185 protein-coding genes, 1 tRNA gene, 1 other RNA gene and 6 pseudogenes (2 of these 193 cut by a window edge) are annotated in these 230,686 nt (G+C 58.7%); 96 read left to right on the top strand and 97 right to left on the bottom strand.

The genetic code is table 11. The features are described from left to right. Positions 1–568, top strand: the end of a protein-coding gene (locus ALFI_RS07595) for an anaerobic sulfatase-maturation protein (RefSeq protein ID WP_014775392.1). The gene continues 695 nt to the left of window position 1, outside the view; the window shows 568 of its 1,263 coding nt (coding positions 696–1,263); the start codon falls outside the window, past its left edge; it ends in the stop codon at positions 566–568. A 75-nt stretch (positions 569–643) separates the two neighbouring features. Here the strand turns inward: ALFI_RS07595 and ALFI_RS07600 are convergent, their stop codons facing one another. Beyond that, positions 644–2,167 carry a DHA2 family efflux MFS transporter permease subunit gene (locus ALFI_RS07600; RefSeq protein ID WP_014775393.1) on the bottom strand — a complete coding sequence of 508 codons (1,524 nt, stop codon included), beginning with the start codon at positions 2,165–2,167 and terminating at the stop codon, positions 644–646. A gap of 208 nt (positions 2,168–2,375) precedes the next feature. Beyond that, an RNA gene (gene rnpB, locus ALFI_RS16315) (RNase P RNA component class A) lies at positions 2,376–2,744 on the bottom strand. Between the two features lie 196 nt (positions 2,745–2,940). Between rnpB and ALFI_RS07610 the strand changes: the two genes are divergently transcribed. The 9 genes and pseudogenes from ALFI_RS07610 to ALFI_RS07640 all read left to right on the top strand — a co-directional run bounded on the left by ALFI_RS07610 (position 2,941) and on the right by ALFI_RS07640 (position 15,170). Then, on the top strand, positions 2,941–3,537 hold the full coding sequence (locus ALFI_RS07610; protein WP_009596192.1) for an RNA polymerase sigma-70 factor: 597 nt from the start codon (positions 2,941–2,943) through the stop codon (positions 3,535–3,537). An 87-nt stretch (positions 3,538–3,624) separates the two neighbouring features. Continuing rightward, positions 3,625–4,035 (top strand): hypothetical protein, encoded by a 411-nt coding sequence (locus ALFI_RS17410; RefSeq protein WP_244265024.1) that lies wholly within the window; start codon positions 3,625–3,627, stop codon positions 4,033–4,035. 12 nt (positions 4,036–4,047) lie between these two features. After that, positions 4,048–4,248: pseudogene (locus ALFI_RS17600) on the top strand (FecR domain-containing protein); the annotation flags it as partial. A gap of 93 nt (positions 4,249–4,341) precedes the next feature. After that, complete coding sequence (locus ALFI_RS17605) at positions 4,342–4,626, top strand: DUF4974 domain-containing protein (protein ID WP_276324467.1); 285 nt, start codon at positions 4,342–4,344, stop codon at positions 4,624–4,626. Between the two features lie 126 nt (positions 4,627–4,752). After that, positions 4,753–8,118: a SusC/RagA family TonB-linked outer membrane protein gene (locus ALFI_RS07620; RefSeq protein ID WP_014775394.1), complete on the top strand. Its 3,366-nt coding sequence runs from the start codon at positions 4,753–4,755 to the stop codon at positions 8,116–8,118. Positions 8,119–8,131: 13 nt separating this feature from the next. Further along, positions 8,132–9,742: a SusD/RagB family nutrient-binding outer membrane lipoprotein gene (locus ALFI_RS07625; protein ID WP_014775395.1), complete on the top strand. Its 1,611-nt coding sequence runs from the start codon at positions 8,132–8,134 to the stop codon at positions 9,740–9,742. 27 nt (positions 9,743–9,769) lie between these two features. After that, a complete protein-coding gene (locus ALFI_RS07630) occupies positions 9,770–11,680 on the top strand; it encodes a glycoside hydrolase family 18 (RefSeq protein ID WP_014775396.1) in 1,911 nt (636 codons plus the stop codon). A gap of 30 nt (positions 11,681–11,710) precedes the next feature. Beyond that, complete coding sequence (locus ALFI_RS07635; protein WP_014775397.1) at positions 11,711–12,868, top strand: DUF1735 and LamG domain-containing protein; 1,158 nt, start codon at positions 11,711–11,713, stop codon at positions 12,866–12,868. A gap of 241 nt (positions 12,869–13,109) precedes the next feature. Next, positions 13,110–15,170 carry a glycoside hydrolase family 20 protein gene (locus ALFI_RS07640; protein ID WP_014775398.1) on the top strand — a complete coding sequence of 687 codons (2,061 nt, stop codon included), beginning with the start codon at positions 13,110–13,112 and terminating at the stop codon, positions 15,168–15,170. Positions 15,171–15,261: 91 nt separating this feature from the next. On the opposite strand, the gene ALFI_RS07645 is transcribed toward ALFI_RS07640, so the two are convergent. From ALFI_RS07645 to ALFI_RS07675, 7 genes are all read right to left on the bottom strand, one after another. Next, a complete protein-coding gene (locus ALFI_RS07645; protein WP_014775399.1) occupies positions 15,262–18,888 on the bottom strand; it encodes a PL29 family lyase N-terminal domain-containing protein in 3,627 nt (1,208 codons plus the stop codon). Between the two features lie 331 nt (positions 18,889–19,219). After that, a complete protein-coding gene (locus tag ALFI_RS07650) occupies positions 19,220–20,242 on the bottom strand; it encodes a vWA domain-containing protein (protein WP_014775400.1) in 1,023 nt (340 codons plus the stop codon). Between the two features lie 13 nt (positions 20,243–20,255). Then, positions 20,256–21,248 (bottom strand): vWA domain-containing protein, encoded by a 993-nt coding sequence (locus ALFI_RS07655; protein ID WP_009596225.1) that lies wholly within the window; start codon positions 21,246–21,248, stop codon positions 20,256–20,258. Between the two features lie 12 nt (positions 21,249–21,260). Continuing rightward, the gene (locus tag ALFI_RS07660) at positions 21,261–22,049 is read right to left on the bottom strand and encodes a tetratricopeptide repeat protein (protein ID WP_014775401.1); all 789 of its coding nucleotides are present in this window, start codon (positions 22,047–22,049) and stop codon (positions 21,261–21,263) included. A 4-nt stretch (positions 22,050–22,053) separates the two neighbouring features. Beyond that, the gene (locus ALFI_RS07665) at positions 22,054–23,034 is read right to left on the bottom strand and encodes a hypothetical protein (protein ID WP_009596133.1); all 981 of its coding nucleotides are present in this window, start codon (positions 23,032–23,034) and stop codon (positions 22,054–22,056) included. Further along, positions 23,031–23,915 (bottom strand): DUF58 domain-containing protein, encoded by an 885-nt coding sequence (locus tag ALFI_RS07670; protein ID WP_009596218.1) that lies wholly within the window; start codon positions 23,913–23,915, stop codon positions 23,031–23,033. The genes ALFI_RS07665 and ALFI_RS07670 overlap by 4 nt, the downstream gene beginning before the upstream one ends. A gap of 2 nt (positions 23,916–23,917) precedes the next feature. Further along, positions 23,918–24,916 (bottom strand): AAA family ATPase, encoded by a 999-nt coding sequence (locus ALFI_RS07675; protein WP_014775402.1) that lies wholly within the window; start codon positions 24,914–24,916, stop codon positions 23,918–23,920. A 287-nt stretch (positions 24,917–25,203) separates the two neighbouring features. On the opposite strand from ALFI_RS07675, the gene ALFI_RS07680 reads away from it, so the two are divergent. Genes ALFI_RS07680 through ALFI_RS07695 form a run of 4 tightly spaced genes read left to right on the top strand, consistent with a single transcriptional unit; the run spans position 25,204 to position 30,176 of the window. Continuing rightward, positions 25,204–27,768: an ATP-dependent helicase gene (locus ALFI_RS07680; RefSeq protein WP_042493421.1), complete on the top strand. Its 2,565-nt coding sequence runs from the start codon at positions 25,204–25,206 to the stop codon at positions 27,766–27,768. 5 nt (positions 27,769–27,773) lie between these two features. Further along, positions 27,774–28,715, top strand: coding sequence for a glycosyltransferase (locus tag ALFI_RS07685; protein ID WP_014775404.1), 942 nt, complete (start codon positions 27,774–27,776; stop codon positions 28,713–28,715). Then, positions 28,712–29,365: an endonuclease III gene (gene nth / locus ALFI_RS07690; RefSeq protein WP_009596199.1), complete on the top strand. Its 654-nt coding sequence runs from the start codon at positions 28,712–28,714 to the stop codon at positions 29,363–29,365. The genes ALFI_RS07685 and nth overlap by 4 nt, the downstream gene beginning before the upstream one ends. A gap of 34 nt (positions 29,366–29,399) precedes the next feature. Further along, complete coding sequence (locus ALFI_RS07695) at positions 29,400–30,176, top strand: DUF4886 domain-containing protein (RefSeq protein ID WP_009596204.1); 777 nt, start codon at positions 29,400–29,402, stop codon at positions 30,174–30,176. Positions 30,177–30,767: 591 nt separating this feature from the next. On the opposite strand, the gene ALFI_RS07705 is transcribed toward ALFI_RS07695, so the two are convergent. After that, entirely contained in the window at positions 30,768–32,639 is a 1,872-nt protein-coding gene (locus ALFI_RS07705; RefSeq protein ID WP_014775405.1) for an ABC-F family ATP-binding cassette domain-containing protein, read from the bottom strand. 193 nt (positions 32,640–32,832) lie between these two features. Here ALFI_RS07705 and ALFI_RS07710 point away from each other — a divergent pair, with 193 nt between their 5' ends. The 3 genes from ALFI_RS07710 (at position 32,833) to ALFI_RS07720 (ending at position 36,629) form a co-directional block, all read left to right on the top strand. Continuing rightward, positions 32,833–33,864, top strand: a complete 1,032-nt coding sequence (locus ALFI_RS07710; protein ID WP_014775406.1) for a DHH family phosphoesterase — start codon at positions 32,833–32,835, stop codon at positions 33,862–33,864. Positions 33,865–34,343: 479 nt separating this feature from the next. After that, on the top strand, positions 34,344–35,231 hold the full coding sequence (locus ALFI_RS07715; RefSeq protein WP_014775407.1) for a LysR family transcriptional regulator: 888 nt from the start codon (positions 34,344–34,346) through the stop codon (positions 35,229–35,231). 330 nt (positions 35,232–35,561) lie between these two features. Further along, complete coding sequence (locus ALFI_RS07720) at positions 35,562–36,629, top strand: YeiH family protein (RefSeq protein WP_014775408.1); 1,068 nt, start codon at positions 35,562–35,564, stop codon at positions 36,627–36,629. 24 nt (positions 36,630–36,653) lie between these two features. Here the strand turns inward: ALFI_RS07720 and ALFI_RS07725 are convergent, their stop codons facing one another. The 10 genes from ALFI_RS07725 to ALFI_RS07770 form a co-directional block, all read right to left on the bottom strand. Next, entirely contained in the window at positions 36,654–37,223 is a 570-nt protein-coding gene (locus tag ALFI_RS07725) for a GNAT family N-acetyltransferase (RefSeq protein WP_014775409.1), read from the bottom strand. A gap of 209 nt (positions 37,224–37,432) precedes the next feature. Further along, the gene (locus ALFI_RS07730; RefSeq protein WP_014775410.1) at positions 37,433–37,894 is read right to left on the bottom strand and encodes a lipocalin family protein; all 462 of its coding nucleotides are present in this window, start codon (positions 37,892–37,894) and stop codon (positions 37,433–37,435) included. A 23-nt stretch (positions 37,895–37,917) separates the two neighbouring features. After that, positions 37,918–38,733 (bottom strand): DUF1573 domain-containing protein, encoded by an 816-nt coding sequence (locus ALFI_RS07735; protein ID WP_014775411.1) that lies wholly within the window; start codon positions 38,731–38,733, stop codon positions 37,918–37,920. A gap of 10 nt (positions 38,734–38,743) precedes the next feature. Continuing rightward, a complete protein-coding gene (locus ALFI_RS07740; protein ID WP_014775412.1) occupies positions 38,744–40,792 on the bottom strand; it encodes a S8 family peptidase in 2,049 nt (682 codons plus the stop codon). A gap of 8 nt (positions 40,793–40,800) precedes the next feature. Next, a complete protein-coding gene (locus tag ALFI_RS07745; protein ID WP_014775413.1) occupies positions 40,801–42,450 on the bottom strand; it encodes a BACON domain-containing protein in 1,650 nt (549 codons plus the stop codon). Between the two features lie 13 nt (positions 42,451–42,463). After that, complete coding sequence (locus tag ALFI_RS07750) at positions 42,464–45,112, bottom strand: DUF4458 domain-containing protein (RefSeq protein ID WP_014775414.1); 2,649 nt, start codon at positions 45,110–45,112, stop codon at positions 42,464–42,466. 94 nt (positions 45,113–45,206) lie between these two features. Further along, complete coding sequence (locus ALFI_RS07755; protein WP_014775415.1) at positions 45,207–47,240, bottom strand: BACON domain-containing protein; 2,034 nt, start codon at positions 47,238–47,240, stop codon at positions 45,207–45,209. A 29-nt stretch (positions 47,241–47,269) separates the two neighbouring features. Beyond that, positions 47,270–48,214, bottom strand: a complete 945-nt coding sequence (locus tag ALFI_RS07760) for a DUF4984 domain-containing protein (RefSeq protein WP_014775416.1) — start codon at positions 48,212–48,214, stop codon at positions 47,270–47,272. Positions 48,215–48,237: 23 nt separating this feature from the next. Then, a complete protein-coding gene (locus ALFI_RS07765; protein WP_014775417.1) occupies positions 48,238–49,788 on the bottom strand; it encodes a RagB/SusD family nutrient uptake outer membrane protein in 1,551 nt (516 codons plus the stop codon). Between the two features lie 9 nt (positions 49,789–49,797). Then, complete coding sequence (locus ALFI_RS07770; protein WP_014775418.1) at positions 49,798–52,749, bottom strand: SusC/RagA family TonB-linked outer membrane protein; 2,952 nt, start codon at positions 52,747–52,749, stop codon at positions 49,798–49,800. Between the two features lie 826 nt (positions 52,750–53,575). Here ALFI_RS07770 and ALFI_RS07775 point away from each other — a divergent pair. Next, positions 53,576–55,348, top strand: a complete 1,773-nt coding sequence (locus tag ALFI_RS07775) for a DUF4091 domain-containing protein (protein ID WP_014775420.1) — start codon at positions 53,576–53,578, stop codon at positions 55,346–55,348. A 274-nt stretch (positions 55,349–55,622) separates the two neighbouring features. Here the strand turns inward: ALFI_RS07775 and ALFI_RS07780 are convergent. The 7 genes and pseudogenes from ALFI_RS07780 to ALFI_RS07810 form a co-directional block, all read right to left on the bottom strand. Next, a pseudogene (locus tag ALFI_RS07780) lies at positions 55,623–57,908 on the bottom strand (GH92 family glycosyl hydrolase). Positions 57,909–57,942: 34 nt separating this feature from the next. Beyond that, the gene (locus ALFI_RS07785; protein WP_014775421.1) at positions 57,943–58,944 is read right to left on the bottom strand and encodes a glycoside hydrolase family 5 protein; all 1,002 of its coding nucleotides are present in this window, start codon (positions 58,942–58,944) and stop codon (positions 57,943–57,945) included. 5 nt (positions 58,945–58,949) lie between these two features. Beyond that, positions 58,950–61,250: a glycoside hydrolase family 3 N-terminal domain-containing protein gene (locus ALFI_RS07790; RefSeq protein ID WP_014775422.1), complete on the bottom strand. Its 2,301-nt coding sequence runs from the start codon at positions 61,248–61,250 to the stop codon at positions 58,950–58,952. Beyond that, positions 61,247–64,153, bottom strand: coding sequence for a GH92 family glycosyl hydrolase (locus ALFI_RS07795; RefSeq protein WP_014775423.1), 2,907 nt, complete (start codon positions 64,151–64,153; stop codon positions 61,247–61,249). The genes ALFI_RS07790 and ALFI_RS07795 overlap by 4 nt, the downstream gene beginning before the upstream one ends. A gap of 9 nt (positions 64,154–64,162) precedes the next feature. Then, positions 64,163–64,528, bottom strand: coding sequence for a PKD-like domain-containing protein (locus ALFI_RS07800; protein ID WP_014775424.1), 366 nt, complete (start codon positions 64,526–64,528; stop codon positions 64,163–64,165). Between the two features lie 18 nt (positions 64,529–64,546). After that, positions 64,547–66,031 carry a SusD/RagB family nutrient-binding outer membrane lipoprotein gene (locus ALFI_RS07805; protein ID WP_014775425.1) on the bottom strand — a complete coding sequence of 495 codons (1,485 nt, stop codon included), beginning with the start codon at positions 66,029–66,031 and terminating at the stop codon, positions 64,547–64,549. Between the two features lie 321 nt (positions 66,032–66,352). Continuing rightward, positions 66,353–67,252, bottom strand: a complete 900-nt coding sequence (locus tag ALFI_RS07810; protein WP_014775426.1) for a helix-turn-helix domain-containing protein — start codon at positions 67,250–67,252, stop codon at positions 66,353–66,355. 130 nt (positions 67,253–67,382) lie between these two features. Here ALFI_RS07810 and ALFI_RS07815 point away from each other — a divergent pair, with 130 nt between their 5' ends. Beyond that, positions 67,383–68,159, top strand: coding sequence for an MBL fold metallo-hydrolase (locus tag ALFI_RS07815; protein WP_014775427.1), 777 nt, complete (start codon positions 67,383–67,385; stop codon positions 68,157–68,159). Between the two features lie 232 nt (positions 68,160–68,391). Next, positions 68,392–69,267 (top strand): radical SAM mobile pair protein B, encoded by an 876-nt coding sequence (locus tag ALFI_RS07820; RefSeq protein ID WP_014775428.1) that lies wholly within the window; start codon positions 68,392–68,394, stop codon positions 69,265–69,267. Positions 69,268–69,269: 2 nt separating this feature from the next. Here ALFI_RS07820 and ALFI_RS07825 read toward each other — a convergent pair whose 3' ends face one another. From ALFI_RS07825 to ALFI_RS07870, 10 genes and pseudogenes are all read right to left on the bottom strand, one after another. Beyond that, positions 69,270–69,470 (bottom strand): helix-turn-helix domain-containing protein, encoded by a 201-nt coding sequence (locus tag ALFI_RS07825; RefSeq protein WP_004291639.1) that lies wholly within the window; start codon positions 69,468–69,470, stop codon positions 69,270–69,272. Between the two features lie 121 nt (positions 69,471–69,591). Further along, the gene (locus tag ALFI_RS07830; protein ID WP_014775429.1) at positions 69,592–71,121 is read right to left on the bottom strand and encodes a mobilization protein; all 1,530 of its coding nucleotides are present in this window, start codon (positions 71,119–71,121) and stop codon (positions 69,592–69,594) included. Positions 71,122–71,452: 331 nt separating this feature from the next. Beyond that, positions 71,453–72,316 (bottom strand): toprim domain-containing protein, encoded by an 864-nt coding sequence (locus tag ALFI_RS07835; protein WP_004291642.1) that lies wholly within the window; start codon positions 72,314–72,316, stop codon positions 71,453–71,455. A gap of 173 nt (positions 72,317–72,489) precedes the next feature. Then, positions 72,490–73,684, bottom strand: a pseudogene (locus ALFI_RS07840) (primase-helicase family protein). 13 nt (positions 73,685–73,697) lie between these two features. Then, the gene (locus tag ALFI_RS07845) at positions 73,698–74,003 is read right to left on the bottom strand and encodes a helix-turn-helix transcriptional regulator (RefSeq protein WP_004291644.1); all 306 of its coding nucleotides are present in this window, start codon (positions 74,001–74,003) and stop codon (positions 73,698–73,700) included. Positions 74,004–74,144: 141 nt separating this feature from the next. Continuing rightward, complete coding sequence (locus tag ALFI_RS07850; protein ID WP_014775430.1) at positions 74,145–75,509, bottom strand: DUF6043 family protein; 1,365 nt, start codon at positions 75,507–75,509, stop codon at positions 74,145–74,147. A gap of 23 nt (positions 75,510–75,532) precedes the next feature. Then, the gene (locus ALFI_RS07855) at positions 75,533–76,825 is read right to left on the bottom strand and encodes an ATP-binding protein (protein ID WP_014775431.1); all 1,293 of its coding nucleotides are present in this window, start codon (positions 76,823–76,825) and stop codon (positions 75,533–75,535) included. 176 nt (positions 76,826–77,001) lie between these two features. After that, positions 77,002–78,501, bottom strand: a complete 1,500-nt coding sequence (locus ALFI_RS07860) for a tyrosine-type recombinase/integrase (RefSeq protein WP_014775432.1) — start codon at positions 78,499–78,501, stop codon at positions 77,002–77,004. A gap of 133 nt (positions 78,502–78,634) precedes the next feature. Then, on the bottom strand, positions 78,635–78,940 hold the full coding sequence (locus tag ALFI_RS07865; RefSeq protein WP_042493431.1) for a hypothetical protein: 306 nt from the start codon (positions 78,938–78,940) through the stop codon (positions 78,635–78,637). A gap of 5 nt (positions 78,941–78,945) precedes the next feature. Continuing rightward, a complete protein-coding gene (locus ALFI_RS07870; RefSeq protein WP_014775433.1) occupies positions 78,946–82,152 on the bottom strand; it encodes a SusC/RagA family TonB-linked outer membrane protein in 3,207 nt (1,068 codons plus the stop codon). 256 nt (positions 82,153–82,408) lie between these two features. On the opposite strand from ALFI_RS07870, the gene ALFI_RS07875 reads away from it, so the two are divergent. Then, the gene (locus ALFI_RS07875) at positions 82,409–86,296 is read left to right on the top strand and encodes a hybrid sensor histidine kinase/response regulator transcription factor (RefSeq protein ID WP_014775434.1); all 3,888 of its coding nucleotides are present in this window, start codon (positions 82,409–82,411) and stop codon (positions 86,294–86,296) included. 152 nt (positions 86,297–86,448) lie between these two features. Continuing rightward, a complete protein-coding gene (locus ALFI_RS07880; RefSeq protein ID WP_014775435.1) occupies positions 86,449–88,788 on the top strand; it encodes a glycoside hydrolase family 3 N-terminal domain-containing protein in 2,340 nt (779 codons plus the stop codon). A gap of 116 nt (positions 88,789–88,904) precedes the next feature. Here ALFI_RS07880 and ALFI_RS07885 read toward each other — a convergent pair. From ALFI_RS07885 to ALFI_RS07930, 10 genes are all read right to left on the bottom strand, one after another. Beyond that, positions 88,905–88,989 (bottom strand) — tRNA-Leu (locus ALFI_RS07885). Between the two features lie 209 nt (positions 88,990–89,198). Beyond that, positions 89,199–90,722 (bottom strand): S41 family peptidase, encoded by a 1,524-nt coding sequence (locus ALFI_RS07890; RefSeq protein WP_014775436.1) that lies wholly within the window; start codon positions 90,720–90,722, stop codon positions 89,199–89,201. Positions 90,723–90,761: 39 nt separating this feature from the next. Next, positions 90,762–92,750 (bottom strand): S46 family peptidase, encoded by a 1,989-nt coding sequence (locus ALFI_RS07895; RefSeq protein WP_014775437.1) that lies wholly within the window; start codon positions 92,748–92,750, stop codon positions 90,762–90,764. Further along, complete coding sequence (locus ALFI_RS07900; RefSeq protein WP_014775438.1) at positions 92,750–93,343, bottom strand: Maf family nucleotide pyrophosphatase; 594 nt, start codon at positions 93,341–93,343, stop codon at positions 92,750–92,752. Before ALFI_RS07900 ends, ALFI_RS07895 begins: the two co-directional genes overlap by 1 nt. Before the next feature lie 206 nt (positions 93,344–93,549). Further along, positions 93,550–94,263: a fumarylacetoacetate hydrolase family protein gene (locus ALFI_RS07905; protein WP_014775439.1), complete on the bottom strand. Its 714-nt coding sequence runs from the start codon at positions 94,261–94,263 to the stop codon at positions 93,550–93,552. A 9-nt stretch (positions 94,264–94,272) separates the two neighbouring features. Then, entirely contained in the window at positions 94,273–94,590 is a 318-nt protein-coding gene (locus tag ALFI_RS07910; protein ID WP_009597592.1) for a DUF3784 domain-containing protein, read from the bottom strand. A gap of 9 nt (positions 94,591–94,599) precedes the next feature. Beyond that, positions 94,600–95,739 carry a lipid-A-disaccharide synthase gene (gene lpxB / locus ALFI_RS07915; RefSeq protein WP_014775440.1) on the bottom strand — a complete coding sequence of 380 codons (1,140 nt, stop codon included), beginning with the start codon at positions 95,737–95,739 and terminating at the stop codon, positions 94,600–94,602. 20 nt (positions 95,740–95,759) lie between these two features. Further along, the gene (gene trmD / locus ALFI_RS07920; RefSeq protein WP_009597642.1) at positions 95,760–96,440 is read right to left on the bottom strand and encodes a tRNA (guanosine(37)-N1)-methyltransferase TrmD; all 681 of its coding nucleotides are present in this window, start codon (positions 96,438–96,440) and stop codon (positions 95,760–95,762) included. Positions 96,441–96,463: 23 nt separating this feature from the next. Further along, positions 96,464–97,192: an FkbM family methyltransferase gene (locus tag ALFI_RS07925; protein WP_014775441.1), complete on the bottom strand. Its 729-nt coding sequence runs from the start codon at positions 97,190–97,192 to the stop codon at positions 96,464–96,466. A 64-nt stretch (positions 97,193–97,256) separates the two neighbouring features. Then, positions 97,257–97,925, bottom strand: coding sequence for an MBL fold metallo-hydrolase (locus ALFI_RS07930; protein ID WP_014775442.1), 669 nt, complete (start codon positions 97,923–97,925; stop codon positions 97,257–97,259). Positions 97,926–98,084: 159 nt separating this feature from the next. Here ALFI_RS07930 and ALFI_RS07935 point away from each other — a divergent pair, with 159 nt between their 5' ends. The 22 genes from ALFI_RS07935 to ALFI_RS08040 all read left to right on the top strand — a co-directional run bounded on the left by ALFI_RS07935 (position 98,085) and on the right by ALFI_RS08040 (position 123,924). Continuing rightward, on the top strand, positions 98,085–98,909 hold the full coding sequence (locus ALFI_RS07935) for an alpha/beta hydrolase (RefSeq protein ID WP_014775443.1): 825 nt from the start codon (positions 98,085–98,087) through the stop codon (positions 98,907–98,909). 18 nt (positions 98,910–98,927) lie between these two features. After that, positions 98,928–100,067 (top strand): BAR domain-containing protein, encoded by a 1,140-nt coding sequence (locus tag ALFI_RS07940; protein ID WP_244265026.1) that lies wholly within the window; start codon positions 98,928–98,930, stop codon positions 100,065–100,067. Between the two features lie 231 nt (positions 100,068–100,298). Further along, entirely contained in the window at positions 100,299–101,708 is a 1,410-nt protein-coding gene (rlmD, locus tag ALFI_RS07945; RefSeq protein ID WP_042493438.1) for a 23S rRNA (uracil(1939)-C(5))-methyltransferase RlmD, read from the top strand. Beyond that, complete coding sequence (locus ALFI_RS07950) at positions 101,705–102,094, top strand: VOC family protein (RefSeq protein WP_014775446.1); 390 nt, start codon at positions 101,705–101,707, stop codon at positions 102,092–102,094. The genes rlmD and ALFI_RS07950 overlap by 4 nt, the downstream gene beginning before the upstream one ends. 74 nt (positions 102,095–102,168) lie before the next feature. Further along, on the top strand, positions 102,169–102,855 hold the full coding sequence (locus ALFI_RS07955; protein ID WP_014775447.1) for an SIMPL domain-containing protein: 687 nt from the start codon (positions 102,169–102,171) through the stop codon (positions 102,853–102,855). A 237-nt stretch (positions 102,856–103,092) separates the two neighbouring features. Continuing rightward, positions 103,093–103,548, top strand: coding sequence for a cytidine deaminase (locus tag ALFI_RS07960; RefSeq protein ID WP_009597693.1), 456 nt, complete (start codon positions 103,093–103,095; stop codon positions 103,546–103,548). Between the two features lie 103 nt (positions 103,549–103,651). After that, complete coding sequence (locus tag ALFI_RS07965) at positions 103,652–104,338, top strand: RluA family pseudouridine synthase (RefSeq protein WP_009597604.1); 687 nt, start codon at positions 103,652–103,654, stop codon at positions 104,336–104,338. A gap of 13 nt (positions 104,339–104,351) precedes the next feature. Beyond that, the gene (gene dtd, locus ALFI_RS07970) at positions 104,352–104,807 is read left to right on the top strand and encodes a D-aminoacyl-tRNA deacylase (protein ID WP_009597681.1); all 456 of its coding nucleotides are present in this window, start codon (positions 104,352–104,354) and stop codon (positions 104,805–104,807) included. 14 nt (positions 104,808–104,821) lie between these two features. Then, positions 104,822–106,345 carry a DNA/RNA non-specific endonuclease gene (locus ALFI_RS07975; protein ID WP_014775448.1) on the top strand — a complete coding sequence of 508 codons (1,524 nt, stop codon included), beginning with the start codon at positions 104,822–104,824 and terminating at the stop codon, positions 106,343–106,345. A gap of 2 nt (positions 106,346–106,347) precedes the next feature. After that, positions 106,348–107,304, top strand: a complete 957-nt coding sequence (mnmL, locus tag ALFI_RS07980; RefSeq protein WP_014775449.1) for a tRNA modification radical SAM protein MnmL/YtqA — start codon at positions 106,348–106,350, stop codon at positions 107,302–107,304. Between the two features lie 70 nt (positions 107,305–107,374). Then, positions 107,375–108,271 carry a YitT family protein gene (locus tag ALFI_RS07985; RefSeq protein WP_009597574.1) on the top strand — a complete coding sequence of 299 codons (897 nt, stop codon included), beginning with the start codon at positions 107,375–107,377 and terminating at the stop codon, positions 108,269–108,271. Next, positions 108,271–110,526: a replication restart helicase PriA gene (priA, locus tag ALFI_RS07990; protein WP_014775450.1), complete on the top strand. Its 2,256-nt coding sequence runs from the start codon at positions 108,271–108,273 to the stop codon at positions 110,524–110,526. Before ALFI_RS07985 ends, priA begins: the two co-directional genes overlap by 1 nt. After that, positions 110,510–111,232 carry a ComF family protein gene (locus ALFI_RS07995; RefSeq protein WP_014775451.1) on the top strand — a complete coding sequence of 241 codons (723 nt, stop codon included), beginning with the start codon at positions 110,510–110,512 and terminating at the stop codon, positions 111,230–111,232. Before priA ends, ALFI_RS07995 begins: the two co-directional genes overlap by 17 nt. Before the next feature lie 164 nt (positions 111,233–111,396). Then, on the top strand, positions 111,397–112,962 hold the full coding sequence (gene dnaB, locus ALFI_RS08000) for a replicative DNA helicase (protein WP_009597603.1): 1,566 nt from the start codon (positions 111,397–111,399) through the stop codon (positions 112,960–112,962). Between the two features lie 176 nt (positions 112,963–113,138). Beyond that, a complete protein-coding gene (locus tag ALFI_RS08005) occupies positions 113,139–114,677 on the top strand; it encodes a YifB family Mg chelatase-like AAA ATPase (protein ID WP_009597585.1) in 1,539 nt (512 codons plus the stop codon). Positions 114,678–115,027: 350 nt separating this feature from the next. Beyond that, positions 115,028–116,134, top strand: a complete 1,107-nt coding sequence (murG, locus tag ALFI_RS08010) for an undecaprenyldiphospho-muramoylpentapeptide beta-N-acetylglucosaminyltransferase (protein WP_009597591.1) — start codon at positions 115,028–115,030, stop codon at positions 116,132–116,134. A 118-nt stretch (positions 116,135–116,252) separates the two neighbouring features. Further along, positions 116,253–117,635: a UDP-N-acetylmuramate--L-alanine ligase gene (gene murC / locus ALFI_RS08015; protein ID WP_009597635.1), complete on the top strand. Its 1,383-nt coding sequence runs from the start codon at positions 116,253–116,255 to the stop codon at positions 117,633–117,635. 93 nt (positions 117,636–117,728) lie between these two features. After that, positions 117,729–118,829: a cell division protein FtsQ/DivIB gene (locus ALFI_RS08020; protein ID WP_009597700.1), complete on the top strand. Its 1,101-nt coding sequence runs from the start codon at positions 117,729–117,731 to the stop codon at positions 118,827–118,829. A gap of 12 nt (positions 118,830–118,841) precedes the next feature. Then, positions 118,842–120,281 (top strand): cell division protein FtsA, encoded by a 1,440-nt coding sequence (gene ftsA, locus ALFI_RS08025; protein ID WP_014775452.1) that lies wholly within the window; start codon positions 118,842–118,844, stop codon positions 120,279–120,281. 448 nt (positions 120,282–120,729) lie between these two features. Continuing rightward, entirely contained in the window at positions 120,730–122,058 is a 1,329-nt protein-coding gene (gene ftsZ, locus ALFI_RS08030; protein WP_014775453.1) for a cell division protein FtsZ, read from the top strand. A gap of 16 nt (positions 122,059–122,074) precedes the next feature. Next, on the top strand, positions 122,075–123,361 hold the full coding sequence (gldE, locus tag ALFI_RS08035) for a gliding motility-associated protein GldE (RefSeq protein WP_014775454.1): 1,287 nt from the start codon (positions 122,075–122,077) through the stop codon (positions 123,359–123,361). Then, the gene (locus tag ALFI_RS08040) at positions 123,358–123,924 is read left to right on the top strand and encodes a 4'-phosphopantetheinyl transferase family protein (protein ID WP_014775455.1); all 567 of its coding nucleotides are present in this window, start codon (positions 123,358–123,360) and stop codon (positions 123,922–123,924) included. Before gldE ends, ALFI_RS08040 begins: the two co-directional genes overlap by 4 nt. A gap of 222 nt (positions 123,925–124,146) precedes the next feature. Here the strand turns inward: ALFI_RS08040 and ALFI_RS08045 are convergent, their stop codons facing one another. Then, positions 124,147–125,556, bottom strand: a complete 1,410-nt coding sequence (locus ALFI_RS08045) for a BamA/TamA family outer membrane protein (protein ID WP_014775456.1) — start codon at positions 125,554–125,556, stop codon at positions 124,147–124,149. 272 nt (positions 125,557–125,828) lie between these two features. On the opposite strand from ALFI_RS08045, the gene ALFI_RS08050 reads away from it, so the two are divergent. Next, the gene (locus ALFI_RS08050; RefSeq protein WP_014775457.1) at positions 125,829–126,470 is read left to right on the top strand and encodes a pentapeptide repeat-containing protein; all 642 of its coding nucleotides are present in this window, start codon (positions 125,829–125,831) and stop codon (positions 126,468–126,470) included. A gap of 498 nt (positions 126,471–126,968) precedes the next feature. Here ALFI_RS08050 and ALFI_RS08055 read toward each other — a convergent pair whose 3' ends face one another. From ALFI_RS08055 to ALFI_RS08100, 10 genes are all read right to left on the bottom strand, one after another. Further along, on the bottom strand, positions 126,969–128,177 hold the full coding sequence (locus ALFI_RS08055) for a C1 family peptidase (RefSeq protein WP_009597659.1): 1,209 nt from the start codon (positions 128,175–128,177) through the stop codon (positions 126,969–126,971). A gap of 30 nt (positions 128,178–128,207) precedes the next feature. Then, a complete protein-coding gene (gene topA / locus ALFI_RS08060; protein WP_014775458.1) occupies positions 128,208–130,505 on the bottom strand; it encodes a type I DNA topoisomerase in 2,298 nt (765 codons plus the stop codon). Between the two features lie 77 nt (positions 130,506–130,582). Beyond that, complete coding sequence (locus tag ALFI_RS08065) at positions 130,583–132,265, bottom strand: DUF4270 family protein (RefSeq protein WP_042493443.1); 1,683 nt, start codon at positions 132,263–132,265, stop codon at positions 130,583–130,585. Further along, positions 132,249–133,055, bottom strand: coding sequence for a glycogen/starch synthase (locus tag ALFI_RS08070; RefSeq protein WP_014775460.1), 807 nt, complete (start codon positions 133,053–133,055; stop codon positions 132,249–132,251). Before ALFI_RS08070 ends, ALFI_RS08065 begins: the two co-directional genes overlap by 17 nt. Before the next feature lie 122 nt (positions 133,056–133,177). Next, positions 133,178–134,227 (bottom strand): tRNA preQ1(34) S-adenosylmethionine ribosyltransferase-isomerase QueA, encoded by a 1,050-nt coding sequence (gene queA / locus ALFI_RS08075; protein WP_009597673.1) that lies wholly within the window; start codon positions 134,225–134,227, stop codon positions 133,178–133,180. A gap of 64 nt (positions 134,228–134,291) precedes the next feature. Further along, on the bottom strand, positions 134,292–135,008 hold the full coding sequence (gene truB, locus ALFI_RS08080; RefSeq protein WP_014775461.1) for a tRNA pseudouridine(55) synthase TruB: 717 nt from the start codon (positions 135,006–135,008) through the stop codon (positions 134,292–134,294). Beyond that, positions 135,008–135,799, bottom strand: a complete 792-nt coding sequence (locus tag ALFI_RS08085; RefSeq protein WP_014775462.1) for an undecaprenyl-diphosphate phosphatase — start codon at positions 135,797–135,799, stop codon at positions 135,008–135,010. Before ALFI_RS08085 ends, truB begins: the two co-directional genes overlap by 1 nt. Positions 135,800–135,858: 59 nt before the next feature. Then, a complete protein-coding gene (locus tag ALFI_RS08090) occupies positions 135,859–136,116 on the bottom strand; it encodes a DUF3098 domain-containing protein (RefSeq protein ID WP_009597622.1) in 258 nt (85 codons plus the stop codon). After that, positions 136,117–136,998, bottom strand: coding sequence for a cell division protein FtsX (locus ALFI_RS08095; protein WP_014775463.1), 882 nt, complete (start codon positions 136,996–136,998; stop codon positions 136,117–136,119). 4 nt (positions 136,999–137,002) lie between these two features. Continuing rightward, the gene (locus tag ALFI_RS08100) at positions 137,003–139,492 is read right to left on the bottom strand and encodes a glycosyltransferase family protein (protein ID WP_014775464.1); all 2,490 of its coding nucleotides are present in this window, start codon (positions 139,490–139,492) and stop codon (positions 137,003–137,005) included. 267 nt (positions 139,493–139,759) lie between these two features. On the opposite strand from ALFI_RS08100, the gene ALFI_RS08105 reads away from it, so the two are divergent. Together ALFI_RS08105 and ALFI_RS08110 are read left to right on the top strand one after the other, a co-directional pair. Next, a complete protein-coding gene (locus tag ALFI_RS08105) occupies positions 139,760–140,749 on the top strand; it encodes a polyprenyl synthetase family protein (protein ID WP_042494005.1) in 990 nt (329 codons plus the stop codon). A 37-nt stretch (positions 140,750–140,786) separates the two neighbouring features. Next, complete coding sequence (locus ALFI_RS08110) at positions 140,787–142,085, top strand: MFS transporter (protein WP_014775466.1); 1,299 nt, start codon at positions 140,787–140,789, stop codon at positions 142,083–142,085. A 668-nt stretch (positions 142,086–142,753) separates the two neighbouring features. On the opposite strand, the gene rplS is transcribed toward ALFI_RS08110, so the two are convergent. After that, positions 142,754–143,134, bottom strand: a complete 381-nt coding sequence (gene rplS, locus ALFI_RS08120) for a 50S ribosomal protein L19 (RefSeq protein ID WP_009597593.1) — start codon at positions 143,132–143,134, stop codon at positions 142,754–142,756. Positions 143,135–143,808: 674 nt separating this feature from the next. On the opposite strand from rplS, the gene surE reads away from it, so the two are divergent. The 3 genes from surE to ALFI_RS08135 are packed head-to-tail and all read left to right on the top strand — an operon-like array spanning position 143,809 to position 146,228. Then, the gene (gene surE / locus ALFI_RS08125) at positions 143,809–144,582 is read left to right on the top strand and encodes a 5'/3'-nucleotidase SurE (RefSeq protein ID WP_009597616.1); all 774 of its coding nucleotides are present in this window, start codon (positions 143,809–143,811) and stop codon (positions 144,580–144,582) included. A gap of 34 nt (positions 144,583–144,616) precedes the next feature. Next, a complete protein-coding gene (locus ALFI_RS08130; protein WP_014775467.1) occupies positions 144,617–145,588 on the top strand; it encodes a sensor histidine kinase in 972 nt (323 codons plus the stop codon). Positions 145,589–145,592: 4 nt separating this feature from the next. Then, positions 145,593–146,228, top strand: coding sequence for a response regulator (locus ALFI_RS08135; protein WP_009597668.1), 636 nt, complete (start codon positions 145,593–145,595; stop codon positions 146,226–146,228). Between the two features lie 92 nt (positions 146,229–146,320). On the opposite strand, the gene cls is transcribed toward ALFI_RS08135, so the two are convergent. Then, positions 146,321–147,736 (bottom strand): cardiolipin synthase, encoded by a 1,416-nt coding sequence (cls, locus tag ALFI_RS08140; protein WP_014775468.1) that lies wholly within the window; start codon positions 147,734–147,736, stop codon positions 146,321–146,323. A gap of 39 nt (positions 147,737–147,775) precedes the next feature. Continuing rightward, positions 147,776–148,783 (bottom strand): DUF4837 family protein, encoded by a 1,008-nt coding sequence (locus tag ALFI_RS08145; protein ID WP_009597647.1) that lies wholly within the window; start codon positions 148,781–148,783, stop codon positions 147,776–147,778. A 199-nt stretch (positions 148,784–148,982) separates the two neighbouring features. On the opposite strand from ALFI_RS08145, the gene ALFI_RS08150 reads away from it, so the two are divergent. From ALFI_RS08150 to efp, 3 genes are all read left to right on the top strand, one after another. Further along, the gene (locus ALFI_RS08150; protein WP_022043790.1) at positions 148,983–149,555 is read left to right on the top strand and encodes a polysaccharide deacetylase family protein; all 573 of its coding nucleotides are present in this window, start codon (positions 148,983–148,985) and stop codon (positions 149,553–149,555) included. A gap of 1 nt (position 149,556) precedes the next feature. Then, positions 149,557–150,105 (top strand): UbiX family flavin prenyltransferase, encoded by a 549-nt coding sequence (locus ALFI_RS08155; RefSeq protein WP_014775469.1) that lies wholly within the window; start codon positions 149,557–149,559, stop codon positions 150,103–150,105. 61 nt (positions 150,106–150,166) lie between these two features. After that, the gene (gene efp / locus ALFI_RS08160; protein WP_009597599.1) at positions 150,167–150,733 is read left to right on the top strand and encodes an elongation factor P; all 567 of its coding nucleotides are present in this window, start codon (positions 150,167–150,169) and stop codon (positions 150,731–150,733) included. A gap of 98 nt (positions 150,734–150,831) precedes the next feature. On the opposite strand, the gene ALFI_RS08165 is transcribed toward efp, so the two are convergent. The 6 genes and pseudogenes from ALFI_RS08165 to ALFI_RS08190 all read right to left on the bottom strand — a co-directional run bounded on the left by ALFI_RS08165 (position 150,832) and on the right by ALFI_RS08190 (position 161,521). After that, the gene (locus ALFI_RS08165; protein WP_009597680.1) at positions 150,832–151,731 is read right to left on the bottom strand and encodes a hypothetical protein; all 900 of its coding nucleotides are present in this window, start codon (positions 151,729–151,731) and stop codon (positions 150,832–150,834) included. Positions 151,732–151,742: 11 nt separating this feature from the next. Beyond that, positions 151,743–153,227 carry a RagB/SusD family nutrient uptake outer membrane protein gene (locus ALFI_RS08170; RefSeq protein ID WP_014775470.1) on the bottom strand — a complete coding sequence of 495 codons (1,485 nt, stop codon included), beginning with the start codon at positions 153,225–153,227 and terminating at the stop codon, positions 151,743–151,745. A gap of 12 nt (positions 153,228–153,239) precedes the next feature. Further along, positions 153,240–156,366: pseudogene (locus ALFI_RS08175) on the bottom strand (SusC/RagA family TonB-linked outer membrane protein). A gap of 22 nt (positions 156,367–156,388) precedes the next feature. Continuing rightward, a pseudogene (locus ALFI_RS08180) lies at positions 156,389–157,724 on the bottom strand (trehalase family glycosidase). A 19-nt stretch (positions 157,725–157,743) separates the two neighbouring features. Continuing rightward, positions 157,744–160,313: pseudogene (locus ALFI_RS08185) on the bottom strand (beta-mannosidase). 2 nt (positions 160,314–160,315) lie between these two features. Continuing rightward, entirely contained in the window at positions 160,316–161,521 is a 1,206-nt protein-coding gene (locus tag ALFI_RS08190; RefSeq protein ID WP_014775472.1) for a SusE domain-containing protein, read from the bottom strand. A gap of 372 nt (positions 161,522–161,893) precedes the next feature. Between ALFI_RS08190 and ALFI_RS08200 the strand changes: the two genes are divergently transcribed. From ALFI_RS08200 to ALFI_RS08215, 4 genes are read left to right on the top strand one after another with little or no spacing between them, the layout of a single operon-like run. After that, positions 161,894–163,900, top strand: a complete 2,007-nt coding sequence (locus tag ALFI_RS08200) for a glycoside hydrolase family 97 protein (RefSeq protein WP_014775474.1) — start codon at positions 161,894–161,896, stop codon at positions 163,898–163,900. Positions 163,901–163,903: 3 nt separating this feature from the next. Next, positions 163,904–165,241 (top strand): MFS transporter, encoded by a 1,338-nt coding sequence (locus ALFI_RS08205; RefSeq protein ID WP_009597662.1) that lies wholly within the window; start codon positions 163,904–163,906, stop codon positions 165,239–165,241. A gap of 9 nt (positions 165,242–165,250) precedes the next feature. Beyond that, positions 165,251–166,144 (top strand): helix-turn-helix domain-containing protein, encoded by an 894-nt coding sequence (locus tag ALFI_RS08210; protein WP_009597665.1) that lies wholly within the window; start codon positions 165,251–165,253, stop codon positions 166,142–166,144. Positions 166,145–166,168: 24 nt separating this feature from the next. Then, positions 166,169–167,374: a glycoside hydrolase family 26 protein gene (locus tag ALFI_RS08215; RefSeq protein WP_014775475.1), complete on the top strand. Its 1,206-nt coding sequence runs from the start codon at positions 166,169–166,171 to the stop codon at positions 167,372–167,374. A gap of 65 nt (positions 167,375–167,439) precedes the next feature. On the opposite strand, the gene argH is transcribed toward ALFI_RS08215, so the two are convergent. The 9 genes from argH to ALFI_RS08260 all read right to left on the bottom strand — a co-directional run bounded on the left by argH (position 167,440) and on the right by ALFI_RS08260 (position 178,188). Beyond that, on the bottom strand, positions 167,440–168,738 hold the full coding sequence (gene argH / locus ALFI_RS08220) for an argininosuccinate lyase (protein WP_014775476.1): 1,299 nt from the start codon (positions 168,736–168,738) through the stop codon (positions 167,440–167,442). A gap of 152 nt (positions 168,739–168,890) precedes the next feature. Further along, positions 168,891–169,952, bottom strand: a complete 1,062-nt coding sequence (locus tag ALFI_RS08225) for a M20 family metallo-hydrolase (protein ID WP_014775477.1) — start codon at positions 169,950–169,952, stop codon at positions 168,891–168,893. A gap of 55 nt (positions 169,953–170,007) precedes the next feature. Beyond that, positions 170,008–170,775: an acetylglutamate kinase gene (gene argB, locus ALFI_RS08230; protein WP_009597684.1), complete on the bottom strand. Its 768-nt coding sequence runs from the start codon at positions 170,773–170,775 to the stop codon at positions 170,008–170,010. Then, on the bottom strand, positions 170,775–171,731 hold the full coding sequence (locus ALFI_RS08235; protein WP_014775478.1) for a Rossmann-fold NAD(P)-binding domain-containing protein: 957 nt from the start codon (positions 171,729–171,731) through the stop codon (positions 170,775–170,777). Before ALFI_RS08235 ends, argB begins: the two co-directional genes overlap by 1 nt. A 137-nt stretch (positions 171,732–171,868) precedes the next feature. Further along, a complete protein-coding gene (locus ALFI_RS08240) occupies positions 171,869–172,999 on the bottom strand; it encodes an aspartate aminotransferase family protein (protein ID WP_009597639.1) in 1,131 nt (376 codons plus the stop codon). 158 nt (positions 173,000–173,157) lie between these two features. Further along, positions 173,158–174,120: an N-acetyl-gamma-glutamyl-phosphate reductase gene (gene argC, locus ALFI_RS08245; RefSeq protein ID WP_009597672.1), complete on the bottom strand. Its 963-nt coding sequence runs from the start codon at positions 174,118–174,120 to the stop codon at positions 173,158–173,160. Beyond that, positions 174,117–175,319 (bottom strand): argininosuccinate synthase, encoded by a 1,203-nt coding sequence (gene argG / locus ALFI_RS08250; protein WP_014775479.1) that lies wholly within the window; start codon positions 175,317–175,319, stop codon positions 174,117–174,119. The genes argC and argG overlap by 4 nt, the downstream gene beginning before the upstream one ends. Before the next feature lie 16 nt (positions 175,320–175,335). Then, positions 175,336–175,956 (bottom strand): GNAT family N-acetyltransferase, encoded by a 621-nt coding sequence (locus tag ALFI_RS08255; RefSeq protein WP_009597629.1) that lies wholly within the window; start codon positions 175,954–175,956, stop codon positions 175,336–175,338. Between the two features lie 33 nt (positions 175,957–175,989). Further along, positions 175,990–178,188, bottom strand: a complete 2,199-nt coding sequence (locus ALFI_RS08260; RefSeq protein WP_014775480.1) for a RelA/SpoT family protein — start codon at positions 178,186–178,188, stop codon at positions 175,990–175,992. A gap of 81 nt (positions 178,189–178,269) precedes the next feature. On the opposite strand from ALFI_RS08260, the gene trhA reads away from it, so the two are divergent. Next, positions 178,270–178,926 carry a PAQR family membrane homeostasis protein TrhA gene (trhA, locus tag ALFI_RS08265; RefSeq protein ID WP_014775481.1) on the top strand — a complete coding sequence of 219 codons (657 nt, stop codon included), beginning with the start codon at positions 178,270–178,272 and terminating at the stop codon, positions 178,924–178,926. Positions 178,927–179,016: 90 nt separating this feature from the next. Here the strand turns inward: trhA and ALFI_RS08270 are convergent, their stop codons facing one another. The 12 genes from ALFI_RS08270 to ALFI_RS08330 all read right to left on the bottom strand — a co-directional run bounded on the left by ALFI_RS08270 (position 179,017) and on the right by ALFI_RS08330 (position 191,389). Continuing rightward, positions 179,017–179,790, bottom strand: a complete 774-nt coding sequence (locus ALFI_RS08270) for a class I SAM-dependent methyltransferase (RefSeq protein WP_009597596.1) — start codon at positions 179,788–179,790, stop codon at positions 179,017–179,019. Positions 179,791–179,803: 13 nt separating this feature from the next. Continuing rightward, positions 179,804–180,358, bottom strand: a complete 555-nt coding sequence (locus ALFI_RS08275) for a GNAT family N-acetyltransferase (RefSeq protein WP_014775482.1) — start codon at positions 180,356–180,358, stop codon at positions 179,804–179,806. Continuing rightward, complete coding sequence (gene xseB / locus ALFI_RS08280; RefSeq protein WP_042493449.1) at positions 180,358–180,549, bottom strand: exodeoxyribonuclease VII small subunit; 192 nt, start codon at positions 180,547–180,549, stop codon at positions 180,358–180,360. The genes ALFI_RS08275 and xseB overlap by 1 nt, the downstream gene beginning before the upstream one ends. Before the next feature lie 8 nt (positions 180,550–180,557). Next, positions 180,558–181,481 carry an N-acetylglucosaminyltransferase gene (locus ALFI_RS16540; RefSeq protein WP_014775484.1) on the bottom strand — a complete coding sequence of 308 codons (924 nt, stop codon included), beginning with the start codon at positions 181,479–181,481 and terminating at the stop codon, positions 180,558–180,560. A 14-nt stretch (positions 181,482–181,495) separates the two neighbouring features. Next, entirely contained in the window at positions 181,496–182,953 is a 1,458-nt protein-coding gene (locus ALFI_RS08295) for an MAC/perforin domain-containing protein (protein ID WP_081488092.1), read from the bottom strand. A 45-nt stretch (positions 182,954–182,998) separates the two neighbouring features. Further along, positions 182,999–184,249 carry an exodeoxyribonuclease VII large subunit gene (gene xseA, locus ALFI_RS08300; RefSeq protein WP_014775486.1) on the bottom strand — a complete coding sequence of 417 codons (1,251 nt, stop codon included), beginning with the start codon at positions 184,247–184,249 and terminating at the stop codon, positions 182,999–183,001. Between the two features lie 3 nt (positions 184,250–184,252). Further along, positions 184,253–184,792, bottom strand: a complete 540-nt coding sequence (locus tag ALFI_RS08305; protein ID WP_014775487.1) for an energy transducer TonB — start codon at positions 184,790–184,792, stop codon at positions 184,253–184,255. Positions 184,793–185,341: 549 nt separating this feature from the next. Continuing rightward, positions 185,342–185,644, bottom strand: a complete 303-nt coding sequence (locus ALFI_RS08310; protein WP_014775488.1) for an MGMT family protein — start codon at positions 185,642–185,644, stop codon at positions 185,342–185,344. A gap of 19 nt (positions 185,645–185,663) precedes the next feature. Further along, a complete protein-coding gene (gene prfA, locus ALFI_RS08315) occupies positions 185,664–186,749 on the bottom strand; it encodes a peptide chain release factor 1 (protein WP_009597679.1) in 1,086 nt (361 codons plus the stop codon). 118 nt (positions 186,750–186,867) lie between these two features. Then, positions 186,868–187,743: an alpha/beta hydrolase gene (locus tag ALFI_RS08320; RefSeq protein WP_014775489.1), complete on the bottom strand. Its 876-nt coding sequence runs from the start codon at positions 187,741–187,743 to the stop codon at positions 186,868–186,870. 22 nt (positions 187,744–187,765) lie between these two features. Then, positions 187,766–190,522 (bottom strand): leucine--tRNA ligase, encoded by a 2,757-nt coding sequence (gene leuS, locus ALFI_RS08325; RefSeq protein ID WP_014775490.1) that lies wholly within the window; start codon positions 190,520–190,522, stop codon positions 187,766–187,768. A gap of 324 nt (positions 190,523–190,846) precedes the next feature. Next, entirely contained in the window at positions 190,847–191,389 is a 543-nt protein-coding gene (locus tag ALFI_RS08330) for a hypothetical protein (RefSeq protein ID WP_014775491.1), read from the bottom strand. 308 nt (positions 191,390–191,697) lie between these two features. Between ALFI_RS08330 and rpsL the strand changes: the two genes are divergently transcribed. From rpsL to rplQ, 33 genes are all read left to right on the top strand, one after another. Then, complete coding sequence (gene rpsL, locus ALFI_RS08335; RefSeq protein ID WP_009597595.1) at positions 191,698–192,078, top strand: 30S ribosomal protein S12; 381 nt, start codon at positions 191,698–191,700, stop codon at positions 192,076–192,078. Between the two features lie 40 nt (positions 192,079–192,118). After that, entirely contained in the window at positions 192,119–192,595 is a 477-nt protein-coding gene (rpsG, locus tag ALFI_RS08340) for a 30S ribosomal protein S7 (RefSeq protein ID WP_009597682.1), read from the top strand. 16 nt (positions 192,596–192,611) lie between these two features. After that, on the top strand, positions 192,612–194,726 hold the full coding sequence (gene fusA, locus ALFI_RS08345) for an elongation factor G (RefSeq protein ID WP_009597621.1): 2,115 nt from the start codon (positions 192,612–192,614) through the stop codon (positions 194,724–194,726). Between the two features lie 8 nt (positions 194,727–194,734). Next, positions 194,735–195,040, top strand: a complete 306-nt coding sequence (gene rpsJ / locus ALFI_RS08350; protein WP_004329464.1) for a 30S ribosomal protein S10 — start codon at positions 194,735–194,737, stop codon at positions 195,038–195,040. Between the two features lie 72 nt (positions 195,041–195,112). Beyond that, positions 195,113–195,727, top strand: a complete 615-nt coding sequence (gene rplC, locus ALFI_RS08355) for a 50S ribosomal protein L3 (protein WP_009597589.1) — start codon at positions 195,113–195,115, stop codon at positions 195,725–195,727. Between the two features lies 1 nt (position 195,728). Continuing rightward, on the top strand, positions 195,729–196,355 hold the full coding sequence (gene rplD / locus ALFI_RS08360) for a 50S ribosomal protein L4 (protein ID WP_009597617.1): 627 nt from the start codon (positions 195,729–195,731) through the stop codon (positions 196,353–196,355). A gap of 16 nt (positions 196,356–196,371) precedes the next feature. After that, on the top strand, positions 196,372–196,662 hold the full coding sequence (rplW, locus tag ALFI_RS08365; protein ID WP_009597698.1) for a 50S ribosomal protein L23: 291 nt from the start codon (positions 196,372–196,374) through the stop codon (positions 196,660–196,662). A 5-nt stretch (positions 196,663–196,667) separates the two neighbouring features. Then, the gene (rplB, locus tag ALFI_RS08370; RefSeq protein WP_009597703.1) at positions 196,668–197,492 is read left to right on the top strand and encodes a 50S ribosomal protein L2; all 825 of its coding nucleotides are present in this window, start codon (positions 196,668–196,670) and stop codon (positions 197,490–197,492) included. 17 nt (positions 197,493–197,509) lie between these two features. Then, a complete protein-coding gene (rpsS, locus tag ALFI_RS08375; protein WP_009597568.1) occupies positions 197,510–197,779 on the top strand; it encodes a 30S ribosomal protein S19 in 270 nt (89 codons plus the stop codon). 7 nt (positions 197,780–197,786) lie between these two features. Continuing rightward, the gene (gene rplV, locus ALFI_RS08380) at positions 197,787–198,197 is read left to right on the top strand and encodes a 50S ribosomal protein L22 (protein WP_009597606.1); all 411 of its coding nucleotides are present in this window, start codon (positions 197,787–197,789) and stop codon (positions 198,195–198,197) included. Between the two features lie 4 nt (positions 198,198–198,201). Further along, the gene (rpsC, locus tag ALFI_RS08385) at positions 198,202–198,993 is read left to right on the top strand and encodes a 30S ribosomal protein S3 (protein WP_009597687.1); all 792 of its coding nucleotides are present in this window, start codon (positions 198,202–198,204) and stop codon (positions 198,991–198,993) included. Between the two features lie 27 nt (positions 198,994–199,020). Further along, on the top strand, positions 199,021–199,449 hold the full coding sequence (gene rplP / locus ALFI_RS08390; RefSeq protein WP_009597694.1) for a 50S ribosomal protein L16: 429 nt from the start codon (positions 199,021–199,023) through the stop codon (positions 199,447–199,449). Positions 199,450–199,461: 12 nt separating this feature from the next. Then, positions 199,462–199,650 (top strand): 50S ribosomal protein L29, encoded by a 189-nt coding sequence (gene rpmC / locus ALFI_RS08395; RefSeq protein WP_009597619.1) that lies wholly within the window; start codon positions 199,462–199,464, stop codon positions 199,648–199,650. Between the two features lie 12 nt (positions 199,651–199,662). Continuing rightward, complete coding sequence (rpsQ, locus tag ALFI_RS08400) at positions 199,663–199,917, top strand: 30S ribosomal protein S17 (protein WP_009597655.1); 255 nt, start codon at positions 199,663–199,665, stop codon at positions 199,915–199,917. 2 nt (positions 199,918–199,919) lie between these two features. After that, on the top strand, positions 199,920–200,285 hold the full coding sequence (rplN, locus tag ALFI_RS08405) for a 50S ribosomal protein L14 (protein WP_009597702.1): 366 nt from the start codon (positions 199,920–199,922) through the stop codon (positions 200,283–200,285). Positions 200,286–200,305: 20 nt separating this feature from the next. Further along, a complete protein-coding gene (rplX, locus tag ALFI_RS08410) occupies positions 200,306–200,629 on the top strand; it encodes a 50S ribosomal protein L24 (protein WP_009597581.1) in 324 nt (107 codons plus the stop codon). Continuing rightward, a complete protein-coding gene (gene rplE / locus ALFI_RS08415; RefSeq protein ID WP_009597608.1) occupies positions 200,629–201,189 on the top strand; it encodes a 50S ribosomal protein L5 in 561 nt (186 codons plus the stop codon). The genes rplX and rplE overlap by 1 nt, the downstream gene beginning before the upstream one ends. A 3-nt stretch (positions 201,190–201,192) precedes the next feature. Next, entirely contained in the window at positions 201,193–201,489 is a 297-nt protein-coding gene (gene rpsN, locus ALFI_RS08420) for a 30S ribosomal protein S14 (RefSeq protein ID WP_009597626.1), read from the top strand. A 920-nt stretch (positions 201,490–202,409) separates the two neighbouring features. Beyond that, positions 202,410–202,808, top strand: coding sequence for a 30S ribosomal protein S8 (gene rpsH, locus ALFI_RS08425; RefSeq protein ID WP_009597633.1), 399 nt, complete (start codon positions 202,410–202,412; stop codon positions 202,806–202,808). A gap of 25 nt (positions 202,809–202,833) precedes the next feature. Next, positions 202,834–203,421: a 50S ribosomal protein L6 gene (rplF, locus tag ALFI_RS08430; protein WP_014775493.1), complete on the top strand. Its 588-nt coding sequence runs from the start codon at positions 202,834–202,836 to the stop codon at positions 203,419–203,421. A gap of 16 nt (positions 203,422–203,437) precedes the next feature. Beyond that, the gene (rplR, locus tag ALFI_RS08435; RefSeq protein WP_009597644.1) at positions 203,438–203,800 is read left to right on the top strand and encodes a 50S ribosomal protein L18; all 363 of its coding nucleotides are present in this window, start codon (positions 203,438–203,440) and stop codon (positions 203,798–203,800) included. Between the two features lie 6 nt (positions 203,801–203,806). Beyond that, complete coding sequence (gene rpsE / locus ALFI_RS08440) at positions 203,807–204,325, top strand: 30S ribosomal protein S5 (protein ID WP_009597688.1); 519 nt, start codon at positions 203,807–203,809, stop codon at positions 204,323–204,325. Between the two features lie 14 nt (positions 204,326–204,339). Continuing rightward, positions 204,340–204,582: a 50S ribosomal protein L30 gene (rpmD, locus tag ALFI_RS08445; protein ID WP_009597624.1), complete on the top strand. Its 243-nt coding sequence runs from the start codon at positions 204,340–204,342 to the stop codon at positions 204,580–204,582. Positions 204,583–204,609: 27 nt separating this feature from the next. After that, complete coding sequence (gene rplO / locus ALFI_RS08450) at positions 204,610–205,056, top strand: 50S ribosomal protein L15 (protein ID WP_014775494.1); 447 nt, start codon at positions 204,610–204,612, stop codon at positions 205,054–205,056. Between the two features lie 22 nt (positions 205,057–205,078). Further along, positions 205,079–206,455, top strand: a complete 1,377-nt coding sequence (gene secY, locus ALFI_RS08455; protein WP_009597575.1) for a preprotein translocase subunit SecY — start codon at positions 205,079–205,081, stop codon at positions 206,453–206,455. 28 nt (positions 206,456–206,483) lie between these two features. After that, positions 206,484–207,260, top strand: coding sequence for a type I methionyl aminopeptidase (gene map / locus ALFI_RS08460; protein ID WP_009597701.1), 777 nt, complete (start codon positions 206,484–206,486; stop codon positions 207,258–207,260). A gap of 6 nt (positions 207,261–207,266) precedes the next feature. Next, a complete protein-coding gene (infA, locus tag ALFI_RS08465) occupies positions 207,267–207,485 on the top strand; it encodes a translation initiation factor IF-1 (RefSeq protein WP_009597667.1) in 219 nt (72 codons plus the stop codon). 20 nt (positions 207,486–207,505) lie between these two features. Beyond that, a complete protein-coding gene (gene ykgO / locus ALFI_RS08470) occupies positions 207,506–207,622 on the top strand; it encodes a type B 50S ribosomal protein L36 (protein ID WP_010262443.1) in 117 nt (38 codons plus the stop codon). Between the two features lie 37 nt (positions 207,623–207,659). After that, the gene (rpsM, locus tag ALFI_RS08475; RefSeq protein ID WP_014775495.1) at positions 207,660–208,040 is read left to right on the top strand and encodes a 30S ribosomal protein S13; all 381 of its coding nucleotides are present in this window, start codon (positions 207,660–207,662) and stop codon (positions 208,038–208,040) included. 13 nt (positions 208,041–208,053) lie between these two features. Beyond that, the gene (gene rpsK, locus ALFI_RS08480) at positions 208,054–208,443 is read left to right on the top strand and encodes a 30S ribosomal protein S11 (RefSeq protein WP_009597689.1); all 390 of its coding nucleotides are present in this window, start codon (positions 208,054–208,056) and stop codon (positions 208,441–208,443) included. 49 nt (positions 208,444–208,492) lie between these two features. After that, positions 208,493–209,101 (top strand): 30S ribosomal protein S4, encoded by a 609-nt coding sequence (gene rpsD / locus ALFI_RS08485; protein WP_009597605.1) that lies wholly within the window; start codon positions 208,493–208,495, stop codon positions 209,099–209,101. Between the two features lie 24 nt (positions 209,102–209,125). Further along, on the top strand, positions 209,126–210,118 hold the full coding sequence (locus ALFI_RS08490) for a DNA-directed RNA polymerase subunit alpha (RefSeq protein WP_009597697.1): 993 nt from the start codon (positions 209,126–209,128) through the stop codon (positions 210,116–210,118). 2 nt (positions 210,119–210,120) lie between these two features. Beyond that, positions 210,121–210,726, top strand: coding sequence for a 50S ribosomal protein L17 (gene rplQ / locus ALFI_RS08495; protein WP_009597587.1), 606 nt, complete (start codon positions 210,121–210,123; stop codon positions 210,724–210,726). An 85-nt stretch (positions 210,727–210,811) separates the two neighbouring features. On the opposite strand, the gene ALFI_RS08500 is transcribed toward rplQ, so the two are convergent. The 7 genes from ALFI_RS08500 to ALFI_RS08530 form a co-directional block, all read right to left on the bottom strand. Beyond that, positions 210,812–211,699 (bottom strand): IS3 family transposase, encoded by an 888-nt coding sequence (locus ALFI_RS08500; RefSeq protein WP_117615371.1) that lies wholly within the window; start codon positions 211,697–211,699, stop codon positions 210,812–210,814. Continuing rightward, positions 211,630–212,154: a helix-turn-helix domain-containing protein gene (locus ALFI_RS08505; protein WP_032558195.1), complete on the bottom strand. Its 525-nt coding sequence runs from the start codon at positions 212,152–212,154 to the stop codon at positions 211,630–211,632. Before ALFI_RS08505 ends, ALFI_RS08500 begins: the two co-directional genes overlap by 70 nt. A gap of 271 nt (positions 212,155–212,425) precedes the next feature. Further along, positions 212,426–213,514 carry a sugar phosphate isomerase/epimerase family protein gene (locus ALFI_RS08510; RefSeq protein ID WP_014775496.1) on the bottom strand — a complete coding sequence of 363 codons (1,089 nt, stop codon included), beginning with the start codon at positions 213,512–213,514 and terminating at the stop codon, positions 212,426–212,428. Positions 213,515–213,592: 78 nt separating this feature from the next. Continuing rightward, on the bottom strand, positions 213,593–215,296 hold the full coding sequence (locus ALFI_RS08515; protein ID WP_009597174.1) for a hypothetical protein: 1,704 nt from the start codon (positions 215,294–215,296) through the stop codon (positions 213,593–213,595). 24 nt (positions 215,297–215,320) lie between these two features. Next, positions 215,321–216,865 (bottom strand): calcineurin-like phosphoesterase C-terminal domain-containing protein, encoded by a 1,545-nt coding sequence (locus tag ALFI_RS08520; protein ID WP_014775497.1) that lies wholly within the window; start codon positions 216,863–216,865, stop codon positions 215,321–215,323. A 19-nt stretch (positions 216,866–216,884) separates the two neighbouring features. Next, on the bottom strand, positions 216,885–218,696 hold the full coding sequence (locus ALFI_RS08525; RefSeq protein ID WP_009597203.1) for a RagB/SusD family nutrient uptake outer membrane protein: 1,812 nt from the start codon (positions 218,694–218,696) through the stop codon (positions 216,885–216,887). Positions 218,697–218,708: 12 nt separating this feature from the next. Further along, on the bottom strand, positions 218,709–221,822 hold the full coding sequence (locus tag ALFI_RS08530) for a SusC/RagA family TonB-linked outer membrane protein (protein WP_014775498.1): 3,114 nt from the start codon (positions 221,820–221,822) through the stop codon (positions 218,709–218,711). Between the two features lie 693 nt (positions 221,823–222,515). Between ALFI_RS08530 and ALFI_RS08535 the strand changes: the two genes are divergently transcribed. From ALFI_RS08535 to ALFI_RS08555, 5 genes are all read left to right on the top strand, one after another. Further along, positions 222,516–224,195, top strand: coding sequence for a ribulokinase (locus ALFI_RS08535; protein WP_014775500.1), 1,680 nt, complete (start codon positions 222,516–222,518; stop codon positions 224,193–224,195). Positions 224,196–224,211: 16 nt separating this feature from the next. After that, complete coding sequence (locus tag ALFI_RS08540; RefSeq protein WP_009597242.1) at positions 224,212–225,519, top strand: MFS transporter; 1,308 nt, start codon at positions 224,212–224,214, stop codon at positions 225,517–225,519. Positions 225,520–225,537: 18 nt separating this feature from the next. Further along, positions 225,538–226,911 carry an FAD-dependent oxidoreductase gene (locus tag ALFI_RS08545; protein WP_014775501.1) on the top strand — a complete coding sequence of 458 codons (1,374 nt, stop codon included), beginning with the start codon at positions 225,538–225,540 and terminating at the stop codon, positions 226,909–226,911. A gap of 93 nt (positions 226,912–227,004) precedes the next feature. Next, on the top strand, positions 227,005–227,910 hold the full coding sequence (locus ALFI_RS08550; protein WP_244264953.1) for an endonuclease/exonuclease/phosphatase family protein: 906 nt from the start codon (positions 227,005–227,007) through the stop codon (positions 227,908–227,910). Positions 227,911–227,925: 15 nt separating this feature from the next. After that, a complete protein-coding gene (locus ALFI_RS08555; RefSeq protein WP_014775503.1) occupies positions 227,926–229,236 on the top strand; it encodes a histidine phosphatase family protein in 1,311 nt (436 codons plus the stop codon). A gap of 90 nt (positions 229,237–229,326) precedes the next feature. Here ALFI_RS08555 and tpiA read toward each other — a convergent pair whose 3' ends face one another. Together tpiA and lysS are read right to left on the bottom strand one after the other, a co-directional pair. Further along, the gene (tpiA, locus tag ALFI_RS08560; RefSeq protein WP_014775504.1) at positions 229,327–230,085 is read right to left on the bottom strand and encodes a triose-phosphate isomerase; all 759 of its coding nucleotides are present in this window, start codon (positions 230,083–230,085) and stop codon (positions 229,327–229,329) included. A gap of 43 nt (positions 230,086–230,128) precedes the next feature. Continuing rightward, positions 230,129–230,686, bottom strand: partial view of a lysine--tRNA ligase gene (gene lysS / locus ALFI_RS08565; RefSeq protein WP_014775505.1) — the end only. The gene runs 1,164 nt beyond the window's last position; only the last 558 of its 1,722 coding nucleotides appear in the window; the start codon falls outside the window, past its right edge — the gene reads right to left on this strand; its stop codon occupies positions 230,129–230,131.

Below are 230,686 nucleotides of genomic sequence, written 5' to 3' on the forward strand. Positions count from 1 at the left end.
AGGCGCGCGGGTGGCCGAGTGGTCCGTCACGGCCGAAGGCTACGGGCGTTTTCTGTGCGACGTTTTCGACCAGTGGGTCGTGGGCGACGTGGGCCGCTATTACGTCCAGATGTTCGACGCCTCGCTGGCCCAGTGGTGCGGCGTGCAGCCGGGCGTCTGCTCGATGGGCGAGACGTGCGGCGACGCGCTGGTCGTCGAGCACAACGGCGACGTCTACTCCTGCGACCACTTCGTCTACCCCGAATACAAACTGGGCAACATCGCCCAGACGCCGCTCGACGAAATCTACCGCACGGCCAAACGCCGCGAATTCGGCCTGAACAAGCGCAACACGCTGCCCACGGAATGTCTGCGCTGCAAATTCTACTTCGCCTGCCGTGGCGAGTGCCCCAAGCACCGCTTCGACCGCGGTGCCGACGGAAGCCCGAAAAACTCGCTCTGCGAAGGTTTGAAAATCTACTTCCGCCACGTGGAGCCGTACATGGAATACATGCGCGACCTGCTGTCTAAACAGCAGGCTCCGGCGTGGGTCATGCCCTTCGCCCGCAAACGCATGGGGCTGGAATAACCCTGCCCGGCATACGAATACGCCTGCATCCTTCTCCGGGTGCAGGCGTTTTATTTGTGTCCGGCGGACGCCGCCCTATTCGGGTTTTGTCCGGTAAATGGTTGTCTTGTCGGTTTTGCCGGAGACGGCCTCTCCCGGCGAAGGGGTTGCCGCACCTTTCACTCCGCTCTTTCCCGGCCGTTTTTTCCGGAAGACCCCCAGCAGCGGAAGCAACGCCGCCAGCGTGATGACCGCCACCACGCGCAGGGCGTCCGTGACCCCTTCGACGTAGGTCTGCGCCGCGGAGACGGTCTCGTGTGCGGCGTGGTAGGAGGTTCGCGCCGAGAAGATCACCGTCAGGAGGGCGATTCCGATGCTTCCGGCCAGCTGTTTGATGCTGTTCGAAATGCCGGCCGCCGCGGCCATGTCCTGCTGGGTGAGGTTCTTGAGCGAGAAGAGGTTGAGCGGCGCGAACGTAAGTCCCATGCCGAAGCCGCGCAGATAGAGTATGAAGAGAATATGTCCGTGCGTGGTGTGGAGCGTGAAACGGCTGGCGAGCCAGAAACTCAGCGCCATGATCAGAATGCCCGCCGCGCTCAGCAGCAGCGGCCTGACGTAGCGGGTCAGATAACCCGAAACGGCCGAGAGCACGCCCTGAATCACACCTACGGGCAGGAACATGCTTCCCGCCGCCAGCGCCGTGTATCCCAGTCCCCGCTGCATGTAGAGCGGCAGCAGATAGGTGCCGCCGAGCATGCCTATGGCGAAGAGCGTCAGCACGGCCATCGAAATTCCGAAGTTGCGTTCCGCGAGCAGCCGGATCTGCAGCAGCGGCGCGGGATTGCGCAGCTCCGCGACGATGAACCACGCCAGCGCCGCCCCCGCGACGATGAAACAGCCGATCACTTCGGGCGCGCTCCACCCGCCGGGATTCGACGGCGAATTGCCCCGCGCCAGCGCATAGATCGCCAGCGGCATGAAGAGCACGATGGCCGCGAACCCCTGCCAGTCGAACGGGCTGCGCGTCTGGTTCTTCCACTCCTTCTGGACGAATGCCGCGAGCAGGACGGCCAGCACTCCGACCGGCACGTTCACGTCGAATATCTTGTGCCAGCTGTACGCATCGACCAGATAGCCGCCCAGCAGCGGCCCGAACGAGATCGAAGCCGCCGCGGCCATCGACCACAGACCCAGCGCCAGACCGCGCTCCGCGGGCTTGAACTCGCGCGTCACGATCGCCAGTCCCAGCGCTTGTATGATGCCGCTTCCTACGCCCTGCAAGGCCCGCGCCCCGATCAGGAACGGGTCGCTCGAAGCCTTGCCGCAGAGCCACGAGCCGAGCGTGAACAGCACCAGTCCGAGGATATAGACGCGTTTGTTGCCGAACCGGTCCGCAAACCACCCTGCCGAAGGAAGCATGATCGTCATCGTAATCATGTAGGCCGTGATGACCCATTCGGCCGACGAGATGCCGATGCCGAAGGCCGACATGATCGCCGGCAGTCCGACGTTCACCACCGTTACGTCCAGCACGGCCATGAACGTTCCGAGCATGATCATGCCCAGAATCCACCATTTGTAGCCGCTGCTTTGCCGTATGTGTTCGCGCAGATTCGCCATTGCGCGGCAGTGCGTCAAAAAAAATGCCACCACAGCGGCGGCGGACCGAAGGGCGGGGAAAACCGGCGGCCTGAACAGCCGCCGCAGAGCAATCGGTACGCCCCGCGTTCGGGGAATCGAAACGCGAGGCGGCAGGGCGGCAAAACCCGCGGATGCGGATAAGGCTGCGCCTGAAAAAGAAGGAACGTTCTCGAAAAGAGAACGTTCCGTACGTGCAGGTCCTGTAAGCCGGGTTCTGTTTCCGGGGCGAACCCCGGACCTCTGTCATTTATCTAGGGCGGCAGTCTCCTGCCGTCTCAAGCAACCTACCCCCCGGCATCGGGCGAGCAACCCTTAATTGCCGGTATACACGGTCTTGCAACCCGCGAGACGTACTGCCGGGCGACATCGCTGCCCCCGCGGTGGGCTCTTACCCCGCCTTTTCACCCTTACCCGCCGGGAAATCCCTTGTGGGCGGTTCTTTTCTGTTACGCTCCTATACCCTCACGGATATCAAGTCATTAGCTTGCGCGGCGCTCTGCGTTGCCCGGACTTTCCTCTCCCGGCCACGGCCGGCAGCGACAGAGCGGACCTGCACCGCAAAGGTAATAAAATTCGGCGGTATTCCCGCTTCGGGGGGGGCGCGATATTCGGAAAATGCGTTTCCCTCCTCCGTACGGGCCGTAACGATGCGGTGCATGCGAAGTTTTTTGGAAATATCGGATTAAATAGTACTTTTGCTAAAGGCTGATTCCGTCTCCGGCGGCAGCCGAATCGTGCGAATAACCCGGCCTATGACAGATAACGCGCAAACAATCAACATGCAAGACAACCGTACGGTTGTGGGTTTGCTCCGCGCCGGAGACGAAAAATGTTTCGACGCGCTCTTCCGCCGTTATTATAAACCCCTCTGTACCTACGCCACCCGTTTCGTCACCCCGGCCCGCGCCGAGGAGCTGGTGCAGGATACGCTGATGTGGGTCTGGGAAAACCGCACGTCGCTGCTGCCCGAAATGCCCCTCAAGTCGCTGTTGTTCACCATCGTCAAGAACAAGGCGATCAACCATATGTCGCGCGATACGATCAAAAACCGCGTGATCCGCCAGCTCGCCGAATACTACGAAGAGGAGTTCGACGATCCCGATTTTTACCTCGAAGGCGAACTGGTGGAGCGTCTCACGGCCGCGCTGCGCAAGATGCCGCCCGAATTCCAGCAGACTTTCCGCATGCACCGGCTCGAAGGCAGGACCCACAAGGAGATCGCCGCCGCGCTCGGCGTGTCGCCGCAGACGGTCAATTACCGGATCGGGCAGACCGTGCGCCTGCTGCGCGAAGAGCTGAAAGAGTACTGGCCGCTCGTCGTTTTGCTGTTGTGGCCGGACCTGCACTGAAAAAATACCGAAAATTCCCTATTTTTTTTGAATTCCGTTTAGCATCCTCTGCCGACGGATTGTATTACTATATAGATTAGCGAACAGATGACGAATTTACAGATCAGCGAAGAAGTATTGGCAGCCTACCTGAGAGGCGAACTGAATGCTGCGGAGGCCGCGGCCGTCGAAGCGTGGTACGACGCGTCGGCCGCCAACCGCAAACTGCTTGGGGAGGTTTATTACATATTATATGTCAACGACCGTATCAACGATACGGCCGGTATCGACGTCGAGCGTTCGCTCCGTCAGTTCAAGCGCCGCATGCACGCCGGACGCCGTATCTCCTTGCGGCGCATCGCGGTCCGCGCCGCCGCCGCTGCCGCCGTGGCGGTGATTCTGCTGGCCGGGGGCGTTACCACCGTGTCGCTTTCCAAACGCCTTGCGCAGCCCCTGACCGTCATCACCCATCTGGGCGAACGTTCGCAGGTGGTGCTGCCCGACGGCACCAAGGTCTGACTCAACTCCGCCAGCAGCGTCGAGTACGTCGCTCCGTTCTTTTCGCGCGAACGCCGCGTGAAGATGGACGGCGAAGCCTATTTCGAGGTGCAGCACGACGCTCAGGCGCCCTTTGTCGTCTCGACCAACGGACTCGACATCAAGGTGCTCGGCACCCGCTTCAACATCCGCAACGACGACAGCGACCACCGCATCACCACCGTCCTGCTCGAAGGAGCGGTCAAGGCCTACGCTTCGGGCGACGAGAAGGCCGCCGTGCGCCTGCGCCCCTCGCAGCAGTTGGTGTTCGATACCCGGACCGGCGCCATGCGCCTGACCGACGAACCTTCGGCCGACCGGTCGATCAACTGGATCGACGGCCGCTTCTGCTTCGAGCACGACACCTTCGGGGAGATCGTCGCCGAACTCAAACGCTACTACAACGTCGATATCCGCTTTATGGACGAAGCCCTGCGCAGCGAACGCTTCTCCGGCGACTTCCGCGTCGAGGACGGCATCTACCACATCATGTCGGTGCTGCAGCTCACCTATAAGTTCACCTACAAGGTCGTCGGCAACGACATCGAAATCTACCCGAATCCTAAACGATAACCTAATACCAACCTGAAAACCACCGAACCGCCTATGGGAGAATAATACGTCAGTTTTCGCAGGCCGCTGTACGCAGCGGCGGTTTTTGACAATCTACTTTTCAAAATCTAACCTAAATTCAGATCCATGAAAAAAACTTACCTTGCAGCAGGCAGGGGAGTGCATGCCGTCTCCGCATGTTTCCGTTGTCTGTTTCTTATCCCGATTTTCGTATTGGGATGCTTCGGCGCTCATGCCGCAGCACAGACGCAGCAGTCCGTTTCCCGCGTCAGCCTCGACGTCCGGGACGCCGCTATCGTCAACGTTTTCCAAACCGTTCAGCAGCAGACCGGCTGCTCGTTCGTCTACAACACGTCGGACATCGACACCGACCGCAAAGTGACCGTTTCCGCGCAGGACGAGCCGCTGACGGCTCTGCTCGACAAACTTTTCGCAGGTTCCGACATCGCCTACACGCTTCGCGACAAGCACATCGTCCTTTCGAAGAAAACTAAAAATTCCCCCCCCCACAACGCTCAGGGCGGAGTCAGCGGAACCGTTAAGGACGCTCAGGGCATGCCGCTGATCGGCGCCACGGTGCTGATTCAGGGCACGACGACCGGCGTGGCCGTCGATCTCGACGGCAATTTCATGCTGCCGCAGGCCAAGGTCGGCGACACGCTCGAAATTTCGCTGATCGGCTATGCCAAGCAAACCCTTCCCGTAACGGGCTCCGCGCCCCTTCAGGTGGTAATGCTCGAAGACAACGAGGTGCTCGACGCCGTCGTGGTGACCGCCCTCGGTATCAAGCGCGCCGAGAAATCGCTGACCTACAACGTGCAGGAGGTAGCCGGCGACATCGTCACCTCGGTCAAGGACGCCAACTTCATGAACTCCCTTTCGGGTAAGGTCGCCGGCCTTCAGATCAATGCCAGTGCATCGGGCGCCGGCGGTTCGACCCGCGTGGTGATGCGAGGCGTCAAGTCGATCAACGGCGAGAACAACGCCCTCTACGTGATCGACGGTATTCCGCTTCCGAGCCTGCGTTCGAGCCAGACCTCAGGCACGTATGAAACGCCCGACGGCGGCGACTTCGAAGGTATCGCCAACTTCAACCCCGACGACATCGAGTCCATGTCGATCCTTTCGGGTGCCACGGCTTCGGCCCTCTACGGTGCTCAGGGCGCCAACGGTGTGATCCTCATCACCACCAAGAAGGGCAAGGAGGGCCGCGTGCGGGTCAACTATTCGAACTCGACGACCTTCTCCCATCCCTTCGTGATGCCCAAATTCCAGAACACCTACGGCACGAGCGAAATCGAGCCGATGATGAGCTGGGGCAGCAAACTCGCCACGCCGACTTCGTACGATCCCGCGGATTTCTTCCAGACCGGATTCAACGAGACCAACTCGGTGGGCCTTTCCGCCGGTACCGAACGCAACCAGACCTATGCGTCGGCTTCCGCCGTCAATTCGCGCGGTATCGTACCCAACAATGTCTACAACCGCTACAATTTCTCGATCCGCAATACGACGATGCTTATCAAGGACCGCCTGACGCTCGACGTGGGCGCGACCTACATGAAGCAGTACACCCGCAACCAGACTATTCAGGGCCAGTACCGCAACCCGCTGGTGGGCATCTACCTCTTCCCGCGCGGCAACGACATCCGCAAATACGAGATTTACGAGCGTCCGGGTTCCGACTCGCGCTATATGGAGCAGTTCTGGGACCTCGAATTCCTCAAGGGCGTCGAGAACCCGTGGTGGATCACCAACCGCGAGCTGAACGAAAACCGTCAGCACCGCTACAGCTTCAACGCTACGATGAAGCTCGACATCACCGACTGGATGAGCCTGACGGGCCGTATCCGTACCGATAATGCGACGATCAACTACACCCGCAAACTCAGCGCTTCGACCAACACGCTCTTCGCTTCGAAGTACGGCAGCTACCTGAACCGCACGATGACGCACAACAACCTCTACGGCGACGTGCTGCTGAGCATCGACAAGAGCTTCTTCGACAATGCCTTCTCCCTGCAGTTCAACCTCGGCGCCAGCATCATGGACGACAAGAACCAGCTGACGGGTTACGAAGGTTATCTGGCGGGCATTCCCAACAAGTTCACCTACAACAACATCATCTCCGACAACTCGCAGAGTTTCCCGACGCAGGAGAACTACCACGACCAGATTCAGGCCGTGTATGCGACCATGCAGCTGGGCTGGCGGGGTATGCTCTACGTTGACGTTTCGGTCCGCAACGACTGGGCCTCGATGCTGGCCTTCACGCCCAAACAGAACATCTTCTATCCTTCGGTGGGCCTTTCGGCCGTGATTTCGTCGATGGCCGACCTCTCGAAGGCGGGCATCTCGTTCCTCAAGGTGCGCGGATCCTATGCCGAGGTGGGCAACGCTCCCGAACGTTACATCACCGGTCCCAACTACACGCTGACCAACGGCGTGGTGAGCACGGCGACGATCGCTCCGGCCAAGCACCTCGAAGCCGAGCGTACCAAGTCGTTCGAGGCCGGTCTCGACGTCAAGTTCTTGGGCAACAAGATCTCGGCTACGGCTACCTACTACAATACCAACACCTACAACCAGCTCTTCCTTTACGACGCACCTCCCAGCTCCGGCTACAAACAGAAATACATCAACGCCGGCAAGGTCAATAACTGGGGTATCGAGGCTTCGGCCGGATACAAGAACACATGGCGCGATTTCTCGTGGGCCACGACCCTCAACTTCTCGATGAACCGCAACAAGATCAAGGAGCTGGTTCCCGAAGGCACCCGCGATCCGGATACGGGCTCGCTGGTCGATATCAAGGAGGTCAATAAGGACTACGGCGGTTACCGTGTCAAGCTCGTCGAGGGCGGTTCGATCGGCGACTTCTATGTCAAAGGCCTGCTGACCGACGACAAGGGTCATATCTATGTCGATCCCAACTCCAACACCGTGCTGCTCGATCCCGATCCCGAAGCCTACATCTTCGCCGGCAACACCGAAGCCCGCTTCCGCTGGGGCTGGAACAACCAGTTCTCCTACAAGGGCGTTTCGCTCGGCGTGCTGATCGACGCACGTATCGGTGGCCGCGGCGTATCGGCTACGCAGGCCCTCATGGACCGCTTCGGCGTTTCGCAGGATTCGGCCGACGCCCGCGAGAACGGCGGCGTATGGATTTCCGACGACCAGCAGGTTCCCGACGCCAAGACCTTCTATGCCAACAGCGGCGACGGCATGGCGATGCTTTCGCACTACGTCTACAGCATGACCAACGTCCGCCTGCGCGAGCTTACACTGGGTTACGACCTGCCCTCCAAATGGTTCCGCAACAAGGTCAATATGAGCGTATCGTTCGTCGGCCGCAACCTGTTCATGTTCTACAACAAGGCTCCGTTCGACCCCGAAGTGACCGCTTCGACGAGTACCTACTATCAGGGTGTCGACTTCTTCATGCAGCCGAGCGTCCGCACCCTCGGATTCAGTGTAAAACTCCAATTCTAAAGCTCAACCGACTATGAAACGAAACAATATCAAACAAGGATTCCTTTCGCTGGCGGCCGCCTGTCTGGCGTTCACCGCCTGCACCGGGGACTTCGAGCGCTTCAATACCGACCCCAATGCTGCGCAGGATGTGGATCTGAAGATGTTCATCACCACCATGCAGATGGACGCCGTCTACTCGTGCAGCGGCTCGGATACCGATCCCAACAACCGTTATCAAAAAGCTTATAACCTGATCGGCGACGTATACGCCGGCTATATGTCCGGTACGAACAACTGGGACGGCGGCACCAACCCCCAGATTTATGCGCTGAACGGCAGCGATTGGTGCAACGTACCTTTCAGCGAGTCGTTCACCAATGTCATGCCCGCTTGGCTGCAGCTGAAGTACGCCCACGCCAACGGTTTGCTCAGCGACGACATCTTCGCTGTGGCTAATATCCTGAAAGTCATGTCGCTTCATCGCGTGAGCGATATCTACGGCCCGCTGCCCGTGCTGCATTTCGGCGAGACGGAGAACCCTTACAATTCGCAGGAAGAGTGCTATATGCACTTCTTCGAGACGCTCGACAGCGCGATCGCGGTGCTGAAGGACGTCGTGGAGAACAATCCCGACGCCAAACCGCTCGAAGAGGTCGATGCCCTCTACCACGGCGATTATTCGAAATGGCTCAAGCTCGCCAACTCGGTGAAGCTGCGTCTGGCCATGCGCATCTGTTACGTGAAGCCCGACCTTGCGAAGCAGTACGCCATGGAAGCCGTCCGCGACGGCGTGATGGAGACGGCCGACGACAGCGCGCTTTTCCAGAGCTGGGGATCCATTACGATCATCAACCCGCTCGAAAAGATCTGGAACGGCTATAGCGACACCCGCATGGGCGCTTCGATGGACTCCTACCTCAACGGTTACAACGACCCGCGTCTTCCGGTTTATTTCCAGCCTGTCACCGAAGGCGACAACAAGGGCGAATACCGCGGTGTAGCCAACGGAATGCCCAATCCCCAGCAGGATGATTACAAGGCCATGTCCGCGCCCAACGTACAGGAGAAATCCACCGATTCGCCCCTGCGCTGGATGATGGCCTCGGAAGTCGCGTTCCTGCGCGCCGAAGGTGCCATGCGCGGCTGGACGGCCGAGATGGGCGGTACCGCCGAGGAGTTCTATAACAAGGGTATCGAGCTGTCGTTCCTCGAAAACGGCCTGAGCGCCGATGCCGCCGCAAGGTATGCCGCCGACGAAACGAGCAAACCGACCGACTTCACCGACGTTTCGGCCGCCAATACCAAGTATAATATTTCGGCCTTGGGCAAGATTACGATCAAATGGAACGCCGGCGCTTCCGAAGAGGAGCAGCTTGAGCGCATCATCACCCAGAAATGGATCGCCATGTTCCCCAACGGCACCGAGGCTTGGTCCGAATTCCGTCGTACGGGTTATCCCCTGATTTTCCCCGTACGCTCCAACTATCCGACCAGCGGCGTCGATACCAACAAGCAGATCCGCCGCATGGTCTTCCCGCAGTCGGAATACTCCAACAACGGCGCGGCCGTGCAGGAGGCCGTCAAACTGCTCGGCGGTCCTGACAACGGCGGCACGAAGCTGTGGTGGGACAAAAAGAATTAGTAACCTGAAACTATACCTGAGTAAACTATGAAAAATATATTGAAACATGCAGTAGTTTGTCTCGTGCTGGCGGCCGCGGTGGCCTCCTGTACGAAGGAGACGACGCCTGAGCGGATCAATATCCAGCATCCGGACCAGCAGTCGCCGATCCTGCGCGACAATGCCTATTACCAGAATCTCCGCGCCTACAAGCAGACCAAACACAAACTGGCTTTCGGCTGGTACGGTTCGTGGACGGCCGTCGGCGCGTCCTATCAGTCGCGTCTGATCAGCGCCCCAGACTCGATGGACATCATCTCGATCTGGAGCCAGTGGCACACGCTCACGCCCCAGCAAATGGCCGATAAGGAGTTCGTTCAGAAAACGTTGGGTACGAAAGTGACCTATACGATTTTTTCGGATAAACTGCCCGAACCGTTCCTTGAAATCGGCAACGGTGAATATACCGACGAGGCCATTGAAGCTTATGCAAAAGCCTATTGCAAAGACTCGATGGACAAGTATCAGTACGACGGCATCGATATCGACTATGAGCCGGGCTATGGTGCATCAGGGCCTTTTGTCGGACATGACAATGCTCTGTTTACCAAGTTGATCAATGCCATGAGCAAGTATGTCGGTCCGAAATCTGGTACCGGACGCCTGCTGATAATCGATGGCGTGCCTTATGCGGTGGATCGTTCGGTTGTGGATTGTTTCGACTATGGTATCGTGCAGGCGTATGCTTCTTCTGGTTATACCGATCTGCAAAATCGCTTCAATAATGCCGATGCAAAAGGCTGGAAGCCTGAACAGTATATCTTTGCCGAGAATTTTGAGTCTTATTGGAAAACTGGCGGTGTGGATTTTACGGACCGCGAAGGTAATAGGATGCCGTCTCTTTACGGTATGGCGACCTTTAATCCCACGCAGGGTGCCGGCGCCGGATTCGGTGCATACCATATGGAGTACGAATACGGTAATTCGGCCATGCCGTACCAATTTATGCGCAATGCGATTCAGATGGCCAATCCTGCCGGAGGCTGGAAAACGCCTATCGATGTGGCTTTTTCGAGTAACCAATCTTCCAACTTTTCGTTCGTTGTCGAGGACGATGGTTCGGTGACCGGAACGATGCAGGATAAAGTTTCGTTGTCGTTCTCGCGTCCCGTTGTAAGCGGTATGCAGTTGACGCTGGGTGTGGATAATTCGCTCGTAGCCGTTTATAACGATGAGAACGGTACGGAATATGAGACCGTCGATCCGTCGTTGGTTAAGATGGAGCCGATCCAGTGCGCCGAAAATCAGGTGTTCTCTCCCGATGCGACGATTACGCTTGATCCTAAGTCAATCGAAAAGGGGTATTATTTGATTCCGGTGGTGATCAGTCCTATTTCGGATGCCGGATATGCCGTCAAGGAGGGCTCCGTACATTATATCTTCGTTACGAAGGTCGCGATGGATGTCGAAATCGGCGCGACGACGCTCGACGGCTCGAAGATCGCTCCGACCTCGGCATGGACGATCACCTGCTGTCAGGGTACTGCGACGAGCGGCGCCACCGGTGTTTGGAACTGCGACTCCGCCGCGCAGAAAGCGGCCATGTTCGACGGCAAGCTCGACGCCAACTGCTGGTATGCAAACAGCGCTTCCTATTCGTGGGGCAACGGCGGCAACTTCACCATCGACATGGGCGAAGTCAACGACGTGACCGGCCTGCGCTGGCATATCCACTATCAGGATTCCGAACCGCAGTGCACCGACCTCACCTACAGCGAAGACGGCAATGTCTGGTACAGCCTTTCGGCCGGCGTTCCCTTCACTCCGGTGCTGTCCGACAACTGGAAGTGGGTCAAATTCAAGAGAACGGTCAAAGCCCGCTATATCCGGGTTTACGTGGGTCTTGTAACGGGCTGGACGAGCATGAACGAAGCCGAAATCTACGGCCCGGCCAACTAGCGATTTATTAACCAGAAAAAAATGTATGTTATGAAACTGAAATATTTAATCGCCCCTTTCCTCCTCGCTGCGGCTGCTCTCTGCGGCTGTCAGGAGACGGCGGAAATCCATCCGGTGGCCTACATGACCGATGCGCAGAAGACGGTTTCCAAGTCGGTTACCATCGATACGCCCCCGGCCGGAACGGAGATTTCGGTCTCCTCCTCGGTGCCTGTGAATAAGGATACCAAAATCAAGATTTCGTTGCGCCCCGACCTGCTGGAGGAGTATAATGCCAAATACCAGAAAAATTATGTTATGCCCCCCGCAGACAGTTATACGCTCAGCGGTGACGAAGTGGTGATCTCGGCCGGTTACAGTCGCTCCTCGGAGGTCGATTTTACCGTCACGTCACTCGATGACTTTCAGGAGGGTACGACCTACTGCATGCCCGTGAGCATCGAGCGGATCGAAAACAGCGGTCTTGCCGTTTTGGAACCTTCTCGGACACTTTTCATAGTATTAAAAACACCGGTTATCAGTAAGGCTATCTACCTCGGATCAAGTAACATTTATAAAGTGCCGTCGTTTCAGGAAGACGCCAATCTTGCTGCACTCAAAGCCATAACGCTTGAAGCCCGTGTCTATATGGACGGATTCCAGAATTATGATCCTTATATTAGTTCGATTATGGGTATTGAGGGCGAGTGCGGTGTCCGCTTCGGAGACGTGAAGGTCCCCAAGAACGTTCTTCAGATCTGCCATGGCGATTATCAGCCTGCTGCGACCTCTAAACCTTTTGATACGGGCAAGTGGTATCATGTAGCTGCCGTATGGTCGGGGAAGAGTTGGGATATTTTTATCGACGGCGTGTATGTTACTGGTGTTGCGACACAGGGGGAGACCATCAACTTGTCGAGCGATAATTCGGGCGGTTTTTATCTCGGCGCTTCTTATGGCGGTGGACGTCCGCTCAATGGTTATGTCGCTGAGTGCCGGGTCTGGACGCGTGCGCTGACTGAGGCCGAGATATCGAACAACATGAATTATGTCAATCCGGAATCGGACGGCCTGCTGGCTTACTGGCGTATGAACGCTTGGGAGGCCAAGGACGGCGGCGGCAACATCGTCAAGGACCTTACGGGCCACGGCTACGACGCCGTGGGCGGCAGCTCCAATCCGAGGATGATGGACACCAAGTGGATGTAATCCGCCTTTCGGATATCGTTCCGATCCGCTGAACGGAAGCCGTGCGGCCGGTGCAGGAGACTGCCGCCGGGGCACGGCTTCTTTTTATTCCGCTTTTTATTCCCGGCGGACCGTTTGCTTCCGGCGGAGATGAATCCCGGCTTGGCGATACTCTCTCCGGCGGCGGCAAATTTATTTGACGCGGCGCCGGATTGTGTTATCTTTGTACGAAGAACCGAACTTATCACCATAAAACTTACCGATGAAACCACGACTTTTGCTTTTCACCGCCGCATGCATGCTTTTCGCGGCATGCGGGAACTCTCGCGGCGACCTTTCGACGGGTATTATCCCCGCTCCGCAGCAGGTGGCGTGGGGCGACGGCGCCTTCCGGATGCCCTCGACGCTGCTCTTTGCGACCAACCTCGAAGGGCAGGCCAAGGCCGACCTTGAGGCGTGGATGCGGCGCTCCGGCGACGGCTTTTTCCCCGTCTCTTTCGCCGAAGCCGCCGGGGACGACATCCCCGTTCTCTACCTGCTGCTTGCCGAGGGCGGCGCGCCCGAAAGCTACCGCCTCGACGTCGCCCGCGGAAAAATCACCGTCACGGCGCCCGATGCCGCCGGACTCTTCTACGGACTTCAGTCGCTGGGCCAGCTGGCCGAACGCTGCGGCCGCCGGATTCCGGCCGTTGTGATCGAGGACGCTCCGCGTTTCGGCTACCGGGGCTTCATGCTCGACGTCTCGCGCCACTTCCGCGACAAGGAGTTCGTCAAGCGGCAGCTGGACCTCTTGGCCCGCTACAAATTCAACCGCTTCCACTGGCACCTGACCGACGGCGCCGGCTGGCGCATCGAGATCAAGAAATACCCCGTCCTTACCGACATCGCCGCATGGCGGCCCTATCCCGACTGGGAGGGGTGGAACTTCGGCGGCAAACGCTACTGCCGCCGCGACGATCCGGCGGCCGATGGCGGCTACTATACGCAGGACGAAATCCGCGAGGTGGTCGAATACGCCCGCGCCCTGCATATCGAGGTGATCCCCGAAATCGAGATGCCGGGCCACAGCGAGGAGGTGCTGGCCGTCTTCCCCGAACTTTCGTGCAGCGGGAAACCCTATGTCAATTCCGACTTCTGCATCGGCAACGAACAGACGTTCGAATTCCTCGAAAACGTCCTTTCCGAGGTGATCGGACTCTTCCCCTCGGAGTATATCCACATCGGCGGCGACGAAGCTTCGAAGCAGGGCTGGCGCACCTGCCCCAAATGCGCCGCGCGGATGCGCAAAGAGGGGCTGAAAGACGTCGATGAGCTGCAAAGCTACATGATCCGCCGCATCGAGACCTTCCTCAACGCCAAGGGCCGCCGCCTGCTGGGCTGGGACGAGATTCTCGAAGGGGGGCTTGCGCCCGACGCCACGGTCATGTCGTGGCGCGGCACCGAGGGCGGCATCGCCGCTGCCGCCGCCGGACATCATGCCGTCATGACCCCTTCGAATTACTGCTACCTCGACTTCTGTCAGGACGATCCCACGACCGAACCGGTCGCCGCCGCGGCGTTCCTGACCCTCGAACAGGCCTATTCCTACGATCCGGCTCCCGATTCGCTCGGCGCTCAGGTCGTGCCGATGATCCTCGGCGTGCAGGGCAACCTCTGGTGCGAGCACGTCCCGACCGCCGAGCATGCCGAGCATATGATGTGGCCGCGCCTGCTGGCCGTCGCCGAAGTGGGGTGGAGTGCGCCTGAAAGGAAGGATTACGACGACTTTTATGCCCGTGCGCTCGACGCCGTGGCATGGCTTCAGGAGCGCGGATACCACCCCTTCGATCAGAAGAACGCCGTGGGGCCGCGTCCCGAATCGCTCGAACCCCTCCGCTGCCTTTCGACCGGCAAGACCGTGATTTACCATACGCCCTACAGTCCCAAATACGCCGCTGCGGGCGACGGCTCGCTGACCGACGGACTGCGCGGCGGCTGGAACTACGGCGACCGACGCTGGCTGGGCTGGCTCGACACCGATGTCGATCTGGTCGTCGATCTGGGTGAGCGGCAGCCCGTGCGGCGCATCGCCGCCGATTTCATGCAGGGCTTCTACGCCGATATCTGGATGCCCCGTGCGGTCGAATTTTCGGTCTCGGACGACAACGAGCGCTTCACGCCCCTCGCCACGGTCGGGAACGACATTCCGGTCGAATTCAAGCAGGACTGCTACAGGGAGTTCGGCTGGACGGGCCAGACCGAGGCGCGTTACGTTCGCCTGAAAGCCCGTCACAACGGCCGTCCCGGCGGCTGGATCTTCACCGACGAAATCATCGTCGAGTAACCGTCGCGTTGCGTCCGTTTTGCGAAAAGGGATGCGGCCGTCAGGCCGCATCCCTCTTTTTGACGGGTCCCTGAGGACCTTAGGTGTGTCGTTACTTGCGGATCAGCCGCTGTACGCCCGTCGGGGTTGCGGTTTTCGGCATCTCCGCTCCGGCGAGCGGCGCGATGCCGGTTTCGGCCTTGACTTCGGACTTCGTTACGGACGCCGAATTTTTGGTCATCGTGTAAGGCCCGATCGCATAATCCTGCAGCGTATATCCGGCCTTGAAGAGATCCGGCCAAATGACATACTGACCGCCCGAATAGATGGCGTAGTCGATGCCGCATACGGTGTATTCGGTCCCGTTATAGGTGAACTTCCGGCCTTCGAACAGCACTGAGTTACTGCCTATGTCATAACTGCCCGCGATCAGCTCCTGATCTGTGGTGTAGATCGGGTAGGGCGGCGTTTGCGTGGGATCGTTGAAATGATACCTAAGGTATACGTATGCCGTCAGGCCGTACATGCCCTGCGGGTCGAACGTCGGAATCGTGACGTTGCCGTCCTCGTTGTATTTGAGCAGGAAGGGGTAGTCGTCGCCCAGCGTGGTGATGCCCCAGCCCTTGACCCTGAAGCTTTCGTTGGTGCGGTAGGGCGTGATCTCCACGGTGTATGTCTGGGGCTGTTTGTTGATTTCCGACGAGGTCGAGGTCACGGTCCAAGTGCCTATATAACGCTCGTAGTCGGCCTCGCCCGTCGGTACGGCCGGGATCTTCACCTCGGTCTGTTCGATGGTCGTGCCGTGGGCGTTGGTGCCCGATGCGAGGAAGATGTATTCTGTATCAGCATCGACGTTGAAATAGAACGTGGCTCCGGTTTCCGAATTCGCCTGCGTCACAGCCGCCGAACTGATGGGGTTGCCGTAGCGGTTCATCACTTTTTCAAGCTCGCCCATTTGTTCGATCAGTTCCGGGAGCAGCGCTTTCGTCGTGCAGAGAACCTTTCCCGATTTCATCTCCGTACTCTTGACGGTGCCCGACAGCTGGAAGTACTCCTTGCCTTCGGCGGGCGCAGCCGTCAGCGTGAGCGTCGGCTTGGCCTTCGTGCCGTCGCTGATGCCGCCCCACGGGATCGGAATATCGGCGTAATCGGCCATCTGCGTACAGCCCTTGAAGGTATCCTTGTAACTGCTGGCCGAGGTGAAGATCTTGGCGCCGAAGATGTCGGGGTAATTCGTGCGTTCGTAGAGGTGCACCTTGACCTGCTGCTCGCCGTCCTGCACCATCGTGTAGGGCGATTCGCCGGTGAAGGCGGTGCAGCCGCTGAAGGTTTTGCTCGCCGTCGAGATTTTTTTCATGCTGTCGAAAATGGTTACGGGCAGCGATTCGAGCGACGTGCAGTTGAGGAACATTTCGCTGATGATGGTCGTACCTTCGAAATGGCGGAACATGTCTTCGGGAACGGTCTTGAGCGACGTACAGCCGCTGAACAGGTAAGCGGCGGACGTGCCGTTTTTCACGCTTTCCGGGAAGTAGTCCGCAGGCGCCGTTTCCAGCTGCGTGCAGTCTTTCCAGAGCGCGGGAATCGTTTTCAGCGCGACGCAGTGCTTCAGCGAGGGGAATTCGGTCAGTTTGATACACCCTTCATAGAGATAGCTGGCCGTGGTGATTTTGGTCATGTTCTTGAAAATATCGACGGGAATGGTCTCCAGCGTCTTGCAGCCGCTGAACAGACTGTTCATGTTCGTCGCTTCCGTGAGGGTGTCGAACAGCCCTTCGGGGAGTGATTTGAGGTTTGCACACCCTTTGAACAGCGACGCGACGTTGGTGAGCTTGGTCATGTTCTGGAACAGCTCTGCGGGCAGGGTTTCGAGCGCCGCGCAGCCGAAGAATCCCGACGTGAGGCTGTTCGCTTCCGTCTGGTTGGCGAAGAATGTTTCGGGAACGCTCTTGAGCGATGCGCAGTTGTTGAAGATGCTTCCGAGGTTGGTCAGGGCGGGCATGTCGGCCAGCAGTCCTGCCGGAACGCTTTCCAGCGCCTTGCAGCCGCTGAACAGGCCGGATGCCGAGGTGGCTTTTGTCGTCTTTTCGAAGAGTTTTTCCGGGACGCTCTTTAGCGCCGTGCAGTTGTAGAACATCGAGGCGACCGAGGTGATTTCGGGCGCGCCGGCCAGCAGTCCTTCGGGCACGGTTTCGAGCTTCGTACACCCTGAGAACATGTTTTCGACCGAAGTGACGGCGGCGAAGGCGTCCTCTTCGGGCTGGGGCACGGTTACGAGCGAGGTGTTCGCGAAGGCGTAATCCAGCGTCGTCATGCCGAGTTTGCCCCATTGTCTGACTTCGAGAATGGCGGGAGCCACGGTTTTGTTGGTGAGTCTTCCGGAGAGTTTCTCCGTGGTTCCGCTTATGGTTACGTAATAGATGCCGGATTCGGCGTAGGTGTGGTTCACCATCGCGGCCGCGGTCGAGATCGTGGCTGCGACCGGCTCGCTCTGGCCGTCGCCCCAGTTGACCGTGACGTCCACGGCGCCGTAGAGGGGCAGGTAGACCTTGTTGTTGTAGGCGCTGCTGCTGTATTCCTTCGCTTCGACCTTGAGCACCATCTGGGCCGGGTCGTAATAGGCTTCCTGATAGATCAGGATGGTTTCGATCACCGTCTCTCCCGCCACCAGCTCGATGTTGGCGCTGCGGGACTGGGTTTCCGTGTTGGCCGCGACGTTAAAGGTCAGGGTTTCGGTCCGAATCTCCCCCCCCCTCGTCTCTGCCAGCGTAATCCATGCTTTCGCGGCTTCGGGAATCGCTACCGTGTAATCCAGATCGGTCTCCACCTCGACCGTTACGGGGCCTCCTGCGGCCGTCGCCTCCTTCGAGGAGGTCGAGACGTTCAGCACGCCCGACACGAATGTCAGCGTGCGCATCAGCGTCTTGGCGTCGCCGTCGCTGACCAGCACGATGACCTTGCCGGTCGAGCTGTTGCCGGGAGCCGTCACGGCGATCGTTCCGCCTTCGTTGCCCGTGCGTTTCACTTCGGCCTTCCATGCGCCGTCAGCGAGGGCCTGAATGTCGGTTTTGGCGTCGGCTCCGGTCAGCGTGAAGGGAATTTCCGCCGTTTCGCCCACGCGGATCGTCGCCGAGGCGGTGTCGAACGCGATGCCGAACTGCACGTACAACTCGAACGTCAGCACCGTTCCGTCGGCCAGCGTCAGGTAAACCAGCTTGCCGTCCTCGCTCGTGGCGACAGACTTGAACAGATTCTGGTCCGTCTGGGCCTGTCCGCAGTCGGTCCACGTCGCGCCGTTGTCGTAGGATACCCACCAATGGCTGTTTTCGATCTTGAATTCGGGGGTGACGCCCGATACGGGAAGTTTTTTGCCGTTGTCGAGGATAAAGTCGCCGTTGAGCGTCCAGTAGTAGACACCGTCGGAATCCTGTTTCACCCCGATGACCGACGAAGTCCCGTCTTTTCCGTCGCTGATGGTGATCGTCGAGGTCTCGCCGGCCGCGGTGACCAGCGTGATGACGTAGCCGCCGTCTTCACCGGGCTGTACGTCCGAGATGAACCGTTTCCCGGCGACAAGCTCCTTGAGTGTTGTGACGTCGGAGTTGAGCGCCTTGACGAGCGCCTGCAGTTCGGTGAGCTGACCGTCGAGGTCGTCCAACCGTTTTTGGATGTCCGTATCGTCGTACGAACATCCGATCAGTGCCATTAGCGGCACAATCATCAGAAGAATTTTTTTCATGGCAAGGCTTTTAAAGAAATTGGTTTAAAAGAACTGAGTGATCGCTTCAAATATAGTAAAATTGATGATTTCTGCTGCATTTTCTCCGGATTTTTTGTTTAAAGTTGCCTTGCAAGCTCTTCTGAAGGGGGTGATCCGGGGGTGCAGCGGGTGATGTAAAGTCTCTTGCCTGTTTGTTTTATTGTTAAATATTGACACGGCGAGCCTTCGCACCATACGGGATTTCGTTTGTCTTTTATTGCTCCGAATGCGGCAAACGGCAAAGGGGGAGACGCATCATCGTCTCCCCCTTTACCGTATTTTTTACGGATAAAATTCTTTCCGAAGTAAGTTATTCCCTGAAGATGTTGAGGTGCGCCAGCAGCGGATTGCGGCGGTCGAGCAGCAGGAACTCCGCCAGCAGCAACACGATTGCCGCGAGCAGCAGGTATTGGTACTGTTCGTTGAACTCTTCGAAGCGCATCACCGACAACTCGCTCTGCTCCATTTCGTTGATGCTCTTCACGATCTCGTCGAGACCGATCGACTGCTTGCTCGAACGGACATAGGCGCCGCCCGTGATGTCGGCGATCTGGGCCAGCATCTCCTCGTTGAGCTTCGAAACGACCATGTCGCCCTTCTCGTCCTTGATGAATTCGCCGCCGATCTGAATCGGGGCGCCTTCGGGCGTGCCGATGCCGATGGTGTAAATCCGTATGCCCATCTCCGCGGCGTGCCGTGCGGCCGCCAGTGCGTCGTCCTCGTGGTTCTCGCCGTCGGTGATGAGGATGATGACGCGGCTGTGGTTCTCCTCGGTTTCGCCCGAAAACGACATCAGGGCCTGCGACAGCGCCTTGCCGATGGCCGTGCCCTGCACCGGCACCAGCGACGGGTCGATGCGCTTGGCGAAGGCCTTGGCCATGCGGTAGTCCGAGGTGATCGGCAGCTGCACCTTCGGCTCCCCGGCGAAGACGATCAGCCCGACGCGGTCCTGATGCAGACCGTCGAAGAGCTTGTTGATGGCGTATTTGGTCCTCTCCAGCCGGTTGGGTTCGAAATCTTCGGCCAGCATCGAGTTCGAGACGTCTACGGCCAGCATCATCTCGACGCCCTGCGTCTTCTCCTCGCGGAGTTTCGACCCGAACTGCGGGCGTGCCGCCGCCAGTATGAGCAGCGTGACCGCCGTGCAGAAGAGGATGAATTTGAGCGTCACGCGCCCGGTCGATACTTCGGGCATCAGCTCTTCCAATACCTGCATGCGCCCGAAGCGTTCCAGCCGCCTGCGGCGGTTGCGCGCCGCCAGCCAGAAGAGGAGGATCAGCGCGGGTATGACCGGCAGCAGCCAGAAATATTGCGGATTTGCGAATCTAAACATTGCAAATTACGTTTTACGGTATTCTTTTCAGCACCAGATTCGAGAACAGGAACTCCAGCACGAGCAGCCCCAGACCCGCCAGTGCCCAGAGCAGGAACTGCTCGTGGTAGGTGACGTGTTCCGTAACTTCCACCTTGCTCTTTTCCAGTTGGTTGATCTGGTCGTAAATGGCCTTGAGCTTGGCCTTGTCCGTGGCGCGGAAATATTGTCCGCCGGTCTGCTCGGCGATCGACCTGAGGGTTTTCTCGTCGATCTCGACCTTCGCCATGACGGTTCCTCCGGTCGGCGTGCCGTAGATGTCCACGGCGGGGTAGGGGGCCATGCCCTCGGTGCCGACGCCGATGGTGTAGACGCGGATGCCCTGCGCCTTGGCGATTTCGGCCGCCGTCTGGGGCGCGATCTCGCCGCGGTTGTTCACGCCGTCGGTCAGCAGGATGATGACCTTCGACTTGGCTTCGCTCTCGCGCAGGCGGTTTATCGCCGTGGCCAGTCCGTTGCCGATGGCCGTGCCGTCCTCGATCAGTCCGCTGCGGATGCGTGCCAGCAGCGTCTGGAGCGTTCCCTGATCCGTCGTCAGCGGGCTTTGCGTGAAGGCTTCGCCCGCGAAGGCCACCAGTCCGATGCGGTCGCCGTAACGGTCCGCGATGAACGATCCGGCCACCTCCTTGGCCGCCGTGATGCGGTCGGGGCGGAAGTCCCGTGCCAGCATCGAACCCGAAACGTCGATGGCCAGCATGATGTCGATACCTTCGGTGTTCGTGCGCGAAAGACGCTCGACGTCCTGCGGGCGCGCCAGCGCCACGATCAGCAGGGCCAGCGCCGCCAGCCGCTGTGCGAACGGCAGATGCCGCAGCCAGTAGCGTACGGTCTTCGGCGCGCGCACGACCCCTTCGACGCTCGAAATCTGGATCGACGCGCCGCCCTGCAGCGTACGCCACACGTAGTAGGCGATCATCGGCACGAGCGCCGACAACAGCCACAGATAATATGGTGATGCGAAATGCATAGTTCCTCTTTTTTACCAGTTTTTCGATCCGCGCACCACGACGCCCTGCTTCTCCTTGAGTTTGTCCTGCGTGCGGTCCTCCTGCGCCTGAATGGCGTCGAGCATCTGCTCCTGCTCCTGCGGCGAAATGCCGGCCGGAACGGGCTGCGGCTCTCCCTGCTGATCGCCTTCCTGCTCCTTGTCGGGCTGCGCGGGGTTCTGCTGCGGGTCGCCCTGCTGCTCCTTGTCGTCGCCCTGCCCCTTGTCGTCCTTCTGTTGGTCGTCTTTCTGCTGATCGCCGTTCTGCTGGTCCTGACCGCCCTGTTGCTGCTCCTTGTTCTGGTCTTTGTCCTGATTCTTGTCGTCACCGCCGCCACCGCCGCCGTTCTCGTCGTCGATCAGACGCTTGGTGTAGGCATAGTTGTATTTGGCCTCCTGATCCGAGGGATTCAGCCGCAGCGACTGCTTGTAGCTTTCGAGCGCTTCCTTGTATTTCTGCTGCTTGAACTGCGCGTTTCCGAGGTTGTAGAAGGCTTGGGCGCGCTCGTCGTCCGTGCGCAGCGTATCGGCCGCCGCCTGCCGCATGGTCTGCTCGGCCTTGTCGAACCGTTCGGCCTTGTAGAGCGCGTTTCCGAGGTTGTAACGGGCCTCGAACGATTCGGGTGCGGCCTCCAAAGCCCGCTCGTAACGCTCGATGCTCTTTTCGTAATTGCCCTTGTTGTACTGCCGGTTGCCGCGGCGCACCTCGCTGCGTTCGGGCATGTCCTGCGCCGAAGCGCCGAGGGCGGCAAAGAGAAATACGATATATAGGAGTCTGTACATCTTGTTACGCATTTTGGTTTTGCATCGGGTCCGGCTGCTCCGGCTCCTCCTCTTCGACGACGAGCTTGGTCTCCTCGACGAAATAGAACGCCTTCAGGTAGTCGGCTTCGTTCTGCTCGCCGTCGGGCGTCGCCTTGGCGAACTTCACCAGATCGGCGTCGCGCAGGATCGCCGTAAGGTCCATCCGGGCCTTGTCGGGCAGCTCTTCGCTGCGCATCGCCTCGATGATCTCGTCGGAGGTCATCTCCATGGCGCCCACGCCCCAGCGCGCCGCGATGTAGGTGCGCAGGATGTCCGTCAGTCCCGAATAATACTGCTTGTGCCTGTTGTTCTGCCATAGTTTCTGGTTGTGCAGCGCTTCGAGGGCCTTGATCGCCACCACGTGGGGCGGCTGCGGCGGCGCGGGCTTGAACAGGTCGCCCAGCCCCTTGCCGTAACGGGCCAGAATGCGCTTGAGCGCATAGAGCGCCACCAGTGCCAGCAGCAGGGCCAGCACGCCCCATTTGGCGTATCCGCTGACCTCCGCGAAGCGGAACGGCAGGTTGCGCTGGGGTTTCAGGTCGTAGATCGACTGCGAGGTCGAGTCGATCTGGAACGTGGCCACCTCCAGATAGAGCGAGTCGCGCGCCCGGAGCGTATCGACGATGTTCTTGTCGGCATACAGCACGGCCGGCAGTCCGAGGTTCCACTTACCCTCCTCGAACGCCGCCAGCGTGTAGCGCTTGCGCAGCCTGAGGTGGCGTCCGTCGCGTTCGAGCGTGTCGATCGGGTGGTCCTTGACCAGTTCGAGGGGGCTTCCCTCCTTGTTTTCGAATTCCGGGAACTGCACCACCTGCACCAGATCCTTGTCCACCTCGACCGTCAGGTCGAACCGGTCGCCGATCATGATGCTGTCCGGCTCGATGCGCGCCGTGACCGTCGGTGCGTTCTGCGCCCGGACGGCCGCGCCCGCAAGGAGCAGTGCTATTGCAAAAAGTCGTTTCATCGCTGTTTGAACAGTTTTAACAGTTCGGCCACGTAATCGCCGTCGGTCGAGATCATCGTCGAATCGATGCGGTTGTGCTTGAGCGTCGAGTCGATCTCGGCGCTGCGTCGCTCCCACGTCCGGGCGTAGTGCTCCCGCACGGCCCGCGACGAGGTGTCCACCCATACCTTGCGGCCGCTCTCGGCGTCCTTCAGCTCGACGATGCCCACGTCGGGCAGCTCCGTCTCGCGGGGATCGTATACGCGGATGCCCACCAGATCGTGCTTGCCCCCGGCGATCTTCAGCGCGTCGTCCAGCGCGGCCTTGTCCTTCGACGAATCCATGAAGTCCGAGAGGATGAAGGTCGTGCAGCGTTTCTTGTTGACGTTGGTCAGAAACCGCACCGGCTCCGAAAGCTTCGTGCCGGTCGATTCGGGCCGGAAGCCCACCAGCTCGCGGATGATCATCAGGATGTGGCTGCGCCCCTTCTTCGGGGGGATGAACTTCTCGACCTTGTCCGAGAAGAAGATGCAGCCTACCTTGTCGTTGTTCTGCGCGGCCGAGAAGGCCAGCACGGCGGCGATTTCGGTGATGATGTTCTTCTTCAGGCGGTCCGTCGATCCGAACATGCGCGATGCGGAGACGTCCACCAGAAGCATCATCGTCAGTTCGCGCTCCTCCTCGTAGATTTTGATGTGGGGTTTGCGCGACCGGGCCGTCACGTTCCAGTCGATGTCCCTTACGTCGTCGCCCGCGCGGTACTCCCTGACTTCGGAAAACGACATGCCCCGTCCGCGGAAAGCCGTATGGTACTTTCCGGCGAAGATCTCGTTCGAAAGACCGCGGGTCTTGATCTCGATCTTACGGACGCGTTTCAGAATATCGTTCTCGGTCTGCTGCATCGTTAGGGTACGATTACGTTGTTGAGAATGTCGGTGATGATCTCCTCCGAGGTGATGTTCTCGGCCTCGGCTTCGTACGTCAGGCCGATGCGGTGGCGCAGCACGTCGTGGCATACGGCGCGCACGTCTTCGGGAATGACGTACCCGCGGCGGCGGATGAAGGCGTAGGCGCGTGCGGCCTTGGCCAGCGAGATCGACGCACGGGGCGAACCGCCGTATGCGATCAGGTTCTGGAGCTTCTGGAGGTTGTACTCCGCCGGCTCGCGCGTGGCGAAGATGATGTCGATGATGTATTTCTCGATCTTCTCGTCCATGTAGACGTCCTCCACGACCTTGCGGGCCTTGACGATGTCTTCGGGCGAGATGACCTTGTTGACGGCGGGGAGTCCTCCCCCGGCGAGGTTCATGCGCACGATGTCGCGCTCCTCCTGCTTCTTGGGGTAGGATATTTTGGCTTTGAGCATGAAACGGTCCACCTGCGCTTCGGGCAGCGGGTAGGTTCCCTCCTGCTCCAGCGGGTTCTGCGTGGCCAGCACCAGAAAGGGCTGCGGCAGCGGATAGGTGTTGTCGCCGATGGTCACCTGACGCTCCTGCATGGCCTCCAGCAGTGCCGACTGCACCTTGGCCGGGGAGCGGTTGATTTCGTCCGCCAGCACGAAGTTGGCGAATACGGGGCCTTTCTTGACGACGAACTCCTCGTTCTTCTGCGAGTAGATCAGCGTACCGATCAGGTCGGCCGGCAGTAGGTCGGGGGTGAACTGTATGCGCGAGAAGGCGGCGTCCACGGCCTTCGCCAGCGTAGTGATGGCCAGCGTCTTGGCCAGTCCCGGCACGCCTTCCAGCAGAATATGGCCGTTCGACAGCAGGCCGATCAGCAGCGTGTCTACCAGATGGCTCTGGCCGATGATGACCTTGCCCATTTCCGTACGGAGCGTATCCACGAAGACGCTTTCGCGTTCGATGCGCTCGTTGAGTTCCTTGATGTTGATGACTTCGCTCATTGTTTTATATTGTTGAATTTCATTACCTCTTTTCCGCGCCCTGCATGTCCGGCCCGGCAAATCCGGCCCCGCATACTCTGCCGGCAACCCCGGTTCCGCACATGCTGCCCGACAAACCCGGTCCGCACATTCGGCCTGCATGCTCAGCCCGAAAATCCCGGCCCCGGACTGCGGGCGCAGAGAGCATGTCGCCGTATTGCCGTCGGATTTAGTTTTTTAACGTTTACAATGCAAAGATATTATTTTCTTTGAAAAAAACTTATTCAATTCTTATTAACTTTGCCGTCATGGAATCCAAAGAATCACCTATTTTACAAGGCCTGAACCCCGCTCAGCGCGCCGCCGTCGTGAATTACGACGCCCCGTCGCTCATTATCGCGGGCGCGGGTTCGGGCAAAACGCGGGTGCTGACCTCGCGCATCGCCTATATGATCGAGCAGGGCGTGGCTCCCTTCAACATCCTCGCGCTCACCTTTACCAACAAGGCCGCCGAGCAGATGCGCGAACGCATCGCGCAGATGATCCCCGACAACCGCAGCCGCTATATCCGCATGGGAACCTTCCACTCGGTTTTTTCGCGTATCCTGCGCGAGAACGCCGACCGCATCGGTTTCCCCGATTCGTTCACCATCTACGAACCTTCGGACTGCAAGAACCTGCTGAAGACCATCGTCCGCGAGCTGAACCTTCCGGACGAGAAATACAAGCCCAACCTCTTGGCTTCGCGCATATCCTATGCCAAAAACTGTCTGGTGACCCCCGGCGCCTACCTCGCCAATTCGGTCTACGCCGCCGAGGACCGTCAGGCGCAGATTCCCGAATTCGGCAACATCTACAACATCTACTGCCAGCGCTGCAAGCGCAACGGCGCGATGGATTTCGACGACCTGCTGCTGCAGACCAACATCCTGCTGCGCGACGCCCCCGACGTGCTGGCGCGCTATCAGGAGCAGTTCAAATATATTCTGGTGGACGAGTATCAGGACACCAACTACGCCCAGTACGTCATCATCCGCCGTCTCTCGCAGCTGCATTCGAAGGTCTGCGTCGTGGGCGACGACGCGCAGTCGATCTACTCCTTCCGCGGGGCCAAGATCGAGAATATCCTCTCGTTCCAGAAGGATTTTCCCGACGCCATGGTCTTCAAGCTGGAGCAGAACTACCGCTCGACCCGCACCATCGTCGATGCGGCCAACTCGGTGATCGTCCGCAACTCCAAACGCATGGAGAAACACTGCTTCTCGGAGGGCGACAAGGGCGAGCCGATCCGCATCCTCAAAGCCTATACCGACCGCGAGGAGGCTGAAATGGTCGTCTCCGACCTGCGCGACAAGATCCGCCAGACGGGCGACGAGTGGTCCGAGGCGGTGATTCTCTACCGCACCAACAGCCAGTCGGCCGTGCTGGAGGACAACCTCCGCCGCCGGGGCGTTCCCTACCGCATCTACAAGGGCAGTTCGTTCTACGACCACAAGGAGGTCAAGGACATGCTGGCCTATATCCGGCTGGTTATCAATCCGCGCGACGACGAGGCGTTCAAACGCATCGTCAACTATCCCGCGCGCGGCATCGGCGACACGACCGTCCAGCGCATCGCCGAGCTGGCCGCCGGGCGCGGCGTCTCGATGTGGGAGGCGGTCGATACGCTGGTCGCCGAACCCGCCGCCGATCCCGTGCAGAAGACCATCGCCCGCAAGGTGTCGGATTTCGTCGCCATGATCCGCGGCCTGTCTCTGGCCCGCAACGAAAAGAGCCTTTACGACTTCGGTCTGGAGATCGCCACCCGTTCGGGCATCATCGCCGCCTACCGCACCGAAAATACCCCTGAGGCGACCTCGGCGCTGGACAATATCGAGGAGCTGCTCAACTCGATGCAGCTCTTCAAGGAGCAGCGCGACGCCGAGATCCGCAGCGGCGAACGGCAGGAGGACGAGGAGGCGACCATCGACGAGTGGCTGCAGAACGTCATGCTGATGACCGACATGGACAAGGACGATCCTGAGGATCGCAACAAGGTGACGCTCATGACCGTCCATTCGGCCAAGGGGCTCGAATACAAATACGTCTATATCGTCGGTCTGGAAGAGAACCTTTTCCCCTCGCAGCGGGCCGCCGAGTCGCCCGACGGCATCGAGGAGGAGCGCCGCCTGTTCTATGTGGCCCTGACGCGCGCCAAGGTCGAGGCGACGATCTCCTATGCCGAGATGCGCTTCAAGTGGGGCAATATGGAGTTCTCGCGTCCGAGCTGTTTCCTGCGCGAGATCGACCCCAAATATATCCGCGCCGACTTCGACGCCGGCGAGGAGCGTCCGCGCCGCCCGCAGGACGGCGAAGGCCCCTCGGCCATCGACGAACTGCGCCGCCGCTTCGACTACCGCTTCCAGCAGAAACGGCAGGCCGACCGTGCAGGCGGCAATAACGGCGGTCAGCAGGGCGGCTTCGGCGGCCAGCAGGGCGGCTTCGGCGGCCGGGGCAGCGGCGGCAGTTTCGGCGGGCGTTCCGCCGACGGCCAGTCCGGTCCTGCCCGGCGCTTCGCCCGCGCCGCGGCTCCGCAGGGCGCGCGCCCTGCGGGCAGACCCGATCCGGCCCTCGTCCAGACGCCGCGCCCCTCGACCGACGGCATGCGCCGCGTGGGCGTGCGGCAGGCGGTCGACGGCGGCGTGCCCGTAGGGCCGTCGATGCCCGTCAGCGGCGACTACACCGTGGGCCAGCGCGTCGAACATCCCAAATTCGGCGTCGGCATCGTCCAGCGCATCGAGACCCTCGCCACCGACCACAAACTGGTCGTGGCCTTCGACAGCGTGGGCGAGAAAACCCTGCTGGCCAAATTCGCCAAGCTGACCAAACTGTAGAGATGATGGAAACTTCCCCCCCCCTCATTTCAGTCTGCATGACCACCTATAACCACGCGCCCTACCTGCGTCAGGCCGTCGAGAGCGTGCTCAGCCAGCAGACCTCGTTCGACTTCGAACTGGTGCTGGGCGAGGATTGCAGCACGGACCTGACGGCGGAGATCTGCCGCGAATACGCCGCGAAATACCCCGGCCGCGTGCGGCTGGTGACGGGCGCCCGCAATGTCGGCTGGCGGGCCAACTACCGCCGCACGTTCGATGCCTGCCGCGGGAAATACGTGGCCTACTGCGACGGAGACGACTGGTGGACCGACCCCTGCAAGCTGCAGATGCAGGCCGATCTGATGGAGTCCGATCCCGGTTGCGGCATGTGTTATACGGGCGCCGACGAATACTGGCAGGCGGAAGGGACCTTGAAATCCGATCCCGACCGGCACTATACCGATTTCGAGCAGATGCTGCTCGGCATTTCGGTCCCCAACTGCACGGCGCTGGCCCGCCGTGAGCTGATCGCGGCCTACTATGCCGAGATCTGCCCTGAGGAGCATCCCGAATGGCTGACCGACGACTGGCCCATGTGGCTGTGGTTCGCCTGCCGTTCCCGAATACGCTTCATAGACCGCGTGACGGCCGTGCACCGGCGCATGGTCGGGAGCGTGAGCCACGGAGATTCCTACAGGGGACGCCTTGCGAGCCGCGATTCGGCGATGGAGACCAGCCTCTGGTTCGACGAACGCTTCACGGCTTCGCGCAACCGCTTCCGCATTCTGCGCCGCCGTCATGTGGTGGGACTCTGGCTGCTCTCGTGGAAAGGGGCGGGAGTCGGCGAATACCTCGCGCGCTGGTGGGCCGATCTGCGGCGGACGCCGCGGCTCGTCTTCTGCCCGGAGGGGGCTATTTTTCTGGTGAAGAAAATTCTTTTTCGACGTAAAAAACAGCATTTATGACGACCAAACAACGTTACGACGGCGTAATCGCATGGTTCTCGGAGCATATGCCCGTGGCCGAGAGCGAACTGCACTACACCGACCCCTACCAGCTGCTGGTGGCGGTGATCCTTTCGGCGCAGTGCACCGACAAACGGGTCAACATGACCACTCCCGCGCTGTTCGAGGCGTTTCCTACGCCCTTCGATATGGCCGCGGCCACGGCCGAGGATATTTACCCCTATATCAAGAGCATCTCCTATCCCAACAACAAGGCCCGCAACCTCGCGGGCATGGCCCGCATGCTCTGTTCGGAGTTCGGCGGCGAGGTGCCGAGCGATCTGCAGCAGATGCAGCGCCTGCCGGGCGTGGGCCGCAAGACGGCCAACGTGCTGGGCGCGGTGTTGTGGCAGAAGGAGGTGATGCCGGTCGATACGCACGTCTTCCGCGTCTCGAACCGCATCGGCCTGACAACCAACTCCAAAACGCCCCTTCAGACCGAGCTGACACTCGAAAAGAACATTCCGCCGCACCTGCTGCCGGTGGCCCATCACTGGCTCATTCTCCACGGCCGCTATGTCTGCACGGCCCGCGCCCCGAAGTGCGGCGAGTGCGGCATCGCCGTGTGGTGCCGCAAATACGCCGCCGACCATAAGGCCCCGAAGGGCTGAACCACCGACCGAAAACCCTAAAAACTTCAACGATATGACAAAAAACCTCTTCCGTATTCTGTTGTTCCTGCTGCTGCCCCTCGCCGGGCAGGCCAAAGACGCCGATTCGCTGCGCGTACTCTGGGTCGGCAACAGCTATACCTATTACAACGACATGCCGGCCATCGTGCAGCAGATCGCCGCGACGCAGAAGGTGAAGGTCTCCTGCACGCGCTTCCTCAAAGGCGGCGAACGCTTCTCCGGTCACCTGACGAATCAGAAACTGCTGAAGGCGCTGGCCGCCGGCGGCTGGGACTACGTCGTCCTGCAGGAGCAAAGCTCCGCGCCCGCCATGCCGACGCGGCAGGTCGCCCGCGAGGTCTATCCGCAGGCCCGCACGCTCGACAGTCTCGTGCATGCGGGTTCACCCGACGCCCGTGTGATCTTCTACATGACGTGGGGCCACAAGAACGGCAACCGCTTTCCGATTCCGGAATATCCGCCCATCAACCGCTACGAGACCATGCAGGAGCGGCTGATTACGAGCTACCTCGAAATGGCCTATGACAACGACGCGTGGTGCGCCCCTGTGGGCATGGCGTGGCGCCGCGTGCGGGCCGAACGTCCCGACTGCGTGCTCTATGCGCAGGATTGTTTCCACCCCGCGCTGCCGGGCAGCTACCTCGCGGCCAACGTGATCTTCACGACCATCTACGGCAAACCCTACCAGACCGACTGCACGATGGGTCTTCCGCCCGAACAGGCCGAATACCTCCAGCGCGTAGCCCAGCAAACGGTCCTCGAAAACCGGACGCTGCTCAATCTCGAATAATCCGGCGGCCGGATTCGACGGCCGAACCCGGATAAGACGACAACGGCGGAGCATTCGGCTCCGCCGTTGTCGTTTATAAGTCGTCCGGTCTCTTTCGCTTCGGTTTTCCGTCCTTCCGGCGGCATCCGTCCTTTTGCGCTTTTCTGTTTCCCTCCGGTCCCCGCTTTCCCGGCCGCGGTCGGTTTCCCGCTTTTCTCCCGTCCGGTTTCCGTTCTTCGTTTATCCGGTTCTTCGTTCTGCCGCCTGCGCCCGGTTACCCGTTCTTCCATTCGTGTCCGGTTCTTTGCGCTTTTCTGTTTCCCTCCGGTTCCCCGCTTTCCCGGCTGCGGCTGGTTTCCCGCTTTTCTTCCGTCCGGTTTCCGGTTTCCGTTTATCGGGGTCTTCGTTCTGCCGCCTGCGCCCGGTTACCCGTTCTTCCATTCGTGTCCGGTTCTTTGCGCTTTTCTGTTCCCAGCCGGCTTCCCGCTTTCCCGGCTGCGGCCGGTTTTCCGCTTTTCTCCCGTCTCGGTTCTCCGCTCTTCCGCCTGCCCGTTTTTTCCGCTCTGTTAGCCTGTTCTCTGTTTTCCCGGCTTTTCGTTCTGCGTCCGGCGACTACCGCTCGCTCAGAAGGAGCCAACGCATCGTCTTTTCGTCGATCAGCCCGATCAGCTCCGCGATGCGCTGCGACTGGGCCGTCAGCTCGTCCACTCCGAGCGAACCCGACGAAAGCGACTCCTCCAGTGCCGCTTTTTCGGCTTCCAGCGCCGGAATCTCCCGCTCCAGCGTCTCCAGCTCGCGCTTTTCGTTGTACGAGAGTTTGCGCGGCGCGCCGTCCGCCGCCTGCGTCCGCACCGCCTGCGGTTTGGGCCGCGCCTGCGCCTCCTGCGCGTGGCGTGCGGCTTCGTATTCGCGTTTCCACGCCACGTATTCCGAGTAGGTGCCCGTGAAATCCTTGATCTCGCCCCCGCCGCAGAAGACCAGCAGGTGGTCGGCCACCTTGTCTACGAAATAGCGGTCGTGCGACACTACGATCACACACCCCTTGAATGCGCGCAGATACTCCTCCAGAATGCCGAGCGTCACGATGTCCAGATCGTTCGTCGGCTCGTCCAGAATCAGGAAATTGGGGTTGCGCATCAGCACCGTGCAGAGATACAGCCGCCGCCGTTCGCCGCCGCTGAGCCGCGCCACGAAGCTGTACTGTGTTTCGGGCGTGAAGAGGAAGTGCTGCAGGAACTGCGACGCGCTCATGCGCCGTCCGTCGCCCAAGTCGATCTGTTCGGCGATTTCGGTCACCACGTCGATCACCCGCTTCCCCTCGTCGAACTCCAGCCCCTGCTGGCTGTAATAGCCGAAGCGGACCGTCTCGCCGACCTCGATCGTCCCGCTGTCAGGGCGTTCGATCCCCGTCAGCAGTTTGAGGAACGTCGATTTCCCGCAGCCGTTGTCGCCCACGATCCCCAGTTTCTCGTAGCGGGTGAAGTTGTAGTTGAATTTGTCGAGGAGCACCAGCTCGCCGAACCGTTTGCCGACCTCCTTGGCTTCGAATATCTTGGTCCCGATCCGCGACGCCTTGACGTCGAGCCGCACTTCGCCGCGGCTGCGCGTCGATTGCAGGCGCGCTTCCAGCTCGTGAAAGGCGTCGATGCGCGACCGGGCCTTCGTCGCCCGCGCCTGCGGCTGGCGGCGCATCCACTCCAGCTCGCGGCGGTAGAGATTCGTCTCGCTCTCCCGCCGGGCCGCCTGCGCCGTCTCGCGCTCCTGCTTCTTCTCCAGATAATAGGAGTAGTTGCCCGCGTAGTGGTATAGCTGCCGGTCCTCGATTTCGAGGATGTCGCTGCACACCTTGTCCAGAAAGTAGCGGTCGTGCGTCACCATCAGCAGCCCCGCGCCGCTTGCCGTGAGATACTCTTCGAGCCACTCGGTCATATCGGTGTCGAGGTGGTTGGTCGGCTCGTCGAGGATCAGCAGGTCCGACTCGCTTATCAGCACGTTGGCCAGCGCCACGCGCTTGAGCTGTCCGCCCGAAAGGGTCCCGACCCGCTGTCCGAAGTCGCGGATCTTCAGCCGCGACAGAATCCGCTTGGCCCGCTGTTCATAGTCCCACGCTTCGAGCGCGTCCATGCGGGCCATCGCCTCCTGCAATCCTTCGCCCGACGGCTCTTCGATCGCCCGTTCGTATTCGGCGATGGCCTTCAGCGCCGGATTTTCCGAGTGGAAGCAGGCCTCCAGCACCGTCATCTCCGCCGGATAGACCGGACTCTGTTCGAGGTAGGCGATCCTCAGATCGCGGCGGGGTACGACCTCCCCGCCGTCGTGATCCTCACGCCCCGCTATGATGTTCAGGAGCGTGGTTTTTCCGGTGCCGTTCTTGGCGACGAGGGCCACGCGCCGCCCGTCCTCGATCGCAAACGATATATTTTCGAAGAGTACCAGATCGCCGAACGATTTGGTCAGGTTCTCCACCTGAAGACAACAAGCCATAATGCGTTTTTTTTGTGTATGCAAAGCTACGCAAAAATACCGAACTGACAACCGCCGCCCCGAAACCGGATCGCCGGCCGCCGGCTTTCCGGAGTATGGAAACGTGCTATTTCGGTACGTTCCCGCGGTCGCGGTTGCATATCTCTTCTTTTTTTGTATCTTTGCAAAGATCATTTAGCGAAACAGAGCCGAAATGGAGTTATCGAAAGAGCGTCTCGAACGCCTGCGGGAACTGCTTGCCCCCGCCCATCAGCAGATCGTGATCGTGTCGCACACCAATCCCGACGGCGACGCCGTGGGATCGTCGCTGGCATGGGCCGAGGCGCTGCGGTCGATGGGACATGAGGTGACGTGCGTCGTTCCGAACAAATACCCCTATTTTCTCGACTGGATGCAGGGCATCGAGGAGGTCGTGGTCTTCAAGAACGACACCGAAGGTCGCGCCGCCCGCGCCATCGCCGATGCGGACATCCTCTTCTGTCTCGATTTCAACGCCGTTTCTCGGCTCGAAATCCTCAGCGAGACCATCGGTGCCAATACGACGGCCCGCCGCGTGCTGATCGACCACCACCTTTCGCCCGACGAGGGTTTCGACCTTTCGTTCTCGCATCCCGATTCGTCGAGCACCTGCTTTCTGGTCTACTCCATCGTCGAAGCGCTGTTCGGCGCGCAGGCCGTTACGCGCCGCATGGCCGAAGCGCTCTATGTGGGCATCATGACCGACACGGGCAATTTCGCCTATTCGTTCCTCACGCCTGAGCTGTTCCGCGCCGTGGCCGTGCTGGTCGGGACGGGCATCAGCATTCCCGACATTCACAACAACGTCTACAACGCCTATACCGAGGGCCGCGCCCGGCTGTTCGGCTATGCCATCAACCGCAAGATGGAGATTATTCAGGACGGCACGGTGGCCTACATGTCGCTGCTGGAGAACGAGATGCGCCGCTTCCAGTTCCAGCAGGGGGACAGCGAGGGCTTCGTGAACTACGCCCTGACGGTCAAGAAGATGAAGATGTCGGCCATGTTTCTGGCCCACCGCAAGTTCATCCGCGTCAGCTTGCGTTCGCGCGGAGATGTCGACGTCAATCTCTTCGCCCGCAAGTACTTCAATGGCGGCGGCCATAAGAACGCCGCCGGAGGTAAATCGTTCGTTTCGATGCAGGAGACTATCGCACACTATATCAAGTCGGTAAAGGAATTCGCCGACGAGGGCCATCTCGGCTGATCCGCCGGAGCGGCCGCGCTGCGGCGGTTTCCGGCAGTTCTCTGCGGCCGGATTTCCGGTTGTCAATGGTTTCGGCAGACCGGTTGCCGGCTGTCAATCGTCTTGCGGCGACTTTGCCCGCCCGGTTTCCGGTGGTCTGCCGCCTTGTGGCGGTTTCCGGCGGTCAATCGTTTTGCTGCGGTTTCCGCCTGCTCGATTCTGCCGCCCGGTTTCCGGCTGTCAACTGTCTTGCGGCGGTTTCTGCACCGGATTTTTGGCTGCCGATCGCCTTTGTAGCGACTTTTGCCCGCCCGATTTTGGCTGCATGGCTTCCGGGGCCTGCCGTATCGCTTCTGCCGGACCCCTGTGGCCGCTGCGGTTCCGGTGCGCTCGCGGCAGCCGCCTGCGGTTCCCGGTTTTCGGGCCGTCGTGCACCCGAATTCCGGCCGTGAATTCCGCCGGTTGCCGCAAAAGATGCTGTCTCATTAATTTGGAACGTTATGGACGATTTCCGACTCAAAGTCTTCATTACGGCGGCCCGGACGCTCAGCTTCACCCGGACGGCCGAACGGCTTTTCATCTCGCAGCCCGCCGTCAGCAAACACATCGGCGAGTTGGAATCCCAATATAAGGTACAGCTTTTCATGCGCCGCGGCAGCCGTCTCGAACTGACCGGGGCCGGGGAGACCCTGCTCGCCTGCGCCGAACGGCTGGCCGACGACTACCGCCGCATGCAGTACGAAATGAGTCTCTGCGCCGACGCTCCCGTGGGCGAATTGCGGCTGGGGGCCAGCACGACCATCGCCCAATACCTCCTGCCGCCGATTCTGGCCAGATTTACGACGCGCTTTCCGGGCGTTCGGGTCGCGATGATGTCGGGCAACAGCGATCAGGTCGAGCAGGCGCTCGGCGGGCACGGCATCGACTTGGGAATGGTCGAGAGCCTGAGCCGCCGTCAGGGGCTGCACTATACGGTTTTCGCTCCCGACGAGCTGGTGCTGGTGGCCCGCACGGGCGGTCCCTATTCGCGGACCGAGTCGATAACGGCCGATGAGCTGCGCGAAATTCCGCTCGTGTTGCGCGAGGGCGGATCGGGAACGCTCGAAGTCATCAAGGCGGCGCTGGGACGCGCGGGCATCCGCATTCCGCAGCTCAACGTGGTCATGCGGCTGGGCTCGACCGAGGGGATCAAGGCTTTCGTCCGCAACAGCGACGCCATGGCCATCGTTTCGGTGATCTCGGTCGTGGACGAGCTGCGCAGCGGCGTGCTGCGGATCATCGACCTCGAAGACCTTCCCCTGCGGCGCGATTTCGCGTTCGTGCACGTCGAAGCCGAGCCGTCGGCTCTCGTCCGGCAGTTCATCGAGTTCGCAAGGGCCGACCGTTGACCGGGCGGGCTTTCTGGCGCAGCCTCGACGAGCGTATTTGCCATGATTCCTTCGCCGTTTCTGCTGTCATTTCTGCCGCGTTTCCGCAGCCGCTGTTTCTGCCGCTGTTTCTGCCGCCGTTCCCGCCGTGCTCGCGTTGCGGTTCCGGGCTTCGCTTCCTCCCTTCTTTGTGCCGCCGCTTTCGGGGGACGATCTGTCCGCTTGTTTTTTTCAGTATAACTTTTTGTTATGGCATATAATGATTTCTTGTTTCATATTCCGCTAAAAGATGCGACCTTTGCCGGCGGAATAAAGAAAAAGTTATAGTGACCATTTTAAAAATACAAGCATATGCTGGAAAAAGGTAACAGGGCGAACACCCTGCACGGAATTCTGCTGATCGCGCTGTTTTCGTTCGCGGCCTTCTACATCGCCGGCTTTCCCATCGTAAAAAGATTGTCGTTCAGTCCGCTGATCGTGGGCATCGTGCTGGGTATGCTCTACGCCAACAGCCTTCGCAACAAACTGCCCGAAACGTGGGTCCCCGGCATCAAGTTCTGCACCAAGCAGCTGCTGCGCTGGGGCATCGTCCTGTACGGATTCCGCCTGACGCTGACCGAAGTGGCGGCTGTCGGCATTCCGGCCGTCGCCGTCGATCTGGTCATCGTGACGGTCACCATTTTCGGGGGAGTCCTGCTGGGCCGTCTCTTGAAGATCGACCGCGATACGGCGCTGATGACCTCGACGGGCAGCGCCATCTGCGGCGCGGCCGCCGTGCTGGGCGCCGAACCGGTCGTGAAGTGCGAGGGTTACAAGACCGCCATCGCCGTCTCCACGGTCGTGATTTTCGGAACCCTCTCGATGTTCCTCTATCCGCTGATGTTCCGGATGGGGCTGCTCGATGGACTTACGGACACGGGCGTGGCCGTCTACACGGGCAGTACGCTGCATGAAGTGGCTCATGTGGCCGGAGCCGGCAATGCGATGGACCCGACCGATGCGCTGGGAATCGCGGGGACGGCCACGATTACCAAGATGATCCGCGTGATGATGCTCGCGCCGGTGCTGGTCGTCATGGGCTTCGTGCTGGGCCGCCGGAAGAGTTCCGGAGCCTGCAGGGAGAAGAGCAAGATCGCCGTGCCGTGGTTCGCCTTCGGATTTATCGGGATCATCTGCCTCAATTCGCTGCTGCAATACCTGTTCGGCGTGGAGAGCGTCCGCGAGATTCCGCTCAACGGCGCGATCGAATACGCCGATACCTTCCTGCTGACGATGGCCATGACGGCGCTGGGCACCGAGACGAGTATCGACAAGTTCCGGCAGGCCGGGGCGAAGCCCTTCGTCTTGGCGGGCCTGCTGTATGTCTGGCTGGTGGCGGGCGGTTATTTCGTCACCAAATATCTGGTCGGAATCTTGTAAACAGGGCTGCCCGGAGTCTCCGCTTTACGGTAATTTCGGCAGCGTGGGGGCTTCGTGCTCCGAATAGCCGAGCACCGTCTCCCGTACGAAGTCCGCGAAGCCGCGGGCTTCGTCGTATGTAAGGGGGCCGGGATAGCTCATCAGGATCAGCTGATGGGGCGTGAAGGGTTTGCGGAACGAAGGGTGGATGTACTCGTAGGGGTTGGCGACGAAGCCCAGCCGTTCGTAGAAGTGCCGGCGGCGGATCGAGATGTCGTCCACCGGCGGGTCGATCTCCAGAATGACGCGGCCGACCTTCCGGCAGAATGCCGTGAGCGCCTTCGAACCCATGTTTTGACCGCGCAGGGCGGGCGAAACGGCGAGATGCTCGACGTAGCGGTACGCTCCGGCGTTCCAGTGGAACAGAATGCCGATGAACTCTTCGCCGCGCCAGATGCCGTCGGCTTCGAAGCGCGGATCGCCGAACGCCCGGTCGTACCCTTGCGCGTTCCAGCGTTCGCAGCGGGGGAACGACTCTTCGTAAAGGTCCCACGCTTCGGCCCAGCCTTTGTCCGAACGGGATTCGAAAGGTATGAATTGCAGCTCCTGTGTCATTGTCGTCGTAATTTTGCGCAAGATAGTGCAAATTCCGCGCATTGCCAACTCCTGCGGCTCTCCTGCGGCTCTCCTGCGGCTCTCCTGCGGCTCTCCTGCGGCTCTCCTGCGGCTCTTCGCGGGCGTTCCGGACGGCCGAGACGACGAAAAAGGGATGCCCGGTCCGGACATCCCTTCCGGCGCCTTCCGGCGCGAACTTTTTATTTCCTTTATTCTTCGGTTTTTCCTCCGGTGACTTCGTCCGGAATGCCGTCGCAGCGCACGAAGACCTGCACGTCCGAGCGGTCGTCCTTGGCCGTCCAGACCATCGAGGTCTCGGTGAAGTCGGTCACGATGTAGCGGTGCGCCCAGTCGCCTGCGCCGTAGTCGTAGCTGCCGCGGATGACCGCACCCAGCTCCGCGTCGTTGTCGATGACGAAGCGGCCCGTCAGCTTGCGGGTGCCGAAGCTGTCGAGGTTCTGGTACATGACGTACTTGGCGTCCTTGCGGATGAATTCGATGTAGACGAAGCTGCCTTCGGCGAGCGGCGCGCCGTTCCATTCGGCCAGCTGCCACGTACCCGCGATGTTGTTGTTGGTCACCTCCAGCGGAGTTACGTACATGTCGTCGTCGCAGGCGCCCAGCAGCGCGAGGGCCGACAAAAGGGCCGCAAATCTCAAAAATCTTTTCATATGACTTGTTTTTATCCTGTTTCTTATTCTGTTTCCCCGAACTCGATCCACAGCATGCGCTGACTCGGCGGCACGTCCGGTCCCCCGATCGGCAGGGGAGTCCGCCGGAGCGGCTGCGGGGCTTTGGCCGGGTCGAAGCGGACGACCAGATCGCCTTTTGCGCCGGGTGCGAGCGTCGCCGGTTCGCAGGCGAAGCTCAGGCCGGTGGCCGCGAATCCTTCGTCGCAGACCGGGGTGAGCGGTTTGTCGCCCGCATTCAGGCACTCGATACGCTCGCTCTGCACCTTGTCCGTGCGGCCGAAGCGGACGGTCCGCTGCTTGAGCCGCAGCGCGCCCATCGCATGGGGATAGTCGTCGTCCGTGCGCACCGAGGCCGTGACTGCGCCCCGGAGGCTGAGGATCGCCGTAGGCTCCTTGTCCGAGAGCTGGGTGTAGACGAAAATCCGCCTGTCGAAAACCCCCGGATGTCCCTTGGGGCGGTAGGTCACCGTCACGGCGCCTTCGCCGCCCGGTGCGACGGGCTTTTTGTCCCAGCTCGCCGCGGCGCAGCCGCAGGTGGTCTGCACGCGGGTGACGACCAGCGGCTTGCCGCCCGTATTCCGCCACCGGAAGGTGTAGACCGGGGGGACGTCGTCCTCGCCGATATGCCCGGCGTCGATCAGCGTGCGTTCGAAACGCATCGCTTCGGCTCCTCCCGCGGCCGTGGCCGGATGGGCCAGACTGTCGAGTTTGGCGCGCGGGACGATGCGGATCTGGGCGCGGAGCGGCGCGGCGGCGAGAGCCGCCCATAACGCTCCGCAGCAGAGAAGCATGCGTGTTATCGTCGCTGTGTTGCGCATCGTTGCGGGTTTAGAGCCAGCCGTTGCCGTTCGCGACCTTGCGCACCGTGATGTTGAAGGTGTGCGTCTCGTTGCCGCTCGACGTGATGCTGGCCTTGGTCATGCCGCTCCTGAGTCCCTTGACCGTCAGTTTCCGGCCCTCGACGGAGGCCGTTGCGACCGTCGTGTCGGAGATCGAGACCGTATAGGTCATCGTCTCGCCGCCGAGGAAATAGTTGGCCGGGATGGCCGTCACTTCGCCGCCGAGGTTGATGTAGAGGTTGGGGAACGACACCTGCGTGCCGTTGCCGGCAACGGCGTTGAGCAGTTTGGCGGCGTTCGCCTGACCGACGCCCATCTGTCCGCGGTAGTTGGATTTGTTGAGCTGCATGGGCTGGTTCAGACCCACGTCGGCGACGTAGCGGTAGTAGAATTTCATGCCGCTCATGTAGTCGTCGATCGGCGTGGTGGTCTCATAAAGCAGGGCCTTGAATTCGTCGGCCGTGAAGTGGCGGCGCAGTTTTGCCGCGTACGACAGTCCCAGCGCCGCGACGCCCGAAACGTGGGGGCAGGCCATCGAGGTGCCCTCCATGTATCCGTAGCCGCTTTCGCTGACGTTGTAGGGCAGCGTCGAGAGGACGCAACCGATCTCGCCGCGCTTGTGGTCGTCGTCGAAGTATTCGTAATAGTAGTCCTGATCGCCGCCCGGAGCCGCTATCGTGGTGCCCGGACCGTAATTGGTGTAGACGGCGGGGGTGTAGTCGGCGGCCGTTGCGGAGACGGAGATGCAGAAGTCGGCGGCGCCGGGGAATCCGGCCATGGGGGCGGTTTCGTTGCCGCCGGCGAAGATCGCCAGACCGCCCTCGATCGGACCGTTGGGCGAGCCTGCGTTATGTATGAAGTACTCCAGCGCCTCCTTTTCGAGCGGCATGCTTTTCTCCCACTCTTCCTGTGTCTTGAAGCCCGGCTCGCCCCATTCGTAGCTGTTGGCCAGTCCCGAAACGTAGCCCCAGCTGCACTGCAGGATCACGGCGCCGTTGTCGGCGGCGTATTTGATCGCCTTGACCGTGGCCAGCGCGTTGCTGGCCGTGCTGCCCGAAAAAATCTGGCACGACATGATCTTCGCGCCGGGGATGCTGCCCCGGCCGCCGGCGATCGAGCTGATGCCGATGCCGTTGTCGTTCTGCGCGGCGATTACGCCCGCCACATGCGTGCCGTGGCCGGTGTCGTTGACGTCGTCCCATGAGATGACGCCCGTGTTCTTGACGAAGTTGTAGCCGTAGACGTCGCCCTGATAGCCGTTGCCGTCGTTGTCCTTGTGCGAGCGGTAGATTTCGTTCTCGTTGACCCACATGTTGTTCTTCAGGTCGGGGTGCTCGATCATCACGCCCTCGTCGAGGACGGCCACGACGATCGACTCGTCGCCCGTCGAGAGTTCCCACGCCTGCTCGCACTGCACGTCGGCGTCCACGATGGATTTCCCGCCGAACATGTTGCCGCGGTTCACGAGGTGCCACTGCTGCGGAAGCAGCAGGTCGTCGAAGGGATAGGCCGAGGCTTCGCCCGTCCGGGTCGCGCGCTGGTGCTGGATGGCTTCGAGCGTCTTGCGGGAGAGGGGCATCGCCTTTTTCCCGGCGTTGTAGGCGCGGTGGATGGTGCGGTTGAAGCTGACGTGCTGCACTTCGCCCAGCGCCGAGAGTTTCTCGGCGACCTCGGCGGCGGTGAACTCCTCGCCGAAGCGGACCACGTACCACAGGTGCAGTTCCGATTCGCGGGTGCGCTCCTCGTTGCGCGGGTCCACGGGGAAGACGCGCTCGATCTCATAACCGCCGACGATGTCCAGAATCTCATCGACGGAGAGAATGCCCGAACGGGTCGCGGGGCCGCCGCTGCGGGTGATGCCCGCCCGGTCGAGTATGTCGCTTACGTAAGGTGCGAATTTCACCAGCACCTCCCCCGATTGGTATTCGGCCGGGACGTCCGGGCCCGGAGCCGGCTCCGGGGCGGACAGCTCCTCTTTGGTACATGCGGTAAATGCCAGTAAAGCGGTGGCAAGAATGCCGTATAGATAGTTTTTCATCGTCATAATTATTTGGTCGTCTCCTCCTCTTCTTCTTCCGTGCCGGGATCTTTCTTGTATCCCTCGTAGAATTCGTAGTAGTAGTTCATGTTGGCGGGTTCGTTGGTGAATCCTGCCAGCGTGCCGGTCGCATCCTTGCCCTCCTGCGTGAACACCAGCACGCTGGGCACCCACCAGTCGAGCGCCGGGTGGTAGAGCAGCCAGTCGGGCAGTTCGCCGGTCAGGCGGTTGAGGTTGATGGCGAACCGCTTGGTGTGCGGCATCACCTTCGGGGTGCCGATCAGCGCGCGGGGCAGCGTGTCGGCGTCAATGATGTCCTGTTCGGTGTATTTTTCCCAGTCGTCCATCTTGGGCAGCGGTCCCTGCAGGTAGTTGACCGAAAGCAACAGCGTGTCGAGGTCCCATTCGATCAGGCGGCGCGGGAATCCCTGTTCTTCGACAAGGCCGCCGTAGTTGGTTTCGATGGTGTTGCTCAGGTCATAGATGTTCTTGCGCGTGTTGGCGCCCATGTTCAGCGTCCGGAGCTTTGGGAAGTTCGTCGGATTGATCTCTTCGGGAATCTTCTGGAAGTTGTTGCTGCTCAGGTCGAGGTATTCGAGATTCTTGAGCGCCGTGAAGTTCTTGTCCAGCGATACCAGACCGTAGGCCGAGATGGTGAGCCGGCGCAGCTGCGTGAGCTTGGTGATGTACTCGCCGGTGGTGAGGTCCTTGAGGAAGGCGTTGACGTTGCTGTAGAAGCTCAGCTCGTCGGCGGCCGTCAGGTACTGCACCTCGAAAGGCAGCTCCTCTTTGGTGTTGAACATGAAGAACCGGGCGTATTTCACGCGGCCCTTCTTTTCGGGCGTGTACCCCTCCATGCCCTCTTCCCAGAGGATCACGTTGTCCCAGTTGTCCATGCGTTCGCCGTTTTCCCAGCTTGCGATGGTTTCGAGCGTACGGGCGATGGCCAGCAGGGCGATCGAGTCGCCGCCGCGGGTGTTCTCCTCGATCGGTTCGGCGGCCTGTTGCGTGACCACGAGGTTGTCGTGCCGTGCGAGTTCGACCTCCTTTTTGGAGGTGAAGGTGACGTCGGCGATGCGGGGGTTGGGCTGCGAATTGATGTTCCAGTTGAAGCGCACGGTCACTTCGCGCGGGCGGATGCCGCGGTCGAATTCGACCGCCGGCTTCTCGAACTTGAGCCAGTTTTCGGCCGATTCGGGAACCTTGACGTAGAAATCCACGTTGGTCTTTATCTTGACGTCGAAGTGGCGCGTGCCGTACGCCGCGTAGTTGGCGACGGTGACCTCCTTGTCGTCGATGCCGATGAGGTAGTCGAAGCCTTTCTGCGAGACGGCGATCTCCTTTTTGACCCAAGTGTTCTGCTCCATGATGCGGATTACGCCGCGGCGGGGCTGGTCGGTCAGGGCCGAGTCGATGAGTACGCGGCATTCGGTCGTGCCGCGGCCGTTGGCGGGCGAGACGGTGATCCACGGTTCGTCGGTGGTGGCGACCCACTCTTTCTCCGCCGACACCCTGACGGTGTGGGTTCCTCCCGTGGCGGGGGCTTCGATGGCGTCGCTGTCGGTGCCGAATCCGACGGTCTTGGCGGCGTCGGAGCAGCCGCACAATGCGATCGAGCAGAGGATAACCGGTATGTAATTCGTTATTTTCATTGTCATTTCTCCTTAGTGGTTATTCGAGCATTTTATCGCAGTTCAGGATATTCTGGGTCTTGTCGTAAATCAGGTTGTAGGCGCCCTGCTGCCAGTAGTAGCAGATCGCCGAGGCATCGAACGTGATGTTGGGGTTATCGCTGATGTCGAGGTGGTAGATCAGGTGGGAGATCGTGTCGTCGATCTTGCGCAGGTCGTTCGAGCCGATGTAGAATCCGCGCAGGCCGGTGTGCTGGTAGAGTCCCGTGGGCCATTCGCGCAGGCAGCGGTTGCCCTGAGCGTCGCGCTGGCCGCGGATGGCGTAGACCGTCAGGCCCGCGCAGTTGAGCGGCGACCACGGGAACTTGTCGAAGGCGTTGTACGAGACGTCCAGCCCGTAGAGGTAAGGCAGCTGCTCGGCCGTGAAATCCTTCGGCAGCTTGCTGAGCTTGTTGTAGGTCAGGTCGAGCGAGGTCATCGAAGTCGAGTATTTGCCGGAGAACGACCCTTCGGGGATTTCGTCGATCATGTTGCCGCGCAGGATGATGTATGCGACGAGCGATCCCGTCGTGCCGAGACATTTGGGGAACTTCGTGAACTTGTTCGCCGCGAGCGAGAGCTGTTCGATGTTCAGGCCCTTGAACGTGCCGTCCTCTTCGCCTTCGAAGCCGTCAATCTCGTTGTAGGAGAAATCGACCGATTTGATGGTGAACTTGCTCTTGGCCGAGAAGATGTTGGGGAACTTCGTGAATTTGTTGTAGGTCGCCGAGAAGGTCTCGACGTCGTCCATGGTGCAGAAAAGGCCGTTCCCGTCGGCGGGCAGCGACGTGAGTTTGTTGTTGTCGAGGTAGAGCTGCGCGGGAGCCACTTCTTTTCCGAACGGATGGATGGTCCCGATCTGGTTTTGGGCCAAGTCCAGCAGGCCGATCTTCTTGAGGTTCCGGAACGATTCCGGCACTTCCCGGAGATTGTTGTCGCGGACGTAGAGAATCTGTAGCTTCTCCTTCGCAGGGCCGTTGGCGATGGCGTTCAGACCCTTGTAGACCTCCTCGGCCGACCACTGCGAGTTGTTGGAAATGTTGAGCGAGATCATCTCCGGGAGCTTGGCGAGCACCATCGGGAACTGCGTCATCTTGGGGCAGTTGTACACCTCGACGTCGGTCAGCGACTTGAGGTTTGCCAGCTCGTCGGGCAGCGTCTCCAGCTCGCCGTTGGCGACGAACAGGTATTCGAGGTTTTCGAGCTTGCCGATGGCCGGGTCGATCGACTTGAGGCCGTTGGTCAGCTTGCCGTGCACCACGTCATAGGGGCGGATACGCTTCTGAAGTCCGGTTTTGCGGTCGATGATCTCGTCCTCGGTATAGTTCTCCTCGTAGAGCGAGATGCCCGGAATGGTCAGGTTGTGCTCCTTGAGCGCACGGGCGATCGGCTCGGAGGTCTGCGTCGGCGTGTGGATCAGGCGGAGGAACTCCTTGTTGCGCTCCATGCGGGTGCGCTTCCGCTCGCTCAGGCTCTTGTCGGGCGCGATCGAGGGATCGTATTCGAGCAGGTTGGCGTCTTTGTGCGAACCCAGATAAAGCTCGATCAGCTGCGTGAGCTGGCCGATGGCCGCGGGCAGGTGGCCCCGGAATCCGAAGTCGCTGAGCGTGATCTTCGCCACGCGGCCATTGGAGTGTACCTCCACGCCGGGCTGGATGCCCCACAGGTCGGGGTCCTTGTTGAAGTCCCAGTTGGTGCCTTCGGGGTAGTTTTCGCCGGAGAAATACCAGTTGGGGCCGTCGAGCGCCTTCCAGATTTCATACAGCGCGTAGTAGTCGCGGATATACTCGTCGGCCTCGTAAAGCGTGACGCCGACCTTCGTTTCGGTGGTCTTGTTGTCCTCGATGACGAAGTCGAGGTTCTTGGGCCGCTTGTTGTTCTCCAGCAGCAGCTTGTTCTTGTCGTAGGTCTCGTACCGCATCATTTTGTAGCTGCCGGCCTTGAGCGAAAGCAGCGTGTCGCATTCGAGCGACGAGGTCTGGTAGCCGAACGTGTCGTCGTCCTCGTCGAAATGGATCGAGAACTTCGTGGGCAGCATCTTGAAGGTCGTCTGTTCGTTGGTCTCGCCCTGTTTTACGGTGAGGCTGATGAAAGCGATCTCGTCGAACGTATACTGTCTGTTTGCCGCACGGGTGACGGGCGTCTCGGTGAAGTCCGAAAGGTCCTTGCGGATGGTGAAGCGCACTTTTCCGCGCGGTTCGACATCGACCGTCAGGTCGTGGACCTGCAGGCCGCCGGCTTCGACGACGAGCCGGTCGTCGAGGGGCATGCCGTTGTATATCAGCTCGTCGTTCGCGTTGTAGAGCGAGAAGGTGATGATCTGGTACTGTCCCGTCAGCAGCCGCAGCTTCTCGCTGCGCAAGCCGAACTCGGCGCTCTCCTTGTCGGAGGCCGAGAGCGTCAGCGTCTGGGTGACGGTCGTGCCGTTGCAGCCGAGCGACACCTGCACCTTGGCGGCTTCGTAAAGGTAGTCGAGCTGGGGTTTCTGCGCCCGGCTGACGGCGTCGTAGGACGCCTCCTTGTAGAGTTTGAACTGGACGTATCCGTAGTCGAGATCGCGGTTGTCGATGCCGTCGTCGTCGGAACATCCGCCGGTGAGGGCCGCTGCCAGTGCGAGAATCGCCGCTACGAAAATTTTTAAAAGTTTCATATCTAAAAACCTGTTCTGTATATTCTCCATAAATTGTAGTCGTATAGAACGGGTCCCCGCCCCTTCGAACGGGGACCTGTCGTGTGGGTGGTGTTTAGAACGCGGGCATACAGTAAACGATGCATTTCATGTTCCAGCTGCCGTCCAAGAACTGCAGCATGCCGTAGGGAGCCTGCTCCGCTTCGGGTTTGGCCATGGAGACCTGAATCTGCGTGTCGGAGAGGGGTTCGTAGTCGAGCCACTCGGCGCCCGACATCGGCATGAGCATGATCTGCTGGTAGGGCGAGACTTCCAGTACGGCGTTCGAAGGTTCGGCCGAGGTGTAGGTCAGCATGTACTGCGGAACTCCCATGCCGAGGTTCTCGGCGAACGAGGCGAGCAGGTCCGTGTTGCCGCCTGCGACCGCTTCGTAGTTCTCCTTCGTGATCTCGACCAGCGTCGCGCCGCTCACCAGATCGGGCATGGCGAACTTCACTTCGAAACCCTCGCCGCCACCGCCGATCGGATAATTCTCGTCGTAGATGCACTGGATGAGCGCAAACCGGCCGTCGGCGTCGGTGAAGACGGCGAATCCGATGTGGGCGATACCCTCGTTCGCCATCGAGCTGCCGCCGCACTTGTCCTTGGCGGGGTCCATGTCTACGATGACGCCCTCCGCGGTCTTGCGTACCGAGAGCCAGCTCTCCTCGCCGCTCATGGGCTGCAGGTCGTAGTCGAAGAAGGCGACGCCGGTATATTCGCGGTCCACGGTCAGCGTCGATTCGGGATCGTTCGACCACTCCTTCGTATAGATGAGCTTGTAGCCGTCCCTGACGCCGAATTCGCCGATGTACCAGTCGTCGGCCGGCAGCTTCTCGAAGGCGGCGCCGATTTCGGTCATGCCTGCGGGGTTGTTCGCCGAGATGGAGCCGGGATTGGCCTCCTGATTGATGGTGGTGACGAGATATTGTTTGTATTCGTCGCGGATCTCCGCGTCGATGAGCTGATAGGGGTCGGAGATCGTTTCGGCGACCGCTGCGGGCAGCGCCAGCAGGTATGCCTTGCGAGCTTTGCCGCCGTTCTCGGTCACGCCCACGGTGAACTGGCGCGACTGTACGACGTCGCTGCCGGGCGTGCTGTCCCACGGCTCCTCGGTCAGCAGGATCCATGCGAGGTCTTCGGCTTCGGCGCTCAGGTAGGGGGCGCCCCACTGCTGCGTGACCTCCGCGAAGAGGAAGAACTTCGCGCCGTCGATGCTCTGGACGCTGCCCATCGCGCTGCCCGGAACCCAGTCGCCGTTCATGCTGTTGAAATATTCGGCCTTGGTGTTGAATTTGGTCTCGGCGCTCATGCCGCTGACGGAGAAGATGTCGCGGCAGGCCGGAATCGAGATCGGAATCTCGTAGCTCACTCCGGAGTTGTTCTTGTCGGTGAATACCAGCGTCTCCTCGGCTCCGTCGAGCGGGTAGCGCGAAGCGTCGCCTTGCAGGCGCAGTTCGAGCTGCGCGCCCGGTTCGCCGATGGTCTTGGCCGGGACCTCAAGCCACTCCGGCAGTTTGCCGAGCACCCATTCGAAGTTGGCCTCCACGAGTACCGGCATCGAAAATCCGGTGCGGCCTTCGGGCCACGTCAGGGCGACGTTTTCGGCCGGTTCGGTGCCGTAGAGGTAGGTAAGCCCGGTTTCGGTGCTGTTGGGGTTGTAGATGAAGTCGCCGTAGTCGTCCAGCTGACAGGTGCGGAGCGTGAAGCCGCGGTCGAGCGTGCCGCGCGTGATCGTGGCGATGACCTTGCTCTGGCCGCCCATGGTCAGGGTCACCTCGCAGACGCGGTTGTCGTCGAACTCTTCCAGTTCGGCGGCGGCGATGACGATCCGGGCCGGGCCCGCGCCGCCGCGCAGGGTCCAGACCTTCTGCGTTCCGTCCTCGATCCAGAACCATGCGGCCGTTGCGGTCGGGACGCTTGCCTCCCAATCCTGATTGGGGTCGATTTCGATCGTGAAGGTCTCTCCGGCTCCGATGGTCGGGGAGACCGCTTCGGGGAAGTTGGGGCTGGGAGCCTTGATCTCCTTGTCCGAATCGGAACACGAAGCGGCCGCCAGACATGCTCCCGCGAGCAGTGACATCACCAAGTGTAAATAGTGCCTTTTCATATCTCTTGTCTTTTTCTGCTTTAATGGATTTAGCGCGCGTGCGGCGTGATGACTCCGCCCGGTTTCATGCCCTCTTCACGCTGGAGCCGGTCGGCCTCTTCGTCGCTGACCCACTCGATGATGTTGTAGAAGTGGCCCACCAGACCGACGTTCTCGCCCATGTTCTCGACGTGGACCTTGATCCAGAGCGTGACGTATTTCTGACACGAATTGAAGTAGGAGTCGTAGAGCGGGCTGTTGGTGACCAGAATCTTGTTGTCGCCGAGGATCTGTCCGAAGACCGAGCCTTCGTCTGCGAGTATCTGGTTCTTGTCCATGGTCACCAGCGGTTCGGCCGGATCGGCCGGGTCGAGGCGGATCGTCACGTCGTAGCTCGAAAAGAGCCAGTCGTGAAGGATGATCATGTTCTCCTCGGTGGGGTGCTTCTCGGTGCGGATAAGCCGCTGGAGCGAAGTGTTCTCGATGCCGGGATACTGGTTGAGGAAGAGCGAGGTCACGACGCACCAGCCCGTGAAGTCGTTGACGTCGTAGGGGCAGCTCTTCATCATCACGACCTTGGTCTGGTCGTGGTACAGATTCCAGTTGACCTGTTCGGGCATGACCAGCTTGAGGATGAAGCCCAGCGAGTCGGTCGGCTCGATGTTGTCGTACAGGCCGCGCACCTCTACGTTGGCGGCGCGCTGGCCGGCCTTTATGGTGATGGTGTTCGAACGCAGGGCGTAGTGCAGCCCTTCGATGGCGTTGCTGCCCTTGTCGATGATCTCCACGCCGAACGTACGGTCGTAATCGCACGCGACGGTCGAGGTGACGGGAACCGAGAAGTATTCCTTGTCCTGAAGCACCATGTAGGTCGCCGCAGTGTCGGCGAACATGACGAACTCCCGGTCCGAATAGGTCTTGTACTCCTCCTTGCAGCCGGTGAAGAGGGCGGCGAGGAGTCCCGTTGCAAATAAAACCGTGATAATTTGTTTCATTGTTTATGGTCTGTTCGTTGTTGCTATCGGTTGCTTTCGTTGGGCAGAATCTCCGAGCCGGGAGACTCCAGCTCGTGCTGGGGAATCGGCCATACGAAGAGCGGATTGTCCGGAGTGATCTTGAGCGAGCTGCCTTCGGGCTGCGAGCACGACTGCGGCGTGCGGCGGATGCTGTAGCCGCCGTTCAGGTCGGCGTACTCCCTGCCCCAGCGCTTGAGGTCGTGCAGGCGGAAACCCTCCATGTAGAGTTCGCGCACGCGCTCGTCGGAGATGGTCTGCAGCCAGTTGTTTTTCGAGACGTTCAGCGTGCCGCCCGAAGCGTAGCGCATCTTGCGCAGCGCCGTGAGGTCGTTGCCGGCCTTCGTGAAGTCGTTCTTGCGGCAGTAGGCTTCGGCGCGGATCAGGTACTGCTCGGCCAGCCGGAACGGCTTGGGCATCGAGACGTGGAAGATCAGCTTGCTGGTGAAGTTGCGGTTGCCGTAGTATTTCACCAGCATCGGCCAGTCCAGTCCGTTGGTGTAGCCGATCGTCAGCCCCTGCTCCTTGCCGGCGAAGTAACCCGAATAACGCAGGTCGGCGTCGTCGTACAGGTTCAGCGCCGCGGTGGCCGGCACGTAGTCGGGATAGTAGTAGGTGAGGTCCTTGGTGAAGTTCAGGAACACCGTTCCGAGGGGACTGCCGTAGGAGGTTTCCGTGAAGCCGATGCGCCAGATGATCTCGTAGCTCAGGTCGTAGGCCCACATGTAGTCGAAGAAGGTGTAGTCGGCGTTGTACTTGGTTTTGGCGTCGGCCAGCTTGAAGGTGTTCTTCTTGTCGTCGATCAGGATGCTCGCGTATTCGATGGCGGTATCCCAGTCCTGCATGTAGAGGGCCACGCGGGCGTGCAGCGCCTGAGCGGCCGCCGAGGTGATGTACTCGTTGCTGTAGGCGTCCTCCTCCTTGTCGAGACGCTTCTCGGCCTCCGCCAGATCGTCGAGCACGAACTTATAGGAGTCGTACAGCGACGCGCGGCGGATCGGCTCCGGCGTGGAGTATTTGGTGCGGATGACCACGCCCAGCTCCGATTGCGCGGTGGCGGGGTCGTAGGCCTTGCAGTAATTCTTGAGCAGCTCCGAATAGCAGAGCGCGCGGATGGCGTAGACCTCGCCGGTGTATTCTTCGAGGTCTTCGAGGTTGTCGTCGCTGATTTCGTTCCGCATCACTTCGTCGATGCGTTCGAGGAAGAAGTTGCAGCGGCTGATGACGGTGTAGAGGTCGGCGTAAACGCCTTCGAGGTCGAGGTCGGTCGGGCGGACGTCCCAGCGCCAGAAGTTGCCGAACTGGTTGCTGTTGCCCTCGACGGCATAGACGAGGTCGGCCTGAATGTCGGGCAGCAGCGTGAGCCGTCCGCTGAAAAGCGAGCTGCTCTTGAAGGTGGCGTAGATGCCCGTGAGGGTCTGCTCGGCATCCGCGAAGGTCTTCATGGCATCCTTTTCGGGGATGGCGGATTCGGGGTATTTGTCCAGACACGAAGTGGCGAGGAGAAGCACCGCAAGGGCGGAAAGTCGGAATTTTATATTGCGTAACATGTTCATAGTCCCGTTTTAGAATGTTAAGTCGAGTCCGAAGGTGAATTGCCGGGCCATAGGATACTGCGCTTGGTACATGTTGGAGTTACCTTCAGGATCGAGTCCCGTGAATTTGGTGAACGTAAACAGGTTCTGGGCCTGTGCGTAAATCCGGGCGCCTCCGATGAACCGGGTCTTGCGCAGCCACTCCTGCGGGAAGGTGTAGCTGAGCATGAGGTTCTTCAGACGCAGGAACGAAGCGTCCTCCAGCAGGCGGTCGTCGAACTCGGTGTAGACGCCGTGGCGCGGAATGTCGGTGATGTCGCCCGGTTTCTTCCAGCGGTTGAGCAGGCGTTTCGACTGGTTGAAGGAGACGAAGCGGCCGTTCGACTCGTCGAAATAGCGGTCGTTGTTGATCATCCAGCGGTCGGCCACCCAAGCGAACTGTGCCGAGAGCGAAAGCCCCTTCCATGTCAGCGTCGTGCCGAAGCCGCCCTGCCACGGGGCGAAGAAGCTCTTGCCGGTCAGCACCTTGTCCTCGTCGCGGAGTTCGGTGGTCAGTTCGCCCTGCTTGGTGTACCACAGGGCGTCGCCGTTGGCGGGATTGACGCCGGCGAAGCGGTTGATGTAGAATTCGCCCACGGGGTGTCCCACGACCAGCTTGGTGTTGGTGCTGGACATTTCGTACTCCGTGACGCCGTTATAGAGTTCGGTGATCTTGTTCTTGTTGTAGGATACGTTGGCGTTCACGCTCCACAGGAAGTCCTTGCTTGCGACGACGGCGCCCGACAGGCTCAGCTCGACGCCGCGGTTGACCATGCCGCCCACGTTGCTCCAGTGGTAGCCGTAGCCTTTGTCTGCATAGGATTCGGGAACCTCCATCAGCATGTCGGTCGTCTTCTTGTTGTAGAGTTCGACGTCCAGATTGAGCCGGTTCCAGAAGCCCAGATGCAGGGCCACGTTGGTCGTCCAGAGCTTCTCCCAGCTCAGCTCCTCGTTGCCCGGCTGGGTGGGGGCGATGCCGGCGTTGCCGAAATAGTTCTGGCCGCCGGTCACCAGCGCGAGGTGTTCGTAGTTGGGAATTTCCGAGTTGCCCGACGTACCGGTGCTGACGGCGATCTGCGCCAGTGTCAGCCAGCGGCGGGAGTTCTCCATGAATTTCTCGTTGCGCAGGTTCCACATGAAGCCCACCGACCAGAAGCCGGCCCAGCGGTTCGAGGCGCCGAAGCGCGAGGAGCCGTCGGTACGCAGCGAGAAGTCGGCGTAGTAACGGTCCGAATAGCTGTACTCGGCGCGTCCGAAGAACGACAGATAGGCGTAGTTGTCGTCGGTGGTGTCGCTCCAGCGGGTGGCGCGCGGACTCGACGAGATGTTCACCAGTTTGTCGTTGTTCTGGTCCTTGGTCTGCAGGGCGAAGGCCTCGTACCGGTAGTCGAGTCCCTCCTGCCCCGCGAGGAAGGTGAACATGTGCTTGTTGTCGATGTCGAACCGGTAGGTGATCGTATTGGTGACCGAAAGGCTCATTCCGTCGGAGGAGTTGCGCTGTACGGTACCCGAACCGAGGTTGGGGGCGTAGCTCGGATAGGAGATGCCGCGGCCCGTCGAGTGCGAATAATCGACGCCGAACTGCGAACGGAGCGTAAGCCCTTCGATCGGGGTCGCCTCGGCGAAGACCGTGGATATGATCTTGTACTTCTTGTAGTCTACGGGGTTGTTCTTGAGCCATTCGAGCGGGTTCTGCCCCTCGCCCTTCCACGAACCGTCGTTCACCGACGCCAGCGAACCGCCGGCGCGGTGCGGGTTCCAGTAGGGAAGCATGAAGCGTGCGGCCGAAATCGGTGTGGTCAGGGTGTATTCCCCGTCGTCGGCCTTCTCGATGGTCTGGTAGTTCATCATCGTGTTGGTGCCGAGTTTGAGCCACTTGGCGGCCCGCTGCTCGACGTTGGCGCGGATCGAGTAGCGTTCGAACGACGAACCCACGGCCGTACCGTCCTGACTGTAGTAGCCGCCCGAAACGTAGTAGTTGGTCTTTTCGCTGGCTCCTGAGACGGAAAGCTCGTAGTTCTGGAGCAGCGCGGCGTTGCTGAACACCTCGTCGAGCCAGTTGACGTCGGTCTTGGCCAGCACGTTGTAGTTCTTGCCGTCGGTCAGCCCCAGCTCTTTCTCATACTGGATGCGCTCCGAAGTGTTCATCAGGTCCCAGTTGCCGTAGGCGATCTGCGAAAAACCGAGTTGCATGCGGTAGTTGATCTTCGCGCGGTCGGCCATGCGGCCGCGCTTGGTGGTGATGACGATCACGCCGTTGGCCGCGCGCGCACCGTATATAGAGGTGGACGAAGCGTCTTTGAGGACCGAAAGGCTCTCGATGTCGGAGGGATTGATGGTGTTGAAGTCCCTGCTCGAAATGGCGACGCCGTCCAGAATGTAGAGCGGCGCGGTGCCGGAGTTGATCGAGTTGGTGCCTCGGATGGCCATGGCTGCGGCCTCGCTCGGCTCACCGGAGTCGGAAAGTACCGTCAGACCCGGAACCTGACCCTGAAGGGCCTGATCGAAGGCCGCCGCCGGGGTGTCCTCGATCTTCTCGGCCTTGACGGTCGATACCGAGCCTGCGATGGTGCCCTTTTTGCGGACGCCGTAGGCGATCACCACCACGTCGTCGAGCGTCTGCGAATCGCCTTGCAGCGCGACGTCGCAGGTAACGGAGCTTCGGCCTGCGGGAACCGTGAATTCGAACGGTTTGTAACCGATGTACTGGAAGGTGAGGGTGGTCCCCGCCGAAACGGTTATCCGGTAGGTGCCGTCGGCGAGTGTGCTCACTCCGCTCGTGGCTCCGGAAATCACGTTGACCCCGATCAGGGGTTGCTTGTCATCCGCCGAAGTGACGATGCCACTGACGGTCACGTTTCCCCCCCCCTGAGCCATAGATACGGCCGGTAGGATGCATAGGAAAAGTGCAAGAATGTTGAGTAGAAGTTTCGTTTTTTGCATAAGTGGATGATACTTTCTTACGCGGCAAAGAAAAATAATTAAAATGAATTTGCCAAATATTCAAAATGGATGAAATGTAAGCCGGAGTGCCTGAAAAGGGCTGTTTCGGTGCTCTGTCCGGTGTGTTTATGCGGTCTATTCGATTCTTAATTAATAACTTAAGGTTTTGTTTCGATTTGTTCCGATCGGGTTGGATAATATTCAAAATATTTTTACAAAAATGTAGAAATGAGTTTGCTTATTTTGAAATTTTATCATTATCTGAGCGGTGCGCGGTCGGATTCCGGGGCGGGGATTTAGCGGGCCGGAAGCTTCGGAAGCGGAAAACGGGCGTTTGTTTTTGATATATTTTAAGAAATGGCCTCCTTTTGTTGTCCGGTTTTAGGAAGCCGTAAAAAAATGTCGAAATATTTGCCGAAGGAGGGCTTTTCACCCCCGAAATTGAGAAAAGATAACAATTTCTTTAATTTTGTTAATCCCGCTTTGCAGGGAACGAGACGTCTTGAAAGCGGTCTGAAAGGCCTTTTCGGAGGTTTAATTAGGCTGAAACGGGAAATTTTGTGCCGATGCAGTCGTTTTTACCGGGGCTAAACTTACGGATTGTAAGCATTATTGTCATATTTCATATTAATACATAACTTTTCAAGCAGAAATCTACCCACCTTGCGAGGAAACGTTGCTTTATGCTCCCGATTATCCTGAAAATTGATTAAATTTGATTCGTTATGCGAAAATGGCGCTACCTCGCCGCCGAACACCCCGCCGTGGTCGAACGCCTGCGCGGAGAGCTGCGAAAATTAGGTTTCCGATTTAAAAAATAACTGCCATGACCCTTTCTTACGACAAAATCCTGCGGCGCGCGGCGCTTTGCATGCTGATGCTGCTTATGACGGGCGCCTGCTCCCGGCGCGGCCCCGTGCTCACGTTCCGCGAGGCGGACGATCCTACGGCCGATACGCTCGCCGACTGGTCGGGCGTCGCTTCGGGCCTGCATGCCGCTTGGGGCACGACCGACAAACGTTACGCCCGCTCCGTCGTGCCCTGCGCCGCGGAGTCCGAATGCCGCCTGACGGCATGGCGCGGCGAACGGGTTTCGGCCCAGTTGGTACTGTGGAGCGTCGACAGCGTCGGAGGCGTGGAGTGCCGCATCGGGAAATTCCGCTCGGACGGCGCTTGTCTTCCCGCCGGAATCGCGCAGGCCCGCTTCGTGCGTTACGTGCTCACCGACACGTTCGGTCCGGGCTGCGGCCACCGCAAGGACGGCGATTTCCCTGTTTCGCTCGCGGCCGACATGCTCGACACGCTCGGCCGCTTCGACATGGATGCGCGCACTGCGCGTCCGGTGTGGCTGACCGTCTCCGTGCCGGACGACGCGCCGGCAGGCGTCTACCGCTCCTGCGTCGAAGTGACGGGCTGCGGCGTGAAAAGCCTCGAACTGCCCCTCGAACTCCGCGTGCAGGAGCGGCGTTTGCCCCGCCCTGCGGAGTGGAGTTACCACCTCGACCTCTGGCAGCATCCTGCGGCCGCGGCGCGGGTAATGGGTCTCGCCCTGTGGAGCGACGCGCACTTCGACGCCCTGCGTCCGCTGGTGCGGATGCTCGCCGACGCCGGACAGAAGGTCGTCACGGCGACGCTCAACAAGGACCCGTGGAACCACCAGTGTTTCGACGCCTATGAAGACATGATCCACTGGACCAAGCGCGCTGACGGCACTTGGGTGTACGACTATTCGCTCTTCGACCGCTGGGTCGGACTTTGCGCCGGGGAGGGGATCGACCGGCAGATAAACTGCTATTCGATGCTGCCGTGGAACAACGAACTGCACTATTACGATGCGGCGGCGGACCGCATCGTCGAGGTCCGGGCCAACCCCGGAACGCCCGAATTCGAAGCGATGTGGGGACCGTTCCTCCGGGATTTCGAAGCGCACCTCGACGCGAAAGGATGGCTCGGCAAGTGCTGTGTCGCCATGGACGAGCGCTCGCCCGAAACCATGGATGCGGCGATCGGCCTGCTGCGCAGCGCAGCTCCCGGACTGGGAATCGCCATGGCCGACAACCACGCCAGCTATAAACGCTATGCCGATCTGGACGACGTCTGCGTGCAGATCGACTGCCGCGTGGCTGACGAGGACCTCGCCCGGCGCCGCCGCGACGGACTGCTGACGACCTATTACGTCTGCTGTTCGTCGGCATTCCCCAATACGTTCACCTTCTCCGAGCCGTGGGAAGCGGTCTATATGGCATGGTTTGCCGCGGCGTGCGGCTACGACGGCATGCTGCGCTGGTCGTATAACTCGTGGCCCGCCGACCCCGTGCGCGACTCGCGTTTCACGGCATGGCCTGCGGGCGACACCTACCTCGTCTATCCCGACGCCCGCTCGTCGATCCGCTTCGAGCGGCTGCGGGAGGGGATTCAGGATTACGAGAAGATCCGCATCCTGCGCGGCGAACTGGCCTCGGACAACACTCCCGAAGGCGCCGCAAAACGCGCCGAACTCGAAGCCGCGGTGCGTCCCTTCGAAGCGCACGACCCCGCACGGCCGTGGCCCGACCTGCTCCGCAGGGCCAAGGAGACGCTCGCCCGCCTGAGCGAATAGCTGCGGTGCGTAGACGAATCGGGAGAGGAGCTTGGGGGCCTCTCCCGATTTTTTACCGCTTTGCGGTCTGCGCTGTGCGGCGGAAGAGCCCCTCCCCGTTGTTACTGCCGATATCCGGCCGGATGAGGGCCGTCGTTTCAAATTCAGAAAACGCCTTACGGTTATCCGTAAGGCGTTTTCTGAATTTACATTGTCATGCGGGCGTGCTGGAGTCGTGAATTCGACTTCTCCTCTCCCTCGCGGCGGGGGCATGAAAGAATCCGAATCCGGCATGCTAATTTTTCGGTGCGTCATGATCCGTGAACGGCATCTTTTCGGGATTTGCTCCCCAGTTGCGGTTGGGGCGCGGACCCATTTGCAGGAAGAGCGTTCCGCCCTGCTGCAGCTCTTCGTGTGTGAACCACGGGCGGTCGAGCGGCCTGCCGTTGAGCGTGGCGGACTGGATGTATTTGTTTTGTGCGGATACATCCGGCGCTTTCACCGTAAAGGTTTTACCGCCGCCGAGGTCGATTGTCGATTTTTCGAAGAGCGGGCATCCGATGTCGTAGACCGGGCGTCCGGGCGCTACCGTGTAGAAGCCCATGGCGCTGAGTACGTACCAAGAGGCCATCTCTCCGTAGTCTTCGTCGCCGCAATACCCCAGCGGACCGTCTCCGTACCATACGTCCATAATCTGACGGACCCGGCGCTGGGTCATCCATGGCTGTCCCGCGTAGTTGTAGAGGTAGGGAATGTGTCATGTAATCTCGTTGCCGTGGGAGTACATGCCGATCCACCCCGTCATGTCGGGGTATTGTTTCAGAAAATCGTATTTCTGATAGAGGGGGACGTTGGTTTCGAACATTGTCTGGAGCTTGTCCGTGAATTTCTCCCGGCCGCCCATCAGGCCGATCAGCCCTTCCACGTCATGGGGGACGTACCACGTGTAGTTCCAGCCGTTGTTTTCGGTGTAGAACTCCCGTCTGCCCTGTCCTCCCGACCAGATCGGATCGAAAGGTTCGATCCAGCGGCCGTCAGCCGTCTTGGGGCGCATGAATCCCGTCGCGGTATCGAAGACGTTCTGATAATTGAGCGCCCGTTTCAGGTAGTATTGGTAATCCTCTTCCTTGTTCAGCTCTTTGGCCAAGATGCTCATGCACCAGTCGTCGTAACAGTTTTCGAGGGTGATGGCCACCGATTGCCGCCCGAATCCTACCTCTTTGACCCATTCCGGCTGGTCGGAGGGCTTGGCCGGGAAGAATCCCTTCTCCCAGTACACCTTGTCGAGTTCGGTTCCCCGCCAGTCGTTCGTGCTGGGGCGCGAGAGCATGGTCGCTTCTTTGGAGTTGCGTTTCATCGCTTCGTAGGCGGTTTCGATGTCGAAATCGCGGTATCCCTTCATGTAGGCGTCGGTGATCGTCGCCGTTTCGTGGCGGCCGATCATATTGCGGAACCCTCCGCTGTTGACCAACCAGTCGCCCTCCTGCTGCATCCGGACGTAGGAGCGCATCAGGTCGTTCTGGATTTCAGGCTCAATCAACAGGCATAACGGGAAGAGCGAGTGGTGCGATCCCCAGTTGGAGCCGACCTTGTAGAAGTTATGGCCGCCGGTTTCATGCACCTGTTTGTCGAACCGGCTGTAATAGCGTCCTCCCTGTTCGGTCAGGTCGATGGATTGGCTGCCCAGCATCACGCGGTAGAGCGCCGTATAGAAAATGGTTTTCTGCCGCTGCGTGCCTCCTTCGACTCTGATTCTGCCCAAAGCGTCGTTCCAGATTTTCCGGGCGTCGTTTTTCGTTTTTTCGAAGTCCCAATCCGGAATTTCCGCCGTCAGGTTTTTCTTTGCCTGCTCCATGCTGATGAATGACACTCCGATTTTGACCATGATCTCCTCATCGCGGGATGTCCTGAATGAAACGCAGGCGCCGATGCGCTCGCCCTCCTGAAAGTCCTTTTCGCTTTTCGACGAATCGTTCCAAGTAATGGCCGAGCTGAACGGTTTGCTGAACTCTGCGTAGTAATAGGCCGTCTGGGTGCTGTCCACCGTCTCGGTGGATTCGATGCAGTTCTGCCCGGCGATTCGAATCGTCCGGTTGTTGTTGATCAGGATATTGGCCTGCTCCGACTGCGGGAAGCGGAACTTGTAGAATGAAGCGTGTTGCGAGACGGTCATCGCCGCGTCGATGTCGTAATCTTCGAGCAGCAACCGGGTGTAATAGGGGGTTACGGTCTCGAAGTCGTGATCGAAACCGGATGCGTATTCTTCCGCTTCGACTGCGGGCGTGCCCGTCGTGGCCATGATCTCTGCGAGCGGCTTGGTGGCGTAACGGGGCAGCGCGCGGATCGAGAAGCCGGAGATCCGGTCGGCCAGATATCTGTCAGCCAGCGGCGGATAGGGATTCTGCCCGACCTGCACCATGCCGTGGGGCAGCTGGGTCATCGAGTTGGTGGCAACGAGCAGGTGGCCGATCGTTCCCGTGTTGGGATTGACGTAATCGACAGGCTCTTTTCGGGCCGATTCCACGCACGAGACCAGACCGGCGAGAAGAATTGCAAGACAATATGAAAAGAGTGGTTTCATAAATGGTGGTTTTAGTTGAGTTCAGGTCTTGGGCTTAGGGCCTTTTTTCCCGGATCCGGTCCCGGATAAACTGGCCGTAGGGCTGTTTGACGTTGGTGAACCGGCATGCCGCGCAGCTGCCCGGAACGAGATTGTCCGCCGTGCCTTCGCCGTCCGAGAAGTTCCATGTCGCCCAGCTGACTCTCTGCTTGCCCGGATTGTCGCCGTCCATGATTTGTATCCATCGCTGCGAGGAGTCCAGATCGTATTTTCCCGAACCGTTGTACTCGCAGGTGCCCCATTCGGTCACGAATACGGGCAGACGGTCGAGGTAGTTTTGCAGGTTGTCGTAGTTGTAGTGCGAAGCGGCGTAAAAGTGGTAGGTGTAGAGGATGTTTTTGTACGTGAGCGGGTCTTTTACCACGTCGGTGAAGTCTGCGCTCCACTTGGGCGTGCCGCAGATCACCACGGCATTCGGAGAGTTGGCCCGGATGATCGGAATGACCCGTTCTGCGTAGCGTTTGACCACGGCCCACGTCACCTCGTCGCCGTTGGGTTCGTTGCAGATTTCATACAGCACATGGGGTTTGCCGGCGAATTTTTTGGACGCCCATGCGAAGAAATCGTCCGCAGTGTCGTATTTGGGATCGTTCGGATCGCCCGGATGGAGTACGTGCCAGTCGATGATGCAGTACATGCCGTATTTTTCGCAGTAACCGACCAGCGTCTCGATTTTGTTGCGGAACTTGAGCGGATCGGTGTTGTAGCCGTTCTCCTCGGCGTAGAGCGCGAGCCGGACGACGTCGCACTGCCACTCTTCGGCCAGCGACCGGTAAGCCTCCTCGGTCTGGCATTTGCCGAACCATTGAAGTCCGTGCGTACTCATGCCCCGGAGTTGTAACGCTTTGCCGTTTTGGGCGCATAATTGGATGCCGGAGACTTTCAGGGCGCCGTATTTTTCGACGGGGGTGTTGCCCGACTGCCCGTCTTCATTGTTCGGGGAGCAGGAGAATGCGGCTGTCAACGCTATCAGTGACAGCAGTTTGTAGTTTTTCATGGGAATTATTCGATGTTTAGGTTAATATTGAGTAAATCCTTTTCCAAGGACGATCCGCCGACCATGATTTTGTAGTCTCCCGCTTCGACGACCCAATCCATGTCGTTGTTATAGAAGGCCAGTTTCGAGGCCTGTAATGTAAAATCGACCGTTTTCGTCTCGCCCTTGGCCAGTTTGACCCGGCGGAAATCCTTCAGCTCCATGACCGGCCGCGTCACGCTGCTGTACAGGTCGCGGATGTAGAGTTGTACGATCTCCTCCCCGTCCCGGTCTCCGCAGTTTTTCACGTCTACGCTCACCGTGACCTTGCCGTCGCCGGGAATCTTGTCCTGAGACAGCCTGAGGTTGGAGTAGGCGTAGCGGGTGTAGCTCAACCCGTAGCCGAACGGGAAAAGCGGCGTGCTTTCGCCGATGGCATAGGGGTGGAAGTACATCGACGGTTTGTGGTTGTATACCATTTGTAGTTGTCCTACGTGGCGGGGAATGGTTACGGGGAGCTTGCCGCTGGGATTCGCTTTGCCGTAAATGATCTCCGCTACCGCCCGGCCGCCGAAGCTGCCCGGCTCCCAAGCCTCGATCAGCGCCGCGGCGTGTCGGACGATCCATTCCACGCCCAGTTGGCGGCCGTTGATCAACACCACGATGATGGGAGTTCCCGTTTCGATAATACGCTGGGCGAGTTGCTGGCTGAGTCCCGCCAGCGCGATGTCCGACCGGTCGCAATCCTCGCCGCAGGTCTTGTCGTCCCAGTTGTTGCGCAGCGAATGTTCGCCGATTACGACGATGGCCAGATCCGATTTCCGCGCGGCCGAGACGGCTTCGTCCACTTTGGACCGGCTCATTCTGCGGATGTTCCACCCTTGGTCGATAAAGGTGAATTTCGAGGCCGGCGACTGCTCTTCGAGTCCTTCCAGAATGGTCGTCACGTTCTCTTCGGGCTGGGGCAGGGCCCAGTCGCCCAAGATGGTCTGGTTGTCGGCGTTGGTTCCGGTTACCAAAACCCGCATGGCTTTGGACGCGTCGAGCGGGAGAATCCCGTCGTTGGTCAGCAGTACGACGGATTTGACGGCCGCCTCGTAGGCGGTGGCCCGGTGTTTCTCGGTAAAGACGCTTTTTGAGGTCTGCTCCGTGTCGGTGTAGGGATTCTCGAACAGCCCCAGTTTGAACTTCGCGGTCAGGATTTTCAGGCAGGCGCGGTTGACGGCGCTCTCGGACACTGCGCCCTCTTTGACCAGTTCGATCACCTTTTCGTAGAACTGGGGACCGTGCATGTGCATATCCATGCTCGCATTTACCGACTGCCGGAAGGCGTCCTTGTTGTCGGTCGCCGTGCGGTGCAGGTCGTGAATATGTTCGACGTCCATCCAGTCGCTGACGATGAAACCTTCGAATCCCCACTCTCCGCGCACCACGTCCTCCATCAGCCAGCGGTTCGAGTGGCACGGAATGCCGTTCAGCTCATTGTGTGCCGTCATCATCGAGTAGGCTCCGGCGTCGATGCCCGCTTTGAACGGGGGGAAGAATATTTCCCGTATCGTGCGCTCCGAGAGGTCCGTGGGCGAACCGTTGGTTCCGTTGACGGGCTGGCTGCCTCCCACGAAGTGTTTCACGCAGGAGAGCACGCGCCCCGGTTCGGAAAAGTCCCGGCCCTGATAGCCCCGGACCGATGCTGCGCCCATTACGGATACCAGATAGGGGTCTTCGCCGAAAGTTTCGCCCACGCGGCCCCAGCGCGGGTCTCTGGCGACCTCTACGTTGGGGTTGAAGGTCCATTGCGACCCGGTGGCGCGCATCTCGGCGGCCGTCTCCTCGCAAATCCGCTCTACGAGTTCGGGGTCGAACGTCGATGCTTGTCCGATACTGGTCGGGTAGACGGTGCATCCGGCGACCTGCGCGTTGCCGTGAATGGCGTCGATTCCGATGAGCAGCGGGATTTGCAGCGGGCTTTGGCTTGCGAGTCGCTGGAGATAATTGGCCTCCTCGGCCGTCAGCACATGCAGGAAGGAGCCGATCTTGCCGTCGCGGGTCATCTGCTCGACGTCGGCCGTGGTGATGCCCGGATAGAATCCTCGCGCCGTGTTGTTGTGCAGCTCCTCTTCCGTCAGCTCTTTTTCCGCCGATTTCATATGCTCCAGACCTACCCACTGGCACATCTGGGCCACCTTCTGTTCGAGGGTCATACGGCTCGTCAGGTCTTCGGCCCGCTTCTCCGCCGGCTGGGCGGGGTCCTTGTAAAGCGGGGCGTCTCCGCCCGAACAGCCTGCCAGCGCAAGCAGCGGGATGATAAAAATGATCGGGTTTTTCATAGATCGGTTGTTTTTTCAGGTATTCGATTGATGGGATAGTATTTGCTCCGGACTTCGGTCCCGGAGATGGTGATCACTCTTATGCCGGACGGGGTGTGGCAGAGCGGTTTGCCCGTCGCGGCCGTCGTCGTCATTTCTATGCCGTTGTAATTGCCCTGCGCTTCTCCGTGCAGGTGTCCCGCGTAGACGGCTTTCAGGCCGCCCCGTTCGAACAGCTCGAAATAGCTGTGTCTTTGACTCCTGCCGATTACGGGATAGCCGTCCGTTTCGTCTATTTCGTGCAGGAAAAAGGGGTGGTGGGTGAAAAGGATCTTGACCTTTGCGTCCGATTTTCCGAGCTGCTCTTCGAGCCATGCTTTCTGGGCGGGTTCCTGCTCCGGATCGCAGTGCTTGATGTACGAGGAGTTGATGCCCAGCAGCAGATTCCCTTTCAGCGCGAGCGCAAAGCGGTCGGCGCCGTAATGCTCTTTGAAAACGGTGCAGTCGACCTTGTCGCCGGAGATCTTCTGGTCGTGGTTGCCGGGAAGACAGACGACCTTGATCTGTTTGTCCACCCCGGAGATGACCGAGTCGAACGCCCTCCACTGCTCCGCATCGTCATACCGGTTGACCAGATCGCCGGTCACTACGACCAGATCGGGTTTCAGCCGGTTGATTCGCCGTACGGCTTCGCCGCATGCTTCGATTTCGCGGGTCATCTCCCTGTTGTCGCTCCAGTAACCGAACTGGGGGTCGGATAACTGTACGATCACCGTCTTCCCGCCTTCGGGCTTCACCCCCGATTCGAACGGGTTGGGGACGCTGCTCATGGTGAGAACTATGTGCGCTCCGTCTGCGATTTCGCCGTGACGGAGCCACGCTCTGCCGAGGGAGCGGCCGTTGAGCGTGACGGAGCCGATATAACGGTTCTCCCTGCTCAACCCTTTGGCCTCGATGACGATGCGGGCGCCGCGTTCCGTCGTCAGTACGGAGCGTTCGAATTGCGGACTGACGAGGTAATAGAGATCCTGCCCCGCATTGGGAAAGAGACCCACCGAGGTGAAGACGTACCACGCCCCCATCGCGCCGCTGTCCTCGTTGCCGGGATAGCCGCGCTCCAGCGAGAACTGGGTGTCCCTGATCTGCGCAACGTACTTTGAGGTCAGATCGGCCCGCGAGCAGTGGGTGAAGATATACGGAGCGAGGAATCCGGGCTCGTTGTTCAGGTCGATCAGTTTGCGGCTGAACCCGTGTTCCAGTCTTTCGACCGTCCGGCGCGGTCCTCCGCAAAGCTCGGCGAGCCGGTCGAACTGATGGGGCGCGAAAAGCGAGTAAACCCATGAATTTCCCTCGTAGAAATATTCCACCCACGAGCCGTATGTTTTTTTCGGGTCTATGGAAATCCATTGGCCGTTTTCCTTCCGGGGGGCGACAAACCCTTTGAAGCCGTCGCTTTCCAGCGAGGTGTCGAACAGCTTTTCCCAGCTGCAGGACCTTTGCGAAAGCATCCGGGCCGTTTCATGGTCGCCCATGCCTTCCGCCATGAGCGAAGCGCAATAGTCGTTGTAGGCGTATTCGAGCGCGGCGCTGCAACTCATCGGCGATCCGGTTTCGGGTTGCCATCCCAGTCTGAGGTATTCGTGTGACCGGGTGTTGAGCGCATGGAATCGGACGATGCGGTATGCCCGCGTCCAGTCCACTCCCTCGACGCCTTTGAGCCATGCGTCCACGATGACGTTGTCCACGTCGTCGCCGCCCTGTTTGGCTTCCCATTCCAGCGAACTCGTGTAGGTCGGCTGACATGCCCCGGTGCGTTCGAAGCGTTCGATGAAGGAGTTGATGCTCCGCGCCACGTAACTCTCGTTGAGGAGTGTCATCAGCGGATATTTTGTCCGCCACGTGTCCCATATGCAGTAGTGGTCGTCCATGTGCGGCGTGTCGGAATCGGTATGGGGGTTGTCGCCGGTGCGGTCGCGGGCCATCAGAAAACTGTGGTACAGCGCCGTGTAGAAGATTTTCTTCGCGGTTTCCGATTCCGTGTCGATCTGAATCGAGTTCAGGCGTCTGTTCCACGTTTCGCGCGCCGCGGCTTTTACTTTTTCGAAATCGTGGCCCGGAATCTGCTCGGCGAGGAATTTGCGGGCGTTGGACTCGCTGCGCAGCGATACTGCGATCTTCAGCAGTACTGTGCCCGGCGCATCGAACGGAGGAAGTGCGATTCTGGCGTACAGTTTCCCGTCGCCGTCGTCTGTGACGGCCACCGAGCGCGGCGCCCGGTCCAGCGCCGCGGCGAAATAGACTTTGTAGGGCGCTCCGCTTCCGAATCCTCCGCGGTAGCTTCCCCACCCGCCGATGATTCCGGTTTCGGGGTCGTATGAGATCGCTCCGCCGAGAAATCTGCCGCCGATTTCGGGTTTGATATGCTGGGGAATGTTGTGGGCGATGTCGAGCAGGATGTTGGCGTCTTCCGCAGCGGGAAAGCTGAACCGGTAGATCGCGGCGTTGTGGGTCGGTGCCAGCTCCGTGCGGATGCCGTATCTGTCCAGAGTGACCGCGTAATAGTACGGCAAGGCGGACTCTCCCGATTTGGGAGAGTCGTGGCCTTGTTCGTCCGCTGAAAATCCGACCTGCGGCGAGAGCAGTATCTGTCCGTAACGCCCCCATCCCGTTCCGCTTACATGGAGCTGCCCGAAACCGCGGATCGGTTGCAACGGATCATATCCGTCGTTCCCGCCTCCGGGCGTTTGCGGGGAGGGATTGACCGACCCGTGGGGCAGCTGGGGACCTATCACGCAATTGCTCTCGCCGCGGTTCCCCATAAACATGTCCACGTAATCGACTGGCTGTACCTGCGCCGAAGCCGTATGCACGGCAAGAGCCATGCATACGGGGATCAGCGATCGGATGCGGATTTTCATTTTCATGGGGTCTTATCAGTCTGTCTCGGCGGTTACCTCGATGTTGGCGCTGCGGCTCGTCTTGTGATACGCGGTGCTGACTTCGAGACGGAGTTTGTAGCTGCCCGGTTCGTTGAACGTGCGGGAGAACTGCGTTCCCTCCCCGACTTTGACGTCGTCCAGATACCATACGCCCGTCGTGTATTGCGAGGGTGCGAACTGGAGGGTTATGGTCAGGTCTTCCCCTGCCGTGACATTGTATACGGCGGGATTGCCCGAAGGCCACTGTCCAAGGATCGTGGGGAACGTTTCCTCGGAGATGGTCGGGTCGGAGTGCTCTTTTTCGCAGGAAATTATTATCAGCGGCAGAGCCAGCAGCATCAATAACGCTATTTTTTTCATCGTTCTCTTTTTATTATTTTAATAAGTACTGTTTTTGTCCCACCATACCGGCTTGGTCCAGTCGTCCCTGCCTCCGAGCCGTTCGATGGCTTCCTGATAATTGACCGCATTGTAAAGGCTTTCGGAGATCGGATAACTCAGCCGGCGCGGCATCTTCCCGTCCTTCGCGTCGCGGGTGTAGGCGTTGGACGGCGGGGTGAGTTTGGGGAATCCGGAGCGTCGCCAGTTGGCGAAAGCTTCGAACGGATTGGTCAGGTGAAGGATCCACAGCTGCATGTTGATCTGCTCCACTTCCGTTCCGGCCGTCAGCGGATTGGCGGCCAGATAGCTGTCGATCTCCGACTGGGGAATGGCCAGCGCCTTTTCGTCGTATATTTTCAGGAATCTGATGGCTTCGTTTACGCCTGTATTGTAAAGATCCTCCGGAGTTTCGGCGATTGCGGCGATGTTCCAGCGCACCTTGGCTTCGGCCAGCAGGAAGCAGGTCTCGGCGTAGGTCATGGCGATGCCGGGGGTGTTGGTTTTCAGGAATGCGTTGTTGAGCTGGGGATGGCAGCTTCCTCCCTGCACGGCTACCGATTCATTGTAGGCCTCCTTGATCGTGCTGCTGGACGCCATCAGCCAAGGCCAGCTGTCGTACCATGCGCGCCCTTTGGGAACGGGTACGAAGTAGCGAGTCGTTCCCGAACCCGAAACCTGCTTGTTGTACAATTCGTCGGTCAGGTCGATGCGTTTGAACGGCTGTTTCTGGGCGTGGGGGTCGTCATGGTAGTAGAGCCGGCTGATTACGAAGGTGCGCGGGTCCTTTTTGCTCGATTTGGCGTATTCCGGCTTCCAGTTGCTGCCGAGTTTCTTGCCGTCCTCGAAGTTGATGTTGTCGTTGGATTCGGCGCGGCCGTACCACATGTAGTTGAAAAGGGTCTCGCACAGGAACGGCGAGGGCGAGTTGTCTACCGACTGCCATATCTGGGCCAATGCGTTGCGGCGGTACTCTCCGTGTCCGGTGTCGTAAATGTCCGAAAAAGAGTTGAACATGGCGATGTCGCCGCTGGTCATCACGCCGCCGACGTTGTTTATGGCCGCTTCCGCCTGCGTGCGGGCCGTATTGGCGTCGGCCTGAACCAAGCGCAAGGCCAAACGGAGTCGCAGGGAGTTGCCGAACCGGCGCCATTTCTGATAGTCGCCCTTGAAGATCAGGTCGCCGTCCGCACTGCCGCCGTCGGCGCTGAGGGCTTTGACGGCCTCGTCGAGTTCGTTGAAGAAGTCGTTGTAGATATCCTGCTGCTTGTCGTATTTCGGGTAGTAGTCTTTGCTGAAATAGGCGGTGCCGGCAGCGAAGTAGGGTATGTCGCCGTATACGTCGGTGAGAATCGAGAAAAGGTATACCTTGAAGATACGGGCGATGGCGTTGAGGTTGGCGTAGCCGGCATCACCGTCCGTCCGGCTCACCAGATCGACGATGTTCTTGATCTGGTTCTGGTACATGAAGTTCCACAGACTCATAATCTGGAGGTCCCTGGTTTAAGCCCAGGCTGGTCTACATTGAAAATCAAGCACTTACAGAGTTTCTGTAGGTGCTTTTTCTTTTACAGGTGACCTTCAGGTGACCTTTTTGAAGCGAAACTCTGCAAGAGTGACCTTTTGAAATTGCATGGGATTGCAGAGAATTTTTATAGATTTTTATTCTATGGTGAACTTGACACTGCGGAATGTGATGCACATTTTAGGCTGAAATAGGATTTCCCACTAAGCATATTTGTAAGTCGTTGAAAACATCTTTGGTATGGGAATGGCCAATCTGCAAGCTTTCCAGTCTGTCCGTTTTCATTCGTATATTCCATTTTGGTAGTCGCGCAAATATTGCGTAAAAGTCTTTCCTGTTTCACGTTTAAAGAAACGCATCAGATGACTCGGGTCGGAGAAATGAAACTCTTCGGCCAGCTGGTTCACGTTTCGGTTAGCAAACAGTAACTCATTCTTCAATTCTTCCAACAGACGCTGCTTGAGCAGATGATTGGCAGATACACCGAATTGACTCATCACGGAACTGTTTAACGTAATACGGCTCACACGGAGCATATCCGCATATTCCTGCACCCGCTGTTTCGTACGGATATTCTTTTCCAGCAAGTCCTTAAACTGGAATGCGTAATTGTTTTTAGGTACATCAATCGGTAAATGATAAGTGGCGGCATACGCCCGGTTGATAATAACCAATAAGTAGTAAAGCACAGATACAATGAGATTATAAGTATCGGCAACAGGATGCAGAAGCTCCTGCTTTATGATTCCTAAAAGACGAATATACTCCGCCATGCTTTCTGGCGAAGCAAACAGATAGGGAGGCGTGTCGGTCTGATAATAATATAGCAAGCGATACACAAAAAACTTGTCCGCTATGAATGTACGCATAAAATCCTCGCGGAATATAAGAAAAGAGTAATCTAGTTCTGCTTCATCCACGTGCCATTCCTGCTGCTGATGCGGCGAGAGGAGCAATACCATATTGGCATGCAATTCAAATTTGCGGAAATTCAGCAGCAGATACCCATTGGCCTTACGAAAAAAATAGAAGCTAAAAAAATCTGTTTTAAACACCTGATTTTCCGTCAGTACACCACATACATCGCTACTGTAGCCTGAGTTGATATAAAAGTCCACACCACAGCGTGTCTTGCTAAAAGGAACGCTGACCAGACGTTCGGGGTTGACGATTTTATCCATAGATTTCGTTTTTTGGGGCAAATATACTATTTTTTATTTATCAAAATGGCATATATTCCTGTTTTTAAGGCATAATGCATCCGATTTTTTTTACCGAACTTTGCGGCTATAATCAATACAATAAATTATGATGGAAGAAATAGTAACAATTCGATTGATCCGTAATGCAACATTGCGAATCCATTATGCTGGAAAAGAGATACTTGTTGACCCCATGCTTGCCGGAAAAGGCACTTTACAGTCGGCTCTAGGTGTGTATAAGACCCCAAGAGTACACCTCACGATGCCGATGAATGAAATTGCGGACGGTCTGGATATGGTATTGTTGACACACAACCATATTGACCATTACGACCCGACAGTGAAACAGCATTTAGCGAAGAACATCCTGTTCCTGACACAACCGCAAGATAAAGAGAGTATTACACAGGATGGTTTTACAAATGTAGAAAGCATTGAAAAAGATAAAGCTATTGGAAATTTAACCATTCATCGCATCCAAGGACACCATGGCTTCGGAAAGATTGGAGAAATGATGGGGCCAGTATCAGGCTATGTACTTACTGCACACGGTTTCCCTACTATTTATATAATGAGTGACTGTAAATGGGAAGACTGTATCCGTCAGGCCATTGAACAATTTTCTCCAGATTACATCATAGTGAACAGTGGAGGTGCAATTTTTCCTGAATTTTCTCAAACAGAAGGTTCTATCATTCCAGATGAGCAAGAAGTTATGACAATGCTCGATGAACTTCCCGCCCACATCAAACTAATAGCAGTCCACATGGAAGCTACCGATCATGGGCAGACTACACGCGCAATTCTGCGTAACGAAGCCATGCATCACAAAATAGAAATGAGTCGCCTGATTATTCCAGAAGATGGAGAAACAATAATATTATGAGCGACTTCTCTGATTGGGAAACAGCCTGAAAAGAGGGTTACGAATGGATTGTTATAGGAACGGAAACAGGCAAAAGGAAAGGGAAAGTAGATGCCAATCCTGAATGAGTACGTCATATTGTAGAACAGGCGAAAAGAAATTATATTTTGGTATTTATGAAAGAATACCTTTTGCCTATAATGGGAGAATACCGAATGATTCAAGAACTACCGAAACAATTTATAGAAAAAATATGGAAAAGGAAATAATCAGAGAAATAGATGTACAGAATGTCATGACTAAATCCTCATTACCAGTAGGGGGCTTCTCTGTCAATCCTTATGTAGGTTGTCCTCATGCTTGTAAGTACTGCTATGCTTCATTCATGAAACGTTTTACAGGGCATACAGAGCCTTGGGGTACGTTTCTGGATGTAAAGCATTGGAAACCTATTGATAATCCGCATAAATATGATGGACAACGGATTGTTATCGGTTCTGTAACAGACGGATACCATCCGTATGAAGAAGATTTTTGCAGAACCCGTAAACTGCTGGAAGAGTTAAAAGGCACTAATGCTGAAATCATGATTTGTACTAAGTCAGATTTGGTTTTGCGTGATCTTGATTTACTTAAAGGCTTTCAGAAAGTGACAGTATCTTGGTCAGTTAACACACTCGATGAACAGTTCAGATGTGATATGGATCGTGCCGTAAGCATTGAGCGAAGACTTAAAGCCATGAAACAGATCTATAATGCAGGCATACGCACCGTGTGTTTTATTTCACCGATTTTTCCAGGAATTACAGATGTGAAAGCTATCGTTAATCGGGTAAAAGATTATGCAGATTTGATATGGCTGGAAAATCTAAATCTTCGTGGACAATTTAAGAGAGACATCATGGGGTATATACGGGAAAAGCATCCGGAGCTTGTAGCCTTGTATGATGATACCTACAACAAGAAACGAAAAGATTACTGGCAGGTCTTGGAACAGGAAGTAGCTGCGTTTGCTCAAGCGGAAGGTTATCCTTATCGTATAAACGATTTACCATACGGGCGTTCTCAAAAAGGAAAACCTGTTATAGTAAACTATTTCTATCATGAAAAAATTAGGCTAAAAAAATAGGATCATTTGATTGATTTGATAAATTTACTGATAGCCTGTCTTGTCATTTGTTTGAAAAAACGCATCAGGTGGTTAGGCTCAAAGAAATGCAAACGATAAGCCGTCTCTTTAACTGACAATCTAGAAAACAAGAGATCGCTTTTTCCCTCTTGCAATAGACGCTGTTTCAGCAAAAGAGCGGAAGATAAGTCAAATTCACGCATAACGGTAGTGTAAACTGAACTGTATCACGGCTCTGTTTACACTACCGAATTTCTCCATGATTGAAAGTATTCCTCCAAAAGGAGTGAGTTTCTCTGATTTAATTGCCATGTCATATAGTTCTTATCTACGTATTCCTACCTGATTTTGTTCTATTTTCCAATCATAAGCCCCATTAGCGACATCAGCAACCTCCTTGTAGGTCTGCCGATGTTTTATTTTATCAAAAGACTGTCGGCTGTCCGCATAGTCGCAAAGCCATCTTCCGATTGTTTGCTGCTGCTCTTTGGTCTTGCCATAGCTCTGCATCACGCTCTTGATGTCAGCAGCTTCATCACTGCCAAAGATAGACTTGTATTTGTCCGTGCTGTAGTGAATAATTGCATCAATGGCACGTTTGAATACCTCACTGGCAGCATAGAGCATATCGGCAATAATAGCAAAAACCAGCTTGCGTGAATTCAACTCACCTTGCAATCGGCTGATGGTCTTGTCTTTCTCCGCATTGGCAAGTCTGACCGCATTATTGATGCGCAGTTGCACATTTTCGTTTAGACTGTTAAGTTCTTTAATAGCCTTGTCACGTTCTGAAGCAATAGAACAACTTTGCGCAATGACATTATCACGTTGCGCTTCGGCTTTCTGCTTTTCCAAAGCCAGTTCCTTTGTCTGCTTCTCCACCTCTTTGATGACAGTCGGCCTAAACGCCTTTTTAAGGCGATCATATTCCTGTGCGAGCAGCTTGTACTCCATTTCAAGAGTGGCAGTCTTACCAATACCGACCAGACTGCCGACACTATCCAAGATACCGTCCACCATGTTTCTGCGGATTGCATCACGCTTTTTCTGCTTGTCGGCTATCTCGCTGTCAAGTGCCGCACTCCGTTCAGATTTAGCCTTATTCTCAACCTCTATGGAGTTGCGCTCGGCTTCGGCTTTCGCTTTGGCGGTGACAGCTTTTTCCTTTTCTGCTTTAGCTTGCTCCGCTTCCTGCTTCTGCTTGGCTATGATGAAGTCCGTCCTTTCCAAATGCTTCTTACCTGTAAGATCTTTTGATATACCCCTTTCCATCTCTAAGCACTCAGCCAAAAGCGTCTGCATCTCGCCCATGCATTTCTCGTCCAGTTTGCAGGATTTTCCAGTATCGTGGTTCATCCAATCCCATACGATATGGGCGTGAAGATTGGGCATCCATGTGGCGGTATCTCCGAGATTGCCGTAATGCCCCTCGTCACGGTGGATGAAGATTTGCAAAGCTGTGATACCCCAATGCTCCTTACACTCCTCACAAAAATGCTGCAACTGCTCCAACGTGGTATCATCTTTGATTACCACGACACCCTCTTTGAGTGGGGTGCTGCCACGCACGATAGTCACCTTGCCCGTCTTCTTGTTCATTCGTTCACGGTCTTTGGTCTGCATTTTCCGACCAGTCTTTTCCTTGACCATTTGGGCAATCTGATTGTAGCGGTCAGTTAATGAGCTGTTGCCCAATTCAGGTGCTACCCATACTTCGTTTGAAGCCATAAGGTCAGTACGGACATAAAGCCTCTCTTTGTTGATATGAGCGAGGTATTCTGCTGTTCTTTTGTTATGTGCCTCACTACTACCAATGTTACAGGGTTTGATATTAATGGATGTTTTCTGTGCCATTTTACTTATGCTTTTAGAGATTTATATTAAAAAGGGTTATTAGGGCAAAGCCTTAATCGGAGGGTGCAGGGAGAGGGTCACTTCCTGCTCGGGGTTTTCAGGGGTGAAGCCTCTGAACGGAGTTTCCAAAGAGAGGGTCACTCTTTGGTCGGATTGCATAGGACTGACAGTCCTTGCCGGGTTCTTAGGGCAGCGTCCTAAGTGGGACGGGGCAACGCCCAGCCACTCGGGAGAGCCCACAACTTCGGGAGCAAAGTGGAGAAGTTATAATGGGCTATATCAGGGCAAGCCCTGTCATGTACGCCACACCTCTTTGCCTCCAGCCGCCAAGTCAGAATTTGTTTCTTCCCTTTTGTTGGAATGCCATGCTTTTGTTCATCAGATACTCGTTGAGATCTTTGTATTCTTCATACTCATTTGAGGCATCAGTACACTTGTCTCCCAATGCTTTCATTATCTGCCAGGTAGCCATTCTGCCAGTTTTGTCATTATCCAAGTGGCAGCATATTTGAGAATACTTATTGAGCATGGAGAGAGCACTCGGGATGTTTACAATGGAGTTGAGTACCACCGCATCACATTCGCCATGTAGTATGAGATAGGAGAGATAGTCCACGAATCCCTCGAATATGTGACAAGCTGTTTCGTGGTTCCTTATCGTAGTGATTGCTTTCGGAGCAATACATCCCTTGAAGTATGGATTCCGAAGTTCATAGCCACCAGCATCATTCTTGAAGCCAATAGCAAAATATCGCTTGCCAGCACTTTTGTAGTGTATTTCCACGCACTGCCTTTTGGCTGTAATAGAACCAATTCCCCTTCCCAAGAGGTATTGTAGCAAAGCAGGATGAGCCAGTTCTTTTACCTCAATATCTTCAAACGAAGTGTGCTTTTGTGGGCAAGTAGATTGAATTGGTATTGTGGGTAGAATGATTGAACGCCCCATCATGTGCAATACTTCTGAAATGTTTTGCGTGTGGTATAGTTGCATCGCCAAATCAATGATGTTACCTCCTTTGCCCAGTGCAAAGTCATACCACACGTTTTTGGTTAAATCCACCTTAAATGATGCGGTTTTCTCCGTATGTAGTGGCGATAAGTACCACCACTTATTTCCTTTTCTGTTTATTGGTTCATATCCCTTGCTTGCAAGGAAGTTGGATATTTGGATTGCCTTTATTTCTTGTATAGTCATAATGTGAGTGATTTGTTGAAATGTTGAGTTGTTGAGAGAATGGGCTGGTGAAAAGAAAAATAGCTTTCTCTTTTGCCCAGTTACACCTCTTGTTGAGTGCTTGTTGAATTGTATTTGTTTGAGTACCAAAGATTAGTCTGTTGTTCTCAACAATTCAACAACTCAACAAAGAATTATAAACCTAAAGAGTCTATAAATTCCTTGGTCACCGTGTAGAAACGTCCCACTCTGCTAATTGAGGAAACACGCCCCGGCTTAGTGTAGTCACATTGATAGGCAAGATAGGTCAGTGCATTGTGAGCAGGGGTAAGTCGCCAGACATCTTTCACGACCTTTCGTATCTGCCATTGCTCCACCTTTACACCGTTCATGGTCAGTAACGGTATTAAGTCTTGAGGGATGAACGACAGCTTGTCAACGTGTTGCGTTTCCATAATGTCACGTATCAGCTCTACCATATCCAACTCCGTATGGTTGCGGTTGCACTGGATAATGCGGTCAAGAGCCTCTGTCCTGATAAGGGTAGGATGAAACCACATACGCCCCTCTTTGTTGGTGGAGAGTGTGCGGTGCTGGAGATAATAGAGGAATGCAGGTATCTGTTCCTTTAGCTTTTGCAGGAAATTGGTATCATCGCTTTCAAGTGGTCGGATTTTACGCACCCAATAGCGGTTTTCTCCCGGGTCAATGATAACAGGGTAAAGTTCGTTGTTGGAACATAGTACGAACTTGGCAAAGAAGTTTACCTCCTGTCTGTCTTTACCCTTGGCCTCTACCTTGTAGGTTTGGGCTGTGCTTAGGTTCTTCAATCGCTCTGAATCTTCTCTACGACTCAACAGCACCTCGTCCACAACGATGAGTAGCTTGCCAGCCCAGTCAGCATTGAACTGGCTCCTGAAATCCTCGTTTGTATTAAAGGTGGCATTGTCCTGAAAGATACTTTTCAGAAAGTTCAGGAAAGTGGTCTTTCCTGTGTTTCGTTCCTCTGACACCAATAACAGGATGGGGAGTTTCTGAGTCGGCTGCATATAAAGCAACTGCATATAGTCCAACCCCAGTTCGTATTGCTCCTCAAAGATGTGGTGTAGCAATTTTTCAATATCTGAGAAATTCCCTTCTGCCGGAACATGGTCAATTGGTTCATACAGATTATAGAAACCTGCAACATCCTTTTGATAGTCTGTGTGACTTGGCACTGTGCAAAAACCATTATATTTATCAATAGTAGGGATATTGTGCTTACCATAATCTTGTCGGATAGTGCCAAAGCTCCATTGCAATCTGCGGGTAGTCATCGTTCCATCTGCCAAAGGCTGCTGCACTACCTTATATAGTAGTGCCTACTCGAATGTATTGTTCTTCCATAATGCTTGCTTTTAGATTAAACATTTGGATTAACGCTATTAGCAGTTTGTACTTTAGCTTTCAGAAGTGAGGAGATTTCCTTCTTCGAGTAAAGATTACGTCCTCCCAATTTGTGAACTATAATTCTTCCCTCCTTCTGCATACGCCACAAGGTGGTATAGGTTATGTGGAGTCGTTCACATACCTGATCGCGAGTAAAATACTCGTCACTCTCTTCTGGTGTCAAATCGGCCTGTGGCTTTTTCCCAACTAATTCTTCCACCAATTCAGAAACAACCTGTTTCAGGTCATCCTTCTGTAACATTATAAAATTGCCTTGCATATCATGTTGTTTTAATAATTACGCTGCGAAATTACGATGGAATAAAATGAAAGCACCTCGGTAAAAATCATGACGATTTCTGCCGAGGTGCTTTTAACGGAACAGCGTTTCTTTTTAACAAATCAAGCCTTTATGATGCAATCAATATACATCAGGGGAAAGTAAGGTGCGCAGTCTTATGCTTATCAACTTTGCCTGTTCTTTTCCTGTTTGAACAGTCTTTTCTGATAAACTCAAATTATAGTCGTTGCCACGTTCACTGACAATGGCATTATAAAGGGCTTCTCCCCAATCAAAGCCAGACTTAAATCCAAGGGATGGGAATTTTTCCAAGATGGCTGTATGGAAAGTACGATAGTTATAGGTATCATTAAGCAAGCTTCCATTGGTCAGCGCAGCAAAAATATAAGCAAGAATAGAATCCGTATCATTCGTTTCCATCCATTCGGTGAGTATTTTTTCTATCTCGTTGGTAAGAAATTCTGCATGAGGTTGTATAAGCATTTCTTCAAGCAGGACACAGACTTGCTTACGTCCACGTCTGCCTTTACTCTCTTGTAATGCAGAATTAGCTACATCTTTGACTACACGATTGTTTGCTGCTTTCCATGTTCCTTTAGTGTAAGTCGCTTTATCCATACTGGTAAGCATCAAAGAGCGCATAATTTGTTCGCCAAAGTTTTTCTGCCAAAAAGAAGTCTTCTCTCCCATCATTGTTTTAGTTACTAAATCAGCGGACTTCACGAAACCATTATCAAATATCATCCAATAGAACACACTGAACAAGAAAGGATTATTGTGCTGCAATTTATCTTTTGTTTCCTCTTTGTTAAATGTAGAGGCAAACAATTCAGTCAGTTTTTCGTGTGCCTGCTGACTAACATTAGAAAATTGAGCTTTGTTGTAGCTCTCAGTTCCTGGGCATAGGCTTAACAATAATTCGGAGATACCTTTTATACCATCAAGTGACAGCAGTTCTATCAAGTAGGAAAAACCTTTGAAGGCGAAGCTCATGTCACCCTCGTATGCTTTTGTGAAGAGATTTGTGAACTCTTGATATTCTTTCGGGTGTTCGTAATGCCAACGGCGCAAACGCAATAGATTCAGTTCTCGGTCTGATGCCTCTTGAGTTTCCTGCTCTTTATCCTGCAAGTGGAATTTAACCACATCTTTGATATATTGCGCATCCGTAGATTGCTCAAATTTAGTCATGGCACTCTCTATTTCCTTAAACCCATTATCCAATTCCAAATAGCAATGCATACAACAAGCAGCCATATCACCTTCTTCTGCGGCTTTAGAGAAGGTGTTTATTATGTTCTCAACAGGCATATTCTTTGCTGCCATTGCCTCTAAAAGCATATTTTGAAGCGAGTAAGTTTCATCGCATTCTGCCACATTGGTTCCATCTTGTGATAGAATGTCCAATGTGGAATGAATCTTGCTTTTGAACTCTGCATAGATTTCTTGGTTCGCCTCAAACCATTCCTTCATCTTATTGCCCATAAGTGTTATTTTAGCTAATAGGGTTAATCTTTAAGACAAGCCAACGGAATGACTTTCACGCCATCCTGACGAGTGTATGCCATGCTTCCACCAGTCATCACTATCAGCAAATCTGGTTCCCGAATGGGCATCTGTTTCTCTGTTGTGTTATGTTCCTGTATAAGCCTTTTGAGTTCAAGCAGATGCTTGGCTCCATCGTCAATCTCACGACTGCCAAGTTTGCACTCTATCAAGGCATACCGTCCATCTTCCAGATGCAGCACTATATCCGCTTCCAAATCATATCGGTCATGATAATAAGACACGTGACTGTTTAAGTCTATAGTATATGCCTTTAAGTCACGAATACACATCTGTTCAAAGATAAAACCAAACGTCTTGAGCTGCATGCTCAACGCTTCAGGAGACAACCCCAAAAGAGCAATCGGAATGGAAGGGTCGCAGAAACATCGTTTCACGCCACTTCTAATAGCGGTTTTACTTCTAATTGCAGGACACCATGCACTTATGTTCTGGATAACAAATAGCTTTTCCAAAGCTGCAACATAATCATCAAATGTGTCCACGTGGCAACTTACTTCGCCAGATGAGGTCACATCATCCAAAAGCGACTTCTTCTTGACCAGAGTAGAAACATTTCTGGCATACGCCCGAAGTATCATACTGGTCAGTCTGGCATCTCTTTTCTTGCCATCAATGCTGGAAATGTCGTTAGAGCAAATTGTTTGAACATAGTTCTTTGCTACGAGTAGTTGAGCCTTTGGGGTACGAGCCAACAAAGAAGCTGGCCATCCGCCTCGGGAGGCTGCAAAGATTAATTCCTCAACGGTCATCTTAGACATCTTGCCGTCAATATCATAATCTGGATTGTTGAAAAGTTCTTTCAACGAAACTTCACCTGTAGATTCTTGTGATTCCCACAAACTCATAGGCAGCATACGCAGTCTGGCAATACGACCAACTCCAGAATGGTGTATTTGGGATTTGTCAACGGCATTGGAACCTGTAAGTATAAATTGTCCGGGGATTTGACGATCATCAACAACAGTTCGTACTGCATCCCACAACATTGGAGCATCTTGCCACTCATCAATAAGGCGAGGCGTAGCTCCATTTAACAGAATGGACGGCTTAGTTTTAGCGGTGACCAAATACTCCTCACGCAAACTAGGATCTTGCATTCTCAAAATGCTGTTTGCAAGTTGAGACGCAGTTGTAGTTTTGCCACACCATTTTGGTCCTTCTATCAATACAGCCCCAAATGCATCCAGCAAGTCTTGCAACAGGGCATCGGCAGTTCTTTTATAATAACTCATATAATATGCTTTTTCAATTGCAAAGATACACATTTTCTGCGAAATGCATGGCCAATTCGTGTTTTTTGTGGCATTTCAATCCACTTTTTTGCGGTGTTTTATTCGGTATTTTTGTGGCATTTCAATCCACTTTTTTGCGGTATTTCACTTGGCATTCTTGCGGTGAGCAACTATAATTAGTCTGATAAGTTAGCCATCAACTCCGTCCGTTCCTCCTCGCTCAAGCCTTTCAGCATCTCAAGCAGGGCTTTCTTATCTACCACAGGAGTACTTTCTTTCGACTTCTCATTGAGTAGATAATGGTTATACTCCAGCATCTTTGCAAGCGGATAAGCACCGATATAATTGGAAGTAATGTCACCGCCGCCACTATGCCCCATGCTGTCGCTTATATATTTATAAGGTACGACACCAGAGTTATTGAGGTTGGTAGCGAAGCTGTGCCTTGCCCAAGTGGGTGATGGCACCTGTTCCATATCCAATAGTTTGGCAACTTTTGCCATGTGCTCACGTATATATCTGTTGTAGCGTTGGATAACCCATATCTCTTGTTCTGGTGTGATTAACTCACTCATGATGGGGAATACCCTTCGCCCAAGTTTTGGGACATTGCCATACCGGTTGAGTATCTCTTGAATCTCTGGAGTAACAGGAAATATCACTTCGCTGGCACTCTCGTTCCGTTCACGGGTTTTGTGGCGAAGAAAACGAAGCTGTTTGCCATGAGTGGCATAGTATAGTTCATCATAAGTCAGTCGGAGTGTATCTGCAAGGTTCTGCCCATTGCCCAGATACATAAAAAGGAATAGTCCAAGGTCGCGAAATATGGCATACTTCTCTCTGCCGAGGAACAGTTCGTTTCCATCTTTGTCTTTTGCCTCGTCAGCTTTCCAAAAGTCATAGAGCTTCCGCATGGTAGCCACGTCAAGAAACTCATGTTTACGGCTCTGCGCTTTGTTGTAGCCCGTGTCCTTAAACATTTCTTTGGTATCACCTTTCATCAGTCCGTTAGCGATACACATATTGATAATGGTTCTTAGACTACGGAGTGCGATAGCAATAGTGGTGGTGCTCAATTCATTCTTCTTCATGTTTTTTACCCACTTCAAGATAAAGTCACGGTTAATATCTGCAAACGATACATCCGTTCCCAAATCTTTCACAAAGCGATTGCGTACATCCTTACTACAACGAGCGGAACCCACCTTACCTTCATTGGTCTTAGATTGAATGTACGAATCCCAAACAGTGATGATGGTGCTATCATCGTCTTTCTTGCCTTGGAACCTATCTTGCAACTTGCGAAGAGAGAAATTGTTTTCTGAAATCAGTTGATTAGCCATCTGCTCCACTCTGTCCATCAGATTCTTCATATCGTTACGCTCCGCTAATTGGATGCGCCGACCGCTTTTCTCATAATCGCAAAGAACCAACCATTCTTCCATAGTGTATGATTTTCCTAAGCGCAGGAAAATCTTTTGTCCACCATGACACACACGCACAGCTACTGGAAGCGGTTGCGAATAGTCGCCCGCTTTTCGTATGTCAAGAGTCAGCGAACCATACACATTGCCATTCGCAGCCGTAAATTTCGCAAGGCATTTTTCTCCTCTTGCATTGGATTTTCCGTTCTTCTTTGCCATTTCGGTGACCTTATTCGTTTTTTCAATCTCCATAATGCACTTATTTATAGTTAATATTCTGCTCGTTTTGGTGACCTTCAGGTGACCTTTTCGCACGAAAACCACTGCAAATATACGCATTTCCCTGCAAACAACAAAACGTGTTAGATGCTGATTATCAGTACAATTACACTTTATGCAATCCTATGAAATAATCCACAAAAAGACTCTTGATCTGATTGTCGTCGTTGCGGTATTGGCCGCCGTAATTGGTGGCGTCCCAGTTGCCCTGCATCTGTTGCGTCAGCGGGCTCATGTATCGGTTGCAAATCGAGCCGATGTCCATACTGCCCCATTGCCTGAGTTCGATGCCGGTGAGCTGGAAGTTCGGATTCAGGTTGGCGGATTTGGTAGGATCGTTGTTCAGATCCTTGTCCACGCACGAACCCAGTAGCAGGAGCGATAAGATGAGCAGTATATTGATTGGTTTCATGTTGATTAGAATTTGAGGTTAATGTTGAATCCGAAACTGCGGCGCGAGGGCAGCGAGCCGTACTCGATTCCTTTTCCGTTGCCGTTGTTGTAGTTGGAGTCGGGGTCGATGTTCGGAACGTTCTTGAAGATGATCAGCGGGTTTCGGGCTACGAACGACAGGGTCAGTCCGTCCAGCGCCTTTCCGATCATCCTCCGCGGGAAGCTGTAGCTGAGCGTCATTTCGCGGATCTTGACGTAGGAGTTGTCCAGCACGAAGAACTGGGGAATGTTGTTGGAGATGAAGTTCCAGTAGCTTTCCGGGTTGCAGTAGCGGGTATTGGGCGCCCAGCTGATCGTGCCGTCGTCGTTTTTGACCTGAACTACGCCATCCACCAAATAGCCTCCCGTAGGATTCCATGCTGCCGTTTCGAGTCCGGCGGCAAGGCGTCCTTCTTCGGACTGATACCAGCCGTCCCGTCCTTTGAGCGTCTTTTTGGAGCGTCCGGAGCTGTAGGTGCCCCGCATGGTCGAGGTGTAGAGGTCCGCGCCGACTTTGATGTCGAAGATGGCGCTGAGGTTCCAGTTCTTGAACCGGACGTTGGTGTACATGCCGCCGGTGAATTTCCAGTGGGCGTTTCCCAGCGCGGTGTAGTTGTCGCTGACCGAGGGGATGCCGGTGGTCGGATCGACGATGATGTCGCCGTTTTCGTTGCGTTTGTAATCCTTGCCCATGATCGTGCCCAGCTCTTCGCCCACCACGGCCATGACGCGGACGCCCGCTGCGCCTACCCATTCGGCGTTCTCCACCTCGTACATCTGCGATTCGCCCAGCGAGTGCACCTTGTTGGAGTTGCGCGCGAAGTTGAAGCCCAGATCCCACTGCCAGTTCTTGGTCTTTACGGGAATGGTGTTGAGCTTGATCTCGATGCCTTTGTTGGTGAGCACGCCCGAATTGAGCAGGGCGGTCGAATAGCCGGTGCTGATGGAGGTGTTGACGTGGCGGATCTGGTCGCGGCTGGTCTGGCTGTAGTATGTAAAGTCGAGCACGATGCGCTTGTTCAGGAAGTAGAGCTCGGTGCCGACCTCCCACGAACGGGTCCGGGTCGGTTTGAGATCGCGGTTGGGTACGGTCGAGTTGGAGATCTGACCCGACGATACGCCGCCGACCGGATGCGGATAAAGTGCGTAGTTGAGCGACATCTGATAGGGGCTGGTGTCATTGCCGACCTCGGCCCACGAAGCGCGCACCTTGCCGAACGACAGGATTTTGGATACGCTCGACGGTAACAGTTCGGAGAAGATGAAGCTGCCCGATACCGACGGATACACGTACGTGTTGTTGATCAGCGTGGAGGTGTTGTCGGCCCTGACGGTGACGTCCAGATAGGCGAAATTCTTATACCCCAGATTGACCATGGCGTAGGCCGAGTTGATTTGTCTCTGGTAGGGCGATTCGACGATCGTCTTGTCGGAGAAACTGTTGATTTTCTTGATTTCGGGTTCGGCCATGTCCTTGCCCGTGATCGTGGTCTGGAAGTTGTCCACACGGTAGAGGTTCAATCCGGCCGTTCCGACCAGACTCATGTTTTTGCCCAAGTTGGTGCTGTAGGTGAGCACCGCGTCCGCGTTGATCGTGCGGTTGCTGTTGGTCTGGGTCTTCAGATAGCCCGATTCGTGGCTCGGCGTGGAGATCGGCGCGAAGTCCTCGAAACTGAACTCGGTGATGTCGGCGCCTCCGGAGAGCTTGAATTTCAGCTTGTCGGTGATCTTGTATGAGATGCTGGCCGAGGAGATCAGACGGTTCTTTTTGGAGGTGTTGCTCATCTCGTTGATGATCCAGTAGGGATTGACCCGGTTCACGTCGCCGTTCCAGTTGTAGTATTTTCCCTCCTCGTCCTTATAGTTGTCCCGCAGCAGGTAGAGGTCGTAAGTCGAAGGCAGCGAGGAGAGGTTCTTGCCCTCGTTGTTGCGGTCCCCTGCCAGAGCGGGACGGTTGTTCACTTTCTCGTAGACGTAGTTTACTTTTACGTCCACGTCGATCTTCCGCCCGATTTTGGTGTTGGTGCGGACCGTGAACGTGCTGCGGTTCATGCCTGAGTTCGGCACGATATCCCGGTTACGCAGATCGGAATAGGAGAGTCTGATGCCGGCATCCTTGTAAATCTTGTTGAGCGTGATGCTGTTGTTGGCCGTGACGCCGAGCCGGAAGAAATCCTCGATGCCGTGGTTGGAGATGGTGTAGGGACGCAGTACGTTGTCGAAATACCATATTTTCAGATTCTTGTCGATTTTTGGGCCCCAGCTTTTCGAGGAGTTCGAGCGGTCGTCGATCGTTCCGTAGATGCGGCCGTTGGATCCCTGTCCATATATATATTGTACGTCGTCGAAGCGTGTCAGCTGCTGCTCTACGGTCGTGGTGGAGTTGATCTCCACGCCGAGGGACTGTCCTTTGCGGGACGAGGCCTTCTTCGTGGTGATCATGATGACGCCGTTGCCGGCCTGCGAGCCGTACAGGGCCGATGCGGCGGGGCCTTTCAGTACGGAGATGTTCTCGATGTCGTCGGGGTTGATGCTCGAAATGCCGTCTCCCAAGTCATATCCGCCGTCCTTGTTCGCACTGCCGAAATTGGTGTTGTCGATGGGCATTCCGTCCACTACGTACAGCGGCTGGTTGTTTCCCGTGAGCATCGAGCTGCCTCGGATCTCCACATGGGAGGAGCCGCTGGGGCCTCCGGCGGTCTGGCTGATGATCAGGCCCGGTTCGCGTCCCGCCAGCGAGTTGATGACGTTCAGCTCCCGCACCTTTTCGAACGCTTCGCCTTTGATGTCTCCTACCGAGTATCCCAGCGATTTGCGTTCACGGGTCATGCCCAGCGCGGTGACCACGACGTCTTGGATCGTCTCGCTGGTCGTTTCGAGCTTGATGGTGAGGTTGGTCTGGGTTCCCACCTTAACCTCGGCTGTTTTGTAGCCGAGGAACTTTACTTCGAGGATCGATGCCGGGGTTACCTGAATCGTGAATTTTCCCGCAGTGGTTGTCGTTCCGGTTGTCGTTCCCTGAACGATGACGGTGGCGCCGCTCACCGGATTGTCGTTTTCGTCGGTAACCATACCGGACACAGTTCTCTTTTGGGTGTTACCCCCCCCCTGCCCATAGGCGGGACTCCCGAAAATCATTGCGCAAAATAACGGAAGCGCAGTGTAAATCAATAATAGTCGAATTTTGTTCATCGGGTTAATAATTTAAGTTGGTTTTTATAAAATGGGTTTTTCGCTCGGATTTTTTTGCCGTTAGCTAAATAAGCCTTTTTTTGGTTTAAATAGTGACTGAATATTGTATTTGTATGAAACAAAATTGCGATTTACTTAATTTTGTAAGATATTTATAGGTTTGTATAATTATGTGGCATATGGAGAGACGAAATTCGGCTTATCTTTAAAATATTAAAAATAAAGAAATAGAGAGACGACTTTATCGGTGGAAAAGATGGGCGGACGGATTCATATTTGGATGGCTTGTGTCGTGACGGCGTTCTTTGCGGTCGCAAGGGCGAATGCCGGAGCATATACGTTTAAAAGTTATCAGGTCGAAAACGGCCTTTCGCAAAACAGCGTGCTTTCCATCCTGCAGGACCGGGAGGGATTCATGTGGTTCGGTACCAAGGACGGACTCAATTGTTTCGACGGTTATTCGTTCAAGGTTTATCGCCGTCAGAGCGGCGTGGAGACCTCGCTGGGCAATAATTTCGTGTTTTCGCTCCGTGAGGATTCCCACGGCCGGTTCTGGGTGGGAACGGGCCGGGGCGTCTGGCTGTTCGACAAGGAGCGTGAGACGTTCCGCAAGTTTCGCGTCGAGGTTTCGGGCCGGGATATCCTGACCGCGCAGATCAGTGCGATCATGGAGGACGATGCTGGCGACATATGGCTGGCGACCCACGGGCAGGGGCTGTTCCGGATCGACAGGAATCTGGCGTGTACGCACCATTTCCAGACTCCGCAGATTCCGTCCAATTTCATCGGGTCCGTCGTTCAGGACAAGATGGGCGGCATTTGGGTGGGAACCGTCGGCAAGGGAATCGTGATGCTCGATCCCGCGACTTCGCGGGTCGATTCGCTGCCCGAATATGTTTCGGAGGGAATCCGGGACAAAGTGATTTCGAGCCTTTATTGCGACGACAACAACAATGTCTGGGTCGGCACGTCGAAAGAGGGGCTGCATTGTATCAACAACCGTGCGCTGCGGGTGCAGCACTACCTCGACAAATCGATTCTGAACATCCGGTCGATTACGCAGTATCTCGATGACGTAATCGTTATGGGGTCGGACAACGGGCTGGTCATGCTCGACACCTCCACCGGCGAATATCGCCTGACCAACAAGTCGCTCAACAGCAATCTGTCCGACAATTCGATCTTCTCGATTATCCGTGACCGGGAGAATTCGCTTTGGATAGGCACCTATTTCGGCGGCGTGAACTATTATTCCCCGTTGATCAATCGTTTCGAGCATTATTATTCCAGTAACGGGCATCGCAATTTCAACGGGAACATCGTCAGTCAGATCCGGCAGGACAAGAACGGGAAGATCTGGATAGGAACCGACGACAAGGGACTGAGCCTGTTCGATCCGCAGACCGGACAATTCGAGCCGAGTGCGTTGTGCGGAAAGGTCACCTACCACAACGTGCAGGCGATTCTTTGCAATGACGACTACCTGTGGGTGGGCCTTTACAACAAGGGAATCAACCGGATCGACTTGAAAACGGGCCGCGTGAAAAACTATGTCAGCCGTCCCGGAGACAGCACGGGCATCGACGACAGCAACATATTCGCCATCACACGGCTCTCCACGGGAGAGCTGCTCTTCGCCACGCCGATCGGGGTGAACGTCTATAACGCCGCAGAGGATAATTTTACGCGGATTCCGCAACTGGTCAATGTCTTTGTGAAATCCATTTTGGAGGATTATCTGGGCAATCTCTGGTTCGCCACCAACAACGAGGGAATCTGGTGCCGGACCAAGAGCGGTCAATGGTGCCGCTACGTCAACAATCCCGCGGACTCCAATTCGTTGAGTTATAATGCGGTGAATTATATCTACGAGGACCGGAAGAACCGGCTCTGGTTCTGTACGGACGGCGGCGGGGTGTGCCTGTGGAATCACCGGGACAAGACGTTCCGGACGATCGACGAAAACCGGGGGCTGCCCAACAATGTGGTCTACGCGATCGTCGACGATTTGAACGGGCATCTCTGGGTCAGCACCAACAAGGGACTCGCGGCGATCAGCGAGGAGGACTGGACCGTCAGGACCTACAACTCTTCGCAGCGGATACAGAACGTACTCTATAATTACAATGCCGTGCTCCGGGACCGGGACAATTATCTCTATTTCGGCGGCGTGAACGGCTTCGTCCGTTTCGATCCGCGGGAAATCACGCCCAACGATTTTACTCCGGCGGTCAAGATCACGGCGGTGAGCGTGCTGAACCGGGATATTCCCGTATCGGAGGGCGGGGACAAACGGTTTGTGCTCAAACGCAATCAGTCCACCTTCCGGTTCGACTTCGTGCTGTTGAGCTACGTTTCGCCGCCGGATAATCTCTATGCCTATAAACTGGAGGGCTTTGACCGGGACTGGACTACGGTGCAGGGTTATCCGCACGCCCATTACATGAATATCCCTTCGGGAAAATACAGGTTCCGGGTCCGGGCCGCCAATAGCGACGGGGTATGGAACGACCGAAGCGACGAAATAGAAATCGTTGTCAAACGTCCGTTCTTTTCTTCCGTGGCGATGCTCGTGCTCTATACGGCGTTGCTGCTGGCCGGAATCTGGTTCTGGGTCCGAAGGTTCAGGTCCCGCGTCAAGGCCCGGAGCGAGAAGAAGTTTCTGGAAGACAAGATCAACTTCTTCACCAACATCGCCCATGAGATACGCACTCCGCTGTCGCTGATTACGGCGCCGCTCGAAAATATCATCAAATCCGGTGACGGCACCGTGCAGACGAGAGACAATCTGCACGTGATCGAACGCAATTCCAACCGCCTGCTCGAACTTGTCAATCAACTGCTCGATTTTAGAAAGATCGAGGAGGAGATGTTTATCCTCAACCGGGAGAGGACGGATATCAACGGTATTGTCCGCAAGGTGTACGCGCAGTATGAGTACGAGGCGCGGGCCAAGAACATAGACCTGCGGATCGAGCTTCCCGGAGAGGAGGTCGGGTGTCTTGTCGATGCGGAGGCGATTTTCAAGGTGATCAGCAACCTGATGTCGAACGCCATGAAGTTTACCCGCGACACGATCTGGCTGGAGTTGTGCCGGGACGAGGGTACGGCGGTGGTCCGGGTGCGCGACAACGGGGCCGGACTCGATGACCGGGATGCCGGCAGGATATTCGATCCCTTCGTGCAGGGCAGCAACAATACGCTGAGTGCCGGTTCCGGAATCGGACTCGCGCTTGCGCAGGCGCTGGCAAGGAAAAACAAGGGCGAAATCGAACTTGACCGCAGCTGCGGTCAAGGCGCCGTGTTCGTACTGACGCTTCCGCTGGCCGAAGCCGCTGCGGACGAATCTTTGGCCAAGCATGCGACTCATTCGTTCGGAGGCGCCGCCGAGGACAATCGCCAGCGGATTCTGGTCGTCGAGGACAACGATGAGCTGCGGGAATTCATATGCCGCAGCCTGAGCGATCAGTATACGATTGCCAGCGCCGTTGACGGAATGCAGGCGCTCAAGGTTTTGGATAACGAAGGGGTGGTGGACCTCGTTATCTCGGATGTCATGATGCCCCGGATCGATGGATTGGAATTGTGCAAAAGGATCAAGAACGATCCGGCCTATTCGCACATTCCGGTCATTCTCCTCTCCGCAAAGGTAGACCAGTCGGTTAAGATCAAGGGGTTCGAACAGGGCGCCGACGTGTACATCGAGAAGCCGTTCTCGATGGACCAGCTCAAGGCTCAGATAGGCAGTGCGATCGAGAACCGGATGAGGTTGAGGGACAATTTTGTCCGTTCGCCGCTGCAATACCTCCGGGAGAACCACGGCGGCTGCGACATCCAGTTCCTCAACAAACTGAACGATACGATTCTCTCCAACCTGACCAATACCGAATTCTCGATAAACGGGCTGGCTGAACTTTTTTGCATGAGCCGGTCCAGCCTGCATAAGAAGATCAAGGCGCTGACGGGGCTGACTCCCAACGACTACATCAAGCTGATCCGGTTGAACAAGGCGGCGGAGCTGCTTTCTTCGGGGAGCTACAAGGTGAACGAGGTGTGCTATCTGGTCGGGTTCAACACTCCGTCGTATTTTGCGAAGTGTTTTTATAAACAGTTCAACAAGCTGCCCAGTTCGCAGCTCGACTGATTGTGCGGGCAGTTTGACCGCCGTTCTTTGTATTGTGCAATAACGTTGTATATGTGGCGCAGATATTGGTAGGCGCGGATCGCCGTGCCGGTTATATTTGCACGGCCGTCTGTATGATGGCGAGTGTACTAACCTAAATGATCTGTAGATTTATGAAAAGAATTGCATTAGCGGCGTTTTTGTTTGTGACGCTTGTTCTTTCTGCCGCAGAGCCGGCTCCTACGCTCAGGCGCAATACGGTGGACGAGGTGATCGCCGCCATGACGCCTGAGGAGAAGGTGCTCATGGTGATCGGCAACAAAAACAACGACCGGCGCAGGTATATCGGCGAAGGTTCCACTTGGTATTGCGCAAGGCTCGGTCTGATGCCGACCGTCATGTGCGACGGTCCTGCCGGAGTGCGCATGAAACCCTTCCGGGACGGCGACTCTACCAAAGCCTATTACAGCACCGCTTTCCCCACAGCCACCGCGCTGGCCGCTACGTGGAATACCGAATTGGTGGAGACGGTCGGTGACGCGATGGGTAACGAAACGCTTGAATACGGTGCCGACGTGCTTCTGGCCCCTGCGATGAATATTCAGCGCGATCCGCTGTGCGGACGGAATTTCGAGTACTATTCCGAAGATCCGCTTCTGTCGGGGAAAATGGGCGCCGCGATGGTGCGCGGGATTCAGTCGCAGGGCGTCGGGACTTCGGTCAAGCATTTCGCGGCGAACAATCAGGAGAGCAACCGCAAGGGTGTCAATGCCGTGATCAGTCAGCGGGCGCTTCGGGAGATTTACCTGCGCGGCTTCGAGATCGCGATCAGGGAGGCTGCGCCGTGGACCGTCATGTCGTCCTATAATCGGCTTAACGGGGTGTACGCCTCCCAGAACCGCGACCTGCTGACCACGGTGCTGCGGGACGAATGGGGCTTCGACGGAATGGTGATGACCGACTGGTTCGCCGGCGACGACGGGGTGGCTCAGATGAAGGCGGGCAACGATATCATCATGGGCGGCTTCCCTCACGGTCATTACAAATACCATCAGCCCGAAATTCTCAGCGCGCTTTCCGACAAGACGCTCGATGAGGAGGTTCTTGACCGGAATATCCGCCGGATACTCGGCTTCGTCAAGAAAACGCCCTCTTATAGGGAATACGCCTGCTCCCTGAAGCCCGATCTTGCGCGGCATGCACAGGTCGCTCAGCGTGCTGCGGACGAGGCGATGGTGCTGCTGAAAAACGACCGGAATACGCTCCCGGTCAGAAAACCGAATCGGGTTGCGCTTTTCGGCAAGACGTCCTATGATTTCATAGCCGGAGGCACGGGCAGCGGCGAGGTGCATTACGGTCATGCGGTATCCCTCAAAGAGGGGCTGTCGAACGTCGGGTTCCGGATTTCGTCCGCCGCGGACCGTTTCTACACCCGGTTCGTCGATTCGGTGTTTGCTGCCGGCGGGCACAAGAAATATGCGGTAACCCGCTCTCAGGAACCTCGGATCGACAAGGCTCTCGTCGAAGCGGAGGCGAAGGTTACGGACTTGGGAGTCGTGACTCTCGGCCGGTTGTCCGGAGAGGGCGTGGACCGTAAGGAAGAGGGTTATTTCACCCTGACCGACAATGAAAAGGAACTGCTCGGAGCCGTGTGTTCGGCCTATCATGCACTCGGAAAAAAAGTGGTTGTCGTACTCAATATCGGAGGGGTGATCGAAACGGCTTCGTGGAAAGAGCTGCCCGACGCGATCCTGCTCTCGTGGCAGACGGGTCAGCAGGGCGGCGCTGCCGTTGCCGAGCTGCTTCGGGGAACCGTCAATCCTTCCGGAAAGCTGCCCGTGAGCTATCCCGTTTCATATGCCGACGTTCCGTCGTCGAAATCGTTTCCGGGAATTCCCGCCGACCTGCCGGTCAACTCCTACTATAACGAGGGTGTGTATATCGGCTACCGCTATTACACGACGTATGATGTCCCTGTGTCCTATCCGTTCGGTTACGGGCTTTCTTACACTCGGTTCGAATATTCCGACCTGACGCTGAGCAGCGATTCGTTTCCGGGACGGATCGATGTCTCGGTAAAGATCTCCAACACGGGCAAAGTCGCCGGAAAAGAGGTCGTTCAGCTTTATCTGACGGCACCGGCGGTCTTGCAGGACAAGCCGGAGCGGGAATTGAAAGGTTTTGCCAAAACCCGGCTTCTTGCGCCCGGTGAGAGTCAGGTGCTTACCTTTACGCTCGATCCCCGTTCGCTTTGCTCCTTCCGCAGCGGCATCAGCAGCTGGGTGGCCGAGGCCGGGCGTTACGAGGTGAAGATCGGCGCTTCGTCGCAGGATATCCGTCAGCGAGCCTCCTTTACGCTCGGAAAGGAGCTGGTCGTCGAGAAACTGCACGATGTCCTCGCCCCCAATGTGCCGATTAAGGATATGGGGACGACCTCGGCAAAAGTCCTTGGAACGGATCAGCCTTTCGACCACTACCATGAACTGGATTATAAATTCAACTGGCACTGGTAACTTTCCGTTCCCGTTCGTTCGGGGACGGCTCTGCGCCCGAATTGTTCCGCCCCGTCTCCGCACTTTCTTCCTGAAAAGCAAAACCGCGTTAGAATCGTTTCTAACGCGGTTTTTAGTGCCCAGGACAAGACTCGAACTTGCACGAACTAAACGTTCACTACCCCCTCAAAGTAGCGTGTCTACCAATTTCACCACCTGGGCCTTACCTCCGAATTTCGGATTTCGGGTGTGCAAATATAGGGTATAAATTTTAATCCGCCAAATTTTCAGGACGGTTAATGGCAATTTTTGTGCTTCTTCGGTTCTCTTATTCGGAAACGGGGCCGTTTCTCCGCCCTGCGGCGGCAAGGCGGGCCGGCCGGCCGACCTGCGGTACGACGTGCATCGAATCCTCCGGCGGCGCCCCGGAACTACTCCCCGTGCTGCGGGGAGAGGACGAGCATGCCTGCGGGTCTTCGCGCGTCTTCCGGCAGCGAGACACCCGCTATCGGCGCGATGCCTGCGGCGCTCCGGCCCGGAGCGGGCGTGTAGGTGCGGCCCGTAATCAGGCTCAGGGCCTTGGCGAGCATCGGCTCCTCAGGTCCGAAATCCACCAGTCTGTTGTTCCAGTCGGCGACCGCATAATCGACCGCGAGTCCGGCCGGATTCACCGTCTCCTTTTTGGCGTTGTAGCCTTCGAACGTGATCGGGGCCAGTTCGTACGAATAGTCGCCGTCGTCGAACTTGTCGATCTCCATGCCCACGTTCTTGCCGTTGGTCTTCTCGCCGATCAGCGTCACGCTGATGTCGATTCCCCTCAACCCGTTGATGACCGCTTCGCTCGACGACGCCGTGCTGCCTGTCGTCAGCACATAGATGTTCTGCAGGCCGAGGGCGTACTGCTTGAGGTCCGCCCCGTAGTAGTCGCCGTAGCTGAAATTCTCGTAAAAGAGCGCTTTCTCCCGATCGTACGTATTGCCCGTCTGCTTCTGGGTTTTCGCCGGATCGGCCATGCGGCTGTCGTTGTAGCGGTAATACTGGAAAACCTTGCCGTCGCATTTTTCGCCTGCGATGCACGTCGCCAGCATCTTTGCCGAAATCACGTGTCCGCCGCCGTTGTAGCGCAGGTCGAGTACCAGATCGGTGATTCCCGCGTCGCGGAACTTCCGGAGGGAATCCAGCAGGTCGTCGTCATATGCCGCGTCGAACCCGTTGTAGACCATGTAGCCGATCTTGTGCTCACCCTCCTCGATGACCTCCGCGCGGAGCACCGGGTTCGGGTAGAGCCGTTCCGCCGTGAGGGTGGTCTCTTCACCCGTCTCCCGGACTTTGAAGAGGACCGACGCGGCTCCCGAAGGGCTTGTCAGCCGCTTGTATACGGGGGTGTATTCGCTCTCCGAATCGGCGATCTCGGCGCCGTCTATCTCCGAGAAGATCGTGCCCCGTCTGAATCCCGCCCTGTCTGCCGGGGAGCCGGGATATACCGCCATCACGTAAAACCCGGCCTTCCCCGTGTTGGAGAACCGGACCACCCCCAGCCGGGCGAATCCGAACCCGTATTCCGTCTCCTTGCGGACGCCGTGATTGACGCCGCGCGTTTTCGGCCCCGTGGCCGCGCGGCTCCGGGCTTTGCGGGTGATGTAGGAGTAGAGTTTGTAATAATTCTGTCCCGTGCCGTTCGTATACCTCTTTTTGTCGAGGGTGTTGGAGGTCATCCCCAGCAGGGTCCTCGTCAGGAAGTTGTCATTGTCGGCGGCGTATTCGATCGTCAGGTCGCGGGTCATCTGCCCATACTCGCTGTTCCATAGATAGCGTTCAGCCAGATAGCTGTCTATCTTGTCGTTGTACGACTCCGTGGTTCCCGTGCCGCCGTTCCCGGCCGTATCTTTGGCGCAGGAACCCGCCGCCAGCGCCGAAAGGAGCGCCGCGGCCCATGCGCAGTGAATTATTCTCATCTGTCGAATTTTTTATCCGCTAAAGGTAGCGATATTTTTCTATTTCCTCTTGCCGAAGTCCATTTCGCCGAACAAATAGCCCGCCCCGCCGATGCGGTCGATCACGAACAGCACGTAACGGATATCCACGGCTATGTTGCGGCAGATCGTCTCGTCGAAGGCCACGTCGCTCATCGTCGAACGCCATGTGCGGTCGAAGTTCACGCCGACCAGCTCGCCCCGTGCGTTGAGGATCGGCGATCCGGAGTTGCCGCCCGTGGTGTGGTTCGTGGCGAGGAAGCAGACGGGCACCGTCGTGCGGCCGTCGATTTGCGTGGCCCAGCGTCCGTACTCCTTCGAGGCGTGGATGTCGCGCAGCGCCTGCGGAATGTCGTAGTCGTAGATTTCGGGGTTGTCCTTGGCGATGATGCCGTCGATCGTGGTCCGGGGCTTGTGATACTCGCCGTCGGCGTATTCGTACCCCGCCACGTGTCCGTAAGCCACGCGCAGGGTCAGGTTGGCGTCGGGGAAGAACGCCCGCCCGGCATCCCACTCGCGCAGTCCCTTGATGTAGGCGGTGTAGAGTTCGTTGAGCCGTGCGCTGTTGAGGTTGCGCAGCGAGCGGGTGCCCAGCAGCCATTCGATATGGTCCTGCATCCGCTTGGCGCCTCTGGCCAGCGTATTGACCGCCGTGGTGTCGGAGCCTTCCCATACGCCGCTGAAAATCCGTTCGGCGAAGGCTTCGGGCGATCCTGCGGCTGCTGCGCCCGCGAGGAACTCCGGCGCCTGATACTGGACTGGACAGCGGCGCGCGTACTCGCCGAAGAGGTATCTGTAAAGGGCGCGCTCGGTCGCTTCGCGCTGTGCGAAGACCGCTTCGGCCCGCTCCGCGGCGGTGTAGCGCTTGGGCAGGGCGTCGAGCGTCTCGCGGGTGATCTCGCGTGCGAAGTAGGCGTCCGCGATGCGGGCGTATTCGGCCTTCAGGTCGGCCACGACGCTGCGGTATTCGGGTTTGTCCTGCGCCCACGCCGCGAAGTCCTCTTCGTAGGCGCGCTTCGAAGCCACCGTGCCCAGCCGGTTGATGCCCAGCACTTCGCCCTGCCATTTCTTCCATGCGTTGGCGATCGAGGCGTGCTTGGCGGCGTAGTGGATGCGCAGCGCCGGATCGCTCTGCTGCGCCGCCGAGATGATGTCGAGACGGCCCGTGCGGACGGCGATTTTCGCCGGGTCCGAACGCTCGGCGATGTAGGCCACGGCGTCCGAGAGAATGTACTCCTGCGTGTTGCCGGGGAAGCCGTAAATCATCGTGAAGTCGCCCTCTCCGACCCCCGCGGTCGAGATTTTGAAATGCCGCTTGGGTTTGTAGGGCACGTTGTCGGGCGAATAGGCCGCGGGTTTGTTGTCCCTGCCGGCATAGATGCGGAACAGCGAGAAGTCGCCCGTGTGGCGGGGCCAGATCCAGTTGTCGGTGTCGCCGCCGAACTTGCCGATCGACGAGGGCGGGGCGGCCACCAGACGCACGTCGTCGAACTGCTCGTAGACGAACAGGAACTGCTGGTTGCCGTAATACATCTGCTCCACGGCGGCCTTGTAGCCCTTGCCTTCGGCCTCGGCTCTGCGGACGATCTCCTCCTGCGTCTGGCCTGCGGCCAGCCGGTCGGTCACCTCCTCCATGCGGACGAGGAATTTCACGTTGAGCTTCTCGTTGGGCAGCTCTTGGGCGCGCGACATGGCCCAGAATCCGTGGGTCAGGTAGTCGTGCTCGACGCTCGAATGCGACTGTATGGCGTCGTAACCGCAGTGGTGGTTGGTCAGCAGCAGTCCTTCGGCCGAGATCAGCTCGCCCGTGCAGCCGCCGTCGAACAGCACCACGGCGTCTTTCATCGAAGCCTTGTTGATCGAATAGATGTCTTCGGCCGTGAGCCGGAAACCTTTTGCGCGCATGTCGTCGATGCGCTGCGAAATCAGGCTCGGGAGCCACATGCCCTCGTCGGCCGAGGCCGCGAGTGCGAAAAGCGAACAGATGAGGGTAAGCAGTGTGCGTTTCATTATTGCAGAAATTTTTCCAATTCGACGTAAACTTTCTGGATCGGCAGTCCCATGACGTTGTAGAACGAACCGTTGATCTTCTCGATGGCGGCGTAGCCGATCCACTCCTGAATGCCGTAGGACCCCGCCTTGTCGTAGGGTGCGAAGGTGTCGAGGTAGTAGCCGATCTCCTCCTCCGAGAGGGGCCGGAACCAGACGCCGCTTTCGGCCGAGAAGGTGTGCATGCGGCCGGCGGTGCGCAGCGTCACGCCCGAAACGACCGTGTGTCGGCGTCCCGAAAGGCGGCGGAGCATCTGCGCGGCCTGCCCGCGGTCGCAGGGCTTGCCCAGCACCTCGCCGTCGGAGATCACCACCGTGTCGGCCGTCAGCAGGATGTCGCCGGGGCCGAGCGGCGCGGGGTATGCCTCGCTTTTGAGCCGCGAGAGGAACAGCGGAACCTCTCCGGCGGGCAGGGAGTCGGGGTAAATCTCCTCGCACTCGTATTTCGGGGCCGGTTCGTAGGGCAGGCCGCAGCCCGTCATCAGCTCCCTCCGCCGCGGCGACTGCGATGCCAGCAGCAGGCGGTAAGGTGCGAGTTTGTCTTTCAGCAGCATGGTCTTGTTTTTAGGGTCTTTATTATTTAATGTTATATGCGGTTTTTGCCGTATCGCCTCCCGGCCGCCGCCTTTGGCGGCGTTTGCAAATCCGGTCCGCCCCGGAAGGGCCTCCTGCCGCCGTGCGGCGAAACCGGCGATGCGGAGCGTCGGAGCGAAGGGCGCATAATCGTCTTTTTATCGGTGCGGAGTCTGTCTCCGCGCCGTCAGCGTATGTCGAAATTCAGCAGTTCGCGCCCTTCGAGCACGGCCCGCAGGTTGTCGCCGGGGCTGACCGGTCCCACTCCGGCCGGCGTGCCGGTGTAGATCAAATCGCCCATGCGCAGGGTCATGTACCGCGATACGGCGGCGATGATGCGGTCCACCGTAAAGAGCATCTGCCGCGTGTCGCCCGTCTGGCGGGTCTGGCCGTTCACCTCCAGCGTGAAGTGCAGCTTCTGCACGTCGCCGTCCAGCTCCTGCAAAGATACGAATTCCGGCGAAATCGCCGCTGAGCGGTCGAACGCCTTGCTGCGCTCCCACGGCAGACCTTCGGCGGCGGCCTGCCGCTGCAGGTCGCGGGCCGTGAAGTCGATGCCCAGCCCCACCTCCTTGTAATAACGGTGTGCGAAACGCTCGGCGATGCTCTTTCCCACGCGGTCGATGCGCACCACCAGCTCGCACTCGTAATGCACCTCCTGCGAAAAGGCGGGAATGTAGAACGGGTCGTTGTTGCGCAGCAGCGCCGTGTCGGGTTTCAGGAACCAGATCGGCTCCGGGGAACACTCCCCGCAGCCCGGCCGGTTCCGTTCCGGCAGAGTCTCCGCTCCGCCCCCGGCTTGCCGAGACCGTTCGGCCGGGTCTTCCGCCCCGCCCCTTATCAGGTGGTTCAGCTCCTCGGCGTGCGCGGCGTAATTGCGTCCTATGCAGATGATTTTCATGGTTTTCCGTTACTGTTTGTTGTGATCGTACCGCTGCGCCCGGACCAGCATCCAGACGACGTAGACCGGAAGGTAAATTACATAGACGACCGGCAGGGCATCCTGCTGGCCTGTCAGGTTCAGGACTACTGCAAGTAAAACCCATAACGCCCCGATAATCACCAGATGCCGCCGCATGAACGACGACAGCCCTGCGATATCGACGTTTTTCTTCTTCTCCGCAGGCATGGTGTTGTAGCCCGCAATCAGCATCGGAAACCGCTTGACCAGCAGTCCGACGACGATCAGGAATACGCCGGTGAGGATGTGTATGAAAATTTCGTCCATAACTTCAGGTTATTGTGCTTCGGTCGCATGCAGCTCTGCGACCATCCGGGCGGCGAATCGGTCGCTGGCGCCGGGACCTCCGATAACTTTGCGTAATTCGTCGAAGTCGGAGAGCATCTTTTCGCGCTTGGAGCCGCCTTCGACGACGGCCCGCAGTTCGCGCTCGGCGCGCGTGATGTCGAGCCCCGACTGGATGATCTCCGCAACCGCCTCGCGGCCGAGGTTGAGGTTCACGAGCGACACCCAAGGCACGTTCAATACGTAAGGCTGTAGTTTAACCTGAAACCATAACGTTCTGTAAACCACCACTTCGGGAATGCCGAGCAGCGCCGTTTCGAGCGTCGCCGTACCGGAGGTCACCACGGCGGCTTCGGCCGCGGCGAGCGTTTCGTAGGTCTGGTCGCAGACGTAGCGGATGTCGCTGCCGGCCATGTACTGTTCGTAAAGCGCCCTGTCCAGCCACGACACGCCCGCGACGACGAACTGGTGGCCGGGGAACTTCTTCGAAAGGTCGGCCATCAGCGGCAGGTTGTCGCGGATCTCGCCCCGGCGGCTGCCGGCCAAGAGGGCGACGATCGGCCGCCCGTCCAATCCGTTGCGGCGGCGGAATTCGTCGGGCGAGGGGAGCGCGGCGCGTTTCGCCTCGATGGCGTCCACGAGCGGGTTGCCCTCGAAAATCGGTTCGATGCCGTGCCGGGGGAAGTAGCTGCGTTCGAAGGGGAAGATGATGAAGAGCCGGTCCACGTATTTGCGGATCGCCTTCACCCTCCATTCGCGCCACGCCCAGACCTTGGGGGCGATGTAGTAGAAGGTGCGGATGCCGTGCTCCTTGGCCCAGCGGGCCATCTTCATGTTGAAGCCGGGGTAGTCCACCAGAATCAGCACGTCGGGGGCGAACGCCGCCACGTCGGCCTGACATTCGAGCATCTGCCGTTTGATCGTCCGCAGGTTTTTGAGTACCTGCACGATGCCGAAAAACGAGGTTTCGCGGTAGTGCTTCGCCAGATTCGCCGCGCCGCCCACGGCGGCCATGCGGTCGCCGCCCCAGAAGCGGAACTGCGCTTCGGGATCGGCCTTGCGAAGCCCTTCGATCAGGTTTGCGCCGTGCAGGTCGCCCGAAGGCTCGCCGGCGATGAGGTAGTATTTCATGCCTTTGCGGTTTGTTGCGGTTACTCTTCGTTCAGCAGGTCGGGGCGGAGCTGCCGGGTGCGCTGGTAGGACTGTTCCTCCTGCCAGCGGGCGATCTGGGCGAAGTTGCCCGAAAGCAGGACGTCGGGGACCCGCCAGCCGCGGAATTCGGCGGGGCGGGTGTAGACCGGAGGCGCCAGCAGGTTGTCCTGAAAGCTGTCCGTGAGGGCCGAGGCTTCGTCGCCGATGGCGCCCGGAATGATGCGCACGACCGAATCGGCGATGATGCAGGCCGCCAGCTCGCCGCCCGTCAGCACGTAGTCGCCGATCGAGATTTCGCGCGTGACGAGGTGTTCGCGGATGCGGTGGTCGATGCCCTTGTAGTGGCCGCAGAGGATGATGATGTTGTCGAGCGTCGAAAGCCGGTTGGCTTCGTGCTGGTCGTAGCGGACGCCGTCGGGCGAGGTGTAGATGATCTCGTCGTAATGCCGCTCGGACTGGAGTTTCTCGATCAGTTCGAAGACCGGTTCGCACTTGAGGACCATGCCCGCTTCGCCGCCGAAGGGGTAGTCGTCGGTGGTCTTGCGGCGGTCGTGGGCGTAGTCGTGGAGGTTATGGACGACGATCTGGACCAGACCCTTCTCCTGCGCGCGGTGCAGGATGGATTCGTTGAGCGGGGAGGTCAGCAGTTCGGGGACGACTGTCAGGATGTCGATGCGCATGTTTCTGAATTGAAAAATTGAAATTACTGCGGACGGAAGATGATGTCCTTGGCGCTTGCGGCGGTCAGGGGGATTTCCCGTCCGTGTTCGAGGGTGAAAGCCTTGTAGCCCAGCGCCGTGAAGAGTTCGACGATGCGGGGGCGGTTGCCGCCGCCCGTCTCGACGAGCACCGTGGGGCGGAAGCGTTCGAGCAGCGGGCGCAGCTCGGTCAGCACCACGACTTCGTAGCCTTCGATGTCGCATTTGACGAAGTCGAGGCGTTCGAGTCCGGCGAAGAGTTCGCTGCCCCGGCGCATCTGGGCCGAGAACTGCGCGGCGGCGACCGCGCCGCTGTCGTTGACGAAGTTCTGTCCCGTGCCGAAGTAGCCCGTTTCGCGCGCCGAGTCGTTGGCCATCGTGATCGGTTTGTTCTCGGTGCCCAGCGCGTAGGGGAGTATCTCGACGTTGCGGCAGCGGCGGAGGTTGCGGCGCAGGACGGCGAGGATCGGGGGAACCGGCTCCACGGCGTAGACCCTGCCCGCCGGGCCGGTCAGCCGGGAGAGCGTGCGGGCGTAGTAGCCGAGGTTGGCGCCGATGTCGACGGCCGTGTCGCCCGCGCGGACGAGCTGCGGCAGGTGGTAGACGTATTCGGTGGCGGGGGCGTAACGCCCGATGCCGAGCCGCTGCCAGAAAAAGAACAGGCGGCTCACGGCGCGCAGGTAGCCTTCGAGCGGCAGGGTTCGGTAGAGGATTTTATGGATCAGTGTCTTCACGTTTCCGGAGGTTTGCGGAGCGGATTTTCCCGGACGGCATCCGCTGCGGTGTCGAGGCGGAGCCTCAGTTCTTGTAGTTCACTTCTTGGTTGAGGACCTCGACGACGAAGGGGTTGTAGAGCATTTCGTGGCCGATGGTCGATTCGGGGCCGTGGCCGGGGTAGACGCGGACCTCTTCGCCCAGCGGGATCAGGGAGTCGAGGATCGAGCGCATGATCCACGAATAGTCGCCGCCCGGCAGGTCGGTGCGGCCGATCGACTCGCGGAAGAGCGTGTCGCCCGTGAAGAGCGATTTGGATTCGGGGTCGAACAGCGCCACATGGCCGGGGGTGTGGCCGGGGGTATGGATCACGCGCATGACGGTATGGCCGAAGCGGATTTCGGGCGTCGTGTCGAGGTCGAGGTCCGCCGCGGGCATCTCGCCGACGGGAACGCCGAAGATGCTGCCGCTGGTCGAGGCGTTGTCCAGCAGGAACTGGTCCTTGGACGAGAGCGCGAAGGGGATGCCGTAGCGTTTCTTGAGGTGCGCCACGCCCAGCGTATGGTCGAAATGGCCGTGGGTGTTGACCGCCAGAACGGGTTTGAGTCCGTGCTGGGCGATGAAGTTGTCGAGTGCGGCGTCTTCGCGCGGATTGCTGTTGCCGGCGTCGATGACGACGGCTTCGGAGGTGTCGTCCCAGACGACGTAGGTGTTTTCCTGTATCGGGTTGAATTGCAGGCAGGCTATTTTCATAATTCGGTCGTTTTTCGGAATCGTAATGTATTTGTGCAAAGACTGTGCAGACCGGACGGGCCGGGCCGCATCGTCTCCGGGCGGATGTTTATCATGGGCAAATATAGCGTTTTTTACCGGATTTTACCTATCTTTATGACCCGAATAAACTTACTCGACATGAAACGACTCGTCGCTTTGATTTTCGCGCTGGCCGTGTGCGGCGCGGGAGCCGCGGCCCGGCCGGGTGCCTACAGGACCGTGAAAAACATCGCCTACCGCGACGCCGGGGGCGACCGGAACATCGACACGATGTGCCGGCTGGACCTCTATTATCCGGCGGATAAGGAAGGCTTCTCGACCGTCATATGGTATCACGGCGGCGGCCTGACGGGCGGGCGGCGCGATATCCCCGAAGCGTTGAAGGAGAAGGGATTCGCCGTGGTGGGCGTGGAGTACCGGCTCTCGCCGCACGTGAAGGTGGCCGACTGCGTGGACGATGCGGCCGCGTCGGCGGCGTGGGTGGTGAAGCATATCGCCGAGTACGGCGGCGATCCGCGGCGGATTTTCGTGGCGGGCCACTCGGCGGGCGGTTACCTGACCTCAATGATCGGGCTGGACAAGCGCTGGCTCGAACCCTACGGCATCGACCCCGACACGACCTTCGCGGCGCTGATTCCCTACAGCGGGCAGGTGGTGACCCACTTCGCGCGCCGCCGCGAGATGGGGATTCCCGACACGCAGGTGGTGGTGGACGACATGGCGCCGCTCAATTACGTGCGGCCCGACTGCCGACCGATCCTGATCCTTTCGGGTGACAGGGAGCGGGAGATGCTGGGCCGCTACGAGGAGAACGCCTACTTCTGGCGCATGATGCGCGTGGCGGGGCATCCCGACGTGCGGATTTACGAGTTCGACGGCTTCGACCACGGCAACATGCCGCAGGCCGGGCACTTTGCGGCGGTGCGCTATATCCGCGAGATGGAGCGGAAAATGGAGCGGTAGTTGTGTAGAATCGGAGCTATGAAAATAAACGGATATGCGCTTTTGCAGGCCGCGGCAGCCTTGTGCGCCGCGCTTGCGCTGACGGGGTGTTCGCTGCTGAAGGTCGCCGTGGCTACGGGCGACCCCCTGTCGAAAGAGGAGATGAACGTGCGGACGATGACGCGCGGATTCTATTACGACATGGCCGCAGAGGTGGCGCGCACGGCCGATTCGATCGCCCAAGCGGCGCCGGATGTGGCTACGCGGGTCGCCGCCGTGCGGTGGAAGATACGCGCTACGCGGGCGGGCGTCTCGGCCGCCATGCAGGGAATTCCCGATGTGGCGCTGGCCGACATGTGGATACTCTGCCGGCGGATGAACGAACGCTTTGCGGCGACGCCCGATTCGCTGCTGTTCGGGGCGCAGAGCGGCATGGCGCGCGATGCGGCGGCGCGGCTCGACCGCCGGGCCGCGCGGCTGGCGCGGCAGGTGTTGGCGGAGGAGCGTTACGCGCTGATGGAGCGTTTTGTCGCGCAGTATGTGCGGGACAATCCCTCCGAAGAGGGGATGGAGGCTGCGAACACCACCCTTGCGTGGATCGAGTTCCTGCGCGAGAACGGCGTAGAGCACGCCTATGCGACGGGTTCGATCGCCGAAGTGCTGGCCGACGTGAACGACCGCGTGAGCAGCCAGACGCAGCAACTGGCCAGCAGCGTCGGCTGGTCGAAGGACATTCTCGAAATGCAGCTGCAGCAGGACAGCCTGCGCATGGAGGTCGGGGCGCGCCTCGACTCGCTCGAACGCAGTTTCACGCGCATCGTCGTCGTGGCCGAGCATCTGCCCGAAATATCGGACCGGGTGCTGGACGAGCTGAACAAACAGGTGACGCAGCTGATATATACGATGAATTACAGCGTCGATAACGCCTTTGCCGATTTCGACCGCCAGCGCGACGAGCTGCAGCGGTATGTGACCGGAGAGCGGCAGGCGTTGGTCGAGCAGCTGCGGCAGACGGCCGGCGAGGTGGTGCGGACGACGCTCGACGCGGTGCCGGGGCTGGTGGGCAAGGTGTTGCTGTACGTGGTGTTGGCGCTCGCGGTGCTGATCGGGGGACCCTTTGCGCTGGGGTTCTGGCTGGGCGGCGTGAGGGCGAGGGCCGGAGCGAAGAGAAAGGAGTAGGCGGCGGTCCCGACCGGACTGCGGGTGTCTGAAACGGAACGGGTGCGGCGGCCAGATCGCCGTGTCGGCGGAGGTGAAGGACGAGGGCGGCGCTTCGGCAAAATGCAAGCGAACTTGCTTTTGCCCTCAGTTTGCACTATCTTTACAGAACATAGGCGGCGGCTCGGCAATGTCCAAATAAATTTGGCATTGCTCTCGCCTTGCACTATCTTTGCCGCAAATTGGAAGACGATGGCTCGCAAAAAGGCAAATTATCCCCTCATCGAGGGGCTTGAAATAACGACGCTCGCCGCCGAAGGCAAGGCGATGGGACGCTGGAACGACGTGGTGGTGTTCGTGCCGCTGACCGTTCCGGGCGACGTGGTGGATGTGCAGATACGCTCCAAGCGCCGCAGGTTCATGGAGGGATTCGTGGTCCGCTACGTCAGAAAATCGCCGCTGCGCGCGGAGGCCTTCTGCGCCCATTTCGGGGTTTGCGGGGGCTGCAAGTGGCAGAACCTGCCCTACGAGGAGCAGCTGCGCTTCAAGACCGAGCAGGTGCGCGACCAGCTGACGCGCATCGGCAAGATCGCACTGCCGCAGATCGCGCCCTGTCTGGGTTCGGAGCAGACCCGGTTTTACCGCAACAAACTCGAATTCACCTTCGCCGACCGCCGCTGGCTGACGCGCGAAGAGGTGGAGAGCGGGACGGACTTCGATGCCGCGCCCGCGCTCGGATTCCATATTCCCAACATGTTCGACAAGGTGCTGGACATCGACAAGTGCTGGCTCCAGCCCGATCCGTCGAATGACATCCGCACCGAGACCAGACGCTTCTGCATCGAAAACGGCTACACGTTCCACAACGCCCGCGAACACAGGGGGCTGATGCGCAACATGATCGTCCGCACGGCTTCGACGGGCGAGGTGATGGTGATCGTGGTGTTCGGCGAGGACGACCGGGAGCGGATCGCCGCGCTGCTGGACCATCTGGCGGCGAATTTCCCGCAGATCACGTCGCTGTTCTACATCGTCAACACCAAGTTCAACGATTCGGTCGGGGACCTCGATCCGGTTTGCTACAAGGGCAAGGACCATATCGTCGAAGAGATGGAGGGGCTGCGGTTCAAGGTGGGGCCGAAGTCGTTTTACCAGACCAATTCGGCGCAGGCGTACGAGCTTTACAAGGTGGCGCGGGAGTTCGCGGACCTCAAACCGGAGGACGTGCTTTACGACCTCTACACCGGGACGGGGACCATCGCCAATTTCTGCGCCGCGCGGTGCCGCCGGGTGGTGGGCGTGGAGTATGTGCCCGAAGCGATCGCCGATGCGAAGGTCAATTCGCAGATCAACGGCATCGGGAATACGGTTTTCTATGCGGGCGACATGAAGCAGGTGCTGAGCGACGGGTTCGTCGCCGCCAACGGCCGTCCCGACGTGATCATCCTCGATCCGCCGCGTGCGGGCGTGGACGAGCCGGTGATCGGGGTGATCCTGCGCGCCGCGCCCCGGCGGATCGTCTACGTGAGCTGCAATCCCGCCACGCAGGCCCGCGACTTGGCGCTGCTCGACGCCGATTACCGCGTCGAGGCGGTACAGCCCGTGGACATGTTCCCCCACACGCACCATGTGGAAAACGTCGTGAAACTCGTACGGCGATGAGACTGGACGGTTTCGGGATATTCGTCGAGCGGATGCCGGCCATGGTCCGCTTCTACCGCGACGTGCTGGGATTCGAGATCCGCGAGGATGAAAACGCCTCGAACGTCTATCTGGAAAAGGACGGAACGCTGTTCCTGCTCTACCGCAGGGCGGATTTCGAGAAGATGACCGGCCGCAGGTTCGGCTATGCCGGCCCGGTGAACGGGCATTACGAGATTGCCCTGAGCGTCGAAAACCATGCGGCGGTCGATGCGGCCTTCCGCGAGGTCGTCGCCAAAGGCGCCCGGCCCGTCATGGAACCCACAACCGAACCGTGGGGCCAGCGCACCTGCTACGTGGCCGACCCCGAAGGCAACCTGATCGAAATAGGGTCGTTCAAGGCATGATTCCGGAGAGGGGATGCAGTATTTCGGATTTTTGGCGTTTTATTTGCAAGACAGTTACCTAAAAAACGGAAAATATGAAAAAACTGATTTTAATGGCGGCGGTGGCGCTGATGGCTCTTCCCGCGGCGGCACAGATGCAGGAGGCTTTCCCCAGCTATATTCAGGTGAACGGACGCGCCGAGAAGGAGATCACGCCCGACGAGTTCTACCTCTCGATCGTCATCAACGAGCGCGATTCGAAGGGCAAGATTTCGGTCGAGAGCCAGCAGCGCGACATGATCGCGGCCCTCAAGCGGCTGGGCGTGAACGTCGAGAAGCAGCTGAAGGTGGCCAACCTTTCGAGCGAGTTCTTCAAGAAGAACACTTCGGTGGCGACGGCCAAGTACCAGCTTCAGCTGGGATCCTCGGCCGAGGTGGCCAAGGTGTGGCAGGCGCTCGACGGACTCGGCATCTCGAACGTTTCGATCCTGAAGGTGTCGCACTCGAAGATCGACGAGTATAAGGAGCAGGTGCGCGTCGAAGCGATGCAGAACGCCAAGCAGAGCGCCCAGACGCTGGCCGGGGCGATCGGGCAGAATGTCGGCAAGTGCTTCTATATTTACGACTCGAACAACAACGTGATGCCGGTGCTGTATGACAACATGGCCGTGATGCGCAGTGCGAAGACCGGGTATGGCGAAGAGGCCGCGGCGGACGAACCGCTCGACTTCAAGACCATCAAGCTGCAGTATAACGTGCAGGCGAAATTCGTGCTGGAGTAGCTCTCCGGCGGCATATGCGAAGAGGATGTCCCGCGAAGGGCGTCCTCTTCGTCGTCTCAGGGTGTCGCGGACGGAGGTTGTCGCGCTTCGGGTCCCGGATTCGCGGGCGGAGCGCGGAGGAAGGCCGGGCGTGGTCGCGGACGAAGCCCGCCGGATGCGAAAAACGGTGCCGGATGGTGCGGATTCCGAAAAATTATACTATCTTTGTTTACTTTACCCTTTAAAAAAGGAGGAGTTATGGAAAAACAGTTTTGTTTCAACTACGAGCATTATGCGGCTCTTGCCGAGCTGTCCGATGCGGACCGTGAGCTGGTTCGGGAGGCCGAACGGGCCACGGCCAACGCCAATGCGCCCTATTCGAAGTTCCGGGTGGGAGCGGCTGCGCGGCTGCGCAGCGGGAAAATCCTCTACGGAAGCAATTTCGAGAGCGAGGTCTATCCTGCGGGACTCTGCGCCGAGCGGACGCTGATGTTTTATGCGCAGGCCAATTATGCCGACGATCCGATCGAGACGCTGGCGATCGCTTCCGATCCCTCGGAGCGCGAATGTTATCCCTGCGGCCAGTGCCGTCAGGTGATGGTGGACGTCGAACGCCGTCAGGGCGCGCCCATGCGGGTCATCATGAGCGGCGGCGGCACGGCGACGGCCGTCGATTCGGCGGCGCTGCTGCTGCCCTTCACGTTCGTGCTCTGACCCGCAGCGAGCATGTCCGAGATACCGGCTTCGGCGGCGCGGCCCGCCGACGGCGGAGAAACGTTGCGTTGAAGTACAGGCCGCTTTTAGAAATACCCGAAAAATGTTCACTCCCGAAGATATCCTCTACGAAGACAATCATCTGCTGATCGTCAATAAACGCTGCGGCGATCTGGTGCAGCCCGATCCGTCGGGCGAAAGCGCGCTCGAAGACCAGATAAAGGCCTTTGTCAAACGCCGCGACGCCAAGCCCGGCGACGTGTTCCTCGGCGTGGTGCACCGCATCGACCGTCCGGTGAGCGGCGCGGTGCTGTTCGCCAAGACCTCGAAGGCCCTGACGCGGCTCAACGAGATGATCCGCGAGGGCCGCATCCGCAAGGTCTACTGGGCCTTGACCGAACGGACGCCCGACCCCGAAAGCGGCGAACTGCGCCACTACATCCTGCGCGACGCCCGCACCAACCGCTCGCGGGCCTGCGACGGGCCGAAGCCCGGCGCCAAGGAGGCGCGCCTGCGTTACGAAACGCTGGGGGCGGGGACCAACTATACGCTCGTCGAGGTGGAGCTGCTGACGGGGCGTCACCACCAGATCCGCGCCCAGCTCTCGAAGATCGGGTGTCCGATCCGCGGCGACCTGAAATACGGCGCGCGGCGTTCGCTGCCCGGCGGCGGCATCTCGCTCCATTCGCGGCGGGTCGAGTTCGAACACCCCGTGCGCCGTGAACCCGTGAGCGTCACGGCTCCCGCGCCTGCGGACGACAACCTGTGGGCTTATTTCGAAACCCGTTGATTTCCCGGAAAATATGCGATTGTTGATTCAGCGCGTGAAGAACGCTTCCGTCAGCGTCGGCGGCGATGAGCTGTCCCGGATCGGGCAGGGCCTGCTGGTGCTGGTCGGCGTGGGCGTGGAGGACACGGACGAAGATATGGAGTATCTGGCGGGCAAGCTGGTCCGTCTGCGGATTTTCGACGACGGGCAGGGGGTGATGAACCTCGACGTGCGGCAGGTCGGCGGCGAGGTGCTGGTGGTGAGCCAGTTCACGCTGCAGGCTTCGACCCGCAAGGGCAACCGCCCGTCGTATGTCAGGGCGGCGCCCGAAGCCGTCTCGCGCCCGATGTACGAGCGTTTCACGGCCCGCGTGGCCGAGCTGCTGGGCCGGGAGGTGCCGACGGGGGAGTTCGGCGCCGACATGCAGGTGGCGCTGGTGAACGACGGTCCGGTGACCATCTGGATAGATTCCAAAATGAGGGATTGTTAACCGAAAAATAGAAGATGAAAAGATTATTGACAGTTTTGCTGGCAGGTATTTCCGCAGGTTTCGCCTCCTGCGGAGACGACGGCGCGGAGAAGGGGGACACATGGTTCCTGAAACCCGAAGCGGTGGTTTCGGGAACGACGGCGGAGATCTCCTGCCGCACGAAATTCGCCGACGGCGTGCTGACCGAGAGCGGCGCGGGGTTCGTATACACGCGGATCGGAGCCGCGGACGGCTATTTCGACGCCGAGCCGGTGGAGGTGAGCGGGAATGCGCTTTCGTGCCATTTGAGCGACCTCGAACCCGAAACCGACTACTTGGTGTACGCTTATCTGGAGCTGGGCGGCGCAGGGCGCATGCAGAGCGAATCGGTCTCCTTCCGGACCGGGAAGGGAAGCGATCCGGGGAATGCGCCGGCATTCGGACAGCCCGCCTACTCGGAGGTGACCTCCTCTTCGGCGGTGGTGAGCTGTACGTTCTCCTATCAGGGTGCGGAGCCTGTTTCCGAGGTCTATTTCCTCTACGGGACGGGCGGCGTTTCGAAACGCGAAGCCGTGAGTGCGCAGCCCGGCGCGAAGAGCGTCCGGCTTTCGGGGCTGGACGCTTCGACGGACTATACGTTCCGTTTGTGCGTCGCTGCGGGCGGAAAGACCTATGAGAGCGGAGAGGCGGCCTTTACGACCGATGCGGGCGACGGGCCCGGACCCGGTCCGAATCCGGGGCTGACGAAGTTTTCGGGCTGGCCCGAACTGCCCGTCGAGGTGAAGAACGGCGATTACCATTACGCCTACCATACGATCAGCGACTTCAAGGTCGGAAACTACAACGCCCGCAACTACACGGTATGTTACAGCGCCGAGAATCACGGTCCCGTATGGGTGGCCGCGCCGCTGCACAACTGTTATGTGACCAAGAGCGGGAACCGCAGCTACAGTCAGGATCCGGATGTTCCGGCGGGCATACAGCCGGCGTCGAAGTCCCTCGCCGATCCCTACAACAAGGGCCACATGCTGGGCAACCGCGAACGTTCGAGAACGGCCGTCATGCGCAGGCAGGTCTGCTATTACACCAATATCGCGCCCCAGCACAGCGGGACCTTCAATACGGGCGGCGGCGCGTGGAACAACCTCGAAGACGTGATCGACAAGTATTGGGACGCGACCAAGAATTCCAGTGTCGGCGATACGCTTTATGTGGTCGTCGGGGCTTACTACAAGACGTGGACCGACTCGTACGGCAATACGGCTTCGCCCAAGAAGGCCGCCTTCGGCGGTCAGCAGGCGGGCGTTCCGACCATGTTCTACTACGCCATGCTGCGGACGAAGAACGCCAAGTCCGGCAAATCGGTGCTGCACTGTTCGCGCGAGGAGTTGCAGTGCGCGGCCTTCGTGATGAGCCACGCCATGCAGAAGGGGCACAAACCCTCGCGCAGCGATATGCGCAGCGTCGCGGAGGTCGAGCGGCTGAGCGGGTTCCAGTTCTTTACCAACGTGCCCAATGCGCCCAAGGATACCTATAACCCTTCGGACTGGGGATTGTAGCGATGTATGCGTGGGGCGATAACAGGCGGTTCAACTCCTATTCGGGGTATTTTCGCCGCATGTTCGGCTGCCGCGTGCAGAAACTGTCGGTGGACGCCGGGTTCACGTGTCCCAACCGGGACGGAACGATAAGCGGGGGAGGATGTACGTTCTGCAACAACGGGGCGTTCACTCCCTCGTACTGCGTGCCGGCCAAGGGGGTGCGGCGGCAGATCGAGGAGGGGATCGAGTTCCACCGCAGGCGTTACCGCACGGCGTCGAAGTATCTGGTCTACTTCCAGTCGTTTTCGAACACCTATGCGCCGCTGGAGCGGCTGAAGGAGGTGTACGGCGAGGCGCTGGCGCATCCCGACGTGGCGGGCATCGTCGTCGGCACGCGGCCCGACTGCGTGGACGCCGAAAAGCTGGACTATTTCGCGGAGCTGGCGCGCGGGAGGTACGTGGCCGTCGAGTACGGCATCGAATCGACCCGCGACGAGACGCTGCGGGCGGTGAACCGCGGGCATGACTTCGCCTGCGCGCGCCGCGCCGTGGAGATGACCGCCGCGCGGGGGCTGCACGTCGGGGCGCACTTTATCCTCGGACTGCCGGGCGAGACGGACGCGATGCTGCTGGAGCAGGTCGCGGCGATCAATTCGCTGCCGCTCACGACGCTGAAATTCCATCAGCTGCAGCTCTTCCGCGGCACGGCGATGGCCGCCGAATACGACGCCGACCCCGGCCGCTTCCGCTTCTGGGAGATCGGCGAGTACATCGACCTTTTTGTCGAGGTGCTGCGCCGCCTGCGGCCCGATCTGGTCGTCGAACGGTTCGCGAGCGAGGCGCCGCCCCGCTACCATTACGGCCGCAACTGGGGGCTGGTGCGCAACGAACAGCTGCTGGCGATGCTCGAAAAAAGATTGGAGGAACGAAATGCGTATCAAGGCGAAATTTTTGTACCTTTACAGTCGCTGCGATAGGTTCGAACTTGCTTTTGCCCTCAGTTTGCACTATCTTTGCCTTTGCAATTGCTAATATTTCCGTACCGAAATGAAACCCATCATTAAGGAGCTGATGCTGAAGCCCGTCAAGGAGTATTTCCTGATGACGGTCGGCATGATCATGTACTCTTTCGCGTGGATCGGCTGCATCCTGCCCGCCAAAGGCGTCGGCGGAGGGGCCGCGGGTCTGTCGCTCGTGTTGTGCCATGCCGTCGAGGAGTGGCTCGGCGTCTCGATTCAGATCGGTACGATGGTATTCATCATCAACGGAATACTGCTGCTGATCGCGGGATTCATCATCGGCTGGAACTTCGGCGTGAAGACCGTCTACTGCGTCGTGGTGATCTCGCTGGGGATGAACTTCTGGCAGTCGGTGCTGCCGGAGGGCGACTTCCTCCACCTCGAACGTATTCTGTCGGTGATCCTCGGCGGCATACTGGCCGGCATGGGCGTGGCGATGTGCTTCGCGCAGGGCGGCTCGACGGGCGGCACGGACATCGCCGCGATGATCATCAACAAGTACCGCACGATCAGCTACGGCAAGATCGTCATCTACTCGGATTTCGTCATCATCGGATCGTCGATGCTCGTGGGATTCCATATCGACACGGTGATCTACGGCTATGTGATGACGGCGGTCTTCGGCTATACGGTCGATATGATCATGGCCGGGAACCAGCAGTCGAGTCAGGTCTTCATCGTGACGCACGACTATGAGAAGATGGCGGAGGCCATCGTCGAGAATATCCACCGCGGCGTGACGCTCATCGACTCGCAGGGGTGGTACACCAAGAAGCAGTCGAAAATCGTCATGGTGGTATGCCGCAAGCGCGAGACCGCGATGATCCTGAAATTCGTCAAGACGATAGATCCCGACGCCTTTATGACCGTGGGGTCGGTGATGGGCGTTTACGGCAAGGGATTTCAGGCGCTCAACAAACTCTGATGCCCCTCTATGCCGACATAGTACTGCCGCTGGCGCAGCCCGCCTATACGTTCGCCGTGCCCGAAGGGATGCACGTGGCGGAGGGGACGGCGGTAGCCGTGCAGTTCGGGCCCCGCAAATTCTATACGGGCGTCGTTTGGCGGGTGCATGACCGCCGTCCGCCGTTCAGGACAATCAAATCCATACAGCGCGTGCTGTACGACGCGCCCCTGCTCTCGGCGCAGCAAAAGGCGCTCTGGGAGTGGATCGCCGCGTACTACATGTGTTCGGCGGGCGAGGTGATGCGCGTGGCGCTGCCGTCGCTGATGAAGCCTTCGGGCGATACCGAGGAGGAGTTCGCCGAAGACGAGTTCCGCCCCCGCACGGAGTGCTACGTGGCGCTGGCGCGGGAGCTGCACGACGAAGGGCGCCTGCACGAGGTCTTCGAGAAGCTCGGACGGCGCGCGCCCAAGCAGTACGAAGCCCTGCTGGAGATCGCGTCGGCGGGGGACGAGACCCGGATTTCGACGGGCGAGGTGGCCCGCCGCCTGCTGCGGGCCGACTATGCCGTGCTGCATGCGCTGGAGCGCAAGGGGCATATCGTCTGCACGGAGCGCGAACGCACCGTCGAGCGGGGCGGCTCGGCGTTCCGGCTGCCCGAACTGACCGCGCCGCAGCGCGAAGCGCTCGGTTCGCTGCGGGAGCAGTTCGCCGAAAAGCCTGCGGCGCTGCTGCACGGCGTGACGGGGTCGGGGAAGACCGAAATTTACATACACCTGATCGCCGAAACGCTGGCGCGGGGCGGCGACGTGCTGCTGCTCGTGCCCGAAATCGCCCTGACGGCGCAGCTGATCGGGCGCATGGAGCGCATCTTCGGCAGCCGCGTGACCCCCTATCATTCGAAACTTACGAACCGCCGCCGCACGGAGACCTACCTGCGGCTGAACCGCTCCCAAGGGGGCGAGTTCGTCGTTGGCGTGCGGTCGTCGATATTTCTGCCGCTCAGGCATCTGCAGCTGATAATCGTGGACGAGGAGCACGACGCCAGCTACAAGCAGGCCGATCCCGCGCCCCGCTACAACGCCCGCGACTGCGCCGTGGTGATGGCCCGCCTGTGGGGCGGCCGCACGCTGCTGGGAAGCGCCACGCCGTCGCTCGAAACGTGGCTCAACGCCGAGGGCGGGAAGTACGGCCGCGCCGTGCTGGCGGAGCGTTACGGCGACGCCCGGCCGCCCGAAATATTCGTTTCGGATACGATCCGCGCCGCCAAGCGCGGCGAGCGGCATGCGCATTTCAACAAACTGCTGCTGGACAAGATGGAAGAGACGCTGGGGCGGGGCGAGCAGGTGATGCTGTTCCAGAACCGCCGCGGATTCTCGCCCTACGTCGAGTGTTCTCAGTGCGGGTGGACGGCCCGCTGTCCGCACTGCAACGTGACGCTGACCTACCACAAGGGCGGCGCCAGACTCGTCTGCCACTACTGCGGTTACACGGTCCCGGTGCCGGCGAAGTGCCCTTCGTGCGAGGTGACGGAGGTGCTGCCGCGGGGATTCGGCACGGAGAAGGTCGAGGAGGAGATCGCCCGGCTCTTCCCCGAAGCCCGCGTCGCCCGGCTGGACCGCGACAGCGTGACCTCCGAGCGGGCGTTCAACGCCATAATCTCCGATTTCGAAGCCCGCAAGACCGATATTCTGGTCGGGACGCAGATGATTACGAAGGGATTCGACTTCGGCGGCGTGTCGCTGGTGGGGATTCTCAATGCCGACAACCTGCTGAACAACCCCGATTTCAGGGCTGCGGAGCGGGCCTTTCAGCTCATGCTGCAGGTCGCCGGACGCGCCGGACGCCGCTCGGACGGCGGCGAGGTGGTGATTCAGACCTCCGAGCCGGGGCATCCCGTGATCCGGCAGGTCGTGGCGGGCGATTTCGCCGGGATGGCCCGCATGCAGCTCTCCGAACGCGAAGCGTTCTTCTATCCGCCCTATGCGCGGCTGACCTCGCTGACGCTGCGCCACCGCGACGTCGCGCTGCTGCGCCGCGGCGTCACGGAGCTGGCGGCGCGCCTGCGCGTCAGGTTCGGCCGCCGCGTGCTGGGGCCGATGACGCCCCCGGTGGACCGCATCCGCGGCGAGTATCTCGCGGGTCTGTTGCTCAAGATCGAAAGCGGCGCTTCGTCGGCCAAGGCCCGCGCACTGCTGGCCGCCGAGCTGAAGGCGTTCGCCGAAAATCCCGAATTCAAAACGATCACCTTCATCTGCAATGTCGATCCTCAGTGACCTGCTGCGCGACGTCGCGGCGCTTTTCTTTCCGCCGCGCTGCCCCGTCTGCGGCGTCCCGCTCGCGCAGGGCGAACGCACGGTGTGCACGCTGTGCCGCACGACGGCGCCCCTGACGGGGTTCTGGCTTGAGGCGGACAATCCCCTGCTGGCGAAGTGCCGGGACATGCTGCCCGTCGAGCGGGCTTCGGGTTTTCTCTACTACATTCACGGAAGCGGGTGGCGGGAGCTGATCCGCGGATTCAAATACCGCGGAGCGTGGCGCACGGCCCGCGCGATGGGCGAGTGGTACGGACGCTGTCTGAAGGAGAGCGGGCTGTACGACGGGGTGGAGGTGGTCGTGCCCCTGCCGCTGCACCCCGTCAAGCGGTGCAGGAGGGGGTATAACCAGTCGGAGTACATCGCCGAGGGGATCGCCTCGCAGCTGGGAGCGGAGGTAGACCGCCGGAGCGTCCGCCGCAAGCGCAATACGGAGAGTCAGGCCCTCAAGCCGCGGCGCGAGCGCGCCCGGAACGTGGACGAGGCTTTCGCGGTGCGCCGTCCCGAACGGCTCGAAGGGCGGCATGTACTGCTGGTGGACGACGTCTTCACGACGGGCAGCACGATGCTTTCGTGCGCCGGGGAGATGCTGCGCGCCGCACCCGGATGCCGGATCAGCATCGCGGCGCTCGCCGTCTCGCGGCGGGAGCTGGGGGTGAGGGAGTGATCGGAAATTAAAAATTCTTTTTCAACAGGCGTTATCCCCTGCTGCGGGGACTGTTTGCGGGAGAATCGTGTCATCAACATGATTTTCGATAACAACTTTGCCGCGGCCGTTTTGTTTTCTCCGCCCGAATCGCTATTTTTGGGCTCTGAACGAAAGGATAAATCATGGCTAAAGATTATAACCCCTCCCAGCGCAACAGGGAGGCATTCGAGGCGCTGACCGACACCGCCGGCAACGTGCCCCCGCAGGCGGTCGAACTGGAGGAAGCCGTGCTCGGCGCGCTGATGCTGGAAAAGGACAGCATTATCGCCGTGCAGGAGTACGTCACGCCCGACGCTTTTTACACCGAGGAGCACCGCACGATCTACCGCGCCATCGAGGAGCTTTCGATGGAGCTCAAACCGATCGACCTCTATACCGTCACCGAGCGGCTCAAGGCCAAGAAGGAGCTGAAGAAGGTGGGCGGCGCGTCGTATCTGGCGCAGCTGACGCAGAAGGTCGGCTCGGCCGCAAACGTCGAATTTCACGCCAAGATCATCGCCCAGAAGTACGTGCAGCGCGAGCTGATCCGCTCGGCGACCGAGATTCAGAAGCGGTCGTACGACGAATCGACCGACGTGACGGAGCTGATCGGATATGCCGAGGGCGAGATATTCAAGGTGGCCGAAGGACACGTCAAGCGGTCGGTGCAGGCGTCGAAGGATATTCTGGCCCGCGCGCTGATGCAGATCGAGGAGGCGTCGAAGAATACGAGCGCCTTCAACGGCGTGCCGTCGGGCTTTATGGCCATCGACCGCGTGACGCTGGGCTGGCAGCTCTCGGACCTGATCATCATCGCAGCACGCCCTTCGATGGGCAAGACGGCGTTCGTGCTCTCGATGGCCCGCAACATGGCGGTCGATCACGAGCAGGGCGTGGCGTTCTTCTCGCTCGAAATGTCCGCCGTACAGCTGATGATGCGTTTGATTATCGCTGAGACGGGACTGAGCGGAAACGACGTCAAGTCGGGCCGTCTGACGCCCGAACAGTGGCGGCATCTGGAATCGGCGACCAAGCCGCTGGGCAGTGCGCCGCTCTATATCGACGACACGCCGGCGCTTTCGGTCTTCGAATTCCGCTCGAAGGCCCGCCGTCTGAAGATACATCACGACATCAAGATCATCATCATCGACTACCTGCAGCTGATGACCGGCAATCAGGATTCGAAAGGAAACCGCGAGCAGGAGGTGGCCTTTATTTCGCGTACGCTCAAGGCGATCGCCAAGGAGCTGAACGTGCCGATGATCGCGCTGTCGCAGCTGAGCCGCGCCACCGAAATGCGCGGCGGCTCGAAGCGTCCCCAGCTCTCGGACCTCCGCGAGTCGGGCGCCATCGAGCAGGACGCCGACATCGTGGCCTTCATCCACCGTCCGGAGTATTACGGCATCAATCAGGACGAGAACGGCATGCCGACGGCGGGTATGGCCGAGATCATCCTCGCCAAGCACCGTAACGGCGCCGTGTGCGACGTCAACCTGCGCTTCCTCAAGGAGCAGGCGCGTTTCGCCGACGTGGATGACACGATGCTGCCGCCGTCGCAGGCGGCTGACAGCCAGCAGGCCTACGACGACTATGCCAGCGGTTCGAACGCCGTGCCGGGAGCCGGAATCGGCGGCGGACTGGGCGCGGGAATCGGCGGCGGGGAGTTCGACCCCAATCCGCCCGCGCTGAACGACGAGGCGCCGTTTTAGAAGGGGCGCCGTTTTGGAGGGATGCTGCGGCCGGAGCGGAAGGTGCGGCCGATATGGTCGGAGAAGTCGGTGCGGCTGAGGCGGTCGGTGCAGGCGATGCAGGCAGTGCGGTCAGTGCGGCCGACTGTGGAAGAGGCAGGTAACAGAATGGTTAATTGATAATATTTTTCTGATAGATGTTTGTCCGGACCTATGCAGGAGCGATCGTGGGGATCGATGCCGCGGCGGTGACCGTCGAGGTCAATATCGCCGGCGGCGGACTGGGAATGTACCTCGTGGGGCTGCCGGACAGCGCCGTGAAGGAGAGCGAGCAGCGCATACGTGCGGCGTTCGAGAACTCCGGGGAGCGGATGTCGGGCCGCAAGGTGGTCGTGAGTCTGGCTCCGGCCGACCTGCGCAAGGAGGGCGCGTCGTTCGACCTGCCGATCGCCGTCGGGATTCTCGCGGCGATGTCGCGGGTGAATGCCGAAACGCTTGCCGGGACGATGTTCGCCGGGGAGCTGTCGCTGGACGGGACGCTGAAACCCGTGCGGGGCGTGCTGCCGATGGCGGTGCGCGCGCGGGAAGAGGGATTGCGGCGGCTGGTGCTGCCGGCGGCGAATGCCGCGGAGGCGGCCGTGGTCGAAGGCGTCGAGGTGATCGGGGCCGGAAGCCTGAAGGAGGTGATCGGACTGCTGAACGGCGAACGGGAGATGACGCCGGCGGTGCCTGCGGACGGGGAGCCGTTCGGGGCGGAGGCGGGCCGTTATGAAGAGGATTTTGCCGATGTGAAGGGCCAGACGCATGTGAAGCGTGCGCTGGAGATAGCCGCCGCGGGCGGTCACAACGTGCTGATGATCGGGGCGCCGGGTTCGGGCAAGACGATGCTGGCCCGCAGGATGCCGACCATCCTGCCGCCGCTGTCGCGCGAAGAGGCGCTGGAGACCACCAAGATACACTCCGTGGCCGGGAATATGGCGGCGGGCGGCCTGCTGGCGCGGCGGCCTTTCAGGGCGCCGCACCATACGATTTCGCAGGCGGCGCTGATCGGCGGGGGACAGTCGCCGCGGCCCGGCGAGGTGTCGCTGGCCCACAACGGGGTGCTGTTTCTCGACGAGCTGCCCGAATTCGGGCGCAGCGTGCTGGAGGTGCTGCGGCAGCCGCTGGAGGAGAAGAGGGTGACCGTCTCGCGGGCGAAATACAGTGTGGAATATCCCGCCAACTTTACGCTGGTGGCGGCGATGAACCCCTGTCCGTGCGGCTATTACAACCATCCGGCGAAGGAGTGCGTATGTTCGCCGGGGGCGGTGCACCGCTATATGAGCCGGATTTCGGGACCGCTGATGGACCGGATCGACCTGCATGTGGAGGTGACGCCCGTGCCGGCGGCCGAACTTTCGGCGGCGGCGCCCGGCGAGCCGAGCGCCGCGGTCCGCGAGCGGGTCGTGCGGGCGCGGGAGGTGCAGGCGGCGCGTTTCGCGGGGACGGAGGGCGTGCATACCAACGCCATGATGAACGTGGCGATGCTGCGCGAATACTGTCGGCCGGACGCCGCTTCGGCGGCGCTGCTGGAGCGGGCCATGGAGCGGCTGTCGCTCTCGGCGCGGGCTTACGACCGCATTCTGAAAGTGGCCCGCACGATCGCCGATCTGGCGGGGCGCGAAACCATAGCGGCGGCCGATGTGGCCGAAGCGATCAACTACCGCTCGCTGGACCGGGGAAACTGGGGGCGGTAAAAGGAGGACGAAAGGGCGGCGAACGGAAAGAATTCGTAATTTTGCAGGCGGCTTGCCTTGGAATGTTGTCCGGGGCGGAAGTCTGCACCCCGGTTTTCAGATCGCCGGGTTTCCGGATCGCCGGGTTTCCGGACCGCCGGGTTTCCGGACCGCCGGGGACGGCCCTCGGATTAGCGGGCTGCCGGGTTAGCAGGCTGTCGGGGCTTCGGGCCGGGCCGCCGGGGCGGTGCCGCGGTCGGGCCTTTGAGTTGTCGGGATCTTCGGGCTTTCGGGTTGACGGGCCGTCGGATCTTCGGACAGTCGGAGGCGGGTTGAAAGATATTGATTGTAAGTAAAAAAGATAAAATAGCATGACAAGGAAAATCATCCTTTCGGGCGGCGGAACGGGCGGACATATCTATCCGGCCGTGGCTGTTGCGGAAGCGTTGAAACGGCGGTTCGGCGACGGGGTCGAGATTCTCTTCGTGGGCGCCGAGGGCAAGATGGAGATGGAGAAGGTGCCCGCGCTGGGCTACCGCATCGTGGGACTGCCCATAGCGGGTCTGCAGCGGCGCATGGACTGGCACAACCTCGCGGTGCCGTTCAAGGTGCTGAAGAGCGTCTCGATGGCCAAGAAGACCATTCGTGAATTCGGGGCCGATGCGGTCGTGGGATTCGGCGGCTATGCCAGCGCTCCGGTGCTGTGGGCCGCGCAGCGGCTGGGCGTGCCGACGGTGATTCAGGAGCAGAACTCCTATGCCGGGCTGACCAACAAGATTCTGGCCAAGCGTGCGAAGCGCATCTGCGTCGCCTATGAGGGGATGGAGCGTTTCTTTCCGGCCGGCAGGATCACGATGACGGGCAATCCCCTGCGGGGCCGTTTCTCGAAAGAGGGGGCCGACCGGGGCGAAGCGTTGGAATATTACGGCTTTACGCCCGATCTTCCGGTGGTGCTGGTCGTGGGCGGATCGCTCGGAACGCGGTCGCTGAACGAGATGATGAAGGCGTGGATACTCGCGCTCGAAGGCGCGGACGCTCCCGTGCAGGTGATCTGGCAGACGGGCAAATATTATGAGCGCGAGATGCAGGCGTTCTTGGCGGCGCATCCGGTTGCGAATATCTGGCAGGGGGCCTTCATCGACCGCATGGACTATGCCTATGCGGCGGCCGATCTGGTCCTCTCGCGCAGCGGGGCGGGGACTGTCTCGGAGTTGTGTCTGGTGGCGAAGCCCGTGTTGTTCGTGCCCTCGCCCAATGTGGCCGAGGATCATCAGACCAAGAATGCCAAGGCGCTGGAAGCCAAGGGCGCGGCGGTCGTGGTGCCCGATGCCGAGGCCCGGACGGCGGCCATGAGGCGGGCGATGGAGCTGCTCTCGGACAAGGAGGCTTTGCGGACGATGAGCGAAAACCTCGAAAAGCTGGCGCGCCCCGATGCGGCGGAGCGGATCGTGGATGAAATCGAAAAGGTAATGAAATAGCGCCGCTTCCGGCGTTTCCCCTGCGCCGCGCGGCGGGTGTTTTTGCCGTGCGGGCGATGAATGCGGCGGGGACCGTGCGGAGGGAGGAGCGGTGCGGAGAACGATAAAACTTAATCGGATGGAGTTTCAAAATATCTATTTTCTGGGAATCGGCGGCATCGGCATGAGCGCCTTGGCGCGTTATTTCCTGCATGAAGGCAAGCGGGTGGCCGGTTACGACCGCACCCCCTCGCATCTGACGGACGAACTGGCGGCCGAAGGTGCTGCGATTCATTTCGAGGACGACGTGCGGCGGATTCCCGCGGAGTTTCTCGACCCGGCGGCGACGATGGTGGTGTATACCCCGGCCGTGCCGCAGGAGCACGGGGAGTATCAATATTTCGTGAGTCACGGGTTCTGCGTCGAGAAGCGTTCGCAGATGTTGGGACATCTCGCCGAGGGCAAGTATGTGATGGCCGTGGCGGGGACGCACGGCAAGACCACGACCTCGACGCTCGTGGCGTGGCTCAACCGCGGCGTGACGGGCGGAGGAAGCGCTTTTCTGGGCGGAATATCGAAGAACTTCGGCGGCAATCTGGTGCTGGGCGCGGGGGCGCGGCTGGCGGTCGAGGCCGACGAGTTCGACCGTTCGTTCCTGCGGTTGTATCCCGACGTGGCGGTGATTACCTCGGCGGATGCCGATCACCTCGATATTTACGGCACGCACGAGGCGGTGAAGGAGGCTTTTTCGCAGTTCGTGCGGCAGATCAGGCCGGGCGGGTTCCTCATTATCAAAGAGGGGGTGGATATCGTGCTGGACAATCCGCAGATCACCGTTTACCGCTATTCGTACGACGTGCCGTGCGACTTCTACGCCCGCAACGTGCAGCTGCTCGAAGGCGGGCATTACCGCTATGACATTGTGACGCCCGGCGGCGTGGTCGAGGGGTGCACGCTCGGCATTCCGGGATGGGTCAATATCGAGAATTCGGTGGCGGCCGCGGCGTCGGTATGGTGCGCGGCGCAGGCCGAAGGCACGACGCTCGATGCGGAACGGCTGAGAGAGGCGCTGGCGTCGTTTGCGGGCGTGAAGCGGCGTTTCGAATTCTATGTCAATACGCCGAAGCAGGTTTACATGGACGACTACGCCCACCATCCGCGCGAGCTGGCGGCGACGCTGACGTCGGTGCGCAAAATGTTTCCGGGACGGCGCATCACGGCGCTGTTCCAGCCGCACCTCTACACGCGGACGCGCGACCTTTACAGGGAGTTCGCCGAGGCGCTGTCGCATGCCGACGACGTGGTGCTGCTGCCGATCTACCCGGCGCGCGAGGAGCCGATCGAAGGCGTGACGTCGGAGATCATCGCCCAAGGCGTGACGGTGCCGTGCCGCATCGTGGAGCGGGCGGCGCTGGCCGATACGGTGGCGGCGATGGACACGGACGTGGTGGTGAGCTTCGGTGCGGGCAACATCGACGCCTGCTGCGGGGCGATCGCCGAAAAGCTGAAAGCGAAGAGTTAGCCGGGAGAACGGCGGCCGGGGCGCATGTCCGCCGGGCCGGATGTAAAAACCGCAGAAGACGAAACGACGGATAATTAGAGAATAAAGACGATTTTGAGAAAATACCTCCGATACGCACTGCTCACGCTTTTGTGGGGCGCCGTGGCCGCATATGTCGTTTATGCGGGGACGGCGGCGGGGAGGCTGCGTGCCGGGAAGAAGGTCGGCAGGGTCGAGATCGAGGTGGTGGACAGCTCGTCGATGGGCTATCTGGTGTCGGGCCGCATGGTGCGCGAGTGGATCGCGCACAGCGGAATCAAGACGAACGGCACGGCAGTTGATGCGGTAGAGCTGGCGGCCATCGAGGCCCTGATCGCCAAAAACGGATTCGTGGAGCGCGTGGACGCCTATGTGACTTACGGCGGCGTGCTGCATATCGACATCAGCCAGCGCAGGCCCCTGCTGCGGCTGCTGACCGACGGCGTGGATTCGTACGTCACGCCCGAAGGCTATGTCTTCGCCGCGCCGCGCGCCTCGTCGCTCTACGTGCCGGTGGTGACGGGGGCTTACCGTCCGCCGTTTCCCGCGTCGTTCGTCGGCTCCGTGCGCGGGCATATCGACCTCGAACGGGCGAAGATCGACAAGCGGATCGCGGAGCTGGAGCGTGAGAAGTACCCCTTCTTCCGGCGCGAACTGCAGAACGACCGCAACATATCGGCGCTGCGCCGCATGCGCATCAAGAAGCAGTGGTGGCGGATGGAAAGCTCCGCGGCGTTCGACGCGCGCGTCGAAGAGCTGCGCGCCCGCAAGGCGGAGCTGCGGCGCAAATACCGCTACGAAGCGCGTCTGGTGCAGGAGGGAATAGACCGCATCGCGCAGCGGCAGGAGGCCGAAAGGCTGAAACAAAAAAAGTTGGAGAAAAGCTACGAAGATTTCATGAAACTGCTTACCTTTGTAGAGTTCATCGAAGATGATGACTTCTGGAGGTCGGAGGTGGTGCAGATTGCCGCGCATACGACCCCCAGCGGAGCTTTAGAGGTGGAGCTGGTGCCCCGGAGCGGCCGCCATACCATCGTCTTCGGACGTATCGAGCAGGTGGAGCGCAAATTCGACAAATTGCTGCGTTTCTACCGCAGCGGTCTTATGAACATCGGCTGGGGGGAGTACCGGACGATAGATATCAGATACAACGATCAGGTGGTTTGCAAGAAATAAAAGGATTATACCGTGGAAAGAAAGAATTATACCGTTGCCGTCGATCTGGGTTCGTCGAACGTCGTGGTGGCTGTCGGCGAGAAGAACGCCGAAGAGCGGCTCGATGTGGTGTGCGTCGTGTCGAAACCCGTCGAGGGGGTCAATGCGGGCAAGATTGAGAATATCGAACTGGTGAGCCGCGCCATCCGCGAAGCCGTGTCGGAGGCCGAGGAGCAGTTGGGAATCCGCATCACCGAGGCCTATGCCGGTATTTCGGGCGACTTCGTGCGCTGTGCCCGGCATATGGACCACGTCTTCGTCTACGATCCGCAGAACGGTGTCAATCAGAAGGACGTCGATGCGCTGTTCGACCGCATGCGCAACGTGCAGGCGCCCGACGACGAGACCATCATGGACCGCGTACCCCAGAACTATGTGGTGGACGACAATCAGGAGGTGAAGAATCCCGTGGGGTCGTTCGGCAAGAAGCTCTCTTCCACGTTCAACTTCATCCTCTGTCTCAAGACCCCGATGCAGCGGCTCGACATGGCCCTCAAACGGGTGGGAATCAAGATGCTGAGCGTTACGTCGAACGCCATAGCCACGGCCGAGGCGGTGCTGCTGCCCGACGAGAAGGAGGAAGGCGTGGCCGTGGTGGATATCGGCGGCGGCGTGACCGACGTGGCGGTTTACTACCGCAACGTGGTGCGTTATATCGCCACGATCCCGATGGGGGCGACGGCGATCAACCGCGACATCCGCACGATGAGCGTGCCCGAAAAGCATGTGGAAAGTCTCAAACAGAAATACGGCTCGGCGGTGGCCGAGCTGGCTCCCGAAGACAAACTGATCCGCGTGAACGGCCGCACGGCCCGCGAGGCGAAGGATATTCTGCTGCGCAATCTGGCGACGGTGATCGAAGCCCGCGCCACGGATATCGCGGAGTTCGTATTGCAGGAGATCAAGGATTCGGGATATATCGGCAAGCTGGCTTACGGGATCGTTCTGACGGGCGGTTCGGCCAAGCTGAAGGACCTCGACGAACTGTTCCGCCGGGTGACGGGCATGGATGTGCGCGTCGCGTCGGCCGAGACCGGGATTGCCGAGGAGTCGAAAGAGAAGGCCGCCGATCCGGCTTACGCCACGGCGGTCGGCATTCTGCTGAAAGGCGCCGAGCAGGGCGCCTGCGCATTTGTCGAGCGGCCCGTGGCCCGGCCTGCGGAACAGCAGGGCTTCCGGCCCCCGCAGCCGCAGCCCGCTCCTGAGTTCCGCCACACGCCGCGCTTCCAGCAGCCTGTGCAGGCGCCGCCCGCAGCTCCGGCGGCGGAAGAGGCGGAGGAGGATGCCGCTGCGGAACGTGAGGAGGCCCCGGTGATCGAACCCAAGCGCAAGCGCGACTGGGGCTCGATTTTCCAGAAGACCTTCGACAAGATCAACAAGAGTTTCACGGCGGCCGAGGACGAAGAGATTTAAGGGATAATTTGCCGCGCCCCGGTGTCCGGCCCACGCGGCGGTCTTACGGCGGTGTTTGCGGCATGAATTTCGTGCTTGCGGGGGCGGTCCGGCGATGCGGCCGCGGTTAACGCCGGTTTCGGCCGGGGAGCGGTTTTTGCAGATGTGGCGGACAGCCGGGGGAAATTCGGACGGCGGGATTCAGCGGACGGCGGATGCCGCGGATGCCGGGAGCTGCGGACGGGACGCCGGGCAGCGGTTTTTTGAATTCCGCGGATTGCGGACGGAGAGCCGGATGGCGGAGTCTGTAGATGCCGCGGACTGTGAACGGTCGGCGGGAATGGGTAGATGCCGCGGGGTGCCGACGAAGATTCGGACGGCGGGATTCAGCGGATGTCGGGAACTGCAGACGGGAAGCCGGCTGCGGGAATGATTTATAGTTAAGAATGTGGAGAAAGGAGTTAGAGATATGACAGACGAATTGATGTCGGAGATCAAAGCCCCGAAGACGGACGGTTCGATCATTATGGTGGTGGGCGTCGGCGGTGCCGGCGGCAATGCCGTGAACCATATGTGGAACCTCGGTATACGGGGTGTGACGTTTCTGGTTTGTAACACCGACCAGCAGGCGCTGGACAAGAGTCCCGTGGAGTTGAAGATACGCCTCGGCGCAGAGGGACTGGGGGCCGGAAACGACCCGGAAAACGGCCGCCGCGCGGCCGTGGAGTCGCTGCCGGAGATTCGTCAGCACCTCGAAGAGTCGGGGACGCGCATGCTCTTCATCACGGCGGGCATGGGCGGCGGAACGGGTACGGGCGCGTCGCCCGTCATCGCCAAGCTGGCCAAGGAGATGGGACTGCTGACCGTGGCGATCGTCACTTCGCCGCTGGCCGTCGAAGGCAAGATCCGCTACGAGCAGGCTTTCAGGGGCATCGAGGAGCTGCGGCAGAACGTGGATTCGCTGCTGATCATCAATAACGAGAATATTCTCGAAATATACGGACGCCTGTCGCTCAAGCAGGCGTTCGGCAAGGCCGACGACATTCTGTGTTCGGCGGCCAAGGGCATCGCCGAGATCATCACGGTGGAGAGCGACTTGGTGAACGTCGATTTCGCCGACGTGTCGAAGGTCATGCGAGACAGCGGCCGCGCCCATATGGCCGTGGCGACGGCCGAGGGCGACAACCGCGCCGAAGCGGCGGCCGAAGCGTCGCTGCGTTCGCCGCTCTTGGACCACAACCTGATTTCGGGGGCGAAGAACATCCTGCTCAACATCTCGGTCGCGGATGCCGACGGCCTGATGTACGAGGAGGTGGTGCGGATTCTGGAGTACATTCAGGCGCACGCCAGCGTGCAGGACGACAACGGCGTGATTCACAACGCCAATATCATATGGGGTACGAGCGAGAAGCCCCAGTTGGGCAACGCCATCGAGCTGGTGGTCGTGGCCACGGGATTCGCGGGCGACGTATCGGCGGCGGGGACGATGAAGCAGATCATTCCTCCGGTGCGGAATGTCGAGCCGGTGAAGGACCCGGTGGCTCCCGTGCTGGAGCCGATCAAGCCGGTCGTACCGCCCAAGGCCGCCGTGCAGCGGCCGCCCGAACAGGTGATGCTGGGGGCGAAATCGACGCGTTACAGCAACATCGAACTGTTGCTGAGCAAGCCCGCCTATCAGTCGCGCAACTCGAAATTCGTCGTGCAGATGCCCGGCGGACGCAAGGAGGTGCTGAAGGAGGAGAACGATGCCGGCCAGCAGGCGCAGCAGGATGCGCAGGGCGGATCGCTTTTTGATTAACTAATAGACCGCCGGTTTGGAGGAGACTACAACTTCGTGGATTACGTTTAACGGGTTTTCGGCCCATATCGCCGTGCTGTGTGCGGTGACGCTGGGCCTGCTGTGCGTTTCGGCGCTCGTGTCGGGCGCTGAAACTTCGTTTTTTTCTCTGTCGCACAACGATATACGCCGCCTGCGCAAACGCACGACGGCGTCGGCCGAGGCGGTGCTCCGCCTGCTGACGAACGTGGACCTGCTGCTGGCGACGATTCTCGTGGTGAACAATCTGGTGAATATCTGCATCGTCATCCTCACGTCGAGCATCATAGATTCGGTTTTCACCTTCCTGCGGTTCGAATTCCTCTTCAAGACCGTACTGGTGACCTTCCTGCTGCTGCTCTTCGGCGAGATACTGCCCAAGGTGCTGGCGCAGACCATTCCCGTGCGCTTCGCGCAGTTCGCCGCGCGGCCCCTCACGGTGCTGCGGTGGATTTTCTATCCGATCTCCTATGCGCTCGTGCGGACGAGCAGCCGCATCAGCGAGAAGGCTTCGCACAAGAGCGAGATTTCGCTCGACGAGCTGGCCGACGCGGTGGACATGACCCAGAGTTCGAGTCCTGAGGAGCATGTGATGCTGTCGGGAATCGTCAATTTCGTCAATACCGAGGTGCAGGAGATCATGAAGCCCCGCGTGGACATCACGGTGCTCAACATAACCGACGATTACGAGACGGTCAAGAAGACCATTATCGAGTCGGGATTTTCGCGCATCCCCGTCTACGAGGACGACATAGACAACATCAAGGGAACGCTTTATGTCAAGGACCTGCTGCCCTACATCAACCACGGCAGCGAGTTCGGCTGGCAGCAGCTGGTGCGCAAGCCCTATTTCGTACCGGAACACAAGAAGATCAACGACCTGCTGGCCGACTTCCAGTCCAACAAGATCCATATGGCGATCGTCGTGGACGAGTACGGCTCGACGCTGGGACTGGTGTCGCTGGAGGATATCATCGAAGAGATCGTGGGCGAGATTTCGGACGAAAGCGACGCCGACGAAAGTTTCTTCACGCGGCTCGACGAGAAATGTTTCATCTTCGACGGCAAGAGCCATCTGGGCGACTTCGAACGGGTGCTGGGGCTGGACGAGGAGATTTTCAACGACGTGAAGGGCGAGGCCGAGACGCTGGCCGGGCTGATGCTCGAACTCAAGCGCGACTTCCCCCGCAAGGGCGACGTCTTTACGTCGCACGACATCCGTTTTACGGTGCAGGAGATGGACGGGCACCGTATCGACAAAATCCGTGTAGATTTGCTGGCATGACGAAGGGGCTCTTCATCGAGCCGCCGATGACCGAGGCGGAAGCCGCTGCGCGGGTGACGCCCGGCGAGCGGGCCGCCGCGCAGGAGTTTCTGCGCGAACGCCGCCGCAGGGAATTCCTGACATGGCGCGCCGTCGTACGCCGCGAGCTGGGGGACGACGTGCAGATCGCCTATGATGAGGCGGGGGCGCCCGTCATTCGGGGGCGCGAGGTGCATATCGGGGTTTCGCACTGTCCGGGCCGGGTAGCGGTCTGCATATCGGATGCGCCGTGCGCCGTCGATATAGAGCCGGAGTCGCGGGATTTCAGCCGCGCCGCGTCGCGTTACATGTCGCCTGCCGAGCGGGCGCTTTCTGACGATCCGTTGCTGCCGGCCGCAGTCTGGTGCGCGAAGGAGACCCTATACAAATATGCCGGGCGGCCGGGGCTGGATATGCTGTACGACCTGCATGTCGAGGCGGTCGATTTCGAAGCCGGAGTCGTCGTGGGGCGTATCGCGGACGGGGAGCCGCTGCGGCTTTCGCTTAAGCGCGCCGACGGGTTTATCGTTGTATATATTTTGTAGTTTCGGGGCGTGTACCCGATAATAATCCTCTAAAATCCTGCTGGGAGCCGTGCGGCTGAAGCTGGAAGTCGAGGGGAATGCGGGGGCGGAACCGGGGTTAGGATTGCCGGAGCGGATGAGGATAAGGCCGGAGGGACCGAGGGGCTGCCTGCGGGGTTGCTTGTGGGATGGAGTCGGGATTTGCTGCGTCTGCCGGAAGAGAGTGGCCGGATTGCCGTTGTCTCAGAAGGCTTCCGAAGCGGTGAAGAGGAATGCCGAGGAGCGTTTGCGGTCCCACGGGAGGTTGTGGTTGCCGTAGACGCCCCAGCCGTAGTCGAGACGGATGTTCATGCGGTTCTTGAATTCGAAGCGGTAGCCGCAGCCGAAACTGTAGAGCGTATTGTCCCACCGGAATTTGTCGGTGCCCCAGACCTGACCGCCGCCGATCCAGCCCACGATGCCGTGACGGCGGTAGATTTTCTGCCGCAGTTCGATCTGCGTCTCGACGAGCCGTTTGTCGCGGTAACGCCCCTCGTAATAGCCGCGCATGCGTTCCATGCCGCCCAGCTTGGCGTACATGTGCCACGACGGGGTGCCCGCCGTGCAGTCGGCATAGAGATCGTAGGCGAAGATGGCGCCTTTCCAGAGTTTCTGATAGAAGTCGAACGTCAGTGTGAAACGCCCGAAGTTACGGCGCGTATTGCCCAGCCACTGGGGATACCATTTGGCTTCGGCCTTGATGAAGATGCCTTTCGAGGCGTTGAAGGTCACGTCGCGCGTGTCGTACTGCGCGAAAATGCCGAGATTGGTGTTGAAGGCGTTCGGTTTGTCGCCCGTGGCGGCGATGAAGTTCGAGAAGGGGTCCTGTTTCTCCGGGTCGTAACGTTTGTTGTCCTTATATAAATCGTAGAGTTCGCCGATTTGACCGCCGGGTTTTTCCTTTTCGTGGTTGTCGATTGCGGTGAAGTACTCTCCCATGCCGCTCGACTTGTATTTGGCGCCGGTGTAGTCGATGCCGCCGCTGACGCCGATGTAGAACCGTCCGACGAGCGACGTGCAGTAGGAGATGCGGAAAATGCCCATCGTCGTGGTCAGGTCCTGCGCGTAACCCTCTTTTCCGGCCTTGTGGCCCACGCCGTAGAATGCGCCCGGAAAGTAGACGAAGGCTCCCGAATAGCTCAGACGCCGTTTGTTGTGCTGGAAGATGTTGTCGCCCGAAAAGCGGAGCAGCAGGAATTTTTGGGTCGTGATGTTGCCGTAGATCGAGATGTTGGAGGGAGCGGTCACCGAGTCCGTGCGGTCGAGACGGTACAGACCGGCGACGAGGAAGCCCAGACCGAAGCCGACGTCGGACGAGTAGTTGGGACCGGGGGCGAGGCTCCAGTCGATCTTTTTCTCGAACGTGCGGTCCACGTTCGAGCGGCTGTAGTAGTCGATGATCCGGCGGATGAAGCCCTTGCGCTGGGCGGACGTCGTGAGCGCTGCCGTGTCGGCGGGCTGGCGGCCCGGCCGCGCTTCGGCCGCGCCGATACGGGACAGAGCCTCCTGAGTCGAAGGAAAATTGTCTTTCGAGGTGTCGGTGGTTTGGGCCGTTGTCGTAAATATCGTCAGCAACAGGCTGACAGTTAGGAAGATCCTATATCCCTTTTCCATTAAAAGTGAGGTTGAAAGCGGTTTAAAGATAGCAATTTTTCGCCAATGTTCAAAATGGACACATTCAGGGCGTTCGGGGTTTCCCGATACGGAGATAAATTTCTATCTTTGCAGGGACCGGTGCCGGCCCGTCCGACTGTGGGACTTGTCCGGCTGTGGGATCCGTTTGCTGTCCGGCCCGATGATTGCCGGACACGCTGATTGCCCGATAGGCCCGGTTGCCGGATCGGAAATTTGCCGGACCCGATGATGTCGGATCATTATTGAACTGCATGGAAATTACACGCCCCGTACCTTCGCCGAATCCGGTTGAACAGACCGACGCCGCTCTGCTGCAGACCGCAGAGGAGGTGTCCGATGCGGTTTTCCGCAGCGTGCCCCTGCCCCCGCTGATGCGCGAGCATTTCTGGGTGCAGTCGTCGGTGTTTGCGGGTTGCATTTTCCCGGCGCCCGTGTTGCAGGGTTCTCATTTTACGGACGTCACGTTCCGAAACTGCGATCTCTCGAACGCCGATTTGTCGGGATGCAGTTTCCAGCGGGTCGAATTCGTGGAGTGCAAGCTGGTCGGCGCCAACCTTTCGGAGGGGACGTGGCAGCATGTCGTTTTCGAACGCTGCAAGATGGAATTCGCCAATTTTACGCTGGGAAAATTCCGGGGCGTCCGTTTTGCCGGCGGAACGATGCGCAGCGTCGGATTCGACGAATGCCGGTTCGAACGTGTGGAGTTCTCGCTCTGCGACCTTACGATGGCGGAATTCAGTCGGACACGGTTGAAGGGGCTTTCGTTCGTCGATTCGGATATTCGCGGAATCCGGGTAGGCGATACCGGATCGTTCGAGCTGAAAGGTTTGAAAGTCAGTGCGCTGCAGGCTTCGGAGCTGGCGCGTCTTCTGGGACTGGAAATCGAGGAGTAATTGTTATTCAAAAAATTTACATAATTCTTAAAAAATATTAATAAAAATGTTTGGAAGTTTGTTTTCCGGGCATTACCTTTGTCGCATCTTAGATGATAAAATATTTTAAGAATTATTTAAAATTATTTAGTATGAAGGCGAAGATCAATGCGTGGTTCCGTACCGCTATGGTTCTGTTGGGAGAGAGCATCAAACTGAGAGCGATGTAAGGCTCCCCTTTTTTGAGACAACAATAAAACTTCGATATACGAAAGAGTCCCGGCTTTACGGCCGGGACTCTTTTATTTTGGGTTTCCGCGGGGGCGAGCTGGATTGCATCCGGGATGCAGGGTGAAGTGCGCCGGATTTCAGCAGTTTGTTCCCACCGGGTTGCTCCCGCTGAACGGTCCTGCCGGCGGCCGGCCCGGAACTGTTCAGCGGACTGCGGTATCGGAGCGCTCCGCTGAATTGTTCCGCCGTTTCGTACGGTCGGCTTGTTTCACGGGACTGCTCCGTCCGCTATTTGAGCCCCAGCCGCTTGGCGGTCTCCTTGGGCAGCGCGTTCTTGTTGACCATGATCGAAGTGGTCTTGTACTCGACGAACGGCCGCGAGAAGTACCAGAACCCGTCGTAGGGCGGGCGTACGTCCCACGAATTCTGGACCTTGAAGTAGCGGTTGCCGGCCTGATCGGTCGCCGTGCCCATGATGACCATGCCGTGGTCGTCGGTGGTCTCGTAGTTGTCGAACGCCTGCTGGCGCATCTCCTGCGTGATTCTCAGCTCCTTGCCGGGCTTGTCGAACTTATAGAGCGCATCGTCCTTCTCCTTCTGGGTCAGTTTGCCCCAGCGCTCGGCTTCGGTGCCGTCCATGTTCGCAAGGTCGGCTTCGGGGATGATGCCGATGGCTTTCGTACGGCTGAAACCCTTCTCGCTCACGTCGGTGCCCCACGATACGGGGTAGCCGTTGGCCAGCGCGTTGTCGATGACGGTCATCATCTCGTCGAGCGGCAGGTTGTAGACCGTGCCCCACATCCAGTTGTCGGGAATCTCGATGATGAACTGCGTATAGAACGGATGATGCGTGAAGGAGGTGATGTCGATGTAGTCGTCCATGTCGATCGGCAGCGATGCGGCGAACGACCGGGGCGTATACTCCTTGCCCTCGTAGGTGAATGTTTCGGGCATCCGGCCGAAATACTCGTCGAGGATGGCGTCGAAGCCGCGTTTCCATGCCGTCGAAAGCGCTTTGTCCGAGGATTTGCCGCTGGCTGTGATCACGGCGTCGAGGTAGGCCTTCAGCACGAGCGACAGTTCGTGGAAATCGGCTTTCTCGGTGCCGTAGTTGAAGCCCGGATAGGCCTCCTGCGGTACGATGCCGTGGTTCTTGATTCCTTCGGTCACGTCGTGCGAAGCGCCGCCCTCGGCGAAGTTGATCTCGCCGTGCATGCGGACGTATTTCACGGCCTTGTCCATGAACGTGTGGCGCACGATCCACATCTCGGAGAGGTGGACCGGACGGCCGCCGGCGCGCAGGATCTCGCCTTCGAGGAACGAGAGGGTCGAGTAGCACCAGCAGGTGCCGCTGCGGTGCTGGTCCTTGACCGGGGTCATGGGGATCAGCCTGACGTCGGTGAATCGGTATCCCTCCGGCTCGGTTGCGGCGGGAGTCTGCGCTGCGGCCGCGAAGGCGGTGCAGAACGCAAGGGCTGTCAGCAGGAATTTTTTCATCGCTTGTGCTGTTTGGGTATTGGTGTTCGGTTACTTCTTCGAGGAAGAGACGATCTTCCGGCACTCTTCGAGCGTCAGCGTCTCTGGCTTGGCGCCTTTCTGTAGGCGGTAATTCTTGCCTTTGTAGGCGATATAGGGTCCGTAACGGCCGTTCTTGACCAGCATGTCGGGATCTTCGGGGAAGCTGCGCAGCGGAGTGTTGGCCGCGGCTGCGGCAGCCTGCTGGGCGCGCACGACCTCCACGGCGCGCTCGTAGGTGAGCGTGTAGGGGTCGTCGCCCTTCTGAAGCGAGGCGAACGACTTGCCGTGGCGCACGTAGGGCCCGTATTTGCCGATGCCGACCGAGAGCTGCTCGCCCTCCAGCTCGCCGAGGTCGCGGGGCAGGGCGAAAAGCTCCAGCGCCTCTTCGAGCGTGATCGACTCGATCAGCTGGCCCTTCTTGAGCGACGCGAAGCGTCCCTTTTCGCCTTCGTTGCCTTCGATCTCGACCATCGGGCCGTAGCGGCCGATGCGGGCCTTGACGACATGTCCGGTTTTGGGGTCGTTGCCCAGAATGCGGGCCTGACTCTTCTTGTCGGTCTGCGTGCCGATGGCCGTATCGACCATCTGGTGGAAGGGTCCGTAGAAGTCGTGGATCATCGTGTCCCAAGTGATGTCGCCGTCGGCCACGCGGTCGAACTCCTTCTCGACGTTGGCCGTGAAATTGTAGTCCATGATGGGTTTGAACTGCGTTTCGAGGTAGTCGTTGACGACCATGCCGATGTCCGTGGGCGAAAGGCGGTTCTTCTCCTTGCCGAAGTTCTCCGTGAGGTTCTTCGAGGTGAGTTTGTCGCCCGTGAGCATGAGCTGGACGTAGCCGCGTTTCTGACCGTCCTTGTTCTGTTTGACCACGTAACCGCGGTTGATGATCGTGGTGATGGTCGGGGCGTAGGTCGAAGGACGGCCGATGCCCAGCTCTTCGAGCCGCTTGACCAGCGACGCCTCGTTATAGCGGGCCGGGGCCTGCGTGAAGCGCTCCGTCGCGGTGATCTGGGTCGAAACGACCCGGTCGCCCGCGGTCATCTTGGGCAGCAGGCCCTCGCCGCTCTCGGCGGCCTGATCGTCGTCGGTGGACTCGGAGTAGAGACGCAGGAAACCGTCGAAACGGACCACTTCGCCCGTGGCGACGAACTGCTGCGACGAGCCGGACATGTCGATCACGACCGTCGTGCGGTCCAACTCGGCGCAGACCATCTGCGATGCGACCGTACGCTTCCAGATCAGGTCGTAGAGTTTCTTCTCGGCGGGCGTGCCCTCGATGGTGTGGTTCTCGATGTACGACGGGCGGATGGCCTCGTGGGCCTCCTGAGCGCCTTTGGTCTTGGTCTTGTAGTTGTGCCATGACGAGTATTTCTCGCCGTAGAGCTTGGTGATCTCCTCCTTGCACTGGGCGAGCGCCTGTTTGGAGAGGTTCACCGAGTCGGTACGCATGTAGGTGATCAGACCCTGTTCGTAGAGGTGCTGGGCGACGGACATCGTCTGCGAGACGGACATGCCCAGCTTGCGGCCGGCCTCCTGCTGGAGCGTCGAGGTGGTGAACGGCGGCGCCGGGAAGCGCTGCGCGGGTTTCTCTTCGGCCTTGGCCACGGTGAAGGTGGCGCCGATGCAGGTGTTGAGGAACTCCTCGGCCTGCTCGCGGGTCTCGAAGCGCGACGAGAGCTCGGCCTTGAAGATCGTTTTGTCGGGATCGCCGGCGGCATGGAACTGGGCGACGACGCGGAAGTAGGGCGTAGAACGGAAGGCGATGATCTCGCGTTCGCGCTCGACGATGAGCCGCACGGCGACGCTCTGCACGCGGCCTGCGGAGAGCGACGGACGCACCTTCTTCCAGAGGACGGGCGAGAGCTCGAAGCCGACCAGACGGTCGAGGATGCGGCGCGCCTGCTGGGCGTTGACCAGATCCATGTTGACCGTGCGGGGCTGCTCGATGGCTTCGAGGATGGCCCGCTTGGTGATTTCGTGGAAGACGATACGCTTGGTCTTGTCAACGGGGAGACCCAACACTTCGGTCAGGTGCCATGCGATGGCTTCTCCTTCGCGGTCTTCATCGGACGCCAGCCAGACCGTTTTGTCCTTGGCCAGCTTGGTCAGCTCGTCCACCACCTTTTTCTTGTCGGCCGGGATTTCGTAGACGGGTTTGAATCCTTCGCCGATGTTTATTCCCAAGTCCTTTTTCGAGAGGTCGCGGATGTGTCCGAAACTCGATTTGACGACATAGTCCTTGCCGAGGAATTTCTCGATGGTTTTTGCCTTGGCCGGGGACTCGACGATTACTAAATTTTCCTGCATGCGTGTATGTTACTTTTCAGAAATGCGAAAACCTAAGTATGTCACACTTAGGTTTCGCTTTTCAGGCTGTTTGTCTCTTATTTGATCAGGTTGTACGTGACGTCGATCTTGATCGGAACGTCCTCCTCGGTCACGCCGTCGGGCGTCATGCCCTGAAGGACGCTGTACGTCGTCGTATAGACGCTGTAGGCTTCGGGACCCAGATAGATCGTGCGGTTCTTGATCTTCTCCTTCAGCTCGTCCCACGGGGCGTCCGCTCCGAGTTCCGCCTTGGCGGACCGGTAGCTGTTCCACAGACTCTGGGCGTAACCCGTGATGTCCATCACATAGCAGCCGCGGCTGCGGTTGATGTAGCCGCCGTAAGCGAGCGTCGTGCTGTAGTTCTGCTCGTAGGCATAGGCGTAGTCGGGAATGGCCGAAAGCGTCTTGTAGTTGGTGTAAAGGCCCAGACGGGTTTGCGACTTGTCCATCTCCCCGATCATATGCGGCATGTCGGTCAGCTTCGTCCAGTCGTAATTGCTGCCCTTGAAGTAGATCGACATGCGGACCTGAGTCATGGCGAGCGTCTTGAAGTTCTGGGCGCCCTCGTTGCCTGCGACGATCTCGGCTTCCAGCGCGTCGAAGAAGGGCTTGTCGAACGTGATGGCGGTTACCACGCCGCCCATGCCCTCGACATAGATCTGGTCGTAGGTCGGGTGGTCAGTGATCGGTTTTCCGGCCTCCTCCTTGGCGTCGGCGATGTCGAACTTGGCGTCAGCGCTGGTCGCCATGCCGTAGTCGCGGCGGATCGTATTGACCGAAACGTTGCCGTACTCCGTGGAGATGCTCGTATTGTAGAATATGTAGCCCATGTCGATCGTATCCTTGATCAGCGTCGGGTCGCTCTCGACGCGGTTGCGCGCATAGACCATGAAACCCGAACTTTCGAGCTCCGTGGCGTAGATGTTGCCCTTGCCCTTCTCCTTCTGGTCTTCGGCCGGAACGATGTAGAGACCCTTGAACTCCTCCACCCACTGCTTGAGACTGTCGGTGCTGTAGATCGAGTAGTCGTCTTCGTAGGCGGTGCCCGAACCTTTTTGGAGCATCAGGCGGTCGATGAAATTCTGGGTTGCCGGGGTCGTGTTCATGGTGACCGCCGTGGTGGCGGGACCCGTCGTCTCGCCGTCGGGGAAGGTGAAAGTGAAGACCGGCTCGTCGTCCGCGCCGATAACGCCCTCCTTGACGGGGTCGAAGTTGAGGTAGAAGACCGTGTCGCGCTCGGTTTTACCCGCGGCGACCGGCTTCTCGGTCAGGTATTTGTTGCTCTTGATTTCGTAGACGTTGTACTTCTGCGGCGTGAGCGTGTCGTTTCCGTAGCTGGTGATCGTGATCAGGATCTGCGCCGAGTCGAAGATCGGGCGGTAGCCGAAATAGCCCTCCTTAACCTTGTAGACGTTGAGGTACTGGGTCAGGAATCCCGCCGTGCGGAGTCCGAACGTGTCGCTGAGCATCGAGCCCATGTAGCCGTAGGAGATGTTGGACGCCTTGAGCGAGTCGCTCTGGAACAGACGCGTCTCGACGTATTTGGCCGCATCGAGTTTCCCCGCGAGCGTCCGGGCGCCGAGCGTCGTGTAGCCCACCTTCATCTGCTGGTTGTCCGGCACGAGGTTCGAGCCCAGCGTGTCGTCGACCTTGGTACAGCCCGCGAACGTCATGAGGGCGACCGCAGCCAGAACGGCGGCGGCGCGGAACATGCGGCGGAAATTATTGCAATGCTTCATAAAATCGGTTGTAATTATCGAAAAAGTCCGCTGCTTCGGGCGACTGGTATTCGAGCATCGGCTTGCCGCTTGCGCGGGCGATCTCCAATACCTTCGGTTCGACATCCGGGGATGCCGCGACCACACCGTCGGCATACTCCATAACGAAACGGCAGAGATTTTCGTATGACGGGGTGTCGAGAATTGCGAGATTTTTATCTTTGACCCCTTCGCCGGCGATCTTCTTGCCGAAGGCGTTGTCCAGTTCGCCGGGGAAACCGTCGCCGTAGAGCGAAACGACGATCTTCACGTTGCGGAAGATGGGGTCGTCGGCGAAAATCCGCTTCAGGTAGACCGGAATCACGCTCGAAAACCAGCCGTGGCAGTGGACGACGGTCGGGGTCCAGCGCAGTTTCTTGACCGTCTCCAGCACGCCGCGGGCGAAGAAGATGGCCCGCTCGTCGTTGTCCGGGAAAGGCTTGCCCTCCTCGTCGGTCAGCACGAATTTGCGCGAGAAGTAGTCGTCGTTGTCGATGAAATAGATCTGTACGCGGGCTGCGGGGATGGACGCGACCTTGATGATGAGCTGGTGGTCGTTGTCGTCGATGATCAGGTTCATGCCCGACAGGCGGATCACCTCGTGGAGCTGGTGCCGGCGTTCGTTGATGCAGCCGTAACGCGGCATGAACGTGCGTATTTCATTCCCACGCTCCTGCATCGCCTGCGTGAGAGCGCGGCAAAGTCCGGAGCTTTCCGTCTCTGGAAGATACGGGGTAATCTCCTGACAGACGTACAGAATCTTATTTGCCATGGTTCGAGTGTTTTGTCTTTGGACTTCCGTTTTCGCCGCCTTGTATGCTCCGGACGGGGCCGGAGCGGTCCGGGCTTGGCGGAAACGGCCGCTATCTGTTTTGCAAAGATAGTGAAAAAATCTTAAAGAATGAGCATCGCGTCGCCGTAAGTGCCGAATCGGTATCCTTCCTCCTTGGCCACCTTGTAGGCGTTCATGACCGTTTCGTAGCCGCCGAAAGCCGCAACCATCATCAGCTGCGTGGAGTAGGGCAGGTGGAAGTTGGTCACCATGGCGTCGGCCACCGTGAATTCGTAGGGCGCGAAGATGAATTTGTTGGTCCAGCCCTCCATCGGCTTGATCATGCCGTTGGTCGAGACGGCCGTTTCGACGGTCCGCATGACGGTGGTGCCGATGGCGACGATCTTGTGTCCGTCGCGTTTGGCCGAATTGACCGCTTCGGCGGCTTCGTCCGTCACGAAGAACTGCTCGGAATCCATCTTGTGTTTCGAGAGGTCCTCGACGTCCACCGTGCGGAAGTTGCCCAGACCGACGTGCAGCGTGATGAAGGACTTGTCGATGCCCTTGATCTCCATGCGCTTCATCAGGTGCTTGGAGAAGTGCATGCCGGCCGTCGGGGCGGCCACGGCGCCTTCGTGCCGGGCGAAGATCGTCTGGTAGCGCTCGGCGTCCTCCGGCTCGACCTTGTCGCGCACCCACTTGGGCAGCGGGGTCTCGCCCAGACTGAAAAGCGCCTGCTTGAACTCCTCGTAGGAGCCGTCGAACAGGAAACGCAGCGTGCGGCCGCGCGAAGTGGTGTTGTCGATCACCTCGGCAACCAGCAGGTCGTCGTCGCCGAAGTAGAGCTTGTTGCCGATGCGGATCTTGCGCGCAGGATCGACCAACACGTCCCACAGGCGCAGTTCGCGGTTCAGCTCGCGCAGCAGGAAGATCTCGATCTCGGCGCCGGTCTTCTCCTTGTTGCCGTACAGACGGGCCGGGAAGACCTTGGTGTCGTTGAAGACGAAGAGGTCCTTTTCGTCGAAATACTCGATGATATCCTTGAAGATGCGGTGTTCGACGGTGCCTTTGGCGCGGTTGATGACCATCAGGCGCGAGTCGTCCCGGTTTTCCGTCGGATGTTTCGCCAGCATTTCGGGGGCGAATTCGTACCCGTATTGTGATAATTTCATGGTGAAAAAATACTCTTTTTACGTCTTAAAAACAAAACAGATTATTTTCTATACGCAAAAAAGTCTATTTTGTTTCAAGTTCCTCCAACTTTTTGAGAAATTCTTCGAATTCAAAGGCTTTTTCGAGCGTAAAGCCGCCGCTGCGGGTGCGGCGCAGCGACGTCAGGTGGGCGCCGCTTTCGAGCGCCTGTCCGATTTCGTGGGCCAGCGAGCGGATGTAGGTGCCTTTGCTGCACCGCACGCGGATGCGGATGCGGGGAAGGTCGTACTCCAGCAGTTCCAGTTCGTAGATGTTGACCGTCGCCTTGCGCATCGTGACCTCCTCGCCGGCGCGGGCCAGCTCGTAGGCGCGCGTGCCGTCGATCTTCTTGGCCGAGTAGACGGGAGGCTCCTGAAGCCGCTCGCCCGTGAGCGAAGAGAGGGCTGCGAGGACCTTTTCGCGCGTGATATGTTCGGTGGGGAAGGTGCGGTCGACGGGGTGTTCGAGGTCGTAGCTGGGGGTCGTGGCGCCCAGCATCACGTCGGCGACGTACTCCTTCTCCTCGGCCTGCAGCGCATCGACCATCTTGGTGGCGCGGCCGATGCAGACCAGCAGGATGCCGGTGGCGAGCGGATCGAGCGTGCCGGCGTGGCCCACCTTGATTTTCCGGTAGCCGAGGCGGCGCAGCGTGAATTTGATTTTGCGGACCACATCGGTCGAGGTCCAGCGCAGGGGCTTGTCCAGTACGGCGATATAACCCTCTTCGAAGTTGAGACCCCGCAGGTCGATCGGTTCTTTCATTAACAGAAATAGCTTAGGATGGATACGAGGCCCGCGGCGGCGCAGTAGAGCGCGAACCAGATGAGTTTGCCCCGCTTGACGATTTCGATCATGAATTTGCAGGCCAGACAGCCCGTGACGAACGAGGCGAGGAAGCCTGCGGCGAGAGGACCGGCGGCCACGCCGGCCGTGAGGTCGCCGCTGACGGCTTCGAGCAGCGTCTCGCCCAGAATCGGAGCCAGCACCATCAGGAACGAGAATTGCGCCACGGCGGCTTTTTTGTTGCCCAGCAAGAGGCCCGTGGCGATGGTCGTGCCCGAACGCGAAAGGCCCGGCATGGCGGCGCAGGCCTGCGCAAGGCCGATGATGAAGGCGTCGCGGTAGGAGATGGTCTCCTTCTGGCGGGGTTTGGCGTAATAGGCGAAAGCCAGCAGTGCGGCCGTCAGCAGCAGCATGGCGCCCACGATCACGAGGATATAGGGGGCGTCGAGCAGGGCGTTGATCCGCTCCTTGAACAGGAAGCCGACGAAGCCGATGGGAATCATCGAGAGCACGAGTTTGAGCACGTAGGCCTGCTCGGCGTTGAAACGGCGCGAGAAGAGACCCTTCAGGAGACGCCACACCTCGCTCCAGAGTACGACGATGGTGCTCAGGACGGTGGCGGCGTGGAGCGCCACGTCGAAGGTGAGGTTCTCTTCGAGCTCGACGCCCAGCAGCTCTTTGGCGATCTGGAGGTGGCCGCTGCTCGAAACGGGCAGAAATTCGGTGATGCCCTGCACGATGCCGAGCAGGATGGCTTGTAGAGTGTCCATTTACGGATAAGCGGGGTTATGAGTCGTCGCGGCGAATGCCGGACCTTGGGTTGCGTGAATTATTTGTATCTTTTCAGGATGGCGTAGATTTCGATCACGAATCCGCCGATCACCAGAATCGGGGCCAGCGTGATGCGGCGCCATGAGAACATCGCGTAGTTGAACTGGTCGGGCGAATCGCTGCCGCCGCCGGCCATCAGCACGAAGCCCAGCAGGATCACGGCGAAGCCGATCGCCAGCAGGACGTAGTTGCGGCGGGTAAGCGGCATTTTGGGGGGTTCCTGCTCCGCAGGGGTGTTCTTATTCGCTTTTTTCATTTAATAAAGGTATATCTTGTTCGACTTCATGTTGACGAATTTGTTGAGGGCCGCGACGGTGAAGAGTCCCGATATGACGACGCCGCCCGCAATCATCGCGCCGAGGATGATGGCGATTTTGCCGCTCTCGGCGATGGTCGTCAGTTCGGGGACCGCTTCGTTGAGTCCGAAGACCGAAAGCCCGAACAGCAGCGAGGCCCCCAGTCCGGCCAGTATGCCCTGCGTGATGCTGCTGCCGAGGAAGGGCTTCATGATGAACCACTTGGTAGCTCCGACGAGCTTCATCGTGTTGATCAGATAGCGTTTCGAGAAGATCGCCAGCCGGATGGTGTTGCTCAGCAGGATCAGCGAGATGATCAGCAGCGCGCCGCCGAAAAGCAGCAGGACGAGCCGGATTTTGCCCACCGTGGCGTGCAGCCGCTCGGCCATCAGCGCGGGATAGCTGACCCGCTCGACGCCCGCGATGCCGGAGACGGAGGCGATGAAGCCGTCGAGGAGCTCCTTGTCGGCCGACTCGGCCGTGAGGGTCAGCTCGAACGAGTCGAGCAGCGGATTTTCGTCGAGAATCTCCTCGAATTCGCTTTCGAACATCTTGCGGAATTCGGCGTCGTCGGCCTTCTCCTCCTTCGTGACATAGGCGACGGTCGCGACCAGCTCCTCGGCGGTGAGCCGTTTGTTGATCGTTTCGCGCTGCTGGTCCGAGATGCCGTTTTGCAGTTCGACGGTGACGGCGATGCTCTCCTGCAGGGTCTGGGCGACCTTCATCGCGGCGACCATCAGGTAGCCTACCGACCCCAGCAGGAACAGTACGAGCATGATGCTGACGGTCGATACGATATAGGAGTTGCGGACTTTTCGTTTAAGTCTCTTGTCGTCTTTCATAGTCTTATGCCTTTTTCTTGCGGAAACAGTATGTCAGTGCCGCGGCGGCGCCGAGCAGGATCAGGAGCGACGAGACGAGCGTCACGGCCTCGGCCGCGGCCCAGCCCGGAGCGCGGAACCGCCACTCGACGGTGTGCCGGCCGGCGGGCAGTTTCATGGCGCGCAGGATGTAGTCGGCCCGGAAGCCGGGCATCGCCTCGCCGTCGACGTAGGCCGTCCAGCCGTGGTCGTAGAATATCTCCGAGAATACGGCGACCGACTCTTCGGGGGCCGTGTATTCGTATTTCTGGTAGTTGGGACGGTACTCCGTGAGCGCGATGCCGCGCACGAGCGTCGTATCCGCCTGTCCGCCCGCCTGCCACTCCTCGGCGAACGCCTTGTCGGCGGGGGCGGCGACGGCCGTCGTTTTCAGATCGACGCTGCCCAAGAGGTCGATTTCCTGCTGCGGGGTGTCGGCTGCGACGATCCCATCGACGAACCACGCCGGACCGTTTGCCGTCGCGCGGCGCACGGCCTGCGGCTGTCCGTCGTCGCCGGGGACGATCAGGTAGCGGGTGTTGAGCATGTCGAGCACCGCGTCGTTGCGGTAGCTCAGGTAGCGGTCGATCAGGTCCTGATAGCGGGCCAGCTTGGCGCCGTGGTAGCCGCCGACCGAACGGTGGAAATAGGAGGTCGTGGCGTCCTGAAACGGGCTGACCGTGAGGTTGAGGACGCGGAAGCCCGGATCCTTGTCGGCCAAGATCGCCTTGTCGGCGGCCGTGGCCGTGATCTGCCGGCGGCGCGCCGAAATGAAGTCGTCGTGCGAGAGGAACCGCAGGTCCACGGGAACGAGGTCGAGCAGCATCACCGCGCCGAGCAGCGCCGTGAGTGCGTATTTGTTGATTCTGCGCAGGGCGAACAGCGCCACGCCGCCCGCGGCGAGCAGGATCATCAGCAGCGAACGCCATGCGTCGGCCTGCATCATCGAAGCGCGTTCGGCGGCCATGGCGTCGGCCGTGGCGATGCCCATTTCGGCGTCCATGCCCCGGTCGAGGTATTCCTGCATGTTGTTGGCTTTGAGTATCTGGTGGAACTGCTCGGTCATCATCGCCGCGCTCTCTTCGCGGCCGAAGTCGAAGAGCGAGCCGCCCGCGACGGCCAGCAGCAGGCAGAGGCCCCCCGTGACGCCCGCGGCCCAGCCGAGGGCCTTGAAGAGCCGCCGGCGCGGAATTTCGTCGCGCCAGAGCCGCATCAGCGCCAGTGCGCCGAGCAGGGGAACCGTCCACTGCACGACGACGAGGGCCATCGAGACGGTGCGGAATTTATTGTAGCCGGGGAGCCAGTCGAAGGCCAGCTCGGTGAACCACATCAGGTTGCGGCCCCATGCCAGCAGGAGCGTCAGCGCCGAGACCGCTACGATCCACCACTTGTTGCGGCCCCGGACCAGCGCGACGCCCAGTGCGGCGAGGAAGATCGCCGCGGCGCCGAGGTAGGTCGGACCGCCGGTATAGGGCTGCGTTCCCCAGTAGGCGGGCAGCTGCTGCGCGGCGCCCCGCAGTCCGTAGTCGTTGAGCACGGCGGCCACTTCGCCGTCGGGGGCGAAGGCCGTGCCCGATTCGCGGCCCATGAAGTCGGGAACCAGCAGGTTGAGACTCTCCGTGCGGCCGTAGCTCCACGCCGTGGCGTAGTCGAGGGCCAGTCCGTTTTTGGACGTCTCGGCGGTCGAAGCCAGCTCGGAGCCGCCGCGCATGGTCTCCTTGGAGTGTTTGGCCGTGTACCAGAGGGGCGAGAAGTTCGAGCCGACGGCCAGCAGGCCCGCGGCGGCGAGCACGGCGGTGCGGAGCGCGAAATTCCGGAAATGCTTCTCCCGGAAGGCCGTGACACCTTCGCTGATCCAGAAGGCGGCCATCGCCAGCAGGAAATAGTAGGTGATCTGCGGGTGGTTGGCGCCGATTTCGAGCGACGCCGTGAGCGCCGTGAGCGCGCCTCCGGCCCACATGTTGCCCCGCAGGGTCATCCACGCGCCGCCCATCATCAGCGGGGCGTAGACCAGCGCCCACATCTTGGTGATGTGGCCTGCGCCGATGATGAGCAGGAAATAGGTCGAAAGGCCGTAGGCCAGCGACGCGACGACGCCCACCCACGGATTGACGCCGAAGATCAGCAGCATGAGCCACATGGCCGTCATGGCGAAAAAGAGGAAGGCGGCGGGGGTGTCGATGATCTTGACGACCCGGCCGAGGGTGTTCTTGACGAGCTGCGCCGGGTAGGCCACGTTGATCAGGTAGGCGGGCATGCCGCCGAACATGCGGCCCGTCCACTGGGGATCTTCGCCCGTGGCTTCGCGCATGTCGTTGATATCCTTGGCCATGCCGTCGTACTGCACGACGTCGTGCTGGGGCAGCACCTCGCCGCGGAACTGCGGGGCGAAGTAGACTGCGCTCACCACGAAGAAGAGCGCGAGGGCCGCCGCGGCCGGCAGCAGCCGGCGTATGATCGTTTTCGAAGATTCCATATTTCAAGTCGTTATCCGGTGGCCGGAGACCGTGCAGACTCAGGGCGGAAGCCGCGTGCGGTCCGCATTCCGCCGGGGCGCACGCTGTCTGAGTGAACGTGTTAAGCCTTCGCAAAGGTACGAAAAAACATTTACTTGACGAGCGGCGATTGCGAAAAATCACTATCTTTGCCAAAGATATGCGGCGACCCGGTGTGCGGGGCATTTCCCGAACAGGCCTTCGCTCCGGGCCGTGTTGCGTCCGTTGCCGCGAACAGAATAGGCTTTATGATTACACTCGATACGATCCGCAAACCCGTGACTGCGGAACTGGAGGCGTTCGACGAATTCGTCGATCGTCAGTTTACGGCCGAGGGGGAACTGCTCTCCGACATGCTGCGTTACGCCCTGTCGTCGCGCGGCAAAGGCATCCGGCCGCTGCTGGTGCTGTTGTCGGCCGCGATGAATTCGCCGGTGGCGGAGGCGGCCAAGGGGCGCCGGGTCCATCTGGCAGCCATGCTCGTGGAGATGATTCACGTGGCGTCGCTGATTCACGACGACGTGATCGACGAAGCCGACATGCGCCGCGGCAAGCCGTCGGCCAATGCGCGCTGGCAGTCGCACAAGGCGGTGATTCTGGGCGACTACATTCTGGCCCGCAACCTGAGCATCGGCCTGACGAGCGGTCAGTTCGATCTGGTGACGCACGTCTGCGGGTCGATGGCGGCGCTCTGCGAGGGCGAGGTGCTGCAAAGCGAGTGCGCCGAAAAACATACCATGACGCGGCAGGCGTACCTCGACATCATCTATAAGAAGACGGCGTGCCTGATCGGCGTCAGCGCTTCGGCGGGGGCGATGGCGGTGGGCGCTTCGCAGCAGAAGGTGGCCCTGATGCGCCGCTTCGGCGAGGCCGTGGGCATGGCTTTCCAGATACAGGACGACATTCTCGACTACACGCGCACGGCGCATACGGGAAAACCTGCCAACAACGACCTGCGCGAGGGCAAGATCACCCTGCCGCTGCTGGCCGTGCTGGACAAGGCGCCGGCCGAACGCTGCACCGAACTGCTGGAGCGGCTGGCCTGCTGTCACGACGACGAGGAGTCGGTGGAATACCTGCAGCGTACGGTCGAGAACGAAGGCGGACTGACCTTCGCCGCCGAGGTGATGCGCAGCTATATCGCGCGGGCCGTGGAGATGCTCTCGGAATACGAGGCGTCGGATTACCGTACGGCGCTGGCGAACCTCTGCGCCTACATCGCCGAACGGGACCGGTAAACCGGAAAACTCATTAACCTAAATTTCATAAAACTCAATGGAGACGAAAAAACAAAATTACACTTTGCCGATCATTGTGATGATCTTCCTCTTCGGTATGATCTCATTCGTGACGAATCTGGCATCACCTATGCGTGACATTCTGAAGTACCAGTTCAATGTGCCCAACTGGATGGGAACGCTGGGCGTGTTCGCGAACTTCATCGCTTATGCGATCATGGGGTATCCTGCCGGCAACATGCTGCAGAAGTACGGCTACAAGAAAACCGCACTGATCGCTATCGCCGTCGGCTTTACCGGCGTCGGCATCCAGACGCTCTCCGGCTCGGTCGAGAGCTTCGGCGTCTATCTGCTCGGCGCCTTCATCGCAGGTTTCTCCATGTGTTTGCTCAACACCGTCGTGAACCCGATGCTCAACAAGCTCGGCGGAGGCGGAAACAAAGGCAATCAGCTCATTCAGGCGGGCGGCTCGTTCAACTCGCTCTGCGGCACGGCGGTCATCATCCTGACCGGCCTGCTGATTCCGGAGGGAATCAAGAATGCGCAGATCAGCAACGTATTCCCGCTGATGTACGGCGCATTGGCCATTTTCGCATTCGCATTCATCGTGATCGCGCTGACGAAGATTCCGGAGACCCAGAAGACGGAGGGCAAGAAAGTCGCCGAGACGTCGAAATACAGCCCGCTCTCGTTCCGTCACTTCATTCTCGGTTCCGTGGCGATTTTCGTCTATGTGGGTGTCGAAGTCGGCGTTCCCAACGTGCTGCAGAAGTGGCTGCAGAATCCTGAGCTGAATGTGCTGGGCAGCGGCGTGAACGTCGAGGCTATCGCAGGTTCGGTCGCCGCTACGTATTGGCTGCTGATGCTGGTCGGCCGGCTTCTGGGCGCGATGATCGGCAGCAAGGTGTCGGCGAAAAGCATGCTGATGGTCGTATCTTCGGCCGGCCTGCTGCTGACGCTGGGCGCCATGTTCGCGCCGAACGTGCCGGTCAACCTGCCGGTTTTCAACGGCGCGGAGGGCTTCGGACTGGTCAACGTGCCGGTGAGTGCCGCGCTGCTGGTGCTTGTCGGTCTCTGTACTTCGGTCATGTGGGGAGGCATCTTCAACTTGGCGGTAGAAGGATTGGGTAAATATACGGAAAAGGCTTCCGGTATTTTCATGGCGCTGGTCTGCGGCGGCGGCATCCTTCCCCTGCTGCAAAACGGCATCGTCGATTTGACGGGCGGCGTAGGTTACCTGACGAGCTATTGGGTGATCGTAGCCGGTTTGGCCTATATGCTCTACTATGCGCTTATCGGTTCGAAGAACGTCAACAAGGATATTCCGGTGGACTGATGCTCCGGTCGGAAAACGAAAAATCCCGGTGCCGAGTTTGCGGCGCCGGGATTTTTTTGCTGTAGCCGGGGAGGGGCGGCGGTTGTTTGCAGGCGACGGGGGCTTGCAGAGGGAGGGAATGCTTAATCCGGCCGGCGGAATGGCGCGCCGGGATGGGCCGGAGCAGGGAGCGGAGAAGGGGCCGCACAGGAGCAGGAATGCGGATGCGGAGAGCCGCCGCAGACGGCGAGATGCAGGCGGCGGGGAGATGCAGGCGGCGGGGAGATGCAGGCGGCGGGGAGATGCAGGTGGCGGGGAGATGCAGGTGGCGGGGAGATGCAGGTGGCGGGGAGGTCGGGCAGGAAACTGAATGGCGGGGCGGAATAAGAAGCGGAGGACGGGGCGGGCTGAAGGGGACGGGCGGCGGCTTCGGATGGAAGAGACGGCGGATAAGAGAAAAGGCAGCCCGAACTGAAAGACGGCGGCTATAAATAAGAAATAAGTGATGCGCTCGTGGGCGTCGGACTGCGGGCCTGAGAGGGACGGACTGCGGGACGGAATGGAAAGAACAGCCGGTTGAAGAGAAAGGACGAAGCGAAGGGGCGGAATGAAAACGGAACGGGGCGTCGCGGGCAATAAAAAAAACAGGGAAGCCGGAGCTTCCCTGTTTTTCTTGCTGACCGTCCGGATTATTTCTTGTCCGCGCTGGTCATGCGCTTCTCCTTGATGCGGGCCTTCTTGCCGGTCAGATCGCGCAGGTAGTAGATACGTGCGCGGCGTACTACGCCGACCTTGTTGACCTCGATCTTGTCGATGTGGGGCGAGTAGAGGGGGAAGATACGCTCCACGCCCACGCCGCCCGAAATCTTACGGATCGTGAACATCTTGGTCTTGCCCGAACCCTTGATCTGGATAACTACGCCGCGGAAACTCTGCACGCGCTCCTTGCTACCCTCGACGATTTTGTAGGATACGGTGATCGTGTCACCGGCCTTGAACGACGGAACATCGGCATCCGTCTTTGCCCACATCTGCTCGTTTACGAGCTTGATGATTGCGTCTTTGTTCATTGTTGCAACAATTATTGTGTTTCGCACCCAACATTCCCGCTGTGCCCGGCTTACCATACGGATACCCTGATCCGTAATCCTGCGTCCGCGGCTTCGGACCGCCTGAGCCGTCCCCGCCCTCCTGCGCAACTGCGCGGCACCCAATGAAAGAGGTTGATATACGCCCTGAAAGGGAGTGCAAATATACGAAGTTTTTTTCATTCGGCGCAAACGGGGCGTAAAAATATCGTTTCGGGGCGCGATTTATCGTTGTCTTTACGGAAAACGGGGGCGGTTCGGGCGGAACGGGAGACGGCTTTGGTGAAGCGGAGGGCGGCATGGCTACAACAGGGACGGCATGGCTACAACAGGGACGGCATGGACACAACAGGGACGGCTTCGACAAGAGGGGAGGCGGTTTTGGTGAACAAGGGGCGGTACGGACAAAACGGGAGGTGCAGTGCGGATAAAACAGGACGGCATGGATACAACGGGACGACGCGGACAACAAGGTGCGGTTCGGACGAAACAAAGTGCGCCACGGACAAAATCGGAAACAAATTTTCGTTTTGTCGCCCGCCTTTCACTATCTTTGCGGGGAGACAGACGCCGGGCCGGCAGGTCGAATCCGGCAAAATTTTGTGCGGATACGCATTTGAGAACGGTTTATGCTGTCTTTGCGATAAACTTGAGATATGAAGGAAGAGAGACTGATACTTGTCACCAACGACGACGGCTACGATTCGAAAGGACTTGCGGCGGCCGTGGAGGTCGCGCGCGGCTTCGGCCGCGTGGTCGTGGTGGCGCCCGAAACGACGCAGAGCGGCATGAGCCAAGCCATCACGATGTACAACCCGCTGTACCTGCGCTGTGTGCGGAAGGAAGAGGGGCTGGAGGTGTACGCCTTTTCCGGCACGCCGGTGGACTGCGTGAAGATGGCATTCGATTACCTGCTGCGCGAAGAGCGCGTCGATCTGGTAATTTCGGGCATCAACCACGGCTCCAACTCCGCCGTGAACGTGCTTTATTCGGGGACGATGGGCGCGGCGATCGAAGGCAGCTTCTACGGCTGTCCCGCCGTCGGGCTGTCGCTCGACGACCACGGCGAGGACGCCGATTTCGAGGCGGCGGTGGCGTACGGCAGGCGGATCGTGGGCAGCGTGCTCGAAAACAGGATCGAGCTGCCGCTCTGTCTGAACGTGAACGTTCCGGTCGGCAGGCCCGACGAGCTGCGCGGCATCCGTCTTTGCCGCCAGAACCGCGGCTTCTGGCGCGAGGAGTTCTACCGCCACGAGGATCCCCGCGGCCGGGAGTATTTCTGGCTTACGGGAGCCTTCGTCAACGAAGAGCCGGAGGCGCAGGACACCGACGAATGGGCCTTGTCGCACGGTTACGTCTCGGTGGTGCCCGTGCAGGTGGACCTGACGGATTACCGTCAGCTCGGAGCGCTTGCCGAAGTGCTGAAATAATCGTATATTTGCAGTAAAGTAAATAGTCAGGCCTATGCTGATCAAAATCCTGCTCGTCATTTCGATCATCGTCCAGACCCTCGCCACGGCTTACGCCCTGCGGCTGGTACGCGCCACCAAGTACAACTCGGTGTGGATTCTCTTTATCGTGGGCTTTTCGCTGCTCTCCGTCGAGCGGTTCGTGCAGCTGCTGATGGCCGGCGGGCACTACGTGCCGCGCTGGTGGTTCGGCTATCTGGGGATCGTGGTCTCGGTATGTCTGTCGATCGGCGTCATGTATGCCCACAAGCTGTTCAAATACATCGACCGTCTGAACCGGCAGCGGCAGCTGCTCAACAAACGCATCCTCACGGCCGTGCTCCGCACCGAGGAGAAGGCCCGGTCGCGCTTCTCGAAGGAGCTGCACGACGGACTCGGCCCGCTGCTGTCGTCGGCCCGGATGTCGCTCTCGGCGCTTTCGCGCGAGGAGCGCTCTGCGGACCAGCGCGAGATCATCGACAATACGACCTATGTGATCGACGAGGCGATCCGTTCGCTGCGCGAGATCTCGAACAACCTCTCGCCGCATGTGCTCAACGATTTCGGACTGGCGCGCGGCGTGCAGAACTTCATCGACAAGAGCGCGGCGATGCACGACGCGAAGATACGCTTCACGACGAACCTCCGCACGGAGCGTTACGATACGGATATAGAGGTGATCCTCTACCGCGTGATCTGCGAGCTGATAAACAACTCGCTCAAGCACGCCGCCTGCACGTCGATCAACCTGTCGCTGTCGCAGAACGGCTCGGAGCTGGCTCTCGACTACACGGATGACGGGCGCGGGTTCAATCCGCAGGCGATGATGGACTGCGGCATGGGGCTTTCGAACATCTCGTCGCGCATCAATTCGCTGGGCGGGACCTTCGACATTTCGAGCGCCAAGGGCAAAGGCATGCGCGCCGCGATCCGGGTCAATACGCAGCAGGAACCGGCGCTCCCGAAGCGCAAACGCCGTAACCGGTAGAATCATGGAACGCAAAATAGTACTCGTAGACGATCATTCGCTCTTCCGCAACGGACTGCGGGGGCTGCTCGAACGCTGCGCCGGGTGCCGCGTCGTGGGCGAAGCCGCCAGCGGCGAGGAGTTTCTCGCGATGCTGCCCGGACTGGAGACCGACGTGGTCTTCATGGATTTCGCCATGCCGGGACTCGATGGGGCGCAGACCACCGAACGGGCGCTGGCCCGGCGGCCCGATCTGCGGATCATCACCCTCTCGATGTTCGGCGAGGAGAGCTATTATTCGCGCATGGTGCAGGCCGGGGCGCGGGGATTTCTGCTGAAGGATTCCGACATCGGCGACGTGATCGAGGCCATCGACGCGGTGATGTCGGGCGGAAGCTATTTCAGCCCCCAGCTGCTTTCATCGCTCACGGGGCGGATGCGCACGCGCGACGACGTGCCCGACGAGCAGCTCTCGGTCCGCGAACGCGAGATTCTGGTGGCCGTGTGCCGCGGACTGTCCAATCAGGAGATCGCCGACGAACTGTTTATTTCGAAGCGCACGGTGGACAAGCACCGGGCCAACATTCTCGAAAAGACCGGCTGCAAGAACACCGCCAGTCTGGTCGTTTACGCCATCCGCAACGGAATCGTCGAAATCTGACCTCCTGAAATCCTGATGTCGGGAAAAATCGTCCGGCCGCATGCGTCTGTATTCGCGTGCGGCGTATTCGTGTGCGCTGTTGGCTGCGGCGTTTACAGCAGCGGCGAGAAGACCCGCATGAGCGATTCGGCGACGCGGCGGCTCCGGGGGCGGCGGAACCATTCGGCCGGGGTGAGCGGATGGCTGCGCGACTGGTCCTCTTCGAAGACGGAGGCCATGCGCGCCGTGAATTCCCCGTCGTAGACGAAGGCGTTGACTTCGAAGTTGTGTTCGAAACTGCGGAAGTCCATGTTCGCGGAGCCGATGACCGAGAGCATGTCGTCGATGATGAGCAGTTTGGAGTGCAGGAATCCCGGCATGTAGAAGAGTATCTTTACGCCGGCCTTCATCATGTCGTCGAGGTAGGAGTGCGTCGCCAGATCCACGACCTTCGAATCGGAGCGTGCGGGGAGCATCAGCCGCACGTCGATGCCCGCCAGCGCGGCCTCCTGCAGCGCCGAGTTGAGGACGTCGGACGGAAGGTAGTAGGGGGTTTGGATCCACACCCGCCGCCGGGCGCGGGCGATGGCGTAGCTGTCGGCCTGCAGCAGCGTCCGCCATTTGCCGAAGGGGCCGCTGGAGACGATCTGCATGATGTTGTCGGTGAAACGCGCCGCGGGGGGATAGTATTCCGCCGCGGCGATCTGCTGCTTGGTGGTCGCCGACCAGTCGCTCAGGAACGACGCCTGAAGGCCCGCGGCGCCGCTGCCCTCGATCCGGAAATGGGTGTCGCGCCATGTGCCCCATCGGGTGCCGCGGACGTAGCGGTCGGCGATGTTCATGCCGCCGAGGAAGCCCACGCAGCCGTCGATGACGGCGATCTTGCGGTGGTTGCGGTAGTTGACCTTGCTGGTGAAGAGCGGGAATTTGACGTGCAGGAAGGCGTAGACCTCGATGCCTTCGCTGCGCATGCTGCGGAAAAAGGATTTTTTGGCCCCGCTGCTGCCCACGTCGTCGTAGAGGATGCGTACCTCGACCCCTTCGCGGGCCTTTGCGATCAGCGCGTCGCGCAGGCGGCGGCCCGTTTCGTCGTCGTTGAGGATGTAGTACTGGATGTGGATGTGGTGCTTTGCGCAGGCGATTTCGGTCAGCAGGGCCTCCATCTTCGACCGCCCGTCGGTGTAGGTGGTGATCCGGCTGCCGTAGAGCGGGATCGAGTGGCTCGTGTTGGTCAGCAGGGCGGCCAGCGGACGGTACGCTTCGGGCAGGTCGGGACCGTCGGTGTGCTCGGCTTCTTCGAGCTGCAGGGTGATGCGCTTGCGCGTCCGGCGCGAGATGATGCGCTGTTTGGAGAGGTTCTGGCCGAAGAAAAAATAGAAGATCAGCCCCAAGACGGGGGCCAGCACCAGCACGATGATCCACGGCAGCGTCTTCAGCGGATTGCGGTTGTCGGTGATGACGACCAGAATGATGCCGAGGATGGTGACCGAATAGATAATCAGAAAAATGTATGTCAGAATTTGCTGCATACGGGTTTCTTCATCGGTGCGGAGGACCGCCGGGCGGGGTTACTGCCGGGGCTGCTCCGGAAATTTCAGCAGGTAGAGCAGGTGCTCCACGCCGCGCACGTAGTTGCGCTTGTGGTTTTTGGGCGAGTAGACGTAGCAGTCGATGGTCAGGACGCGGCCGGTGGCCGTATCGACGGTCGTGTAGCTGACGAACGGGCCGCCCATGAAGTCGCCGTGGACATCCCAGAAACCGCGCAGCTCGCACCACAGGCGTCCCTCCATGCGGAACATGCGGTAGTCGGGTTCGAACGCTTCGGAGGTGGTCATGTACGAACCGTCGGACGGACCCGGAATGCGGGCGGCGAATTCGTTGCGCGCCGCGAGCAGGGCGCCCGGCGAGAGCGACTCCTTGCCCCGGTAGGGGTAGGAATAGATGAAGAAGCCCTGACTGGCCGTGGGGTATTCGTAGCGCGCCCAGAGGAAATCCTTCTCGTCGGCGGCCAGCACATAGCCTTTCGGTACGGTCATGTCGACCCCGAACGTGCTCTTTATCGCCTTGGCGACGCGCTGTTCGGAGAAGGCTTCGGCGAATTTGACCGCCCGGTCGCGCTCGGCCTTTTCGAGCACCTGCACCAGACTTTCGCGGTGCTCGGAGAGGTAGTCGGTGAGCGCCTTGTCGTCGGGACCCTGCAGGGTCAGCACGATCTGCGGTTCGGCCGTCACGTCGTACTGGACGGCGATGTTGGTCGCGGCGAGCGAAGGGTCTTCGACGATCTTGAGGATGTTGCGGTGGTCGGCGACCATGCCCGTGAATCCCCGTTCGGTGACGCGGAGCACGTCGAACAGCGGCTCGGTCTGGTTGAGGTAGGGAACCGGAGCCGTGAGTATCGAGCGCAGCGTGTCGCCCAGCTCGCCCGTCCACTCCTGCTGGGGGCAGACGACGATCAGCTCGTAGGGGGAGCCTTGAGCGGTTTTGAGCCGCGATTTTGTCAGCGAATGGAATGCGTCGCAGGCCGTCATCGCTGCGAAAAGGGCCGCGGCTGCGGCAATGCGGAAAAACGTTTTCATAGCCGGTCGTAAGTTGATTCTACACACAAATATAGCTAATTTTTCGGAAAAGCGCGGATTTTCACTATTTTTGCAGGATGATAAATTCCCCGCCCGGACCGGCACGGACGAAACGGTTCGCCGCTGTCGCGGTCTGCGCGGGCTTGGTCCGGAATAGGAAACCATGCGTTTAAAACCACCGAAAATAATCCGCCGGCTGATGCCGGACCTGATCTGGGAGATCGACGACCCGGAGGGCGTGTTCCTCACGTTCGACGACGGACCGACTCCCGGCATTACCGAGTGGATTCTCGCCACACTGGACAAGTACGATGCCAAAGCGACGTTTTTCGTGTTGGGAAAAAACGTCGAGATGTATCCCGACCTGTTCAGGCGCATCGTCGATGCGGGACACAAGGTGGGCAACCACACCTATTCGCACCAGAAGGGGTGGGGCATGAGTCTCGAACGCTATACGGAGGATGTGGATTTTGCCAACGACCTGATTCATAGCGAACTGTTCCGGCCGCCCTATGCGCGGATCACGCCGGCGCAGGCGCGGTTTCTGGGGCAGCGTTACAAGCTGGTGATGTGGGACATCATTTCGCGCGACTACAACCGCAACCTCTCGCCCCGGACCTGCCTGAGGAACGTGACGAAGTATCTGGCGCCGGGGGCTATCGTGGTGTTTCATGACAGCGAGAAAGCCTTCCGCAACATGCGCTACGCCCTGCCCCGCACGCTGGAGAAAATCAGACAGATGGGGCTGAAATGCAAAGCCATCGAATTCTGACATGAAGATCGTCGTCGCCATAACCGCCGCCAGCGGCGGTATTTACGCCCGGCTGACACTCGAACGGCTGCTGCGCTCGTCCGAAGTGTCGCAGATCGCGCTCGTATGCAGCGCCCATGCCCGCGAAGTGCTGGCGCACGAGGATGTCGTGCTGCCGGAGGATGGGCGTATCCGGCTCTTCGGCAACGACGATCTGTTTGCGCCGCCGGCGAGCGGCTCGGCCCGCTACGACGCGATGGTCGTCGTGCCCTCGACGGTCGGCACCGTGGGGCGTGTGGCGGCCGGTGCGGCGCAGAGCCTGATCGAGCGGGCCGCCGACGTGATGCTCAAGGAGCGTCGGCGGCTGGTGTTCGTGGTGCGCGAGACGCCCCTGTCGCTGATCCACCTGCGCAACATGACGGCGCTGACCGAAGCCGGGGCCGTGATTCTGCCCGCATGCCCTTCGTTTTACGCCGGGGCGCAGGACGTCGAGACCCTCTGCGGTACGGTCGCCGACCGCGCCGTGGCGCTGCTCGGCGTCGATGCGGAGCACTATGAATGGGGCGAATAGGAATTTACGGATTTTTTTCGTAACTTTGCGACCTCGAAAAACATCTAAACAGAATACCTTTATGGCAACTACAGCTGACATCAAGATCGGTATGTGCATCGAACTGGATGGCAAGACCTTCCAGATCGTGGATTTCCAGCACGTGAAGCCGGGGAAAGGCCCTGCTTTCGTGCGCACCAAACTCAAGAACCTCGAATCGGGCCGCGTACTCGACAACACCTTCTCCGCAGGATCGAAGATCGAACCCGTACGCGTCGAACGCCGTCCCTATCAGTTCACCTACGAGGATGATCTGGGCGCCCACTTCATGCACACGGAGACCTTCGAGGAGATCAATATCGACAAGGACCTGATCACCAACTACGACCTGATGGCCGACGGCCAGATCGTCGAGGTGATGTTCCACACCGAGAAGGAGACCGTGCTTTCGGCCGAGCTTCCCCCGATCGTGGACATGGAGGTGACCTACACCGAGCCGGGCATCAAGGGCGATACCGCATCGACCAACTCGCTCAAACCCGCCACGGTCAATACCGGCGCAACGGTCCGCGTGCCGCTGTTCATCAACACGGGCGACAAGATCCGCGTAGACACCCGCACGCGCGAATATTACGAGCGTATCAAGTAAATCGCCGGGCGAATGCCGGTTCCGGGCCGAACGTCCGGATCGGAAATAAACGGGGGCTGCTTTTGAAAGCAGCCCCCGTTTATCGGTTTGTGCGGCGGTCAGTCGCCGACCTTATACATGACGTAGAAGAGTTCCGTCGAACTGCGCCACATGTTGTCGTAGAACGAGTCGCGTCCCGGTTCTCCGGCGGCGCTGGGCAGCAGGAAGCGGAAAAGCCGGTTGTTGCCTTCCGTGCCGAAGATCATGGTCGAGGAGACGTTGTTCTGCGTGATCTTCATCTGGTTGGTGGTCAGGTCGAGGGTCCACTGCGATTCGCCCGGCGGAAGCAGGTGACGCAGACGCGGGTTCATGTCCAGCGGGGCTTCGACGCTGTAAGGCGCGTAGACACCCCAGAAATTGCCGTACGCCCCGTCGTCGCCGGCCGAATGGACGAGCGTTCCGGTGAGTTCGTTGTCGGAGATCTCGCCGAGCGTGATCGTCACCCGGTCGTCGTATTCGGGAAGTCCGTAGGTGCCGAATTCGCCGCTGCTGAGCTGCGTCGTCCAAGCTCCGTCGCCGACGCCGCTGACCCGCTGGTTGCACGCCAGCTTGACATCGACGATGCGCCATGTGCCGAGGAAGAACGGATCGTAGGTTTCGAGGTAGATCCACCAGTCGAGCCTGTGTCCCGACCGGGAGGTCACGGTGATGCGCGCCCGGCGTTCGGGGTTGCTGAAATTGAGCACGTCGCCGTTCCCGACGCTGGCGCTGGCGCCCTCCGAGACGACGATTCCCTTGACGGGAACCCGGTCGTAGGCGAAGCCGGGAGTTTCGAGGATATAGACCGTTGCGGTGGCCCGGCTGCCGTCGCGGTCGATGATGGCGGTTCCCATCTGTCCTTCGACACGCAGTTCGAGCAGCGAACGTTCGTTGCCGGAAAGGTCCTCGTCGATGGTCTTCGTACACGATGACAGGGCCGTGACAAGCAGAAGGGCGGTCGGTATGAGGTATTTTTTCATCTTCGTAGTGTCTATTTAACGTTCGGATTCAAATCGAGTTCGCGCTGCGGGATCGGGTAGAAGGCCGCCTGCTCTTCGGAGAGTTTCGTGGCTTCGGGAACCGTAGCGGTGACCGACGCCGTGCGGCGCAGGTCGTAGAGGCGGTTGCCTTCGAACGCCAGTTCGAGGGCGCGCTCCTGAATGACGGCTTTGCGGAATTCGGCGAGACTCATGCCCTCCGGCAGCTCCGGGATTCCGGCGCGCCGGCGGATTTCGTTGACCAGCGCCAGTCCTTCGTCGGGACCGGCCGCTTCGGCGAAGACGAGCGCGATGTCCGAATAGCGGATCAGGAAGGGACGGGCGCTGGTGCGTTCGCCGATGAAGTCGGGATCGACGTATTTGGCCGAGAAGTAGCCGCGAACGGGAGAGGGGGTGACGAGTTTGCCGGTCTGGTCGTAGATGTCCTTGTGGATCAGCTCTGTGCGCCGCTTGTCGGTGGCGAGGAAGGTCTTCTCCACGAAGTTGTCCTCGATCAGGAAGACGCCCCAGCCGTTGCCGTTGCCCTTCTGGAGGCTGCCGTCGCTGTAGCGGATGTAAATCGGCGCGGAGCCGTTGTTGGGCAGGAACTGGAGCGGGATTTTCGAATACATGCCTTCGTGCGTGCCGCTGCGGTCGATGCCCATGATGAAGATGTGTTCCGGTCCGTCGGGTTTCGTAACGTCGTAGATGCTGCGCAGGTCGCTGTCGAAGTTGTACGTCTCCTTATAGTCGAAAACCACCTTGCGCGACCAGTAGGCGGCCTGCGTATACATTTCGTCGGCGTTGCGCGGCGCCGAGGCGTAGCCGGGAGCCTTGCAGGCGATGCTCGACGCGAGCGTCAGGTAGACTTTCGAGAGCAGGGCCTGCGCGCCGACCTTGTCGATGCGGCCGAAGACCTTGTTTACCGTGAGCATCTTTTCGGCCGCGAGCAGGTCCTCCAGAATCCGGTCGTAGATCTTGTCGATCGACTCGGCCATCTGGGGCGTCGTCTCTTCGAGCGACGAGATCGGCTCGGTGTAGAGCGGAACCCGGCCGTAGGCCCGGACGAGGTTGAAATAGTTCCATGCCCTCAGAAACAGGGCCTCGCCGACCACGCGGTTTTTCACCGTTTCGTTCAGATTGCCTCCCGAAACGCGTTCGATGACCGTGTTGGCGCGGTTGATGCCGATGTAGCAGTATTTGAAGTAGTACATCGTCAGCTCGGTTTCCGAATTGACGGTCCATTGCTGCAGCATGTGGATGTCGCCCGGCTCGTCCGATTTGGGATACATCGTTTCGGTCGGGATGTCGCCCAGATACCAGATTCCGCGGAGGTATTCGAGGTAGTTCAACGCATTGTAGGCGTACATCAGGCCCGATTCGGCATCCTCCTCCGTCTTGTAGAAGTTGTCGCTCGAATAGAAGCCGTAGGGGGTCTCGTCCAGCGAGCAGGCCGAAAGCATGCCGACCGCAGCGAGCGTGAATATGATCTTTTTCATGGCTTGTCAGAATTAGAAGTTAAGGTCGATACCGACGGTGTATTTGCGGAGTTTGGGATATCCGCCCCAGTAAATGCCGTCGAGTCCCACTTCGGGGTCGTATCCGTCGAATTTGGTGAAGGTGTGTACGTTGTCTATGTTGGCGTAGATGCGCATGCCCTTGAGGAACCTGCGGTTGAAGTGGAGGTTGTAGCCGAGGGTGATGTTCTGGATGCGCAGGAACGAGCCGTCCTGAAGGAAGTAATCCGACAGCCAGTATTGCCGGGCGTTGTTCAGCCGCGGGAAATCGTTGGTCGGATTGTCCGGAGTCCACCGCTTGGCCTTGACGCGCGGGCTGAACGTATAGTTGTTGTACAGCACGTCGTTGCCGTAGACGCCGTAGAGGAATACGGAGAGGTCGAGGTTCTTCCAGCGCAGCGAGAGGTTCAGGCTGGCCGTGAAGTCGGGATTGGGGTCACCGATGATGCACCGGTCCTCCGGCGTGATGGCGTAGTCGCCCGTCAGGTCTACGTATTTCAGCCCGTCAGGTCTACGTATTTCAGCCCGTCAGGTCTACGTATTTCAGCTCGCCGGGGCGGTCTTTCAGTCCGTCGGGGTCGATGAATCCGGGGTCCTGCCCCTCCTGAATGATGCCGTCGACGCGGTAACCGTAGAATACGTTCATCGGATGGCCTACCGCATAGATGCTGGCGTTCTGGTTGAACATGGAGACCGGTTCGCCGGTCACTTCGTAGTACATGCCCGTCAGGTAATCCTGCGAGAGACCACTCGAAATGGCGTCGCCCAAGCTTACGACCACCTTGTTGCGGTTCATCGAGTAGATGAAGGTGGCCGAGAAACTCCAGTCCCTCGTGTGGACGATGTCGCCTTCGAGGCTCACCTCGAAGCCCTTGTTCGTCACTTCCCCGTCGTTGACCCATATTTTGTCGTAGCTCGACGACAGGGACAGGTATTTTTCATGCAGCAGGTCGGTGGTCTTTTTGTAGTAGACGTCGGCGGTCAGCCGCAGGCGACGGTCGAAGGCTGCGAAATCGACGCCGAAATCGAGCTGCGAGGTCGATTCCCACTTCAGGTCCGGATTGGCGATGCCGCCCCATACCATGTACCGGTTGTTGGCGCCGGTGCGGCCCACCTCGTAGCCGGGACCGATCACGGTCGCCCACTCGCCGTTGTGCCAGAATTTCTCCATGCCGTAGCGGTCGAGGGTCTGGTAGCTGCTGATGCCCTGATTGCCGGAGGCTCCGTAGCTCAGGCGCAGCTTCAGTTCGCTCAGCCAGCGCGATTGCTTGAGCCACGGCTCGTTGTGCATCTTCCAGCTGACGGCCCCCGAAGGGAAGTAGCCCCACTTGTTGTTTTTGCCGAACTTCGTCGAGCCGTCGGCGCGCATGGTAGCCGTCAGCAGGTATTTGTCCTTGAGCGAGTAGTTGATGCGCCCGTAGAAGGAGAGCAGCTTGCTCAGGTAGTACCCGTCGTTGTATATCTGGCGCAGGTTGGGATTGCCGGCGTTCATGTTTTCGTTCTGGAGGACGTCGTTGACGAATCCGCGGGCGGTCGTGTAGAGTCCGCGGCCCGTGTCCCAGTTGTAGGAGTGGCCGGCCATGACGGTCAGGGCGTGGTTCTCGTTGAACGTGCGGCTGAATGTCAGGTAGGTCTCCGACATGAGGTTCTGGTTGAACGAATTGTTGATCTGGGCGATGCCGCCGTTGTCGTTGGCGTCCTGCGAAGTGTTGCTGGCGCGGTACACGTCGCCGACCGAGGTCTGGTAGCGGTAGTCCAGCTGCGAGTGGATCGTCAGCCCCTTGACCAGCTCCCAGTCTACGGCCAGCGAGGTGACGAAGTCGCGGCCGGTGGTTTTGTTCAGCACGTTATCCAGAATGACCAGCGGATGGCCGAAGTCCTGCGCCCCGGCAAGATAGTAGTTGCCCTCCTTGTCGTAGACGGGCCAAAGGGGGTTGCGGCCGTATTCGAGTCCGTTGCTGATGTTGCGGTTGGTGATCGAGAAGACGTTGTAGGAGGTCAGTTTCAGGTTCTTGTAGAGGTTGTAGGTGACGCCGAGGTTGGCGTTGATGCGCTCGTAGGAGTCTTTCTTGTACAATCCCTGATTGTTGTGGTAGTTGACGTTGAGGTTGATCGAGGCGCGGTCGTTGGCGCTGCTGATGGCTGCCGTCGTGCTGTTCAGGACGGGGGTTCTCAGGCAGAGGTCGCGCCAGTCGGTATTGGCCCATTCGCCGTTCTGTATCTCAAGCAGCGAGGGATAATAGATGCCGCCGATGGTCTGGCCGATGTAGATGGGGTTGAGTCCGGCGTTTACCTGCTCCTCGTTGGTGACCTGAGCCATGAGCATCGGGTCGTACCAGATGTCGAGCGGGTCGGAGAGCTGGCTGATGACCGTCTGGTGCTTGACCGAAATGTTGGTCTGCCCCTTTGCGGCCGACTTGGTCGTGACGAGGATCACGCCGTTGGCGCCCCGTGATCCGTAGATTGCCGATGCCGAGGCGTCCTTGAGAATCTCGATCGATTGGATGTCCGAGACGTTGATCTGCGAGAGGTTGCCCGCATCGCCCATCGGGAAGCCGTTGACTACGACGAGCGGCGTGTTGGAGCCTTCGAGCGAGCTGTTGCCGCGGATGCGGACGATCGCTCCCGCACCCGGATCCTGCGAAGTGTTCAGCACCTGAAGACCTGCGGCACGGCCCTGAAGCAGTCCGTCGACCGAAGTGGAGGAGAGGTTGTCGAGCGCCCCCATTTTGACGGACGCCACCGAACCGGTGAGGTCGCTTTTCTTTACGGCGCCGTAGCCGACCACGACCACCTCGTCCACGAGTTTCGAATCGTCTTCGAGCGTGATCGGGTAGAAGGTCGCCGTGGTGACCTCCTTTTCCGCCGTTTTGTAGCCGAGCATCGTGATTTGCAGGGTCGCACCCTTTGCGGCGCCGAGTTCGAACGTTCCGTCGGCTTTGGCGGAGGTGCCGTTGGTCGTCCCTTTGACGATGACGCTGGCCCCCGCGACGGGCTGACCGGCCGGATCGGTGATTTTACCCCGGATGTTCTGGGGCTGGGCCCAGACCGTTCCGGCGGCCAAGAGAAGAACGGCTCCCAGCAGGAACCGGCCCAAGTTGGTTCGTAAGTTTGGTTTCATAGGGTTGTTATTTTGTTGGTTGTCAGTAGCTCATGTATTCCGAGGGCAGCGGGTCTGGCTGCATCTCCCCGGCCAGATAGTCGTCCAGACAGATGAAGGTGCCAGCGGTCCAGCCCAGCATCGCGGGCATCTCGTATTCGTTGCTGACATCGGTCGTTCCCGTTTCCGCGTTGTACTTTTCCCAGAGGTTGCCCGTCGTCTTGAACGATTCGGTGACCGCTTTCATCCATTTGACGGCAATGCGTTCGGCCTCTTTGCCGTATCCGTAGCGGGCCAGTCCCATCACCGCATAGAAGCAGACCGGGGGCCACGTGTTGGGATAGGACCACTGGTAGGGGTAGTCGTAGGGCTTGTCCTCGCAGGCGGCGATGCCGTAGGGGAATGAGCGCCTGTACGATGTCGCCGGCGTATTCACGGGGTACGGCGCCGGAGTAGAGGAGCGCGAAGACCGCTCCCGAAAGCACGTCGGAGCGCCGGCCGTTGACGTAGTCGTAGTCGTAGAACTGTTTCGCTTCGGGGTCGTAGCAGTATTGGAGTATCCGTGCCCGGCGAAGCTCCGCTTTGGCGATCCATTCCCGGATCTCGTCCGTACGACCCAGCTCCTGCGCGAAGCGGGCGAAGTTCACCTCGTACATGAAGAGGTTGGCATTGAGGTCCAGCGGGCAGAAATCCGTACACCGGCGGTCGTAGCGCGGGTTGAAGTCCCAGCCCGATTCGGCTTCGGCGACGAAGTCGAGCCCCAGCTTGTGGAGCCGTTCGGGGGTGTAGCCCTTGTCGAAGAGGTCCGTTCCGAGGCGTTTGCCGCCGGTGACCAGAAATTCGTCGACCAGAGCGTCCGATGCGGAGCTTCCGTAGCGGTTCAGTCCGGTGGGCGTCAGGCGCTCCCGCATCCAGAATCCGTACTCCTCCTTCAGAGTCTGGTATGCGTCGGCGAGCCACTGCTTGTCGCCGGTCAGCCGGTAGATGCGGTCGACCATCATGGAGAGGTAGGGCGTCTGCGACCGCGCTTCGTAATAGGTGCGGCTGCCGTTGTAGACCTTGCCGAAGCGGCGGACCATGTAGAGCAGGTTGTCGGTATTGCCTTTGGCCAGTTCGGGATGGCCGTCCCGGACGAGTCCCTCGTTGGTGAAGAAGGTGTCCCAATAGTACATTTCGCGGAACATCGCCCCGGCCGTGGGAACCGTGTAGGGGTAAGGCAGGCCGATGAGCGTGGCGGTGTCGGCGGTGCAGTGCTGGACGGTCGTGTGCCAGTTGTCGCGGATGAACTCCCGCACGGCCGGCACGTCGGGGTTCTGCGGGCGGCAGCCGACGAAAGCGAGACCTGCGGCGGCTGACATGACGATAAGTATTTTTTTCATGGGTATCTGTTTTTCGGGGTTAATAGGTGTCGGCCAGCGACATTGATTTCAGGCGCCGTGCAAGCTCCTTGGCGTTCAGTTCCGACGCCACGCGGACGGTGCGCGTTTCGCCCGGCATGAGGTCGAAGAAGTTGTCGGAGAAGTGCGCCGTTTCGCCTTCGACCGACAGATAGACGCCCCGCGCGAAGTTGTCCGACCGGACGGTGACGTCGTACTCCCCGCCGGCCCGGTCGACCTTGCAGTGCAGGGTCGCTTTCGGGTAATTCATCGTTTTCTGCTGTACGAGGAAGTAGTTGTTGCGGTATGTCTTCCCCGCAGCGGTGAATGTCGCCTGAATGACGACCTCTTCCGGAGCGGCTCCGTTCAGCAGCGTCCGGGTGTCGATGGCGGCGACTTTCGTGCTGGCGTTGGCCGGGACGTCGATCTGCTGTTCGAACTCCCCGGTCCGGCCGCCCGTCAGACGCACCGCCCGGACGCACAAGGTGCCTTTCTCCGGAGTGAGCAGGTCGGAAACGGCGTAGATGTCGAGCCGTCCGCCGTCGAGGATCGGGGAGATCAGTATGTCCGCGAATGCGTAGCGGGCGAAGTAGTGCTGCGCCTTCCAGACGCCGTACCAGTCGCGGCTCGACCACGAAGCTACCGGCCAGCAGTCGTTGTGCTGCCAGTAGAGCGATCCCCAGCAGTAGCCCTTGTCGCGGCGGTGCGCCTCGATCGCCGTTTTGATGGCGTCGCCCTGCAAGATCTGGGAGGCGTAGAGGAACGACTCGAAATCGTGCGGTTCGTGGTATTCGTTCAGCAGGTAGCTTTTGATCAGGTTGTTGGCGTGTTCGCCGCCCCGCTGGTGGGACATCATGACTTCCGACGTGATGTCTTGGTCGCCGGGCAGCGGCGCGTAGCGCTTCACCGTTTCGAAACACGGGAACGACTGGAACCCGTATTCGCTGAAGAAACGGCTGCGCTGGCGGTTGTACTCGGTGATGGGCTTTTTGGCGTGCCATACCTCCCAGTAGTGCCGGTCGCCCTCGTGGTCGTTGCTCATCGCGCCGTAGTCCGAGAAGGGCGAGGTGGGCTGGTAACCCATGTCGGGGGCGTATTCGGCCACCACTTGGGCCAGCATGCGGTAATACTGCTCCTCGTACTGTTTCCAGATGATGTCGGAGTATTTCGGGTCTACTTTGTCGACGTCGTATTTCCAGCCGCTGAGCCACGAATCCTGATTCTCGTTGTTGCCGCACCAGTAGACCACGCAGGCGTGGTTGCGCAGGCGTTTGACGTTGTCAACGGCCTCCAGACGCATGTTCTCCAGCAGCGCCCCTTCGGCCGGGTAGACCGCGCAGGCGTACATGAAATCCTGCCAGATCAGGATGCCCTCGCGGTCGCAAAGCTCATAGAAGAAGTCGTCTTCGTAGATGCCGCCGCCCCAGACGCGGAGCATGTTCATGTTGACGTCGACCGCGTCCCGGATCGTGCGTTCGTAGGTCTCGCGGGTGACGCGGGGCAGGAAGCAGTCGCAGGGGATGTAGTTGGCGCCCTTGCAGAAAACGGGTTCGCCGTTGAGCAGGAACCGCAGGCTGCGTCCGTAGGCGTCGGGCTTCTTCTCGACGGTGACGGAGCGGAGCCCGACCTGTGCGCTGTGGCCGGCCAGCACACGGCCGCCAAGCTCCACGGAGGTACGGAAAGTATAGAGGTGCGGTTCGCCCATGCCGCGGCACCACCATAGTTCCGGATGCTCGATCGTGAACGGGACGCTGACCCGGTTCATGCCCGCGTGGAGCTGCACGCTGCGCGAACCGAGCACCCGTTTGCCGTCGGAGACGGTGACGACGGCGTTTTCGACGGGCGCTGCCGCTTCGATCTCCACCTGCGTCTCGACACGGGCGGCTTCGGACGAGACCTCCGTCTGGCGGTGGAATACGTCTTCCAGACGCAGCTCGTTCCAGCCCTGAAGTTTTACCGGACGCCAGATGCCCGACGTAACCAGCCGCGGACCCCAGTCCCAGCCGTAATGATAGCCCGCCTTGCGGGTGAAAGGGCTGAGTTTTTTCCGTCGAGTCCCCCGTTGTCCGCCTGATCGTTCCAAGCCTCGTAACGGTAGGGCAGGGATTCGTACTGCGGCAGGGCCTTTTTGATCGGGGAGTGGAAATAGACGCGCAGCACGTTGCCGCGCTCCTTGAGCAGGGGTTTGACTTCGGCGGCCCAGCGGCGGAACATGTTGTCCGCCGTCAGGATCTGCGTTTCGTTCAGGAAGACGTCGGCATAGGTGTCCAGACCGAGGAACTCCAGCCGGACGTGTTCATAGCCGCGCGTCAGCGCTCCGGCGTCGAAGGAGACTTCGTAGATCCAGTCTTCCTTGTCGATCCACTGCAGGGAGCGTTCGTTGAGCCGGTAGTAGGGATCTTCGATCAGCCCGTTGTCCATCAGGTCGGTGTGGACTACGCCGGGTACCGTCGCCGGATGCCATTCGTTTCGGTTCGCCTGTCTGAACTTCCAGCCGGAGTGAAGCGGCATCGTGTCGTTGGCGGCCGATCCGATCGTCGCCGATCCCGCTAAAAATAATGTCATAATTGCCTTCAGGGTTTGTTTGTACATGACTAGTTCTCTTTGGTGAGGGTGAGGGGCATCGTGTTCAGGTTCAGGTTGATGGTGTAGGTTCCCGACGCATACCCGAAGCGCGACGGATAGAACTGCGGGGCGCCCTTGGCGTCGCTTGTGGCCTGATCGTCAATGCGGATCACCGTGCCGAACGGCGCGTCGGGGGTCTGTCCGTACCAAGGCCACCAGCCGTCGGACGAAGCGAAGATCTTGAATCCCTTGTAATCGCCGTCGAAATTCATGGCGACACCCGTGGCTTCCCATTCGTTGTCGCCCTTCTTGGGCCGGTAGGTGCGGCTTTCCCAGCCGCCCGGAGTGGCTTCGCCGGTCATCGAATAGGCGGTCGAGTAGTCGATGCTTTTCGCGGTGAGCGTCATCTTCATCGTGTTGAGGTTTACCTCGATGTCGTAAACGCCGTTCTCGTAGCCGAACGATCCCGGCTGGAACTGCGCTTCACCGCTTTTATATACGGCGATCTTTCCGAACGTCTCCGCCGAAAGGTCCTGTGCGGCGAAACGGGGATCGTCCGTGTCGTTGACGTTGCGCGAGAAGTAGAATTTGAAGCCGTTGTTCAGGCTCATGGGCTGCACGCGCAGCTCGACGCCGGAGGCCTGATACAGGTGGGAGCCTTCGCGGCTTTCGGGCAGTTCGAGGCCCGCGTTCAGATCCCACTGCCACGGGGTGGCCGCACCCACCATGATCAGCGAGGGCGGGAAGTTCGGATAGGTCGTCTTCGGCGTTATTGCGCAGTTTTTGATCTCCGACAGCTGGGCGTCGAACTCCTCGTCCGCGTTTTTCGCATATACGGCGAACCGCACCGCCGCTTCGGTGCCGGCTTCCAGATCGAAAGTGTTGAGAAGCAGCTGATTCAGCTCGCCGTGAGTGAAGTCGTGTGTCAGGGCCGCGCCCTTGTCGATGACGACCGGACCGGAGAACATGTCGCGGTCGGTCAGGTTGACGTAGAGCGTGTAGGCGACCTCGGTCTGCTCGTCGTCGGTCGCGGCGGTCCATTCGGCGTGCAGGGCCGGTTGGTCGGAGTGCTCCGGGTCGACCAGCACGGCATCGGCCGAGAGGGTCAGCGTGGGGGCTGTCAGGGTTGCGGGTTCCGGAACCGGTTTTTCGGCCGTGTCGTCGGAACTGCAGGCGGCGGCCAGAAGAAGGGTGGCGGCCAGACCCGCGGTCAGATAGTAGAGTTTTCTTCGCATATAGGTTGGTTTTTGATTGGATTGATCGGGTGTATATGCCGAAAACAAAATTATCGTTTTGTCCGAGCCTGCAATAGAAAGGTTCGAAAAGCAAAAAAGTTTGATCGGATCGTATCAATCCGACGCTTTTTTTGCGCATGAAAAGGCCCTGAAAAGTGGGTTATACGAATTTTAAATATTATTAAAAACGATGAAACGGAATATGTATGGGTTGATTCGCTGGTATTATGTGATCTTTTTGTTGTATTATTCGATTGAAGTGTGTCATGGCTCTTGGAAAATACTTTTCGACGATGTAATTTTACCTAAAACCACACGGATTAACATGCAATGTATTGTTAATCATGTATATAACCTGATAATAACCGGCCTATGAAAAAACTCTTCCTTTTTCTCTGTCTTCTGTTCCTGCTGCCGACCGCCGCTTTGTGCAGGGATAAAACCTATACGATTCAATCACCCGATTGTTCGTTGACCGTCACGATCGGATGCGGTGATCGAATCGTATATTCCGTCCGATCGGATACGAATCAGATTCTGAAGCCTTCGCCCTTGGCTCTCAGGCTCGTTTCCGGCGAATGCTGGGGCCGGCGGAGCCGGGTGGCCGGAGTGCGGCGCTACCGGATCGACGAGGTGTACGACGCACCTGTTTATAAAAAGCGGAAGGTGGAGGATCGCTGCAACGGGATCGTGATCGATTTCCGGGAGGGATTTTCGCTGGAGTTCCGGGCCTATGACGACGCGGTGGCTTACCGCTTCGTCGCGCGTCAGCCCGGCGAGGTGCTCGTTGCGGGCGAAGAGGCCCGGTTCCGGTTCGCTCCGGGAGCCGTCGCATTCGTGCCCTATGTGCGCGACACCCCTTGCAGGCACGACGGACTGGCTTTCGGCGAGCAGTTCATGCAGTCGTTCGAGAACACCTATACCCGTACGCCGCTTTGCGAAATGGACTCCGCCCGCTTGGCGTTCCTGCCGCTGCTCGTGCAGACGGCCGGGGGTGTGAACGTCTGCATCACGGACGCCGACCTCGAATCCTATCCGGGCATGTTCCTGCACCGAAGCGGCGCGGACGAACTCGAAGGCGTTTTCGCGCCCTCTCCGCGGAAGGTCGTGCCGGGCGGTTACGACCGCATGCAGGGCGTGGTCGAGGAGTACGAGCCGTTCATAGCCTCCCTTGCGCCGGGAGACCGGCTGCCGTGGCGGGCGCTCAGTATCGTGCGGCAGGATGCCCGGCTCGCGGACAACGATCTGGTCTGGAAGCTCGCTTCGCCCTGCCGGCTCGACGATATTTCGTGGATCGAACCCGGCAAGGCCGCGTGGGAGTGGTGGAACGACTGGGGGCTTTCCGGCGTGGACTTCACGGCGGGGATCAACCAGCCCACCTATGAATATTACATCGATTTCGCATCCCGCAACGGTCTGCGCTACCTCGTTCTGGACGACGGCTGGAGCCGCGATCACCATTCGCCGCTGGAGACGGCCCCCGGACTCGATCTGCCGGCGCTGGTGAAGTACGGCGAAGAGCGGGGCGTGGGACTGATCCTCTGGCTCGGCTACCTCCCGTTCGCCGAACAGATGGAGGAGCTTTGCGAGCACTATTCCGAAATGGGCATCAAGGGATTCAAGGTCGATTTCATGGACAGGGACGACCAGCAGATGGTCCGGTTCGTCTACGATGCCGCCCGTACGGCCGCACGGTACAGGCTGCTGCTCGACCTGCACGGCATATTCAAGCCTGCGGGAATCCAGCGGACCTATCCCAACGTCATCAATTTCGAAGGCGTGCACGGGCTGGAGCAGGTCAAATGGTCGCCCGTCGAGGTCGATCAGGTTACCTATGACGTGACGGTGCCCTTCATCCGGATGATGGCCGGACCGATGGATTATACGCAGGGAGCCATGCGCAATGCCTCGAAAGCGAATTTCCGGCCGGTGAATTCCGAGCCGATGAGTCAGGGAACCCGCTGCCGGCAGCTGGCCGAGTATGTCGTGTTCGATGCTCCGCTCGCGATGCTGTGCGACTCCCCGTCGGCCTACGGACGGGAACCCGAATGCCTGCGCTTCATCTCCGGCGTGCCTACCGTCTGGGATGAGACCGAAGTGCTCGCCGGCGAGGTCGGCGACCATATCGTGACGGCGCGCCGTCACGGCGACGTGTGGTATGTAGGGGGACTTGCCGGCTGGGACGGCCGTACGGTGCGGGTCGATCTCTCGCTGCTGCCCGAAGGGACGTATGCGGTGGAGCTGTTCCGCGACGGCGAGAACGCGGCGCGCATCGCCCAAGACTATGTCCGGGAGGAGTTCCTGCTGGCTCCCGGTAAATCGTTCGATGTGAAAATGTTCCCCGGAGGCGGTTTCGCCGCCCGGATAACCAAGCGATAGCGTATGGGCATACGTCTTAGGGAAAAGATCGGTTACGGACTCGGCGATACGGCCTCTTCGATGCTGTGGAAGCTCTTCAGCGTCTACCTGATGTTCTTCTATACGGACATCTGCGGCATCGACGCATGGGTGGTCGGCGTCCTGTTTCTGGTGACGCGGATCTGGGATTCGCTGCTCGATCCCGTCGTCGGGCTTCTGTGCGACCGCACATCCAGCCGGTGGGGGACCTTCCGGCCGTGGCTGCTGTGGGGCGCCCTGCCCTTCGGGGCGTTGGGCGTCCTGACCTTCTACATGCCGGAGTGGGGAACGGGCGGAAAGGTGGTCTATGCGACCGTGACCTATTCGCTGATGATGATCGTCTATTCGTCGGTCAATGTGCCCTATGCCGCACTGCTCGGCGTCATGTCGGCCGATCCGCACGAACGCACGGTGCTCGCCGCGTTCAGGATGACCTTCGCCGCCGCAGGCAGCATGGCGGTCGTGCTGGCGGTCGAGGCGCTGGTGAAGGCTTTCCGGCCGTGGGCTGGGCCGTCGGCGAGCTGGACCGCGGCGGTCGCCGTCGTGGCCGCGCTTGCAGTCGTGCTGTTCTTCGTGACGTTCTCAACGACGCGGGAGCGGGTACGGCCCGTGCGGGCGGAGCGGCATCCGGTGCTGCTCTCGCTGCGCGACCTGCTGCACAACAGACCGTGGCTGATCCTTGCAGGGGCAGCCGTATGTCTTCAGGTGTTCAATGCGTTCCGGGAGAGCGGGACGATCTATTTCTTCAAGTATTGCGTGGCCGGCGAGACTGTCGGCACGGTGTCGTTCGCCGGGATCGCCCTGACCGGGTCGGCCCTGTTCCTCGCCGTGGGGCCGTTTTTCAACATTGCGGGCATCGTGCTGATCCCCTTCGCCGCGGACCGGTTCGGACGCCGGCGGACGCTGGTAGGCACCTTGCTGCTCACGGCCGTTTTCAGCTTCGCCTTCTATTTCGTGCGGCAGGGCGGTTATTCCGTGCTGCTTCTGGCGCAGGCGCTCATCAGCCTGAGCGTCGGCGGGGTGTTGCCGCTGCTCTGGGCCATGTCCGCCGATACGGCGGACTATGCCGAACGGCGTTCGGGCCGCCGGGATACGGGGCTGATATTCTCCTCCTATTCGATGGCCCAGAAGATGGGCTGGGCGGTCGGAAGTGCCGCGACGGCGTGGATACTGTCGCTGGCCGGATTCGAAGCGAATGCCGTCCAGTCGCCGGCTGCGCTCACGGTTATAGGGTGTCTGCAAAGCGTCTTCCCGGCTTTGGCCGCTTTGGGGACATGTGCCTTCATTCTGTTTTATCCGCTGGCCGATTCCCGGCCCAAATAATGATTCGTTATGCCCAATCCTGACATATTGACCGAGATACCGCCTATTTCAGGACAAGACTGTTTCGTCGTGTTCGACCGCTACAAGCGCGAATTCTGTTTCCCCGTGCATATCCACAAGGAGTACGAGCTGAACCTTGTGTGCGGAGCGCGGGGGGCGACCCGCATCGTGGGCGACTCCGTCCGCGAAATATCCGACAGGGATCTGGTCCTGATCACGGGTTCCTACCTCGAACACGCGTGGCTGAACGGCAATTTTTCGAAGAATGCCGATGTCCATGAGGTCTGCGTGCAGTTTTCTCCCGATCTGTTCGAATCGGGGTTCATCGACAAGAAGCAGTTCTATCCGATCAAGAAGATGTTCGAGTATGCGCGCCGCGGCATCGCATTCTCCGAAGAGACGGTCTCCCGTGTCGAGCCGATCGTGGAGAACCTGATACGCAGCGAAGACAGGTTCGATTCGGTGCTTAACTTCCTGATGCTTCTCAACTGTCTGGCGCGCGAGAGCGATTACCATATCCTCGCCCAGCGCTCCGTGTCGATCGAGAACAACGTCAATTACGACATGCCGCGCATCCAGAAGGTGATGCAGTTCCTGAACGATAATTTCCACCGGGACATATCCATCGCCGAGGTCAAGGCCCTCGTGAACATGAGCGAACCGACGTTCAGGCGTTTCATCAAACGGCATTCCGGAAAGAGCTTCGTGAATCTGCTCAACGACATTCGCCTTGGGGCGGCTTCGCGCATGCTGATCGAAAACCCGACCAAGAACGTTTCGGAGATCGCCTACAAATGCGGATTCAACAACCTCTCCAACTTCAACCGGATCTTCAAGAAGGGAAAGGGTTTGACTCCCAGTCCATTCAAGACGTTCTACACCCAGAAGAAAATATCCGTATAAATTCAACCTAAAACTCAAAACGACATGAAAAAGAAATTGCTGTTTTCTGCGTGCGCCTGCATGGCTGTTGTCCTCGGTCTCGGATGTTCCGAGGTGAACGGTGTGCCGAGCCGCGCGCCTTCGGGGTATCCCGAAGGCCCCAAGACCATGGTCGATGCCGGCGCCACGGCCATTACCCGGACGCTCTACGAAAATCTGTTCGTGCTGGCCGAGCGCGGTACGATGTTCGGCCATCAGATACCGACCCTGTACGGTCTGGACAACAACAGGAAATGGTGGGCCGGCGACGACACCGACCTTTCGGACACGAAGTACCTGACGGGCAGCCACCCGGCAGTCTGCGGCTGGGAGCTTTCCAACATCGAGCTGGACATGGAGACCAATATCGACGGAGAGCTGTTCACCGAAGTGCGCAAGCACATCATCGCGGCATTCGGACGCGGAGCCGTCAATACGATTTCGTGGCATTGCGCCAATCCCGTTTCGGGCGGAAATTCGTGGGACGGGACGCGCGCCGTCTATTCGATCATTCCGGGCGGCGAGAACCACGAAAAGTTCAAAGGCTGGCTCGACAAGGTCGCCGATTTCATGCTGAGCCTCAAGTCTCCCGAAGGCGAGCCTATTCCGCTGATCTTCCGCCCGTGGCATGAGCATACCGGCTCCGGCTTCTGGTGGGGCAAGGGAAATGCGACGGCGCAGGAGTTCGTCGCCTTGTGGCAGTTCACGATTTCGTACCTGCGCGACGTGAAGGGGCTGCACAATCTGATCTGGGCCTATTCGCCCGATATGATCCATCTCAATTCGCGCGACGCCTACCTCGAATACTGGCCCGGCGACGAATGGGTCGATATTCTGGGACTCGACGCTTACGACCGCAACGGTGCGGACTACGACCACAAGGGATTGCAGATGATCCGCCTGATGAAGAATATCGCCTATACGAAGAACAAACCGTTGGCGCTGACCGAAACGGGTCTTGAGAACAACAATCCTGAGGAGTCGAACTACTGCAACAAGAAATGGTGGACGTCGATGCTCTACAAGATTATCGAGAACGAGCCCGTATCGTTCGTGCTGTTGTGGCGCAACGGCGATTTCCCGACAAACGGCGGGCACTATTTCAGCGCTTTCCGCGGGTGCTATTCCGAGAAGGATTTTATGGATTTCTCCCGGAAGGAGCAGATTCTTTTCGAGGACGACCTGCCGGATATGTACAAACCGCTCAAATAAGCGGTCCGGGGAGTAAAAAAGGATGCCTTTTCGGGGCATCCTTTTTTTTGTTGCGGCGGTTCCGGTTATTCGAATTCGGCCATCACGCGCTCCATTTTCCGGCGGATTTCGGCGGTGCAGAGATTGCCGATGCTGCCTTCGTGGGTGTGGCGCACTTCGCGCGTCGGGCGGTACTGGCCGCGCTGTACAGCCATGCCGACTTGTTTGTAGGCTTCGCGGAAGGGAACGCCTTCGAGCACGAGCCGGTTCACGTCTTCGACCGTGAAGAGGTAGTCGTATTTCGGGTCGTCGAGGATGTCGGCGTTGACTTTCAGGTGCGCGAGCATGAAGTCGCACATCGAAAGGGTGCGTTTGATTTCGGTCGTCGCCGGGAAGAGGATGTCCTTCAGCAGCTGCATGTCGCGGTGGTAGCCGATCGGAAGGTTGGCCGTGAGCAGGGCGATTTCGTTCGGCACCGACTGCAGGCGGTTGCAGCGGCCGCGCATGATCTCGAAGACGTCGGGGTTTTTCTTGTGGGGCATGATGCTCGATCCCGTGGTGAGGTTGTCGGGCAGCGACACGAAGCCGAAATTCTGGCTCATGAAGAGACATACGTCCATCGCAAGGCGGCCTACGGTGGCGGCGATGGCCGCGATGGCGCTGGCCGCGGCGCGTTCGCTCTTGCCGCGGCTCATCTGCGCCGCCACGACGTTGTAGTGGAGCGTTTCGAAGCCCATCAGACGGGTGGTCATCGTGCGGTCGAGCGGGAACGACGAGCCGTATCCGGCGGCCGAGCCGAGCGGGTTCTGGTTGGCGATATGCCATGCGGCGGCAACCAGCCGCATGTCATCTACGAGCGTTTCGGCGTAGGCGCCGAACCAGAGTCCGAACGACGAGGGCATGGCGATCTGCAGGTGGGTGTACCCCGGCATCAGCACCTCCTTGTATTGTTCGCTCAGGCCTTGCAGCCGGTCGAACAGCGTTTTTACGGCGTCGGCCGTCTGGCGCAGTTCGTCGCGCAGGAAAAGTTTGAGGTCCACCAGCACCTGATCGTTGCGCGAGCGGCCCGAATGGATCTTCTTGCCCGCGTCGCCCAGCCGCCGCGTGAGCATCAGCTCCACCTGCGAGTGGACGTCCTCGGTGTCCGGCTCGATCGCGAAGCGTCCGGCTTCGATCTCGGCGGCGATCTCTTTCAGTCCGGCGGTCAGCTCCTCCAGTTCGGCGGAGGTCAACAGCCCGATCTTTTCGAGCATGGCGATGTGGGCCAGCGACCCTTCGACGTCGTATTTCGCCAGCCGCATGTCCAGTTCGCGGTCGTCGCCGACGGTATATTCCTCGATCATCTTGTCGGGCTCGAAGCCCTTGTCCCAAAGTTTGGTTGCCATAGCGTGTGTGTATTCGTTTCTCATTTCGTGCCGGCTCCGTATTGCCGGCGGCCGGTGGTTTGCGGCGGTGCGCCGCGTTTGCAAATCTGTCTTCCGCACGGGGCGGGTGTCTTTCGCGGCGGGGATTCGGCCGCCTGCCGCGCGGGGCGGCGTCAGAGGATTCCGGCGAGTTGCCGGATGAATTCTTCGTAAATCCCGATTCCCTCCCCGATCTCCGACATAAGAACGTATTCGTCGGCCGTGTGGGAGCGCGACGACTCTCCCGGACCCATTTTGAGCGACGGAAAGGGCATCAGGGCCATGTCCGACGTGGTGGGGGAGACGTAGCTCCGGCGTCTGGCGGCCTGCGCAGCGCGTGCGAGCGGGTGTGCGGCGTCGAGCGCCGAGGCGCGGATGCGTGTCGAGCGGGGCACGGCTTGGGAGCGCAGTGCCCCGCGCAGGATTTCGACTGTCTCCTCGTTGGTGTAGGCGTCGGTCGTGCGCAGATCGACGACGAAGCGGCACGAGTCGGGCACGACGTTGTGCTGGGTGCCGGCCGCGATCTGCGTGACGGCGATGCCGATCGGCCCCAGCAGTTCGGATACGCGGTCGAAGCGGAAGCTGCGGAGCCGCGCGATGTCGTCGAGTGCGATATAGAGCGCATTTATGCCCTCGTTGCGCGCCGCATGGCCGCTTTTGCCGCGGGCTTCGCAGTCGAGGACCACCAGCCCCCGCTCGCCGGCGGCGGCCTGCATGCCCGTCGGTTCGCCGACGAGCGCCATGTCGATCGCTCCCAGCTGCGGAAGCAGGGCGCGCATGCCGTGTTCGCCCATGCACTCCTCCTCGGCCGAAAGGGCCAGCAGGAGGTTGAAGGGCAGAGGCTGTTCGCGGAAGGTCAGGAACGTCCGGGCGAGCGACACGACCGAAGCTCCGGCGTCGTTGCTGCCCAGACCGTACAAACGGTCGCCTTCGATGGTCGGGGTGAACGGGTCGCGCGTATAGGAGGCCGCCGGGCGCACCGTGTCGTGGTGCGAGTTCAGCAGGAGGGTGGGGCGCGCCGGGTCGAAGTCTGCGGAGCGGGCGAAGACGTTGTTGTGCAGCCGTTCGGGCGCCGCGCCGCGCTCCTCAAGAAAGGCGAACAGCAGGTCGGCCGTGCGGCTTTCGTCGCGCGAGGGCGAAGGCGTTGCGATGAGTCTCCTGAGCAGTTCGACCGCTTCCGTCGTTTTTGCATCCATGCTCTTCCGTTTTTTTTCGGCTCCGGCGGTCCGGGCGGACCGCCGGAACCGGGGGTTATCTGATGACTGTTCCCGTGTCGTTTGACAGGTTGTCGGAATGTTTGATCGTGACGCTCCGAACGCCGTTTGCGACGGCCTTGAGGGCGTTCTCGATCTTGGGGATCATGCCTTTGCTGACGACGCCTTCGGCTTTGAGCGCGGCGTACGATCCGGCGGTGATCTCGCGGATGAGGGTCGTCTCGTCATCGGGGTCGCGCAGCACGCCGCTCTTCTCGAAACAGAAGACCAGCTCCGCGGGGGCTATCTGCGCCGCGCCGAGGGCTATGGCCGAAGCCACGCTGTCGGCGTTGCAGTTGAGCAGCGTGCCCTGTCCGTCGTGCATGATGGCGCAGAAGACCGGGGTGACGCCCGCTTCGAGCAGGCGTCCGAGCAGCCGGGAATCGACCTTCTCGATGTCGCCCACGAAGCCGTAGTCGATCGGCTGGGGGGCGCGGCGGCGGGCCGTGACGGCGTTGCCGTCGGCGCCCGACATGCCGAGCGCATTGCACCCTTCGGCCTGCAGTGAGGCCACGAGCTGTTTGTTGACCAGACCCGCGTAGACCATCGTCACCACGTCCAAGGTGCCCTTGTCGGTGATGCGGCGGCCGTCGACCATCTGCACCTTCAGTTCGAGCCGTTCGGCGAGCCGCGTGGCGACCTTGCCGCCGCCGTGGACCAGTATTTTCGGGCCGGGCATCGCGGCGAAGTCCGCGATGAAGCGTTTCAGGACGGCGGGGTCGTCGATGACGTTGCCGCCGATTTTTACTACCGTGATTTTCTCCATTATCCGAGTCCCTCCAGCAATCTTTTGAGTACGACCTGCGCCGAGATTTCGCGGTTGGCGGCTTCGGGGATCACCAGACTGCGCGGCGACTCGATCACCTCGTCGGTGACGATCATGTTGCGCCGCACGGGCAGGCAGTGCATGAAGAATGCGTTGTCCGTAAGCGCCATCTTTTCGGCGTCGACGGTCCATGCGCGGTCGCGGCAGAGGACCTTGCCGTAGTTGGGGTCGGCGTAGGCCGCCCAGTTCTTGGCATAGACGAAGTCGGCTCCTTCGAGCGCCTTGCGCTGGTCGTATTCGACGCGCGCGCGGCCGACGAACTGCGGCGCAAGCTCGTATCCTTCGGGGTGGGTGATGACGAAGTCGTAATCCGCGGCGTTCATCCACTCGGCGAACGAGTTGGGCACGGCCTGCGGCAGTGCGTTGGGGTGCGGGGCCCACGTCATGACCACCTTGGGACGCTCCTTGGTCTTGTACTCTTCGATCGTGATCAGGTCGGCGAAGCTTTGCAGCGGGTGGCGCGTGGCGGCCTCCATCGAGAAGACGGGGCGGCCCGAATAGCGGATGAACTGCTCCAGCACGCGCTCCTCGTAGTCTTCGGCCTTGTCGTTGAACTTGGCGAACGACCGCACGCCGATCACGTCGCAGTAGGACCCCATGACGGGAATGGCTTCGAGCAGGTGTTCGGCCTTGTCGCCGTCCATCACCACGCCGCGTTCGGTTTCGAGTTTCCATGCTCCCTGATTGACGTCGAGCACCATGACGTTCATGCCGAGGTTCATCGCGGCCTTCTGCGTCGAGAGGCGCGTGCGGAGACTCGAATTGAAAAAGAGCATCAGCAGGGTCTTGTTGCGCCCCAGTCCGGTGAACTGGTAACGGTCGCGCTTGATTTCGAGCGCTTCGGCGACGGCGGTGCGCAGGTCGCCGATATCTGCCGCACAGGTGAATTTATACATATCGTTTTCGTTTTATCTTGTTTTGTCTGTCGCTTGCTTCCGGAGGGCTTTTGTTCGCGGCGGTGCGCTGCGTTTCCGAGTCTGCCCTCCCCTGACTTTCCTCCGCAGAGGGGACTTGTCGTATTGCGTCCGGGATTTTATTTCCCGCGGAGCGTTGCGTCGAATGCGTCGAGGAAGCGGTCGGCCAGTTCGCGCGTCAGGCAGAGCGCGGGCAGCAGCCGCACGGTCGAAGCGCCTGCGCCGCCCGTGAAGACGTGTTTTCCGAAAAGGAGTTTTTTGCGGAATTCCGCGCCCGAACCGTCGATCTCGATGCCGATCATCAGGCCGCGGCCGCGGATCTCTTTCGGTCCGTCGGCCTTACGCAGTTCGCCGAGCAGGTATTCGCCCGTGTCGGCGGCGTTCTCGACCAGCTTCTCGCGCTCCATGACATCCAGCACGGCGATGGCCGCCGCGCAGGCGAGGTGGCTGCCGCCGAAGGTGGTGCCGAGCAGTCCGGGGCGCGCCTCGAAGTGGGGCGCGATCAGCACGCCGCCGATCGGGAAGCCGTTGCCCATGCCCTTGGCCATGGTGATCAGGTCGGGACGGATGCCGGCCCACTGGTGGGCGAAGAAGCGTCCCGTGCGGCCGTAGCCCGACTGGATTTCGTCCAGCACGAGCTGGGTGCCCGTTTCGGTAGCGGCTGCGCGCAGGCCGCGCAGGAATTCGTCCGTGGGGCAGTGGATGCCCGAAACGCCCTGAATGCCCTCGATGATGACGGCGGCGAATTCGCGCGTCGCGAGCTTGGCGCGGGCCGCTTCGAGGTCGTTCAGCGGGGTGAATTCCACGTTGGGCGTCCCGTTGAACGGCGAACGGATGGAGGGGTTGTCCGTCGCGGCGACGGCGCCCGACGTGCGGCCGTGGAAGGCTTTGGAGAAGGCGAGCACTTTGGCGCGGCCCGTCTGGAACGACGCCAGCTTGAGTGCGTTTTCGTTGGCCTCGGCGCCCGAATTGCAGAGGAAAAGACTGTAGTCGCCGTAACCCGATGCGCGGCCAAGTTTTTCGGCCAGCGCGGTCTGAAGCGAGTTTTCGACCGAATTGGAGTAGAATCCCAGCCGGGCGGCCTGCTCCGAGATCGCCTTCACGTAGTCGGGCTGGGCGTGGCCGATCGAGATGACGGCGTGTCCGCCGTAAAGGTCGAGGTACTCGGTGCCTGCGGCGTTGTAGACGAAGCAGCCTTTGCCGCGCACCGGCTCGACGGGGTAGAGGGAGTATACGTTGAATAGTGTCATGGCAAAAATTGTTTGGCATCTTGCTTCCGATTGCGGTAATCACGGCGTGCCGCCGTGTATGCAAGTCTGATCCACCCCCCCCAAACCCCCGCCTCAGGCAGGGGCTTGGTCCGCCGCATGCGGCGGAAAGCGAATCCCGGAAAGCGATTTCGTTGTTTCTAAAAAGCGGACGCTTTGAGCCGAAGTCCTTCGCCCTCGTCCAGTCCGAACATAAGGTTCATGTTCTGCACGGCCTGTCCCGACGCGCCTTTCAGCAGGTTGTCGATGACCGACACGACGTGCAGTTTGCCGTCGTATTTGGCCACGCTCAGCAGGGCCTTGTCGGTATTGACGACCTGTTTGAGATCGACGCTGCCGGCGGCGACGTGCGTGAAGAGGGCCGGGGCGTAGAAATCCTCGTACAGCCTGCGGGCCGCCGTCTCGTCGAGCGGGCAGTCGGTGTAGACGCTGGCGAGGATGCCGCGGGCGAAATCGCCGCGCATCGGCACGAAATTGACGGCTTTGCCGAAGCCGGGCTGCAGGCGTCGCAGGTTGCGTCCGATTTCGATCAGGTGCTGGTGCGTGAAGGCTTTGTAGACCGAAATGTTGTCCGTCCGCCAACTGAAGTGGGTCGTGGCCGAGGGTTTGACGCCCGCGCCCGTCGAACCCGTGACGGCCGTCACGTGCACCTCGCCCGTCAGCAGGCCCGCCGCCGCGAGGGGCAGCAGCGCCAGCTGGATCGCCGTGGCGAAACAACCCGGATTGGCGACGCGCTCCGCCGTGCGGATGCGGTCGCGGTTCAGCTCCGGAAGTCCGTAGACGAAGCCGTCGCTCTCGTCGCGGAAGTCCTGTGCGAGGTCGATGATCTTCACGCCGGCGGGAACGTCGTTCGCTTCGAGCCATTTGCGGCTCTCGCCGTGCGCCGAACAGAGGAACAGGACGTCGATCGACGCGAGGTCGCAGGTGTCGGCGAAGCGCAGTTCGGTGTCGCCCTCCAGTCCGCCGTGCACGTCGGCGATGCGGTTGCCCGCATTGCTGGTGCTGTGGACGAAGGCGAGCCGGACCTGCGGATGGTTTACCAAGAGGCGGATCAGTTCGCCGGCGGTGTAGCCGGCGCCTCCGATGATGCCTGCGCGTATCATTTCTCGTTGCGTTTCTGGACGTTATGGTAGATTTTGATCTGGTTGCCGAGGATCTTCGTGAAGCCCTTCACGTCGTCGGCCGTCCACGCCTTGTTCACCTCGCCGTATTCGCCGAAGTCGGTCTTCATCAGGTCGTAGGTCGAATCGACGCCCACGAGCGTGTAGCTGTAGGGGCGCAGGATCAGTTCGACGGTGCCCGTGACGTTGCGCTGCGACGAGACGAGCATGGCTTCGATGTCGCGCATCACCGGTTCGAGGTACTGCGCCTCGTGGAGGAACATGCCGTACCAGTTGGCGACCTGCTCCTTCCAGTAGATCTGCCACTTGGTCTGGGTGTGCTTTTCGAGCATCCTGTGCGCGGCGATGATGAGGATCGGGGCGGCGGCTTCGAAGCCTACGCGGCCCTTGATGCCGATGATCGTGTCGCCGATGTGCATGTCGCGGCCGATGCCGAACTTCGAGCCGACGGCCTCCACGGCGCGGATGGCCTCGACCTTGTCGGCGTAGGGCCTGCCGTTCACGGCGGCGATTTCGCCCTGCTCGAAGGTGATTTTCAGCCGCTCCTCGCCCGATGCGGTGATCTGGCTCGGATAGGCCTCTTCGGGCAGCGTCTGCTCGGAATGGAGCGTCTCCTTGCCGCCGATCGACGTGCCCCAAAGCCCCTTGTTGATCGAGTACTCCATCTTCTTGAAGTCGGCTTCGAAGCCGTGCTTCTTGAGGTAGTCGATTTCGTATTCGCGCGTCAGGGTCATGTCGCGCGTCGGGGTGATGATTTCGATTTCGGGGGCGAGCACCTGAAACGTCAGGTCGAAGCGCACCTGATCGTTGCCGGCGCCGGTCGAGCCGTGGGCCACGCAGTCGGCGCCGATCGACTTGGCGTATTCGATGATGGCGATGGCTTGGAAGATGCGCTCCGAGCTGACCGAAATCGGGTAGGTGCCGTTGCGCAGGATGTCGCCGAAGACCATGTATTTGATGCTCTTTTCGTAGTACTCCTGCTCGATGTCGAGCGTGGCGTGCCGCACGGCGCCCAGCTCCACGGCGCGTTTCTCGATGTTCGCAAGCTCCTCCTTGGAGAAGCCGCCCGTGTTGGCGATGGCCGTGTAAACGTCGTAGCCTTTCTCCTCCGAAAGGTATTTTACGCAAAACGAGGTGTCCAGACCGCCGCTGAACGCCAGAACTACTTTCTTCTTTTCCATTTTATATCGGTTTTATTTACTTCAGGTGAAACAGTTTCTTGAATTTGTTCTTGAAGAACATGACGTAGGGCGCCCAGCGCGACTGCGACTGCGGAGGCTCCTTCGCCGGATCGTACAGCATGCCCGTACAGAGACACATGCGCCGGTTGTTGCGCTGCAGGATGTCGTAATTGCAGCATCCCTGACAACCCCGCCAGAACTCTTCGTCCTCGGTAAGCTCCGAGAAGGTCACCGGCACGTAGCCCATGCGCGAATTGAGCTTCATCACGGGCAGCGACGTAGTAATACTGAATAACTTGGCGTACGGAAATCGTCGTCGGGCCAGCTCGAAGGTGCGTCGTTTGATACGCTCCGCGAGTCCCATATGGCGGTACTCCGGATCGACGATAAGTCCTGAGGTGGCGACAAAATCGCCGTGACCCCAGCACTCGATGTAGCTGAAACCGATTAGTTTCTCACCGTCCAGCGCCACGACGGCCTTGCCACCGGTCATTTTTGCGGCGATGTATTCGGGCGAACGTTTGGCGATGCCCGTGCCACGCTGCAATGCCGACTCGTAGATCAGGTCGCAGATACGCTGGGCGTAGTGGGCGTGCGACGAGTCGGCAAATAAGACGCTGATAGAGTTGTTATCCATTTACTTAGTTATGTGGGTAAAATTGTGTGTGAATCAGTTGTTGATGCGGAAGGCGCGCTGAACGCCCTTGATGCGCATGATCGAATGGATGAGCGTATCGACCACGCCCGCGCCGGGCACCTCGACGCTCACCGTGCCCGCGATGCAGCCGTTGGCCAGCGAGGCGAAGTTGATCGAGCGGATGTTGAGTTTCAGGTCGCGGCTGATGACTTCGGTGATGTGGTTGGCCATGCCGGTCGTGTCGGCGGCGACGATGCGCAGCGAGACGCGGAACGCACCTTCGGCCGTCGAACGCCAGCGGGCGTCGATGACGCGGTAGGGGTAATTCTCGCGCATGCGCTTGGCGTTGGGGCAGTCGCAGCGGTGGATCGTGATGCCCGAATTGATCGTCACGAAGCCGAACACCTCGTCGCCCTTGATCGGGTTGCAGCATTTGGCCAGCTTGTACTGGATCTTCGAGATGTCGTCGTCGATGACCAGCGCGTCCTGCGCCGCGGGACTCTCCTTGGCGGTGTGGACCTTGTTGCGTTCGGCTTCGGCCGCAGCGGCGCGCCGCTGCTCGTCGGCTTCGCCCGAAATATGGCGCGTGAGGATCTCCTTGATGGTCCCCAGATCGACCTTCTGCGTGGCGATCAGGGCGTAGATTTCGGTGCCTGTGCGGACTTTGAAGTATTTGACCAGATAGGCTACAGCCTCGTCGATCGTGAGCGGGAATTTCCAGTTCTTGAGCTTGCGTTCCAGCTCCTCGCGTCCCATGCGGGTATGCTTGGCCTGCTCCTCGCGCAGGAACGATTTGATCTTGTTGCGGGCCTTCGACGTGACCACGAAGTTGAGCCAGTCGGATTTGGGCGTCTGGTTCTTCTGGGTGAGGATCTCGACGATGTCGCCGTTGCGCAGCTGCTCGCGGATCGACACGGCCCGGTTGTTGACCTTGCCGCCGACGCACGTCGAGCCCAGACTGGTGTGGATGTCGAATGCGAAGTCCAAGAGCGAGGCCCCTTCGGGCAGCTTGCGCAGGTCGCCGTTGGGCGTGAAGACGAAGATCTCGCCCGAAGCGGGTTTGGCATCGAAACGCTGCGCCAGCGAGTGGGTGGTGTCTTCGAGCAGTTCGCGCAGGCGACCCAGCCAGACTTCGCTGGTCTGCGCGCCCTGATTCACCCCCTTGTAGCGCCAGTGCGCCGCGATGCCGCGTTCGGCCACGGCGTCCATGCGCTCGGTGCGGATCTGCACCTCGACCCAGCGGCCTTCGGCCGATACGGTGGTGTGCAGCGATTCGTAGCCGTTGGACTTCGGGATCGAAATCCAGTCGCGCATGCGGTTGGGGTTGGGCGTATAGAAGTCCGTCACGACCGAATAGGCCGTCCAGCACTGCGGCTTCTCCTGCTCTTTCGGGCAGTCGATGATGATGCGGATGGCGAAGATGTCGTAAACGCCCTCGAACGGCACGTGCTGTTTGTGCATCTTGGTCCAGATCGAGAAGATCGACTTCGTGCGGCTCTTGATGTGGTATTTGATGCCGAGTTTGTGCAGACGCTCCTCGATGGGGACCAGAAACCGTGCGATGAAGGCTTTGCGTTCGTCGGCGCTCTCTTCGAGCTTGGTGACGATGTGTTCGTAGTCCTTCGGTTCGAGGTATTTCAGCGCGATGTCCTCCAGCTCGCTTTTGAGACTGTAGAGACCCAGCTTGTGGGCGATCTGGGCGTAGAGGTTCATGCTTTCCCAGCTCTTCTTGCGCCACTTCTCGTGCGGGAAGATCTCCAGCGAGCGCATCACTTCGAGCCGGTCGGCCAGCTTGATGAGGATGACGCGGGGGTCTTCGGAGTAGGAGACGAGCAGGTCGCGGAAATTCTCGGCCTGCTCCTTGGCGACCTTCAGTTTCAGTTCCGAGATGTTGCACATCCCGATCGTGATGCCGACGACCTGCTCGCCGAAGCGGCTGCGGATGTCGGCGGTCAGGGCGAGGAACTCTTCGGCCGGGAGCTGTTTGTGGGCCAGACGCACCACGTCGTGCAGGATGGCCGAGATGGTGGAGTTGCGTCCGAGTCCCACTTCGGAGATCACGATTCCGGCCACGGCCGCGGCATGCGTCAGCAGGGGGCTGCCGTCATAGCGGGTCAGGGACGCAAGCTTCCCGTCGGCGTAGACCAGCGCCTCGTCCACGAGTGCCTGAGTCTGCTCCGAGAAGTTCGCGCGCACGAGCGTGCGGAGTTTTTCGTAACGTGAAAAGTCCATTTTTCCCTAACCGCATAACCTTGACGACAAAGATATGAAAAAAATTCATAAATTTGGCACATCGGACCAATACACCCGATTATGACGAAGAAAAAGGATGCTTATGTCCCGACCGTGGGGGAGGAGGTCGCCAATACGGTCACGCACGGCGTGATGTCGCTGCTGGCGCTCGTGGCGCTTCCCTTTGCGGCCGTGTGGGCCTACGCGCACGACCCCGACCGCATTCTGGCGTCGGTGTCGGTGAGCATTTTCGTGATCTCGATCTTCCTGATGTTTCTCGCTTCGACGCTCTACCATTCGATGAATCCGGCCTCGAAACACAAGGCCGTGTTCCATATCCTCGACCATATTTTCATCTACGTCGCCATCGCCGGAAGCTACACGCCGATCGCGCTGTCGGTGATCGGAGGGTGGCAGGGCGTCTTCATCACGATCCTGCAGTGGGCGATGGTGCTGTTCGGCATCTTCTACAAGTCGCTTTCGCGCAAGACGATTCCCGCCCTCAGCCTGACGATCTATCTGGTCATGGGGTGGACGATCGTATTTTTCATGCCGCTTTTCGTGCGGCAGGCGTCGACGCCGCTGCTGGCGCTGATCGCCGCGGGCGGCGTGCTCTATACGCTCGGCGCGTGGTTTTATGCCCGGCAGGGATTCCGCTACCACCACATGGTCTGGCACCTGCTGATCAATCTGGCCGTGGCGGCCCATTTTACGGGAATCGTGTTTTTTCTGTACTGAGTTGATACGGGCAGTAGGGGGAAAACGCCCCGAAACCTGAGTTACGGGGCGTTTTTGTGCTGACTCGGAGGGAGCGCATGCCGGTTTGCCTCAATGCTTGTAGACGACGTAAATATGGTCTTTCGGCAGGGCGTAAAGCCGGCGTTCGGCCTCGGAGAAGGTCGCGGCGTAGTCGATGTCCGCGGCCTCGAAGCCCGCTTCGCGCAGCCGGTCTGTGTAGTCCGCGCCGTAGATGCGGCGGTGGTCGTATTGTCCGAAGATGCGTGTCCGCTCTTCGGGATCGGTGATCGAGTCGTCCTCGTAGGTCTGTTCGTAGTCCGGTTCCACGGGCGAGAGCAGGATGCCCCAGCCGCCGGGTTTGAGGATGCGGTAGAGTTCGTGCAGCGCCCTGCGGTCGTCGGCGACGTGTTCGAGCAGGTGGTTGCAGAGGATCACGTCGACCGAATCGTCGGCCAGCGGAATCTGTTGCACGTCGAAGTGCAGGTCGGCCAGCGGGCTTTCGAGGTCGGCGGTGACGTACTGTCCCGGATGCCCCTTGAAATGGGGTTTCAGGTGGCGCATGATGCAGACTTCGGGCGCGATGTGGAGCGTGCGGGGAAAACTCGTCAGCAGGTCGGTCTCACGCGTGAGGTAGAGCCACAGCAGGCGGTGGCGTTCCAGCGACAGGCATTTGGGACAGAGCGCGTTGGCCCGTGATTGGACATAGCCGTAGGGCATGAATCTGCGGTATCGGGACCCGCAGACCGGACATTCGACACCCCGGCCTTTGTAGAACAGGCCCGCGGCGGGAACGGCCCAGCCGGCGACGCGCTGAAGGAGCGGCCGCGGCACGTGGTTGAGCATCCATTTGATAAGTTTTTTCATCGCAGGTGAGGTTTTATTCCCGCCAGTGTTCGGGGCGGTTCAGGGCGTCGGCGCATACGACCCGGCCTTTGGGACCTGAAAATCCGTCGTCGGTCAACGCCTGCGCCATCCAGTAGTCCGCATGTTTTTCCAGAATCGGATAAGGGGCCGGAAATCCCAGTTTTTCCGCTCCGGGAATGAATCCGTGGCGCGGGTAGTACTCCTTGTGTCCGAGTACGAAGACGAGTTTCGCGCCCCGCTCCCGCAGCAGCTGCAGCCCCTCGGCGATCAGCAGTCCGCCGACGCCCTGCTTCTGGCAGGAGGGAACGACGGCGAGCGGTGCGAGGATGTAGAACAACGGTCGCTGCACTTCCGCTCCGACGATGCGGCATCGGGTGAACAGGATGTGGCCGACGGCCTCCCCGTCGCGCAGTGCGAGCAGCGAGACGGTCGGTTCGGCAGTCGGATCGGACAGCAGCTCGGCGGTCAGCCCGGCCTCCTTGTCGTAGCCGAAGCCCTTTTTATGCACTTCGACGATCGCCGCGAGGTCGGCGGGGACGGTTTCACGGATGACGATTTCCCCGGACATCACGATTCCAGTATTTTGGAAACCTCCTCTTCGGCCTTGCGCAGCCGCGATTTGCAGCCGGCGATCAGCTCCGTGGCACGTTTGACCTCGGCGGCGAGGCTGTCCACGTCCATCTCTTCGTTGCGGAAGCGGGCGAGGATCTTCTCGATCTGGGCCATCGATTCGGCGTATGTCATCTCTTTTTTTGCCATATCTGTAATTAGTTTGCCGGATTTTGGTTATGCTGATTTTGCAGTTCTCCGAGTATAATTGTCCGATAGCGGGCAATGTCGAGCGCGTCATCGAATTTACGGGCGAAAAGAGTTGCTGATTGTGGATTCTCTCTTCGGTTTTGCGAATCGAATTCGGAGAGTGGGTATAGATCGTCGGTGGTGAATGTCTTTGGATGCGCTCCGGGACATGACCAGTCCGTGTATACGAGGGAGTAGTCCGCATTACGGTCGGCGAACGGAGAATTGCATAGAAGCGTCTGGAAAAATATTTCATCGGCTCCGTGGCTATACTTGAATGCCTGCAGGTAATCGGGATTTGTTTGCAGGTAATCGAAAAAATAATCCCTCAGACGATGCGTGATCGCGATCCACTGACTGCCTTTTTGCAGTGGCGGAATCCGGTTGAAATAGGGATTGACAGAACGCATGAAGCACTTCATCGCCGTGCGTTTGACACGACGCATGAAAGTCGATTTGTCTGAAAAAAAATGACGAAGGCGTACCCAGTTCGCTTCATCGAATGTGATGGCCGGATTAGTGGATATAAATTCCCGTTTTTCAGCATAGGCCGTGTGCAGAAAGGTACGCAATTCGCTTATGGGGCATAGTGGTAAAGTGTCGCCCGAAATCAATACAATATAATGAAAATTTTTATTTTGAGTTTCGGCGAAAAGCCGAAGAGTGCTTTCGACCATACTGAAGCCTGCCCAATAGACTTTTGTCCTCGGTTCGAGAAAATGTACCCCGGTGCGATCTCTGAGCGGTGCGAAATCTTGGATGCGGGATTTGCCGTCCACGTGGATAAAAATTTCATTGCCCGGAACATTAAGTATGCGGATAAGTTCTTCCAGAACGGGTGTGTATTTGTGGCATAATATGCAAAATGCGATCCGAAATTTGTGAGCAGTCATATGATGAACTGTTTTTAATAAGCGTTATATATATATCCAACGATACCGCCTTTGTATTCCCGCCCTTGTTTAACTTGTTCAGTTACTTCGGCCCAACTGTATGTGTAGAAGCTATCTTTATTTTTTCCGTACCACATGGGGTATAATGGTATTGTATTATTGGCTGGATTTTTTAAGATGTATCCGGCTTGACCTTTATATTCCCGGCCTTGTTTTATGTCGTTTTGTACTGCTTCCCATGAGGTGGTGTAAAATGTGTCTTTAGTTTCGTTATACCACATAGCGTATAGTGGGACTGTATTATTGGTTTGAGTTGCTAAAATGTATCCTTTTAACCCTTTAAATTCTCTCCCCGCTTGCTGTTCGTTTAAGACTGTATCCCAAGAGTAAACGTAGTATGTATCTTTCGATTTGCTATACCACATTTCATAAAATGGGGTTAACTTTAAAGATGTTATCTGTTTGTTCGCGATATATTGTTCGATCGCATTTTTGACTTCAGTTTTTTTTGAGGCGTTGGAAATGAATTCATAGATCGGATAGGCTTTATTCCATTCGATGTTTGTCAAAACACTGCTTCCGTCCAATGATATTTGGCTGTCCCAGTTTTGGATGTCAATTGTCGTCGGATAATTTTGATCTAGACTATACTTTAAATTGCTTCCTTTGCCTCCAAAAAAATAGACATATAATTCTTGGGATGCATTCTCTTTTGCTAAAACTTCATTGGTAACAGTCTCGCCGCCAGCGTTAAATTTAATACCGAGTTTACCTAAAACAGCACTAAAACCTGCAGCAACTGTTTTTTTTCGTGTTGTTTGGTCGGTGGTTTTTGTAAAACATGATCTGTACATTAATCTGTATCTGCCGCCCAATGTAATATGAGTTAAAACATGGGTCCCATATATTTCAATTATTTTTTCGGCGGAATAACGGTTTACATCCTCAATGAATTCCGGAGAAATATAGGCTGAGATACGTGATATGTCATCGTTAATATAAATGATTCGATGATTTCGGATACATTCTAAACTTGCAAATGCATATTTGGTTGAATAGGAATAACTGTCAAAAAAGTCCTTACTCGAAGAAAAAGTTCCGGAAAAACCGAATTTTCCGACTCCCATGTTGAGTCCACCTTTCATGTTGGATTTTTTTGTAACTTCTTTTAGATAATCTTCGGCAGTAGCTCCGTAGCAAAAAAAGTCGCTACCCCAAGAGTTTGTATGGGTAATTAAACGGTTCGGAAATTCCCGTTCGTATTTTTCGATATCAATAACTTGTCCCCGGACGGATGTTGGGTTTAAGTAATCTTCAGTGACGTCGTATCCCCAACCAAGGACATCAAATTTATTGTCGCCACCACTTCGCGTTGTTGGGACAGTTTTATGATTGGAGGTGAGATTTGAGAAATCTTTTGTACAAGCTGCTAATGTAGATGCACAAAACAAAAAGAGTAAGATTTTTTTCATAGAGAGATAAAGTTAGATAGGTTAAGTTAGGAATGTTCGAGACTATTATGACGTTAAGAATGTTTTTTGCGCGGTGCCGTGGATCGTGCCGTCGGCGACTTCGATTTCGAGGGCGTCGCCTTTGCGGACGCCGCGGGCCGACACGACGGCTTTGCCGCCCGTGCGGACGACGGCGAAGCCCAGCCGGAGGATGCGTTCCGGAGAGCGGCCGGCGATCAATTCCGCGGCGTTGTCGAGTCGTGTGGCCTGCCGTGCGAGGAAATTGCGCACCGCTTCCGGCAGCAGGGCCGAAAGGTGTTCTGCGCGGAGCCGCTGCCGCGTGAGCAGGTTGCCGCTCATCTGGCGCAGGTCGCCCGAGAGCCGTTCCAGCCGCACCTCGGAGGCATGCATGGCGGCTTTCGTGGCATCGTGCAGTTGCAGGGCCGCGTAGTCGAGCCACCCCTCGGCCTGCGTCATCCGTTCGACGAGCCATCCGGCTACGGCTGTCGGGGTTTTGAGCGCCGTGTGGGCCACCATGTCGGCGACGCTGGTGTCCTTGTCGTGGCCTATGCCGGTCAGGATCGGCAGCGGGAACTGCGCCATGTGGGCGCAGAGCCGGTAGGCGTTGAAACAGTTGAGGTCGCTGGCCGAGCCGCCGCCGCGGATGAGGACCACGGCGTCGAATTCGTCCATCCGCTCTGCGACGGCGCATAACGCCGTGACGATCGACTCTTCGGCCGCCGCGCCCTGCATGAAGGCGTCGAACAGCGTCACCTCGAAACGGTAGGGGCTTTTGGTCAGCTCCTTGCGGAAATCCTGATAACCTGCGGCGTTGGCGCTCGATACGACCGCCACGCGCTGCACCACGACGGGCATCGGCGCTTCGCGGTTCATGTCCCAGACGCCCTCTTGCTGAAGCTGGGCGATGGTTATCTGCCGCTGCCGTTCCATGTCGCCCAGCGTGTAGGTGGGGTCGATGTCGGTGATCTGGAGCGAAAATCCGTAGAGTTCGTGGTAATTGACGGCGACTTTGGCCAGAATCTTGATTCCGGCGGCGAGCCGCTGGCCGGTTTCGGCTTCGAAGTATCCTGCGATGCGGGGATAGGCCGTGCGCCAGATCACGGCGCGCGACTGGGCCAGCGGAACGCCGTTGTCGCCCCCTTTTTCGACCAGTTCTAGGTAGCAGTGGCCTGAGTAATTGACCTTTATTTCGGAGATTTCGGCGCTGACCCATACGGGCAGGGCGAAACGCTCGTGGAGGGTCTCCTTCACGAGCCGCTGCAATTGGGAAAGGGTGATATGTGAGTGCGTCTGCATGGGTTAGCGCCAGACCAGTTCTACCTGACGCGGCATCAGCTTGCCTTCGGGAAGCTGGATGTGCAGGATGCCTTCGCTCTCGACGGGCGTGCCGTTTTTGCGGGCCGGCGTCCAGCGGGGCGCTTCGGCGACGGCTTTGAGCACGCGGCGTTTGAGACGGCTGTCGGTCGATTCGAGTTCCTGAGCCACGACCGTGTCGCCTTCGGGCGTTACGGTGTAACGCAGGACGATGCGGGCGGCCGGTTCGTCGTCGCCCCACTTCACCTGCCGGGCGATGTAGCCGCTGAAGGTGGAGTCGGCGGTGAAAACGGCGGACTGGTCGTAGCGGAGCGTGACGAGCATCACCCCGTTTGCGGCTTTGTCGCCGTAGCGGGCGATGGTCTCCTCGTCGGCCGGGAGCATCTCGACGTTCTCGATGTCGTCGGGCGGGATCGACGCGATCTGCTCGGTTTCGACGCCGTTGACTATATATAAAGGCTGCTGCGCCGCAACGGGAAGCGTTGCGGCGAGAAGTGCCGATATAAACAGAAAGTATCTTTTCATGCGTTGCTTTTCCCGATAAACGGTCGCTGGGGCGGGAATATTGCCCGGCCGCAGGCGTCGTTCGGTATGTGCGAAGATAACGGTTTTGCTGCGGAACGCCAAATTTTCCAGCGATTTTCGGTCCGCAGGATGGTTTGCAGGGGGGTCTTTCCGGGTGTTGCGTGCGGAGCGGGTCTTTCGGGCCGGTTTTCGCGGGGCGGTATTTGCCGGTGCATTTGCCGGATGTCTTTTGCCGGGCCGGGTGTCTTTTCGGGCTGTCCTTGATAGCGCGTCTTGCGGGGGCTTTAGCAGGGCGGCCTTTAATTGTGCGTCTTGCGGAGGGGGCTTCGCAGAGCCGCTCTTGCCGGGCGTCTTTGGGACTGGCTGATGTTTCCGAACCCAGCGGCAGGGGCGGAACAACGATGCGGCTTTTTGTCCGGCGTGGTTTTGGACCGGGACGGCTTTTGACCGGGTGTTTTTTGTCCGGCGTGGCTTTGGTTCGGGGCGGCGTTGAACCGACATGGCTTCGGGCCGGGCGTTTGCGGATTCCGCGGCGGTCGTATGGCGACGCTACCGGATCTCCTCCCACCCGCAGCGGGCGAGGTCGGCGCAGCCGTTGGCCTTGAAGCGTACGCCTTCGGCTTCGAGCAGCTCCCGCTGCCGCGTCCATCCGGGGACGGTGCGGCCTGCGCTGTTGACGACCCGGTGGCAGGGCAGACCCGCCGGGGCTTCGGCGAGCGCGCGGCCCACCCGGCGGGCGTGGTCGGGCATGCCGACCAGCCGGGCGATCTGCTTGTAGCTGACGACTCTGCCGGCGGGGATTTCCGCCACGACGGCGTAAACCTCCGCGTCGAAGTTTTCGGGCATGCGCATGGGGCGTGCCTTGGGCGGATTAGAGTTCGCTCTCCTTCAGACGCTCGGCGTTCTCGGCCACGATCAGGTGGTCGATCACGTCCTGAATGTCGCCGTCCATGAAGGCGGAGAGGTTGTAGATCGTGTAGTTGATACGGTGGTCGGTGATGCGGCCCTGCGGATAGTTGTAGGTGCGGATCTTGGCCGAACGGTCGCCCGTCGAGACCATCGTCTTGCGCTTCGAGGCGATTTCGTCGAGGTACTTCGAGTATTCGAGGTTGAAGACGCGCGTACGCAGCTCCTCGAACGCCTTGTCGAAGTTCTTCAGCTGGGATTTCTGGTCCTGACACTGCACGACGATGCCCGTCGGGATGTGTGTCAGGCGGATGGCCGAATAGGTCGTATTGACCGACTGGCCGCCGGGGCCAGACGCGCAGAAGATGTCCTTGCGGATGTCGTTCATCGAAATCTCGACGTCGAACTCCTCGGCTTCGGGCAGCACGGCCACCGATGCCGCCGAGGTGTGGACGCGGCCCTGCGTCTCGGTCTGGGGCACGCGCTGTACGCGGTGCACGCCCGACTCGTATTTGAGCGTGCCGTAGACGTTCTGACCCGTGACCTTGAGTACGACCTCCTTGTAGCCGCCCGCGGCGCCGTCCGAGAACGAGGTCATTTCGTAGCGCCAGCCCTTCGACTCGATGTATTTGGTGTACATGCGCAGCAGGTCGCCGGCGAAAATGGCCGCTTCGTCGCCGCCCGTGCCGCCGCGTATCTCCATGATGGCGTTCTTCGAGTCCTGCGGATCCTTGGGGATCAGCAGCAGCTTGATCTGCTCCTCCATCTGCTCGATGGCGGGTTCCAGCTCGGTGATCTCCCCGCGCGCCATTTCGCGCATCTCCTCGTCCTTGTCGTTGGCGAGGATGTCCTTGGCTTCGGCGAGGTTGGCCAAAGCCGTGCGGTAACGTTCCGAGGTCTCGATGATCGGTTCCAGCTCCTTGTACTCCTTGTTGAGCTGCACGAACTGCTTGACGTCGGCGATGACTTCGGGGTCGGTGAGTTTCTGTCCCGTCTCCTCGTATTTCAGTTTCAGGCCGTCGAGACGACTCAAAATGGTGTTGTCTGCCATAAATGTTCGTTTTGTGCGCAAAGATACGCAATAATCGGAAAACGGCAATGCGCCGTCCGAAAAAACGGCGAAAGGGCGTCCGCATGGCGGAACACCCTTTTTGCCGGTCGTGCAGCGGCTATTTGTCGATTCCCTGCAGCCAGTCGAGCACGGTCTGCTGCCACTGCTCCCGGTATTTGAAATTCTTGCGGATGCCCCAGCCGTGGCCGCCCGTCGGGTAGATGTGCATAGAGGCCTTGACGCCGTTGTCTTTGAGTGCGTTGTAGTAGAGCGTGCTGTTTACGGGCGGGACGACGCGGTCGTCGTCCGAAAGCAGCAGCAGGGTGGGCGGGGTTTCGCTGCTCACGCGGTTCTGGAGCGAGTACCATGTGTCGGTCTCCGCACTGCGCTTGTCGCCCAGCAGGGCGTTGAACGACCCTTGGTGCGCCTTGCCTTTTTCGGCCGTGATGACCGGGTAGAAGAGGATCGAGAAGGCGGGTTTGGTGCGGGCGAGCGTCGAAGCCGAGGCGGCGAGATGACCGCCTGCCGAGCTGCCCACGATGCCGACCTTGTCCGCCGTGAAGCCCGTGGCTCCCGCTTCGAGTCCCATCATGATGCGAAGGGCCTGCTCGACGTCCTCCAGCGGCACTTCGGGGTGGCCGTTGGGCATGCGGTATTTGAGCACGGCGGCCGTGATGCCGTGTTCGGCGAACCACTGGGCCATTTCATAGCCTTCGTAATCTATGCACAGCTTTACGTAACCGCCGCCGGGGCAGATTACGACGGCCTGCCCCGTGGCTTTCTCCGGAGCGGCCGGGAAGATGTAGAGCACCGCTTCCGAAACGTCGGTGAGGCGGTTCTTTTCGGGTTCGCGTTCGGGCGTGGCGATGCCGTTGCCGTGGGGTGCGGTCTTGTTGTCCCAGATTTTCAGCGTGCGGGCCTGTCCGTAGTCTTGTGCCGTTGCGGTGCCTGCCATAAGCAGAAGTGCTGTCAAAGTCGTTGCGATTCGTTTCATGGACGTGTCGTTTTGGTGCGGATCAGATGACGATATTGATGATCTTGCCCGGCACGACGATGACCTTTTTCGGGGTTTTGCCTTCGAGCCATTTCTGCGCTTCGGGCAGCGTCACGACGTCGGTCTGCATCTGGGCGGGCGTCAGCGACGTGGCGTACTCTTTCTTGAAGCGGAGTTTGCCGTTGATCGAAACCGGGTACTCGAATGCGCTCTGCGCGAGGTGTTTCTCGTCGTAAACCGGATAGTCGGCCGTGCAGACCGAGGTGGTGTGTCCCAGCGCCGCCCAAAGCTCCTCGGCGATATGGGGCGCGAAGGGGGCGAGCAGCACGGTCAGCGGCTCGATGATCTCGCGCTTGTTGCACTCGCCCAGTTCGTTGAGACAGATCATGAATGCCGAGACCGAAGTGTTGAACGAGAAGTTCTCGATGTCCTCGCTGACCTTCTTGATCGTCTTGTGCAGCGTGCGCAGCTCCTTTTCGTCGGCCTTCTCGTCGGTGACGATCAGCCTGCCGTCGCGGTCGTAGAACAGCCGCCAGAAACGGCGCAGGAACTTGTAGACGCCGTCGATGCCGTTGGTGTCCCACGGCTTGGACTGTTCGAGCGGGCCGAGGAACATCTCGTACATGCGCAGCGTGTCCGCGCCGTAGTTTTCGACGATGTAGTCGGGGTTCACGACGTTGTAGAACGATTTGGACATCTTCTCGATGGCCCAGCCGCAGACGTATTTGCCGTCTTCGAGGATGAATTCGGCGTCCTTGTATTCGGGCATCCACGCGCGGAAGGCGTCGATGTCGAGGATGTCGTTGCGGACGATGTTCACGTCCACGTAGAGCGCCTGCGTCCGGTACTGCTCCTTGAGACCCAGCGAGACGAACTTGTTGGTGCCGACGATGCGGTACACGAAGTTCGAACGGCCCTGAATCATGCCCTGATTGACGAGTTTACGGAACGGCTCCTCCTCGCATACCACGCCGAGGTCGTAGAGGAACATGTTCCAGAAGCGCGAGTACATGAGGTGTCCCGTGGCGTGCTCGATGCCGCCGACGTAGAGGTCCACGCTGCGCCAGTATTCGTCGGCTTCCCGGCCGACGAGCGCCTGATCGTTGTGCGGGTCCATGTAGCGGAGGTAGTAGGCCGACGATCCGGCGAATCCGGGCATGGTCGAAAGTTCGTAGGGCCAGCCTTCCGGCGTCGCCCACTCCTTGACGCGGGCCAGCGGCGGTTCGCCCTGCTCCGTGGGGCCGAAGTCGGCGACGGGAGGCAGTTCGAGCGGCAGTTTGTCCTCGGCGAGCGGGCAGGCGATGTCGTTCTTGTAGTAGATCGGGAACGGCTCGCCCCAATAGCGCTGGCGCGAGAAGATGGCGTCGCGCAGGCGGTAGTTGATGCGCTTGCGGCCCAATCCGCGCCGTTCGATTTCGTCGAACATGAGACCGATCGCCTCTTTTACATCCTTGCCGTTGAGGAAATCCGAGTTGATTACTTTGCCCGATTTGGCGTCGTACGACTCCTGCGAAATGTCGCCGCCCTCGACTACCGGAACGATCTCCAGCCCGAAGTGGCGGGCGAAGGCGTAGTCGCGCGAGTCGTGCGCCGGAACGGCCATGATGGCGCCCGTGCCGTAGCCTGCCAGCACGTAGTCCGAAATGTAGATCGGAATGGCTTTGCCGGTGAAGGGATTGACGGCGTAAGAGCCTGTAGCAACGCCACTTACACGTTTCGTCTCGGCGATGCGTTCGCGTTCCGAACGCTTCTTGGCCTGACAGATGTACTCCTCGACGGCGGCCCGGTTTTCGGGCGTCGTCAGGCTGTCGACCCACTCGTGTTCGGGGGCGATGACCATGAAGGTGACGCCGAAGATCGTGTCGGGGCGGGTGGTGAATATTTCGAGTTTCCGGTCCGAATCCTTGATGTCGAAGAAGACCTGAGCGCCTTCGGAGCGGCCGATCCAGTTGCGCTGGATCTCCTTCAGGGAGTCGCTCCATGCGAGTTTGTCCAGTCCGTCGAGCATGCGCTGGGCATAGGCCGTCACGCGCAGAAGCCACTGCTTCATGCGCTTCTGCTCGACCGGATAGCCGCCGCGGACCGAAAGTCCGTCGTGCACTTCGTCGTTGGCCAGCACGGTTCCCAGTTTCGCACACCAGTTTACCATCGTGTCCGCGCGGAACGCAAGGCGGTAGTTCTGCAGTGTCTGCTCTTTCTCGGCCTCCGACATGGCGCGCCACTCTTCGGCCGTGAAGTGCAGCTCCTGCGTGCAGGCGACGTTCAGCCCTTCGGTGCCGTTCCGCTCGAAGGCCGCAGTCAGCTCCTCGATCGGGCGGGCCTGCTGCCTGTCGTTGCAGTAGTAGGAGCCGAACATTTTGAGGAACGCCCACTGCGTCCATTTGTAGTAGCCCGGATCGCAGGTGCGGACTTCGCGGTCCCAGTCGAACGAGAAGCCGATTTTGTCCAATTGCTCGCGGTAGCGGGCGATGTTCTGCTCGGTGGTGACGGCCGGATGCTGGCCCGTCTGGATGGCGTACTGTTCGGCCGGAAGGCCGAAGGCGTCGTAGCCCATCGGATGCAGGACGTTGAAGCCCTTCTGGCGCTTGTAGCGCGAGTAGATGTCCGAGGCGATGTAGCCCAGCGGGTGGCCCACATGCAGGCCGGCGCCCGACGGATAGGGGAACATGTCCAGCACATAGAATTTGGGCCGCGACGGATCGGTCTCGACCTTGTAGGTTTTATCCTCCTGCCAGCGGCGCTGCCACTTGGACTCGATCTCCTTGAAATTGTACTCCATGATATAGCTCGGTTCTGATTTGTCGCTTTGTTGCGGATTTCCCGCAAAGATAGGAAAAAATGTTTTACAGGGTGCAAAAGGGTGTGAAAAAAGGCGCTCCTGCGGGGAGCGTCTCCGGGTGCGGCGGCGGATGCGGATTTCCGCAGCCGTTTCGCCGGGTGCGGACGGGCGTTGCCGTGTCGCGGCGGTGTCGTGCTGTACCGCTGTCGCGCTGCTCTGCTGCTCTTCCGCAGCGTGGAGCTGGGGTGGGCTGCTGTCTTGCTGCGCCGGCGTCGTGCCGGCGCAGAGTGTCGCCGACGCGCCGCGGCGGTCTCTTGCGGGCGGTTAATTGATCAGGATGCTCGTCACTTTGGCGCCGGGGTCGAAATCCTGCGGCGAGATGCGCGGGGTGACGCCGCCGGCGTGTGCTTTTCCGAGCTTTTTCCGGCCTTCTTCGCCGAGTCCCGAAACTCTGTATGTCATGCCGTTGAGGGTGATGACGAGCCGTCCGTCGTTGTCGGTCTGGGAGATGCCGCCGTTTTCGAAAAGGTGGTTTACGTCCGTTCCCGGCGCGATGCCGTCCGTTGATCCGACTCCCGGTCCGAAAATTTCGATCGATTCGATTTCGTCGCCGTACGCCCGCGCCTCCATGACCGGCTCCCCGGCCAGCGTGAAGCGCAGCACGGTCTCTCCTGCGGGAGTCCGGTCGGTTGTGAATGTGTCGTAAAGCCCCGGATGCGACGCCGGGATCTGCGCGGCGGACATGGTGAGCAGGACCGGTCCCGCGCCGAGCGGATTGGCCGTGAAAAGGGGCTGGCGGCGGCTGTCGCAGGCCGAAATGCAGAGCGCCGCCAGTGCGAACGCAAAAGTCGTGAGGAGTCGTTTCATGCTTCGTTCGGAATTTTTGCAAATATAGCGAAATCGGCCGGATGGCCGCGCTGCCGCGGTCGGTGCGTGCCTACGCCCGGAACGGATGTAAGCCGATGATAAATAGCCGGTTGTTGATTTGTGTATAAGTAAAAAGTTATATGCTTTATATTTGTATCAGTAAAAAGAATTGCAAAACGGCTGAAATGCAGGAAAACAGCGAAAAAAGATGCTCATATATATTGTAATTCCGAAAAAATGCGTACCTTTGCAGTCCATTTTGGACAATGGAGATAGATTTTTTAACAATTAAAAGGACAGTTTAAGAAATGCCAACTATTCAACAGTTAGTGAGAAACGGTCGAGTTCGCATGGAGGATAAGAGCAAATCTCCGGCACTCGCCGCGTGTCCCCAGCGCCGAGGCGTATGTACCCGCGTGTACACCACGACCCCGAAAAAGCCTAACTCGGCTATGCGTAAGGTAGCACGTGTAAGATTGACCAACGGCAAGGAGGTCAACGCCTATATCCCCGGAGAAGGCCACAACTTGCAGGAGCACTCCATCGTGCTTGTCCGCGGCGGTCGTGTGAAGGACCTCCCCGGTGTACGTTATCACCTCGTGCGCGGCGCGCTCGACTCGGCAGGCGTGGACGGCCGTCGTCAGCGTCGCTCGAAGTACGGTGCAAAACGCCCCAAGGCCGGTAAATAATCACAAGAAACATTAATTTTAGACAATTTTCGAATAAACAATGAGAAAAGCTAAGCCAAAAAAGCGAATTCTACTTCCGGATCCGAAGTTCGGAGACGTGTCCGTGACCCGTTTCGTGAACAACCTTATGCTGGATGGTAAGAAGAGTATTGCCTACACCATTTTCTACGATGCGTTGGAGCTGGTGGGCAAGAAGATGAAGGATGCTGATAAATCTCCGTTGGAAATCTGGAAACAGGCCCTTGAGAACATCACACCCCAAGTCGAAGTGAAATCGAAGCGTATCGGCGGTGCGACGTTCCAAGTTCCGATGGAGGTTCGTCCGGAGCGCAAGATTTCTATTTCCATGAAAAACCTTGTCCTCTATTCCCGCAAGCGCGCCGGCAAGACGATGGCAGATCGACTCTCAGCAGAGATAATGGATGCCTTCAACCAGCAGGGCGCCGCCTTCAAACGTAAGGAGGAGATGCACCGCATGGCCGAGGCCAACAAGGCATTCGCACACTTTAGATTCTAAAAAAGGAGACTGACAGATGGCAACCAGAGATTTAAATTACACTCGCAATATCGGCATCATGGCTCACATCGATGCCGGTAAGACCACCACGTCGGAGCGTATCCTTTTTTACACGGGCAAAACCCACAAGATCGGCGAGACGCACGAAGGCGCTGCCGTTATGGACTGGATGGTTCAGGAGCAGGAGCGCGGTATCACGATCACCTCGGCCGCAACGACCGCATTCTGGAACTACAAGGGCAATCAGTATCAGATCAACCTGATCGACACTCCGGGACACGTGGACTTCACCGTCGAGGTGGAGCGTTCGCTGCGCGTGCTGGACGGCGCCGTTGCGACGTTCTGCGCCGTGGGCGGCGTCGAGCCCCAGTCGGAGACCGTATGGCGTCAGGCCGACAAGTACAACGTCCCCCGTCTGGGTTATGTCAACAAGATGGACCGCACGGGCGCCGACTTCTTGGCCGTGTGCGCGCAGATCAAAGAGCACTTCGGTGCGACGGCCCTGCCGGTCGTTCTTCCCATCGGCGCCGAGGACAAGTTCGAGGGTCTGGTAGACCTTATATATAATAATGCGATCTACTACTACGACGACAAGACCGTGCGCGACAACTTCGAGCTGAAGGAGATTCCCGAATCGATGAAGGCCGAGGCTGCCGAATGGCGCGCCAAGCTCATCGAAGAGGTTGCGGCGACCGACGACGCCCTGATGGAGAAATTCTTCGAGGATCCGGATTCGATCACGGCCGAGGAGCTGCTCGCAGCTATCCGCAAGGCCACGATCTCGATGCAGGTCGTGCCGATGCTCTGCGGTTCGTCGTTCCACAACAAGGGCGTTCAGAAACTGCTCGACTACGTGATGGCTTTCCTGCCTTCGCCGCTCGACGTGCCCGCAGTGACGGGTATCAACCCCAAAACCGAGAAGGAAGAGACGCGTAACGCCTCCGAGGACGATCCGTTCTGCGGTCTGGCGTTCAAGATCGCTACCGACCCGTTCGTAGGCCGTCTGGCTTTCGTGCGCGTTTACTCCGGTAAACTGGACGCAGGTTCCTATGTGCTGGATACCCGCAGCGGCAAGCGCGAGCGTATCAGCCGTATCTACCAGATGCACGCCAACAAGCAGAATCCGATGGAGACCGTCGGCGCCGGCGATATCTGCGCTGCCGTAGGTTTCAAGGAGATTCGCACGGGCGACACGCTCTGCGCCGAGAACGCACCGATCGTTCTGGAGCAGATGACCTTCCCCGAACCGGTGATCGGTCTGGCGGTCGAGCCTAAGACCCAGAAGGACCTCGACAAACTCGGCATCGCGCTGGGTAAGCTGGCCGAGGAAGACCCCACCTTCACGGTGCATACCGACGAGGATTCGGGACAGACCGTCATTAGCGGTATGGGCGAGCTGCACCTCGATATCATCGTAGACCGTCTGCGCCGCGAGTTCGGTGTGGAGATCAACCAAGGCGCTCCTCAGGTCAACTACAAGGAGGCGCTCACCAAGACGGTTCAGCACCGCGAGGTCTTCAAGAAGCAGACCGGCGGTCGCGGTAAGTTCGCCGACATCATCTTCGAGATCGGTCCCGCCGACGAAGGTCAGATCGGACTCACGTTCGTGGATGAGGTCAAGGGCGGTAATATTCCCAAGGAGTTCATTCCTTCTGTTCAGAAAGGTTTTGCTTCGGCGATGGACAACGGCGCTCTGGCCGGCTACAAGATGGACTCGATGAAGGTTACCCTCAAGGACGGTTCGTTCCACCCGGTAGACTCCGACCAGCTCTCGTTCGAGATCGCTGCCCGTAACGGTTACCGCGCAGCTGCTCCCAAGGCCGGTTCGGTGATTCTGGAGCCCATCATGTCCGTGGAGGTCGTGACCCCTGAGGAGAGCATGGGTGATATCATCGGCGACCTGAACAAGCGCCGCGGACAGATCACCGGCATGGAGTCCAAGGGCACGGCTCGCGTCGTGAAGGCCAAGGTTCCCCTGTCGGAAATGTTCGGCTATGTGACCGTGCTCCGTACCATTTCGTCGGGCCGCGCCACTTCGTCCATGGAGTTCTCGCACTTCGAGGAGGTTCCTGCCAACTTGGCCAAGGAGATCATCGAGAAAGCGAGTGGTAAACGTAAGGATATAGAATAAGAAAACATATGAACCAGAAGATTAGAATCAAGTTAAAGTCATTCGATCACAATCTCGTGGACAAATCGGCCGAGAAGATTGTGAAGACTGTGAAGAGCACGGGCGCCGTTGTGAGCGGTCCTGTGCCCCTTCCCACGCACAAGCAGATTTTCACGGTGAACCGCTCGACTTTCGTCAACAAGAAAGCCCGCGAGCAGTTCCAGCTCTGCACCTTCAAGCGCATCCTCGACATCTATTCGTCGACGCCCAAAACGATCGACGCGCTGATGAAACTGGAGCTTCCCTCAGGTGTGGAGGTCGAAATCAAGGTGTGATAACGGAAGGCTTGTACCTGTTGAGTATAGCAACGAAAGATCACTTTATTTATAACAAACAATCGACAACAAATGTCAGGACTTATTGGAAAGAAAATCGGAATGACTTCCGTTTACAGTGCCGAGGGTAAGAATATACCATGCACTGTCATTGAGGCTGGTCCGTGCGTTGTTACGCAAATCAAGACCGTGGAGAAGGACACCTACGAAGCGGTACAGATTGCCTATGACGAGAAAAGTGAAAAGCACACCAGCAGCAGTTTGTTAGGACACTTCAAGAAAGCCGGCACTACCCCTAAGCGCAAAATGGCTGAATTCAAGGGTATGCCCGAAGTGAATCTCGGCGACACGCTTACCGTGGAACTCTTCTCGGAAGAGGACTGGGTGGACGTGACCGGGATATCGAAAGGTAAAGGCTTCCAAGGCGTTGTGAAGCGTCACGGTTTCGGCGGCGTGGGCGGACAGACCCACGGTCAGCACAACCGTCAGCGCAAACCCGGTTCGCTGGGCGCATCGTCCTATCCCTCGCGCGTCTTCAAGGGCAAGCGCTTGCCCGGCCAGATGGGCGGTGAGCAGGTCAAGGTTTTGAACCTGCGCGTATTGAAAGTTATTCCTGAGAGCAACCTTATCCTCGTGAAAGGTTCGATTCCGGGAGCAAAGGGTGCTTATTTAACAATTGAGAAGTAGTATGGAATTAGCTGTTTTAAACACACAAGGAAAAGAAACGGGTCGTAAGGTAGTTCTTTCGGACGCCGTCTTCGGCGTGGAGGCTAATGACCACGCTATCTACCTCGACGTGAAGCAGTATCTTGCTGATCAGCGTCAGGGCACGCACAAGTCGAAGCAGCGCAACGAAGTCGCCGGCTCGACGCGCAAGCTCAAGCGTCAGAAAGGCACTGGCGGCGCCCGTTGCGGCAGCATCAAGTCTCCGCTGTTTCCGGGCGGCGGCCGTATCTTCGGTCCCCAGCCCCGCGATTACAGCTTCAAGCTCAACAAGAAGCTCAAGCAGCTCGCTCGTCGCAGCGCTTTGACCTACAAGGCTCAGGCAGGTGCGATCAGCGTTGTGGAAACCCTCTCGCTGGATGCTCCCAAGACCAAGGCTGTCGTGGCTTTGGCCGACGCACTGAAAGTTGCAGACAAGAAAGTGCTGCTGGTTCTCCCGGAGTCCAACGCCAATCTTCAGCTTTCGTGCCGCAACCTGCCTTACGTACAGCCCGTGCTGGCTCAGAACGTCTGCACCTACGACGTGATGAACGCATCGGCGATCGTGATGGTGGAAGGTGCCGAGAATGTTTTGAATACGATGTTAGCTTAAAAACGCAAGACACACAATGGAAATTATTATTAAGCCGGTTTTGACCGAAAAAATGACGATTCAGGGCGAAAAGTTGAATCGCTACGGTTTTATCGTTGACGTGAGGGCTAACAAGCTGCAGATTCGCAATGCCGTAGAGCAGATGTACAACGTCGTCGTGACAAATGTGAACACCGTGAACTACATGGGCAAACTCAAGAGCCGCTTTACCAAAGCCGGGCTTCTGGAGGGTCGCGCTAACAACTTCAAGAAGGCTATCGTCACCTTGAAGGACGGAGATAAGATAGATTTTTACAGTAATATCTAACGAAGATGGCAGTAAAAAAATTCAAACCCGTTACTCCGGGTACAAGACATAAGATCATCGGTACGTTCGACGAAATCACGACGAATAAGCCTGAGAAATCGTTGCTCAGCCCCCAGAAGAATTCGGGCGGACGCAACAATTCCGGTAAGATGACGGTCCGCTATATCGGCGGCGGTAACAAGCAGATGTATCGTAACATCGACTTCAAACGCACCAAGGACGGCATCGCTGCGACTGTAAAAACTATCGAGTACGATCCCAATCGTACCGCACGTATTGCACTTCTGGTATATGCCGACGGTGAGAAGAGCTACATCATCGCACCGAACGGACTCCAAGTGGGGCAGACCGTGGTAAGCGGCGCAGGCGTCGCTCCCGAAGTCGGAAACACGCTCTTCCTGAGCGAGATTCCGCTGGGTACGGTCATCCACAATATCGAACTCTACCCCGGTCAGGGAGCCGCGATGGCTCGCTCCGCCGGTTCTTACGCCCAGCTGCTGGCTCGTGAGGGCAAATTCGCCATCATCAAGCTGCCTTCGGGCGAGACTCGTATGGTACTCGTAACTTGCCGCGCTACCGTGGGTGTCGTGTCGAACATCGACCACAGCCTCGAAAGCTCCGGTAAGGCTGGTCGTGAGCGTTGGCTCGGCCGTCGTCCGCGCAACCGCGGCGTGGTGATGAACCCCGTCGATCACCCGATGGGTGGTGGCGAAGGCCGTGCGTCGGGTGGTCACCCCCGTTCGCGCAAGGGTCTCTTGGCCAAGGGTTACAAGACGCGTAATCCCAAGAAGACGACCTCGAAGTTTATTATTTCCAAGAAGAAAAAATAATTAAATAAGAGTACATAATGAGCCGTTCATTAAAAAAAGGACCGTTTATCGACCCCAAGCTCGAAGCGAAAGTCGTCGCTCAGGCCGAAGGTAACAAAAAGTCGGTCATCAAAACTTGGTCGCGTGCAAGTATGATCTCGCCTGACTTCGTAGGTCAGACGATCGCTGTCCACAACGGAAACAAGTTTATTCCGGTGTATGTAACAGAGAATATGGTAGGACACAAGCTCGGTGAGTTTGCTCCCACCCGTAACTTCCGCGGTCACGCAGGTAACAAGAAAAAATAGGTAGAAAATGGGTGCAAGAAAAGCAATAAAAGCCGAGAAAATCAAGGCTGAGAAGAAGCAGAAAGCAATCGCTGTTCTGCGTGATTGCCCGACCTCTCCCCGCAAGATGCGCCTCGTGGCCGACATCATCCGCGGCGTCGAGATCAACAAGGCATTGGGCATCCTTCGTTTTTCGAAGAAGGAGGCGTCGATCCGTATGGAGAAACTGCTCAAGTCGGCTATCGCCAACTGGGAAGCCAAGAACGAAAACGAACGTCTGGAAGACACCAAGCTGTGCGTGAAAGAGGTATTCGTAGACGGAGGCCGCATGCTGAAGCGTATTCAGGCAGCGCCTCAGGGCCGCGCTCACCGCATTCGCAAACGTTCGAATCACGTGACGATCGTAGTTGATAAAATGGTAACCGTAGAAAACAAGTAATCAGATGGGACAGAAAGTTAATCCGATAGCAAATCGTCTTGGTATCATCCGCGGTTGGGATTCCAACTGGTTCGGCGGCAAAGACTTCTCCGAGAAGCTGGTCGAGGACGCCAAGATCCGCAAATACCTGAATGTCCGTCTGGCCAAGGCAAGCATCTCGAAGATCATCATCGAGCGCACGCTGAAACTGGTTACGGTAACCATTTCCACCGCCCGTCCGGGCATCATCATCGGCAAGGGCGGTCAGGAGGTCGACAAGCTCAAGGAAGAGCTGAAGAAGCTCACCGGCAAGGAGATTCAGATCAATATCTTCGAGGTAAAGCGTCCTGAGGTGGATGCCGTCATCGTAGGCCAGAACATCGCCCGCCAGCTGGAGGGCCGCGTATCGTTCCGCCGCGCCGTGAAGACGGCCGTGGCATCGACCATGCGCATGGGCGCCGAGGGTATCAAGATTCAGGTTTCCGGCCGTGTAGGCGGTGCCGAGATGGCCCGCAGCGAAACCATCAAGGAGGGGCGTATTCCGCTGCATACGTTCCGTGCCGACGTGGATTTCTGCCTGACCGAGGCGCTCACGAAAGTGGGTATTCTGGGTGTGAAGGTTTGGATCTGCCAAGGCATCGTGTACGGCAAGCGTGACCTGTTCGAGATTGCAGGCGCATCGGCGCAGGCTCCTTCGGGGGACCGTGGCGAGCGCGGTGATCGCGGAGACCGTCGCGGCCGCGGAGACCGTCGCGGAGGACGCGGCGACCGTGGCGACCGCGGTGGTGACCGTCGTCGCAACAACAACAATAAGTAAGTCGGACCTTTTTAAAGCAAAACAACAATGTTACAGCCGAAAAAGACCAAATTTAGAAGAATGCAGAAGGGTCGTATGAAAGGTATCGCTCAGAGAGGTAACCAACTTGCATACGGATCGTTCGCAATCAAGGCACTTGAATCGACTTGGATCACAGGTCGTCAGATAGAGGCGGCCCGTCAGGCCATCACCCGTTACATGAAGCGTGAAGGTCAGCTCTGGATCCGCATCTTCCCCGATAAACCCATCACGAAGAAACCCGCCGAGGTGCGTATGGGTAAGGGTAAGGGTAATCCCGAAGGATTCGTGGCGCCCGTTACTCCCGGACGTATTCTCTTCGAGGCGGAAGGCGTGCCCTTGGAAATCGCGCAGGAGGCCCTGCGTCTGGGTGCCCAGAAACTGCCTATTACCACCAAGTTTATCGTACGGCGTGACTACGTCGAAACCACAATCTAACGAGACGACAAGATGAAAAGTGCAGAAATCAAGGATATTTCGATCAAGGACCTGCAGGAGCGCATCGAGACCGAAAAGGCGCAGCTGGCGAAGCTGAAGGTGCAGCACGCGGTGTCTCCCGTCGAGAACCCTTCTATCATTAAGAAAAATCGCAGAGATATAGCTCGCATGCTGACAATCCTGCGTCAAAAGAACGCCTAATAAGGAATAACTATGGAAAGAAATCTTAGAAAAGAGCGTATTGGGGTGGTTGTCAGCAACAAAATGGAAAAGACCATTGTGGTTGCGGTCGCACGCAAAGTGAAGCATCCCATTTACGGTAAGTTCGTCAACAAGACGACGAAGTTCGTCGCTGAGAGCCTCGACGAGACCTGCAAGGAGGGCGATACCGTGCGCATCATGGAAACCCGCCCGCTGAGCAAGACGAAGCGTTGGAGATTAGTACAAATCATTGAAAGAGCTAAGTAATTATGGTACAGCAGGAAAGTAGACTCATAGTAGCTGATAACAGCGGTGCGAAGGAAGTCCTCTGCATCCGGGTGCTCGGCGGCACCAAGCGCCGCTACGCATCTATCGGTGATAAGATTGTGGTGGCTGTCAAGAGCGCGACTCCTTCGGGCGACGTCAAGAAGGGCGCCGTGTCGAAAGCGGTTGTCGTAAGAACGACCAAGGAAATCAGACGCGCCAACGGTTCGTACATTCGTTTCGACGACAACGCCGTGGTGCTGCTTAACAACCAGGGTGAAATGCGCGGTACTCGTATATTCGGCCCCGTAGCTCGTGAGCTGCGCGACCAGTATATGAAGATTATCTCCCTCGCACCCGAAGTATTGTAATCATAAAAACAATTTCGGATATGTCAGTGAAATTACATATTAAGAAAGGGGATATGGTCCAAGTCATTGCCGGTGACAACAAAGGCCAGCAGGGCAAAGTCCTGAAGGTCGAGGTTACGAAGCAGCGTGCCATCGTCGAAGGCGTGAACCTCTGCAAGAAGGCTACCAAACCCAACGCGCAGAATCCCCAAGGCGGCATCGTCGAGAAAGAAGCGGCGATCCACATCTCGAACTTGCAGGTGCTCGACCCCAAAAGCGGTAAACCCACGAAGGTCGGTCGTAAGCTCAATGCAAAAGGTAAATTAGTCCGTTACGCTAAAAAGTCAGGGGAGGAGATCAAATAATGGCATACGTACCTACACTCAAGACACAATATAAGGAGCGGATCGAACCCGCCCTTATGAAGGAGTTCGGTTATTCGAGCGTCATGCAGTGCCCGAAGCTCACGAAGATCGTTATCAATCAGGGTATGGGACAGGCTGTAGCCGATAAGAAGCTTATCGACGTGGCCGAGGCCGAGCTGACGCAGATCACGGGCCAGAAAGCCGTGCAGACGCGTTCGCGCAAGGACATCTCCAACTTCAAGCTGCGTAAGGGCATGCCCATCGGCGTGCGCGTGACGCTGCGCGATACGAAGATGTACGAGTTCTTGGAGCGTCTGATCGCCGTGGCTCTGCCCCGCATCCGCGACTTCAAGGGTATCAACGAGAAGTTCGACGGTCAGGGCAACTACACCCTCGGCATCACCGAGCAGATTATCTTCCCGGAGATCGACATCGACAAGATCACCAAGATCTTCGGTATGGAGATTACGTTCGTTACCACGGCCAAGACCGACGAGGAGGCTTACGCGCTGCTCCGCGAATTCGGCCTTCCTTTCAAAAACGCTAAAAAGAATCAATAAGCTATGGCAAAAGAGTCAATGAAGGCACGCGAGGTAAAACGCGTGAAACTCGCAAACCGCTATGCACACAAGCGCGAGGAGATTGCTGCCAAGTTGAAGAGCGGTGAGATCGACCACGAGGAGGCTTGGGTTGCGCTTTCGAAGCTGCCCCGCAACTCGAATCCGATCCGCCAGCACAACCGCTGCAAGATCACGGGCCGTCCCAAGGGCTATATCCGCCTGTTCGGCATCAGCCGTATCCAGTTCCGCGAGATGGCTTCGAAGGGTCTGATCCCCGGCGTTACGAAAGCAAGCTGGTAATATTTTCGGATGCCGGATCATATCCGGTATCCGAAAATTCATTTTCTGCCGGGAGGCAATCCGAAGGGGGAGGGGAGTAGGGCTATGAAGGCTCTAAGGTAGGCTAAGTTCGTCCGAAGGGAGGGACAAGGTTTGCCGGTTAAGCTCATCTGAAGGAGAAATCCCGGATACGAGTCCGGATTTTGAGGGCGCAAGCCCGTGGACGGACGGCTGTCGCTGAGACGGCCCGGCGTCGGAGAGGGGCTTTGCAGGAGGGGGAAACCCGGAATGCGGAGCGTGAACCCGGCGATTGTGCGCAGGCCGATGAAGCGTGCCGCAGTCCGATACCGCAGAGATCGGGGCTTATATGGGTGCAGAACCCGAGTAGTTACGTCGCAATGTCGAGGAAAGTGCCGCCGCAAGCGGTAACTTCTCGGCGGCGGGGCGGAAATCGAGGGGTTAGGCATTTGGTTACAAATTTCTCGGACCAAGGGGCCGGAGAGAGACCGCGCAGAATGCGTACGGCACGGCGTAACCCGTTGAATGACTGGGCGGCGCGTGTGGACGCGGATGCGGCGTGTCGGGCGGGCGGAAAGCTGCCGCAGCGTCGTCGGACGGAATCTTCTCCTGAAAAGGCGGACGGTTGTCGATGGGAATTTTTGTACGGGGCATGTTAGCAACACCTCAGTGCTAACATTGTCCGTATTCCGGCATCGGCACTTAAAACGCTGAAAATAGGCTCGTAACTTGGTTTTTTGAGAAATAATATGTATATTTGCGCGCTTTATCCCCATGCCGAACGGCCTGTCGGAGAGCGCAAAAGCGCTGAACGAGAGGCGCAAAACGAAAAACATCCGAAGCGGCGGCGAGTCTGTTGAAAGATTCAAGGCGCTGAGGACCAAATAATTAACTAATTCATTAATTTTTAACTTCTATTCGTTATGACTGATCCTATTGCGGACTTTCTGACCAGAATTAGAAACGCAGTGAAAGCCAACCACAAGGTGGTTGAAGCTCCTGGCTCAAAAATTAAGCAGGAAATCACTAAGATTCTTTACGAGCAGGGCTACATCCTCGCTTACAAATTCGACACCGACGAGAAAGGTCACCCGTCGATCAAAATCGCCCTTAAATGGGACGCTGCCACCAAGGGCAACGCCATCAAGGACCTCAAGCGCGTGAGCCGTCCGGGTCTGCGCCAGTATGTGTCGGTGGCCGACATGCCCCGCGTGCTGAACGGTCTGGGCATCGCCGTGCTCTCGACTTCGAAAGGCATCATGACCGACGCCAAGGCCCGTAAGGAAAACGTGGGCGGCGAGGTGCTGTGCTACATCTACTAACGGAAATTTTTAAACAAGAACAACAATGTCAAGAATTGGTAAATTACCTGTAAACCTGCCCGCCGGCGTTACCGTAGAGGTTTCGGCCGACAATGTGGTAAGCGTGAAAGGGCCACTCGGGACGCTGAGTCAGAAAGTGGACTCGGACATCAAGGTAGAGGTCGGCACGCACAAGGACATCCACACCGGAAACGAAATTCCCGCCGTGCTCGTATCGCGTCCTACCAACCAGCCCCGCCACCGTTCGCTGCACGGTCTCTACCGCGCGCTGATCAACAACATGGTCGTCGGCGTATCGAAGGGCTACGAAATCAAACAGGAGCTCGTGGGCGTCGGTTTCAAAGCCGAAGTCAAGGGCCAGATTCTCGAAATGAGTCTCGGTTATTCGCACGACACGCATTTCATGCTTCCCAAGGAGGTGACCGCTACCGCCGTGACGGAGAAGAAGGGCAACCCGATCGTAACGCTGAAGAGCATGGACAAGCAGCTCATCGGCCAAGTCGCCGCCAAGATCCGTTCGCTGCGCAAGCCGGAGCCGTACAAGGGCAAGGGTATCAAGTTCGTCGGCGAGCAGTTGCGTCGCAAGGCCGGCAAATCAGCAGGTGCTAAATAGTAAATAGTCTAGAGTTATGTCATTGAACAAGATAGAAAGAAGAGAGAGGATCAAGATGCGTATCCGCAAGATCGTGAGCGGAACCGCCGAACAGCCTCGCATGACTGTATATCGTAGCAACAAGCAGATCTACGTGCAGTTTATTGATGACCTTGCAGGTGTGACCATGGCTGCGGCATCCTCGCTGGACAAAGAGGTGGCGGAAGCCGCCGCCGGCAAGAACAAGTGCGAAGTAGCCGCCCTCGTGGGCAAACTGGCTGCCGAGCGCGCTGCCGCCAAAGGCATTTCGTCCGTAGCGTTCGACCGCAACGGCTACCTGTATCACGGAAGAGTTAAACAGCTGGCCGAAGCAGCACGCGAAGGCGGTCTTAAATTCTAAGCGATTATGTCAAATACCAACATAAAGAAAGTACGCACTAGCGATCTCGAGCTTAAGGACAGACTCGTAAGCATTCAGCGTGTTACCAAGGTAACCAAGGGAGGTCGTACATTCAGTTTCTCGGCCATTGTCGTCGTCGGTAACGAGGACGGCGTCGTAGGCTACGGTCTGGGCAAGGCTTCGGAGGTTCAGTCGGCCATCGCCAAAGGCGTGGAGGACGCAAAGAAGAATCTTGTGAAGATCCCCGTTATCAACGGTACGATTCCCCACAAGCAGGAGCTCCGTTTCGGCGGTTCGCTCGTCATGATCCGCCCGGCCGCTCCCGGTACGGGTATCATCGCCGGCGGTGCCATGCGTGCCGTGCTGGAGTCGGTGGGCGTGAAGAACGTGCTCGCCAAGAGCAAAGGTTCGTCGAACCCCCACAACTTGGTGAAGGCTACCATCGGCGCTCTCTGCGAGCTGCGCGATGCGCACAGCATCGCCCGCCTGCGCGGTATCTCGATGGACAAGGTGTTTAACGGTTAATTTCGTAGAGACAAATGGCAAGATTGAAAATCACCCAAGTCAAAAGCCGCATCGGCGCAACCGAGCGTCAGTGCAAAAACCTCGACGCGCTGGGACTGAAGAGGATCAACGCGAGCGTCGAGCACGACGACTCGGCGATCATCAAAGGCATGATCGAGCGTGTGAAGCACCTCGTCAAAGTGGAAGAGGTAGCCGTCAAGAAGGCTGCAGCGCCCAAGGCTAAGAAAGCCGAGGCTACGGAGGCAGCAGCAGAATAAGTTTAACAGCTAAGAAGTAATTTTACGATGGAACTCAATAATCTCAAACCTGCAAAGGGTTCAACGCACCACGACAAACGTATCGGTCGCGGTGCCGGTTCGGGTCACGGTGGCACGGCCACGCGTGGTCACAAGGGTGCGCAGTCGCGTTCGGGTTACTCGCGTAAGCTGGGCTTCGAAGGCGGTCAGATGCCGCTCCAGCGTCGTCTCCCCAAGTTCGGTTTCACCAACCTGAAGCGCGTTGAATTCAAGGCGATCAACCTCTCGACCCTTGAGGAGCTGGCCGCCAAGAAATCGCTCGCCGAGATCACGGTAGACACGCTTATCGCCGCAGGTTTCATCTCGTCGAAGGACAAGGTGAAGATCCTCGGTAACGGCGCTGTTACCAAGGCGCTGAGCGTAAAGGCTCACGCATTCTCGAAGAGCGCCGAAGCGGCCATCACGGCCGCGGGCGGCAGCGTCGAAAAACTCTAGGAACCCTTAGAAACCGAAAATTATGAATCAGTATCTCGTTGTTGGCGTCGTCTTTTTAGTGGTAATCGCTCTTTTGGCGACCAACAAGAAATTGGTTGAAACGCTCAAGAATATCTACAAGATCGAGGAGCTGCGCAAACGTGTGATCTACACGATCGGGCTGCTGCTGGTCTACCGCTTGGGTAGTTTCGTAGTGATTCCGGGCATCAACCCCAACGCCTTGGGCGAGGGGTCGGCTTACGCCAGCCAGCTGGAGGGCAACGGACTGCTGGGTCTGTTGAACGTATTCTCCGGCGGCGCATTCGGCAACGCCGCGATTCTTGCGCTCGGAGTCATGCCGTACATCACCGCCTCCATCATCATCCAGCTCATGGGTATGATGATCCCGTATTTCCAGAAAATGCAGAAGGAAGGTGAGAGCGGCCGCCGCAAGATGAACCAGTGGACGCGCTTTCTGACGATCGGCGTGCTGATCCTGCAGGGTCCGGCGTATATCGCCAACCTGTATCATCAGGTCCCCACTGCATTCGTTTACGGCAACTCGTTCGGCTTCGTTGCCTATGCGACGACGATCCTGATCGCGGGTACCATGTTCATCATGTGGCTCGGCGAGAAGATCACGGACAAGGGTATCGGTAACGGTATCTCGCTGATAATCATGATCGGCATCGTGGCACGTCTGCCCCATGCGCTGTTGGCCGAGGTCAATGCGCGCTTCCAGACCGCCAGCGGCAGCGCTATCATGCTTATCCTCGAACTGGTGCTCCTGTTCCTCGTCTTCATGGCGACGATCGCCCTCGTGCAGGCTGTCCGCAAGGTCCCTGTACAGTATGCAAAGCGTATCGTCGGTAACAAACAGTACGGCGGCGTACGTCAGTACATTCCGCTGAAGATGAATGCCGCGAATGTGATGCCTATCATCTTCGCGCAGGCTCTGATGTTTATTCCGGCGCTGTTCTCCGGGACGGCTTTCGCGGCTGCCTTCAGTTCGATGACCGGCTTCTGGTACAACTTCACGCTTGCAGTGCTGGTAATCGCGTTCACCTACTTCTACACCGCGATTATCATCAATCCTCAAATGATGGCCGATGACATGAAGCGAAACGGCGGCTTTATTCCGGGTGTGAAACCGGGTAAGCAGACCGTGAACTACATCGACACCATCATGACGCGTATCACGCTCCCCGGTTCGTTCTTCCTTGCCATCGTGGCGATTCTGCCCGCTCTGGCGATGAAGTTCTTGGGCATACAGCAGGCGTTCGCCTACTTCTACGGAGGTACGTCGCTGCTGATTATGGTCGGCGTGGTGCTCGACACTCTGAAGCAGATCGAGAGCTACCTGCTGATGCGCCACTACGATGGTCTGATGAAGACCGGACGTATTCAGGGGCGTCATTAGGAGTTTTCCGAAGAGTTCTTAGCGAAGAATGATATATATAAAGACAGACGAGGAGATAGAGCTGCTCCGCGAGAACAATATACTGGTGTCGAAGACACTGGCGGAGGTGGGTCGCCACATCCGTCCGGGTGTCACCACCAAGTTTTTGGACTCGATTGCCGAGGATTTCATCCGCGCGCACGGAGCAGTTCCCGCCTTCCTCGGATATCAGGGATTTCCCGCTTCGTTGTGTGTATCGGTAAACGAACAGGTAGTTCACGGTATCCCATCCTCGAAATGCGTCCTCAAGGAGGGCGACATCGTTTCGGTCGATTGCGGTACGTTTATGAAGGGGTTTGTTGGTGATTCGGCGTATACGTTCGCCGTCGGAGAGGTTGCCGAGGAAGTACGGCAGCTTATGGAGGTCACCAAAGAGGCTCTTTATAAAGGTACGGCGCAGGCTAAAGCCGGCAACCGCGTAGGCGACGTGTCGGCAGCCGTGCAGGAGTATGCCGAAAGCTTCGGTTACGGCGTGGTGCGGGAGTTGGAGGGACACGGTTTGGGTCGCAAGATGCACGAAGACCCCGGTGTTCCGAACTACGGCGCCCGCGGCAGAGGACCGCTCCTCAAGGAGGGAATGGTCATCTGCATCGAACCCATGATAAACATGGGGACCAAAGCGGTGGTTTTCGAAAGGGATGGCTGGACAGTCCGCACGCGCGACCACAAACCCGCGGCGCACTACGAGTTCGCCGTCGCGGTCCGAAAAGACGGTCCCGACGTGCTGACGGACTTTAGTATCATCGAACAGGCAATTAACAAGTAAGACTCTATGGCTAAACAGGCTGCTATTGAAAGGGACGGCACGATCATCGAGGCCCTGTCCAACGCGATGTTCCGCGTCGAGCTGGACAACGGACACGTACTCACCGCCCATATCTCAGGGAAGATGCGTATGCATTACATCAAAATCCTTCCCGGAGATAAAGTTAAAGTGGAGATGACGCCCTACGATTTGACGAAGGGACGTATATCTTTCCGGTACAAATAACATTAGATTGCTTGAAAATCATGAAAGTAAAAGCATCCATCAAGAAGAGAAGCGAGGATTGCAAGATTGTGAAGCGTAAGGGGAAACTCTACGTCATTTGCAAGAAGAATCCCAAGTTTAAAATGCGCCAAGGGTAATGTTTAAACGGTTTATTAAAGAAGAAAAAGAATTTATATGGCACGTATAGTCGGTGTAGATTTACCAAAAAATAAGAGAGGCGAGATCGGCTTGACCTATATCTACGGTATCGGTCGTTCGACGGCTCGCAAGATTCTCGAAGTCGCTGGCATCAGCTACGACCTCAAAGTACAGGACTGGTCGGACGACCAGGTCGGCGCAATCCGTTCGACGATTGCCGACATGGGCATCAAAGTCGAAGGCGAATGCCGCTCGGCCGTCCAGCTCAACATCAAGCGTCTGATGGATATCGGCTGCTACCGCGGCATCCGTCACCGTCTGGGTCTTCCCGTTCGCGGTCAGTCGACCAAGAACAACGCCCGCACCCGCAAGGGACGCAAGAAGACTGTCGCAAACAAGAAAAAGGCAACAAAGTAATCTTTAGAGAATTATGGCAAAGAAAACTGGAACAGTTAAGAAAAAGGTTGTTAAGGTCGGTGCCGTGGGTAACGCTTACGTACACTCCACTTTCAACAACGTGATCATCACCATCACCAACGAGGTGGGTGACGTCATCAGCTGGTCTTCGGCCGGTAAGATGGGTTTCCGTGGTTCGAAGAAGAATACTCCGTATGCCGCACAGACCGCTTCGGCCGACTGCGCGAAGGTCGCTTACGACATGGGCCTGCGCAAGGTGAAAGTGTATGTCAAGGGACCGGGTGCCGGTCGCGAATCGGCCGTGCGCACCATCCACGGCGCAGGTATCGAGGTGATGGAGATCATCGACGTTACTCCGCTGCCGCACAACGGTTGCCGTGCTCCTAACCGCCGCCGCGTATAATCTGCGTCGGGGTAAGGAATATTTCTAAGGTTTTAAAAAAGTCAAAACAATGGGAAAATACATAGGACCAAAATCGAAGATCGCCAGAAAGTTCGGCGAAGCTATTTACGGTGCGGACAAGGTGCTCGAAAAGCGCAACTTTCCTCCCGGACAGCACGGTCTGGCGCGTAAGCGCAAGAAAGTGTCGGAGTACGGCACGCAGTTGAGCGAAAAACAGAAAGCCAAGTATACGTACGGTCTGCTGGAGAAGCAGTTCGCACGCACGTACGATCAGGCGGCCCGTATGGGCGGCATCACGGGCGAGAACCTGCTGAAGCTGCTCGAATGCCGTCTGGACAACGTTGTTTACCGCTTGGGTATCGCCCCGACGCGTGCAGCTGCCCGCCAGCTCGTTTCGCACTGCCATATTTGTGTGAACGGCAACGTCGTGAACATTCCTTCGTACTCGCTGCGTGCGGGTGACGTCGTGTCGGTTCGCGAGAAGTCGAAGAGTCTGGAAGTGATTTCGGCATCTCTGGCCGGCGGTTCGAAGAGCCGCTACGCTTGGCTTGAGTGGGATAACGCCTCGATGAGCGGCAAGTTCCTGCAGAAGCCTGAGCGCGAGGAGATCCCTGAAAACATCAAGGAGCAGCTCATCGTCGAGTTGTACTCGAAGTAGTAATCAAACAAATTCAAATATATTATGGCAATATTAGCATTCCAGAAACCTGAAAAGGTTATTATGCTTGAATCCACTTCATCGTTCGGAAAGTTCGAGTTCCGGCCGCTGGAGCCCGGATTCGGTATGACTGTCGGTAACGCTTTGCGTCGTATTCTGCTCTCTTCGCTGGAGGGTTACGCAATCACGACTGTCAAGGTAGCCGGTGTCGACCACGAGTTTGCCGCTATCCCCGGCGTGATGGAGGATATGTTGAAAATCATCCTCAATCTGAAGCAGGTTCGTTTTATCCGCACAGTCGATAATCAGGATGCCGAGAAGGTCTCCATTAACGTTGCGGGTGTGACGGAGCTGACTGCCGGATATATCTCGAATTACCTCTCGTTCTTCAAGGTGTTGAACCCCGATCTGGTGATCTGCCACCTCGCGCCCGGCACGAAGATGCAGATGACGCTGACCATCGGCAAGGGCCGCGGCTACGTACCCGCCGAGGAGAATACTCCCGCCGAGTGCGAGTTCGGAACGCTTCCGATCGACTCGATCTTCACCCCGATCAAGAACGTGAAGTATTCCATCGAAAACTATCGTGTCGAGCAGAAGACCGACTACGAGAAATTGAATTTGGAAATTACTACCGACGGGTCGATTCACCCCAAGGAGGCTCTGAAAGAGGCCGCGAAGATTCTCATCCAGCACTTCATGCTCTTCTCCGACGAGAAGATCACCGTCAACATGGAAGACACCAACGGCGCCGAAGAGTTCGATGAGGACGTACTCCACATGCGCCAGCTGCTGAAGACCAAGCTCTCGGATCAGGACCTGAGCGTCCGCGCCCTGAACTGTCTGAAAGCCGCCGACGTGGACACCGTGGGGGACCTCGTGAAGCTCAACCGCAACGACCTGCTGAAGTTCCGCAACTTCGGCAAGAAGTCTTTGACGGAGCTTGACGAGCTGCTGACCTCGCTCAACCTTAAGTTCGGTATGGACGTATCAATCTACAAACTTGACAAAGATTAATTATGAGACACAATAAGAATTTTAACCACCTTGGCCGTCAGGCGGGACACCGTAAAGCGTTGATGTCGAATATGGCTTCGTCGCTCATCCTGCACAAGCGTATCGAGACCACCGTTGCCAAAGCCAAGGCCGTTCGCCAGTTCATCGAACCGCTGGTGACCAAGTCGAAGGACGACACGACGCACTCGCGCCGTATCGTTTTCTCGTACCTCAAGCAGAAAGAGGCCGTAACCGAGTTGTTCCGCACCATCGCGCCGAAGATCGCCGATCGTCCGGGCGGTTACACCCGCATCCTGAAGACCGGTTTCCGTCTGGGCGACGCTGCCGACATGTGCATCATCGAGTTCGTCGATTTCAACGACGCTTACACGCTGGGCATCGCTCCCGCAGCCGCTGCCGAGGCTAAACCCAAGACGCGCCGTTCGCGCAAACCCGCAGCGAAGAAGACCGACGCTGTCGAGGAGGCTACCGTTGTCGAGGGCGAAGCCAAGAAAGCCGCACCCAAGAAGGCCGCTGCTCCGAAGGCTGCGAAACCGGCCGCTCCCAAAGCGGCCAAGGTTGCCGCTCCGAAGGTTGCCAAGAAGACCAACGTGGGCAAGAAAATGTAGTTTTCCGTTTAATCGGAAAACGATCGGAAAATCCGGATACCCCGATGTGAAGTGCACCCCAAATATTGGACGGATTAGTATTTGTTTAGATGGCATGAGTTCGGTATTGTACCGGGCTCATGTTGTTTAAGTATTTCTTTATCCGCTTGTTATTGTAGTAGTCGATATATTCTTCCAATTCTTTTCGGAAATGGTCTATGGATGAGAATTTTTGCAAATATAATAATTCGGACTTCAATAATCCAAAGAAACTTTCCATAGCAGCGTTATCCAGACAGTTACCCTTGCGCGACATGCTCTGTGTAATACCTTTCTGTCTTAAACGGAGCTGATACTGCTTCATCTGATACTGCCAGCCCTGGTCGGAATGCAAGACAATACCCGGAGAATCCGGTATTCTGGCAAACGCATCGTCCAGCATCTTCATGATCTGCATAAAGTTAGGGCGTTCAGCTATTTTATAGCTAATAATCTCCCGGTTATATAAGTCCATAATCGGCGATAGATATAACTTTACGCCGCAAACCGAAAATTCCGTAAGGTCAGTAACCCACTTCTGATTCGGTTTTTCGGCTGCAAAGTCGCGTTGCAGAAGATTGGGCGCTATCCGTCCGATCTGTCCTTTGTATGAACAGTATTTACGGAGCCTGACCTGACTTTTTATCCCGCAAATATTCATCAGCTTAAGTACGGTTTTGTGATTTATCGCATATCCGATCTTATTCATTTCAACGGTAATGCGCCGATAACCATAACGCCCCTTATGTTCGTGATATAACCTTATAATACTCTCTTTTTCGCGAGCATATTTATCGGGTTGTTTTGATTTTCTGAAGTGATAATAAAATGTGCTTCGCGCCATCCCTGCGGCTTTGAGCAATACTGAAAGCCGGCACTGCGGCCTTAGTCCTTCGATGGCTTGGGCTCTTTCCCGCTCTCGCGGACAATGCGCTCCTCGACTAAGGCCTGCAATTTTTTTAAGTAAGCATTCTCGGCACGAAGATACTCCAGTTCCTTAAGCAACTCTTCGTGCGGAGTCGTTTTGAGTTTGACTTTTTTAGTCTTCGATTTACTCATGGCCGGCCTCCTTCTTTGCGGTTTACGCCGCAGGCCTTCAGCACCTTGGTTTTGATAGAGCCGCTCCCATTGACGAATAACAAAAGGGCCCGGAATGCCGAAATGCACTGCTGTCTCCAGCAAAGATAGATGATTTTGGTGCATATGCTTCAAAACTGACAACTTAAATTCTGCACTGTAGCTACCGTGGCGCAGCTTAAGGCCGGCAAGGCCATGGCGCTCGAATAATGTTACCCACAAGTGAACTTGCGAGCGGCCACAGCCCAAGTGACATCCGGCTTCCCTAACCGAAAGTCCGCCTTCGAGTACCAGTTTTACGGCCTTTAAACGAATCTCATAATTATATTTCATAAAAAACACCCCAAAAGTGTCCAACTTTTGGGGTGCAGTACAATGGGTGTCCGGATTTTTGTCGTTTGTGCGGGTGAATCTGTCGTTTATGCGAAGGATTTGTCGTTTGTGTGAAAGGATTTGTCGTTCGGCGGAAAGATTCGTTGTCGTGCGGGAGGAGTGCGGCGGATGGTTTGTCCGTTACTCCTGCCGGCGGGCGGAAACTTTGCCGGTTCGGAGACATTCCCTTGTCCCTTGTCCGTCCGTCGTCCGTCGTCCGGCTGCCGGGGACCTATTGGCGGTTCAGCCTATGGGTGAAGGCCGGATAGACGAGGCCCGTGTAATTCGCTTTGGCGGATTCGATCGTGGCCGTCGTGCCGTCGTAGGTGTCCGTGAAGGAGACTTCGTAGAGGAAGCAGCCGCGGTAACGGTTGTTTTTCAGCAGTTCGTAATAGAACTCTCCCCAGTCGATCAGACCGCCGGTGTAAGGCTGCAAATGCTTGTCCAGCGTGCCCGATTGCCCTTCGGCGCCGGGATTCTGCTGGATGTGCAGCGTGCCGAGGCGTGTGCCGAGCTTTCGGAGTATGGCGACGGCGTCGCCGTTTTTGGTGGGATTGATATACGACCCGTTCAGCGGAATCAGGGCGTGGCCCGTATCGAGGCAGACGCGCACCTGCTCCAGCCCTTCGCCGCTGAGCAGGGCGAGCGTCGTTTCGGCATCGTAAGCGACGCTCCGGGGACAGTTTTCCACGCAGAGAATCGTGCTCAGGCCGTACGTCGAATTGCAGGAAGCGATGTGGGTCTGCAATTCCCGGAGCGATTTCCGGCTCTGGGCCTTGCGTGCCGCGAAGTCGCTTCCGGTGGTGAGTATCGTGCCGGTCGAGGGGTGGATTACGAAATGCTTGGGCGACATGTGTTTCATGGCGCTGTTTATCACGGTTCTGAGTTTTGCTACGGCCGTCGTGCGGGCCGCTTCGTCGGTCGCCGAGATGTCGTATGTCCCATAGGGCAGATGGACGCCCCACAGGTTTGCCGCGGCGGAGCCGATTGCCGCTCCCGCCTCGGAAAACAGTGCGTCGAGTTTCGCGTCGGTCATTCCTTCGGCGAAGACGGTGGCGTCCTGCGCCATGATGTCGATGCACATGCCGGCCGCCGCGGCGCGTTTGCAGTTGGTCGTGTTGACCTGTTTGAGCGTAATCAGTTTGCCCGGTTTGAGCTGCAGCAGGGAGATGTCGTCGTTCGGGGCGCCCAACGCCGTCGTCGGTTCGACGACCGTGATGCTGCCGTTGCCCTCGCCCGCTCCCGGCTCCTTGTCGTCGGAGCCTCCGCAGTTGCAGAGGAGCGCGACGGCCAGCAGCGGAAGTATCCGCGTTTTTTTCATTTTGCAGGAGGTTGATTGTAAACGATCGGCGGGCGGGGGATTGTCCCTCCGCCCGCCGGATCGTGTGAAAGTGTTCGTTTAGTTTTTCCTGACGACGATGTTGTCCAGACAGATACGGCCGTTGGCGCTGGTAGATCCTGCACCTGTCGTATCCCAGCATATCTGGGTTTCCGCCGTCGCGCCTTCGATGGTTATCGAGAAATTGGACCATTTCTTCAAGGCCTCGTTTCCGTGTTTGGGGCAGTGCGCCGATGTGATATTGATCGACTTGCCGCCGCTTTCCGGAGCGATCGATGCGGCCGAACCGCTGCCTTCGACGACCACTTGCGCCGAAGCGATTGTTCCGGCATTCAGTACTTTGACGGGAATGTCGTGTTCCGATGCAAACCGGACGGCGTCGAATGTGACGGTGACGATCGATGCCGCGGTCAGTTTTGACAGTTTGGGCGTGGTCAGCACTCCGTAATACATATTCGAACCCGAAGCCGAATTGGAGAGACGGACATATCCCGGAAACTCATAACAGTATTTGATGCCCCAATCCGTTAGTCCCCGGTTTGCGAGATAGGCCGGTGCCGCATCCTTGTCGGAACTGATGTTTATGCCGAACGTCGTGTAACTTGCAGTAGCCGTGGCAGGTTCGGTGCCGTCGATGGCCGCAGGACTCGTGGATGCCAGTTTTCTGCCGCTGCTTGCCACTTTCCCCGTCTGGATCCAGTCGCCTCCGTATACCATCAGATCGAAATACTGTTCCAGAATGATCGACGGATCTTCGTTCTCGACGAGTTTCAGGCGATAGCGCGGAGTCTTGTCGGCGTTGGTGCAGTCGATCTCGACGTCTATTTTGCAGGTCGATCCCGAAACATTGACCCAGAATTTATTTATATCAGCATCTTCGGTCTTGGCCGTCATTTGTCCGAGACTTTCCCGCACGTAGTATACGGCCGCCGGGTAGGTGTAGAACGGGACGGTCGCATAAACGCTGTTTACGGTTCCGATGCCGCCGTTGCCGCTGTAAGCGGTGAACCCGTAAGGCGTGTTCTCAATCAGGATGGTGATGTCGTCCGAGGCCTTGCAGGTGATCGCAGCGGTATAGATGCCGGATTCCGACTCTTTGAGTTCGTACAGGCTTCCGTCGGAAGTCCTTGCCCATACGCCCTCCGAAGTGTCGATCAGCTGGAACGGAAGCGTAAGCTCCTCCGAATCCTCCGAATCGGGCAGTTGGCCCTTGGCGTATATGGTAAAGGTGTTTTTCGCTTCCGGATCGAATCCGCTCTTGGTGATTTTCAATACGTCGGCTCCGACTTCGGTCCATTGCGTCTCGTCGTTGAATTTGTAGGCATAGCCGATGGCGCCTTTGACGGCTTGCCATGTGACGACGACCTCGTCTGCGGATTCGCCTCTGGTGCATGACGGGGCCGGGGTCGGAAGCGTCGGGTCGATGTCGAAATCGACGGTGCGTTCGGCCGAGTCGGTCGTGTGTTCCTGATTGCCGACGGCATAGATGCGGAACGTATGCGAACCGCGCGAGAGTCGGGTCAGCTTCAGGGTTGTGGTCGCTGCGTCGATGGTCGTGTATTCGGTGGAGTTGTCCAAAGCATAGGCATAGCCTTCCGCTTTTGCGACGGCATCCCATTTGAAAGAGGCTGTCGCCAACTCGGTCGTAACCGCAAGTTTTTTGGGGCTGACCAGTTCGATGCTCATGATTTCGTCGTCCGACGATTCGCACGAACTCAGGCCGAGCGCCAGAAGCAGGCAGGGGAATAATAATAACTTTTTCATATAGGTTCGGTTCTTAGTCTGTTTTTAATAATCCAGATGATATATGCCGGGATGCGAATCGGGGTCGGTGAAGACCGTCTGTTCGTATTTGTTGCCGAAGCGGTCGATCGCCTCGACCTTTACGTCCGCAGCGGGATTCGTCAGCGTGTAATAGAACATGTGATCCGTGGACTTGTTGTAGCTGCTGCTGTTGTTCAGGATGCCGATGTGATAGGCCACCGTCCATGCGTCCTTGTCCGAATATTGGGTCATGGTGCCGGTTTTCGCGCCGTTTTCATAGACATTGACGGTCCAAGCGGGGTCCCAGTTCCAGATGTTCGCGACGATCTGGCCGGCGTTTTTCTTCGAGAAGTAGTACGAAGCGTCGCCGCCGCCGGTGAATTTGTCGGAACCGCGGTAGAGCCGGATCTGGAACTCTTCGTCGTGCTGCACCGATTTGTAGGTCCACTCCTTCATCGCGGCCCCGTCGATGCGGTAGATGCCGAAGCCGATGGGCGTGCCTTCGGTGCAGACGGTCGAGCGCCACCATGCGCCGCAGGAGGTGCCCGTGATGTGCTCGAAGATCTCCTTGCCGTTCTTGGTGTGGATGTGGTTGATGTTCGAGTGGGTGTGGGCCGACATGATCGTTGCGTATTTGTACTGCGAGAGCAGCTCCAGCACTTCGTCGTAGTAGGCGTAATTGCTGTTGCGGAAGGGAATGTGAACGCACAGGATCACCATTTTATCCTTCGGAACATAGCTCAGGTCCTGCTTCAGCCATTCGTATTGCTCGGCGCTGAAACCGCCGGTGTAACCCGCGCTCTCCTGACATTCGTGGATGATGTTGTCCATCGATACGATATGCACGTCGCCGCGGTTGAACGAATAGTCCACCGGACCGAAGAAGCTTTCGTATTTCGCGCGGGCCTCCTTCTCGTTGGCCGTCGGGAATTCGTGGTCGTGGTTGCCGATGGTCGAGAATACGGGGATTCCCGTCTGTTCGGGCTGCAGGGCCACCACCATGTTGCTGTAGAGCGCCCATTTGTTGTTCACCAAGTCGCCGAGGTGGATGGCGTAGCACGGGATGTCGGCCGAGGAGGAATACTCCCGGATGTCCTTGGCCGCTTCGCGCTTGAACCGGACGGCGTGCGCCGCCTCGTTGATCTGGGGGTCGCCGATGCAGATCAGATCGAACCGGGTTTCGGGAGCGTCCAGCGCCGTCAGCGTGAAGTCGTAGCGGGCGGTTTCCGGTTTGAGTTTGGTGAAGAACTTGGGCAGTTTGTAGGTCTTGTGCATGTTGACCTTGTAGCCCGAAGGCAGGGAGTAGAAGACGAAGCCCGATTCCGCGTTGCGGGTCAGCACATACTGGCCCTCGGCGTCGGTCTGCGTGCAGGTGAAGCCGTCGCTGACGACAACCCCCGGAACGGGGTTGCCGTTTGCGCCCGTGACATATCCGTAGGTGTCGCCGCCGTCGGGAACGATCTCTCCGCCGTTTCCGCCGTTATTGTCATTGCCGTCGCTGTCCGAGCAGGCCGCGAAAACCGCGATCGAGCAGAAGAGAAGCAGCAGTCTGTATAGCCGTTGTATCATAGTGTGTTTGTTTTTATTGTTATTCCTCGATTGAATGGCCGGCATAACCGGGGTTCTGGGTTATCAGCGGATTGGCGATGCGCTCGTCCTCCGGAATGGGCCACAGGGCGTCTTTCATCGGGTCGTAGGACATCGTGATGAATCTGCGCAGGTTCATATCCTTGCCGTCGAACGTCTGGCCATTGTAAGTTACGTGCCAGTCGGAGTCGATCGTCGGTACGGCGTTCGATACCGAACCGTCGAGAGCCGGTGCGTAGAGCGTTCCGGAGATGACCGATTCGGCCATATCCCAGCGGCGGATGTCGAACCAGCGGAAACCCTCATTGCAGAGTTCGACCATACGCTCGTAGCGCAGTGCCGAACGCAGGCCGTCGCGGCTGAGGTTTTCACTGAGACCGGGCATGTGTGCGCGGCTGCGGATCGTTTCGATGTCGGCTTTGGCGACGCTGAGGTCGCCGCCGTTCCACTCGATGTTGGCTTCGGCGCGGATCAGATAGAGCTCGGCCAGACGCATCAGCGGATAGCTCAGCACGCATACCGAGCTGGTGCCGAATGCATTGTTGTATTTGTACTCCTGAATGTCGAGGTATTTGCGCCACAAGTAACCGCACGGGCCTTTCGAACCGTTGGCGCCGTATTCCGATTTGCTGCCGTAGGCTTCCGAGTTTGCGACGTCTACGCCTTCTTCTTTGTCATTGTAGTTCTTGATGGTCTGGGCGGAAGGATTGGTCTCGAACTGCATGCCCAGTACGCGGGAACCCGGACGTACGCAGAAGAGATCGAGACGCGGGTCGCGGTTCTTCCACGGATTCTGGTAATCGAACAGGGGCGATTCCACGATCGACTTGCCGTCCGTGCACTGGATGGCGTCGAGGAAAGCCTGCGTCGGGCTGAAGTAGGAGCAGCCGCCTGCGATACGCGGCGCCGCATAATAGCCGGCATTGTGCTGGTTGCTGGAGATTGCCGTATTGTACTGCAAGGCCCAAATCCATTCGTCGCTGTTCTTGTGACCGTTGATGCCGAACAGGTTGGAGGGAGTGGGTTCGCCCTTCGTGTGGTCTTCGCCGCAGTAGCGGATGTCGTATGCCTGAAGGGAATATCCGCCCTCTTCGGCCAGCTTCAGCGCTTTGTCGGCATAATAGGCCGCCTCTTCGTAATATTTCCAGTTCAGACAGATGCGGGCTTTGAGTCCGTAGGCGCCTGCGCGTCCCAGACGTGCCGATCCGTAGCTGTTCTTGTTGTGGCGGATCGGCAGAAAGTCGAGCATTTCGTCCGCAAGATCTTCGTTGAGAATCCGTGAAATCACCTCCTCTTTCGGCGTGCGCGTGTAGGTGTCGCCCAATTTCAGGGTGTGGTCGATGTAGGGGATGTCGCCGTAAAGCTGGCAGCCCCAGTCGTAGAGGAAGGAGCGGACGAGCAGCAGCTCGGCTTTATACATATTGTACTCCTGCTCGCTCATCAGCTCGCGGACGTTGTCGATGCCGTCCAGTACGAGATTGGCGCGGGCTGCGGTTTTGTAGATTTGGGTGTAGACCTTAGTCACCCATGCGTTCGAAGGCGGGAGTTTCGACTGCTGCTGGTAGTTGTAGTTGGCGGCGTTGATACGCGATGCGCCGATGTCGGAAGCATTGTCCTGAATGCCGGGGAACGGCGTCGAGGATGCGTCGATCAGGGTAAGGCCCTTGTAGGTCGCGAAGACGCCCGCTTCCACCTCCGATTTCGTAGCCGGGAACGTGGACGCATTCGGACCGTTGAGATATGCTTTGTCGAGCGAGCAGCCCGTGATGAAGAGACTGCAGAGCGCTATGCCGGTGATTATTTTGTTTTTCATGGTTGTAATGCGTTAAAATTTGAGTTCGAGTCCGACCGTAACGATCTTTACCTGCGGATAGTTGTTCGCCGAGCCGAGTTTCACGACGTCGAAGTCGCCGCTCGAATCGCCTCCGTAACCCACCTCAGGGTCGTAGCCGTCCCAGAAGTTGGTGACCGTGAAGAGGTTCTGCGCATTGACGTAAAGATAGGCCGAATTGAGACCGATCCGGTGCATCCACGACTTGGGCAGTTCGTAGCCCAGCTGGATGTTCTTCAGACGGAGGTAAGCGGCGCTTTTCATCCAGAACGACGAGTCGTACCAGTTGTTTTTGTTCGCACTCGTCAGACGCGGAGTCTTGCCGTTGGGATTCTCTGCGCTCGCCCAGTCGAGGTGCTCCTTGCGGAACGTACCGCCTTGGTTGCTGGGCATTACGTAATAGGTGTTCAGATAACCGTCCGTTTTGCCGACGCCTTGGAACAGCAGACCCAGACGCAGCCCTTTCCAGCCGAAGTTCAGGTTCAGGCTGTAGGTGTAGCGGGGGATCGTGCTGCCGACGATGTCTTTGTCGTTCTCGTCGATCGAGTTGTTGCCGTCGATGTCGGCATAGCGGATGTCGCCGATCTGGACGGTTTCCTTGAACTGCGGACAGTTGGCGTTGACCCAGTCGGCCTCCTCCTGCGTGCGGATGATGCCGAGGCTTTTCAGCGCATAGATGCTGCCGATGGAATAACCCTCCTGATTGCGCAGCACGCCGCTGGTCGAGGTCTTGCCGCGCATGTCGAGGATTTCGTTCTTGACGTCGGACAGGTTGGCCTGCACGCCGAACGAGAAGTCGCGCCACTGGTTGTTGTAACCTACGCTTACCTCCCAGCCTGTGTTGCGGACCTTACCCGCATTCTGGTAGGGAGCGTTGAGACCGATGCCGAGGGGCATGTCGAGTTTCATCAGAATGTCCTTGGTCTCCTTGCGGTACCAGTCGGCCGTGATGTTGAGCTTGTTGAAAAGCGAGAAATCCACGCCGACGTCGAGCATCGTGGTGGTTTCCCATTTAATGTCGGGGTTGGCCAGCGTGTTGAGGGTGACGAGCGAGTAGATATTGTCGTTCATCGAGATTTGTCCCATCGCGAGGTTCTGCGTGGTGGGATAGTAGCTGGCTGCGTCGCCGCCGGCAAGGTTCTGGTTGCCGAGCGTACCGTACGATGCGCGGAGTTTCAATCCGTCGATTATGTGTTTGACATCCTGCATGAACGGCTCCTCGGAGATACGCCATGCACCCGATACCGAGGGGAAGTAGCCCCAGCGGTTCGATTTGTTGAAGCGCGACGATCCGTCGATACGCAGGTTGGCCTCCAGCAGGTAGCGCTCCTTGTAGTTGTAGTTCAGACGGCCGAAGTAGGACTGTATGGCCCACTCGTAACGGCGGCCGGAGTTGTCCATGTTGTCGATTTCGCCTACGTCGATCTGATCGTAGTTGTAATTGAAGACCTGACGGTAGGCCATCAGGTATTTATAGTCGTACGTGTTGCGCTCGGCGCCGAGAATCAGTTTCAGGTCGTGGCCGCTGAAGTTGTACTTGAGCGTTGCCAGAAAGTTGTAGTTGCCGTAGAAAGCGCGCGAACCCGATTCGGTGAGGGTGGCATAGGACGCGGAGGTCAGCGTGGAGGTGCCTTTGTAGTCCTGATAGGTTGTAACGGGCTTCTTCCAGTTGTGGCGGTTGGTGGTCGTATAGCGCGGCGCCAGCATACCCTGCAGGGAGAGCCATTTTGCAGGCTCGTAGGTCAGCGTGATGGCTCCCGAAAGCCGTATGGTGTTGGTGTTGTTGCTGCCGCCGTAAAGCATCAGGGCTACGGGGTTCATGCCCTGCATTCCCAGACCGTTGTAAAGACCGGTCGAAAATTGGTTGGGAATGTCGGCCGGACGGGTGTTCATGTAGTTGAAGATCGTGCTCTGATAGGGCGAGGCCTTGCGGTCGTCGTTCGAGAACGAAAGGTCGAGTTTCATCGACAGTTTGTCGTTGAACTTGACGTCGGCGTTGTTGCGGAACGTGTAACGCTGGAAGTCCGCATTTTTGATGATGCCTTCCTGATCCACGTATCCCAGCGTGGTGAGCATGCGTACGCGCTCGCTGCCCACGCTGAGCGAAACATTGTGGCTGTGGGTGAAGCCCGAACCGGTCAGCACGGCGTCCTGCCAGTCCGTATTGGGATAAAGATCCGGGTCCTTGCCCCAGTTTTTGCGGTATAGCGCCATATCCTCGTCGTTGTAATCGGGAATGGGGGTGCTGCCCGGCTTTTCGCCGTTGAGGTCCACGCCGTCGTTGAGGTACATGGCGCGTGTCAGCTCGCGGAATTCGAGCGCATTGACCATGTCGGGCAGGTCGGTCGGCGACTGCCAGCCCACATAGCCCTTGTAGGTGATGGAGAACCGCTCCTTCGAACCGCGCTTGGTGGTTACGAGGATCACGCCGTTGGCGGCGCGCGAACCGTAGATGGAGGAGGACGCGGCGTCCTTGAGGATGGAGATGGATTCGATCAGGTTGGGATCGACGCTGTCCAGACTGCCTTCGATGCCGTCGATGAGCACCAGCGGCGAGGTCGAGCTGCCGCCGAAGGAGTTGATGCCGCGGATGCGGATCGCGCCGCCGTCATCGCCCGGTGCGCCCGACTGCGTGGTGACGGTGACGCCCGGAGCCATGCCCTGCAGGGCGGCCGAGGTCGAGACGATCGGGCGTTTGTCGAACGCCTTCGAGTCGATGGTGGCCACCGAACCCGTCACGTTCACCTTTTTCTGGGTGCCGTAGCCCACGACGATGACTTCGTCGATCTGCGCATTGTCGCTTTCGAGCCGGATGTCGTAATCGGTCTTGGTGGTTACTTCGACCGAAGTCTCCTTGTAGCCGATGTAGGAGACGGAGAGCCGCTGGCCGGGAGCCGCCGCAATGGCGAACTTACCGTTTGCATCGGTCGTGGTACCCCCCCCCGGCTGAGTGCCTGTAATGACGATCACGGTAGCTCCTACGAGAGGCATGCCGTCCGCGTCGGTGACTGTTCCGCGGACTGTCGTCTGGGCGTGCACGGCCACACTCAGGCAGCATGCGATGACCGCTGCCAACAGTTTTGTTAAGGTGCGTAGCTGTTTTTTCATAGTTGGTGAAATTAGTAAAATTTTAAGGTCTTTGGTCTTGGGATAAAACACCACGGGGCAGACGCGATGCGCCTGTCCGTCGGAAGGAATCCGGGTTATTGGCCCGAAAAGGCCGGAAATTCAGGGTTCATAATGCGATGTCGTTTGTCTTGGTTGTGTGTGCGGGTGTTTTCTCTTTGTTGTCTGAATTATGGGTGTAGTTTCTTTTTGTTGTTGTAAGGTATTCTTTAGGCGAAAGGCGCGCTCGAAAGAAAATGCGCGTCGGATTATGCGGAAATTCCGAGTCCGATACTTATTCGGGGCGATTTCCGTTTGTTGTATAAAATATAGGTATAAGGCCGGCGCATTGAAAAAGGGTTGTCGGAGGTTTTCGCCGCATGAGCTTCGGAGAAACCGCCCGGATTACAGCGAAATGCCCGGTCCGCCGGATATGCCGTCCGGAAAACGGAACGTCCGTTTGCCCGGCAGGCAGAGGATGAGGTCATCGCTGTAAAGTTAGTCATTATTTGCTTTTATTTGTTTTTCTTATCTTTTTCAGGGGTGAATTTATATTTATTTTTTTGTATTTGCAAAATTTCTTGTTGAAAATTTTCTTTTTGTAGCAATATTTTAATATATTCGCAAAGTCAAGTAAGGGATTTTGCTCTCTTTTACCTTTCGTTTAGCGACGATTTGCACTGAAAATAAGCTATAATGGAACACCTGTACGTTATTGGAATAGACTACGGCACCGACTCGGTGCGGGCGCTGCTGGCCGATGCAGAGTCCGGCGAAGGGATCGCCGTCGCCGTTTGTAATTACTCCCGCTGGGGCCGGGGATTGTACTGCGACACCGCGAAATCGCAGTTTCGCCAGCACCCGCTGGATTATCTGGAGGGGCTGGAGCAGGTGCTGCGGCAGGTCATTGCGCAGTGTCCTGCGCCGGAGGCGATACGCGCCATCGCCGTGGATACGACCGCCAGCACGCCGTGTCTGGTCGATCGCACCTGCACGCCGCTGTCGCTGACGGCGGGTTATGAGGAGAATCCCGATGCGATGTTCGTTTTGTGGAAGGACCACACGGCGCAGCGGGAGTCGGAGGAGATCACCGCCCTCTGCGCCCGCGGCGAAATCAATTACGCCCGCCGTTCGGGCAACCACTATTCGTCGGAGTGTTTCTGGTCGAAGGTCCTGCACCTGCTGCGGGGTTCCGAACGGCTGCGCCGCGATGCGTGGGCCGTCGTCGAGCTGTGCGACTGGATTCCGGCCGTGCTGACCGGCTGCCGCGCTATGGAGGATTTGCGGTCGGGGCTTTGCGCCGCCGGGTCGAAGGTGATGTGGGCCGAAGAGTGGGGCGGCTATCCGCCCGAAGAGTTCTTCGCCGGACTCGACCCCGTCCTGCTGCCTATCCTGCTGCCTATCCTGCGGCGCCTGCCCGTCAGGACGTACGGCTGCGACACTCCTGCAGGTACGCTCAGCCCCGAATGGGCGGCGAAACTGGGGCTGTCGGAGCAGGTGGTCATCGGAGTGGGGAATGTCGATTGCCATTCGGGCGCCGTCGGCGCGGGCATCTGTCACGGGACCGTGGTGCTGAATCTGGGCACGTCGGCCTGCTACATGGCCGTCATGCCGCCCGAAAAGATGGGCGACCGGATGGTCGAAGGTATTTTCGGTCAGGTGGACGGCTCGATACTTCCCGGCATGGTCGGATTCGAAGCGGGCATGTCGGCCTTCGGCGACGTGTACGCGTGGTTCAAGCGCCTGCTCTGCTGGCCGCTGCGCGAAGTGCTGCTGCCGGCCGATCCTGAGAACGAGACGCTCCGCGCACTGGCCGCGCAGACCGAAGAGCGGTTGCTGGCCAAACTGGCCGAAGCCGCCGCGCAGCTGCCCCTGCGGGCCGATGCGCCGCTGGCGACCGATTATCTGAACGGCCGCCGTTCGCCCTATCCCTGCAACCGGCTGACCGGTTCGGTCGTGGGGCTGAACCTCTCGGCGACCGCACCGGAGCTTTATTACGCCTTTGCCGAGGCGACGGTTTTCGCGACGAAGGCCATACTCGACCATCTGGCGGAGAACGGCGTGGAGATCGGACGGCTGGTGGGCATCGGCGGCATTTCGCAGAAATCCCCCTTTGTCATGCAGCTGCTCGCCGATGTGACGGGCATGGCGATCGAAGTCTCCGGCAGCGCGCACTCCTGCGCGCTCGGCGCCGTGGTCCATGCGGCCGCCGCCGCGGGACTCTATCCGTCGGTCGGTGCGGCGCAGCGGGCGCTCTGTCCGTCCGTCGCCCGTGTTTACACGCCCGACGCCGCGAAGTCCGGCATATTGGCGCTCCGCTATGAGCGTTACCGCGCCTTGGGCGCTTTCACCGAGAACCTTTTTATAAACCGATAAGACAAAAGAAACCCGAATGAATTTACTTCAAAACCCGAACAAGCGTCGTTGGTATATTGTGGCGACGATTTTCGTCGCAATCATCTGCAACTACCTCGACCGCCAGCTGCTGTCGATCCTCAAACCCGAAATCCTGACCCATTTCGGCATCGAAGACCTCCAGTACGCGTGGATCGTCAACGTATTCCTGATCTGTTACGCCATCATGTATCCCATATCGGGCATTCTGGTGGACCGCTTCGGGTCGAAGAAGGTGATGCTGGGTGGTATCGTCGCATGGTCGTTGGCCTGCATCGGCGGCGGCCTTTCGACCAACGTCGTCGAATTCACCATCTGCCGCGGCATCCTCGGACTGGCCGAGCCGACGATCTTCGCCGGACAGATCGTGGCCGTCACGCTCTGGTTCGAGAAACGCCACCGCGCCACGGCCAACAGTCTCTGTACGGCGGGCGGTTCGCTGGGAACGGTCATCGCGCCGCTGGTCATCGCGTGGATGGCCCGGTTCCTGCCGTGGCACGACGTCTTCATCGTGGCCGGTCTGGTAGGTCTGGTGATCGCCGTGGCATGGGCGTTGATCTATAAGAATCCGCCGCAGGAGGTGCTGGCCGTCACGATGGCCCCCGACAAGGACGAAGTCGCGCGGAACAACGGCGAACAGCAGCGGGCCTTCACGTGGGGCGAGCTGTGGACGACGCGCTCGCTCTGGGGCGTGCTGCTGATCCGTCTGATCAGCGACCCCGTCTGGTATTTCTGCTGCTTCTGGCTGCCGGGATACCTGCGCAGCATGGGCGAAGCGCAGGGGCTCTCGCAGCAGGCTACGCTCGACATGATTCAGTATATCGGCGGACTGCCGTTCCTGTTCGGCGCCGTCGGCGGCATCCTCACCTCGGTCTGGTCCGACTGGCTCGTGCGCCGCGGCATGCCGGCGCTGAAGGCCCGCAAGACGATGATGATCCTCATGGCCTTCGTGGCGCCGCTGTGCATCCTCACGCCCTATGTGAGCGAGTGGCAGGCCGTGTCGTTCGATGCGCGCATCGGACTTGTGGTGGCGATCTTCAGCCTGATCGCGATCATGTGCCTGAGCTGGCTCTACACGATCTGCGTGGTCATCGCCGAGGCATTCCCCGTGAAGAACGTCGCCAGCGTGGTCGGCATCACGGCCGGCGCGGGAGCCGTGGGCGGCGCGGTGTTCAACATTTTCATCGGTTCGCTGCTGGCGACGATGGGCAACGTGCTGTTCGCCGTCATGGGCGTGATGCACCTCGTAACGGCCGTTATCCTGTGGCGCATGGTACGCCACGAAACTCCGAAAACCGTAAAATAAACCTAAAACATTGCAAATATGGCAAATCAGAAAACAACGATTACGGAACCCCAGCGGGAGATTCCGGTTCGCGCCGAGGTGGACGTGCTCGTCGTGGGCGGCGGCCCTGCGGGCATCATGGCCGCACGTGCGGCGGCAGGCAAGGGCCTGCGCGTCATGCTGATCGAAAGCCGCGGCTATCTGGGCGGCAACCTGACCATCGGTCTGCCGATTCTGGGCTACCTCGGACGCAAGGGCAACCAGATTATCAAAGGACTGCCCCAGCTCTTCATCGACCGCCTGCGTGCGCGGGGCGCCGCCGGCGAACACCGTCCCTGCAAGCTCCATGTGAGCCTGACGATCATCGACCCCGAAGAGGCGAAGACCGTGGCGCTGGAGATGCTGCAGGAGGTCGGCGTCGAAGTGCTGTTGTACGTATTCTGCGCCGACGTCGTTAAAAACGGCGATGCCGTCGAAGGCGTCGTCATCGAGAGCAAGGCGGGACGCGAGGCGATCCTCGCCAAGACGGTCATCGACTGTACGGGCGACGGCGACGTGGCCTGCCGTGCGGGCGTCGAGTGCCGCAAGGGCGATGCCGACGGCGGCATGCAGCCTCCGACGCTGATGTTCTGCATGAAGGGCGTCGATGTGCAGAAGCTGCGCGATGCGCTGGTCAGCCAGCCCGATGTCTTCGACATGGACACCATGCCCGCCGAGCAGTTCCGGACCGGAAAATTCATCACCGTCGGCCTGCGCAACCAGATCCGCAAGGCCGAAGAGGCGGGGTATAAGATTCCCGTGGCGCGTACGATCCTCATTACCGGCATCAAGGACGACGAAATCTGGGTGAACATGTCGCGCGTGAGCGGCGTCGATTCGACCAAGCCGGAAAGCTATACGCACGGCGAGGTGGAGGGCCGCAAGCAGATTTACGAGCTGGAACGCTACCTGAAGAACTTCGTTCCCGGCTTCGAGAACGCATGGCGCGAGAAGGTGGCTCCCTTCATGGGCATCCGCGAAAGCCGCGTGATCGTCGGAAAATATATCCTGACGGCCGAAGATATCCTCGCCTGCCGCCGCTTCGACGACGCGGTCGCCGTGGCCAGCTATCCGGTGGATATCCACCACGCCACGGGCGGCGACTGCACGCTCCATTGGTGCGAGGACTGCTATGACATTCCCTATCGTTCGCTCGTGCCCGCCGCGGTCGAGAACCTGCTGGTTGCGGGCCGCTGCTCGTCGATGAACCACGAAGCGATGGCTTCGACGCGCGTGATGTCCACCTGCATGGCGCTGGGCGAAGCCGCCGGACGTGCGGCGCGCATCGCGCTCGAAGAGGGCGTACGCCCCTCGGCGGTCGATGTGGAGAAGGTGCGGGAAGAACTGCGCCAGACCGGTGCATACCTGCGTTGATACGGTTTTTTGGTTAGATAATGTTTAAACCGGGTAAGCCTGTGGCGGGTCGGATTCCGCCCGCTGCAGCGCTTGCTTTTAAGACTTGAACCGATGAAGAAGAGCTTTATGCTTTGTCTGGCAGGCTGTCTTGCGGCCTGCGTTACGGCGGTCTCCGCAACTGCGGCGCGTCCGGCGTCCGGGCAGCCGGTGACCCGCATCATGACCTGCAACGTCCGCATCACGGGACTGCCCGAAGACGAGACCGCAGGACGCCGCTGGGAGGACCGCCGCGAGGTCTGCCTGAAGGCGATCCGCATGTACAGACCCGATGTGATCTGCATGCAGGAGGTGATTTACGATTCGTATAATTATTTCAAGGAGAAATTCTCGGATTATGTCGCTTACGGATTCGCAGGTCCGGAGATGGATCCCTATACCGAAGGTTATCACTTTATCGGCAAGAACGTGATTTTCTTCAGCAAAAAGCGTTACGAGTTCGTCTCGTCGGGCTGCTACTGGCTGTCGGAAACCCCGCTTGCCGCGGGCAGCTGTTCGTGGAACACGATGCGCGCCCGCCACTGCAACTGGGTGCGCCTGCGCGACCGGAAGAGCGGCGCGGAGTTCCGCGTGCTGGACATCCACCTCGACCACAAGTCGGACGATGCGCGGCGCGAGCAGATGAAGATGATCGTCGGGGAGTGCGCGCAGTATGCCGACGGCTTCCCGCAGATCATCTGCGGCGATTTCAATTCGGGAATCGAGAATGCACCCGTCGCGTGCCTGCGTGACGCCGGGTGGCAGGAGGCGTACGAGGCCGTACATGGTCCCGGCGAAGCCGGCTTTACCTACCACGGGTTCAAAGGCCCGGATTACAGGAAAAAGAACGCGCGCCGCATCGACTTTATCTTCGTGCGCGGCAACCTGCAACCCGTTGCGGCGGAGATTCTCCGCGACAAGGTCGATGGTCTGTACCCCAGCGACCACTACTTTCTGATGTCCGATTTTATCATTCAGTAACCGAACGAAAAACAGATGAGATTTACAAAACTATTCGCGGCCGTTCTCTGCTCCCTCGCGGCGCTGGCCGCTTCGGGACAGAACCTCCGGGACGAAATAGCTGCAAATCCCGGCAAGTCCGGCGGCGTATATTATGTCTACACCTACGACAATCCCGTGCTGACGCCTGCGCCGAAGGGTTATAAGCCGTTTTATATCAGTCACTACGGCCGGCACGGTTCGCGCTGGCTGCTGCACGACAGCGAATACGACGAGGTGATGGCCGTTTTCCGGGCCGCCGACGCCGCGAATGCGTTTACCGAGCGGGGACGCGAGGTCTACGGCCGGGTGAAGCGCGTCTACGACGACGGCATCGACCGGGGCGGCGATCTTTCGCCCCTCGGCGCCGAGCAGCACCGGGAGATCGCCGCGCGCATGTACCGCAATTTCCCCGAAGTATTCCGCTCCGGCGCGGTCGTCGATGCGCAGGCGACCCTCGTGGTGCGGTGCGTGCTGAGCATGGCGGCTTTCTGCGAGCGGCTCAAGGAGCTTAATCCCCGTCTGGAGGTGTCGCGCACGGCGGGCCGCAGGACGACGCGCTACCTCAATTTCTACAGCAAGCCGACCAATCCGACGCTCAGCCGGGAGTACCTCGACTTCATCGACAAGGGCGGTTGGCAGGAGGAGTACGAGCGGATCGGGGATCGGTTCGTGCGTCCCGGCCGGCTGATGTCGGAGCTGTTCGCCGACGGGGAGTTCGTGCGGACGATCGACGCGCAGAAGCTGATGAAGGGCCTTTTCTATTTCGCCGCCGACATGCAGAACGTCGGTCTGGGGATTTCGTTTTACGACCTCTTTACCACCGACGAGCTTTACGGGCTGAACGTGTACGACAACTATAAGTATTACGTGATCCGCGGCCCTTCGCCGCTCAACAGGCGTTTTCCGCAGTATTATGCCAAGGCGCTGCTGGAGGATTTCCTCACGCGCGCCGACCGGGCCGTGGAGGGCGGCGCGGTTTCGGCCGACCTGCGGTTCGGCCACGACGGCAACCTGATGACGTTCGTGTCGCTGCTGCAGTTCGAGGGGTGCGACGTCGTGGAGAGCGATCCCGAAAAGATCGCCCAAGCGTGGCCCTTGTACAGGATTACGCCGATGGCGGCCAATATCCAGCTGGTTTTCTACCGTAAGAAAGCTGCGGACGACGTGCTGGTGAAATTCCTCTACAACGAACGCGAGGTGCGGATTCCCGTCGCAAGCGATCTGGCGCCTTACTACCGCTGGAACGACGTGCGCGACTTCTACCGGAACGTAATGGAGAACCTGCCCGATCCGGCCGCGAAATAGCCTGCGCCGTTTCGGGGCGGGACGCTCCGGGACGATATGAAAAAAGCTCTTCCATTACTGGAAGAGCTTTTTGTTTGCGGTCGGGGCCGCTTATTTCGCAAAGCCTTTGCCGATGCCGAGGAAGTCCTCCGCCTTGAGGGCTGCGCCGCCGATCAGACCGCCGTCCACGTCCTCCTTTGCGAAGATTTCCGCCGCGTTCGAGGGCTTGCACGAACCGCCGTACAGGATCGCCGTCTCTTCGGCTGCTGCGCCGAACTTCTCGGCCAGCACCTTGCGGATGTAGGCGTGGATCTCCTGCGCCTGCTCGGCCGTTGCGGTCTTGCCCGTGCCGATGGCCCAAACGGGTTCGTATGCGATCACGAGCTCCTTGTACTGCTCGGCGGTGAGGTTGTAGACGACCTCTTCGATCTGCGCCTTCACCACGTCGAAGTGCTTGCCGGCTTCACGCTCTTCGAGGTTCTCGCCCACGCAGTAGATCGGCGTCAGGCCGTTTGCGTAAGCCTGCGCCATCTTCTTGTTGAGCGTCTCGGAAGTCTCGCCGTAGTACTGGCGGCGCTCCGAGTGGCCGAGGATCACGTACTTGCAGCCCAGCGCCGCGATCATCGAAGCGGCGATCTCGCCCGTGTAGGCGCCTTTGGCTTCGGCTGCGCAGTTCTGCGCGCCGAGTGCGACGTCCGAACCCTTGAGCGCTTCGGCAACCGTCGAGAGGTGCGTAAACGGAGGGCATACGATGAAATTAACGCACGAGCATACTTCGCCGCGGCCTGCGACGATGTTCTTGGCCAGTTCTACACCTTCGGCGGGAAGCGTGTTCATCTTCCAGTTGCCGGCAACAATTTTCTTTCTCATATTCGGTTTGTTTTTATAAGTAAAATAAATTTTCCAAGCGGAATTATTCCTCGCACCATTTTTTGACCTCTTCGATCGAGGGAGCCTTCAGGCCGAGTTTGTTTTTCTTGTTGAAGCCGCACAAGTCGTTGAAAAACTTGCCCGGAGCGAGCTTTTTCAGCGCTTCGACCGTGATGTAGCCCATTTTCTGGATCACGGGCACCCACTCTTCGGGAACGCCGATCTCGGTGTATTTCTCCACCGGATCGCTCACGGCTTTCTTTTCGGGGCGCATCTGCGGGAAGAACAGCACGTCCTGAATCGAAGCCTGATCGGTCATGAACATCGTCAGACGGTCGATGCCGATGCCCATGCCCGAACACGACGGCATGCCGTATTCCAGTGCGCGCACGAAGTCCATGTCGATGAACATCGCTTCGTCGTCGCCCTTTTCGCTCAGCTGGAGTTGCTCTTGGAAGCGCTCCAGCTGGTCGATCGGGTCGTTCAGCTCGGAGTAGGCGTTGCAAAGCTCCTTGCCGTTAACGAACAGCTCGAAACGCTCCGTCAGTTCGGGGTTCGAGCGGTGACGCTTGCACAGGGGCGACATTTCGATCGGGTAGTC

Origin of the sequence: Alistipes finegoldii DSM 17242, from assembly GCF_000265365.1 — a bacterium.
In the GTDB taxonomy this organism is placed as follows: Bacteria; Bacteroidota; Bacteroidia; order Bacteroidales; family Rikenellaceae; genus Alistipes; species Alistipes finegoldii.

Excerpts from the sequence above, each read along its gene's own strand:
- ALFI_RS08535 (WP_014775500.1), top strand. The coding sequence starts at position 222,516 with ATGGAACACCTGTACGTTATTGGAATAGACTACGGCACCGACTCGGTG.
- ALFI_RS08235 (WP_014775478.1), bottom strand. The coding sequence starts at position 171,731 with ATGTATAAATTCACCTGTGCGGCAGATATCGGCGACCTGCGCACCGCC.
- ALFI_RS08550 (WP_244264953.1), top strand. The coding sequence starts at position 227,005 with ATGAAGAAGAGCTTTATGCTTTGTCTGGCAGGCTGTCTTGCGGCCTGC.
- tpiA (WP_014775504.1), bottom strand. The coding sequence starts at position 230,085 with ATGAGAAAGAAAATTGTTGCCGGCAACTGGAAGATGAACACGCTTCCC.
- ALFI_RS07710 (WP_014775406.1), top strand. The coding sequence starts at position 32,833 with ATGGAGTTATCGAAAGAGCGTCTCGAACGCCTGCGGGAACTGCTTGCC.
- trmD (WP_009597642.1), bottom strand. The coding sequence starts at position 96,440 with ATGCGCATCGACATCCTGACAGTCGTCCCCGAACTGCTGACCTCCCCG.
- rpsJ (WP_004329464.1), top strand. The coding sequence starts at position 194,735 with ATGAACCAGAAGATTAGAATCAAGTTAAAGTCATTCGATCACAATCTC.
- ALFI_RS08545 (WP_014775501.1), top strand. The coding sequence starts at position 225,538 with ATGGCAAATCAGAAAACAACGATTACGGAACCCCAGCGGGAGATTCCG.
- ALFI_RS08515 (WP_009597174.1), bottom strand. The coding sequence starts at position 215,296 with ATGAAAAAGTTATTATTATTCCCCTGCCTGCTTCTGGCGCTCGGCCTG.
- rplN (WP_009597702.1), top strand. The coding sequence starts at position 199,920 with ATGGTACAGCAGGAAAGTAGACTCATAGTAGCTGATAACAGCGGTGCG.
- nth (WP_009596199.1), top strand. The coding sequence starts at position 28,712 with ATGACGACCAAACAACGTTACGACGGCGTAATCGCATGGTTCTCGGAG.
- ALFI_RS08520 (WP_014775497.1), bottom strand. The coding sequence starts at position 216,865 with ATGATACAACGGCTATACAGACTGCTGCTTCTCTTCTGCTCGATCGCG.
- ALFI_RS07870 (WP_014775433.1), bottom strand. The coding sequence starts at position 82,152 with ATGAACAAAATTCGACTATTATTGATTTACACTGCGCTTCCGTTATTT.
- ALFI_RS07825 (WP_004291639.1), bottom strand. The coding sequence starts at position 69,470 with ATGCGTGAATTTGACTTATCTTCCGCTCTTTTGCTGAAACAGCGTCTA.
- ALFI_RS08225 (WP_014775477.1), bottom strand. The coding sequence starts at position 169,952 with ATGGATGCAAAAACGACGGAAGCGGTCGAACTGCTCAGGAGACTCATC.
- ALFI_RS08135 (WP_009597668.1), top strand. The coding sequence starts at position 145,593 with ATGGAACGCAAAATAGTACTCGTAGACGATCATTCGCTCTTCCGCAAC.
- mnmL (WP_014775449.1), top strand. The coding sequence starts at position 106,348 with ATGTATGCGTGGGGCGATAACAGGCGGTTCAACTCCTATTCGGGGTAT.
- ALFI_RS08555 (WP_014775503.1), top strand. The coding sequence starts at position 227,926 with ATGAGATTTACAAAACTATTCGCGGCCGTTCTCTGCTCCCTCGCGGCG.
- ALFI_RS08490 (WP_009597697.1), top strand. The coding sequence starts at position 209,126 with ATGGCAATATTAGCATTCCAGAAACCTGAAAAGGTTATTATGCTTGAA.
- ALFI_RS07805 (WP_014775425.1), bottom strand. The coding sequence starts at position 66,031 with ATGAGTCTGTGGAACTTCATGTACCAGAACCAGATCAAGAACATCGTC.
- surE (WP_009597616.1), top strand. The coding sequence starts at position 143,809 with ATGAAGGAAGAGAGACTGATACTTGTCACCAACGACGACGGCTACGAT.
- ALFI_RS07635 (WP_014775397.1), top strand. The coding sequence starts at position 11,711 with ATGAAACTGAAATATTTAATCGCCCCTTTCCTCCTCGCTGCGGCTGCT.
- ALFI_RS07755 (WP_014775415.1), bottom strand. The coding sequence starts at position 47,240 with ATGAAAAGGCACTATTTACACTTGGTGATGTCACTGCTCGCGGGAGCA.
- ALFI_RS07835 (WP_004291642.1), bottom strand. The coding sequence starts at position 72,316 with ATGACTATACAAGAAATAAAGGCAATCCAAATATCCAACTTCCTTGCA.
- rpsL (WP_009597595.1), top strand. The coding sequence starts at position 191,698 with ATGCCAACTATTCAACAGTTAGTGAGAAACGGTCGAGTTCGCATGGAG.
- xseA (WP_014775486.1), bottom strand. The coding sequence starts at position 184,249 with ATGCAGACGCACTCACATATCACCCTTTCCCAATTGCAGCGGCTCGTG.
- ALFI_RS07650 (WP_014775400.1), bottom strand. The coding sequence starts at position 20,242 with ATGTTTAGATTCGCAAATCCGCAATATTTCTGGCTGCTGCCGGTCATA.
- ALFI_RS17410 (WP_244265024.1), top strand. The coding sequence starts at position 3,625 with ATGACGAATTTACAGATCAGCGAAGAAGTATTGGCAGCCTACCTGAGA.
- ALFI_RS17605 (WP_276324467.1), top strand. The coding sequence starts at position 4,342 with ATGCGCCTGACCGACGAACCTTCGGCCGACCGGTCGATCAACTGGATC.
- rlmD (WP_042493438.1), top strand. The coding sequence starts at position 100,299 with ATGGCTCGCAAAAAGGCAAATTATCCCCTCATCGAGGGGCTTGAAATA.
- dnaB (WP_009597603.1), top strand. The coding sequence starts at position 111,397 with ATGGCTAAAGATTATAACCCCTCCCAGCGCAACAGGGAGGCATTCGAG.
- ALFI_RS08255 (WP_009597629.1), bottom strand. The coding sequence starts at position 175,956 with ATGGATAACAACTCTATCAGCGTCTTATTTGCCGACTCGTCGCACGCC.
- ALFI_RS07960 (WP_009597693.1), top strand. The coding sequence starts at position 103,093 with ATGGAAAAACAGTTTTGTTTCAACTACGAGCATTATGCGGCTCTTGCC.
- ALFI_RS07940 (WP_244265026.1), top strand. The coding sequence starts at position 98,928 with ATGAAAATAAACGGATATGCGCTTTTGCAGGCCGCGGCAGCCTTGTGC.
- argC (WP_009597672.1), bottom strand. The coding sequence starts at position 174,120 with ATGATACGCGCAGGCATCATCGGAGGCGCCGGCTACACCGCCGGCGAA.
- ALFI_RS07655 (WP_009596225.1), bottom strand. The coding sequence starts at position 21,248 with ATGCATTTCGCATCACCATATTATCTGTGGCTGTTGTCGGCGCTCGTG.
- ALFI_RS08145 (WP_009597647.1), bottom strand. The coding sequence starts at position 148,783 with ATGAAAACGTTTTTCCGCATTGCCGCAGCCGCGGCCCTTTTCGCAGCG.
- ALFI_RS08045 (WP_014775456.1), bottom strand. The coding sequence starts at position 125,556 with ATGGAAAAGGGATATAGGATCTTCCTAACTGTCAGCCTGTTGCTGACG.
- ALFI_RS08200 (WP_014775474.1), top strand. The coding sequence starts at position 161,894 with ATGAAAAAACTCTTCCTTTTTCTCTGTCTTCTGTTCCTGCTGCCGACC.
- ALFI_RS07795 (WP_014775423.1), bottom strand. The coding sequence starts at position 64,153 with ATGAAAATGAAAATCCGCATCCGATCGCTGATCCCCGTATGCATGGCT.
- ALFI_RS08100 (WP_014775464.1), bottom strand. The coding sequence starts at position 139,492 with ATGGAATCTTCGAAAACGATCATACGCCGGCTGCTGCCGGCCGCGGCG.
- ALFI_RS07965 (WP_009597604.1), top strand. The coding sequence starts at position 103,652 with ATGTTCACTCCCGAAGATATCCTCTACGAAGACAATCATCTGCTGATC.
- rplW (WP_009597698.1), top strand. The coding sequence starts at position 196,372 with ATGGAAATTATTATTAAGCCGGTTTTGACCGAAAAAATGACGATTCAG.
- ALFI_RS07790 (WP_014775422.1), bottom strand. The coding sequence starts at position 61,250 with ATGAAAAACCCGATCATTTTTATCATCCCGCTGCTTGCGCTGGCAGGC.
- ALFI_RS07750 (WP_014775414.1), bottom strand. The coding sequence starts at position 45,112 with ATGAAACTTTTAAAAATTTTCGTAGCGGCGATTCTCGCACTGGCAGCG.
- ALFI_RS07740 (WP_014775412.1), bottom strand. The coding sequence starts at position 40,792 with ATGAAAAACTATCTATACGGCATTCTTGCCACCGCTTTACTGGCATTT.
- ALFI_RS07935 (WP_014775443.1), top strand. The coding sequence starts at position 98,085 with ATGAAACGACTCGTCGCTTTGATTTTCGCGCTGGCCGTGTGCGGCGCG.
- ALFI_RS07630 (WP_014775396.1), top strand. The coding sequence starts at position 9,770 with ATGAAAAATATATTGAAACATGCAGTAGTTTGTCTCGTGCTGGCGGCC.
- ALFI_RS08050 (WP_014775457.1), top strand. The coding sequence starts at position 125,829 with ATGGAAATTACACGCCCCGTACCTTCGCCGAATCCGGTTGAACAGACC.
- fusA (WP_009597621.1), top strand. The coding sequence starts at position 192,612 with ATGGCAACCAGAGATTTAAATTACACTCGCAATATCGGCATCATGGCT.
- ALFI_RS07975 (WP_014775448.1), top strand. The coding sequence starts at position 104,822 with ATGAAAAGATTATTGACAGTTTTGCTGGCAGGTATTTCCGCAGGTTTC.
- murC (WP_009597635.1), top strand. The coding sequence starts at position 116,253 with ATGGAGTTTCAAAATATCTATTTTCTGGGAATCGGCGGCATCGGCATG.
- ALFI_RS07670 (WP_009596218.1), bottom strand. The coding sequence starts at position 23,915 with ATGCAGCAGACCGAGAACGATATTCTGAAACGCGTCCGTAAGATCGAG.
- rplB (WP_009597703.1), top strand. The coding sequence starts at position 196,668 with ATGGCAGTAAAAAAATTCAAACCCGTTACTCCGGGTACAAGACATAAG.
- ALFI_RS08330 (WP_014775491.1), bottom strand. The coding sequence starts at position 191,389 with ATGAAACGACTCCTCACGACTTTTGCGTTCGCACTGGCGGCGCTCTGC.
- ALFI_RS07875 (WP_014775434.1), top strand. The coding sequence starts at position 82,409 with ATGGGCGGACGGATTCATATTTGGATGGCTTGTGTCGTGACGGCGTTC.
- ALFI_RS07845 (WP_004291644.1), bottom strand. The coding sequence starts at position 74,003 with ATGCAAGGCAATTTTATAATGTTACAGAAGGATGACCTGAAACAGGTT.
- ALFI_RS08210 (WP_009597665.1), top strand. The coding sequence starts at position 165,251 with ATGCCCAATCCTGACATATTGACCGAGATACCGCCTATTTCAGGACAA.
- ALFI_RS07645 (WP_014775399.1), bottom strand. The coding sequence starts at position 18,888 with ATGAAAAAAATTCTTCTGATGATTGTGCCGCTAATGGCACTGATCGGA.
- ALFI_RS07730 (WP_014775410.1), bottom strand. The coding sequence starts at position 37,894 with ATGAAAAGATTTTTGAGATTTGCGGCCCTTTTGTCGGCCCTCGCGCTG.
- ALFI_RS07850 (WP_014775430.1), bottom strand. The coding sequence starts at position 75,509 with ATGGGCAATAAGATGAAGGAATGGTTTGAGGCGAACCAAGAAATCTAT.
- rpsH (WP_009597633.1), top strand. The coding sequence starts at position 202,410 with ATGACTGATCCTATTGCGGACTTTCTGACCAGAATTAGAAACGCAGTG.
- ALFI_RS08190 (WP_014775472.1), bottom strand. The coding sequence starts at position 161,521 with ATGCGAAGAAAACTCTACTATCTGACCGCGGGTCTGGCCGCCACCCTT.
- rpmD (WP_009597624.1), top strand. The coding sequence starts at position 204,340 with ATGGCAAGATTGAAAATCACCCAAGTCAAAAGCCGCATCGGCGCAACC.
- ALFI_RS08130 (WP_014775467.1), top strand. The coding sequence starts at position 144,617 with ATGCTGATCAAAATCCTGCTCGTCATTTCGATCATCGTCCAGACCCTC.
- ALFI_RS08310 (WP_014775488.1), bottom strand. The coding sequence starts at position 185,644 with ATGCGCATGCCCGAAAACTTCGACGCGGAGGTTTACGCCGTCGTGGCG.
- ALFI_RS07675 (WP_014775402.1), bottom strand. The coding sequence starts at position 24,916 with ATGAGCGAAGTCATCAACATCAAGGAACTCAACGAGCGCATCGAACGC.
- ALFI_RS08540 (WP_009597242.1), top strand. The coding sequence starts at position 224,212 with ATGAATTTACTTCAAAACCCGAACAAGCGTCGTTGGTATATTGTGGCG.
- efp (WP_009597599.1), top strand. The coding sequence starts at position 150,167 with ATGGCAACTACAGCTGACATCAAGATCGGTATGTGCATCGAACTGGAT.
- ALFI_RS08295 (WP_081488092.1), bottom strand. The coding sequence starts at position 182,953 with ATGAAAAAAATCTTACTCTTTTTGTTTTGTGCATCTACATTAGCAGCT.
- ALFI_RS07955 (WP_014775447.1), top strand. The coding sequence starts at position 102,169 with ATGAAAAAACTGATTTTAATGGCGGCGGTGGCGCTGATGGCTCTTCCC.
- ALFI_RS08055 (WP_009597659.1), bottom strand. The coding sequence starts at position 128,177 with ATGAAAAAATTCCTGCTGACAGCCCTTGCGTTCTGCACCGCCTTCGCG.
- argH (WP_014775476.1), bottom strand. The coding sequence starts at position 168,738 with ATGGCAACCAAACTTTGGGACAAGGGCTTCGAGCCCGACAAGATGATC.
- rplC (WP_009597589.1), top strand. The coding sequence starts at position 195,113 with ATGTCAGGACTTATTGGAAAGAAAATCGGAATGACTTCCGTTTACAGT.
- rpsS (WP_009597568.1), top strand. The coding sequence starts at position 197,510 with ATGAGCCGTTCATTAAAAAAAGGACCGTTTATCGACCCCAAGCTCGAA.
- ALFI_RS07810 (WP_014775426.1), bottom strand. The coding sequence starts at position 67,252 with ATGGATAAAATCGTCAACCCCGAACGTCTGGTCAGCGTTCCTTTTAGC.
- ALFI_RS07890 (WP_014775436.1), bottom strand. The coding sequence starts at position 90,722 with ATGAGAATAATTCACTGCGCATGGGCCGCGGCGCTCCTTTCGGCGCTG.
- truB (WP_014775461.1), bottom strand. The coding sequence starts at position 135,008 with ATGAAAGAACCGATCGACCTGCGGGGTCTCAACTTCGAAGAGGGTTAT.
- ykgO (WP_010262443.1), top strand. The coding sequence starts at position 207,506 with ATGAAAGTAAAAGCATCCATCAAGAAGAGAAGCGAGGATTGCAAGATT.
- ALFI_RS08165 (WP_009597680.1), bottom strand. The coding sequence starts at position 151,731 with ATGAAAAAATACCTCATACCGACCGCCCTTCTGCTTGTCACGGCCCTG.
- ALFI_RS08510 (WP_014775496.1), bottom strand. The coding sequence starts at position 213,514 with ATGAAAAAAACGCGGATACTTCCGCTGCTGGCCGTCGCGCTCCTCTGC.
- ALFI_RS08040 (WP_014775455.1), top strand. The coding sequence starts at position 123,358 with ATGACGAAGGGGCTCTTCATCGAGCCGCCGATGACCGAGGCGGAAGCC.
- ALFI_RS08275 (WP_014775482.1), bottom strand. The coding sequence starts at position 180,358 with ATGTCCGGGGAAATCGTCATCCGTGAAACCGTCCCCGCCGACCTCGCG.
- ALFI_RS07680 (WP_042493421.1), top strand. The coding sequence starts at position 25,204 with ATGGAATCCAAAGAATCACCTATTTTACAAGGCCTGAACCCCGCTCAG.
- prfA (WP_009597679.1), bottom strand. The coding sequence starts at position 186,749 with ATGGCAGACAACACCATTTTGAGTCGTCTCGACGGCCTGAAACTGAAA.
- ALFI_RS07660 (WP_014775401.1), bottom strand. The coding sequence starts at position 22,049 with ATGTACAGACTCCTATATATCGTATTTCTCTTTGCCGCCCTCGGCGCT.
- topA (WP_014775458.1), bottom strand. The coding sequence starts at position 130,505 with ATGCAGGAAAATTTAGTAATCGTCGAGTCCCCGGCCAAGGCAAAAACC.
- ftsZ (WP_014775453.1), top strand. The coding sequence starts at position 120,730 with ATGACAGACGAATTGATGTCGGAGATCAAAGCCCCGAAGACGGACGGT.
- ALFI_RS08155 (WP_014775469.1), top strand. The coding sequence starts at position 149,557 with ATGAAGATCGTCGTCGCCATAACCGCCGCCAGCGGCGGTATTTACGCC.
- ALFI_RS07900 (WP_014775438.1), bottom strand. The coding sequence starts at position 93,343 with ATGCTGCTGAAAGACAAACTCGCACCTTACCGCCTGCTGCTGGCATCG.
- ALFI_RS07725 (WP_014775409.1), bottom strand. The coding sequence starts at position 37,223 with ATGACACAGGAGCTGCAATTCATACCTTTCGAATCCCGTTCGGACAAA.
- trhA (WP_014775481.1), top strand. The coding sequence starts at position 178,270 with ATGACGAAGAAAAAGGATGCTTATGTCCCGACCGTGGGGGAGGAGGTC.
- cls (WP_014775468.1), bottom strand. The coding sequence starts at position 147,736 with ATGCAGCAAATTCTGACATACATTTTTCTGATTATCTATTCGGTCACC.
- ALFI_RS08505 (WP_032558195.1), bottom strand. The coding sequence starts at position 212,154 with ATGAAATATAATTATGAGATTCGTTTAAAGGCCGTAAAACTGGTACTC.
- map (WP_009597701.1), top strand. The coding sequence starts at position 206,484 with ATGATATATATAAAGACAGACGAGGAGATAGAGCTGCTCCGCGAGAAC.
- ALFI_RS08260 (WP_014775480.1), bottom strand. The coding sequence starts at position 178,188 with ATGGACTTTTCACGTTACGAAAAACTCCGCACGCTCGTGCGCGCGAAC.
- ALFI_RS07625 (WP_014775395.1), top strand. The coding sequence starts at position 8,132 with ATGAAACGAAACAATATCAAACAAGGATTCCTTTCGCTGGCGGCCGCC.
- ALFI_RS07880 (WP_014775435.1), top strand. The coding sequence starts at position 86,449 with ATGAAAAGAATTGCATTAGCGGCGTTTTTGTTTGTGACGCTTGTTCTT.
- rplO (WP_014775494.1), top strand. The coding sequence starts at position 204,610 with ATGGAACTCAATAATCTCAAACCTGCAAAGGGTTCAACGCACCACGAC.
- ALFI_RS07685 (WP_014775404.1), top strand. The coding sequence starts at position 27,774 with ATGGAAACTTCCCCCCCCCTCATTTCAGTCTGCATGACCACCTATAAC.
- ALFI_RS07610 (WP_009596192.1), top strand. The coding sequence starts at position 2,941 with ATGACAGATAACGCGCAAACAATCAACATGCAAGACAACCGTACGGTT.
- argG (WP_014775479.1), bottom strand. The coding sequence starts at position 175,319 with ATGGAAAAGAAGAAAGTAGTTCTGGCGTTCAGCGGCGGTCTGGACACC.
- ALFI_RS07860 (WP_014775432.1), bottom strand. The coding sequence starts at position 78,501 with ATGGAGATTGAAAAAACGAATAAGGTCACCGAAATGGCAAAGAAGAAC.
- secY (WP_009597575.1), top strand. The coding sequence starts at position 205,079 with ATGAATCAGTATCTCGTTGTTGGCGTCGTCTTTTTAGTGGTAATCGCT.
- ALFI_RS07865 (WP_042493431.1), bottom strand. The coding sequence starts at position 78,940 with ATGAAACCAATCAATATACTGCTCATCTTATCGCTCCTGCTACTGGGT.
- rplE (WP_009597608.1), top strand. The coding sequence starts at position 200,629 with ATGGCATACGTACCTACACTCAAGACACAATATAAGGAGCGGATCGAA.
- argB (WP_009597684.1), bottom strand. The coding sequence starts at position 170,775 with ATGGAGAAAATCACGGTAGTAAAAATCGGCGGCAACGTCATCGACGAC.
- ALFI_RS07930 (WP_014775442.1), bottom strand. The coding sequence starts at position 97,925 with ATGAAAATAGCCTGCCTGCAATTCAACCCGATACAGGAAAACACCTAC.
- ALFI_RS07720 (WP_014775408.1), top strand. The coding sequence starts at position 35,562 with ATGCTGGAAAAAGGTAACAGGGCGAACACCCTGCACGGAATTCTGCTG.
- rplF (WP_014775493.1), top strand. The coding sequence starts at position 202,834 with ATGTCAAGAATTGGTAAATTACCTGTAAACCTGCCCGCCGGCGTTACC.
- rpsM (WP_014775495.1), top strand. The coding sequence starts at position 207,660 with ATGGCACGTATAGTCGGTGTAGATTTACCAAAAAATAAGAGAGGCGAG.
- ALFI_RS07815 (WP_014775427.1), top strand. The coding sequence starts at position 67,383 with ATGGAAGAAATAGTAACAATTCGATTGATCCGTAATGCAACATTGCGA.
- ALFI_RS07950 (WP_014775446.1), top strand. The coding sequence starts at position 101,705 with ATGAGACTGGACGGTTTCGGGATATTCGTCGAGCGGATGCCGGCCATG.
- ALFI_RS07640 (WP_014775398.1), top strand. The coding sequence starts at position 13,110 with ATGAAACCACGACTTTTGCTTTTCACCGCCGCATGCATGCTTTTCGCG.
- ALFI_RS07600 (WP_014775393.1), bottom strand. The coding sequence starts at position 2,167 with ATGGCGAATCTGCGCGAACACATACGGCAAAGCAGCGGCTACAAATGG.
- rpsC (WP_009597687.1), top strand. The coding sequence starts at position 198,202 with ATGGGACAGAAAGTTAATCCGATAGCAAATCGTCTTGGTATCATCCGC.
- ALFI_RS07820 (WP_014775428.1), top strand. The coding sequence starts at position 68,392 with ATGGAAAAGGAAATAATCAGAGAAATAGATGTACAGAATGTCATGACT.
- rplP (WP_009597694.1), top strand. The coding sequence starts at position 199,021 with ATGTTACAGCCGAAAAAGACCAAATTTAGAAGAATGCAGAAGGGTCGT.
- rplR (WP_009597644.1), top strand. The coding sequence starts at position 203,438 with ATGTCATTGAACAAGATAGAAAGAAGAGAGAGGATCAAGATGCGTATC.
- ALFI_RS07785 (WP_014775421.1), bottom strand. The coding sequence starts at position 58,944 with ATGAAAAACTACAAACTGCTGTCACTGATAGCGTTGACAGCCGCATTC.
- ALFI_RS07705 (WP_014775405.1), bottom strand. The coding sequence starts at position 32,639 with ATGGCTTGTTGTCTTCAGGTGGAGAACCTGACCAAATCGTTCGGCGAT.
- ALFI_RS08110 (WP_014775466.1), top strand. The coding sequence starts at position 140,787 with ATGGAGACGAAAAAACAAAATTACACTTTGCCGATCATTGTGATGATC.
- ALFI_RS08070 (WP_014775460.1), bottom strand. The coding sequence starts at position 133,055 with ATGGCAAATAAGATTCTGTACGTCTGTCAGGAGATTACCCCGTATCTT.
- rpsK (WP_009597689.1), top strand. The coding sequence starts at position 208,054 with ATGGCAAAGAAAACTGGAACAGTTAAGAAAAAGGTTGTTAAGGTCGGT.
- ALFI_RS08305 (WP_014775487.1), bottom strand. The coding sequence starts at position 184,792 with ATGAAAAGATACTTTCTGTTTATATCGGCACTTCTCGCCGCAACGCTT.
- rplS (WP_009597593.1), bottom strand. The coding sequence starts at position 143,134 with ATGAACAAAGACGCAATCATCAAGCTCGTAAACGAGCAGATGTGGGCA.
- rpsN (WP_009597626.1), top strand. The coding sequence starts at position 201,193 with ATGGCAAAAGAGTCAATGAAGGCACGCGAGGTAAAACGCGTGAAACTC.
- ALFI_RS07745 (WP_014775413.1), bottom strand. The coding sequence starts at position 42,450 with ATGACAATGAAAATAACGAATTACATACCGGTTATCCTCTGCTCGATC.
- ALFI_RS07800 (WP_014775424.1), bottom strand. The coding sequence starts at position 64,528 with ATGAAAAAAATAGCGTTATTGATGCTGCTGGCTCTGCCGCTGATAATA.
- ALFI_RS07715 (WP_014775407.1), top strand. The coding sequence starts at position 34,344 with ATGGACGATTTCCGACTCAAAGTCTTCATTACGGCGGCCCGGACGCTC.
- leuS (WP_014775490.1), bottom strand. The coding sequence starts at position 190,522 with ATGGAGTACAATTTCAAGGAGATCGAGTCCAAGTGGCAGCGCCGCTGG.
- ALFI_RS16540 (WP_014775484.1), bottom strand. The coding sequence starts at position 181,481 with ATGACTGCTCACAAATTTCGGATCGCATTTTGCATATTATGCCACAAA.
- ALFI_RS07775 (WP_014775420.1), top strand. The coding sequence starts at position 53,576 with ATGACCCTTTCTTACGACAAAATCCTGCGGCGCGCGGCGCTTTGCATG.
- ALFI_RS07895 (WP_014775437.1), bottom strand. The coding sequence starts at position 92,750 with ATGAAACGCACACTGCTTACCCTCATCTGTTCGCTTTTCGCACTCGCG.
- murG (WP_009597591.1), top strand. The coding sequence starts at position 115,028 with ATGACAAGGAAAATCATCCTTTCGGGCGGCGGAACGGGCGGACATATC.
- ALFI_RS08525 (WP_009597203.1), bottom strand. The coding sequence starts at position 218,696 with ATGAAAAACAAAATAATCACCGGCATAGCGCTCTGCAGTCTCTTCATC.
- ALFI_RS08170 (WP_014775470.1), bottom strand. The coding sequence starts at position 153,227 with ATGAAAAAGATCATATTCACGCTCGCTGCGGTCGGCATGCTTTCGGCC.
- dtd (WP_009597681.1), top strand. The coding sequence starts at position 104,352 with ATGCGATTGTTGATTCAGCGCGTGAAGAACGCTTCCGTCAGCGTCGGC.
- ALFI_RS07910 (WP_009597592.1), bottom strand. The coding sequence starts at position 94,590 with ATGGACGAAATTTTCATACACATCCTCACCGGCGTATTCCTGATCGTC.
- ALFI_RS07770 (WP_014775418.1), bottom strand. The coding sequence starts at position 52,749 with ATGCAAAAAACGAAACTTCTACTCAACATTCTTGCACTTTTCCTATGC.
- rpmC (WP_009597619.1), top strand. The coding sequence starts at position 199,462 with ATGAAAAGTGCAGAAATCAAGGATATTTCGATCAAGGACCTGCAGGAG.
- ALFI_RS08320 (WP_014775489.1), bottom strand. The coding sequence starts at position 187,743 with ATGAAACGAATCGCAACGACTTTGACAGCACTTCTGCTTATGGCAGGC.
- ALFI_RS07620 (WP_014775394.1), top strand. The coding sequence starts at position 4,753 with ATGAAAAAAACTTACCTTGCAGCAGGCAGGGGAGTGCATGCCGTCTCC.
- ALFI_RS08205 (WP_009597662.1), top strand. The coding sequence starts at position 163,904 with ATGGGCATACGTCTTAGGGAAAAGATCGGTTACGGACTCGGCGATACG.
- queA (WP_009597673.1), bottom strand. The coding sequence starts at position 134,227 with ATGAAATTATCACAATACGGGTACGAATTCGCCCCCGAAATGCTGGCG.
- ALFI_RS07765 (WP_014775417.1), bottom strand. The coding sequence starts at position 49,788 with ATGAACATGTTACGCAATATAAAATTCCGACTTTCCGCCCTTGCGGTG.
- rplX (WP_009597581.1), top strand. The coding sequence starts at position 200,306 with ATGTCAGTGAAATTACATATTAAGAAAGGGGATATGGTCCAAGTCATT.
- ALFI_RS07830 (WP_014775429.1), bottom strand. The coding sequence starts at position 71,121 with ATGGCACAGAAAACATCCATTAATATCAAACCCTGTAACATTGGTAGT.
- ALFI_RS08005 (WP_009597585.1), top strand. The coding sequence starts at position 113,139 with ATGTTTGTCCGGACCTATGCAGGAGCGATCGTGGGGATCGATGCCGCG.
- ALFI_RS07665 (WP_009596133.1), bottom strand. The coding sequence starts at position 23,034 with ATGAAACGACTTTTTGCAATAGCACTGCTCCTTGCGGGCGCGGCCGTC.
- ALFI_RS07735 (WP_014775411.1), bottom strand. The coding sequence starts at position 38,733 with ATGCGCAACACAGCGACGATAACACGCATGCTTCTCTGCTGCGGAGCG.
- rpsG (WP_009597682.1), top strand. The coding sequence starts at position 192,119 with ATGAGAAAAGCTAAGCCAAAAAAGCGAATTCTACTTCCGGATCCGAAG.
- ALFI_RS08065 (WP_042493443.1), bottom strand. The coding sequence starts at position 132,265 with ATGAAGCATTGCAATAATTTCCGCCGCATGTTCCGCGCCGCCGCCGTT.
- ALFI_RS07760 (WP_014775416.1), bottom strand. The coding sequence starts at position 48,214 with ATGAAACAAATTATCACGGTTTTATTTGCAACGGGACTCCTCGCCGCC.
- ALFI_RS08105 (WP_042494005.1), top strand. The coding sequence starts at position 139,760 with ATGATTACACTCGATACGATCCGCAAACCCGTGACTGCGGAACTGGAG.
- priA (WP_014775450.1), top strand. The coding sequence starts at position 108,271 with ATGCCCCTCTATGCCGACATAGTACTGCCGCTGGCGCAGCCCGCCTAT.
- rpsQ (WP_009597655.1), top strand. The coding sequence starts at position 199,663 with ATGGAAAGAAATCTTAGAAAAGAGCGTATTGGGGTGGTTGTCAGCAAC.
- ALFI_RS07995 (WP_014775451.1), top strand. The coding sequence starts at position 110,510 with ATGTCGATCCTCAGTGACCTGCTGCGCGACGTCGCGGCGCTTTTCTTT.
- xseB (WP_042493449.1), bottom strand. The coding sequence starts at position 180,549 with ATGGCAAAAAAAGAGATGACATACGCCGAATCGATGGCCCAGATCGAG.
- ALFI_RS08150 (WP_022043790.1), top strand. The coding sequence starts at position 148,983 with ATGCCGGACCTGATCTGGGAGATCGACGACCCGGAGGGCGTGTTCCTC.
- ALFI_RS08095 (WP_014775463.1), bottom strand. The coding sequence starts at position 136,998 with ATGAAAGACGACAAGAGACTTAAACGAAAAGTCCGCAACTCCTATATC.
- ALFI_RS08240 (WP_009597639.1), bottom strand. The coding sequence starts at position 172,999 with ATGACACTATTCAACGTATACTCCCTCTACCCCGTCGAGCCGGTGCGC.
- rpsE (WP_009597688.1), top strand. The coding sequence starts at position 203,807 with ATGTCAAATACCAACATAAAGAAAGTACGCACTAGCGATCTCGAGCTT.
- ALFI_RS08530 (WP_014775498.1), bottom strand. The coding sequence starts at position 221,822 with ATGAAAAAACAGCTACGCACCTTAACAAAACTGTTGGCAGCGGTCATC.
- ALFI_RS07985 (WP_009597574.1), top strand. The coding sequence starts at position 107,375 with ATGAAACCCATCATTAAGGAGCTGATGCTGAAGCCCGTCAAGGAGTAT.
- ALFI_RS07855 (WP_014775431.1), bottom strand. The coding sequence starts at position 76,825 with ATGAGTTATTATAAAAGAACTGCCGATGCCCTGTTGCAAGACTTGCTG.
- rplV (WP_009597606.1), top strand. The coding sequence starts at position 197,787 with ATGGGTGCAAGAAAAGCAATAAAAGCCGAGAAAATCAAGGCTGAGAAG.
- ALFI_RS08215 (WP_014775475.1), top strand. The coding sequence starts at position 166,169 with ATGAAAAAGAAATTGCTGTTTTCTGCGTGCGCCTGCATGGCTGTTGTC.
- ALFI_RS08090 (WP_009597622.1), bottom strand. The coding sequence starts at position 136,116 with ATGAAAAAAGCGAATAAGAACACCCCTGCGGAGCAGGAACCCCCCAAA.
- rplD (WP_009597617.1), top strand. The coding sequence starts at position 195,729 with ATGGAATTAGCTGTTTTAAACACACAAGGAAAAGAAACGGGTCGTAAG.
- rpsD (WP_009597605.1), top strand. The coding sequence starts at position 208,493 with ATGGGAAAATACATAGGACCAAAATCGAAGATCGCCAGAAAGTTCGGC.
- ALFI_RS08085 (WP_014775462.1), bottom strand. The coding sequence starts at position 135,799 with ATGGACACTCTACAAGCCATCCTGCTCGGCATCGTGCAGGGCATCACC.
- ALFI_RS08270 (WP_009597596.1), bottom strand. The coding sequence starts at position 179,790 with ATGAAAAAACTTATCAAATGGATGCTCAACCACGTGCCGCGGCCGCTC.
- ALFI_RS07905 (WP_014775439.1), bottom strand. The coding sequence starts at position 94,263 with ATGAAAATCATCTGCATAGGACGCAATTACGCCGCGCACGCCGAGGAG.
- ALFI_RS07695 (WP_009596204.1), top strand. The coding sequence starts at position 29,400 with ATGACAAAAAACCTCTTCCGTATTCTGTTGTTCCTGCTGCTGCCCCTC.
- rplQ (WP_009597587.1), top strand. The coding sequence starts at position 210,121 with ATGAGACACAATAAGAATTTTAACCACCTTGGCCGTCAGGCGGGACAC.
- lpxB (WP_014775440.1), bottom strand. The coding sequence starts at position 95,739 with ATGAAATACTACCTCATCGCCGGCGAGCCTTCGGGCGACCTGCACGGC.
- infA (WP_009597667.1), top strand. The coding sequence starts at position 207,267 with ATGGCTAAACAGGCTGCTATTGAAAGGGACGGCACGATCATCGAGGCC.